General features: G+C 71.2%; 189 protein-coding genes, 3 tRNA genes, 3 rRNA genes and 1 riboswitch. Of the genes, 77 read left to right on the forward strand and 118 right to left on the reverse strand.

Translation table 11 applies throughout. The features are described from left to right. Positions 1-147 precede the first annotated feature (147 nt). Both ACTWJ8_RS16925 and ACTWJ8_RS16930 read left to right on the forward strand, forming a co-directional pair. The gene (locus ACTWJ8_RS16925) at positions 148-720 is read left to right on the forward strand and encodes a GNAT family N-acetyltransferase (RefSeq protein ID WP_443264330.1); all 573 of its coding nucleotides are present in this window, start codon (positions 148-150) and stop codon (positions 718-720) included. 157 nt (positions 721-877) lie between these two features. Then, the gene (locus ACTWJ8_RS16930) at positions 878-2,053 is read left to right on the forward strand and encodes a winged helix-turn-helix domain-containing protein (RefSeq protein WP_443264331.1); all 1,176 of its coding nucleotides are present in this window, start codon (positions 878-880) and stop codon (positions 2,051-2,053) included. A 7-nt stretch (positions 2,054-2,060) separates the two neighbouring features. Here ACTWJ8_RS16930 and ACTWJ8_RS16935 read toward each other — a convergent pair whose 3' ends face one another. The 7 genes from ACTWJ8_RS16935 to mtnA form a co-directional block, all read right to left on the reverse strand. Then, the gene (locus ACTWJ8_RS16935; RefSeq protein ID WP_356376066.1) at positions 2,061-2,813 is read right to left on the reverse strand and encodes a response regulator transcription factor; all 753 of its coding nucleotides are present in this window, start codon (positions 2,811-2,813) and stop codon (positions 2,061-2,063) included. A gap of 205 nt (positions 2,814-3,018) precedes the next feature. Beyond that, positions 3,019-3,714 carry a ribosome hibernation-promoting factor, HPF/YfiA family gene (hpf, locus tag ACTWJ8_RS16940; RefSeq protein ID WP_443264333.1) on the reverse strand — a complete coding sequence of 232 codons (696 nt, stop codon included), beginning with the start codon at positions 3,712-3,714 and terminating at the stop codon, positions 3,019-3,021. A gap of 336 nt (positions 3,715-4,050) precedes the next feature. Continuing rightward, positions 4,051-4,878 carry a ComF family protein gene (locus ACTWJ8_RS16945; protein WP_443264334.1) on the reverse strand — a complete coding sequence of 276 codons (828 nt, stop codon included), beginning with the start codon at positions 4,876-4,878 and terminating at the stop codon, positions 4,051-4,053. Between the two features lie 131 nt (positions 4,879-5,009). Then, positions 5,010-6,827 carry an LpqB family beta-propeller domain-containing protein gene (locus ACTWJ8_RS16950; protein WP_356377881.1) on the reverse strand — a complete coding sequence of 606 codons (1,818 nt, stop codon included), beginning with the start codon at positions 6,825-6,827 and terminating at the stop codon, positions 5,010-5,012. A gap of 28 nt (positions 6,828-6,855) precedes the next feature. Beyond that, entirely contained in the window at positions 6,856-8,970 is a 2,115-nt protein-coding gene (gene mtrB, locus ACTWJ8_RS16955; protein ID WP_443264336.1) for an MtrAB system histidine kinase MtrB, read from the reverse strand. 1 nt (position 8,971) lies between these two features. After that, a complete protein-coding gene (gene mtrA, locus ACTWJ8_RS16960) occupies positions 8,972-9,661 on the reverse strand; it encodes a two-component system response regulator MtrA (RefSeq protein ID WP_306324333.1) in 690 nt (229 codons plus the stop codon). A 4-nt stretch (positions 9,662-9,665) separates the two neighbouring features. After that, positions 9,666-10,853, reverse strand: a complete 1,188-nt coding sequence (gene mtnA / locus ACTWJ8_RS16965; protein WP_443264338.1) for an S-methyl-5-thioribose-1-phosphate isomerase — start codon at positions 10,851-10,853, stop codon at positions 9,666-9,668. Between the two features lie 140 nt (positions 10,854-10,993). Between mtnA and ACTWJ8_RS16970 the strand changes: the two genes are divergently transcribed. The 5 genes from ACTWJ8_RS16970 to ACTWJ8_RS16990 all read left to right on the forward strand — a co-directional run bounded on the left by ACTWJ8_RS16970 (position 10,994) and on the right by ACTWJ8_RS16990 (position 16,777). Continuing rightward, positions 10,994-12,367 (forward strand): glycerophosphoryl diester phosphodiesterase membrane domain-containing protein, encoded by a 1,374-nt coding sequence (locus tag ACTWJ8_RS16970; RefSeq protein WP_443264340.1) that lies wholly within the window; start codon positions 10,994-10,996, stop codon positions 12,365-12,367. Positions 12,368-12,371: 4 nt separating this feature from the next. Further along, positions 12,372-13,055 carry a DUF4129 domain-containing protein gene (locus tag ACTWJ8_RS16975; RefSeq protein WP_356376048.1) on the forward strand — a complete coding sequence of 228 codons (684 nt, stop codon included), beginning with the start codon at positions 12,372-12,374 and terminating at the stop codon, positions 13,053-13,055. A 158-nt stretch (positions 13,056-13,213) separates the two neighbouring features. Further along, positions 13,214-14,449: a DUF4350 domain-containing protein gene (locus tag ACTWJ8_RS16980; RefSeq protein WP_443264911.1), complete on the forward strand. Its 1,236-nt coding sequence runs from the start codon at positions 13,214-13,216 to the stop codon at positions 14,447-14,449. Beyond that, complete coding sequence (locus ACTWJ8_RS16985) at positions 14,449-15,438, forward strand: AAA family ATPase (RefSeq protein ID WP_356376045.1); 990 nt, start codon at positions 14,449-14,451, stop codon at positions 15,436-15,438. The genes ACTWJ8_RS16980 and ACTWJ8_RS16985 overlap by 1 nt, the downstream gene beginning before the upstream one ends. Positions 15,439-15,466: 28 nt before the next feature. Next, positions 15,467-16,777 carry a DUF58 domain-containing protein gene (locus tag ACTWJ8_RS16990; protein ID WP_443264342.1) on the forward strand — a complete coding sequence of 437 codons (1,311 nt, stop codon included), beginning with the start codon at positions 15,467-15,469 and terminating at the stop codon, positions 16,775-16,777. Positions 16,778-16,867: 90 nt separating this feature from the next. Here ACTWJ8_RS16990 and rrf read toward each other — a convergent pair. From rrf to ACTWJ8_RS17010, 4 genes are all read right to left on the reverse strand, one after another. Then, positions 16,868-16,984, reverse strand: a 5S ribosomal RNA gene (gene rrf, locus ACTWJ8_RS16995). 90 nt (positions 16,985-17,074) lie between these two features. Beyond that, a 23S ribosomal RNA gene (locus ACTWJ8_RS17000) occupies positions 17,075-20,197 on the reverse strand. 303 nt (positions 20,198-20,500) lie between these two features. After that, positions 20,501-22,026 (reverse strand): 16S ribosomal RNA (locus ACTWJ8_RS17005). Together the 16S, 23S and 5S rRNA genes form the textbook arrangement of a ribosomal RNA operon. A 556-nt stretch (positions 22,027-22,582) precedes the next feature. After that, positions 22,583-23,590: a stage II sporulation protein M gene (locus tag ACTWJ8_RS17010; RefSeq protein ID WP_443264343.1), complete on the reverse strand. Its 1,008-nt coding sequence runs from the start codon at positions 23,588-23,590 to the stop codon at positions 22,583-22,585. Positions 23,591-23,695: 105 nt separating this feature from the next. On the opposite strand from ACTWJ8_RS17010, the gene ACTWJ8_RS17015 reads away from it, so the two are divergent. Continuing rightward, a complete protein-coding gene (locus tag ACTWJ8_RS17015; protein WP_443264345.1) occupies positions 23,696-24,640 on the forward strand; it encodes an RDD family protein in 945 nt (314 codons plus the stop codon). Between the two features lie 11 nt (positions 24,641-24,651). On the opposite strand, the gene ACTWJ8_RS17020 is transcribed toward ACTWJ8_RS17015, so the two are convergent. Continuing rightward, positions 24,652-25,266: a hypothetical protein gene (locus ACTWJ8_RS17020; protein WP_443264347.1), complete on the reverse strand. Its 615-nt coding sequence runs from the start codon at positions 25,264-25,266 to the stop codon at positions 24,652-24,654. 162 nt (positions 25,267-25,428) lie between these two features. After that, positions 25,429-26,892 (reverse strand): adenosylhomocysteinase, encoded by a 1,464-nt coding sequence (ahcY, locus tag ACTWJ8_RS17025; RefSeq protein WP_356384588.1) that lies wholly within the window; start codon positions 26,890-26,892, stop codon positions 25,429-25,431. Between the two features lie 443 nt (positions 26,893-27,335). On the opposite strand from ahcY, the gene ACTWJ8_RS17030 reads away from it, so the two are divergent. Next, entirely contained in the window at positions 27,336-29,477 is a 2,142-nt protein-coding gene (locus ACTWJ8_RS17030; RefSeq protein WP_443264349.1) for a fructose-specific PTS transporter subunit EIIC, read from the forward strand. A gap of 77 nt (positions 29,478-29,554) precedes the next feature. Here ACTWJ8_RS17030 and ACTWJ8_RS17035 read toward each other — a convergent pair whose 3' ends face one another. The 7 genes from ACTWJ8_RS17035 to ACTWJ8_RS17065 form a co-directional block, all read right to left on the reverse strand. Next, positions 29,555-30,532 carry a cation diffusion facilitator family transporter gene (locus tag ACTWJ8_RS17035; RefSeq protein WP_443264351.1) on the reverse strand — a complete coding sequence of 326 codons (978 nt, stop codon included), beginning with the start codon at positions 30,530-30,532 and terminating at the stop codon, positions 29,555-29,557. Positions 30,533-30,617: 85 nt separating this feature from the next. Then, positions 30,618-31,769 carry a mannose-6-phosphate isomerase, class I gene (manA, locus tag ACTWJ8_RS17040; protein WP_443264352.1) on the reverse strand — a complete coding sequence of 384 codons (1,152 nt, stop codon included), beginning with the start codon at positions 31,767-31,769 and terminating at the stop codon, positions 30,618-30,620. Positions 31,770-31,852: 83 nt separating this feature from the next. Then, positions 31,853-32,980 carry an SIS domain-containing protein gene (locus tag ACTWJ8_RS17045; protein ID WP_443264354.1) on the reverse strand — a complete coding sequence of 376 codons (1,128 nt, stop codon included), beginning with the start codon at positions 32,978-32,980 and terminating at the stop codon, positions 31,853-31,855. A 26-nt stretch (positions 32,981-33,006) separates the two neighbouring features. Next, positions 33,007-33,177: a Trm112 family protein gene (locus tag ACTWJ8_RS17050; protein ID WP_266710935.1), complete on the reverse strand. Its 171-nt coding sequence runs from the start codon at positions 33,175-33,177 to the stop codon at positions 33,007-33,009. Positions 33,178-33,685: 508 nt separating this feature from the next. Further along, positions 33,686-35,053, reverse strand: a complete 1,368-nt coding sequence (locus tag ACTWJ8_RS17055) for a phosphomannomutase/phosphoglucomutase (RefSeq protein ID WP_443264356.1) — start codon at positions 35,051-35,053, stop codon at positions 33,686-33,688. A gap of 149 nt (positions 35,054-35,202) precedes the next feature. After that, positions 35,203-36,819, reverse strand: coding sequence for an L-lactate permease (locus ACTWJ8_RS17060; protein ID WP_356384572.1), 1,617 nt, complete (start codon positions 36,817-36,819; stop codon positions 35,203-35,205). A gap of 135 nt (positions 36,820-36,954) precedes the next feature. Beyond that, positions 36,955-37,332 carry a DUF3499 domain-containing protein gene (locus tag ACTWJ8_RS17065; protein WP_356384569.1) on the reverse strand — a complete coding sequence of 126 codons (378 nt, stop codon included), beginning with the start codon at positions 37,330-37,332 and terminating at the stop codon, positions 36,955-36,957. A gap of 321 nt (positions 37,333-37,653) precedes the next feature. Between ACTWJ8_RS17065 and ACTWJ8_RS17070 the strand changes: the two genes are divergently transcribed. After that, positions 37,654-38,139 carry a metallopeptidase family protein gene (locus ACTWJ8_RS17070; protein WP_356384566.1) on the forward strand — a complete coding sequence of 162 codons (486 nt, stop codon included), beginning with the start codon at positions 37,654-37,656 and terminating at the stop codon, positions 38,137-38,139. A 31-nt stretch (positions 38,140-38,170) separates the two neighbouring features. On the opposite strand, the gene ACTWJ8_RS17075 is transcribed toward ACTWJ8_RS17070, so the two are convergent. The 3 genes from ACTWJ8_RS17075 to ACTWJ8_RS17085 form a co-directional block, all read right to left on the reverse strand. Further along, a complete protein-coding gene (locus tag ACTWJ8_RS17075) occupies positions 38,171-39,625 on the reverse strand; it encodes a DUF5719 family protein (protein ID WP_356384563.1) in 1,455 nt (484 codons plus the stop codon). Beyond that, complete coding sequence (locus ACTWJ8_RS17080) at positions 39,622-43,302, reverse strand: glycosyltransferase (protein ID WP_443264358.1); 3,681 nt, start codon at positions 43,300-43,302, stop codon at positions 39,622-39,624. The genes ACTWJ8_RS17075 and ACTWJ8_RS17080 overlap by 4 nt, the downstream gene beginning before the upstream one ends. A 163-nt stretch (positions 43,303-43,465) precedes the next feature. Next, positions 43,466-43,729, reverse strand: a complete 264-nt coding sequence (locus ACTWJ8_RS17085) for a WhiB family transcriptional regulator (RefSeq protein ID WP_127831770.1) — start codon at positions 43,727-43,729, stop codon at positions 43,466-43,468. 639 nt (positions 43,730-44,368) lie between these two features. Between ACTWJ8_RS17085 and ACTWJ8_RS17090 the strand changes: the two genes are divergently transcribed. Genes ACTWJ8_RS17090 through ACTWJ8_RS17100 form a run of 3 tightly spaced genes read left to right on the forward strand, consistent with a single transcriptional unit; the run spans position 44,369 to position 47,184 of the window. Beyond that, entirely contained in the window at positions 44,369-44,863 is a 495-nt protein-coding gene (locus tag ACTWJ8_RS17090; RefSeq protein ID WP_443264359.1) for a cysteine dioxygenase, read from the forward strand. 51 nt (positions 44,864-44,914) lie between these two features. Beyond that, positions 44,915-45,883, forward strand: a complete 969-nt coding sequence (gene cofD / locus ACTWJ8_RS17095; protein WP_443264361.1) for a 2-phospho-L-lactate transferase — start codon at positions 44,915-44,917, stop codon at positions 45,881-45,883. Then, positions 45,880-47,184: a coenzyme F420-0:L-glutamate ligase gene (locus ACTWJ8_RS17100; protein WP_443264363.1), complete on the forward strand. Its 1,305-nt coding sequence runs from the start codon at positions 45,880-45,882 to the stop codon at positions 47,182-47,184. Before cofD ends, ACTWJ8_RS17100 begins: the two co-directional genes overlap by 4 nt. Before the next feature lie 14 nt (positions 47,185-47,198). On the opposite strand, the gene ACTWJ8_RS17105 is transcribed toward ACTWJ8_RS17100, so the two are convergent. The 3 genes from ACTWJ8_RS17105 to ACTWJ8_RS17115 all read right to left on the reverse strand — a co-directional run bounded on the left by ACTWJ8_RS17105 (position 47,199) and on the right by ACTWJ8_RS17115 (position 50,909). Further along, positions 47,199-48,197, reverse strand: coding sequence for a DNA-3-methyladenine glycosylase family protein (locus tag ACTWJ8_RS17105; RefSeq protein WP_443264364.1), 999 nt, complete (start codon positions 48,195-48,197; stop codon positions 47,199-47,201). A gap of 215 nt (positions 48,198-48,412) precedes the next feature. Next, positions 48,413-49,495, reverse strand: a complete 1,083-nt coding sequence (locus tag ACTWJ8_RS17110; protein WP_443264366.1) for a sugar phosphate nucleotidyltransferase — start codon at positions 49,493-49,495, stop codon at positions 48,413-48,415. A gap of 91 nt (positions 49,496-49,586) precedes the next feature. Beyond that, positions 49,587-50,909 (reverse strand): peptidoglycan recognition protein family protein, encoded by a 1,323-nt coding sequence (locus tag ACTWJ8_RS17115; protein ID WP_356384542.1) that lies wholly within the window; start codon positions 50,907-50,909, stop codon positions 49,587-49,589. A 73-nt stretch (positions 50,910-50,982) separates the two neighbouring features. On the opposite strand from ACTWJ8_RS17115, the gene ACTWJ8_RS17120 reads away from it, so the two are divergent. The 4 genes from ACTWJ8_RS17120 to ACTWJ8_RS17135 all read left to right on the forward strand — a co-directional run bounded on the left by ACTWJ8_RS17120 (position 50,983) and on the right by ACTWJ8_RS17135 (position 56,814). Beyond that, complete coding sequence (locus tag ACTWJ8_RS17120; protein ID WP_356384539.1) at positions 50,983-51,738, forward strand: TIGR03089 family protein; 756 nt, start codon at positions 50,983-50,985, stop codon at positions 51,736-51,738. Between the two features lie 87 nt (positions 51,739-51,825). Then, entirely contained in the window at positions 51,826-53,037 is a 1,212-nt protein-coding gene (locus ACTWJ8_RS17125) for an LCP family protein (protein ID WP_356384536.1), read from the forward strand. 289 nt (positions 53,038-53,326) lie between these two features. After that, positions 53,327-55,042, forward strand: coding sequence for an LCP family protein (locus ACTWJ8_RS17130; protein WP_443264368.1), 1,716 nt, complete (start codon positions 53,327-53,329; stop codon positions 55,040-55,042). 83 nt (positions 55,043-55,125) lie between these two features. Then, on the forward strand, positions 55,126-56,814 hold the full coding sequence (locus tag ACTWJ8_RS17135; protein WP_356384530.1) for an LCP family protein: 1,689 nt from the start codon (positions 55,126-55,128) through the stop codon (positions 56,812-56,814). Between the two features lie 56 nt (positions 56,815-56,870). On the opposite strand, the gene ACTWJ8_RS17140 is transcribed toward ACTWJ8_RS17135, so the two are convergent. Further along, complete coding sequence (locus tag ACTWJ8_RS17140) at positions 56,871-57,914, reverse strand: glycosyltransferase family 2 protein (RefSeq protein WP_443264370.1); 1,044 nt, start codon at positions 57,912-57,914, stop codon at positions 56,871-56,873. Between the two features lie 123 nt (positions 57,915-58,037). Between ACTWJ8_RS17140 and ACTWJ8_RS17145 the strand changes: the two genes are divergently transcribed. Next, positions 58,038-59,507: an LCP family protein gene (locus ACTWJ8_RS17145; RefSeq protein ID WP_356384524.1), complete on the forward strand. Its 1,470-nt coding sequence runs from the start codon at positions 58,038-58,040 to the stop codon at positions 59,505-59,507. Between the two features lie 12 nt (positions 59,508-59,519). On the opposite strand, the gene ACTWJ8_RS17150 is transcribed toward ACTWJ8_RS17145, so the two are convergent. Then, the gene (locus ACTWJ8_RS17150; protein ID WP_356384521.1) at positions 59,520-60,053 is read right to left on the reverse strand and encodes an acyl-CoA thioesterase; all 534 of its coding nucleotides are present in this window, start codon (positions 60,051-60,053) and stop codon (positions 59,520-59,522) included. A gap of 108 nt (positions 60,054-60,161) precedes the next feature. On the opposite strand from ACTWJ8_RS17150, the gene ACTWJ8_RS17155 reads away from it, so the two are divergent. From ACTWJ8_RS17155 to ACTWJ8_RS17165, 3 genes are read left to right on the forward strand one after another with little or no spacing between them, the layout of a single operon-like run. Further along, positions 60,162-61,427 (forward strand): LCP family protein, encoded by a 1,266-nt coding sequence (locus ACTWJ8_RS17155; RefSeq protein WP_356384518.1) that lies wholly within the window; start codon positions 60,162-60,164, stop codon positions 61,425-61,427. Positions 61,428-61,442: 15 nt separating this feature from the next. Beyond that, a complete protein-coding gene (locus ACTWJ8_RS17160) occupies positions 61,443-62,186 on the forward strand; it encodes an SDR family NAD(P)-dependent oxidoreductase (RefSeq protein WP_443264371.1) in 744 nt (247 codons plus the stop codon). 12 nt (positions 62,187-62,198) lie between these two features. After that, positions 62,199-62,930 carry an SAM-dependent methyltransferase gene (locus tag ACTWJ8_RS17165; protein WP_443264373.1) on the forward strand — a complete coding sequence of 244 codons (732 nt, stop codon included), beginning with the start codon at positions 62,199-62,201 and terminating at the stop codon, positions 62,928-62,930. A 37-nt stretch (positions 62,931-62,967) separates the two neighbouring features. Here the strand turns inward: ACTWJ8_RS17165 and ACTWJ8_RS17170 are convergent, their stop codons facing one another. After that, positions 62,968-64,125 (reverse strand): acyl-CoA dehydrogenase, encoded by a 1,158-nt coding sequence (locus tag ACTWJ8_RS17170; RefSeq protein ID WP_356384509.1) that lies wholly within the window; start codon positions 64,123-64,125, stop codon positions 62,968-62,970. Between the two features lie 192 nt (positions 64,126-64,317). Between ACTWJ8_RS17170 and ACTWJ8_RS17175 the strand changes: the two genes are divergently transcribed. Further along, positions 64,318-65,643: a UDP-glucose dehydrogenase family protein gene (locus ACTWJ8_RS17175; protein ID WP_443264375.1), complete on the forward strand. Its 1,326-nt coding sequence runs from the start codon at positions 64,318-64,320 to the stop codon at positions 65,641-65,643. Between the two features lie 12 nt (positions 65,644-65,655). Here the strand turns inward: ACTWJ8_RS17175 and ACTWJ8_RS17180 are convergent, their stop codons facing one another. Continuing rightward, positions 65,656-66,159, reverse strand: coding sequence for a CGNR zinc finger domain-containing protein (locus tag ACTWJ8_RS17180; RefSeq protein WP_356384503.1), 504 nt, complete (start codon positions 66,157-66,159; stop codon positions 65,656-65,658). An 87-nt stretch (positions 66,160-66,246) separates the two neighbouring features. On the opposite strand from ACTWJ8_RS17180, the gene ACTWJ8_RS17185 reads away from it, so the two are divergent. After that, a complete protein-coding gene (locus tag ACTWJ8_RS17185) occupies positions 66,247-66,609 on the forward strand; it encodes a VOC family protein (protein ID WP_356384500.1) in 363 nt (120 codons plus the stop codon). A 29-nt stretch (positions 66,610-66,638) separates the two neighbouring features. Beyond that, complete coding sequence (locus ACTWJ8_RS17190) at positions 66,639-67,025, forward strand: VOC family protein (protein WP_356384497.1); 387 nt, start codon at positions 66,639-66,641, stop codon at positions 67,023-67,025. Here ACTWJ8_RS17190 and ACTWJ8_RS17195 read toward each other — a convergent pair. The 4 genes from ACTWJ8_RS17195 to ACTWJ8_RS17210 form a co-directional block, all read right to left on the reverse strand. After that, positions 67,022-68,140: a dipeptidase gene (locus tag ACTWJ8_RS17195; RefSeq protein WP_443264376.1), complete on the reverse strand. Its 1,119-nt coding sequence runs from the start codon at positions 68,138-68,140 to the stop codon at positions 67,022-67,024. The two genes, ACTWJ8_RS17190 and ACTWJ8_RS17195, sit on opposite strands and share 4 nt — an antisense overlap. A gap of 134 nt (positions 68,141-68,274) precedes the next feature. Then, positions 68,275-69,462, reverse strand: coding sequence for a dipeptidase (locus tag ACTWJ8_RS17200; RefSeq protein ID WP_443264378.1), 1,188 nt, complete (start codon positions 69,460-69,462; stop codon positions 68,275-68,277). 5 nt (positions 69,463-69,467) lie between these two features. After that, entirely contained in the window at positions 69,468-70,004 is a 537-nt protein-coding gene (purE, locus tag ACTWJ8_RS17205) for a 5-(carboxyamino)imidazole ribonucleotide mutase (protein ID WP_443264379.1), read from the reverse strand. After that, positions 70,001-71,203, reverse strand: coding sequence for a 5-(carboxyamino)imidazole ribonucleotide synthase (locus tag ACTWJ8_RS17210; protein WP_443264381.1), 1,203 nt, complete (start codon positions 71,201-71,203; stop codon positions 70,001-70,003). Before ACTWJ8_RS17210 ends, purE begins: the two co-directional genes overlap by 4 nt. A gap of 127 nt (positions 71,204-71,330) precedes the next feature. Here ACTWJ8_RS17210 and ACTWJ8_RS17215 point away from each other — a divergent pair, with 127 nt between their 5' ends. Beyond that, on the forward strand, positions 71,331-71,849 hold the full coding sequence (locus ACTWJ8_RS17215; protein ID WP_356384486.1) for a GtrA family protein: 519 nt from the start codon (positions 71,331-71,333) through the stop codon (positions 71,847-71,849). A 27-nt stretch (positions 71,850-71,876) separates the two neighbouring features. On the opposite strand, the gene ACTWJ8_RS17220 is transcribed toward ACTWJ8_RS17215, so the two are convergent. Further along, complete coding sequence (locus ACTWJ8_RS17220; protein WP_443264383.1) at positions 71,877-73,151, reverse strand: ATP-binding protein; 1,275 nt, start codon at positions 73,149-73,151, stop codon at positions 71,877-71,879. Positions 73,152-73,249: 98 nt separating this feature from the next. Continuing rightward, complete coding sequence (locus ACTWJ8_RS17225; RefSeq protein ID WP_356384481.1) at positions 73,250-73,927, reverse strand: response regulator transcription factor; 678 nt, start codon at positions 73,925-73,927, stop codon at positions 73,250-73,252. Between the two features lie 508 nt (positions 73,928-74,435). Between ACTWJ8_RS17225 and ACTWJ8_RS17230 the strand changes: the two genes are divergently transcribed. Next, a complete protein-coding gene (locus ACTWJ8_RS17230; protein WP_356384478.1) occupies positions 74,436-75,929 on the forward strand; it encodes a peptide MFS transporter in 1,494 nt (497 codons plus the stop codon). Positions 75,930-75,997: 68 nt separating this feature from the next. Here ACTWJ8_RS17230 and ACTWJ8_RS17235 read toward each other — a convergent pair whose 3' ends face one another. From ACTWJ8_RS17235 to ACTWJ8_RS17265, 7 genes are all read right to left on the reverse strand, one after another. Then, on the reverse strand, positions 75,998-76,354 hold the full coding sequence (locus ACTWJ8_RS17235) for a hypothetical protein (RefSeq protein ID WP_356384475.1): 357 nt from the start codon (positions 76,352-76,354) through the stop codon (positions 75,998-76,000). A gap of 72 nt (positions 76,355-76,426) precedes the next feature. Continuing rightward, positions 76,427-77,737, reverse strand: coding sequence for a hypothetical protein (locus ACTWJ8_RS17240; RefSeq protein ID WP_443264913.1), 1,311 nt, complete (start codon positions 77,735-77,737; stop codon positions 76,427-76,429). Positions 77,738-77,775: 38 nt separating this feature from the next. Then, positions 77,776-78,909, reverse strand: coding sequence for a hypothetical protein (locus ACTWJ8_RS17245; protein ID WP_443264384.1), 1,134 nt, complete (start codon positions 78,907-78,909; stop codon positions 77,776-77,778). Further along, on the reverse strand, positions 78,906-79,805 hold the full coding sequence (locus tag ACTWJ8_RS17250) for a COG1470 family protein (RefSeq protein ID WP_356384469.1): 900 nt from the start codon (positions 79,803-79,805) through the stop codon (positions 78,906-78,908). Before ACTWJ8_RS17250 ends, ACTWJ8_RS17245 begins: the two co-directional genes overlap by 4 nt. 12 nt (positions 79,806-79,817) lie before the next feature. Further along, positions 79,818-80,519, reverse strand: a complete 702-nt coding sequence (locus tag ACTWJ8_RS17255) for an LPXTG cell wall anchor domain-containing protein (protein WP_356384466.1) — start codon at positions 80,517-80,519, stop codon at positions 79,818-79,820. 153 nt (positions 80,520-80,672) lie between these two features. Next, a complete protein-coding gene (locus ACTWJ8_RS17260) occupies positions 80,673-81,164 on the reverse strand; it encodes an ATP-binding protein (RefSeq protein WP_356384463.1) in 492 nt (163 codons plus the stop codon). Between the two features lie 276 nt (positions 81,165-81,440). Continuing rightward, complete coding sequence (locus ACTWJ8_RS17265; RefSeq protein WP_356384460.1) at positions 81,441-81,824, reverse strand: STAS domain-containing protein; 384 nt, start codon at positions 81,822-81,824, stop codon at positions 81,441-81,443. Between the two features lie 255 nt (positions 81,825-82,079). On the opposite strand from ACTWJ8_RS17265, the gene ACTWJ8_RS17270 reads away from it, so the two are divergent. Beyond that, complete coding sequence (locus ACTWJ8_RS17270; RefSeq protein ID WP_356384457.1) at positions 82,080-82,979, forward strand: RNA polymerase sigma factor SigF; 900 nt, start codon at positions 82,080-82,082, stop codon at positions 82,977-82,979. A 191-nt stretch (positions 82,980-83,170) separates the two neighbouring features. After that, positions 83,171-84,490, forward strand: a complete 1,320-nt coding sequence (locus ACTWJ8_RS17275; protein ID WP_443264386.1) for a ricin-type beta-trefoil lectin domain protein — start codon at positions 83,171-83,173, stop codon at positions 84,488-84,490. On the opposite strand, the gene hutI is transcribed toward ACTWJ8_RS17275, so the two are convergent. The 4 genes from hutI to hutU form a co-directional block, all read right to left on the reverse strand. Further along, a complete protein-coding gene (hutI, locus tag ACTWJ8_RS17280) occupies positions 84,430-85,605 on the reverse strand; it encodes an imidazolonepropionase (protein WP_443264387.1) in 1,176 nt (391 codons plus the stop codon). The genes ACTWJ8_RS17275 and hutI overlap by 61 nt on opposite strands. Before the next feature lie 136 nt (positions 85,606-85,741). Next, positions 85,742-87,082, reverse strand: a complete 1,341-nt coding sequence (locus ACTWJ8_RS17285; RefSeq protein ID WP_443264915.1) for a formimidoylglutamate deiminase — start codon at positions 87,080-87,082, stop codon at positions 85,742-85,744. After that, positions 87,073-88,275, reverse strand: coding sequence for an allantoate amidohydrolase (locus ACTWJ8_RS17290; protein ID WP_356384445.1), 1,203 nt, complete (start codon positions 88,273-88,275; stop codon positions 87,073-87,075). Before ACTWJ8_RS17290 ends, ACTWJ8_RS17285 begins: the two co-directional genes overlap by 10 nt. 146 nt (positions 88,276-88,421) lie before the next feature. Beyond that, positions 88,422-90,080 carry a urocanate hydratase gene (gene hutU, locus ACTWJ8_RS17295; RefSeq protein WP_443264389.1) on the reverse strand — a complete coding sequence of 553 codons (1,659 nt, stop codon included), beginning with the start codon at positions 90,078-90,080 and terminating at the stop codon, positions 88,422-88,424. A gap of 144 nt (positions 90,081-90,224) precedes the next feature. Between hutU and ACTWJ8_RS17300 the strand changes: the two genes are divergently transcribed. From ACTWJ8_RS17300 to ACTWJ8_RS17320, 5 genes are all read left to right on the forward strand, one after another. Then, the gene (locus tag ACTWJ8_RS17300; RefSeq protein ID WP_356384439.1) at positions 90,225-91,592 is read left to right on the forward strand and encodes an APC family permease; all 1,368 of its coding nucleotides are present in this window, start codon (positions 90,225-90,227) and stop codon (positions 91,590-91,592) included. A gap of 207 nt (positions 91,593-91,799) precedes the next feature. Beyond that, on the forward strand, positions 91,800-92,198 hold the full coding sequence (locus tag ACTWJ8_RS17305; RefSeq protein WP_356384436.1) for a hypothetical protein: 399 nt from the start codon (positions 91,800-91,802) through the stop codon (positions 92,196-92,198). Then, the gene (locus ACTWJ8_RS17310) at positions 92,195-92,950 is read left to right on the forward strand and encodes a transcriptional regulator (RefSeq protein WP_356384433.1); all 756 of its coding nucleotides are present in this window, start codon (positions 92,195-92,197) and stop codon (positions 92,948-92,950) included. Before ACTWJ8_RS17305 ends, ACTWJ8_RS17310 begins: the two co-directional genes overlap by 4 nt. 56 nt (positions 92,951-93,006) lie before the next feature. Further along, positions 93,007-93,504 (forward strand): roadblock/LC7 domain-containing protein, encoded by a 498-nt coding sequence (locus ACTWJ8_RS17315; RefSeq protein ID WP_443264391.1) that lies wholly within the window; start codon positions 93,007-93,009, stop codon positions 93,502-93,504. Between the two features lie 50 nt (positions 93,505-93,554). Next, positions 93,555-93,929, forward strand: coding sequence for a hypothetical protein (locus ACTWJ8_RS17320; protein ID WP_443264392.1), 375 nt, complete (start codon positions 93,555-93,557; stop codon positions 93,927-93,929). 57 nt (positions 93,930-93,986) lie between these two features. Here the strand turns inward: ACTWJ8_RS17320 and ACTWJ8_RS17325 are convergent, their stop codons facing one another. Genes ACTWJ8_RS17325 through ACTWJ8_RS17350 form a run of 6 tightly spaced genes read right to left on the reverse strand, consistent with a single transcriptional unit; the run spans position 93,987 to position 99,236 of the window. Continuing rightward, the gene (locus ACTWJ8_RS17325) at positions 93,987-94,418 is read right to left on the reverse strand and encodes a hypothetical protein (RefSeq protein ID WP_356384426.1); all 432 of its coding nucleotides are present in this window, start codon (positions 94,416-94,418) and stop codon (positions 93,987-93,989) included. Positions 94,419-94,429: 11 nt separating this feature from the next. Continuing rightward, entirely contained in the window at positions 94,430-95,845 is a 1,416-nt protein-coding gene (locus ACTWJ8_RS17330; RefSeq protein WP_356384423.1) for a purine-cytosine permease family protein, read from the reverse strand. A gap of 12 nt (positions 95,846-95,857) precedes the next feature. Next, positions 95,858-96,793 carry an ABC transporter substrate-binding protein gene (locus ACTWJ8_RS17335; protein WP_443264917.1) on the reverse strand — a complete coding sequence of 312 codons (936 nt, stop codon included), beginning with the start codon at positions 96,791-96,793 and terminating at the stop codon, positions 95,858-95,860. Between the two features lie 20 nt (positions 96,794-96,813). After that, a complete protein-coding gene (locus ACTWJ8_RS17340) occupies positions 96,814-97,491 on the reverse strand; it encodes an ABC transporter permease (RefSeq protein WP_356384420.1) in 678 nt (225 codons plus the stop codon). A 3-nt stretch (positions 97,492-97,494) separates the two neighbouring features. After that, positions 97,495-98,145 carry an ABC transporter permease gene (locus tag ACTWJ8_RS17345; protein ID WP_356384417.1) on the reverse strand — a complete coding sequence of 217 codons (651 nt, stop codon included), beginning with the start codon at positions 98,143-98,145 and terminating at the stop codon, positions 97,495-97,497. Beyond that, the gene (locus ACTWJ8_RS17350; RefSeq protein ID WP_443264394.1) at positions 98,142-99,236 is read right to left on the reverse strand and encodes an ABC transporter ATP-binding protein; all 1,095 of its coding nucleotides are present in this window, start codon (positions 99,234-99,236) and stop codon (positions 98,142-98,144) included. The genes ACTWJ8_RS17345 and ACTWJ8_RS17350 overlap by 4 nt, the downstream gene beginning before the upstream one ends. Positions 99,237-99,428: 192 nt before the next feature. Here ACTWJ8_RS17350 and ACTWJ8_RS17355 point away from each other — a divergent pair, with 192 nt between their 5' ends. After that, entirely contained in the window at positions 99,429-100,934 is a 1,506-nt protein-coding gene (locus ACTWJ8_RS17355) for an aromatic amino acid ammonia-lyase (RefSeq protein WP_356384411.1), read from the forward strand. Positions 100,935-100,981: 47 nt separating this feature from the next. Then, positions 100,982-101,851, forward strand: a complete 870-nt coding sequence (locus tag ACTWJ8_RS17360; protein WP_443264395.1) for a MurR/RpiR family transcriptional regulator — start codon at positions 100,982-100,984, stop codon at positions 101,849-101,851. Between the two features lie 290 nt (positions 101,852-102,141). Here ACTWJ8_RS17360 and ACTWJ8_RS17365 read toward each other — a convergent pair whose 3' ends face one another. Then, positions 102,142-103,533 carry a cystathionine beta-synthase gene (locus ACTWJ8_RS17365; protein WP_356384406.1) on the reverse strand — a complete coding sequence of 464 codons (1,392 nt, stop codon included), beginning with the start codon at positions 103,531-103,533 and terminating at the stop codon, positions 102,142-102,144. A 158-nt stretch (positions 103,534-103,691) separates the two neighbouring features. Here ACTWJ8_RS17365 and ACTWJ8_RS17370 point away from each other — a divergent pair, with 158 nt between their 5' ends. The 3 genes from ACTWJ8_RS17370 (at position 103,692) to ACTWJ8_RS17380 (ending at position 107,276) form a co-directional block, all read left to right on the forward strand. After that, positions 103,692-104,714, forward strand: coding sequence for an SGNH/GDSL hydrolase family protein (locus ACTWJ8_RS17370; RefSeq protein WP_356384403.1), 1,023 nt, complete (start codon positions 103,692-103,694; stop codon positions 104,712-104,714). A 286-nt stretch (positions 104,715-105,000) separates the two neighbouring features. Next, positions 105,001-106,221 carry an acetyl-CoA C-acetyltransferase gene (locus ACTWJ8_RS17375; RefSeq protein WP_356384400.1) on the forward strand — a complete coding sequence of 407 codons (1,221 nt, stop codon included), beginning with the start codon at positions 105,001-105,003 and terminating at the stop codon, positions 106,219-106,221. Between the two features lie 233 nt (positions 106,222-106,454). Next, positions 106,455-107,276 (forward strand): hypothetical protein, encoded by an 822-nt coding sequence (locus tag ACTWJ8_RS17380; RefSeq protein ID WP_443264397.1) that lies wholly within the window; start codon positions 106,455-106,457, stop codon positions 107,274-107,276. Between the two features lies 1 nt (position 107,277). Here ACTWJ8_RS17380 and ACTWJ8_RS17385 read toward each other — a convergent pair whose 3' ends face one another. Beyond that, positions 107,278-107,589 (reverse strand): hypothetical protein, encoded by a 312-nt coding sequence (locus ACTWJ8_RS17385; RefSeq protein WP_356384397.1) that lies wholly within the window; start codon positions 107,587-107,589, stop codon positions 107,278-107,280. 87 nt (positions 107,590-107,676) lie between these two features. Between ACTWJ8_RS17385 and ACTWJ8_RS17390 the strand changes: the two genes are divergently transcribed. Further along, a complete protein-coding gene (locus tag ACTWJ8_RS17390) occupies positions 107,677-107,907 on the forward strand; it encodes a DUF4287 domain-containing protein (RefSeq protein WP_356384395.1) in 231 nt (76 codons plus the stop codon). A 91-nt stretch (positions 107,908-107,998) separates the two neighbouring features. On the opposite strand, the gene ACTWJ8_RS17395 is transcribed toward ACTWJ8_RS17390, so the two are convergent. From ACTWJ8_RS17395 to ACTWJ8_RS17415, 5 genes are all read right to left on the reverse strand, one after another. Then, positions 107,999-108,895 (reverse strand): Bax inhibitor-1/YccA family protein, encoded by an 897-nt coding sequence (locus ACTWJ8_RS17395; protein ID WP_356384392.1) that lies wholly within the window; start codon positions 108,893-108,895, stop codon positions 107,999-108,001. Positions 108,896-109,029: 134 nt separating this feature from the next. After that, on the reverse strand, positions 109,030-110,205 hold the full coding sequence (locus tag ACTWJ8_RS17400; protein WP_443264399.1) for a 4-hydroxybenzoate 3-monooxygenase: 1,176 nt from the start codon (positions 110,203-110,205) through the stop codon (positions 109,030-109,032). Positions 110,206-110,319: 114 nt separating this feature from the next. Then, positions 110,320-111,159 (reverse strand): hypothetical protein, encoded by an 840-nt coding sequence (locus ACTWJ8_RS17405; protein WP_356384386.1) that lies wholly within the window; start codon positions 111,157-111,159, stop codon positions 110,320-110,322. Next, on the reverse strand, positions 111,149-111,613 hold the full coding sequence (locus tag ACTWJ8_RS17410) for a hypothetical protein (RefSeq protein WP_443264401.1): 465 nt from the start codon (positions 111,611-111,613) through the stop codon (positions 111,149-111,151). Before ACTWJ8_RS17410 ends, ACTWJ8_RS17405 begins: the two co-directional genes overlap by 11 nt. Positions 111,614-111,754: 141 nt before the next feature. Further along, positions 111,755-111,837: transfer RNA gene (locus ACTWJ8_RS17415), tRNA-Leu, on the reverse strand. Positions 111,838-112,207: 370 nt separating this feature from the next. Here ACTWJ8_RS17415 and ACTWJ8_RS17420 point away from each other — a divergent pair. Together ACTWJ8_RS17420 and ACTWJ8_RS17425 are read left to right on the forward strand one after the other, a co-directional pair. After that, on the forward strand, positions 112,208-112,981 hold the full coding sequence (locus tag ACTWJ8_RS17420) for an ABC transporter ATP-binding protein (protein WP_356384380.1): 774 nt from the start codon (positions 112,208-112,210) through the stop codon (positions 112,979-112,981). 61 nt (positions 112,982-113,042) lie between these two features. After that, positions 113,043-115,574 (forward strand): ABC transporter permease, encoded by a 2,532-nt coding sequence (locus ACTWJ8_RS17425; RefSeq protein WP_443264403.1) that lies wholly within the window; start codon positions 113,043-113,045, stop codon positions 115,572-115,574. Between the two features lie 72 nt (positions 115,575-115,646). Here ACTWJ8_RS17425 and ACTWJ8_RS17430 read toward each other — a convergent pair whose 3' ends face one another. From ACTWJ8_RS17430 to ACTWJ8_RS17505, 16 genes are all read right to left on the reverse strand, one after another. After that, entirely contained in the window at positions 115,647-116,951 is a 1,305-nt protein-coding gene (locus ACTWJ8_RS17430; protein ID WP_443264405.1) for a class I SAM-dependent methyltransferase, read from the reverse strand. A 211-nt stretch (positions 116,952-117,162) separates the two neighbouring features. Continuing rightward, positions 117,163-118,575: an NAD(P)/FAD-dependent oxidoreductase gene (locus ACTWJ8_RS17435; RefSeq protein WP_443264407.1), complete on the reverse strand. Its 1,413-nt coding sequence runs from the start codon at positions 118,573-118,575 to the stop codon at positions 117,163-117,165. Between the two features lie 449 nt (positions 118,576-119,024). Next, positions 119,025-119,969, reverse strand: coding sequence for a Ppx/GppA phosphatase family protein (locus ACTWJ8_RS17440; protein WP_356384369.1), 945 nt, complete (start codon positions 119,967-119,969; stop codon positions 119,025-119,027). A gap of 93 nt (positions 119,970-120,062) precedes the next feature. Beyond that, positions 120,063-120,581 (reverse strand): DUF501 domain-containing protein, encoded by a 519-nt coding sequence (locus ACTWJ8_RS17445; protein ID WP_356384366.1) that lies wholly within the window; start codon positions 120,579-120,581, stop codon positions 120,063-120,065. A gap of 26 nt (positions 120,582-120,607) precedes the next feature. Beyond that, complete coding sequence (locus ACTWJ8_RS17450; protein ID WP_356384363.1) at positions 120,608-121,099, reverse strand: FtsB family cell division protein; 492 nt, start codon at positions 121,097-121,099, stop codon at positions 120,608-120,610. 100 nt (positions 121,100-121,199) lie between these two features. After that, positions 121,200-122,480, reverse strand: a complete 1,281-nt coding sequence (gene eno / locus ACTWJ8_RS17455; RefSeq protein ID WP_356384360.1) for a phosphopyruvate hydratase — start codon at positions 122,478-122,480, stop codon at positions 121,200-121,202. A 285-nt stretch (positions 122,481-122,765) separates the two neighbouring features. After that, complete coding sequence (locus tag ACTWJ8_RS17460) at positions 122,766-123,488, reverse strand: transglycosylase family protein (RefSeq protein ID WP_356384357.1); 723 nt, start codon at positions 123,486-123,488, stop codon at positions 122,766-122,768. Positions 123,489-123,492: 4 nt separating this feature from the next. Next, positions 123,493-123,650: riboswitch (cyclic di-AMP (ydaO/yuaA leader) on the reverse strand. A 180-nt stretch (positions 123,651-123,830) separates the two neighbouring features. Further along, positions 123,831-124,802, reverse strand: coding sequence for a transglycosylase family protein (locus tag ACTWJ8_RS17465; RefSeq protein ID WP_443264408.1), 972 nt, complete (start codon positions 124,800-124,802; stop codon positions 123,831-123,833). Positions 124,803-124,964: 162 nt separating this feature from the next. After that, the gene (locus ACTWJ8_RS17470) at positions 124,965-126,941 is read right to left on the reverse strand and encodes a recombinase family protein (RefSeq protein WP_443264410.1); all 1,977 of its coding nucleotides are present in this window, start codon (positions 126,939-126,941) and stop codon (positions 124,965-124,967) included. 149 nt (positions 126,942-127,090) lie between these two features. After that, positions 127,091-128,341 carry a cytochrome P450 family protein gene (locus ACTWJ8_RS17475; RefSeq protein ID WP_443264412.1) on the reverse strand — a complete coding sequence of 417 codons (1,251 nt, stop codon included), beginning with the start codon at positions 128,339-128,341 and terminating at the stop codon, positions 127,091-127,093. 16 nt (positions 128,342-128,357) lie between these two features. Continuing rightward, positions 128,358-129,353, reverse strand: coding sequence for a nucleoside triphosphate pyrophosphohydrolase (locus ACTWJ8_RS17480; RefSeq protein WP_443264919.1), 996 nt, complete (start codon positions 129,351-129,353; stop codon positions 128,358-128,360). An 88-nt stretch (positions 129,354-129,441) separates the two neighbouring features. Continuing rightward, complete coding sequence (locus ACTWJ8_RS17485) at positions 129,442-130,113, reverse strand: SurA N-terminal domain-containing protein (RefSeq protein ID WP_356384346.1); 672 nt, start codon at positions 130,111-130,113, stop codon at positions 129,442-129,444. Between the two features lie 270 nt (positions 130,114-130,383). After that, positions 130,384-131,109, reverse strand: coding sequence for a hypothetical protein (locus ACTWJ8_RS17490; RefSeq protein WP_443264414.1), 726 nt, complete (start codon positions 131,107-131,109; stop codon positions 130,384-130,386). Positions 131,110-131,353: 244 nt separating this feature from the next. Next, positions 131,354-132,889 carry a protein kinase domain-containing protein gene (locus ACTWJ8_RS17495; protein WP_443264415.1) on the reverse strand — a complete coding sequence of 512 codons (1,536 nt, stop codon included), beginning with the start codon at positions 132,887-132,889 and terminating at the stop codon, positions 131,354-131,356. After that, positions 132,886-133,470, reverse strand: coding sequence for a hypothetical protein (locus ACTWJ8_RS17500; RefSeq protein WP_443264417.1), 585 nt, complete (start codon positions 133,468-133,470; stop codon positions 132,886-132,888). The genes ACTWJ8_RS17495 and ACTWJ8_RS17500 overlap by 4 nt, the downstream gene beginning before the upstream one ends. Positions 133,471-134,323: 853 nt before the next feature. Next, complete coding sequence (locus tag ACTWJ8_RS17505; protein WP_443264419.1) at positions 134,324-136,405, reverse strand: N-6 DNA methylase; 2,082 nt, start codon at positions 136,403-136,405, stop codon at positions 134,324-134,326. A 231-nt stretch (positions 136,406-136,636) separates the two neighbouring features. Here ACTWJ8_RS17505 and ACTWJ8_RS17510 point away from each other — a divergent pair, with 231 nt between their 5' ends. Then, positions 136,637-137,482, forward strand: a complete 846-nt coding sequence (locus ACTWJ8_RS17510; RefSeq protein WP_443264421.1) for a DUF4190 domain-containing protein — start codon at positions 136,637-136,639, stop codon at positions 137,480-137,482. An 88-nt stretch (positions 137,483-137,570) separates the two neighbouring features. On the opposite strand, the gene ACTWJ8_RS17515 is transcribed toward ACTWJ8_RS17510, so the two are convergent. The 4 genes from ACTWJ8_RS17515 to ACTWJ8_RS17530 form a co-directional block, all read right to left on the reverse strand. Further along, positions 137,571-138,317, reverse strand: coding sequence for a GNAT family N-acetyltransferase (locus tag ACTWJ8_RS17515; RefSeq protein ID WP_443264921.1), 747 nt, complete (start codon positions 138,315-138,317; stop codon positions 137,571-137,573). Positions 138,318-138,389: 72 nt separating this feature from the next. Continuing rightward, on the reverse strand, positions 138,390-141,923 hold the full coding sequence (mfd, locus tag ACTWJ8_RS17520) for a transcription-repair coupling factor (protein WP_443264423.1): 3,534 nt from the start codon (positions 141,921-141,923) through the stop codon (positions 138,390-138,392). Positions 141,924-142,126: 203 nt separating this feature from the next. Next, the gene (locus tag ACTWJ8_RS17525) at positions 142,127-144,703 is read right to left on the reverse strand and encodes an ABC transporter permease (RefSeq protein ID WP_443264424.1); all 2,577 of its coding nucleotides are present in this window, start codon (positions 144,701-144,703) and stop codon (positions 142,127-142,129) included. Beyond that, positions 144,700-145,488, reverse strand: coding sequence for an ABC transporter ATP-binding protein (locus ACTWJ8_RS17530; protein ID WP_443264426.1), 789 nt, complete (start codon positions 145,486-145,488; stop codon positions 144,700-144,702). Before ACTWJ8_RS17530 ends, ACTWJ8_RS17525 begins: the two co-directional genes overlap by 4 nt. 294 nt (positions 145,489-145,782) lie before the next feature. Between ACTWJ8_RS17530 and ACTWJ8_RS17535 the strand changes: the two genes are divergently transcribed. From ACTWJ8_RS17535 to ACTWJ8_RS17545, 3 genes are all read left to right on the forward strand, one after another. After that, positions 145,783-147,345, forward strand: coding sequence for an MDR family MFS transporter (locus ACTWJ8_RS17535; protein ID WP_356384322.1), 1,563 nt, complete (start codon positions 145,783-145,785; stop codon positions 147,343-147,345). Positions 147,346-147,461: 116 nt separating this feature from the next. Beyond that, on the forward strand, positions 147,462-147,854 hold the full coding sequence (locus ACTWJ8_RS17540; RefSeq protein WP_356384319.1) for a DUF485 domain-containing protein: 393 nt from the start codon (positions 147,462-147,464) through the stop codon (positions 147,852-147,854). Beyond that, positions 147,851-149,491 (forward strand): sodium/solute symporter, encoded by a 1,641-nt coding sequence (locus ACTWJ8_RS17545; protein WP_356384316.1) that lies wholly within the window; start codon positions 147,851-147,853, stop codon positions 149,489-149,491. Before ACTWJ8_RS17540 ends, ACTWJ8_RS17545 begins: the two co-directional genes overlap by 4 nt. Positions 149,492-149,507: 16 nt before the next feature. Here the strand turns inward: ACTWJ8_RS17545 and def are convergent, their stop codons facing one another. From def to ACTWJ8_RS17570, 5 genes are all read right to left on the reverse strand, one after another. Further along, positions 149,508-150,110 (reverse strand): peptide deformylase, encoded by a 603-nt coding sequence (gene def / locus ACTWJ8_RS17550; protein ID WP_356384313.1) that lies wholly within the window; start codon positions 150,108-150,110, stop codon positions 149,508-149,510. Positions 150,111-150,218: 108 nt separating this feature from the next. Continuing rightward, a complete protein-coding gene (locus tag ACTWJ8_RS17555) occupies positions 150,219-151,118 on the reverse strand; it encodes a cellulose-binding protein (RefSeq protein WP_443264428.1) in 900 nt (299 codons plus the stop codon). Between the two features lie 155 nt (positions 151,119-151,273). Then, complete coding sequence (locus tag ACTWJ8_RS17560; protein WP_356384307.1) at positions 151,274-152,272, reverse strand: LCP family protein; 999 nt, start codon at positions 152,270-152,272, stop codon at positions 151,274-151,276. A gap of 57 nt (positions 152,273-152,329) precedes the next feature. Beyond that, positions 152,330-155,296 (reverse strand): SUKH-4 family immunity protein, encoded by a 2,967-nt coding sequence (locus tag ACTWJ8_RS17565; RefSeq protein ID WP_443264429.1) that lies wholly within the window; start codon positions 155,294-155,296, stop codon positions 152,330-152,332. Between the two features lie 7 nt (positions 155,297-155,303). Next, on the reverse strand, positions 155,304-156,296 hold the full coding sequence (locus ACTWJ8_RS17570) for an SMI1/KNR4 family protein (RefSeq protein WP_443264431.1): 993 nt from the start codon (positions 156,294-156,296) through the stop codon (positions 155,304-155,306). A 290-nt stretch (positions 156,297-156,586) separates the two neighbouring features. Between ACTWJ8_RS17570 and ACTWJ8_RS17575 the strand changes: the two genes are divergently transcribed. Then, positions 156,587-157,150 (forward strand): YwqJ-related putative deaminase, encoded by a 564-nt coding sequence (locus tag ACTWJ8_RS17575; RefSeq protein ID WP_443264433.1) that lies wholly within the window; start codon positions 156,587-156,589, stop codon positions 157,148-157,150. Next, complete coding sequence (locus tag ACTWJ8_RS17580) at positions 157,150-157,659, forward strand: SUKH-3 domain-containing protein (protein ID WP_356384298.1); 510 nt, start codon at positions 157,150-157,152, stop codon at positions 157,657-157,659. The genes ACTWJ8_RS17575 and ACTWJ8_RS17580 overlap by 1 nt, the downstream gene beginning before the upstream one ends. Before the next feature lie 6 nt (positions 157,660-157,665). Here the strand turns inward: ACTWJ8_RS17580 and ACTWJ8_RS17585 are convergent, their stop codons facing one another. After that, positions 157,666-158,982, reverse strand: a complete 1,317-nt coding sequence (locus ACTWJ8_RS17585; protein WP_443264435.1) for a sensor histidine kinase — start codon at positions 158,980-158,982, stop codon at positions 157,666-157,668. A gap of 158 nt (positions 158,983-159,140) precedes the next feature. Here ACTWJ8_RS17585 and ACTWJ8_RS17590 point away from each other — a divergent pair, with 158 nt between their 5' ends. From ACTWJ8_RS17590 to ACTWJ8_RS17620, 7 genes are all read left to right on the forward strand, one after another. Next, positions 159,141-160,007 carry a hypothetical protein gene (locus tag ACTWJ8_RS17590; protein ID WP_356384292.1) on the forward strand — a complete coding sequence of 289 codons (867 nt, stop codon included), beginning with the start codon at positions 159,141-159,143 and terminating at the stop codon, positions 160,005-160,007. 11 nt (positions 160,008-160,018) lie between these two features. Further along, positions 160,019-160,089, forward strand: a tRNA-Gln gene (locus tag ACTWJ8_RS17595). A 115-nt stretch (positions 160,090-160,204) separates the two neighbouring features. Next, positions 160,205-161,656 carry a bifunctional UDP-N-acetylglucosamine diphosphorylase/glucosamine-1-phosphate N-acetyltransferase GlmU gene (gene glmU / locus ACTWJ8_RS17600; protein ID WP_356384289.1) on the forward strand — a complete coding sequence of 484 codons (1,452 nt, stop codon included), beginning with the start codon at positions 160,205-160,207 and terminating at the stop codon, positions 161,654-161,656. A gap of 120 nt (positions 161,657-161,776) precedes the next feature. Further along, a complete protein-coding gene (locus tag ACTWJ8_RS17605) occupies positions 161,777-162,754 on the forward strand; it encodes a ribose-phosphate diphosphokinase (RefSeq protein WP_356384286.1) in 978 nt (325 codons plus the stop codon). Between the two features lie 185 nt (positions 162,755-162,939). Then, the gene (locus ACTWJ8_RS17610; protein WP_356384283.1) at positions 162,940-163,536 is read left to right on the forward strand and encodes a 50S ribosomal protein L25/general stress protein Ctc; all 597 of its coding nucleotides are present in this window, start codon (positions 162,940-162,942) and stop codon (positions 163,534-163,536) included. A 101-nt stretch (positions 163,537-163,637) separates the two neighbouring features. Then, the gene (gene pth, locus ACTWJ8_RS17615; protein WP_443264437.1) at positions 163,638-164,231 is read left to right on the forward strand and encodes an aminoacyl-tRNA hydrolase; all 594 of its coding nucleotides are present in this window, start codon (positions 163,638-163,640) and stop codon (positions 164,229-164,231) included. Positions 164,232-164,295: 64 nt separating this feature from the next. Then, positions 164,296-164,751, forward strand: a complete 456-nt coding sequence (locus tag ACTWJ8_RS17620; RefSeq protein ID WP_443264439.1) for a hypothetical protein — start codon at positions 164,296-164,298, stop codon at positions 164,749-164,751. 13 nt (positions 164,752-164,764) lie between these two features. Here the strand turns inward: ACTWJ8_RS17620 and ppc are convergent, their stop codons facing one another. After that, positions 164,765-167,503 carry a phosphoenolpyruvate carboxylase gene (ppc, locus tag ACTWJ8_RS17625; protein ID WP_356384274.1) on the reverse strand — a complete coding sequence of 913 codons (2,739 nt, stop codon included), beginning with the start codon at positions 167,501-167,503 and terminating at the stop codon, positions 164,765-164,767. A 293-nt stretch (positions 167,504-167,796) separates the two neighbouring features. On the opposite strand from ppc, the gene ACTWJ8_RS17630 reads away from it, so the two are divergent. Next, on the forward strand, positions 167,797-168,780 hold the full coding sequence (locus ACTWJ8_RS17630; protein ID WP_356384271.1) for an acyl-CoA desaturase: 984 nt from the start codon (positions 167,797-167,799) through the stop codon (positions 168,778-168,780). Positions 168,781-168,792: 12 nt separating this feature from the next. Then, entirely contained in the window at positions 168,793-169,494 is a 702-nt protein-coding gene (locus ACTWJ8_RS17635; protein WP_356384268.1) for a TetR/AcrR family transcriptional regulator, read from the forward strand. 230 nt (positions 169,495-169,724) lie between these two features. On the opposite strand, the gene ACTWJ8_RS17640 is transcribed toward ACTWJ8_RS17635, so the two are convergent. Further along, entirely contained in the window at positions 169,725-170,519 is a 795-nt protein-coding gene (locus ACTWJ8_RS17640) for a trans-aconitate 2-methyltransferase (protein WP_356384265.1), read from the reverse strand. 87 nt (positions 170,520-170,606) lie between these two features. Here ACTWJ8_RS17640 and tamR point away from each other — a divergent pair, with 87 nt between their 5' ends. Continuing rightward, on the forward strand, positions 170,607-171,104 hold the full coding sequence (tamR, locus tag ACTWJ8_RS17645; protein WP_356384262.1) for a MarR family transcriptional regulator TamR: 498 nt from the start codon (positions 170,607-170,609) through the stop codon (positions 171,102-171,104). Positions 171,105-171,126: 22 nt separating this feature from the next. Here the strand turns inward: tamR and ACTWJ8_RS17650 are convergent, their stop codons facing one another. Then, positions 171,127-171,876, reverse strand: coding sequence for a LuxR C-terminal-related transcriptional regulator (locus tag ACTWJ8_RS17650; RefSeq protein ID WP_385760490.1), 750 nt, complete (start codon positions 171,874-171,876; stop codon positions 171,127-171,129). Between the two features lie 284 nt (positions 171,877-172,160). On the opposite strand from ACTWJ8_RS17650, the gene ACTWJ8_RS17655 reads away from it, so the two are divergent. Continuing rightward, the gene (locus ACTWJ8_RS17655; RefSeq protein WP_443264441.1) at positions 172,161-172,616 is read left to right on the forward strand and encodes a GNAT family N-acetyltransferase; all 456 of its coding nucleotides are present in this window, start codon (positions 172,161-172,163) and stop codon (positions 172,614-172,616) included. 147 nt (positions 172,617-172,763) lie between these two features. On the opposite strand, the gene galK is transcribed toward ACTWJ8_RS17655, so the two are convergent. The 3 genes from galK to galT are packed head-to-tail and all read right to left on the reverse strand — an operon-like array spanning position 172,764 to position 175,990. Continuing rightward, positions 172,764-173,939, reverse strand: coding sequence for a galactokinase (galK, locus tag ACTWJ8_RS17660; protein ID WP_356384253.1), 1,176 nt, complete (start codon positions 173,937-173,939; stop codon positions 172,764-172,766). 27 nt (positions 173,940-173,966) lie between these two features. Continuing rightward, a complete protein-coding gene (galE, locus tag ACTWJ8_RS17665; RefSeq protein ID WP_356384250.1) occupies positions 173,967-174,926 on the reverse strand; it encodes a UDP-glucose 4-epimerase GalE in 960 nt (319 codons plus the stop codon). Beyond that, complete coding sequence (gene galT / locus ACTWJ8_RS17670) at positions 174,926-175,990, reverse strand: galactose-1-phosphate uridylyltransferase (protein ID WP_443264443.1); 1,065 nt, start codon at positions 175,988-175,990, stop codon at positions 174,926-174,928. The genes galE and galT overlap by 1 nt, the downstream gene beginning before the upstream one ends. Before the next feature lie 200 nt (positions 175,991-176,190). On the opposite strand from galT, the gene ACTWJ8_RS17675 reads away from it, so the two are divergent. Beyond that, complete coding sequence (locus ACTWJ8_RS17675; RefSeq protein ID WP_443264445.1) at positions 176,191-177,873, forward strand: sodium:solute symporter family protein; 1,683 nt, start codon at positions 176,191-176,193, stop codon at positions 177,871-177,873. 17 nt (positions 177,874-177,890) lie between these two features. Next, positions 177,891-178,202 carry a hypothetical protein gene (locus ACTWJ8_RS17680; RefSeq protein ID WP_443264446.1) on the forward strand — a complete coding sequence of 104 codons (312 nt, stop codon included), beginning with the start codon at positions 177,891-177,893 and terminating at the stop codon, positions 178,200-178,202. Between the two features lie 230 nt (positions 178,203-178,432). Here the strand turns inward: ACTWJ8_RS17680 and ACTWJ8_RS17685 are convergent, their stop codons facing one another. The 9 genes from ACTWJ8_RS17685 to rsmI all read right to left on the reverse strand — a co-directional run bounded on the left by ACTWJ8_RS17685 (position 178,433) and on the right by rsmI (position 190,129). Beyond that, positions 178,433-179,140 (reverse strand): helix-turn-helix transcriptional regulator, encoded by a 708-nt coding sequence (locus ACTWJ8_RS17685; RefSeq protein ID WP_443264447.1) that lies wholly within the window; start codon positions 179,138-179,140, stop codon positions 178,433-178,435. A 252-nt stretch (positions 179,141-179,392) separates the two neighbouring features. After that, positions 179,393-180,970: an outer membrane protein assembly factor BamB family protein gene (locus ACTWJ8_RS17690; RefSeq protein WP_443264448.1), complete on the reverse strand. Its 1,578-nt coding sequence runs from the start codon at positions 180,968-180,970 to the stop codon at positions 179,393-179,395. A gap of 60 nt (positions 180,971-181,030) precedes the next feature. After that, positions 181,031-182,836 (reverse strand): ABC-F family ATP-binding cassette domain-containing protein, encoded by a 1,806-nt coding sequence (locus ACTWJ8_RS17695; RefSeq protein ID WP_356384235.1) that lies wholly within the window; start codon positions 182,834-182,836, stop codon positions 181,031-181,033. A gap of 1,664 nt (positions 182,837-184,500) precedes the next feature. Continuing rightward, on the reverse strand, positions 184,501-185,403 hold the full coding sequence (locus tag ACTWJ8_RS17700) for a 4-(cytidine 5'-diphospho)-2-C-methyl-D-erythritol kinase (RefSeq protein ID WP_443264449.1): 903 nt from the start codon (positions 185,401-185,403) through the stop codon (positions 184,501-184,503). Next, on the reverse strand, positions 185,400-186,266 hold the full coding sequence (gene rsmA / locus ACTWJ8_RS17705; protein WP_443264451.1) for a 16S rRNA (adenine(1518)-N(6)/adenine(1519)-N(6))-dimethyltransferase RsmA: 867 nt from the start codon (positions 186,264-186,266) through the stop codon (positions 185,400-185,402). The genes ACTWJ8_RS17700 and rsmA overlap by 4 nt, the downstream gene beginning before the upstream one ends. Positions 186,267-186,319: 53 nt before the next feature. After that, positions 186,320-187,552 (reverse strand): ubiquitin-like domain-containing protein, encoded by a 1,233-nt coding sequence (locus tag ACTWJ8_RS17710; protein ID WP_443264453.1) that lies wholly within the window; start codon positions 187,550-187,552, stop codon positions 186,320-186,322. 162 nt (positions 187,553-187,714) lie between these two features. Then, positions 187,715-188,593: a TatD family hydrolase gene (locus ACTWJ8_RS17715; protein WP_356384224.1), complete on the reverse strand. Its 879-nt coding sequence runs from the start codon at positions 188,591-188,593 to the stop codon at positions 187,715-187,717. 24 nt (positions 188,594-188,617) lie between these two features. Further along, the gene (locus ACTWJ8_RS17720; RefSeq protein ID WP_443264454.1) at positions 188,618-189,055 is read right to left on the reverse strand and encodes a hypothetical protein; all 438 of its coding nucleotides are present in this window, start codon (positions 189,053-189,055) and stop codon (positions 188,618-188,620) included. Between the two features lie 198 nt (positions 189,056-189,253). After that, entirely contained in the window at positions 189,254-190,129 is an 876-nt protein-coding gene (rsmI, locus tag ACTWJ8_RS17725; RefSeq protein ID WP_443264456.1) for a 16S rRNA (cytidine(1402)-2'-O)-methyltransferase, read from the reverse strand. 63 nt (positions 190,130-190,192) lie between these two features. Between rsmI and ACTWJ8_RS17730 the strand changes: the two genes are divergently transcribed. From ACTWJ8_RS17730 to ACTWJ8_RS17750, 5 genes are all read left to right on the forward strand, one after another. After that, positions 190,193-191,956, forward strand: coding sequence for a dolichyl-phosphate-mannose--protein mannosyltransferase (locus ACTWJ8_RS17730; RefSeq protein ID WP_356384215.1), 1,764 nt, complete (start codon positions 190,193-190,195; stop codon positions 191,954-191,956). Positions 191,957-192,082: 126 nt separating this feature from the next. After that, positions 192,083-193,714 (forward strand): penicillin-binding transpeptidase domain-containing protein, encoded by a 1,632-nt coding sequence (locus ACTWJ8_RS17735; protein WP_443264458.1) that lies wholly within the window; start codon positions 192,083-192,085, stop codon positions 193,712-193,714. 134 nt (positions 193,715-193,848) lie between these two features. Further along, entirely contained in the window at positions 193,849-195,546 is a 1,698-nt protein-coding gene (locus ACTWJ8_RS17740) for a penicillin-binding transpeptidase domain-containing protein (RefSeq protein WP_443264460.1), read from the forward strand. A 67-nt stretch (positions 195,547-195,613) separates the two neighbouring features. Then, complete coding sequence (locus ACTWJ8_RS17745) at positions 195,614-196,093, forward strand: YbaK/EbsC family protein (RefSeq protein ID WP_356384207.1); 480 nt, start codon at positions 195,614-195,616, stop codon at positions 196,091-196,093. Further along, positions 196,090-196,938 carry an EamA family transporter gene (locus ACTWJ8_RS17750; protein ID WP_443264462.1) on the forward strand — a complete coding sequence of 283 codons (849 nt, stop codon included), beginning with the start codon at positions 196,090-196,092 and terminating at the stop codon, positions 196,936-196,938. Before ACTWJ8_RS17745 ends, ACTWJ8_RS17750 begins: the two co-directional genes overlap by 4 nt. A 22-nt stretch (positions 196,939-196,960) precedes the next feature. Here the strand turns inward: ACTWJ8_RS17750 and ACTWJ8_RS17755 are convergent, their stop codons facing one another. From ACTWJ8_RS17755 to ACTWJ8_RS17775, 5 genes are read right to left on the reverse strand one after another with little or no spacing between them, the layout of a single operon-like run. Next, the gene (locus ACTWJ8_RS17755; protein WP_356384201.1) at positions 196,961-197,734 is read right to left on the reverse strand and encodes an SDR family NAD(P)-dependent oxidoreductase; all 774 of its coding nucleotides are present in this window, start codon (positions 197,732-197,734) and stop codon (positions 196,961-196,963) included. Positions 197,735-197,743: 9 nt separating this feature from the next. Next, a complete protein-coding gene (locus tag ACTWJ8_RS17760; protein WP_443264923.1) occupies positions 197,744-198,907 on the reverse strand; it encodes a serine hydrolase domain-containing protein in 1,164 nt (387 codons plus the stop codon). A 52-nt stretch (positions 198,908-198,959) separates the two neighbouring features. Further along, positions 198,960-199,736 (reverse strand): energy-coupling factor ABC transporter ATP-binding protein, encoded by a 777-nt coding sequence (locus ACTWJ8_RS17765; RefSeq protein ID WP_356384198.1) that lies wholly within the window; start codon positions 199,734-199,736, stop codon positions 198,960-198,962. After that, positions 199,724-200,485: a cobalt ECF transporter T component CbiQ gene (gene cbiQ, locus ACTWJ8_RS17770; RefSeq protein WP_443264463.1), complete on the reverse strand. Its 762-nt coding sequence runs from the start codon at positions 200,483-200,485 to the stop codon at positions 199,724-199,726. Before cbiQ ends, ACTWJ8_RS17765 begins: the two co-directional genes overlap by 13 nt. A 1-nt stretch (position 200,486) precedes the next feature. Continuing rightward, positions 200,487-201,551, reverse strand: coding sequence for an energy-coupling factor ABC transporter permease (locus ACTWJ8_RS17775; RefSeq protein WP_443264465.1), 1,065 nt, complete (start codon positions 201,549-201,551; stop codon positions 200,487-200,489). Between the two features lie 118 nt (positions 201,552-201,669). Between ACTWJ8_RS17775 and ACTWJ8_RS17780 the strand changes: the two genes are divergently transcribed. Continuing rightward, positions 201,670-202,044 (forward strand): SsgA family sporulation/cell division regulator, encoded by a 375-nt coding sequence (locus ACTWJ8_RS17780; protein WP_356384189.1) that lies wholly within the window; start codon positions 201,670-201,672, stop codon positions 202,042-202,044. Here the strand turns inward: ACTWJ8_RS17780 and ACTWJ8_RS17785 are convergent. Beyond that, positions 202,034-204,235, reverse strand: a complete 2,202-nt coding sequence (locus tag ACTWJ8_RS17785; protein ID WP_443264467.1) for an MMPL family transporter — start codon at positions 204,233-204,235, stop codon at positions 202,034-202,036. The genes ACTWJ8_RS17780 and ACTWJ8_RS17785 overlap by 11 nt on opposite strands. Before the next feature lie 106 nt (positions 204,236-204,341). Then, positions 204,342-204,929, reverse strand: coding sequence for a TetR/AcrR family transcriptional regulator (locus ACTWJ8_RS17790; RefSeq protein WP_356384184.1), 588 nt, complete (start codon positions 204,927-204,929; stop codon positions 204,342-204,344). A gap of 154 nt (positions 204,930-205,083) precedes the next feature. Here ACTWJ8_RS17790 and ACTWJ8_RS17795 point away from each other — a divergent pair, with 154 nt between their 5' ends. Both ACTWJ8_RS17795 and ACTWJ8_RS17800 read left to right on the forward strand, forming a co-directional pair. Then, positions 205,084-208,401: a S41 family peptidase gene (locus ACTWJ8_RS17795; RefSeq protein ID WP_443264469.1), complete on the forward strand. Its 3,318-nt coding sequence runs from the start codon at positions 205,084-205,086 to the stop codon at positions 208,399-208,401. Positions 208,402-208,506: 105 nt separating this feature from the next. Next, complete coding sequence (locus ACTWJ8_RS17800) at positions 208,507-209,493, forward strand: DUF6528 family protein (protein ID WP_443264471.1); 987 nt, start codon at positions 208,507-208,509, stop codon at positions 209,491-209,493. On the opposite strand, the gene ACTWJ8_RS17805 is transcribed toward ACTWJ8_RS17800, so the two are convergent. Continuing rightward, positions 209,482-210,111, reverse strand: coding sequence for a MerR family transcriptional regulator (locus tag ACTWJ8_RS17805; RefSeq protein ID WP_443264925.1), 630 nt, complete (start codon positions 210,109-210,111; stop codon positions 209,482-209,484). The two genes, ACTWJ8_RS17800 and ACTWJ8_RS17805, sit on opposite strands and share 12 nt — an antisense overlap. Positions 210,112-210,290: 179 nt before the next feature. Between ACTWJ8_RS17805 and ACTWJ8_RS17810 the strand changes: the two genes are divergently transcribed. From ACTWJ8_RS17810 to ACTWJ8_RS17825, 4 genes are all read left to right on the forward strand, one after another. Further along, positions 210,291-211,826, forward strand: a complete 1,536-nt coding sequence (locus tag ACTWJ8_RS17810; RefSeq protein WP_356384175.1) for a flavin-containing monooxygenase — start codon at positions 210,291-210,293, stop codon at positions 211,824-211,826. After that, positions 211,823-212,767 carry an alpha/beta fold hydrolase gene (locus tag ACTWJ8_RS17815; RefSeq protein ID WP_443264473.1) on the forward strand — a complete coding sequence of 315 codons (945 nt, stop codon included), beginning with the start codon at positions 211,823-211,825 and terminating at the stop codon, positions 212,765-212,767. Before ACTWJ8_RS17810 ends, ACTWJ8_RS17815 begins: the two co-directional genes overlap by 4 nt. After that, positions 212,764-213,639 (forward strand): SDR family oxidoreductase, encoded by an 876-nt coding sequence (locus ACTWJ8_RS17820; protein WP_443264474.1) that lies wholly within the window; start codon positions 212,764-212,766, stop codon positions 213,637-213,639. The genes ACTWJ8_RS17815 and ACTWJ8_RS17820 overlap by 4 nt, the downstream gene beginning before the upstream one ends. Before the next feature lie 91 nt (positions 213,640-213,730). Next, entirely contained in the window at positions 213,731-213,913 is a 183-nt protein-coding gene (locus ACTWJ8_RS17825) for a hypothetical protein (protein WP_356384166.1), read from the forward strand. An 81-nt stretch (positions 213,914-213,994) separates the two neighbouring features. Here the strand turns inward: ACTWJ8_RS17825 and ACTWJ8_RS17830 are convergent, their stop codons facing one another. Next, the gene (locus ACTWJ8_RS17830; protein WP_356384164.1) at positions 213,995-214,795 is read right to left on the reverse strand and encodes an exodeoxyribonuclease III; all 801 of its coding nucleotides are present in this window, start codon (positions 214,793-214,795) and stop codon (positions 213,995-213,997) included. Positions 214,796-214,862: 67 nt separating this feature from the next. On the opposite strand from ACTWJ8_RS17830, the gene ACTWJ8_RS17835 reads away from it, so the two are divergent. Beyond that, the gene (locus ACTWJ8_RS17835; protein ID WP_356384161.1) at positions 214,863-215,369 is read left to right on the forward strand and encodes a GNAT family N-acetyltransferase; all 507 of its coding nucleotides are present in this window, start codon (positions 214,863-214,865) and stop codon (positions 215,367-215,369) included. A gap of 73 nt (positions 215,370-215,442) precedes the next feature. On the opposite strand, the gene ACTWJ8_RS17840 is transcribed toward ACTWJ8_RS17835, so the two are convergent. The 7 genes from ACTWJ8_RS17840 to galU form a co-directional block, all read right to left on the reverse strand. Then, positions 215,443-215,516: transfer RNA gene (locus ACTWJ8_RS17840), tRNA-Ala, on the reverse strand. A 91-nt stretch (positions 215,517-215,607) separates the two neighbouring features. Beyond that, complete coding sequence (sepX, locus tag ACTWJ8_RS17845) at positions 215,608-216,819, reverse strand: divisome protein SepX/GlpR (RefSeq protein ID WP_443264476.1); 1,212 nt, start codon at positions 216,817-216,819, stop codon at positions 215,608-215,610. A 171-nt stretch (positions 216,820-216,990) separates the two neighbouring features. Continuing rightward, entirely contained in the window at positions 216,991-217,635 is a 645-nt protein-coding gene (locus tag ACTWJ8_RS17850) for a GNAT family N-acetyltransferase (RefSeq protein WP_356384156.1), read from the reverse strand. A gap of 20 nt (positions 217,636-217,655) precedes the next feature. Then, positions 217,656-218,204 carry a MogA/MoaB family molybdenum cofactor biosynthesis protein gene (locus tag ACTWJ8_RS17855; RefSeq protein ID WP_356384154.1) on the reverse strand — a complete coding sequence of 183 codons (549 nt, stop codon included), beginning with the start codon at positions 218,202-218,204 and terminating at the stop codon, positions 217,656-217,658. Beyond that, positions 218,201-218,719 (reverse strand): cyclic pyranopterin monophosphate synthase MoaC, encoded by a 519-nt coding sequence (gene moaC / locus ACTWJ8_RS17860; RefSeq protein WP_356384151.1) that lies wholly within the window; start codon positions 218,717-218,719, stop codon positions 218,201-218,203. Before moaC ends, ACTWJ8_RS17855 begins: the two co-directional genes overlap by 4 nt. Before the next feature lie 96 nt (positions 218,720-218,815). After that, on the reverse strand, positions 218,816-220,162 hold the full coding sequence (glp, locus tag ACTWJ8_RS17865) for a molybdotransferase-like divisome protein Glp (protein ID WP_356384149.1): 1,347 nt from the start codon (positions 220,160-220,162) through the stop codon (positions 218,816-218,818). Between the two features lie 134 nt (positions 220,163-220,296). Further along, the gene (galU, locus tag ACTWJ8_RS17870) at positions 220,297-221,199 is read right to left on the reverse strand and encodes a UTP--glucose-1-phosphate uridylyltransferase GalU (RefSeq protein WP_356384146.1); all 903 of its coding nucleotides are present in this window, start codon (positions 221,197-221,199) and stop codon (positions 220,297-220,299) included. 94 nt (positions 221,200-221,293) lie between these two features. Here galU and ACTWJ8_RS17875 point away from each other — a divergent pair, with 94 nt between their 5' ends. Next, on the forward strand, positions 221,294-221,914 hold the full coding sequence (locus tag ACTWJ8_RS17875; protein ID WP_356384143.1) for a 5-formyltetrahydrofolate cyclo-ligase: 621 nt from the start codon (positions 221,294-221,296) through the stop codon (positions 221,912-221,914). Positions 221,915-221,988: 74 nt separating this feature from the next. Here ACTWJ8_RS17875 and ACTWJ8_RS17880 read toward each other — a convergent pair whose 3' ends face one another. Continuing rightward, positions 221,989-224,742, reverse strand: coding sequence for a penicillin acylase family protein (locus ACTWJ8_RS17880; RefSeq protein WP_443264477.1), 2,754 nt, complete (start codon positions 224,740-224,742; stop codon positions 221,989-221,991). Positions 224,743-224,991: 249 nt separating this feature from the next. Here ACTWJ8_RS17880 and ACTWJ8_RS17885 point away from each other — a divergent pair, with 249 nt between their 5' ends. The 3 genes from ACTWJ8_RS17885 to ACTWJ8_RS17895 all read left to right on the forward strand — a co-directional run bounded on the left by ACTWJ8_RS17885 (position 224,992) and on the right by ACTWJ8_RS17895 (position 228,370). After that, positions 224,992-226,449, forward strand: coding sequence for a potassium/proton antiporter (locus ACTWJ8_RS17885; RefSeq protein WP_356384137.1), 1,458 nt, complete (start codon positions 224,992-224,994; stop codon positions 226,447-226,449). 226 nt (positions 226,450-226,675) lie between these two features. Beyond that, entirely contained in the window at positions 226,676-227,965 is a 1,290-nt protein-coding gene (locus ACTWJ8_RS17890; RefSeq protein ID WP_356384134.1) for an MFS transporter, read from the forward strand. Positions 227,966-228,034: 69 nt separating this feature from the next. After that, the gene (locus tag ACTWJ8_RS17895) at positions 228,035-228,370 is read left to right on the forward strand and encodes an FmdB family zinc ribbon protein (RefSeq protein WP_356384131.1); all 336 of its coding nucleotides are present in this window, start codon (positions 228,035-228,037) and stop codon (positions 228,368-228,370) included. Positions 228,371-228,377: the final 7 nt, after the last annotated feature.

Raw genomic sequence — 228,377 nt, forward strand, 5'->3', positions numbered from 1 at the left:
ACTACTAGAGCAACGGCCATCGTATGCGAGGACCCCACCGTGCCGGGAGGTCTGCCATCAGGTCCAACGCACGGGCGGCCACGAAGGTGCCGGTACCGGCCACGAAAAGTCTTGGCGGCCCCGCCGCGCGCCGAGCAGAATCGGGCGATGGACCCCGTGACGCTGACCACCGACCGCCTGACGCTGCGCACGTTCGTGCCCGCCGACATCGACGAGGTGTGCGCGGCGGCCCAGGATCCCGACATCCAGCGCTGGACCACGATTCCCTCGCCGTACGCGCGCGTGGACGCGGAGTACTTCGTCACCCGCGTCGTCGCGGACGGCTGGCGCGGTGACACGGAGTACACGTTCGCGATCCGCACCGAGGAGCACGGTCCCGTGGTCGGCGCGATCTCGCTGCACCACCCGCGCGCGGGCAGCTGGGAGATCGGCTTCTGGACGGCCAAGCGGTTCCGCGGCCGGGGGTACATGACGGAGGCCGTCCTCGCCCTGGCCCGCTGGGCCTTCACCGACCTGGCCTGTACGCGCCTGGAGTGGCGCGCCGAGGTCGGCAACGTCGGGTCCCTCACGGTGGCCGAGCGCGCCGGCTTCACGCTGGAGGCCACCCTGCGCGCGGGCCTGCCGAACAAGGGGGTCCTCCGCGACTGCTGGCTCGGCTCCCTGCTGCCCACCGACCTGGGCCTCCCGACCCCTCTGCCGTACCTCCCGTCCCCACGCTGACGCCCGCCCCGCCTTGGGCAATCTGCCGCCTTGGGCGGCAGGGTGGGCAAGGCGGCCCCCGGTGCCGCGCATCCATCACTGCAGGCGCCGCCCCCGGCACAGCGAGTTCCGCGGCTCCCGTCCACCGTTGTCAGACCCGGCCTCTATCGTTCCGGCCATGACGACCTTGCCGCGTCCCGCCGCCACCTTGTCCGCCGACGAGGCCCGCCGCATCGCCCTCCGCGCCCAGGGCTTCCTCGGCGCGCCCGACCGCAAGGCCGGAGTGCGCGGCGTGCTGCGCCACCTCGGCGCGGTCCAGCTCGACACGATCTCCGTCCTCGCCCGCTCGCACGAGCTGATCCCGTACGCCCGCCTGGGCGCGGTCCCCCGCACCACGATCGAGTCGGCGTACTGGTCGGCGGCCGGCGCCCCGCACGCCTTCGAGTACTGGTCGCACGCCGCCTGCGTGCTGCCCATCGAGGAGTGGCCGCACTTCGCCTTCCGCCGCCGCGCCTACCGGTCCCGACCGCACTGGCACCACCACCTCCCCGACGGCGCCTACGAGCAGGTGATCAAGCAGCTCCGCGCGGAGGGCCCGCTGACCGCCACCGAACTCGGCGGCGCGAAGAACAAGGGCGAGTGGTGGGACTGGTCCGAGTCGAAGATCGCCGTCGAGCGCGCGCTGATGTACGGCGAGGTGGTGTGCGTGGAGCGCCGCGGCTGGAAGCGGATCTACGACCTGGCGGAGCGCGCCGTCCCGTCGGACCTGCTCCACGACGAGCTGGACGACAAGGAGTGCGTGCGCCGTCTGGTCCGGCAGGCGGGCGAGGCGCTCGGCGTCGGCACCCGCTCGGACATCGCGGACTACCACCGCCTGAAGAGCGAGCAGTTCGACTCGGTGATCGCGGACTCGGGCCTCGTACCGGTCACGGTGGAGGGCTGGGGCGGCAAGCCCGCCTGGGCCGATCCGGCGGCCCTCGCGTCGACGCCGCGCGGCCGACACCGCACCACGCTGCTCTCCCCGTTCGACTCCCTCATCTGGGAGCGGGCGCGCACGGAGCGGATCTTCGGCTTCACGCACCGCCTGGAGGCCTACGTCCCGAAGCCGAAGCGGATCCACGGCTACTTCGCGATGCCGGTGCTCTCCGGGGGCCGCCTGGTGGGCCGCGTCGACCCGGCGCGCTCGGGCGGCACGCTGGTCGCCAAGCAGGTCTCCCTTGACGGCCCGAAGGCCGTCCCGGCGGTGGCGGCAGCCCTCCTGGAGGCCGCGAGCTGGGTCGGCTGCGACAGCGTCCGGGTGGAGCACATGGAGTCGGCGCCCCTGAAGCGCGACCTCGTCGCAGCCCTCCTCTGAACAGCGCCTACCGGATCTCGAGGATCTTCTCCCGCATCGCGTACACCACGGCCTCCATCCTGGAGTGCAGCTGAAGCTTCTCCAGGATGTTCCGCACGTGGTTCTTCACCGTGTTCTCGGAGATGAAGAGCTCCTTGGCGATGTCGCGGTTGTTCATGCCCGTCGCCACCAGCTTCAGCACCTCGAGCTCCCGGTCGGTCAGCCGGGGCGCGGGCACGAGCCGGCGCTCGTCCGTGCGCTGGATCATCGACTTGAACTCGGTGAGCAGCTTCGACGCCATGGACGGGCTGATCTGCGACTGGCCGTCGGCCACCGCGCGGATCGCCGTGGCCACCTCGTCGGTCGAGATCTCCTTGAGCAGGTATCCCGTCGCGCCCGCCTTGATCGCGTCGTAGAGGTCGGCCTCCTCGTCGCTGATCGTCAGCATGATGATCTTCGCGCTCGGCGCCACCTCCTTGATGGAGGTGCAGGCCTCGATGCCGCCTCTCTTGGGCATCCGCACGTCCATGAGGACGATGTCGGGGAGCAGGTCGGCCGCCTTGTCCACGGCCTCCGCCCCGTCGCCCGCCTCGCCGACGACCTGGATGTCCTCCTCCGCCTTGAGGACGATCTCCAGGCCACGCCGGAAGAGGGCATGGTCGTCCACCACGAGCACCCTGATGGGCTCGTCCCGCGAGGACCCGGCATCCGGCCCCATGTCGGCGCCGTCCTCACCGGCGCCGGCGTCCTCGCCCCGCATCAGTCCGAAGCTGTCCGCCATCGTTCCTCCCCCTGAAGGCCGCGGCCCGTCTTTCCTGTGCCGCGCCAACCCGAGGCACCAGCACGCCGGTTGACCCGGCACGGCCATGATTTCATGCCCCGCCCCCGACGCGACGGCCGTGCGGTGCACAAGGGGGTCGCACAAGGGTGCCCCTGGGGGCGCACACGCGCCTCAGGGGCACCCGATGAGTGGGTGTCAGTTGTGGTCAGCCGCCGATGGCGTCGCCCGCGTCGGCTCCCCTGGCCTGGGAGACCATGGGGTCGGTGCTGAGGTGGATGACGCCGTAGTCGTAGGCGTGCCGCCGGTAGACGACGCTGGGTTCCTTGGTCTCGGAGTCGACGAACAGATAGAAGTCGTGCCCGACCAGCTCCATCTCGTAGAGCGCCTGATCGAGCGTCATGGGTGCCGCCACGTGAGTCTTCTCACGGACGACGAGCGGGCCCTCGCCCTTGACCTCGAGCGAGCCCATCCTGGTGGTCGGTACGCCGTCGGTCTCGGCCTCGTCGGCCTTGGCGATCGTGCCGTCCCCGTTGAGCCGGGCGGCGTCCGGGACGTGCTCGGCGACCTCCGCGGCGGAGATCCGCTTGCCGCGCCTGGACGACCGCTTGTCGTGCTGCTTGCGCAGGCGCGCGTCGAGCTTGTCCGTGGCCAGGTCGAGCGCCGCGTACGGGTCGCTCGCGGCGGCTTCCGCCCTGATCACCGGGCCACGCGTGCGCAGCGTGATCTCCACGCGGTCGCACCGGTCCGCCTGCCGGGGGTTGGGCTCCTTGGACACCTCGACGTCGAGGCTGATCACCTTGCCGTCGAGCTTCTGGATCTTGTCCAGCTTCAGCTTCTCGGCCACGTGCTTACGGAACCGCTCAGGTACCTCGGTCTTGCGGCCCTTGACGACGATGTCCACGCAGAACTCCGTTCCCGGATAGCTCCGCTCCTTGGGCGGAGCATCTCCCTCTTGCACCAGACTCCGGCCACTTCCGGAGCCTCGGACTCGGTGACTTCCACCTCCTCCTCCCCCGTGGACAAGATCTACACCCCACCAAGCCGGGTGATTGCGAAAAACACCTGGGCAATGTCCCGGCACGGCAATCCAATGGTGAGGAGCGGCGTCCGCCTTTCCTGCCGAGTTCCTCACAACCGAACATATCTCGCCCGGACGGATGTCGGCACCCTCTACTGACACGTACCTCCAAGCGAGCGAATGAACCCTGTCTCTACCTGCAACGATGCAGATTCCCCGCTAGTTCCGGTTTATTTCGAAGGAATCCGGAGACGCGGCCACGACGGCCGCCCGGAACGTGATCTCGTGGATCTCGTCCGCCATTCCCGGATCCGCCACGAAGCGGGTCCGGCCGGACGTGTGTTCGCCCCCGCTCTTCCCCGAACCGACCGCGGCCGCTATTGCGCGCGCCGCCTCGGCCAAAGAAGCGCCGGTCGTCATCAGGTCGTCGACCAGCACGATCCGGCCACTTCCGGCGAGCAGCCCACGCCCACCGCCCACCACCTCCAGCGCACCCGTCACGTTGACCAGCCGCTCCCGGGCGTCGAGCCCCGACTGGTCGGCCACCTCCCGGCGCTGCCGCAGCACCGCGAGCACCCGCGCCGGAACACCCGCCCGGCGCAGCTCGGCCGCCGCCGCGTACGCGATCCGCCGCGTCGGATCGTGCCCGCGCGCCCGCACGGCCCGCGGCGCGGACGGCACAGGGACCAGCGTCACGGGCCCCGGCGGCCCGTCAGGGGCCCGATCGCCCCCGCCGTCCTGCCCGCCCCCACCGCTCCCGATTCCGGCCCGTACGGCCCGCGCGAGGGCCTCGCCGAGCGGCCGGGCGAGGCCGAGGGCGCCCCGCTCCTTGTGCGCGAGCAGCACGGCCCGCACCGCGTTCCGGTACGGCGCCGCCCCGTGCACGACCGGCAGCCCCGGCGGCTCGGGCCGCGGCCGCACCCGGCTCGGCTCGGCACCGCGCAACGCCGCCGAGCACCGCGCGCACAGCGCCGTACGAGACCTGCCGCAGCCGGCACATTCGGCCGGCAGCACCAGGTCGGAGAGGTCCTGCCACCACCCCCGCATACCCACCACTGTGCCGACCCGCGCCCCGGCCGACCAGCCCTGTGGACAACGCCCTGTGGACAACTCGCCCGTTGTGAACAGGGGTTGAGCTCGTCCGGGTGAGTTCGCGCCCTGACGTGCGGGTGGGCCGCCTATCCGGGGTAGACCGGAGCCGTGCCGTCCTTCAGCACCGACTGCCACGCCGCCCCGGAGGGCAGCCGGACGATGCCGTCGTCGGAGTGCGCGAGCAGCGGCAGCTCGTCGTTGTCCGACGCCGCGATCTCGCTGACCCGGGTCAGGCCGGGCAGTGCCTGCCCGGTCGGCGTCGAGCCGTCGCTCAGCACGTACTGCATCTGCTGAAGCCCGCCGGGCTCCCTGCCGACCACGACGAGCCGGGCGTCGCCCGCCCACGACACTGCCGTGACCTCCTCCATCTGCGGCGCGGCGCGGCGCAGTTCGGTCACCGACACCTCGGTGTCGCCGTGCGCGTCGGGCTGCCGCTCGACGCGGCCGATCCACAGCGACGTCGTGTCCTTCTCCGCCACGAGCAGCCCGATGCGCGCGCCGTCGGCGGACATCTTCACCGTCTCGATCGTGGCGTCCTCGCCGAGCCCCTCGACGCGGACCTGCTGCGCCTTCTCGGCCCGGCCCGCCTCGAACATCAGCAGCCGCCGGTGCTTCGGATCGCGGTCGGCCACCCACAGGTCGCCGTCCCCGTCCCAACTGGGCGTCGTGAAGCCGTCCTTCTCCGCCTTCGCGTGGCTGCGCGCGACCGGGTCGCCCAGCGAGGCACCGGAGATCATCGACGCCACGTACAGCGAACGCCCGTCGTTCGAGACCCCCGCCGCGCGCTCCTGATCACGCGAGACGGCCACCGAACGCAGCACCTGCTCACCCTCACCGAGCGGCCCCGGCACCTGCTTGGGCTTCGTGTCGGGCTTGCTCTTGCCCGCCATCCGCACCAGACGGCCCTTGGCGTCGAGGAAGTACTGGTCGGGAACGCGCCCGGTGGAGCGCGGCGCCGCGAGGGCGTCCGCCCCGTTCTCGTTCATCGCGCACATGAACCGGCCGTCGGAACGCTTCAGTTCGACCTCGTTCACGCTCGACGACGACAGGTCGCGCAGCGAGAACAGCAGTTGGGCCGCCATCTCCTTGCACTTGGCCTGCCCGGCCCTGCTGCCCGCCTCGTTCAGCGGCACCGTCAGCTTGTTCGCGTCGTCGGGCGCCAGCGAGCCGACGCCCTTCTTCAACGCCGCATGGGTCGGGAACGCCGTCCGCACCACCGGATTCAGCCAGCGCGTCGGCCCCTGAAGCAGCTCCTTGACGGTCTCCGTCAGCGGATCGGTCCACTGCCGGATGAACACGGGGTCAGCGACCAACCGCCGCTTCCCCGTCTCGCCTCCGGAGCTCGAATCCACCCCGTAGTAGTACTTGTTGACGGACTGGTAGACGCGCTGGAAGTCGGACTCACCGATCACGATCCCCGCGGGCAGCGAGTCGATCCGCCACTGCTTGCCCTTCGACGTGTTCACCTGCGTCAGATGCAGATCGCCCTGGTACGCGCCGCCCCCGGGCTGGTACGCCTGCTGCTGGTCGACCGTCGCGACCTGATGCCCGGTCAGCTCGTAGGAGCGCCCGTCGTTCCCCGAGTTCGGCCGGCTCGTCGGGCGCTTGCTCGGCCCCTCGTCGAGCACGACCGTCTGCTCCCCGGGCTCCCAGCTCTTCGCGGCCTTCGGCGTCAGATACTTGCGCGCCATCGTGTACGAGGGGTCGTCACTGGTCAGCGCCTCGAGGAAGCCCTCGACGATGGCGGAGGGCCCCACGTCGTCCTTCGGCGGCAGCGCGAAGACCCGCACCTGCGAGTCCGGGCGCTGCGAGGCCTCGACCGATTCGAGGCCTCCCTTGTCCGGCATCGAGGCGCAGCCCGCGAGCACGAGCGCCCCGCACCCGGCCAGCATCCCGACCCGCATTCCGCGCCGCTGCCGCGGCACCCGCTGCTCATCCACGACCGTCGTCGCTCCCCTCACCGCGCGATGTCGCGGCCGTCCGCTCCGCACGCGGCCGCGCGGACACCTCGTCCGCCGCGTCGCGCTCCTCCGGGGCGGCCTGCTCCGCGCGGTCATCGTCCGGGGCCCCGGCCCGCTCGTCGTCGCTCTGGCGCGGCACTCCGGACGCCTCGCCGCGCGCCACCACGCGCGCGCCGTTGCCCGGCAGCGCCGTCGGGTCGGCCGACACGGCCGACTGCGCGGAGCGCGGCGCGATCGGCGCCTGGGCCGGCACCGTGGCGAGCGCCTTGCCCGTGCCCTGCGCGAGCCCGGCATCGCCGAGCCCACGGTTGCGCCGCGAGTCCTCCGGCTCCAGCGGTATCGGCGAACCGCGCAGCGCCTCGTCCACCGTCCTCGGCAGCGTCAGCCGGAACTGCGAACCGCCGCCCGGCTCACCCCACGCCTGAAGCCAGCCGCCGTGCAGCCGCGCGTCCTCCAGGGCGATCGACAGGCCGAGGCCCGTACCGCCCGTGGTACGCGCGCGTGCCGGGTCGGCCCGCCAGAATCTGCTGAACACGCGGGTCGCCTCGCCCGGCTTCAGCCCCACCCCGTAGTCGCGCACGGCCACGGCGACGGCGCCGCCCGCGGCCGCGAGCCGCACCACGACGTCCCGGCCCTCGCCGTGCTCCACGGCGTTCACCACGAGGTTGCGAAGCACGCGCTCCACCCGCCGCGCGTCGGCCTCCGCCACCACCGGCTGCTCGTCGCCGACGACCCGGATCCGCGTGCCCTTGCGCTCCGCGAGCGGCTCGGCGCCGCCCACCACACGTCGTACGACCTCCCGCAGGTCTATCGGCTCGGCCTCCAGGGCCGCCGCGCCCGCGTCGAACCGGCTGATCTCCAGCAGATCCGCCAGCAGCGACTCGAACCGGTCCAGCTGGTCGGCCAGCAGCTCGGCGGAGCGCGCCGTCACCGGATCGAAGTCGACCCGCGCCTCATGGATGACATCGGCGGCCATCCGTACCGTCGTCAGCGGCGTACGCAGCTCATGGCTCACGTCGGAGACGAACCGCCGCTGCATCCGCGACAGGTCCTCCAGCTGCTGGATCTTGAGATAGAGGTTCTGCGCCATCTTGTTGAAGGCCTCGCCCAGGCGCGCGATGTCGTCCTCGCCGGTGACCTTCATACGTTCCTGGAGGCGGCCCGCCGAGAGCCGCTCTGCGACCCCGGCCGCCATCCGCACCGGCGTGACGACCTGGCGCACGACGAGCCAGGCGATCGCCCCGAGCAGCACCACGACGAACAGCCCCGCCGTCGCGAGCGTCCCCTTGACCAGGCCGAGGGATTTCTCCTCCTGCGTCAGCGGGAAGAGGTAGTACAGCTGGTACGCGTTGCCCTGCGGATCGTTCAGCCGCTTGCCGATCACCAGACCCGGCTGGGCGTCCTTGCCCCGGTTGTAGACGATCCTCGTGTACTCCTGGGATGCGCCGGCGGTCCGGTCGACCTGCGCCCGCAGATCGTCGGGCACGCTGCGGTCGGGGTCCACGAGACCCGAACCGCGCGGCGCCCGCCCGTTCCCGCTGTCCGCGTCGCTCGCGCTGAGCGTCACCACGTCGAACGCGCCGGTGCCGCCACTGGCGAGCTGCGTGACGAGCTCGCTCATCCAGTTGTTCGGGTTCAGCGTGACGCGGCTGTCGCCGGTGGCGCCGTCCCGAGCTCCGGCCGCCGTGGAGTCCGCCTTGTCCTTGGCCGCGCGGAAACCGCCCTCGGCCTGGCTCTGCGACGCCTTCACCTTGGCGTCGAGCAGCCCGTTGCGCACCGAGCCGATGACGACGATCCCGAGCAGCAGCACGACACCCAGCGACATCAGCAGCGTCGTGACGACGACCTTCAGCTGGATGTTCCGCCGCCACAGCCGCATCGCGGGCAGCAGCGGACGCCGCACCCAGCGCGCGAAGAGGCGCAGCACGGGGCTGCCCTTCATCCCGCCCTGGAGCAGCAGACCGCCGTCGATGGCCCGGCGCAGCCGGGAACCCCGGGCGGCGGACCTCCCCGCCGCGGGTCCCACAGGCCGCTCCGTGCGGGGCCCCTGGGCCCCGGGCGCCGAAGCGGCACTGTTCCGGGACACGTCAGCTCGGTCCTGCCTTGTAACCGACGCCTCGGACGGTCACCACGATCTCCGGCCGCTCCGGGTCCTTCTCGACCTTGGAGCGCAGCCGCTGCACATGCACATTGACCAGGCGCGTGTCCGCCGCGTGCCGGTAGCCCCACACCTGCTCGAGGAGCACCTCACGCGTGAACACCTGCCACGGCTTGCGCGCCAGCGCGACCAGCAGATCGAACTCGAGCGGCGTCAGCGCGATCGGCTGACCGTCCCGCTTCACCGAGTGCCCGGCCACGTCGATGACCAGGTCACCGATGGCGAGCTGCTCCGGCGCAGGCTCCTCCGACCTCCGCAGCCGCGCCCGGATCCGGGCGACCAGCTCCTTCGGCTTGAACGGCTTCACGATGTAGTCGTCGGCCCCCGACTCGAGGCCCACCACCACATCGACGGTGTCGCTCTTCGCCGTGAGCATCACGATCGGCACCCCGGACTCCGCCCTGATCAGGCGGCACACCTCGATACCGTCCCGGCCCGGCAGCATCAGATCGAGCAGCACCAGATCGGGCTTGGTCTCACGGAAAGCGGCCAGCGCCTTGTCGCCGTCGGCCACGAACGACGGCTCAAAACCTTCACCACGCAGCACAATGCCGAGCATCTCGGCCAGTGCGGTGTCGTCGTCGACGACAAGGACTCGTCCCTTCATGGACCACATCATCCCATTAGCTCATCGTTGCCTGGAGTGAACTGGCACACAGTTCACCCAGGCCATCCTGTGTCACAGGCGACACAACGCCCCTCTCCGTGACGATCGCCGTCACCAGCTCCGGGGGCGTCACGTCGAACGCGGGGTTGTACGCCTGCGTCCCCAGCGGTGCCACCGGAATCCCGCCACCTGCCTCCACTCCCGCCACCGACGCCCGCGGCGCCGTGACCTCCGTCACCTCGTGTCCTGCCCGCTGCTCCACCTCGATGGAAGCCCCGTCCGCGGTCTCCAGGTCGATCGTCGTCACCGGCGCGACCACGATGAACGGCACGTGGTGATATTTCGCCAGCACCGCGAGCGGATAGCTCCCCACCTTGTTCGCCACCGAACCGTCGGCCGCGATCCGGTCCGCCCCGATGAGCACGGCGTCCACCTCACCCGCGGCGAACAGCGACCCCGCCGCGTTGTCCGTGAGCAGCGTGTACGCCATCCCGGCGCGCGCCGCCTCGTACGCGGTCAGCCGGGCGCCCTGGAGCAGCGGACGCGTCTCGTCCACCCACAGCCGCCGCAGCCGCCCCGCCCGGTGCGAGGCGAGCGCGACCGCGAAGGCCGTGCCCTCACCGCCGGAGACCAGCGCCCCGGTGTTGCAGTGCGTCAGGACGCGGTGGTTGCCACCGGGCAGCAGCTCGTCCAGGAGCCGCAACCCGTGCCCGGCCATGGCGGTACTGGCCGCCGCGTCCTCCGCGTGCAGCGCCCGCGCCGAGGCGAGCGCCGCGGCGGCGGCCCGCTCCCGCGCCCGCTCCTCGTCACCCGCCCCGCTCCCGAACGCGGACCGGTACGCCTCCTGCGCCCTGCGCACCCCGTACGCCAGGTTGACCGCGGTGGGCCGCGCGTCGGCCAGCGCCCCCGCCGCCTCCTCGACGTCGAAGCCGCGGGCGGCCGCGAGCGCCACCCCGTACGCGCCCGCGATCCCGAGCAGCGGAGCACCCCGCACGGCCAGCGACCGGATCGCCTGCACCAGGGCCTGCGGATCCGTGCACACCAGCTCGACCTCTTCCGCGGGCAGCCGCGTCTGGTCGAGCAGGACCACGACGGGCCCCTCCGCCGGCTCCTCCCACCGGATCGCCGGAATGTCGACGACCTCGGCGCGAGCAACGCCGTCGGGCCGTATGTCCTCGCCGGATTGCGCGTACTGATCAGCCATCCGCCCAGTCTGCCCCGGACCCACCCGACAATTGAAGGCGTGCAGCCCCTACGGGGCCCGGTCATCAGGCGCCCACCCCATGGCACGATGGCAGCCAACCTGCTGCCGCGACCGCGGACGGGCACTTTGAAGGAGCGACGATGAACGACACTCCGGGCTGGGCATCGCCCGGATCTGCCCCCTCCGACGGCCCGGACGGCGACCGCGAGGCCGGCCCCGACCAGACCGGCGACGCGCAGGGCAGCGGTCCGCAGGACGCGCCCCCGCAGAGCGACGGCGGCCAGGGCCCGAAGTGGTCCAAGGAACAGCCGCCCCCCGCCCAGTGGTCCGCCCCCTCCGGCTCCGCCCAGACCCCACCCCCACCCCCGCCGGCTCCCGGCCAAGGCCAGGGCCAGGGCTGGGGCGGCGGCCAGGGCTGGGGCGGTGGCGGCGGTCAAGGTTGGGGAGGCGGCCAGGGCGGCTACGGCGCCCCCGGAGGCGGCAGCGGCTACCCCGGCTGGGGCGGCGGCTGGCAGGCCAAGCCCGCGGCCGCGAAGCCCGGCGTCATCCCGCTGCGCCCGCTCGGCGTCGGCGAGATCCTCGACGGCGCCGTGTCCACGATGCGCACCTACTGGCGCACGGTCCTCGGCATCTCGCTGACCGTCGCCGTGGTCACCCAGCTCCTGGCGGTCCTCCTCCAGGGCTTCGTCCTCAACGACGTGGCGAGCAGCTCGGCCCTCGACGACCCGAACGCCACCCCGCGCGAACTCTTCAGCGCCCTGGGCGAGCTCCTGATCGGCTCCGCCGTCGTCGCGATCGTCACGCTGCTCGGCACGATCGTCGCGACGGCCCTGCTGACCACGGTCACCAGCCGCGCCGTCCTCGGGCAGCCCGTCACCATAGGGGAGGCCTGGCGCGACGCCCGGCCCCAGCTCCTGCGGCTGCTCGGTCTGACCCTGCTGCTCCCGCTGATCGCCGCCGCGGTCATGCTCGTGTCGGTCCTGCCCGGCATCCTCGTCGGCGCGCTCGGCTCGTCCGACGGCGGCCTCACGCTCGGCATCGTCGGCGGCCTCGCCGGCTTCGTCGTGACGATCTGGCTGATGATCCGTCTGTCGCTCGCCTCGCCTGCGCTGATGCTGGAGAAGCAGACCATCCGCAAGGCCATGGGCCGCTCCACCAAGCTCGTCCGCGGCTCCTGGTGGCGGGTCTTCGGCATCACGATCCTCGCGTCCCTGATCGCCGCGATCGTCTCGGAGATCATCCTCTTCCCGTTCACCGCCATCGGCGGCGCGGTCAGCGGAGACGGCTTCAGCGGACTCGTCGAAGGCGGCGGAAGCTTCGGCTGGGCGTTCCTGATCATCACCGGCATCGGCTCGGTGATCGGCTCCACGATCACCTTCCCGATCACGGCGGGCGTCACGGTGCTCCTCTACATCGACCAGCGCATCCGCCGCGAGGCTCTCGACCTCGAGCTCGCCCGCGCCGCCGGCCTGAACGGCTACGGCTCCGGCACCGGCCCCACCCCGGGGAGCTGATGGGGTGAGCGCACTTGGGGGAGTGCTCCACACGACGATCTCGTCGGTCGTCACCGGCGGCGACGAGCCGCCGGTGACGACTCCACGCGTCCCCGCGCGGGAGGCGGCCGAGCGCGAGCTGTCCAAGCCCGCGTACCACCAGGACGACCCGAACTGGTTCATGCGCGCCCTGAACAAGTTCTGGGACTGGATCGGCGAACTCTTCTCCGCCGCTTCCGACGCCACCCCGGGCGGCACCGTCGGCCTGCTCGTCATCCTGCTGGCCGTCGTCGCCGTGGCCGCCGCCCTGTGGTGGCGCCTCGGCACACCGCGCCGCTCCCCCACCTCCGCGGCACCGCTCTTCGACGACCGCCCACGCAGCGCCGCCGAACACCGCGCGGCCGCCGACGCACACGCCGCCCAGGGCCACTGGAACCAGGCCGTCCAGGAACGGATGCGCGCCCTGGTCCGCTCCCTCGAGGAACGCGCCCTCCTCGACCCGCGCCCCGGCCGCACCGCCGACGAGGCCGCCACCGAGGCCGCCCGCCCGCTGCCCGCACTCGCGGACCGCCTGCGTGCGGCCGCCCGCGACTTCGACGACGTCGCATACGGCGGCCGTACCGCGACCCAGGAGACGTACGAACGCCTGTCGGCCCTGGACGCCGAAGCGGAACGCACCACGCCGTCCCTCGCGGGAGCGCCCCGGTGACCGACCCGACCACCCCCGACACGCCGCACTCCGGCCACGACCAGGACGACCCCACGCGCGACCACCCGCGGCACCCCAAGTCCGTCACGGCGACGGCCACACTCAACGCGCCACCACCGCCTTCGGACGGCACCGACGCGCCCGCCGGCGCCACCTCCATCACGCCTACCGCTCGCCAGATCTGGACCCGCAGCCGTGGCATCGCCCTGGCCCTGGTCCTCCTCCTGGTCGCGGCCGTGCTCATCGCGCTGGTCCGCTCCGGCGAACAGCACGGCGCCCTCGACCCGCGCTCCGCCGACGAACGAGGCAGCCGCGCCGTCGCCCAACTCCTCGCCGACCGTGGCGTCGACACCCGCGTGGTCACCACCACCGCCGAGGCCCGTGCGGCGGCAGGGCCCGACACGACGCTGCTGGTCGCCTCCCCCGATCGCCTCACGGCCCGCCAGCAGTCCCGGCTCCGGGCCGCGACCGCCGACTCCGGAGGCCGCACGGTCCTCGTCGCCCCCGGCGCCGCCTCCGTCGACACGCTCGCCCCCGGGGTCACCGCCGACCCCGAGCCCGCCGCCGACGGGCCCCTCGCGCCCGACTGCGCCCTGCCCGCGGCCCGCCGCGCCGGCCCCGCCGCCACCGGCGGCCACCGCTACAGCACCGTCCTGACCGACGCCGACTCCTGCTACCCGAGCGCCGGCTCCCCCACGCTCCTTCGCCTGCCGTCCTCTGCCGACGATGGCGGCGACGGCGGCAACAACACCAGCGATGGCGGCGGCAACGAAGGCGACGACAGCGGCAAGACCCCAGGCGACACGATCGTCATCGGCTCCCCCGACATCCTGGTCAACAACACCCTCGACGAGCAGGGCAACGCCTCGCTCGCCCTCCAACTCCTCGGTTCGCGCCCTCATCTCGTCTGGTACCTCCCCTCCCCCTCCGACGCGTCGGCAGCCGACGACGCACAGAACGACCGCAGCTTCGTGGACCTGATCCCCAAGGGCTGGCTCTGGGGCACACTTCAGCTCTTCATCGCGGCGGCACTGGCCGCCCTGTGGCGCGCACGCCGACTCGGCCCCCTGGTCCAGGAGCGCCTGCCCGTCGCGATCCGCGCCTCCGAAACCGTCGAAGGCCGCGCCCGCCTCTACCGCAAGGCGAACGCCCGCGACCGCGCCGCCACGGCCCTGCGTATCTCCACCCGCACCCGACTCGCCCCCCTCATCGGCATCCCCGTGTCCCAGGCGCACTCGCCCGAGGACTTCCTGCCGGCCCTGGCCCGCCAACTCCCCACGCCCGACCGGGACCCGCGCACCCTCCTCTTCGGCCCGCCACCCGCGACCGACGCAGCACTCATCGCACTCGCCGACCACCTCGACGCCCTCGAAAGTGAGGTACGGAACCCATGATGGACCCGACCACTGACAACGCCGGGCCCACGACGGATCCCCGCAGCTCACGGGCGTCCTTGGAGGCCCTGCGCACGGAGATCGCCAAGGCCGTGGTCGGCCAGGACCCCACCGTCACGGGCCTGGTCGTGGCCCTGCTCTGCCGCGGCCACGTCCTCCTCGAAGGCGTCCCCGGCGTCGCCAAGACCCTCCTCGTACGCGCCCTCGCGTCGTCCCTCGAACTCGACACCAAGCGCGTCCAGTTCACCCCGGACCTGATGCCAAGCGACGTAACGGGCTCCCTGGTCTACGACACGAACACCGCCCGCTTCTCCTTCCAGCCGGGCCCGGTCTTCACCAACCTCGTCCTCGCCGACGAGATCAACCGCACCCCGCCGAAGACCCAGTCCTCCCTGCTCGAAGCGATGGAGGAACGCCAGGTCACGGTGGACGGCACGGCCCGCCAACTCCCCGACCCCTTCATGGTGATCGCGACCCAGAACCCGGTCGAGTACGAGGGCACCTACCCCCTCCCCGAGGCCCAACTGGACCGTTTTCTCCTCAAGTTGAACGTCCCACTGCCCTCCCGCCAGGACGAGATCGACGTCCTGACCCGCCACGCCTCCGGCTTCAACCCCCGCGACCTGCAGGCGGCCGGCATCCGTCCGGTCGCCACGGCAGCCGACCTCGAAACGGCCCGCGCGGCCGTCGCCAAGACGACGGTCTCCCCCGAGATCACCGCGTACGTCGTCGACATCTGCCGCGCCACCCGGGAGTCCCCGTCCCTCACCCTCGGCGTCTCCCCGCGCGGCGCCACGGCCCTCCTCGCCACGTCCCGCGCCTGGGCCTGGCTGACCGGCCGCGACTACGTCACCCCCGACGACGTCAAGGCCCTCGCCCTGCCCACCCTCCGCCACCGCGTCCAACTGCGCCCGGAGGCCGAGATGGAGGGCGTGACCGCGGACTCGGTCATCAACGCGATCCTCACCCACGTCCCCGTCCCCCGCTGACCTGCGACGCAACGGAGGACGACACCACATGGCTCTGACCGGACGCACGGCGCTCCTCGCCGCCCTGGGCTCCCTCCCCGTCGGCATCTGGGACCCCAGCTGGACCGGCATCCTGGCCGTCAACACCCCCCTGGCCCTGGCCTGCGCCTGCGACTTCGCCCTGGCCGCCCCCGTACGCCGCCTGCGCCTCACTCGCTCCGGCGACACCTCCGTACGCCTCGGAGACCCGGCCGACGTCACCCTCACGATCACCAACCCCTCACGCCGCCCTCTGCGCGCGCAGGTCCGCGACGCCTGGCCCCCGAGCAGCTGGCGCTCCGGAAGCGAGTACGAGGCGTCCCGCCACCGCCTCCGAATCCCCGCAGGCGAACGCCGCCGGGTCACGACCCGCCTGCTGCCCACCCGTCGCGGCGACCGCACGGCCGACCGCGTCACGGTCCGCTCCTACGGCCCCCTGGGCCTCTTCACCCGCCAGGGCACGCACCGAGTCCCCTGGACGGTCCGCGTTCTGCCGCCCTTCCACAGCCGCAAGCACCTCCCGGCCAAGCTGGCCCGCCTCCGCGAACTCGACGGCCGCACCAGCGTGTTGACCAGGGGCGAGGGCACCGAGTTCGACAGCCTCCGCGAGTACGTCCCCGGTGACGACACCCGCTCCATCGACTGGCGCGCGACGGCCCGCCACTCAGCGGTGGCCGTCCGCACCTGGCGCCCAGAACGCGACCGGCACATCCTTCTGGTCCTCGACACCGGCCGTACGTCCGCCGGCCGCGTCGGCGACGCCCCGCGCCTCGACGCCTCCATGGACGCCGCCCTACTTCTCGGAGCCCTCGCCTCCCGAGCCGGCGACCGCGTCGACCTCCTGGCCTACGACCGCCGCACCCGCGCCCTCGTCCAGGGCCGCACAGCGGGCGACGTCCTCCCGGCCCTGGTCAACGCGATGGCCCCACTGGAACCCGAACTGATCGAAACGGACGCCCGCGGCCTCACAGCAACGGCGCTCCACACCGCACACCGCCGCTCCCTCATCGTCCTTCTTACGTCTCTGGACGCGGCACCCGTCGAGGAGGGCCTGCTCCCTCTCCTCCCACGCCTCACGAAGCGCCACACGGTGATCGTGGCCTCGGTGGCCGACCCGCAAATCGAGTCGATGGCATCGGCACGGGGCTCCACGGACGCCATTTACGAAGCCGCGTCAGCGGAACAGGCCAAGGCTGAACGCCGCCGCACGGCGGAACAACTCACCCGCCACGGAGTCACAGTCGTCGACGCGACCCCGTCCGCACTTCCCCCGGCCCTCGCGGATGCCTATCTGGCCCTGAAATCCGCCGGCCGCTTGTGACGAAAAACGAAAGGAGGGGGCGCTCGTCGCCCCCTCCTTAAACGCAGAAAACCCCCGTGCCGAATGGCACGGGGGTTTTCTTCAATATGAGTTCGGCGGCGTCCTACTCTCCCACAGGGTCCCCCCTGCAGTACCATCGGCGCTGTGAGGCTTAGCTTCCGGGTTCGGAATGTAACCGGGCGTTTCCCTCACGCTATGACCACCGAAACACTATGAAACACACAACCGGAGCCGCAGCCTTGACGGCTTCGACGGTTGTTCGTGGTTTCAGAACCAACACAGTGGACGCGAGCAACTGAGGACAAGCCCTCGGCCTATTAGTACCGGTCACCTCCACACCTCACGGTGCTTCCAGATCCGGCCTATCAACCCAGTCGTCTACTGGGAGCCTTAACCCCTCAAAGGGGGTGGGAATACTCATCTCGAAGCAGGCTTCCCGCTTAGATGCTTTCAGCGGTTATCCCTCCCGAACGTAGCCAACCAGCCATGCCCTTGGCAGAACAACTGGCACACCAGAGGTTCGTCCGTCCCGGTCCTCTCGTACTAGGGACAGCCCTTCTCAATATTCCTACGCGCACAGAGGATAGGGACCGAACTGTCTCACGACGTTCTAAACCCAGCTCGCGTACCGCTTTAATGGGCGAACAGCCCAACCCTTGGGACCGACTCCAGCCCCAGGATGCGACGAGCCGACATCGAGGTGCCAAACCATCCCGTCGATATGGACTCTTGGGGAAGATCAGCCTGTTATCCCCGGGGTACCTTTTATCCGTTGAGCGACGGCGCTTCCACAAGCCACCGCCGGATCACTAGTCCCGACTTTCGTCCCTGCTCGACCCGTCGGTCTCACAGTCAAGCTCCCTTGTGCACTTACACTCAACACCTGATTACCAACCAGGCTGAGGGAACCTTTGGGCGCCTCCGTTACCCTTTGGGAGGCAACCGCCCCAGTTAAACTACCCATCAGACACTGTCCCTGATCCGGATCACGGACCCAGGTTAGACATCCAGCACGACCAGAGTGGTATTTCAACGACGACTCCCCCGATACTGGCGTACCGGGTTCAAAGTCTCCCACCTATCCTACACAAGCCGAACCGAACACCAATATCAAACTGTAGTAAAGGTCCCGGGGTCTTTCCGTCCTTCTGCGCGAAACGAGCATCTTTACTCGTAGTGCAATTTCACCGGGCCTATGGTTGAGACAGTCGAGAAGTCGTTACGCCATTCGTGCAGGTCGGAACTTACCCGACAAGGAATTTCGCTACCTTAGGATGGTTATAGTTACCACCGCCGTTTACTGGCGCTTAAGTTCTCAGCTTCGCCACACCGAAATGTGACTAACCGGTCCCCTTAACGTTCCAGCACCGGGCAGGCGTCAGTCCGTATACATCGCCTTACGGCTTCGCACGGACCTGTGTTTTTAGTAAACAGTCGCTTCTCGCTGGTCTCTGCGGCCACCCCCAGCTCACACTGCAAGAGTGATCACCAGAAGTGGCCCCCCTTCTCCCGAAGTTACGGGGGCATTTTGCCGAGTTCCTTAACCATAGTTCACCCGAACGCCTCGGTATTCTCTACCTGACCACCTGAGTCGGTTTAGGGTACGGGCCGCCATGAAACTCGCTAGAGGCTTTTCTCGACAGCATAGGATCATCCACTTCACCACAATCGGCTCGGCATCAGGTCTCAGACTCATGTGAACCGGATTTACCTGGATCACGTCCTACACCCTTACCCCGGGACAACCACCGCCCGGGCTGGACTACCTTCCTGCGTCACCCCATCACTCACCTACTACCAACTTGGGTCAGCGGCTCCACCACTCCCACCACCGGCAAAGCCGGCGCGGGCGGTTTCACGGCCTTAGCATCACTGGATTCGATGTCTTTCGCGTCACAGCGGGTACCGGAATATCAACCGGTTATCCATCGACTACGCCTGTCGGCCTCGCCTTAGGTCCCGACTTACCCTGGGCAGATCAGCTTGACCCAGGAACCCTTAGTCAATCGGCGCACACGTTTCTCACGTGTGAATCGCTACTCATGCCTGCATTCTCACTCGTGAACCGTCCACAACTACCTTCCGGCGCTGCTTCACCCGGCACACGACGCTCCCCTACCCATCACAGCCGCCGTTGGGCGTATAGCTGCAATGACACGACTTCGGCGGTACGCTTGAGCCCCGCTACATTGTCGGCGCGGAATCACTTGACCAGTGAGCTATTACGCACTCTTTCAAGGGTGGCTGCTTCTAAGCCAACCTCCTGGTTGTCTCTGCGACTCCACATCCTTTCCCACTTAGCGTACGCTTAGGGGCCTTAGTCGATGCTCTGGGCTGTTTCCCTCTCGACCATGGAGCTTATCCCCCACAGTCTCACTGCCGCGCTCTCACTTACCGGCATTCGGAGTTTGGCTAAGGTCAGTAACCCGGTAGGGCCCATCGCCTATCCAGTGCTCTACCTCCGGCAAGAAACACACGACGCTGCACCTAAATGCATTTCGGGGAGAACCAGCTATCACGGAGTTTGATTGGCCTTTCACCCCTAACCACAGGTCATCCCCCAGGTTTTCAACCCTGGTGGGTTCGGTCCTCCACGAAGTCTTACCTCCGCTTCAACCTGCCCATGGCTAGATCACTCCGCTTCGGGTCTTGAGCGCGCTACTGAATCGCCCTATTCGGACTCGCTTTCGCTACGGCTTCCCCACACGGGTTAACCTCGCAACACACCGCAAACTCGCAGGCTCATTCTTCAAAAGGCACGCAGTCACGAGATATGTGCAAGCACATATCCGACGCTCCCACGGCTTGTAGGCACACGGTTTCAGGTACTATTTCACTCCGCTCCCGCGGTACTTTTCACCATTCCCTCACGGTACTATCCGCTATCGGTCACCAGGGAATATTTAGGCTTAACGGGTGGTCCCGCCAGATTCACACAGGATTTCTCGGGCCCCGTGCTACTTGGGTGTCTCTCAAACGAGCCGCTAACGTTTCAGCTACGGGGGTCTTACCCTCTACGCCGGACCTTTCGCATGTCCTTCGCCTACATCAACGGTTTCTCACTCGTCCCATCGCCGGCAGACGATGGAAGAGAGATCCCACAACCCCGCACACGCAACCCCTGCCGGGTCTCACACGTATACGGTTTGGCCTCATCCAGTTTCGCTCGCCACTACTCCCGGAATCACGGTTGTTTTCTCTTCCTGCGGGTACTGAGATGTTTCACTTCCCCGCGTTCCCTCCACACTGCCTATATATTCAGCAGCGGGTGACAGCCCATGACGACTGCCGGGTTTCCCCATTCGGAAACCCCCGGATCAAAGCCTGGTTGACGACTCCCCGGGGACTATCGTGGCCTCCCACGTCCTTCATCGGTTCCTGGTGCCAAGGCATCCACCGTGCGCCCTTAAAAACTTGGCCACAGATGCTCGCGTCCACTGTGCAGTTCTCAAACAACGACCAACCACCCGTCACACACCAAGAACCTTGGCGCTTCACCGGGGCCGGCACTGAAGGCGACCTCGCGGCCGTACCTTCAGACACCCAACAGCGTGCCCGACACCCTCGCCCCTCCATCTCGCTTTCCACGCCGAAGCAGTACTCGCGACCAGAGCAGGTCAAGTGTGCCGAATAATCAACGTTCCACCCATGAGCTATCCACCGTCGAACGTTTGCCGACGTAGTGGCTCTGGCATCCCTTGCGGGACGCTAGATGCTCCTTAGAAAGGAGGTGATCCAGCCGCACCTTCCGGTACGGCTACCTTGTTACGACTTCGTCCCAATCGCCAGTCCCACCTTCGACAGCTCCCTCCCACAAGGGGTTGGGCCACCGGCTTCGGGTGTTACCGACTTTCGTGACGTGACGGGCGGTGTGTACAAGGCCCGGGAACGTATTCACCGCAGCAATGCTGATCTGCGATTACTAGCAACTCCAACTTCATGGGGTCGAGTTGCAGACCCCAATCCGAACTGAGACCGACTTTTTGAGATTCGCTCCACCTTGCGGTATCGCAGCTCATTGTATCGGCCATTGTAGCACGTGTGCAGCCCAAGACATAAGGGGCATGATGACTTGACGTCGTCCCCACCTTCCTCCGAGTTGACCCCGGCGGTCTCCTGTGAGTCCCCATCACCCCGAAGGGCATGCTGGCAACACAGAACAAGGGTTGCGCTCGTTGCGGGACTTAACCCAACATCTCACGACACGAGCTGACGACAGCCATGCACCACCTGTACACCGACCACAAGGGGGACCCTGTCTCCAGGGTTTTCCGGTGTATGTCAAGCCTTGGTAAGGTTCTTCGCGTTGCGTCGAATTAAGCCACATGCTCCGCTGCTTGTGCGGGCCCCCGTCAATTCCTTTGAGTTTTAGCCTTGCGGCCGTACTCCCCAGGCGGGGCACTTAATGCGTTAGCTGCGGCACGGACAACGTGGAATGTTGCCCACACCTAGTGCCCACCGTTTACGGCGTGGACTACCAGGGTATCTAATCCTGTTCGCTCCCCACGCTTTCGCTCCTCAGCGTCAGTATCGGCCCAGAGATCCGCCTTCGCCACCGGTGTTCCTCCTGATATCTGCGCATTTCACCGCTACACCAGGAATTCCGATCTCCCCTACCGAACTCTAGCCTGCCCGTATCGACTGCAGACCCGGGGTTAAGCCCCGGGCTTTCACAACCGACGCGACAAGCCGCCTACGAGCTCTTTACGCCCAATAATTCCGGACAACGCTTGCGCCCTACGTATTACCGCGGCTGCTGGCACGTAGTTAGCCGGCGCTTCTTCTGCAGGTACCGTCACTTTCGCTTCTTCCCTGCTGAAAGAGGTTTACAACCCGAAGGCCGTCATCCCTCACGCGGCGTCGCTGCATCAGGCTTGCGCCCATTGTGCAATATTCCCCACTGCTGCCTCCCGTAGGAGTCTGGGCCGTGTCTCAGTCCCAGTGTGGCCGGTCGCCCTCTCAGGCCGGCTACCCGTCGTCGCCTTGGTGAGCCACTACCTCACCAACAAGCTGATAGGCCGCGGGCTCATCCTGCACCGCCGGAGCTTTCAACCCCTCCAGATGCCTGAAGGAGTGTCATCCGGTATTAGACCCCGTTTCCAGGGCTTGTCCCAGAGTGCAGGGCAGATTGCCCACGTGTTACTCACCCGTTCGCCACTAATCCACCCCGAAGGGCTTCATCGTTCGACTTGCATGTGTTAAGCACGCCGCCAGCGTTCGTCCTGAGCCAGGATCAAACTCTCCGTGAATGTTTCCCCGTAATCGGGGTGACACCACGAGAGCGGAACAGTCGGAGGAATAATCCGACCGTTCACAGCGTCCTCGCTGTGTTTTACAAAGGAACCTCGTCCCAGCAGACGCTGGAGACGGGGTATCAACATATCTGGCGTTGATTTTTGGCACGCTGTTGAGTTCTCAAGGAACGGACGCTTCCTTCGTACTCACCCTCTCGGGCTTTCCTCCGGGCGCTTCCCTTCGGTATTTCGTGTTTCCAATCTTACCAGATCCGTTTTCCGTTCCGTTTCCGGTTCGGAGTTCATTTCCGGTGGCCGCTGGAGGGCCTTTGCCTTTCGGCGGTTCCGACTTTATCAGAAGTTTTGGGCCGGTCGAACCGACTCAGGATTTCCGATTAATCGGGAGGGGGCTTCTCGAATTGAATTTCGTGAAGCGCGCTAGATGCTAACCGTTGCGGTCGAACCTGTCTAGTTCGGGGCAACTGTTCGAATCTACCTCCCCGTTCGGGCCGTGTCAACGGCCTTTCCGGGGCGAAGAGGAGACTAGCAGGTCAGCAGGGGCGCTCGCACCTCAGGCGGCGGTCGGCAGCAGGGCGCTGCGCTCGTCCGCGTCCACGTCGCCCGTTTCTCCCTCGCGGGCCGCTCGACCGCCGAGGACATAGACGTAGGCCAGGAAAGCGAGCTCGGCGGCGATGCCGATGGCGATGCGGGCCCAGGTCGGGAGGCCGGAGGGGGTGACGAAGCCTTCGATGGCGCCGGAGACGAAGAGGACCAGGGCCAGGCCGATCGCCATGCCGAGGGCGGCGCGGGCCTCTTCGGCGAGGGCCGTTCTGCGGGTGCGGGGGCCCGGGTCGATCACGGTCCACCCGAGGCGGAGACCCGTCCCTGCCGCTACGAAGACCGCGGTCAGTTCGAGCAGGCCGTGCGGGAGGATCAGGCCGAGGAAGGTGTCGAGGCGGCCGACCGAGGCCATCAGGCCGATCCCCACCCCTACGTTGAGCATGTTCTGGAAGAGGATCCACAGGACCGGCAGGCCGAGGAAGACGCCCAGGACGAGGCACATGGCGGCGGCCTGAGCGTTGTTCGTCCACACCTGTGCGGCGAAGGACGCGGCCGGGTGGCTCGAGTAGTACGTCTCGTACTGGCCACCGGGGCGCGTCATCTCGCGGAGCTGGGAAGGGGCCGCGATGGAGGCCTGGACTTCGGGGTGCGTGGCTATCCACCAGCCGATCAGGGCGGCTATCGCCGTCGAGAGCAGTGCGGTGGGCACCCACCAATGGCGCGCCCTGTAGACCGCTGCCGGGAAACCGTGGGTGAGGAAGCGCGTCACGTCGCGCCATGAGGCACGGCGGGTGCCGGTCACGGCACTACGCGCGCGTGCCACGAGTTGCGTGAGGCGGCCGATGACCCGCGGGTCCGGTGCGCTCGACTGGATGAGCGAGAGGTGGGTGGCGGTGCGCTGGTACAGGCTCACCAGTTCGTCGGCCTCCGCGCCGGTGAGCCGGCGTCGGCGGCGCAGCAGGGTGTCCAGGCGGTCCCACTCGGCGCGGTGTGCCGACACGAAGACGTCGAGGTCCATCCGGTCTGCTGCTCCTCGCTTTCCGGCACCTGTACGGCGCGATCGGTCTTCAGCTTGGCAGACTGGCGGTCAATGGGGCAGCTCGTTGAAGGGTGGGTGGCCGGCGTGAGTGAGCTGGTGACGGGTGAGGCGGTGGCGCTGGAGCTGCGGCCCGCGAAGTTGCCGAGTCGGGCGCTCGCCGTGCTCATCGACCTGGCGGTGGCGTTCGCCGTCTACATCGCGGTGACCATGGGGTTCGCGGCCGCCACCGCCTCGCTCGACGATGCCGCGGTGGCGGCTGTCGCGGTGGCGACGTTTCTGCTGGTCCTGGTCGGGATTCCGATCGCCGTGGAGACGTTGAGCCACGGGCGGTCGCTGGGGAAGCTCGCGTGCGGGCTGCGGGTCGTACGGGACGACGGCGGGCCGATCCGGTTCCGGCACGCGCTGGTGCGAGGGGCGGTCGGGGTCGTGGAGATCCTGATGACCTTCGGCGTCGTGGCGTGCATCGCGTCGCTGGTGTCCGCGCGCGGTCGGCGGGTCGGGGACGTGTTCGCCGGGACCCTTGTCGTACGGGAGAGGGTGCCGACAGGGCAGATGGCGGCCGTGCCGCCTCCGCCGCCGTGGCTGGTGGGGCGGTTCGCCGAGCTGGATCTGTCGGCGGTGCCGGAAGGGCTGTGGCTGGCGGTGCGGCAGTACCTGACGCGGATGAGCCAGCTGGATCCGCAGATCGGGTGGGGCATGGCCGAGCGGCTTGCGGGTGAGCTCGCCGCGCACACCGGGGCGCCGGTGCCGAGTGACATGCCGCCTGCGGCGTATCTGGCGGCCGTGACGCATGAGCGGCAGTCGCGGGAGGCCCGGCGGGCGCTCGGGGCGAGTGCCGGGGGCGCCGGCGGAGCTCAGGTGGCCCCGGCGGGGCCCGTGCCGCCTGCCGCTCCCCCTCTTTCCCCTCCTCTTTCTCCTCCTACTCCTCCCGCGCATGCACCCGCGCCCGACGCCGCCCCCGTCGACGCCGCCCCCACCCGGCCCGAGAAGTCGGACGGGCCCGCCACCGGCTTCGTCCCGCCCGCCTGAGCGCGGCGGCGTCAGCGAAAGGTTGACGGCGGGGTCTCGAGGTCCTCCAGCTCGATGCCGGGGGCCGCGAGGACCACGTCGCCGGCGATGTGGACGGCCTGCTGCTCCCCCGTGTCCAGGGCTGTGACCTGGTACGCGTCCACGATCAGGGGTCCGTTGTCAGTGGCGTGTGCTTCGCTGTTCAGCAAGGTCCAGGACTGGTCCACGGTGCGCGGGGCGAGGACGGGATCCGTCAGGGCGACGAGGCGGACGCGGGTCGAGGGGGAATCGGGGGTGAGACCGAGCAGACGTGCGGTGGCGATGAGGAACGCGGGGGACATTCCCGTGAACGCGTGCGCGGGGGCGTTTCCTTCGGTCGCGTGAGTGCCGGTGGGGTCGGTGCGGACCCAGGTGACGCCGTCCAGGGCGGCGCCTCTCACCTGCCAGCTCGCGGCGTTCAGTTCGAGGCGGATGGGACGGCCGAGCTCGTCGAGGGCGAGGTCGATCGAGCCGGCGTGGTCGCCGGAGGGGGTGGTCCGTTGCGCTACGTAGCGCCAGCCGGAGGGGCCGGGCGCGCACTGGAAGTGCTCTTCACCGAGAGGGGTGTGATCGTGCGGATCGTGGAGCGAATAGCGGCCGCGGGGCATGGCGTTCGTGGGGTCCTCTGTCTGGCCTGGTGACGGCTGCCGTCGCGTACGAGGCGGGCGGGCGTCGAAGGGCGTGTCCACCGTAGCCAGCGGTGTGTGCGAACACGGGACAGGCCCCCGACACGGGGGTGCGGGGGCCTGTCCTGGACGTGCTCGGTGGGGTCAGTAGCGGTAGTGGTCCGGCTTGTACGGGCCCTCGACCTCGACGCCGATGTACGCGGCCTGCTCCGGGCGGAGCGTCGTCAGCTTCACGCCGAGCGAGTCCAGGTGGAGGCGGGCGACCTTCTCGTCGAGGTGCTTGGGCAGCACGTAGACGCCGGTCGGGTACTCGGACTGCTTGGTGAACAGCTCGATCTGGGCCAGGGTCTGGTCCGCGAACGAGTTGGACATCACGAAGGACGGGTGGCCCGTCGCGTTGCCCAGGTTCAGCAGGCGGCCCTCGGACAGCACGATGATGACCTTGCCGTCGGGGAACGTCCAGGTGTGGACCTGCGGCTTGACCTCGTCCTTGACGATGCCGTCGATCTTCGCGAGGCCGGCCATGTCGATCTCGTTGTCGAAGTGGCCGATGTTCCCGACGATGGCCTGGTGCTTCATCTTGGCCATGTCGGAGGCCATGATGATGTCCTTGTTGCCCGTCGTGGTGACGAAGATGTCGGCCTTGTCGACGACCTCGTCGAGCGTCGTGACCTGGTAGCCGTCCATGGCCGCCTGGAGGGCGCAGATCGGGTCGACCTCGGTGACGATGACGCGGGCGCCCTGGCCGCGGAGGGACTCGGCGCAGCCCTTGCCCACGTCGCCGTAGCCGCAGACGACCGCGGTCTTGCCGCCGATGAGGACGTCGGTGGCGCGGTTGATGCCGTCGACGAGCGAGTGGCGGCAGCCGTACTTGTTGTCGAACTTCGACTTGGTCACGGCGTCGTTCACGTTGATCGCCGGGAACAGGAGGGTGCCGTCGCGCTGCATCTCGTACAGGCGGTGGACGCCGGTCGTGGTCTCCTCCGTGACGCCGCGGATCTCGGAGGCGAGCTGGGTCCACTTCTGCGAACCGTTCGAGATCGTGCGGTTCAGGAGCTGGAGGATGACGCGGTGCTCGTCGGACTCGGCGGTGTCGGGCGAGGGGACCTTGCCGTCCTTCTCGTACTCGACGCCCTTGTGGACGAGGAGGGTGGCGTCACCGCCGTCGTCGAGGATCATGTTCGGGCCGCCAGTGGGCGTGTTCGGCCAGGTCAGGGCCTGCTCCGTGCACCACCAGTACTCCTCCAGGGTCTCGCCCTTCCAGGCGAAGACCGGGATGCCCTGGGGGTTGTCCGGCGTGCCGTTGGGGCCGACGGCGATGGCCGCGGCGGCGTGGTCCTGCGTGGAGAAGATGTTGCAGGAGGCCCAGCGGACCTCGGCGCCGAGCGCGACGAGGGTCTCGATGAGGACGGCCGTCTGGACCGTCATGTGGAGGGAGCCGGTGACGCGGGCGCCCGCGAGGGGCTGGGCGTCGGCGTACTCCTTGCGGATCGCCATGAGGCCGGGCATCTCGTGCTCGGCGAGGGTGATCTCCTTGCGGCCGAAGGCGGCGAGGGAGAGGTCGGCGACCTTGAAGTCCTGGTCCTGTCGGTTGGCGACAGAAGTCATAAGTGAGCTGCTCCTCGGGCTGTTGCAGTCGGTCGAGGTGGGCTGGCGCGCTGCCCGCGGTACGGGCGATGCGCATGGCTGACCTGCGGCGTCCTGGGACACACGGGTCCCCTGGTCGTTCGCAGCGCAGTCCGTCGGAGGCCCTCTCTCCCTCGGGTCGACCCGGCGTGCGGGCCGCCCGACCGCCATCAGCAGCGACGTCTGGCTCGTCACAAAGCTACACCGATCGGCCCAGTCGAACCCACCCCGCCTCACGATCCGGCCGTGTCGCCTCCGGTTCGGGGGCGGGTGCCGGAGTGACGTAAGCGGAATCGTGATGGATGACTACGGACCGGTCGATACGGGACCTTTGAACTGTCGATCCTGTCCGTATGTGTTGCACCATGCTTTGACAGCCGCAAAGATTTGCGCGCTCTTGCACGGAACGCTTGAAGGAGAGCCACGTGACCAGTCCGGCCGACCCCCACGCGGGCGGAGGGGCCGTCGAGCAGCAGCGGAAGCTGAAACTGCTCGCGGTGACCTCATGTCCGACCGGCATCGCGCACACCTACATGGCTGCGGAGAAGCTGCAACAGGCGGCGGATGCCGCGGGCATCGACATGAAGGTGGAGACGCAAGGGTCCATCGGGGCCGAGAACGTCCTCACCGACAACGATGTCAAAGACGCCGACGGCGTCATCATCGCCGCCGACACGGACGTCGACCGCAGCCGGTTCGCCGGCAAGCGGCTTCTGGCGGTCGGCGTGTCCGAGGGCATCAGCCACCCCGAGCAGCTGCTCGAGCGCGTGCGGACGGCGCCCGTGCACGGCGGTTCCGGTGGCGGCGCCGCGCAGGGGGCCGCGGTCTCCGGCGGCAAGGACCGCGGAGCGGCGTACAAGGCGCTGATGAACGGCGTCAGCTTCATGATCCCGTTCGTGGTGGTGGGCGGTCTGCTGATCGCCGTGTCGCTGGCGATCGGCGGTCACGCGACGCCGGACGGGATCCAGATCCCCAAGGACACGTTCTGGTTCAACGTCAACGCGCTCGGCACGCTCGGCTTCAAGCTGATGCTGCCGATCTTCTCCGGGTACATCGCCTACGCGCTCGGTGACCGGCCCGCGCTGGTGCCCGGCATGATCGGCGGTTTCCTCGCGGCGGACGCGAGCATCTACGGCTCCGACGCCAACGCCGGTTTCCTCGGCGCGATCGTGACCGGTTTCCTCGCGGGCTATCTCGTGATCGCGATCCGGAAGGTCAAGGTCCCGAAGGCCGTCCAGCCGATCATGCCGATCATCGTGGTGCCGATCGTGTCCACGCTGGCCGTGGGCCTTGCCTTCATCTACATCCTCGGCGGGCCGATCTCCTGGGTGTTCACGCACCTCACCGACTTCCTCGGCGGGATGACCGGGTCGAGCGCGGTGCTGCTGGGCGCGCTCATCGGTCTGATGATCGCGTTCGACATGGGCGGTCCGGTCAACAAGACGGCGTTCCTGTTCGCCGTCGGCCTGATCGGGACGAACAACGCCGTCATGGGCATGGCCGCCGCGGCCATCCCGGTGATGCCGCTGGGCCAGGGTCTGGCCACGCTGATCCGCCGCAAGCTGTACTCCGACGCGGAGCGCGAGGCCGGTATCGCGGCTCTGTTCATGGGCTGCTTCGGCATCTCCGAGGGCGCGATCCCGTTCGCGGCGGCGCGGCCCGCGCAGGTCATTCCGGCGAACATGCTGGGCGGCGCGGTGGCCGGTGCGATCGCCGGGCTCGCGGGGGTCGAGGACTCCGTGCCGCACGGAGGTCCGATCGTCGCGGTGTTCGGTGCGATCAGCGGCCTCGCCATGTTCGTCGTCGCGATGGCCGCGGGCACGGTGGTCACCGCCCTGACGACGAACGCGCTCATCGGGGTGAGCAACCGGCGCGCCGCCGCCAAGCAGGCCGCCACGGAGTCGGGCAAGGGCGCCGGTGCTCCCGAGCCCGCCCTGGTCGGCGCGGCTCCGGCCGTCTCCGCAGAGAGCGCGCCCGAGGCCCACGCGACGGCGACCGTGGCCTCGGCGTCCGCGTCCGCGTCGCTGCAGGCGGCCGCTGCGGGCTCCACGGCTGCCGGTGCGGCCGAAGCCGAAGCCGAGGCGGGAGCCGAGAGCGACGGCGGGGCGCCCGAGGTGCTCTCCGGCTATCTGACCGCTCGTACGGTCAAGGTCCGGCTCGACGCGCAGGACAAGGAAGCCGCCATCCGTGAGCTGGCGGGCCTCGCCGCCGGCACCGGAAAGGTGGCCGATGCCGAGGAGCTCGTACAGACCGCGCTGCGCCGCGAGGAGCAGGGCACGACCGGGCTCGGCGAGGAGATCGCCATCCCGCACGCCAAGACGGACGCGGTGACCGCCCCGGTCGTCGCCTTCGCGCGGTCCTCCGAGGGCATCGAGTGGGGTTCGCTCGACGGCACGAAGGCCAAGCTGGTCTTCATGATCGCGGTGCCGGAGGCGGCCGCGGGCGACGAGCACCTGCGGATCCTGGCGCTGCTCTCGCGCAAGCTCATGGACACCGACTTCCGGGCGCGGCTCCAGGCGGCCCCTGACGAGGCGGCGATCCTCGAGGTGCTGGCCGAGGTCCAGTAGCCGAACGGCTCTCTACGTAGAGGGGCCCTACCGAGAATTCTCGGTAGGGCCCCTCTACGTAGACGTGAAAAACGCGCTCAGTGCTCCGCGGTCGGCGTCGGGCCGCCGGGGCGGGCCTCCGGGTCGGAGCCCTTCGCGGCCTCGGACTCGCTGTAGATGTCGGGCTCGAGGTAGATCACGCGGGCGATCGGGACGGCCGCGCGGATGCGGGCCTCCGCCTCGTCTATGGCGCGGGCGACCTCGGCGGCGGTGTCGTCGTGCCGCACGGCGATCTTCGCGGCGACGAGCAGCTCCTCGGGGCCGAGGTGGAGGGTGCGCATGTGGATCAGGCCGGTGACGGTGTCGCCGTCGACGAGGGCCTTCTCGATCTTCGCGACCTCGTCGGCGCCGGCGGCCTCGCCGAGCAGCAGCGACTTGGTCTCCAGGGCGAGCACGATCGCGATGGCGATCAGCAGGATGCCGATGCAGAGGGTGCCGATGCCGTCCCAGACGGCGTCACCGGTGGCGAGGGTCAGGCCGACGCCGAACAGCGCGAGGACCAGACCGATGAGCGCGCCGAAGTCCTCCAGGAGGACGACGGGCAGCTCGGGCGCCTTGGCGCGCTTGATGAACTGGCCCCAGGAGAGCTTCCCGCGCAGCTCGTTGGACTCCTTGATGGCCGTGCGGAACGAGAAGCCCTCGGCGATGATCGCGAAGACCAGGACGCCGACCGGCCAGTACCAGTGCTCCAGGTCGTGCGGGTGGGCGATCTTCTCGTAGCCCTCGTAGACGGCGAACATGCCGCCGACCGAGAAGAGCACGATCGAGACCAGGAAGGCGTAGATGTAGCGCTCGCGGCCGTACCCGAAGGGGTGCTGCGGGGTCGCCTCCCGCTGGGCCTTCTTGCCGCCGATCAGCAGCAGGAACTGATTGCCCGAGTCGGCGAGGGAGTGGACCGACTCGGCGAGCATCGACGAGGAGCCACTGAAGAGGAACGCCACGAATTTCGCTACCGCGATCGCTAGGTTGGCGGCCAGTGCCGCCACGATCGCCTTGGCTCCGCCTGAAGCACTCATGTCGTTCCGGGTGTCCTTTCGAGGTTCTGCGTTCGTCCCGTGCGCGGTGGGTCATTGTTGCAGCACGGGACGCCGCAGATGTCTCTCAGGCCACCACCGTCGCACGGAAAACCGTGCCGGTTCCGGACACACGGACCATTTCGCCCGCCGGGACGAACGCCGACTCGCCGGGCTCGAGCGTCAGTTCGCCGGCCCGGACGGTGCCCGCCGTGCAGAGCAGGATCTGCGGAGTCGGGACCGTCAGCTCATGGTCCGCGCCGCCCTCGGGCAGCACGAAGCGCGAGAGGCGGAACTCGTCGATGGGCGTGTCGTAGACCTCTTCGCCGTCCGGGGAGGCCTCGGGGCGCAGCACGCCGGGGTCGGTGGCCTCGAAGCGGACGATGCGGAGCAGCTCGGGGACGTCGACGTGCTTGGGGGTGAGTCCGCAGCGCAGCACGTTGTCGGAGTTGGCCATGATCTCGACGCCGAGGCCGTTCAGGTAGGCGTGCGGGACGCCGGCGCCGAGGAACAGGGCCTCGCCGGGCTGCAGTTGGACGTAGTTGAGCAGCATCGCCGCGATGACACCGGGGTCGCCCGGGTAGTGGTGGGCGATGCCCGCGTACGGCTCGTAGGCGCCGCCGATGCGCTGGGCGGCGGCCGTGGCCTCGGTGACCGTGCGCTCCATCTCGGCCGGGTCCGCGCTCAGTACGGCGGTGAGGACCTCGCGCAGCGCCGCCTCTTCGGGGTGGGCGCGCAGCAGGTCGACGTACGGTTCGAGGCTGTCGACGCCGAGTCCCTCGAGGAGCTTCGCGGCCTCCTCGGGCGCGCGGAATCCGCACAGGCCGTCGAACGGCGTGAGGGCGCAGATCAGTTCGGGCTTGTGGTTGGCGTCCTTGTAGTTGCGGTGCGGGGCGTCGATCGGGACGCCGCGCTTCTCCTCGTCCTCGTACCCCTCCTTCGCCTGCTGGAGGTCGGGGTGGACCTGGAGGGAGAGGGGGGCGCCCGCGGCGAGCAGCTTGAGGAGGAAGGGGAGGCGGGGGCCGAACTTCTCGACCGCACGCGAGCCGAGTTCCGTCTCCGGGTGCGCGTCGATGATCTCGTTCAGCGGGCCGCGCTCGGTGCGGGAGGGGGCGCCGGGGTGGGCGCCCATCCACATCTCCGCCTGCGGTTCGCCGGTCGGCTCCGCGCCGACGAGCTCCGGGATGGCGGTGGTGGAGCCCCAGGCGTAGGGGCGGATGGTGTTGGTGAGGCGGTCCATGGAGGTTTCTTTCGATACGCGGGCGATCGCTGCGGTACGCGGTTCAGGACGGGGTGGTCGGCTGGAGCAAGGGTCGGTCCGGGTCAGGCCCGGGAGGCGAGTCCCAGGTAAACGGCGGCGAAATCCGTGACGGCGATCAGCTCCGCGAGGGTCTCCAGATCGCTGCCCTCCTCCGGCTCCAGCTCGCTGATGGCGGTGTCGTGCGAGAGCGCGAGTTCGCGGGCGGCCGGGGCGGCGGTGAGGCCGCCAGTGGGGCGGTCGCGCAGCAGGACGACGCGGGCACGCAGGGCCTGGGCCTCCTCGACGCGGTCGCGGAAGAAGTCGTCGGGGTCGGCGCCGCCCGCCAGGTCGCCGGTGAGGAGCGCGCCGTGGGCGGGCATCGCCTCGGGCAGGTCCGCGGCGAGCGCGGGCCGCCCGGCGAGTTCGGCGAGGGCGGCGGCGAAGCGGCGGCCCGCCGGGCCCGCGGCGGCGCCCTCGGTCCAGATCAGCGGGAGCGCCTCGGCGAGTTCGGCGGCGAGCGTCTTCGCCGGGTTGCTGTACGTCGCGATGGCGGGGCCGCAGCGCTCGGCGACCTGGTCGAGGCGGTCGGCGATCTTGTCCAGGGTGTCGGGGGCGGCCGTCAGGAGGCCCGTACGGTCGAGGAGCGCGAGGAGGGGCGTGAGCAGCGCCCAGAGGGCGCCCGGCGAGGAGGCGGCCGCCGGTTCGTCCTGCTCGTACGGGGCGGTGGCCATCGGCACGGACAGGCCGTGGGCCCCGGCGACCGCCTCGGTCAGCGGGGCGTCGGAGGGGCAGACGGCGACGGCGGTGACGCCGCGCCGGTAGGCCTGTTCGACGAGGAGCGAGAGGCTCGGTTCGGTGCCGTCCGGGGTGGCGATCAGGAGCAGGTCGACCGAGCCCGCCCAGCCCGGGAGCTCCCAGCGGAGGGCGCCCGCGGCGGGGGCCACGCCGGTGGGGCGCAGGCGTACGACGGGGCAGGCCGCGCCCGCGAGGCGTCCGATGAAGTCGGCGACGCCGACGGCGGCGGTGCCGGGGCCCGCGATCAGGACGGCGCGGGGGCGGCCGTCCGGCTTCAGGTCGGCGATGCCGGCCTCGGCCGCGTGCCGGGCCGCCGTGCGGACGCGGGCGCCGGCCTCTGCGGCGCCGCGGAGCAGGCCGCGGCGGTCGGCCGTGGCCAGCGCGTCCGGGTCGTCCAGGAGCGTTTCGTCGAACATGGCGTCTCCTGCGGGCGTTGAGGGGGTTACGCGGGGCGGCGTGCCTCGTCGATCAGGAGGACGGGGATGCCGTCGCGGACCGGGTAGGCCAGGCCGCAGTCCTTGCCGGTGCAGATCAGCTCGGCGTCGGCCTCCTTGAGGGGGGCGTGGCAGGCCGGGCAGGCGAGGATCTCCAGGAGGCCGGCTTCGAGCGGCATGGTTCCCTCCGGGGGGGGTGGGTGGGTTCGGGGTGCGGGGTGCGCTGACGCTGATCACCAGCCTACCGGTGGGGGTCGGTCGGCTGCCCGGGGTCACCCGGGGTGACGTCACGGGGCGCCGTGCCGTGCCTCCGGCGGGGCGGTCGGGGTTGGCCGGTCGGGGTTGACGTCGCGGGGCGCTGCCCCGGCCCCCGCGCCTCAAGCGCCGACGGGGCTGAATTTTCCACCGGTGGACGGTCGGCCCAGCCCTGCCGGGGTTGACGTCGCGGGGCCCTGCCCCGGCCCCCGCGCCTCAAGGGCCGCAGGGGCTGGATTTTGCCGCCGCTCCGACCGCCAAGCATGCCCAACCGGGCTCAACGCCACGGAGCTCCGCCCCGAACCCCGCTGCTCAAGCGCCGCAGGGGCTGGAAATGCCTCGCCCGCCACTCAAGGCACCGCAAGAGCTGGACTCACCGCCGCTCCGACCGGCCGCCGCCCCCAGCCGGAGTTCACGCCGCGGGGCCCGGGGTCAGGCGCGGATGATGGCGAGTGCCTCGTCGCGGATTTTTTCCATCGTGGGGGTGTCGCGGGCCTCCGCGTTCAGGCGGAGGAGGGGTTCGGTGTTGGAGGGGCGGACGTTGAACCACCAGTCGGCGGAGGTGATCGTCAGGCCGTCGAGGTCGTCCGTGGTGACGCCCTCGCGGTGGGCGTAGGCCGCCTTGATCGCGGCGAGGCGGTCCTTCTGGTCGGCCACCGTGGAGTTGATCTCGCCGGAGGCCGCGTAGCGGTCGTAGGAGGAGACCAGGGCGGAGAGGGGGCCGGGCTGGCCGCCCAGGGCCGCGAGGACGTGGAGGGCGGCGAGCATGCCCGTGTCGGCGTTCCAGAAGTCGCGGAAGTAGTAGTGCGCGGAGTGCTCGCCGCCGAAGATCGCCCCGGTCGTGGCCATCTCCTGCTTGATGAAGGAGTGGCCCACGCGCGTGCGCACGGGCGTGCCGCCGTGCTCCTTGACGACCTCCGGCACGGACCACGACGTGATCAGGTTGTGGATGATCGTGCCGGAGCCTCCGTTGCGCGCCAGCTCGCGGGAGGCGACGAGCGCGGTGATCGCGGACGGGGACACCGGGTCGCCGTTCTCGTCGACGACGAAGCAGCGGTCCGCGTCGCCGTCGAAGGCGAGGCCGATGTCGGCGCCCTCGGCGCGGACGCGCGCCTGGAGGTCCACGATGTTCGCCGGGTCCAGCGGGTTCGCCTCGTGGTTCGGGAACGTGCCGTCCAGTTCGAAGTACATCGGGACGACGTCGAGGGGCAGGTCGGCGAGGACCGTGGGGACGGTGTGGCCGCCCATCCCGTTGCCCGCGTCCACGACGACCTTCAGCGGGCGGATCGCCGTCAGGTCGACGAGACCGCGCAGGTGCGCCGCGTAGTCGGCGAGGGTGTCGCGCCGGGTGATGCTGCCGGGCGTCGCCGCCGGTTCCGGGGCGCCCGACTCGCTCCACTCCTCCGCGAGGCGGCGGATCTCGGCGAGCCCCGTGTCCTGGCCGACGGGGGCCGCGCCCGCGCGGCACATCTTGATGCCGTTGTACTGCGCGGGGTTGTGCGAGGCCGTGAACATCGCGCCGGGCAGGTCGAGCGCCCCAGACGCGTAGTACAACTGGTCCGTGGAGCACAGGCCAATCTCGGTGACGTCCGCGCCGAGGGCGGCGGCCCCGCGCGCGAAGGCGCCGGACAGGGCGGGCGATGAGGGCCGCATGTCGTGCCCCGTCACGATCGCCCCCGCACCGGTGACACGGACGAACGCGGCACCGAGCAGTTCGGCCAGCCGCTCGTCCCACTGGTCCGGGACCACCCCGCGCACGTCGTACGCCTTCACGATCTGCGACAGATCAGCAGCAGCCACGGTCCGCCCAGCCCTCCTGGAATCCTTCACGGACCCACAAAGTACCTGGCCGCACTGACAGCGGACCGTGAACCCCTCATTCCTCCCGGGAAACCCGGCCGCCCGTATTCACACTGGTCACAGCAGCCCCGGGCGGATCCGGCCGACCCTCACGGCAGCATCCAGGAGAGCGCCGCCGTGCTCTGGCCCCACACGATCAGGCACATCACCAGGAGCAGGCCGAGGCTCCACGGCAGGACCTTGCGCAGCAGGTCGCCCTCCCGGCCCGCGAGGCCGACCGCCGCGCAGGCGATCGTCAGGTTCTGCGGCGAGATCATCTTGCCGAGGACGCCGCCGGAGCTGTTCGCCGCGGCGAGGAGTTCGGGCGAAAGGCCCGACTGCTGGGCGGCCGTCACCTGGAGGGCGCCGAAGAGGGCGTTGGCCGAGGTGTCGGACCCGGAGACGGCGACGCCGAACCAACCGAGGACCGGCGAGAGGAACGCAAGGCCCGCGCCCGCCGCGGCCACGAAGTGACCGATGGTGGCGGCCTGCCCGGAGAGGTTCATGACGTAGGCGAGGGCCAGCACGCTCGTCACCGTCAGGATCGCGAACCGCAGTTCGTGCACGGTGCCGAACCACTCGCGCACCGCATCGCGCGCGTGCACCCCGATGACGACCGCGGTGAGCACGCCCGCGATCAGCACGAGCGTGCCGCCGGTCGAGACGATCGGCAGGGTGAACATGTTGCCGCCGACGGGCTTGCCGCTCGGGTCCGCGACGTTCAGGAAGGGCCAGTCGAAGACCCAGTTGGCCTTGGCGAGCAGGTCCTTGAGGGCGGGGATCTGCGCCAGGGAGAAGATCACGACGATGAGCGCGTACGGGGCGTACGCCCGCAGCACCTCGGGCCTCGCGTCCTCCTGGTCGAGATCCTCGCTGCGTACGCCGGTCAGGACCGCGGCGCGTACGGGCTCGGCGGCCGGCCTGCGCGCGTGCGGCACCGCGACGAGGGCGCCCGCGCCCACCAGGGCCGCACCGATGTCGGCCAGTTGGGCGGAGACATAGTTGGAGGCGACGAACTGGGCGACGGCGAAGGCGACTCCGCACGCCAGGGCGGGCACCCAGGTCTCGCGCAGGCCCCGCTTGCCGTCCACCAGGCCGACGAGCACGAGCGGCACCACCAGGGCGAGCAGCGGCGTCTGACGGCCCACCACGGAGGCGACGGCGTCCAGCGGAAGGCCCGTCACCTGAGCCAGCGTCACGACCGGTGTGCCCATGGCCCCGAAGGCGACGGGCGCGGTGTTGGCGACGAGCGCGACGACGGCGGCCTTCACGGGGTCGAAACCGAGCGCGACGAGCATCACCGAGCAGATGGCGACCGGCGCGCCGAATCCGGCGAGCGCTTCGAGGAGCGCGCCGAAGCAGAACGCGACGACGAGCGCCTGGATGCGCGGGTCGTCGGAGAGCCGCCCGAAGGAGCGGCGCAGGATGTCGAAGTGCCGGGTGCGCACCGTCATCCGGTACACCCACAGGGCGTTGACGACGATCCACATGATGGGGAAGAGCCCGAAGACCGCGCCCTGTGCGGCGCTGGAGACGGTCTGCCCGAGGGGCATGTCGTACGCGAGCCAGCCGACGGCGGCCGCCACGGCGAGGCCGATCAGACCCGCGCGGTGCGCCTTCATGCGAACCGCGCCGAGCAGGACGAGGACGGTCACCAGCGGCAGGGCCGCGACGAGGGCCGACAGACCGAGCGAGCCGCCCACGGGCTCGAGTTGCTGTACGAACACGTTCGCCTCCCGGAATCCCGGTGTCGGGTGGCGAAATCGTCGTGTCCTCAACAATCCAGGGTCAACGCGTACGACTGTGAAGATCCCGTGGAGGCGACGGTCGTGACCGGACTTCGGCCGGTTGCCGGCCTTCGGTCAGTTGTCGGGCGAGCGCAGCACCCGGAGGTGGCCGCGGCGGGCGACCTCCATGGGGTCCGCGGTGCGCGCCCCCGAGCCGCCGGCCTCGGCCGCGCGCTCCTGCGGGCGCGCCGCCTCGCGCACGGCGTTGGCGAGGGCCTCCAGGTCGTCCCCGCTGGGGCGGCTCGGGCCGCCGGCGTCGGAGAGTCGGACGACCTCCCAGCCGCGCGGGGCGGTGAGGCGCTCGGAGTGCTCGGCGCACAGGTCGTAGCAGTGGGGTTCGGCGTAGGTGGCGAGCGGGCCGAGGACCGCGGTCGAGTCGGCGTAGACGTACGTCAGCGTCGCGACGGCGGGACGGCCGCAAGCGGTGCGCGAACAGCGACGTACAGGGCTCACAGCGTTGGACGGTACCGCACTCTTGAGCGGGCCGCGACGACTCTCCCCGAGGTCACCCCACCGTGTCGCGGCGTGATACGGCGCACACCACCGCGCGCGGGCGCCTGGATGACCTGCGACGACCCCGGGTTGTGCGCCCCGTCGGACAGTTGAAAGCGGTCACCACTCGGGACATATAGCGCCAATTGCGGCGAGATCATCGATCCGGGAGAGAAGTTGAATCAGCCCCAAGATTGGCTTGATCGGTCAGGAAGCGACATGGAGCGGGGTGCAGGAAGCCGTCCCGCTTCCGGCGTCGCGGAGGACTACGCTGCGTCAGTGATGGAAAGGCCAGTCAACACAGACGACGCGGTTTCGCCGCCCACCGGGGAGCCGCGCCCGCCCCGCCGCCGCGACCGGCACGGCCGGGGCATGCGAGGCCCCGTGGCGCCCCCTCAGGTGCCGCTGTCCGCGAGCCGCGCCGAGGCCTTCTCCGACCTCGTGCAGGACTCCGTGGAGCGCTTGGAGCGGCGCTGGCCGCAGCTCGCCGAGGTCGACTTCCTGATCCTGGACGTGCCGCGCCTGACGGCCGAGGACGAGGCGTGGGGCGGCGACACGGTGCCGCTCGGCGGGATGATCCCCGCGCGGGACGGCACTCCCGCGCGCGTGGTCGTCTACCGGCGCCCCGTGGAGATCCGCACCAAGGGCCGCGACGAGCAGGCGGCGCTCGTGCACGAGGTCGTCGTCGAGCAGGTCGCGGAGGTCCTCGGGCTCACTCCGGAGACCGTGGACCCCCGCTACGGGGACTTCGGGGACGGCGAGGACTGACCCCGCCGCGCGCCCGCTTCCCTGAGGCGCCCTACTTCTGGACCACCGAGAGGTCCTCGTCGGCCTGCGGCACGGACACCATGCCCCGGTCGTCCGGCAGCGTCTGCACCGTGAACGCGGGCACGGAGCCCTGCTTCTTCTCCAGCATCCGGGAGCCGTGCACCGGGCCGCCGGAGACCGGCTCCACCGTCAGCGCGTAGCTGCCCTTCAGGCCGGACGGCACGGGCGGGGTGACCGAGAGGGTCGTACCGCCCTTGACCGTGTACTCCTTGGTGACCGGGGTGCCGCCCTCGGTGCCGGGGGACGCCGTGACCTTGACCTTGCCGGTCGCCCCGGGGGCGGTCAGGGCGAGCGTGGAGCCCTTGGAGCGGTTGTCGGCGACCGTGGCGCGGGCGCCGATGCTCTTCGTGGCGGGGATGAACGCGGTCTCCTGGTCGGCCCCCTTGCCGCGGGTGACGCGCAGGGCGGCCACGACGGGCACCGAGCCCTCCGTGGGCGTCAGGAACAGCGATCCCGCGTCGCCGCGCGTCACGGCGCCGAGGTCGGCGGCCGTCGTCATGCCCGACTTCAGGTGCAGCGTGTCGTGCCCGGCGGGCGCGATCTTGCCGCTGGAGGTGGCGAGCTGGACCTTGAGGTCGGCGTCGTCCTGGCCGGGCGCGAAGGCGATCAGGCGGACGTTCGTGGCGTCCTTGGGGATGCCGGGCAGCACGAGCGAGCCGGCGGGGTCGGCGGCGGCCTGGAGCCAGTCGCCGCCTTCCTTGTCGTCCACGTCGGAGAGCGCCGCCCCGACGCGGCCGCTGCGCGCGGTCACGTGCAGCGTCAGGTTCGGGTACGCCTTGTCGGTCAGCGTCGACAGCAGCACCGGGACGCTGGAGTGCGGGCCCACGGTGATGCCCTCGCCCACGTCGGACTTCACCGGTCCGTCGGGGCCGTACATCTGCACGTCCACGACCGCGGCCTCGTCGTCCGGGTTGGTGAGATGCACATAGTCGCTGCGGCCCTTGGCGGTGCTCGCCCCGGGGAAGTAGAAGTCCGTGTCGGGCTCCGAGCAGTTCACGCCGAGCAGGCCGCGGCCCGCGCCCGCGGTGACGCTGGTGGTCTGCTGCACGGTCCAGCCGGGCGCGAGGGCGCCGTCGGCGGTGCCGGCCAGCGCGGGGGCGTCCGCGCCCGTGGCGTCGCCCGCGGCGGGCGTGCCGGGCTTCTTCGGGGTGACGACCGCCTTGCCCTCCTTGCCGCCCTTGGCGGGCGACAGCTGCGCCGTGCCCGCCCCCTCGGTGCCCTTCGTCTCGGGCGTGAACGAGGTGTACGCGGTCTCGGCGAGGTCGGACTGGCTGGGCTCGGGGCACAGCAGGCTGGAGCGCTCGACCGGGAGGCGCGCCGCGGCCTTGGCGGGGGCCTCCTCGCCGGGCGTCGTGGCGGCGGCGAACCCGGTGACGGCGGCCAGGGCCGTCACCGCGGCGATCAGGGACAGGGTCGTGCGGTTCACTGCTGGCTCCCGTCGGGGCGCTCACTGTCGGCGCCGTTGCCGTGGCCGTGCTGCTGCTCGTACGCCGGGTCGTACTGCGGGGGCTGCCCGTAGCCGCCGTACGCGTACGGGTCGTACTGGCCCGCCTGGTAGGGGTCGGCCTGCTGGTCGTAGCCGTAGCCGCCCTGGTACTGCTGCTCCCCCGCCGCGTAGGTGCCGTACTCGGCGCCCGCGTAGCTGGGCTGCTCCCACTCGCCGTACGGCTGCTGGTGCGGGATGTCGGCGACCGGGGCCTCCTCCGGAGGAGGAGGCACGGGGGTTCCGGGCTCGCCGGGGGCCTGCTGGGGCACCTGCAGCGCCTGGGCGGCCTGCTCGGCCTCGGCCTGGGCGCGCAGGCGGCGGGCCCTGCGGCCGTCGCCCGCGAGGTCCTCGGCGGTCACCACGGGCTCGTCCGGCAGGTCGTCGTCGACGTTCTCGCGCCGCCCCGGCAGGGCGAGCACCACGAGGACGACGGCGAGCGCGCCCTGCGCCCACAGCCAGAGGGTGTGCGTGATCGGCGCGTCGTACGTGACGTTCAGCGTGCCGCCCGAGGCGGGCAGCACGAAGCCCTGCGCCCAGCCGTCGACGGTGGTCTTCGGCAGCTCCTCGCCGTCGAGCGTGGCGGTCCAGCCCTCGGCGGCCTGGTCCGCGAGGCGCAGAACGCGGCCGTTGCTGCCCTGCGGCACCTTCGTGTGCAGTTCCACGGGGCCCGCCGCGACGGGCACGACGCCCTCCGATGTGGACCCCACGCCGGCCTTCGGCAGGACGACGGCGCGCGCCACCTGCCGGTCGACGCGCCACAGCGCCGTGCCGTCCTGCTGGCTGAGCCGGGTCAGGCCGGGCGTCGCGTCGAGGACCCGGCTCATCTCGCGCGGCGCGCCGTCCCGTACGAGGACGTAGCGCACGGCGAAGCCGCCGAGCTGGTCGGCCTGGTCGGCGCCGGAGCCCGCGACCAGGTTGGCGACGACCTTGTCGAGCTTGGCGTTCTCGCCCGCCGCGCGGGTCAGCTCGCCGTCGCCGAGGCGCGCGCCTGCGCCGCGGACGAGCGAGTACGCGACGTCGCCCGTGGAGCCGTCCATGACGAGCGTGCGGGCCTGGTCGCGGGTGCCGGCCTCCTCGGCGACGAACGCGGGCACCTGCACCGGGTCGCGGCGCTCCACCGGCCCGTCGGCGCCGCCGATCATCCAGCCGGCGGCGAGCAGCACGGGTCCGGCCGCGGCGGCGAACGCGATGAGCGCGGCCACCGGCTGGCGCCAGCCGAAGCTCTGCTCGGCCACGCGCGAGCGCGCGCCGTCGGCGCCGAGCGCGGCGGCGGCCAGCAGCGCGATGCCGTAGACGAGGGTGGCGGGGCCTGCCCACGCCGACCCGTTCGACAGGGCCGCGAAGACGAGGGCCACGAAGGCGACGGCCCAGGCCGTGAGGATCGCGAGGCGCCGCTCGTGGCGGAGCAGCGCGGCGAGCGCGGCGAGGACGATGCCGATGAGCAGCAGGCTGCCCGTGGTGCCCGCGCCGCCCGGCGACGCGCCGAGCAGTCCGAGTCCGGACGCGGCCCCCTCGCCGTACGGGAGCCCGGCCTCGGTGAAGAAGCCGAACGGGAGCAGCGAGAGCGACCACGGGGCGAGCATCAGCAGCGGCGTGCCGAGCGCGGCCAGGAAACGCAGCCCGTAGGCGGTGATGTCGGTGCGCCGCACCACGAGGAGGGCGATGCCGAGGACGAGCGCGATGGGCCACACGATCGGCGTGAAGGCCGTCGTGATCGTGAGCAGCAGCGCGTACGCCCAGGTGGCCCGCCAGCTGCCGCGGGTGCCCTGAGGGTGCGTCAGGCCGGAGGCGGCGAGACCCGCGCGCGCGATGAGCGGCAGCAGGATCGCGAGGACGGCGGTGCCGATGCGGCCGCCCGCGAGCGCGCCGGTGACGGCGGGCAGGAAGGCGTACGCGACGGCCGCCCACGCGCGCAGGAGGCGCGAGGTGACGAGCGGCCTGGAGGCGAAGTAGGCGGTGAGTCCGGCGAGCGGCACCGAGCCGACGAGCAGCACGGTGACGGCGAGCCCGGTGGAGCCGAACAGCACGGAGGCGAGGGTCGCGAGCAGCGCCAGGTACGGGGGCGCCGCCTGGGTGCCGCCGGTGCTGGTGGCGTGCCAGGCGTCGATGTACCGGGACCACAGCTCGGAGGCGTCGGCGGGGGCGGGCAGCAGCGCGCCGCCCGCGAGCGCCCCGCCGCCGAGCAGCCCTCGGCAGGCGATGAGGGAGACGAGCAGCAGCACCACGAGGAGCACGGGTCCCGGGTTGCGGGCGATGCGCTTGAGGCGCGCGAACCGCTCGACCCTCAGGTACTCGGGGTCGTCGGGCGACACGAGGCCACCGCCGCCGTGCCGGCCCGCCCTTGCGGTCTCCGGGTCGGAGGCGCCGAAGAGGTTCCCCGCCACCTGCTCGACGGTGAGCCGCACCGTCGCTCCCGGCGGCGGGAACAGCGGGCGCAGCTCCTTGGAGTCGACGACGCCCTTGCCGCGCCGTCTGCGGGCGGCGAGGATCCGGCCGGGCCGCAGCAGCGTCGCGAGGAGGCCGGTGATCTCGTCGAAGGCCTGTCCCGGCACCTTGCCGACGAGGTACGCGAGCGTGCGCAGCAGCGTGCCGAACACGAGGCGGACCAGGGCCCAGGGAAGCGTCGCCCCGCGCGCGTTGGCGAGCAGGGTGTAGACGGCGCCCGCCTTGTCCACCTTGTGCGGGGACGTGGCGGTGCGGCCGACGCAGTCGACGGTGCGGCGCTCGCGGGACGCGGCCTCGGCGTGCCGCACGACGGCCTCGGGAGCGACGAGCACGCGGTGTCCCGCGGCCTGGGCGCGCCAGCACAGGTCGACGTCGTCACGCATCAGCGGCAGCCTGCGGTCGAACCCGCCGAGCTGCTCGAAGACATCACGCCGGATCAGCATTCCGGCGGTGGAAACGGAGAGCACGGGGCGCACGTGGTCGTGCTGTCCCTGATCCTGCTCGCGGCGGTCGAGACCGGTCCAGCGGCGGCCGGAGTTGGCGATGGAGACGCCGACCTCGAGCAGCTGCCTGCGGTCGTACCAGCCGCGCAGCTTGGGGCCGACGATCGCGACGTCGGCGCCCGCCTCGCGCTCCATCTCGACGACGCGCAGCATCTGGGCGAGCGCGTCGGGCTCGGGCGCGCAGTCGTCGTGCAGCAGCCACAGCCACTGCTCGGGCTCGCCGTGCGGCAGGTCCGGGAGGTCGTACGCCTCGTCGCGCCAGGAGCGGCTGACGGGGTCCCAGCCGCTCGGCCGCTTCAGGTACGGAAGTTCTTCGGGGGTGAGGACGCCCGCGCTGCGCACGGCCTCCTCGACCGCCTGGCCGAAGCCGGTGCGGCGCGCGAGGTGCAGCACGCGGTCGTCACCGATGGCGCGCGCGAGGAGCGCGGCGGAGTCGTCGGCGCTGCCGGTGTCGGCCGCCATCGCGTTCTGTACGGGGCGCTCCTGGGAGAGCAGACCTGACAGGACGTCGGGCAGCCAGCGCGCCCCGTCGTGCGAGACGACGACCGCGGTGACGACATGCCTGGGGAACTCGGGGGCGCTGCTCGGGTCGACCCCTGTGGCGGGCCCCGGGTTGAACGCGGCGGCGGCAGCGCCGAATTGGCCTGCCGAGTGGCTGTGCACGGACATCGAGGTACGGGCCCCGGTTCGTTGGACTGCGGTGGACGCCCGCGCCCACTGGGGACACGGTGGCGTCCGGGACGGGGCCCCACACTAACGGCTGCCAACAAAAGCGACCCGCCGCCTGTGGACAACCACCGGCAGCGGGCCGAAGCGCCGCACGTCTCGGGGACTAGACGGCGGCCTTCTTCAGCCGGCGTCGCTCGCGCTCGGAGAGGCCTCCCCAGATTCCGAAGCGCTCGTCATTGGCGAGCGCGTATTCGAGGCACTCGGAGCGGACCTCGCACGCGAGGCAGACCTTCTTGGCCTCTCTCGTGGAGCCGCCCTTCTCGGGGAAGAAGGATTCGGGGTCGGTCTGGGCGCACAGCGCGCGCTCCTGCCAGCCGAGTTCTTCTTCCGCGTCCTCGACCAGCAGATCCTGAAACGACTCGGTCATAGTGCGCCCCTCGTCTGTCCGTGCGTCCCCGTGATGTTGCCGTTACCGATTTCGGCTGAACGACACGAGTGAAATTACAAGTGTGCCGATCCGGGGCAGTCAAGCCGAGATCTGCTATTGGGCCCCTTATTCACTCTGCGGAACCAAGGCTATGCGGAAAGTGTTCAAATCGCCAAAAACCATGACACTTGCCCGCGGCTCATGTGGAGCCGGCGACCTCATAAAGAAGGACGCCCCGAAGATTCGCGCCGTTCCGGTGGCACCCGCGAAGCGAACCGGATCACATTCGGATCACGGGATCGCAACGGCGTTTGCGCGCCGGGTTGCTGCGCCACATGTCCCGTGGCCCGACTGCACAAACCTTTCGCCTGCCAAGGGCACCGGATGAGGTGAACCATATTCCACAATCCGGACATTGGGTTGACAACGAGGGCATGACCCGGTGTCCTGATGGGCATGCTCGCGACTTCGGCACCCTCGACGACCCGCACCGCCGGGTCCGTCCGCGCTGCCCTCGCGTGCTGTTGCTGTTGCTGTTCCAGCTGTTGAGTCGTTGAGCCCGTCGGCTCCGACCTCGCTGCATTCTCATCCCCAGTACGGCCCTGCGCACCGCACTTCCTCGAGGAACACCACCACCCCATGAACAGCGACAGCGACCTCCAGATCGCCGGCGACCTGCTCGAAGTCCAGCACCTGCTCCAGCCCGCCCGGGAACACCCCGAGACGGTGGCCGAATTCGTCGGCCTGGCGCGCTCCCTCGCCGCCGACCGCTCCCAGTGGGAGCACCTGGTCGAGTACGACGCCACGACCCGCTGGTACCACCGCCTGCGCACCGGCCCCGGCTACGAGGTGTGGCTCCTGTCCTGGCTGCCCGGACAGGGCAGCGGCCGCCACGACCACGGGCCCTCGTCCGCCGTACTGACCCTGCTCCAGGGCGAACTGACGGAGCGTACGGAAGGGGGCGTGCGCGCTCTCTCCGCGGGCGCGCAGCGCGTCTTCGCGCCGGGCTACGTCCACGAGGTCGTCAACGACTCGCTGGAGCCCGCGGTCAGCCTGCACGTCTACTTCCCCGGACTGACCGAGATGCCGATGCACTCCCCGTCCTGCTCGGTCGCCGAGGGCGTCACCGCCTGAGACCCGGCAGCCAGTCGACGCGCTGTCAGACCTGCCTGCGATGCTGGGCACATGCGCATTGTGGTTCTGGCAGGCGGCATCGGTGGTGCCCGGTTCCTTCGCGGTCTCAAGCGGGCCGCCCCGGACGCGGACATCACGGTCATCGGCAACACCGGGGACGACATCCACCTCTTCGGTCTGAAGGTCTGTCCGGACCTCGACACGGTGATGTACACGCTCGGCGGCGGCATCAACGAGGAGCAGGGCTGGGGGCGCACGGACGAGGCGTTCACGGTCAAGGAGGAGCTCGCGGCGTACGGGGTGGGGCCTTCGTGGTTCGGCCTCGGCGACCGGGACTTCGCGACCCACATCGTCCGTACGCAGATGCTGAGCGCGGGCTACCCGCTCAGCGCGGTCACCGAGGCGCTCTGCGAGCGGTGGAAGCCGGGCGTGCGGCTGCTCCCCATGTCGGACGACCGCGTGGAGACGCACGTCGCGGTGGACGTCGACGGCGAGCGCAAGGCCGTGCACTTCCAGGAGTACTGGGTGAAGCTGCGCGCCTCCGTGGACGCGCAGGCCGTCGTGCCGGTCGGCGCCGAGCAGGCGAAGCCCGCGCCGGGCGTCCTGGAGGCCATCGCCGAGGCCGACGTGATCCTCTTCCCGCCGTCGAACCCCGTGGTGAGCGTCGGCACGATCCTGGCGGTGCCGGGCATCCGCGAGGCCATCGCCGAGTCGGCCGCCCCCGTCGTCGGCCTCTCGCCGATCGTCGGCGACGCGCCGGTGCGCGGCATGGCGGACAAGGTGCTCGCGGCCGTCGGCGTGGAGTCCAGCGCGGCGGCCGTCGCCGAGCACTACGGGACGGGCCTGCTCGACGGCTGGCTGGTCGACACGGTCGACGAGAAGGCCGTGCCCCGCGTCGAGGCGGCCGGGATCCCGTGCCGGGCCGTGCCGCTGATGATGACCGACCCCGAGGAGGGCACCGCCGCCGCCGAGATGGCGCGCGAGGCGCTCAGGCTCGCGGAGGAGGTGCGGGGCGCGTGACGCAGGTCCCTTCGTTCCGGGCGTGGGCCGTCCCCGGGATCCCCGAGGTGCGGGAGGGCGACGACCTCGCGAAGCTGATCGCCGCCGCAGAGCCGGGTCTCGTCGACGGTGACGTGCTGCTGGTCACCTCGAAGATCGTCAGCAAGGCGGAGGGGCGGGTGCTCGCGGCCGACGACCGGGAGGCCGCGATCGACGCCGAGACCGTACGGGTCGTGGCGCGCCGCGGGGCGCTGCGGATCGTCGAGAACAAGCTGGGGCTCGTGATGGCCGCGGCCGGCGTCGACGCCTCCAACACGCCCGCGGGGACGGTGCTGCTGCTCCCCGAGGACCCGGACGCCTCCGCCGCCGCGATCCGGGACGGGCTGCGGGACGCGCTGGGCGTGGACGTCGGCGTCGTCGTCACCGACACCTTCGGCAGACCGTGGCGGAACGGGCTGACCGACGTCGCCATCGGGGCGGCCGGTGTGCGCGTGCTCGACGACCTGCGGGGCGGCACGGACGCGTACGGGAATCAGCTCGGCGCCACCGTCGTCGCCACCGCCGACGAGCTGGCGGGCGCCGGCGACCTCGTGAAGGGCAAGGCCGGCGGACTGCCGGTCGCCGTGGTGCGCGGGCTCGGCGCGGCCGTCGTCCAGGACGAGGGCGGCTCCGCGCGGGAGCTGGTGCGGGTCGCGCGCGACGACATGTTCCGGCTCGGCACGTCGGAGGCGGTACGGGAGGCGGTGACGCAGCGTCGGACCGTACGGGCGTTCACCGACGAGCCGGTGGATCCGGGGGCCGTGCGGCGGGCCGTCGCCGCGGCCGTCACGGCGCCCGCGCCGCATCACACGACGCCGTGGCGGTTCGTGCTCCTGGAGTCGGCGGAGTCGCGGACGCGGTTGCTCGACGCGATGCGTGACCAGTGGATCGCGGATCTGCGGCGGGACGGCAAGAGCGAGGAGTCCATCGCGAAGCGGGTGCGGCGCGGGGACGTGCTGCGCAACGCGCCGTACCTGGTGGTGCCCTGCCTCGTGATGGACGGGTCGCACACCTACGGGGACGAGCGGAGGGACGCCGCCGAGCGGGAGATGTTCGTGGTGGCGACCGGCGCCGGGGTGCAGAACTTCCTGGTCGCGCTCGCCGGGGAGCGGCTGGGCTCGGCGTGGGTGTCGTCGACGATGTTCTGCCGGGACGTGGTGCGCCGCGTGCTCGATCTGCCGGAGACGTGGGACCCGATGGGGGCCGTCGCGGTGGGGCATGCAGCGGGGGCGCCCGGGGAGCGGCCCGAGCGGGTCGTGGAGGACTTCGTGGAGGTGCGGTAGGGCTGCCGGGCCCCTCACCACTCCGCGATGTTCACCTTGCGCATCTTGGGCTGCCTGCGGGGCGGCGATACGCCGCTGAGCATGATCAGGCGGGCCGCGCGGTGGCGCTGGCCCGCGTACGGGGCCAGGAGCTCCAGCATGTCCTCGTCCGTGGCGTCCCGGTTCGCCGCGAGGGCGTAGCCGACGATGCCGGGCAGGTGCAGATCGCCCGTCGTCACCTCGTCCGGGGCGCCGTGCGTGCGCTGGACCGTCTCCGCGGAGGTCCAGGGGCCGATGCCGGGGACGAGTTCGAGGCGGGTGCGGGCCGCCGACGGGTCCATGTCCGCCGCTTCCTCCAGGCGGCGGGCGACCTTGACCGCGCGGAGGATCGTCGAGGCGCGCTTGTTGTCGACGCCCGCCTTGTGCCACTCCCAGGACGGGATCAGCGCCCAGGTGCGCGGGTCCGGCATCACGCGCATCCGCAGGTCCGGTCCTGCCGGGCCCGGGGCCGGTTCGCCGTACTTCGTCAGGAGCAGGCGCCAGGCGCGGTACGCCTCGTCCGTCGTGACCTTCTGTTCCAGGATCGACGGGATCAGGGACTCGAGGATCAGGCCGGTCCGGGTGAGGCGGAGGCCGGGGCGGCGGTGGGTCGTCCGGGCGAGCAGGCGGTGGCGGGGTTCGAAGGCCGTGGGGTCGTCGGACTCGCCGAGGAGGTCGGGGAGGCGGCGCAGGAACCATGCCGCGCCCGGGCCCCAGGCTTCCGTGTGGACCGGGCCGTCGGGGTGGGGCTGGGTGATGCGGAGGGTGGCGGGGCCGTCGGGGGTGCGGCTGGTGCGCCACACGGTGCCGTCGGGGGTGGTGCGGAAGGTGGGGTCGGCGGGGCCGCGGCGGAGGGGGCCGAGGGTGAGGCCGGTGTGGAGGGGGGTGGTCGGGGTGTGGGTGTGGGCGGTCGCGGACTGGTGGGGGACGCGGGGCGTCGGGGTGGCGCGGGTGGGCGCGTTCGGGGTGTGCGGGGGGTATCGGCGGCCGGCCACGGGGTCCTTCTTGTGGGGCGGGTGGGTTCGTTCGAGGGTAGAGGTTCTTCTCCCCCAACCCGCCCCTTCCCGAAAGTGCCCCTCCGGGGCGGGGTGGTCGACGCCACGGGGCTCCGCCCCGGACCCCGCTCCTCAAACGCCGGAGGGGCTGGATTCACCGGAGCCGCGCTGCCCCGCACCCCGCTGCTCAAGCGCCGCGAGGGGCTGGATTGGGCTTACTGGTCCGACGAGAAGCGGATGGAGGACGGGGGGAGGGTGGTGTCGCACCAGATGCGGATGCCGGACCGGAGTTCGTTGTCGGCGCCGACGTGGGCGCCGTCACCGATGACCGCGTCCTTGAGGATCGTGCGGGCGCCCACGCGGGCCCCCGTGCCGACCAGGGAGTCCGTGACCACCGCGCCCGGTTCGATCACGGCGTCCGCGAGGATCGTGGAGCCGGAGACGCGGGCGCCCTCGCCGATGCGCGCGCCCTCGCAGACGACCGTGCCCTCGGTGAGCTTCGCGTCGGGGGCCACCTCGGCCGTCGGCAGGACGAGCCGGTCGCCGCGGCGGCCGGGGACGGCGGGCGACGGGGCGCGGCCCATGACCAGGTCGGCGGAGCCGCGGACGAAGGCCTGGGGCGTGCCGAGGTCGAGCCAGTAGGTGGAGTCGACCATGCCCTGGAGGTGGGCGCCGGAGGACAGCAGGTCGGGGAACGTCTCGCGCTCCACCGAGACCGGGCGGCCCGTCGGGATCGTGTCGATGACCGAGCGGCGGAAGACGTACGCACCCGCGTTGATCTGGTCCGTGACGATCTCTTCGGGGGTCTGGGGCTTCTCCAGGAAGGCCGTCACGCGGCCCGTGGCGTCGGTGGGCACCAGTCCGTACGCGCGGGGGTCCTCGACGCGGGACAGGTGGAGGGAGACGTCCGCTCCCGACGTGTCGTGCTCGTCGACCAGGGCCCGGATGTCGAGGCCGGTCAGGATGTCGCCGTTGAAGATCAGGACCGGTTCTTCGGGTCCCGAGTGCAGGCGGGAGGCGACGTTGCGGATGGCGCCGCCGGTGCCGAGGGGCTCGACCTCGGTGACGTACTCCAGGTGCAGACCGAGGCGGGAGCCGTCGCCGAAGTACGGCTCGAAGACCTCCGCCAGGTACGAGGTGGCCAGGACGATGTGGTCGACGCCCGCGGCCTTGGCGCGCGCGAGCTGGTGCGTCAGGAACGGCACACCGGCCGCCGGGACCATCGGTTTCGGCGTGTTCACCGTGAGTGGCCGGAGTCTGGTGCCCTTGCCGCCGACCAGGAGGATCGCTTCTGTCACCTGTCGTCTCTGCTTCCTGCTGGGGCCGGCCGAATTTTCTTTCGGCCGGCCAGTGTATGCAGACCGTGCGAGGCGCCCAGGCCGGCCGGCGTCAGCGACCCTGGAGGCGGGCTGAGCTGCTGCGAGCGCTGCCGAGCTTGTTGTAGAGCTGGCGTCCGGGACATTCGGTCGCGAAACCGTCCCTGTGACCGGAGATCACCTTGAGTCGTACATTCTTTCCCTTGCGGTAGAGATTGCCACCGCCCGACTTCAGATATGTCGTCCCGCGCGGATTCGCGCCGTGCAGTCCGAGCTTCCAGGCGGTGAGCCGGGCGATCGCCCTGACGGCCGCGGCGGGCGGCTTCGTGCTGCTGAACGAGCCCAGGACCGCGATGCCCGTGCTGTTGGTGTTGAAGCCGAGGGTGTGTGCGCCCATGACGGGCTTGGTGACACCACCGGCGCGGCCTTCGTAGATGTTTCCGCACTTGTCGACGAGGAAGTTGTAGCCGATGTCGCGCCAGCCGCTGCTCTTGACGTGGTAGCGGTAGATACTGCGGATGACGGAAGGGGCTTGCGAGCAGCGGTAGTTGTTGCCGGAGGCGCTGTGGTGGACGAAGGCGGCCTTCACCGTCTTCGTGTAGCCGAACTTGCGCTCGCGGAGCTTCTCGTCGGCGCCCCAGCCCTTGCGCGTGATGATGCGCGGGCGCGGGCCGATGAACGGGCGGGAGCCCGCGGCGGCGGCCGGGTCCGCGCCGCGGGCCGCGATCAGTTCGTCCTCCGTCTGCTTCTTGTCGAGCGCGGGCAGGACGCCGGGGTCGGCCCCCTCGGCGCGGGCGCTCTGCGCGGGTTCGTCGCCGGGGTCGACGAGTTCGAGGCGCAGGCCCTTCGGGAGGGTGGCCGGGGACTCGGCGCGGTCGGCGCCGGAGTGGACGTCGTCGGGGTGGGCCTCGTCGGGGTGCGCGGGGGCGCCCGGGGCCTCCGGCTTCACGCGCACCTCCACGCCGTCGCTGTCGCCGACCCAGAGGGGTGCGGTCGCGCCGTGCAGCCGGCCGGTGGTGCGCTCGGGGGTGTCGGGGTCGGGGGCGTCGTCGTTGTGGGTCTCCAGGTTCTGCCAGGAGGACCAGCGGGTGGTGTCCGTGGTGCGCGTGCGCACCTGGACGTCGCCGTGGAGGACGGCGTCCGGGTCGTCCCAGACGACGCCGACGAGGGAGAACGGGCGTACGTCCCGGCGGGTCAGGCCCTGTTCCGCGGGGACGCCGGCGGCGCGGGTCGCCGTGCTCGACGCCAGCGGGGCGAGGGGCAGGGACTGGGTGCTGCCGGGGACCGCTTCGCGCGCGGGGGGCGCTGCGGCGTTCGAGGTGGCCGGGAGGGTGAGGGGCAGGGAGAGGGCGGCGGCGCAGGTGACACCGATCGAGGAAGCAAGGAATCCACGCATGCGCACGATCGTGTGCGGATCCGGGGACCTCGGCCATCGGGGTGGGTCATACGGGTGTGCGTAGGGTGGGGGTGTGAATGGTGTGTCGCGTACTCCCGCCGAACTTCTGCAGGCCGCGCTCCGGGACGATCCGGGGCGACCGCTCGTCACGTTCTACGACGACGCGACCGGGGAGCGCGTGGAGCTGTCCGTCGCCACGCTCGCGAACTGGGTGGCCAAGACCGGCAATCTGCTCCAGGGCGAGCTGAGCGCCGAACCGGGCGACCGGGTGGCCCTGTTGCTGCCCGCGCACTGGCAGACCGCCGTGTGGCTGCTGGCCTGCTCGTCCGTGGGGGTCGTCGCAGACGTGGGCGGGGACCCGGCCGCCGCCGATCTCGTCGTCAGCGGGCCGGACACGCTGGACGCCGCCCGCGCCTGCTCCGGGGAGCGGATCGCGCTCGCGCTGCGCCCGCTCGGCGGCCGGTTCCCGCAGCCGCCCGAGGGTTTCCACGACTACGCGGTGGAAGTGCCGGGGCAGGGCGACCAGTTCGCCCCCTTCTCCCCGGTCGACCCGGACGAGCCCGCGCTCGTCGTCGCGGGCGCGGAGTGGACGGGCGCGGAGGTCGTGGCGAAGGCCGCCGCCGACGCACCGGACCTCGGCCTCACGGGCCCCGGCTCGCGCCTGCTGTCCGGGCTCCCGTACGACACCTGGCAGGGCCTCGCCGCGGGCCTGTACGCCCCCCTGGCCACCGGCGGCTCCGTCGTCCTCTGCCGCAACCTGGACCGCCTCGACGAGGACGCCCTGGCCAAGCGCGTGGAGAGCGAACGCGTCACGACGACGGCGCGCTAGCCCGTTCGGCTCAGCTCCCCCAGCCCCTTCGCGCGACCGGGTCCATGGTCGTAGGGACGCCTACGTTTCCGCGAGGGGGACCTGTACGTGACCGAATCCGCTGCCACGCCCCCGGAACCCGGGCCGGCCCACGGATCCACGCCCACCGGGGCGGGGCGGGTGCGGCGGCGCCGGAGATGGCTGCGGTACGCGGCGATCTGCGCGGCGTTCCTCGTGCTCGTGGCGGGCGGCGTCGGCTGGGTGGCGTACGACCGGCTCAACGGGAACATCACCAAGGACACGGACACCGCCGCCGAGCTGGCCCGCTACGAGAAGGAACGCCCCACCGTGCTGGCCGAGGGCGCGCAGAACCTGCTGCTCATCGGCTCCGACTCGCGCGCGGGCAAGAACGGGAAGTACGGCCGCAACGACGGCACGCAGCGCTCCGACACCACGATCCTGCTGCACGTCGCGGCGGACCGGAAGAGCGCGACCGCCGTGTCGTTCCCGCGCGACCTGATGACCGACGTGCCGGCCTGCCGGCAGCCGGACGGCACCCGGCACGACGCCATGTTCGCGATGTTCAACTACGCCTTCGAGGTGGGCGGTTCGGCCTGCACGATCCGTACGGTCGAGAAGATGACGGGCGTCCGGATCGACCACCACATGGTCGTCGACTTCGAGGGGTTCAAGGACATGGTGAACGCAGTCGGCGGCGTCACGGTCTGCCTCGACCGGCCCATCGACGACCAGGACGCCCACGTCCGGCTGGCCGCGGGCACCCACCACCTGAACGGCGAGCAGGCCCTGGGCTACGTACGCGCCCGCAAGACCCTCGGCAACGGCAGCGACACCGACCGGATGGACCGTCAGCAGCGGTTCCTCGGCGCGCTCGTCCAGAAGGTGCAGAGCAACGGCGTGCTGCTCAACCCGACGCGCCTCTACCCGGTGCTCGACGCCGCCACGTCCTCGCTCACCACCGACCCGGGCCTCGCCAGCCTGCGCGGCCTGTACGACCTGGTGCGCGGCATGCGCGGCATCCCGGCCGAGCGCGTGCGCTTCCTGACCGTGCCCCGCGAGTCGTACGCCTACAACGCCAACCGCGACCAGCTCGTGCAGCCGGCGGCCGGGCGTCTCTTCAAGCAGCTGCGCGAGGACACGCCCGTGAAGGTGTCCGAACAGCCCTCCCCGCAGGAGGAATACGGCGCACGGGACGAATACGGCACCGACGGCGAATACGGTCCTTCCGCCCACGGACCCGGCGCCTCCCCCGCCCCCACGTTCCGCGGCAACACGGCAGGACCGGCCTCCTGCGGCTGATCCCGACGGCTGAGAACACTCGTCCGAAGGACGCCTCAACGACCCCTGGGTAAAGCCGAAGTCATCTTGTGGCTCACAGGTTCAAAGAAATGGTCCGGATTGCCCAGTTGTAGGGGAGTGGAATTTGTCACCGTTCTCGCTTGACGCTGAACTGGGCGGATAGTGTGAGCGATCCGGTGCACCCGGCCATGCTTGCGAGCCCGGTCGCGCACTACTGACCGACTTGACCGGGCGCCCGCTTTAAGGGGGGTGGGGCGCCGCGTGGCCCCGACGGAGGACACAGACAACCGTGGACGCGCAAGGCCGTGGGCGGGCTGAGAACATCGACCCCGCAGACCAGTGGGTGCTCAACCCCCACACCGGTGACTACGAACTGCGACTGACCCCCTCCGCAGGGCAGTCGGGAGTGCCGACCCCCCGCCGCGCCGCACCGCGCGGCAACGGCCCGCGCACCGGGGGCCAGCGCGGCGGCGGCCAGCGCGGTGGTGGCGGCAGGCGCGAGGTCCCCTCGCAGCGCAGAAGGCGCGAGCCGGTGCCCGAGGCGGGCAGGCGGCGTTCGCGGCCGAAGAAGAAGTCGAAGGCCAAGAAGATCCTGCTGTGGACGGCGGGCGGCATGGCCATGGTGGTCGTGGTGGGCGCCGGAGCCGCCTACTGGTACTGGGAGCACCTCAACGGCAACATCACCTCGCAGGACGTCGTCGGCGCCAAGAACGGCTTCGCGAAGGACGAGGCGATCAACATCCTCGTCATCGGTACCGACAAGCGCACCGGCAAGGGCAACGAGGGCTACGGCGACAAGGGCAGCGTCGGCCACGCCGACACGAACGTGCTGCTGCACGTCTCCAAGGACCGTACGAACGCGACGGCGCTGAGCATCCCGCGCGACCTCATCGTCGACGTGCCGGACTGCGAGGTGCGGCAGAAGGACGGCACGACCAGGACCATCAAGGGCACGCCGAACGTCCGCTTCAACACCAGCCTCGGCCAGGACGAGCGGGACGCGGGCTGCGCCATGAAGACCGTCAAGTCGGTGACGGGCGTGCAGCCCGACCACTTCATGATGGCGGACTTCAACGCGGTGAAGACGCTGTCCACGGCCGTCGGCGGCGTCAACGTCTGTGTCGCCAAGGACGTCAACGACCCGGACTCGCACCTCAAGTTGAAGGCCGGCTCGCACAACCTCCAGGGCGAGCAGGCGCTGGCCTTCCTGCGCACCCGGCACAGCTTCGGCAACCAGGGCGACCTGGACCGCATCAAGGTGCAGCAGCAGTTCCTGGGCTCGCTGGCCCGCAAGATGAGCTCCAGCGACACGCTCACGAACCCGCGCAAGCTGACCAACCTCGCCGAGGCGGCCACCAAGGCGCTCACCGTCGACAAGGGCATCGGTAGCCTGAACAAGCTCAAGGACCTGGCCCTCGAGATGAAGAAGGTGCCGCCGAAGAACCTGTCGTTCACGACGGTGCCCGTGGTCGACAACCCGGCGGAGAAGGGCTACCACGCGACGGTCGTCGTCAACGAGGCCGCCGCGAACCCGGTGTTCAACGCCATCAAGAGCGACGTCTCCCTCACGGAGACCAAGAAGAAGCAGAAGGAGAAGCAGGCGGCGAAGCTCAAGGGCCCCAAGTCCGCCGCCTCCGAGGTCCGCGTCAACATCTACAACGGCAGTGGCAGGACCGGCGCCGCTCAGGAAACTCTCACGGAACTGCAGAACAATGAGGGCGTGCTGAAGTCGAGCCAGATGGGCAACAAGCCGCATCAGGGGAAGACGAGCCTGGAGTACGCGCCGGATCAGGCGGACCAGGCCCGTCGGCTCGCCGACATCATGGGCCTTCCGGCGTCCGCGCTGAAGGAAGGCAAGAGCGAGACCAACGATCAGGGGCTGCCGGCGATGACCCTCATCCTCGGCGCCGACTTCAAGGGTGCGGGGACACCCATCGACGGCGCGTCGGCGAAGGCGCCGGACGTCGACAAGACAACGGCGGACAAGGCTGTGTGCGCCAAGTGACCAACCTCGGCCGCCCGTTGACTGTCTAAGCAAGTGACAGAGGGCGGCCGAGCGCTGTCACAGGGCGGGGAGGGCGGGGAGACATGGGGCGAGGCACCGTGCGTGGGGAGCGCACAAGGCCCGCGGGGCGGAGCGCGCCACCGGGCAGGTCGGCAGCCGACCTGGGGTGGGACGACGGCCTCTACGAGGACGACGGGGACGCCGCGGAGAGCGAGGCGGACAGCCGGGGCCGTGCCGCCCGCGGCAAGCAGCGCGCGGGCGTCAGGCCGCGCCGCCGCAGACGACGAATACTGCGCTGGGCCGTGGGCGTCCTCGCCTTCCTGGTCCTCGGCACGGCTGGCGCCGGATACCTCTACTACCGGCACCTGAACGCCAACCTCGAGACCGGCAAGCTCAATCTCGGCGAGCACCACGTGCCCGCGCCGACGCCGAACGCGGCGGGCCAGAGCCCCCTGAACATCCTCCTGATCGGCTCCGACAGCCGGAACACCAAGGAGAACCTGAAGCTCGGCGGGCACAAGCAGAGCGTGGGCGCCGCCCCGCTCGCCGACGTGCAGATGCTGCTCCACCTGTCGGCCGACCGCAGCAACATGTCCGTGGTGAGCGTGCCGCGCGACACCCTGACGCGGCTGCCCAAGTGCACCGACCCGGAGAACGGCAAGGTGTACGAGGCCACCGTCTCCCGGCAGATGATCAATTCCTCGCTGTCCCGCGGCGGCCCCGGCTGCACCGTCGCCACGTGGGAGCAGCTGACCGGCATCCACATCGACCACTACATGATGGTCGACTTCTCCGGCGTGGTGTCGATGGCGGACGCGGTCGGCGGCGTACCGGTCTGCGTCGACGCCAACGTGTACTCGCGCAACAGCTCGGGCGAGGGCTCGGGCCTGAAGCTCAGGAAGGGCACGACCTACGTCAAGGGCGAGCAGGCCCTGCAGTGGCTGCGGACCCGGCACGGCTTCGAGGACGGCAGCGACATCGCGCGCGCCAAGGCGCAGCACATGTACATGAGCGCGATGGTGCGCGAGCTGCGCAAGAACGCGACGTTCAGCCACCCCGGCAAGCTGCGCACGCTCGCCGAGAAGGCGACGGACGCGCTGAGCGTCGACGACGGCCTCGACACGGTCAAGAAGCTGTACGACCTGAGCAACGAACTGAAGCGCCCCGCGCCCGGCCGGATCACGATGACGACGATGCCGTTCGTGTACGAGGGTGCGCGCGTGGTGCCGAAGGAGAAGGAGGCCGACACGCTGTGGCGGCTGCTCCGGGACGACATCGCGCTCGACGGCAAGGACAAGGACGCCGCGAAGAAGAAGCCGAAGGACGAGACGTCCGACGACCCGGCGGCGGCCGACGACCGGATCGCGGTCCAGGTCCGCAACGGCACGCGGACGGCGACGACGCCCGCGGCGCCCGGCCGCGCCTCCCAGGTGGCGCAGGTCCTCACCGCGAAGGGCTTCACGCAGGCCGTCCCCGACCAGTCGCGGTCGCTGGTGGAGGACGAGACGGTGATCCGCTATCCGTCGGCCGACCTGGAGGGTGACGCGCAGGCGGTCGCCAAGTCCCTGGGGATTCCGCTGAGTTCGGTCGAGGAGTCGACGGACGTGTCCGGGGTGACGCTGATCGTGGGCGCCGACTGGCGGACGGGCACCGCCTATCCGAAGGAGTCGCCGGACGACGAGGACGCGGGCAAGGCGCTGGACAAGGAGCAGACGCAGAACGGCGCCGACGACTCGACGTGCATGAAGGTGGAGCAGGGCTACACCTGGTAGCGCGCGCACGAAGGGCGCGGGATGCCAATTCCCGCGCCCTCACGTGACGTTGACGGTCAGCCGACCGCGGTCTCCTGCCGCACGGCGGGCCTGCGCGACGCGATGACCTTCCTGGCCAGCGACTTCGGGCTGGTCAGGAAGCCCCAGCCCCACGTCATGTGCATCGTGGCGAGCGCGACGGGGATCTGGGCGCGCGCCTTCAGGGGCAGCCCCTTGCCCGCCGGGACCGAGCCCGCGACGATCGCCGCGAGGTACCCGCCGGGGATCACGAAGCCCCAGGGGGTGAGGGCGACGCCGACCACCACGCCGACGGCGATGGCGCAGACGGCGGTCGGCGGGGCGAGGTAGCGCAGGTTGATCGAGCCGGAGTGGAAGCGGGCGACGACGTGCCGCCAGCGGCCGTAGTTCCGGTACTGCTTCGCGAGCTCCTTCACGCTGGGCCGGGGCCGGTAGGCGACCTTCAGGTCGGGCGAGAACCAGATCAGGCCGCCCGACTCGCGGATGCGGAAGTTCAGCTCCCAGTCCTGGGCGCGGATGAACTCCTCGTTGTAGCCGCCGAGCTTCTCCAGCACCTCGCGACGGAAGACGCCCAGATAGACCGTCTCGGCCTGCTGCGCATCGCCGCCGGTGTGGAACGCCGCGTTGCCGACGCCGATCTTCGAGGTCATCGCGGCGGCGACGGCCTGCTCCCAGGCGTTGGTGCCCTGGGCGTTCATGATGCCGCCCACGTTCATCGCGCCGGTCTCCTCCATGAGGCGGACCGCGGTGGCGATGTACCCGGGCGAGAGCGCGGCGTGGCCGTCGACGCGGACGACGATCGGGTGGCGGGACGCCTTGATCGCGGCGTTCAGGGCGGCGGGCGTGCGGCCCGTCGGGTTCGGCACCGTGGACACCTTGGGGTGCTCGGCGACGAGCCGCGCCGCGACCTCGTCCGTACGGTCGGTCGAGGGGCCGAGCGCGAGCACGACCTCCATCTCGCCGTCGTACTCCTGCGCCAGGATCGCCTCGACGGCCTCCTTCAGGTGCCGCTCCTCGTTGAGGATGGGCATGATCACGGAGACGGCCGGGGGCTGCGTGACAGGGTTGGCGGTTGCGTTCATCGCCGGTCACGTTACCGCTAATGGGGGACACCGACGCGCGCCCCTGAGTCGCTCCCCGGGCCGCAGATCGTATGGGCCTACTGTGCTGGCGTCCCATGCCCACTGTCGCGGAGGTGTCCCCAGGTGCCCACGCCGCCCCGCTCCCCCGGTCCGCAGCGGCCGCCCCGCCCACAGGGGCAGACCCGCAGGCCGGGCAGGCCACCGGCCAGGCGAAGGTCACGGTGGGCCATGCGGGTGGCGACGGCGCTGTCGGTGACGGTGCTCGCCGCGGCCGGTGTCGGGCACGCGCTCGTCTCCGGCATCGGCTCCGGCATCCACCGGATCGACCCCTTCAAGGACATGAAGAACCGTCCCGCCGCGGGCGACGGCATGAACGTGCTGCTGGTCGGCACCGACGGCCGCGACAAGATCAGTGACGAGGAGCGCAGGAAGTACAAGCTCGGCGGCGCGCCCTGCCACTGCACGGACACCGTGATGATCGTGCACATCTCGGCGGACCACGAGCGCGCCTCCGTCGTCTCCCTGCCCCGGGACTCGTACGCGGAGATCCCCGCGCACACCGACCAGAACAGCGGCGAGAAGCACCACCAGCACCCGGTGAAGCTGAACGCGGCGTACGCGGAGGGCGGGCCGCAGCTGACGCTGCGCACGGTCGAGCACATGACGAAGGTGAAGCTCGACCACTACCTGGAGGTCGACTTCACCAGCTTCATGAAGACGGTCGACGAGCTGGGCGGCGTCGACATCTGCACGGCCACTCCGCTCAAGGACTCCTACAGCGGCCTCGACATGGCGGCGGGCACCCACCGGCTCAACGGCGGTGAGGCCCTCCAGTACGTGCGGGCCCGGCACCTTGACGGGGGCGGCGACCTGGGCCGGATGCAGCGCCAGCAGCGGTTCATGGCGGCGCTGATCTCGAAGGCGACGTCGTCGGGCGTACTGCTCAACCCGGTCAGGTTCCGTGACGTCGCCGGTACGGCGCTCGGCTCGGTCCGCGCCGACAAGGGGTTCGGGACGGACGAGATGGTGAACCTGGCGCGGGCGATGCGGAACTTCTCGCCGTCGTCGTCGGAGTTCACGACCGTGCCGATCGGGAACATGAGCTACCCGGTGCCGAACATCGGCTCCACCGTGAAGTGGGACGACAAGAAGTCCGCGGCGCTGTTCAAGGCGCTGCGCGAGGACAAGCCGCTCGCCGCGCACCGGCCGAAGGCGAAGAAGGCGGCCGTGGTCGACATCTCGCCGCGTGACATTCGCGTGCAGGTGGAGAACGGGACGAAGTCCGCGGGGCTCGGCAAGAAGGTCGACTCGGCGCTGAAGGGCACCGGGTTCCGGACGACCGGGGCGCCCGTCAACGCGGACGACCGCACCGCCGAGCGGACGGTCGTGCAGTACGACCCGGGCTGGGACCGGTCCGCGAAGTCCCTGGCTGCGGCGCTGCCGGGGGCGGAGATGCAGGCGGTGGACGGCCTCGGGCCGCTCCTGAAGGTCGTCGCGGGGACGGACTACAAGGGGATCAGGCCGGTGCGGGCGCAGGACGCGGACCCGGGCTCGTACGGGGCCGTCACCGGGGACCAGGTCGTCTGCAAGTGACGGGCGGCGGGCTCAGTCGGTGGACCGGTCCCGCAGTTCCTTGATGGCGCGGCGGCGGGCCAGGCGGTGCTGGCGGCGGATCTGGGCCTCCTGGTAGCGGCGGCGGTCGCGGTCGGTCTCCGGGAGGACCGGGGGCACCGTGCGGGGCTTGCCGTCGGAGTCCACGGCGGCGAAGACCAGGTACGCCGAGCCGACCTGCTGGGCGGGCGTCGACTCGTTCCAGCGCTCGGCCAGGACCCGCACGCCCACCTCCATCGACGTGCGCCCCGTCCAGTTCACCTGCGCCTTCACGTGCACCAGGTCGCCCACGCGCACCGGCTCGAGGAACGCCATCTCGTCCATGGAGGCCGTCACCGCGGGCCCGCCCGAGTGCCGACCGGCCACGGCGCCCGCCGCGTCGTCCACCAATTTCATGATCACGCCGCCGTGCACCGTGCCGAGGAGATTGGTGTCGTTGTGCGTCATGATGTGCGACAACGTCGTGCGGGAAGCGGAAGTCGGCTTGCCCGGAATATCCGATTCCGCGCCGTGGGCCTGGTCTGTCATGCCACCAACCTTATGCGCGCGCCGATTGTGTTAGCTCTGCAACAGCCATGGTGCGATTTCACCTCAGGGCTTGTAAGGCACGCATTCGGGCACGGCACACTGACGCCTATGAATGATTGGCCCGACGGGTGGAGCGACAGGCAGGGCGGCACCGCCGGCGGCGGTTACGGCCGTGGCAGCGGCAGCGCGCGGCCGGAAGGCGCCCGTGTCATGCGGCACGTGCAGCGCCCCGTCCCGCAGCAGCCCCCGCCCTCGTACGACGGCGGACACGACGCGTCGTACGACGACGGCTACAACACGGGCCAGGTCTACGGCCAGCCGAGCCGCAGGGGCCGCGGCCCCGGGTTCGAGGACGGCGGCGACTACGGGCCGCCGACCGGCCGCCCGGTGCGCCCCCGCAACTGGGGCAGGCGCATCAAGTGGACCGTCCTGACCGTGATCTTCGTGGTCGTCGTGGCGAGCATCGGCACGTACTTCTGGGCCGACAGCAAGCTGAACCGCGCGGTCGACCTGTCGAAGGTCATCGAGCGGCCCGAGGCGGGCGACGGCACGAACTACCTGATCGTCGGCACCGACAGCCGCGAGGGCATGTCGGCCGAGGACAAGAAGAAGCTGCACACCGGCTCCGCCGAGGGCAAGCGCACGGACACGATGATGATCCTGCACGTCGGCTCCAGCGGGGACACCCTCGTCTCGCTGCCGCGTGACTCGAACGTCACGATCCCCTCGTACAAGGGCGCCGAGTCCGGCAAGACGTACCCGGGCACCGGGCGGCAGACGAAGCTGAACGCGGCGTACTCCGAGGACGGCCCCACGCTGCTCGTGCGCACCGTCGAGGCCAACACCGGGCTGCACATCGACCACTACGCGGAGATCGGCTTCGGCGGCTTCGCGAACATCGTGGACGCGGTCGGCGGCGTCGAGATGAACCTGAAGGAGGGCTTCAAGGACAAGTGGTCCGGGGCCGACTTCAAGGCGGGCAAGCAGACGCTCGACGGCCAGCAGGCCCTCGCCTTCGTCCGTACGCGGCACGCCTTCGCCCAGTCCGACCTCCAGCGCACCAAGAACCAGCAGCAGTTCCTCGGGGCGCTCGCGCACAAGGTGTCCTCGCCGGGGACGGTCCTCAACCCGTTCTCGCTGTACCCGACGATGGGCGCGGGCCTCGACTCGCTGACCGTCGACAAGGACATGAGCCTGTGGTCGCTCGGCAAGATGTTCCTGGCGATGAAGTCCGTGAACGGCGGTGACGGCAAGTCCATGAACATGCCGACGAGCGGTTCGGTGGGCGGCAATCTGCTGTGGGACAAGGCCAAGGTCAAGCAGCTCGTCGACCAGTTCAACAACGGCGAGAAGGTCACCGTCAGCAGCGACTGACGCCAGGATGTCGTCATGGCATCCGCTCTCGTACTCGGAGCCGCCGGTGGAGTGGGCCGGGCCGTCGTGGCCCGGCTCGCCGCCGGCGGTTCGCATGTGGTCGCGGTCGACCTGGACCCGACGGTCCGTCACCTCCCGGGCGTGCACGCCGCGTTGGAGGCCGACGCCACCGAACCGGCCACCCTCGCGCGGGCCTTCGACGCCGCTCCCGAGCCGCCCTCCGTGCTCGTGCACGCGCTGCTGCACGAACTACGGGTGCCTCTCGGTGAGTTGACTCCGGGGCAGTGGCACACGGTGTTCGACGTCGGGCTCGTCTCGGCCTGGCAGGCCGCGGCCGAGCTGGTGCGGCGCAAGGGCGAGGGGCCCGCGTCCGTGGTCCTCGTCGGCTCCGTGCACGCGCACGGGGCGGCGCCCGGCTGCGCGCCGTACGCCGTCGCCAAGGCGGGCCTCGGCGCCCTCGCCCGCGCTGCGGCGACCGAGTGGGGGCCGCTGGGCGTGCGCACGAACGTCGTCGAGCCCGGCTTCGTGCCCGTCGAGCGCAACGCCCACCGCTGGCGCGACCCCGCCGAGCGGGCCCGGATCGAGGCCGACTACCCGCTCGGCCGCCTCTGCTCCCCCGCCGAGATCGCCGAAGCCGTCGCCTTCCTGGCCGGGCCCGCCTCCTCGTACGTCAACGGGGTCTGCCTGCCCGTGGACGGCGGATACCTCGCGGCGCTGCCCGAAGTCACAAAAGGTGATGCGGCGGGCCCCCGGCCCTGACACGCTGCGCCGATGGACCGCGAAGAGCTCTCCCGCATCGCTCATGCCGACCACCCGATCAAGGCCCCGCTCGGCGACGACTCGGTGCGCGCACTGCTGCGCCACACCCTGCCGCGCGGCGACGAACGCGTGCTCGACCTCGGCTGCGGCCCCGCGGAGTGGCTGCTGCGGGCCCTCGCGGCCCACCCGGGCGTCCGGGCCGACGGCGTCGACCTCGACGAGGGCTCCCTCGCCGAGGCACGCGAGCGCGCCGAGGCGGCCGGAGTCGCCGACCGGCTCACCCTCCACCACACGTCGGCGGAGGACTTCGCCCCGCCGCAGCCGTACGACGCCGTGCTCAGCGTCGGCGCCGCACACGTCTTCGGCGGCCTCCTGCCCACCCTGGAGGCGACCCGCGCGCACCTGGCGCCCGGCGGCCGGGTCCTGATCGGCGACGGCTACTGGGCGTCCGAGCCCACCCCCGATGCGGTGGAGGTGCTCGGCGACTTCTCCGACCTGCCCACCACCCTCGACAAGGTCGCCTCGGCCGGCTGGACCCCGGTCCAGGCCCACCTCAGCACCCGCCACGAACTGGACGCCTACGAATGGTCCTGGCTCGGCTCGGCGGCGAACTGGGCCCTGGACCACGACAACCCCGAGGTCCTGAAGCTGGTCGACGAACGCCGCGCCGAATGGCTCCACACCTACCGCCCCTCCTTCGGCTTCGCGTGCCTGGTGCTGCGCAGGACGCACGAAGGCCCCTGAACCGCGGACGGGTCAGGGGCCTCGGTGTGCGGGAGCCCTACGGCAGGTTGCGCGCCATGACGATGCGCTGGACCTGGTTCGTGCCCTCGTAGATCTGGGTGATCTTGGCGTCGCGCATCATGCGCTCGACCGGGTAGTCGCGGGTGTAGCCGTAGCCGCCGAGGAGCTGGACGGCGTCCGTGGTGACCTCCATCGCGACGTCCGAGGCGAAGCACTTGGCTGCGGCGCCCTGGAAGGTGAGGTCCTTGTCGCCGCGCTCGGACTTGGCGGCGGCCGCGTAGGTCAGCTGGCGGGCGGCCTCGATCTTCATGGCCATGTCCGCGAGCATGAACTGGATGCCCTGGAAGTCGCCGATCGGCTTGCCGAACTGCTTGCGCTCCTGGACGTAGCCCTTGGCGTAGTCGAGGGCGCCCTGGGCGCAGCCGAGCGCCTGGGCGGCGATCGTGATGCGGGTGTGGTCCAGGGTCTTCATCGCGGTCGCGAAGCCGGTGCCCTCCTCGCCGATCATGCGGTCGGCAGGGATGCGGACGTTGTCGAAGTAGACCTCGCGGGTCGGCGAGCCCTTGATGCCGAGCTTCTTCTCCGGGGCGCCGAAGGAGACGCCCTCGTCGGACTTCTCGACCACGAACGCGGAGATGCCCTTCGAGCGCTTCTCCGGGTCGGTGACCGCCATGACCGTGTAGTACTCGGACTCACCGGCGTTCGTGATCCAGCGCTTCACGCCGTTCAGGACCCAGGAGTCGCCGTCGCGCACCGCGCGGGTCTTCATGCCCGCCGCGTCCGAACCGGCGTCCGGCTCGCTGAGGCAGTACGAGAACATCGCGTCGCCCTTGGCGAGCGGGCCCAGGTACTTCTTCTTCAGCTCCTCGGAGCCGGACAGGATCACCGGGAGCGAGCCCAGCTTGTTCACCGCGGGGATCAGCGAGGAGGAGACGCAGGCGCGGGCGACCTCCTCGATGACGATGACCGTGGCGAGCGCGTCGGCGCCCGCGCCGCCGTACTCCTCGGGAACGTGCACGGCGTGCAGGTCGGACGCGACCAGCGCGTCCAGGGCCTCACGCGGGAAGCGCGCCTCCTCGTCCACCGCTGCGGCGTGCGGGGCGATCTTCGCCTCGGCCAGCGCGCGGATCGTGTCGCGGAGCATGTCGTGCTCCTCGGACGGGCGGTACAGGTCGAAGTCAGCCGATCCGGCCAAGGTCTCTCACGCTCCAAGCCACGCTTCTACTGGTGCTAACTACCGTTAAGTAACCAGAATTTTAGTTCTCGGCCCACACCACGGATACGTGAGCTACGCGACAAAGGGAAAGTTGCCCGGTGAGGAGCCTTCACAACCCACGGCTATGCTCGGCAGCGCCCTGAAGCACCCACACCTCTGGAGCCCCGCGATATGGCCCTCAAGATCACCGTGATCGGCACCGGCTACCTCGGCGCGACGCACGCCGCGGCCATGGCCGAGCTCGGCTTCGAGGTGCTCGGCCTGGACGTCGTGCCCGAGAAGATCGACATGCTCACGCGGGGCGAGGTCCCGATGTACGAGCCGGGCCTGGAGGAGCTGCTCCGCAAGCACGTCGCGGGCTTCGAGGGCTCCAGCGGCCGACTGCGCTTCACGATGGACTGGGCCGAGGCGGGCGACTTCGGCGACGTGCACTTCGTGTGCGTGAACACGCCGCAGAAGCACGGCGAGTACGGCTGCGACATGTCGTACGTCGACTCCGCCTTCGCGTCGCTCGCGCCGCACCTCAAGGAGGGCGCGCTCGTCGTCGGCAAGTCGACGGTGCCGGTGGGCTCGGCGGAACGCCTCGCCGAGATCCTGCCCGAGGGCGCGGAGCTGGCGTGGAACCCCGAGTTCCTGCGCGAGGGCTTCGCCGTCAAGGACACGCTGCACCCGGACCGCATCGTGGTCGGCGTGACCAGCGAGCGCGCCGAGAAGCTGCTGCGCGAGGTGTACGCCACGCCGGTCGGCGAGGGCACGCCGTTCATCGTGACGGACTACCCGACGGCCGAGCTGGTGAAGACGTCGGCGAACTCCTTCCTCGCCACGAAGATCTCCTTCATCAACGCAATGGCCGAGGTCTGCGAGGCCGCGGGCGGCGACGTCGCGAAGCTCGCCGAGGCGATCGGCTACGACGAGCGGATCGGCCACAAGTTCCTGCGCGCCGGGATCGGCTTCGGCGGCGGCTGCCTGCCGAAGGACATCCGGGCGTTCATGGCCCGCGCGGGCGAGCTGGGCGCCGACCAGGCCCTGACGTTCCTGCGCGAGATCGACTCGATCAACATGCGGCGCCGCGGCGCGATGGTCGAGATGACCCGCGAGGCCCTCGGCGGCGGCCCGTTCCTGGGCAAGCGCGTCGCGGTCCTCGGCGCCACGTTCAAGCCGGACTCCGACGACGTACGGGACTCCCCCGCGCTGAACGTCGCCGGTCAGATCCACCTCCAGGGCGGCCAGGTCACCGTCTACGACCCGAAGGGCATGGACAACGCGCGGCGCGTGTTCCCGACGCTCGGCTACGCGGACTCGGCGCTGGAAGCCGTGCGCGGCGCGGACATCGTGCTGCACCTCACCGAGTGGCGCGAGTTCCGCGAGCTCGACCCGGCGGAGCTGGCCAAGGCCGCCGCGAACCCGGTGATCCTGGACGGCCGCAACGCACTGGACGCCACGCTGTGGCGGGCCGCCGGCTGGACGTACCGGGCGATGGGCCGCCCGTCCGCCTGACCGCATGGTCGACTACTTGGCGCGGTAGCGCCGCATCTTCGCCCGAGCCCCGCAGACCGCCATGTCGCACCAGCGACCGCGGCCCGCGGGGCTCCGGTCGTAGTACGCCCAGTGGCAGTCGGCCGCCTCGCACGCCTTGAGCCGCGCCCAGGTGCCGTCCCCGCGCGCCTCGGCGATCGCCGCCGCCACCCGGCCCGCGAGGGACCCTCCGTCGACCGGGACGAGGCTCGCCGCGCCGTCCGCCGCGTCGACCGCGACCCGCAGCGGCGCCCGCGCGAGCAGCTCGCCCAGCGGGGTCACGGGCCGGTGCGGCGGATGGCCCGCGTGGGCGAGGCAGGCGGCGCGCAGCGACTCGCGCAGCTCGCGCGCCGCGTCGACCTCGCCCGCCGCGATGCCGAACCGCTCGCGCGTCTCCGCCCGGTCCAGCGCGTCCTCGCCCGTCGTGATGTCGAGCAGCGTGTTGACCAGGGCCTCGATCAGCGCGAGGCCGCCGGGCGCGGTCTGGCGGGCATTCATGCTTGCGACGTTACCCCCAATGCGGGAGTATCCAGTAACGCCGAAGTTACCGGTTGACCCCGCCTAGGGGTAACACGAGGAGGCATCATGCCCATCGCACAACTCGGAGTCGTCGTCCTGGACTGTCCGCGCCCGCGCGAGCTGGCGGACTTCTACGCGGCCGTGCTCGGCGGCAGCGTCACCGGCGACGAGGGTGACTGGGTCGACGTGACGGCGCCCGGTGGCCACCGCCTCGCCTTCCAGCGCGCGGAGGGGTACGTGGCGCCTGCCTGGCCCGCGCCCGACGCCTCGCAGCAGTTCCACCTCGACCTGACGGCGGAGGACCTGGACCGGGCCGAGAAGGAGGTGCTCGCGCTGGGCGCCACCGTGCTCGACGCGGCGGACCGCTCTCGCAGCTGGCGGGTTTACGCGGACCCGGCGGGGCACCCGTTCTGCCTCTGCGCCTGCTGATCAGGGCCGCCGACGAAGGGATCCCCGCCATGGCTTTCGCCAAGATCGGCACCGTCGCCTACGACTGCCCCGACCCCGTCGCGCTCGCCGAGTTCTACGCGGCCGTGCTCGGCGGCGAGATCGAGAACTACGAGGGCAGGGGGAACTGGTACAACCTGAACCTGCCGGACGGGCAGCGCCTGTCCTTCCAGCGGGTCCCCGACCACAGGCCACCGCAGTGGCCCGCGGCCGACCACGACTCGCAGCAGCTCCACCTCGACCTCGACGTCGAGGACATCGAGGCCGCGCAGGAGAAGATCCTCGCGCTCGGGGCGGAGCCGCTCGATCTGGACGACCGGGGCGGCGAGCGGGACTTCCGGGTCTACGCGGACCCGGCGGGCCACCCGTTCTGCCTGATCAGGCCGGACGCCGGCTAACGGCCTTCGGGGGTCGCGGTCGACGGGCCGCGGCGGTGCCGCGTGGCGCGGGCGACGAACTCCGTGCTGCGCAGCACCCGCTGGACGTTGCCCCAGGTGAGCAGGGCGAGGTCGGCGTCCGTCCAGCCGCGGCGCTGGAGCTCCGCGATCAGGGCCGGGTAGTCGGCGACGTCGGCGAGGCCCTCCGGGTGCGCGTCCCCGGTGTCGTACGTGCCGGACAGGCCGACCGCCTCGGGGCCCGCGAGGGCGCGCACGTGGTCGATGTGGTCGGCGACGTCGCGCAGGTGGGGTCCGGTGCGGGCCGCTGAGCAGGGCACGAGGCACAGGCCGCCGTTCTCGCCGAGCGCGGCGATGAGTCCGTCGGGGGCGTTGTCCGGGTGCCCGTTCAGGGCGCGGGCGGCCGAGCGGGTCAGGACGGCCGGGGCCTTGGAGACCGCGAGGACCCGCTCTGCGGTCGCGGCCGAGGCGCCGGTCAGGTCGATGAGCATGCCGATCCGGTTCATCTCCCGCACGACCTCCTCGCCGAACCGCGTCAGACCGGCGTCGGAGGCCCAGAACGTGCCGCTCAGGGTGAGGACGCGCAGCCCGAGGGCGTGCAGGGAGCGCAGCGTGCCGAGGGAGTCCGCGGCGGCGGTCGCGGGGGCGGGACCGATCAGGACGGCGATACGGCCGTGGGCGCGGGCGTCGGCCGTGTCGGAGGCGGAGCGGGCGAGGCGCAGGTCCTCGGGGTGCTGGGCCACGACGTTGGTGATCAGGTCGATCTGTTCCAGGGTCGTGGTGACCGGGGCGTCGGGGTCCACGTGGGGCGCCCACAGCTGGGCGCCGGTGCCGCCCGCGCGCAGCCGCGGCAGGTCGGCCTCGACGGAGCTGTCGCCGAGTTCGAGGTCGTACCAGGGAAGGGTGCGCAGCACCTGCGGGAGCCCGCAGTAGCCGTCGGCGACGGGGTGCCGGGCGAGGAGGTCGAGGGGCGCGGGCTCGGGGACGGCGTGGAGTTCGGGCGCTTCGCCTTCGTCGGCCGGGACGGGGCCGGTGGAGGCGGGGGTGTCCGGGCTGGCGACAGCTTCCAGGTCACCCGCTTCGGCGGGAGCGTCGAGTTCGTCCTGTAGGTCTGCCATGGCAGGGCTCCGGACTTGATGGGACAGTCGTTCGCCCCACGGTGGCACGGCGTGGCGCCGGTGACACGGTGAGCAGTGCCGTTCGGGTGGGCGGGGGCGGATCGGGCCCCGGGAGGCCCCCGCCCACCCGCGGCCTACGCGTCCAGCTGCTCCAGCGTCGCGTTCGACGGGCCCCGGCGCGCGCGCAGGTCGGCCGCGACGGACTCCGCGTCGCCGAGGACCCGTACCGCGTTGCGCCACGTCAGCTTCGACAGGTCGTCGCGCGACCAGCCGCGGTCCACCAGCTCGGCGATCAGGTTCGGGTAGCCGGAGACGTCGTTCAGGCCCTCCGGCAGGAACGCCGTGCCGTCGTAGTCGCCGCCGACGCCGATGTGGTCGATGCCCGCGACCTCGCGCATGTGGTCCAGGTGGTCCGCGACCGTGGCCACCGTCGCGATCGGTCGCGGTCGCGCCTCCTCGAAGGCGCGGTGCAGCTTCATCGCCTCCGGGGACGTGTCCAGGTGGTGGAAGCCGTGCGAGCGGAGGTTATCGTCCGCCGCCGCCGTCCAGTCGACCGCCGCCTGGAGGACGAACTTCGGGACGAAGGTGGCCATGGCCACTCCCCCGTTCCCGGAAAGCCGTTCCAGCACGTCGTCCGGGATGTTGCGCGGGTGGTCGCAGACCGCGCGGGCGGAGGAGTGCGAGAAGATCACCGGCGCCTCGGTGGTGTCGAGCGCCGCCCGCATCGTCGTCGCCGCCACGTGCGAGAGGTCGACCAGCATGCCCTCACGGTTCATCTCGCGGACGACCTCGCGGCCGAAGGCGGACAGGCCGCCGACGCCGGGATCGTCCGTCGCCGAGTCCGCCCACGCGATGTTGTCGTTGTGCGTGAGCGTCATGTAGCGGACGCCCAGCGCGTACAGGGCGCGGAGCGTGGCCAGCGAGTTGTTGATGGAGTGGCCGCCCTCGGCGCCCTTGAGCGAGGCGATGCGGCCCTCCTTGCGGGCCGCCTCCATGTCGGCCGCCGTCCGCGCCTCCCGCAGCTCGCCCGCGTACCGGGCGATCAGCTGGTCGACGCAGTCGATCTGTTCGAGGGTGGCGCTGACCGCCGCGTCGCCGCTGAGGTCCGTGCGGACGTAGACCGACCAGAACTGCGCGCCGACGCCGCCGGCCCGCAGCCGCGCCAGGTCCGTGTGCAGATGGGCGCTCTGGTCGGTGGCGATGTCGCGGGCGTCGATGTCGTACGTGACCTGCTCGCGCAGCGCCCACGGCAGGTCGTTGTGCCCGTCGACGACGGGGAACTCGGCGAGGACCGCGCGGGCTTCCTCCAGGGAGGCGGACACGCGCGTCACTTCCCGAAGCCGAAGCCGGATCCGGCGCCCTCGACCTTGGAGCGCAGCCGCTTGCCCTTCTCGGTGGCCTGGTCGTTCAGCTCCTGCTGGAAGTCCCGCATGCGGCCGAGCAGCTCCTCGTCGTGCGCGGCCAGGATGCGCGCCGCGAGCAGGCCGGCGTTGCGCGCGCCGCCGACGGACACCGTCGCGACCGGCACGCCCGCCGGCATCTGCACGATGGAGAGCAGCGAGTCCATGCCGTCGAGGTACTTCAGCGGGACCGGCACGCCGATCACCGGCAGCGGCGTCACCGACGCCAGCATGCCGGGCAGGTGGGCGGCGCCGCCCGCGCCCGCGATGATCGCCTTGAGGCCGCGCTCGGCGGCCTGCTCCCCGTAGGCGACCATCTCGCGCGGCATCCGGTGCGCGGAGACGACGTCGACCTCGTAGGGGATCTCGAACTCGTCGAGGGCCTTCGCCGCGGCCTCCATGACGGGCCAGTCGGAGTCGGAGCCCATGACGATGCCGACGACGGGAGCGGTGGAAGAACTCATTCGGTGATCGTGCCCCTCAGATAGCCGGCTGCGTGACGGGCGCGCTCCAGCACGTCGTCCAGGTCGTCGCCGTAGGTGTTCACGTGACCGACCTTGCGGCCGGGCTTCACGTCCTTGCCGTACATGTGGATCTTGAGCTGCGGGTCGCGGGCCATGCAGTGCAGGTACGCGCTGTACATGTCCGGGTAGTCGCCGCCGAGGACGTTCACCATGACCGTCCACTCGGCGCGCGGGCGCGGGTCGCCCAGCGGCAGGTCGAGCACGGCGCGCACGTGGTTCGCGAACTGGGACGTGATCGCCCCGTCCATCGACCAGTGCCCCGAGTTGTGCGGGCGCATCGCCAGCTCGTTCACGAGGATCCGGCCGTCGCGGGTCTCGAAGAGCTCGACCGCGAGGTGGCCGACCACGCCGAGCTCCTGCGCGACGCGCAGCGCCAGCTCCTGGGCCTCGCCCGCCAGGTCCTCGTCCAGCTCGGGGGCAGGGGCGATCACCGTGTCGCACACGCCGTCGACCTGCTGGGACTCGACGACGGGGTAGGCGACGGCCTGGCCGTGCGGGGAGCGCACGACGTTGGCCGCCAGCTCCCGCACGAAGTCGACCTTCTCCTCGGCGAGGACCGGCACGCCCGCCTTGAACGGGTCGGCGGCGTCCGCCTCGGAGCGCACGACCCACACGCCCTTGCCGTCGTAGCCGCCGCGCACGGTCTTGAGGATGACGGGGAAGCCGTCGCCCTCCTCCGCGAACGCGACCACGTCCGCCGGATCCGTCACGATCCGGTGGCGCGGGCACGGCACGCCGAGCGACGTGAGCTTCGCGCGCATCTCGCCCTTGTCCTGGGCGTACAGCAGCGCGTCGGGCCCCGGCCGGACGGGGATGCCGTCCGCCTCCAGGGCACGGAGGTGCTCTGTCGGTACGTGCTCGTGATCGAAGGTGATCACGTCGCAGCCGCGCGCGAACTCGCGCAGCGTGTCCAGGTCGCGATAGTCGCCGACCACGACATCGCCGACGACCTGCGCCGCGGAGTCCTGCGGGGTGTCACTGAGGAGCTTGAACCTGATGCCGAGCGGGATGCCTGCCTCGTGTGTCATACGAGCGAGCTGTCCACCGCCGACCATGCCGACTACGGGGAACGTCACCGGTCCAGGGTATCGGCCATTTGACCGGATCCCGTACGCACCTCGTCCTGTAGGAAAAGACAAGGGGCGGACGGCCGGAAGCGGTACTCGTCGTCCCCGGACGCCGGGCACGGCCCCCGGTTAGCATGGCTGGGTCGGTCATGACCGGACCGGCCCTGACCACGAGGCACACGGGGGCTGAGGCGACCATATGAGCGGTACCGGACGTACCGGCGCGCTGCGCCAGCGGCTCGCGGGCCTGGCCCGTGAGGTCGCGAAGTTCGGTGTCGTGGGGGCCCTCGGCGTCTTCGTGAACTTCGCCGTCTTCAACCTCATGCGGCACAGCACCGACCTCCAGGTGGTGCGGGCCAGCGTCATCGCGACGGTCGTCGCCATCGCCTTCAACTACGTGGGGTTCCGCTACTTCACGTACCGCGACCGCGACAAGAGCGGCCGCACCAAGGAACTCACGCTGTTCCTGCTGTTCAGCGTGGTGGGCCTGGTGATCGAGAACGGCGTCCTGTACGCGGCGACGTACGGCTTCGGGTGGAACACGCCGCTCCAGAGCAACGTCTTCAAGTTCCTCGGCATGGGCCTCGCGACCCTCTTCCGGTTCTGGTCGTACCGCACGTGGGTGTTCAGGGCGCTGCCGGCGCGGGAGGCCGTGGCCAGCGCGGAATCGTTCCTCGGCGAGTCCCGGCCCACGCCTCCGGTGCGCAGCGGCCGCTAGCACTTCTCCGTTTTCCGGGCGCGCGGCTCAGCGGATCGTCTGTTCCGCGCCGCCCTCCGCCGTCTTCTTCAGCGGCGTACGGGACAGGAACAGGCCGAAGACCGGCGGGCTGCCCTGGAGCATCTCGAGGCGGCCGCCGTCGGCCTCCGCCAGGTCGCGGGCGACTGCGAGGCCGATGCCCGTCGAATTGCGGCCGCTGATGGTCCGCTCGAAGATCCGCGAGCCCAGCTCGGGCGGCACGCCCGGCCCCTCGTCGGTGACCTCGACGATGGCCTGGCTGCCGGTGACGCGGGTGCGCAGGGCGACCGTGCCGCCGCCGTGCATCAGCGAGTTCTCGATCAGCGCCGCGAGGACCTGCGCGACGGCTCCCGGGGTGCCGACCGCCGTGAGGTGGCGCTTGCCGGAGGAGACGATGGCGCGGCCCGCGCTGCGGTAGGCGGGCCGCCACTCCTCCAGCTGCTGCTTGATCACCTCGTCCAGGTCGAACGGGACGGCGGAGCCCGTGCGCGGATCGCGGGAGTTCGTGAGCAGCCGCTCGACGACGTCGGTGAGCCGCTCGACCTGCGCGAGCGCGATCGTCGCCTCCTCCTTCACCTCGTCGAGGTCCTCGGTCATCGTGATCTCCTCCAGGCGCATGGAGAGCGCCGTGAGGGGCGTACGGAGCTGGTGCGAGGCATCGGCCGCGAGCCGCCGCTCGGCCGTCAGCATGCGGGCGATCCGCTCCGCCGAACCATCGAGGACGTCGGCGACACGGTCCAGCTCGGGGACGCCGTAGCGCTTGTGCCGGGGGCGCGGATCGCCGGACCCGAGGCGCTCGGCCGTGGACGCGAGGTCCGTGAGCGGCGACGCGAGGCGGTTGGCCTGGCGTACGGCGAGCAGGACGGCGGCGACGATGGCGAGCAGGGCCACGCCCGCGATGATCAGGAGCGTGCGGCCGACCTCCGTGGTGACGGCCGACCGCGCCTCCTCGACGGTCACCTTCTCGCCCTGCTCACCGGTGGCGGTGTACGAGATGACGTCGCCGACGGGTTCCTTGCCGATGGTGAGCGGGGCGCGGCCGGGCATGTCGATCTCGGCGTAGCGCTCCCCCGCGACCTGGTCCTGGAGGATGCGGACGGTGATCTGCTCCTCGCCGAGGATTCTGCTGTCCACGATGGAGGCGAGACGGACGGCCTCGGACTCCACGCGTTCCTGGGCGCTGTTGGTGATCGTCCGGGTCTCCACGATGACGAGGGAGACGCCGAAGACGGCGATCACCACCAGGACCACGGCGAGGGTGGAGTTGATCAGTCGGCGACGCATGTTCTTCAGTGTCCCGGATGCGCGGCCCGGGCCGGCGTTGCGGACACGGGGCTCCGCCCCGGACCCCGCTGCTCAATCGCCGCAGGGGCTGATTCGGCTCAGCTCTTCTCGAATCTGAAGCCGACGCCGCGCACGGTCGCGATGTAGCGGGGATTCGCCGCATCGTCGCCCAGCTTCTTGCGGAGCCACGAGATGTGCATGTCGAGGGTCTTCGTCGACGACCACCACGTGGTGTCCCAGACCTCGCGCATCAGCTGGTCGCGGGTGACCACGCGGCCCGCGTCCCGGACCAGGACCCGGAGGAGGTCGAACTCCTTGGCCGTGAGCTGGAGTTCCTCGTCGCCCATCCACGCGCGGTGCGACTCGACGTCGATGCGGACACCGTGGGTGGCCGGGGCCTGGACGGGTTCGGTGGCGCCGCGCCGGAGCAGGGCCCGGACCCGGGCGAGGAGTTCGGCGAGGCGGAAGGGCTTCGTCACGTAGTCGTCGGCGCCCGCGTCGAGGCCGACGACCGTGTCCACCTCGTCCGCGCGCGCGGTGAGGATGAGGATCGGCACCGTGTGCCCCTCGGCGCGCATGCGGCGGGCCACCTCGAGGCCGTCCATCCCCGGCAGTCCGAGGTCGAGCACGACGAGGTCGATGCTTCCCTGCAGTCCGGCGTCGAGAGCGGTGGGGCCGTCCTCGCGCACTTCCACCTCGTAACCCTCCCGGCGCAGGGCGCGGGCCAGCGGCTCCGAGATGGACGCGTCGTCCTCGGCGAGCAGTACACGGGTCATGAGGTGATGGTAGTCCGCGGCGGACGACGCCCGCGGGGTGATCGACGACTGCGCCGCCCGGGGCCGAACGGAATTTTTGCCTCCGGGTTGGCGCCCTGCGGTCCCCGGGTGTCATCGTGGGGAACACCTTTGAAACAGTGCTGGTGGTTCCGTGAAGGCCTGTGATCCATCTCTCAAGTCCTTCCATATGCCACTGAGTCGTTCGTAAGGTGATTCAACGCCTGATGCACTACTGGGGGACCTTTGGAGCGCACTGCGCACCCAAGGTCCCTTTCTTGTGTGAGCTGACGTCCGTCAGCCTTTGAGGAATGACCTGTGGCCGGGCCCCGCGCGTGAGGAAGCGTGCCGGGTGTGGATCTCGGGTCCGCCGTACCTCGTCCCGTACGACAATCTCGTGCGGGCGCATCCCCTGGGCGTGGGGAGGACGGTAGGACCCGGTGCCGGCCGCCCCCACCGGGCGCGTTCGCGTATCTGCGCGGCGCGTCCCGACACCCCACGAGGATCGACCATGGCGTCCAGCCTGACGAAGGACTCGACCGGCACCCCCGGTTCGCAGAAGACCTTCTTCGGCCACCCCCGCGGACTGGCCACTCTCTTCATGACCGAGATGTGGGAGCGTTTCAGCTTCTACGGCATGAAGGCCCTGCTCCCGCTGTATCTGATCGCTCCCAGCGGGCTCCACATGAACCCCGCCACGGCCACAGCGATCTACTCGGTCTACATGTCCATGGTCTACCTGCTCGCCCAACCGGGCGGCTGGTTCGCCGACCGCTTCTGGGGTCCCCGCAAGACGGTGGCCTACGGTGCGGGCATCGTGATCCTCGGCCACATCACGCTGGCCCTGCCGGGTTCGGGCACGTTCTTCGCGGGCCTCGCGCTCGTCGCCCTCGGCTCCGGCCTCCTCAAGGCCAACATCTCCACGATGGTCGGCCACCTCTACGACGGCCCCGAGGACCCGCGCCGCGACAGTGGCTTCACCGTCTTCTACATCGGCATCAACCTGGGTGCCTTCCTCGCGCCGCTGACCATCGGCACCGTCGGTGAGAGCGTCAGCTGGCACTTCGGCTTCGCGCTCGCCGCGGTCGGCATGGCCCTGGGTCTGGCCCAGTTCCTGCTCGGCACGCGCCACCTCAGCAGCGAGAGCGACGTCGTGGTGAAGCCCGCCACGGCCCAGGAGAAGGCCAAGTCGCTGCGCACGTCGCTCATCTGGGCCGCCGTCGCCGCCGTCTTCTACGTGATCGTCGTCGCCACCGGCACCTACACCCTCAACTGGGTCCTCGTGCCGCTGACTCTGATCGGCCTGATCATCCCGATCGCCGTCCTGGTCCGCATGAAGCGCGACAAGGAGCTGTCGAACGACGAGCAGTCCAAGCTCTCCGGCTACATCTGGTTCTTCGTCGTCGCCGCCATCTTCTGGATGATCTACGACCAGAACGGCTCGACGCTGTCGATCTTCGGTGAGAACTCGACGACGAACCACCTGCTGGGCTTCGACTTCCCGACGTCCTGGTACCAGTCGCTGAACCCGATCTTCATCATGGCGATCGCCCCCGTGGTGGCCTCCGCCTGGCTGTGGCTGAACAAGCGCGGCAAGGAGCCGAGCACCGCGGTGAAGTTCGGCTCGGGCCTCGTCCTGATCGGCATCTCCTTCGTCGTCTTCCTCATCCCGCTGATCGACACCGCCAACAACGGTGGCCGCGTCTCCCCGATGTGGCTGGTCGCCATCTACTTCATCCAGACCGTCGGCGAGCTCTGCCTCTCCCCGGTCGGCCTCTCGGTCACGACGAAGATGGCCCCGGCCAAGTACGGCTCGCAGATGATGGGTGTCTGGTTCCTCGCGGTCACCGCGGGCGACTCCGTCACCGGTCTGCTCTCGACCGCCGGTGTCAACCTGAACACCACCGGCGCGGTCACCGGCGAGGCCGCCCTCGCGATCATCGCGGGCTTCGCCTTCTGGATGTACCGCAAGAAGGTCAAGCAGCTCATGGGCAGCGTCAACTAGCCCACACCCCGCAACAGCGAAGCGCCGCCGCACCCCTTCGGGCACGGCGGCGCTTCGCTGTGTGCCGCCTACTTGACCTGCTGACCGTAACCGGCGAGCGACGAGCGGATCGGGCACTTCACGGTGGACTTGGTGCCCGCCTTCTTCCACGGGCCGTAACCGGTCCAGTAGATGTCGTGCTGATTGCCCTGACCCCGCATCTCCGCGCACTTGATCATGGCGCGGTGCTTGGTGACCTTCTTGCCGCTCTTGGACTTCTTGCAGCTCGAGGTGGACTGGGCGGTCCCCCACACCAGCTTCGCCGACGCCTTGCACTTGTACTTGGCGCCTGCGGCCTCGGCCGTGCCGGCCGACACAAGGCCCGCTCCGGAGGCGAGCAGAACCGCCGCCAGAGCCCCCGTCACGGACTTCTTCAACTTCCCCATGTGTTTCAAGGGAAGGCCGGAGGCCGCCGGTCGTTCGTGGTGGCGGCCTCCGGGTGTCGTGGGTGACCTCTGCTAGCGGCGGGACACCGCCCTGCGGGCCTTCGGCAGGAAGGTGAAGACCGCGCCGCCCAGGAGGATGACCGTGCCGGCGGCCAGGCCGAGGGCGCGGAGGGCTGCGTCGTTGGAGGCGCCGGTTTCGGCGAGGCCGCCGCCGGCGCCGCCCGTGGCCGTCGAGCCGCCGCCGCCCGCCGAACCCGTGCCGCCGCCGCCCGACGCGCCGCCCTCCTGCTTGGACGTGTCGAGCTCCAGGGAGACCGGTGCCTTGTTCGGGGTGCAGGTGGTGGTCGTGCCGAGGGCCTTCACCGTGAGGACGCCCGGCGACAGCGTGGACTTGCCGTCGGCGCCCGGCTTGTACGTACCGGTGAGGTCCGGGATCTCGATCGGGTCGCCGGACTTGATGGCTTCCTTGTTGGTCGGGCCCTCGACGTGCACCGTGCCCTTGTCGGAGCCGCCCAGCTTCACCTCCATCGACGGTTTCACCGAGTCCTTCGGGATGTCGGCCGGGCTGTCCATCACGGACTTCTTGAACTTCACGGTGAGCCCGAAGTTCCCGCCGTCCTTCTTGGCGTTGATCTGCACGGGCGACGTGGCGCTCTTGTCGCCGATGGGTGTCTTGCAGGAGTAGGGGACCTCGACCTCCTTGCCCGTGAAGTCGCTCTGGCCGCTGTCACCGCCGGACGAGCCACCGGAGGACGAGGAACCGGAGGAGGACGAGCCGGAGGAGCCGGTCGAGCTGCCGCCCGAGCTCGACGAGCCGCCCGTCGACGTGCCCGGGATGCCACCGATGGCTCCGCCCGAGCCGCCCGTGCCGCCCGCCGACTCCAGGACCTTGATGACCGTTCCGGGGTTCACGGCCTCCGTCGGCGAGCACTTGGTGTCCGTCGACATCGGCTTGCTGACGTTGATGTTGTACTTGTCCGGCGTCAGCTTCACCTCACCCGGCTTCGTGAGCTTCAGCTTGCCCGTCATCGTGGACAGCTTCATGGGGCTGTTCTTGGGGATCGCCGGGTTCTCGCGCGGCCCCGACATGGCGAGCTCACCGGTCTGCGCGCCCGCGGTCTTGAGCGTGCCCGTCGGCTGGACGGTGTTCTCGCCGAGGTCGAGGACGTCCGGGTTCTTCGAGGCGCCCTGGATGAACTTCCAGGTCACGTTCACCGTGTCGCCGACCTTCGCCGTGGCGGGCGCCGTGATGGCCGCGATCGTCGTGCCCTGCACCGGATCGAGGCCGGAGATCGACGGCGGGATGCACTCCGTCTTGTACGAGGTCTCGGCGGCCTGCGCCGGAGCCGCGGCCCCGAACACCAGGCCCGCCCCGCCGAGCATCAGGGCGACTCCGGCCGCGCTCACTCTCCGTTGGGTGCTCACGTGTTTCCTTTCGTCGTCGGGCTGTTCTCGGGCGGTGCGGAGAGTCGTCCGGCCACGGGCCGCTCAGGGCCGGTGTCCGGGGTGAACCAGGGCAGGGTCGTGGTCGCCGCGGCGCCATCGGGTCGCTCGGCGGCGTGCGCGGGCGCGGGCGCGGATCGTTTCGGCTTCTGCTGCGGGAGCCGCACCTTCGGCAGCCGTACGGTGCGACCACCCGCCGACCGGGAGCCCCGGCGGTCCCGCGGCCGTACGCGGTCCACGATCGCCATGCCGATCCGGAAGACGGCGGCGGGCACGACGACGCAGAGCAGGATCCAGAAGAGCGTGACGCCCCAGGGGCGGCCGACGCCCCACGGCTGTTCGGCCAGCACCTTCCCGCCGTACTTGAGCGAGACGAGATAGTCGCCGTGCGCGCCCGCCGTCAGCTCGACCGGCAGCTCGATCTGCGCCTTGCGGCCGGGCTGTACGGTGCCGCGCCACTGCTGGTCCTCCCATTGCGGCGCGAACACGCCGTGGGAGGTGCCGACTTGGAAGACGGGGTTCTTGACAGGCGTCGAACCGACGTTGCCGACGGTGAACGTGAAGGTGCGCGAGGGCGGGGCGCCGAACCAGGTCAGCAGCCCGCTCGAACCCTCGAGCCGGGTGTCGGCGACCATGGACAGCTGCCCGGTGCCGGACGTCTTCGGCAGCGCCTTCACCGGGTGCCCCGCCACCTGGAACACGGCGTCGGACTGGGCCTTCTGCCCGGTCACGGTGGCGACGTGGACGACGCACGGGCACGGCTTCGGCGGCTCGGCCACCGGCATCGCCTTGCTGAACGCGCCCTTGCCGTCGGTGGTGACCGCGCGGCCCTCGGAGTTGGCGCAGGAGTTGGTGCCGCCGATGACGCCGCGCGAGGGGCTCGACTGCCCGCAGATCAGCATCATCAGGAGCGTGTCGGGCCGCCAGCCCGCGCCCTTCACGGTGATCGACCCGCCGGTCCCCGCCTGGGACTTGGAGAGCGTCACGGACGGCTTGTCGGCGGCGGAGGAGGAAGCGGCGGCGGAGGTCGCCCAGGGCGCGCTGCCCGCGAGCAGCGCCGCCACGAGGGCGAGGACGGTCAGCGGCCGCGAGAGGCGGGCGCGGCGGTTCATGGCGCACTCCTTACGTTCCCTTGTCGGCGCGGCATCCGGAGCGGGCGGGGCACCGGCCGACGGCGCAGATACCAGTACGCGGCGCAGGCCGCGCCCGCGAGCACGGCGAGCCCTCCGCCGACCGCGCCCCACGGCACGAACCGGGCGCTCGCCGTGGCCGTGTCCGCCGCGCCGCCGCCCGCGGTGACCGTCACCTTCACGTCGACCTCGTCGAGCGCGGGGGCGTCCCGCCACGGCTCCTTCAGCGCGACCTTGCGCCCGGGCGCGATGCGCACCGGCAGCTCGCGCCGCCGGTCGAGGGAGGCGCCCAGCACGCCGTCGGCCGTGAGCGCCAGGCGCGGCGAGAGGGTCGTGTTGCCGCGGTTCACCACGTCGTACGCGATGGTGTCCTCGGCCACCCGGACGTTCTCGACGGTGAGGGCGGACAGGGTGGGGCCGCTGACCCGCAGGTGCACGCTGACGCCCGCGTCCCTGCCGCCCGAGCGCGCGACGATCGCGCCTGGGTGGTCGCCGGGGGTGGCGCTCGCGGGCACGGTGACGGTGAACGGGACCTCGGCGCGGGTGCGCGCGGGCACCTTCACGGACGCCTCGGCGAACCGGATCCAGGCCCCGGTGTCCTTGCTCTCCTTCCGTTCACCGTCGCCGTCGGCGCCGCGCAGCGAGACGGTGATCGCCTTGCCGCCCGGGTTGCTGACGGCCACCTTGTCCTCCAGTACGTCGCCGGGCGCCCCTTCCGCGTAGACGTAGGGGCGCCCGTCGTCGCCCGCGGGCCGGGTGCCGCCCGCGGATGAGGGGGCGACGGTCCAGCCGGGGGCGGCGGAGGACGCCGGTGCGCAGAGGCCGCTCAGGACGAGCGCCACCGCGGCGGCGAGCAGTCCGCCCATCGACGCGCGCAAACCCCTACCTCCTCAGCGGGACGCCGCCTGGCCGCGCCGGGTCAGCCACAGCACGCCCGCCGCTCCGGCCAGGAGCACCGTTCCGCCCAGCGTGCCGAGCGCGATCGCCGAGTCCTCGGGACCCGTCTGCGGCAGTTCCTGTCCGCCGGAGGGCGCCGAGGAGCCGGTGTCGCCCGCACCGCCGCCGCCTCCTGCCGCCGCCTTCACGTCCAGTTCGAGGGACGGCTTGGGGCTGTTGGAGGGCGTGCAGGTGGTCGTCGTACCGAGCGCCTTGATGGTGAGGACGCCGGCCGTGAAGTTCACCTTGCCGCTCTTCTTCGGCGTGTACGTGCCGGTCAGATCGCTGATCTTGATCGGGGTGTTCGCGGGGATCGCCTTGTCGTTGGGCGGGCCCGTGGCCGTGAACTGGCCGCTGTCCGCTCCGCCCACCTTGATGACCGCGCTCGGGTGCATGGCGCCCTTGCCGAGCTCGACGGGGCTGGAGGAGACGCCCTTCTGGAAGGACATCGTGATCTTGTAGCCGCTGCCGCTCTTGGCGCTCTTCATGTCGATCGGGGAGACGGCTCCCTTGTTCCCGATCGGCGTCTTGCACTGGTAGTTGACGTTCTGCACGGTGGCGGAGGCGGTGGGGGCGGCCATCAGCACCGCCGAGCCCGCCAGGGCCGCGCTGAGCGCGAACGCGGCGGTTCGTTTCTGGTACGTCCGGTACGACACCTCGAAGTCCCTTCAACCCGAAGGTTACTGACGGTTCATCAGATGCGGGTGGCTCAAGGTACGCCGGGGACCTTGCCGAGGGAAGACAAAGAGCACGCCGGATCGAGTTCGATCCGACGTGCTCCCAAAGGCGCGTACGAGGCGGCCTGAGGCCTAGGCGGGGGCGCCGACCTCCGCCCAGACGACCTTGCCCGTGACTCCGGGGGTGCGGACAACTCCCCAGTCGAGGCAGAGGCGTTGGACGATGAACATGCCGTGCCCGCCGGGCCTGCCGACCCGGTGCGGGGTGCGCGGCGCGGGCTGGCCCGCCCCGCGGTCGGCGACCTCGATGCGCAGCACCTTGTTGGCCGGGGCGTCGCCGAAGTACAGGATGATCTCGTCGGGACCCTCGGCGTGCAGGCACGCGTTCGTGACGAGTTCGGAGACGACGAGCAGCACGTCCTCCGCCGCGGCCCGGCGGTCCGCGGTCGCCGCCGGCAGCCAGCCCCAGGCATGCAGCGCCTCGCGGGTGAAGTCGCGGGCGAGCGGCACGATTCCGCTGGCCCCGCTGAGGCTCAGCCTGCGGACCTGCGCACCCGCGACGACCGGCACTTCACCGGACTCGGGGCCGTGGTCGCCCGGCGAGTAAGGCCGGGTGGTGCTCATCAGCACTTCACCTCACCGATTCACCAATTCAGCTTCTGGATTCAGGGTCCGAGTGCCCACGGTCCGGTCATGAAGTCCGGGTCGAGGATCGGGGTCGCAGGGTCGTCGAGGTCGCAGGGTCTTGGTCGTCTTCGGGGGGTCTCCTGCCCGAGGGAACGACGGAAACACCCACTTGTTCAGAACGGCTCCTGTGACGCTGGTAACGCCTCGATCACGCAGTGACAACTGGAGCGTAACTTCTGCGGTTCGCCACCGCACGCAGCCGTCCGGTTCCGCTCAGTCGCCGGAGGGGTCCGGGGCGAGGGCGTCGTCGAGGGACGCGTGGACCGTGAAGACGGCCTCCGCACCCGTGATCTCGAACACCCGCGCAACCACCGGGAGCATGCCCGCGAGGTGCACTCCACCCCCGGCCGCCTCGGCCTTGAGTCGGGCCCCGAGCAGCACGTTCAACCCCGTCGAATCGCAGAATTCGAGGCGAGAACAGTCGATCACCAGACGGGAATGTCCGTTGTTGAGGCATTCGTCCAGGGGTTCGCGCAACAGATCGGCCGTATGGTGATCCAACTCACCGGCCGGAGTCACGACGGCACTGGAGCCCTCTTGTCGCACCTCGACCAGAAGCCGGCCCCGATGCGCACTGCCGACTGTCCCGCGGTCCATGACGTCTCTCTCTCGCTGCCTACGACGTGCCGATTGACGCCCTCGAACACTACGCCCTCAGACCGTGTGCCGACACCCGAACAACCTCTAGAATTCGGACATTTCGCCACAGAACGCACTTGCGGCTCGGTGCAGAAAGCGGGTAGGCCTAGTAAGGACAGCAATCGACCACGGCCGGCTTTGGAGGCGCCGCACTTAGAAGCAGTGCACGCATTGGCATCGGCAGCCATATGCCGAGAACGCATGGAGGACATCATGTCAGCCCGGCTCGACGAATCGCGTACTGACCAGGCGACGTCGACTCTCCCCCCGGAAACGCACCTCGACGTCGAGACCGACGGCCTCGAAGGCCTCGAAGGTCTCCCGGAGATCCCCCCGTACGACGAGGTGGGGCCGCTCGACGCACGAGCCCTCTCCAAGACCCTCTTCGAACGACTCGAGTCCCTCGAAGAAGGCACCCACGAATTCTCTTACGTCCGCAACACACTGGTCGAGCTGAACCTGGCTCTGGTCAAGTTCGCGGCCTCCCGGTTCCGCTCCCGCAGCGAGCCGATGGAGGACATCATCCAGGTCGGCACCATCGGCCTGATCAAGGCGATCGACCGGTTCGAGCTGAGCCGCGGCGTCGAGTTCCCCACCTTCGCGATGCCGACCATCGTCGGCGAGATCAAGCGCTTCTTCCGCGACACCTCCTGGTCCGTGCGCGTACCGCGCCGTCTCCAGGAACTCCGTCTCGACCTTGCCAAGGCGGGCGACGAACTCGCCCAGCAGCTCGATCGCGCCCCCACGGTGGGCGAGCTCGCCGAACGCCTGGGCCTGTCGAAGGACGAGGTCGTGGAGGGCATGGCGGCGTCGAACGCCTACACCGCCAGTTCGCTCGACGCCCAGCCCGAGGAGGACGACTCCGAGGGCGCGCTCGCGGACCGGATCGGCTACGAGGACCACGGGCTCGAGGGCATCGAGTACGTCGAGTCGCTGAAGCCGCTGATCGCCGATCTGCCGCCCCGCGACCGCAAGATCCTCTCGCTGCGCTTCGTCGCCAACATGACCCAGTCGGAGATCGGCGAGGAACTGGGCATCTCGCAGATGCACGTGTCGCGGCTGCTGTCGCGGACGCTGGTGCGCCTGCGCAAGGGTCTGACGCTCGAGGAGTAGTCCGCGCCGACCCGCATCACCCTGTCACGTCGAGGGGGCCGACCCGCCGGTCGGCCCCCTCGGTGTATCTCGGCGCATTCGCGCCAACTCCCGCGCGACCGTGGCCGGTTACCACGGGGAACACCTTCCCCCGCCACCGCTCCTGCACCACTATGAGCACCCATCGGGGGCCCCGGTGACAGGAGGACACGGTGTCTGCGAACGGCGGCGCCCGCACCAGCGCGCCCGACCATCGGCTCGTCGCCCTGCTGCGGGCCGACACCTCGACCGCGTACGGGGCGCTCGGCGAACTGCGCCGCAGGCACCGGCACGCGCTGTTCGGCTACGCGCGGCTGTGCACGGCCGACCCGGACGCCGGGCGGCAACTCGGCGCGCAGGCGTTCGCGCGCGCCGCGCGGGAGGTCGCGCGCGGCCTCGAACCGGGCTCCTGGCGCCACCACACGTTGCTGCACGCGCACCGGCTCGCGGCCGAGTGGGCCGCCGACGAACGCCGCACGCGCCTCGCTCCCGGCCTCCTGGCCGCCCTGTACGCGCCGGACGCGGGACGGCCGCCCGCGCTGCTCGATGCCTTCCACCTGCTGTCGCCGCGCGCCCAGACCCTGCTGTGGCACTCGGTCGTCGACGAGGAGCCCGACGCGGCCACCGGGCTCGTCGTCGGCGCCCCGGCGCGCGAGGTGGCGCAGGCGCGCGGGGAGGCGCTCGAAGCGCTGCGGGGCACCGTGCTCGCGGCACGGGAGGCCCGCGCGCAGGGCGCGCCGTGCCTGGGCCTGCGGCGGCTCGTCGAGCCCGCGACCCGTCCTGCCAGGCCGCGCCGCACCGCCGACCTGGACGCGCACCTCGCCCGCTGCCCGAGCTGCACCGCCGCCTACCTGGAACTGACGGCCCTGCGCGACACCCCGCGCAGCGCGCTGGCGGAGGGACTGCTGCCGTGGGGCGCGGCGGACCACCTGACGGCCGAACCGGCGCCCACGCCCCCGCCTCCGCCCGCGCCCAGGAGACGCCCGCGCAACACGGTCCCGCCCCGGCACCGCGCGGCCCCCGGGGCCCGGCCGAGACGCCGCAGGGCCGCGCCCATGCGCCTGGCCCTGGCCTCGACGGCGGCCGGTGTGGCGCTGGTGCCGCTGCTGATCCTGACCCTGACGGAGGGCCGCCCCGACCTGTCGGCGGTCGTCCAGGGCACGGCGACGACCCCCGAGCCCTCGCCTCCGGCCACGGTCACGGCGACCACCACCACGACGGCCACGGCGACCGCGACGGCCACCGCCACGGAGACGGTCACGGTGTCCCCGTCTCCGCCCGCGCCGTCGACGTCGGCGGGGAAGCCGACGTACGAGCCGTCACCGACCGCCCCGCACCGGCCCGGCGACGACCGCACGACCGCACCGCCGAGCCCGTCCGTGCCCCTGCCGTCCCTGTCGGCGGGCCCGGACCAGGGGAAGGAGACCGGCCCTCAGGCGACCCGCTCGCCGCGCCGCCACACCTCCGCGACCAGCGGGACGCCCGGGCGGTAGGCGAAGTGGACGTGGCTCGGGGCGTCGAGGAACGTGAGGTCGGCGCGGGCGCCGGGGGCCAGGTGGCCGACGTCCGTGCGGCGGAGGGCCTTGGCGCCGCCCGCCGTGGCCGACCAGAGGGCCTCGTCGGGGGTCATGCCCATGTCCCGTACGGCGAGGGCGATGCAGAACGGGACCGAGGACGTGAACGACGAGCCCGGGTTGCAGTCCGTGGAGAGGGCGACCGTCGCGCCCGCGTCCAGGAGGCGGCGGGCGTCCGGCCACTCGGCGCGGGTGGAGAACTCGGCGCCCGGGAGCAGCGTCGCCACCGTTTCGCCGTTCGCGAGGGCGTCGACGTCCGCGTCCGTGAGGTGCGTGCAGTGGTCGGCCGATGCCGCGTCCAGCTCCACGGCGAGCTGCACCCCGGGGCCGTACGACAGCTGGTTGGCGTGGACGCGGGGCAGCAGGCCCTTCGCCCTGCCCGCCGTGAGGATCGCGCGCGCCTGGTCGCCGTCGAAGGCGCCCTTCTCGCAGAACACGTCGACCCAGCGGGCGTGCGGCGCGCAGGCGTCCAGCATCTCGCCGGTGACGAGCTCGACGTACGCCGCCGGGTCCTCCGCGTAGTCCGGGGACACGATGTGGGCGCCGAGGTAGGTGACCTCGTCGGTGTGCGCCGATGCGATGCGCAGGGCGCGCTCCTCGTCCTGGACGGTGAGGCCGTAGCCGGACTTCGTCTCGAACGTGGTCGTGCCCTGGCGGAGGGCCTCGGCGAGGTGGTGCTTCAGGTTCGCTTCGAGGGCCTCGTCGGTGGCCGCGCGGGTCGCGGCGACCGTGGTGCGGATGCCGCCGGCCTGGTAGCTCTGGCCCGACATGCGGGCGTTGAACTCGGCGGTGCGGTCGCCCGCGAAGACGAGGTGGGAGTGGGAGTCGACGAAGCCGGGGATCACCGCGCGGCCGGCCGCGTCGTGGGTGGTGTCGGCGGCGGGGGCCTTGGCGGTCGGGCCCGCCCAGGCGATCTTGTCGTTCTCGATGACCAGGGCGGCGTCGTGGATCTGGCCGAGGGGGCCCTCGCCCAGTTCCGGGTTGTTCGTGACCAGGGTGCCGATGTTGGTGATGGCCGTCGTGCGGTTCGTCATGGGTCCTCTCCGTGGGCGGGTGGGGGTTTCCTTCTCCCCCAGCCCGCCCCTTCCCGAAAGTTGGCGCTTCGCGCCGGTGGTCGAGGTCGCGGGGCTCTGCCCCGGGCCCCGCGCCTCAATCGCCGGCGGGGCTTGATCAGTGCAGTGCCGCGATCGCCTCCGTCAAGGCGCCCGCCACGTCGCCCACCCGGACGTGTTCGCCGTCGCGGACCACCACCCGGCCGCCCGTCACCACGTCCGTGACGTCCGCCGCCGTGGCCGCGAAGACGGCCGTCTCCGCGCCGAAGCGTGGGGCGGGGCCCGCCGTGCGGACCGAGTCGAGGCGGATCGTGACCAGGTCGGCCACCGCGCCGGTCTCGATGACGCCCGCGTCGTCCCAGCCCAGGGAGGCGTGACCGTCGGCGGAGGCCGCGCGCAGCAGCGCCGCCGCCGTCCAGTGGCCGCGCGTGCGGGAGCGCAGCCGTTCGTTGAGCTCCATCGCGCGCGCCTCCTCGAACAGGTCGATGACGGCGTGGCTGTCGGAGCCCAGGGAGAGCGGCGAACCCGCCGACTGGAGGGCGGGCGCGGGGCCGATGCCGTCGGCCAGGTCGCGCTCCGTGGTGGGGCACATGCAGGTGCCGGTGCCCGAGCCGCCGATGAGCGCGATGTCCCGGTCCGTGAGGTGGGTGTTGTGCACGCCCGTCGTACGCGCGCTCAACACGCCGTTGTCGGCGAGCAGTTGGGTCGGCGTACAACCGTGCGCGGCCTGGCACGCGTCGTTCTCCGCCGTCTGCTCGGAGAGGTGTACGTGGAGGGGCGCGCGGCGGGCCGACGCCCATTCGGCGACCGTCGACAACTGCGCCGCCGGGACCGCGCGCACGGAGTGCACCGCCGCGCCGATCCGCACGCCCGGACGCTCCTTGAGCAGCGAGGCCCGCTCGGCCCAGGCCTCGGCCGTGCCGTCGCTGAACCGCTGCTGGTGGTGGTCGGGCGCCTTGCCGAAGCCGGACGACAGGTACGCCGTGTCGAGCAGCGTGATCCGGATCCCGGCCTCGTCCGCCGCGGCGATCAGCGCCTCGCCCATCGCGTTCGGGTCGGCGTACGGGGTGCCGCCGGGCGCGTGGTGGAGGTAGTGGAACTCGCCGACGGCGGTGATGCCCGCGAGCGCCATCTCCGCGTACACGGCCCGCGCGAGCCGGTGGTACGAGTCCGGGGTGAGGCGGTCCGCCACCGAGTACATGACCTCGCGCCACGTCCAGAACGTCCCCGAGCCGACCTGCACCGTCGAGCGCAGCGCCCGGTGGAAGGCGTGGCTGTGGGCGTTGGCGAGGCCGGGCACGGTCAGTCCGCGCAGCGCGGTCGCGCCGGGCGGGGGCGCGGCGACGCCCGTGCGGACCGCGGTGAAGCGGCCCTCGTCCGACACGTCGACCGCCACGCCGGGCTCGACGTGCGTGCCGAGCCAGGCGTGTTCCAACCAGTAGGTCGTCGTCACTTGCAGGCCAGCCCTTCCAGTACGTCGGCCAGTGCGCGCACACCCTCCAGGCAGTCGTCCTCGGCCGCGGACTCGGCCGGGGAGTGCGAGACGCCCGTCGGGTTGCGTACGAACAGCATGGCGGTGGGGATCGACTGGGCGAGGATTCCCGCGTCGTGTCCCGCGCCCGTGCCGAGGACGGGGACCTTCAGGTCGGTGTCCTTGCCGAGGATGCGGCCGAGCTCGTCGCGCAGGGCGTCGTCGAACTCGACGATCGGCGTGAACGACTCGCGGGTCAGCGACACGTCGATGCCGTGCGCCTCCGCGTACTCGCGGGCCGCCTTCTCGACGCCGTCGACCGTGGCGTCCAGGGACTCCTGGTCGGCGGCGCGGGAGTCGAGCCAGCCCCGTACGAGCGAGGGGATCGCGTTGACGCCGTTCGGCTCGACCGAGATCTTGCCGAACGTCGCGACCGCGCCCGCCAGTCGGGCCTCGCGGCGGGCCGCCAGGACCGTCTCCGCGTAGGACAGCATCGGGTCGCGGCGGTCGACCAGGCGGGTCGTGCCCGCGTGGTTGGCCTCGCCGCGGAAGTCGAAGCGCCAGCGGCCGTGCGGCCAGATGGAGCTGGCGATGCCGACGGCGTCGCCGGACAGGTCGAGTGCCCTGCCCTGCTCCACGTGCAGCTCGATGAACGCGCCGATGCGGTCGAGGCGTTCGCGGTCGGCGCCGATCGCGTCCGGGTCGTAGCCGGCCCGCTCCATCGCCTGCGGGAGGGTGATCCCGTCGGCGTCCGTGAGCCTGTGGGCCGCCTCGGGGGTGAGGACGCCCGCGGTGAGGCGGGAGCCGACGCAGGCGAGGCCGAAGCGGGCGCCCTCCTCGTCGCCGAAGTTGGTGATCGCGAGCGGCTTGGTGAACTCCGCTCCCCTGCGGCGGAGTTCGTCGAGGGCCGCGAAGGAGGAGACCACGCCGAGGGGGCCGTCGAAGGCGCCGCCGTCGGGGACGGAGTCCAGGTGGGAGCCGGTGACGACGGCGTCGCCTGCCTCCGGGTCGCCGAGCCAGGCCCACTGGTTGCCGTTGCGGTCGACTTCGTAGGTCAGGCCGCGGGATTCGGCCTGTGCCTTGAACCAGGCGCGGCAGTCGGCGTCCGCGGCGGTCCAGGCGTGGCGCCTGTAGCCGCCGGAGTCGGCGTTGCGGCCGATGGGACGGAGGTCCCGCCACATCTCCAAAAAGCTCGAAGGCTCCCCCAACCCGCCCCTTCCCGAAAGGGTGCGCTCCGCGCCAGGAGTTGCGGACTCGGGGCTCTGCCCCGGACCCCGCTGCTCAATCGCCGCAGGGGCTTGATCGAGCGACTCCCCTTGATTGGTACTCACTCGCCCTCCGTCATCGGCACCCGCACCCCGCGCTCACGCGCGACGTCCGCCGCGTGCTCGTAGCCCGCGTCCACGTGGCGGATGACGCCCATCGCCGGGTCGTTCGTCAGGACCCGCTCGATCTTCGCGGCGGCGAGCTCCGTGCCGTCGGCGACGCAGACCTGGCCCGCGTGGATGGAGCGGCCCATGCCGACGCCGCCGCCGTGGTGGAGGGAGACCCAGGACGCGCCGGAGGCCGTGTTGACCAGGGCGTTCAGGAGCGGCCAGTCGGCGATCGCGTCGGAGCCGTCCTTCATGGCCTCCGTCTCGCGGTACGGGGAGGCGACGGAGCCGGAGTCGAGGTGGTCGCGGCCGATGGCGACGGGGGCGGAGAGCTCGCCGCTGGCGACCATCTCGTTGAACTTGAGGCCCGCGCGGTGGCGCTCGCCGTAGCCGAGCCAGCAGATGCGCGCGGGCAGGCCCTCGAAGGAGATGCGCTCAGCCGCCATGTCGAGCCAGCGGTGCAGGTGCTTGTTGTCCGGGAAGAGTTCCTTGATCGCGGCGTCCGTCTTGCGGATGTCCTCCGGGTCGCCGGAGAGGGCGGCCCAGCGGAACGGGCCGAGGCCCTCCTCGAAGAGGGGCCGGATGTGCGCGGGCACGAAGCCGGGGAAGTCGAAGGCGCGGTCGTAGCCGGCCTTGCGGGCCTCGTCGCGGATCGAGTTGCCGTAGTCGAAGACCTCGGCGCCCTTGTCGAGGAAGCCCACCATCGCCTCGACGTGCAGACGCATCGACTGCCGCGACCGCTCGGTGAAGCCGGCCGGGTCCGCCTCGCGCTCCTTGTCCCAGTCCTCGACGGAGATGCCGACGGGGAGGTACGCGAGCGGGTCGTGGGCGGAGGTCTGGTCCGTGACGATGTCGATGGGGGCGTCGCGGCGCAGCAGCTCGGGGAAGATCTCCGCGGCGTTGCCGACGACGCCGATGGACAGGCCGCGGCGCTCGTCGCGGGCCTGGACCGCCAGCTCCAGGGCGTGGTCGAGGTTGTCGGCCTTGACGTCGAGGTAGCGGGTGCCGATGCGGCGGTCGATGCGGGTCTCGTCTACGTCGACGCAGATCGCGACGCCCTCGTTCATGGTGACGGCGAGCGGCTGCGCGCCACCCATGCCGCCGACGCCGGCGGTGAGGGTGATGGTGCCGGCCAGCGAGCCGCCGAACTTCTTGCGGGCGACCGCGCCGAAGGTCTCGTACGTGCCCTGGACGATGCCCTGCGAGCCGATGTAGATCCACGAGCCGGCCGTCATCTGGCCGTACATCATGAGGCCCTCGGCCTCCAGCTTGCGGAACTCCTCCCAGTTGGCCCAGTCGCCGACCAGGTTGGAGTTGGCGAGCAGCACGCGCGGCGCCCACTCGCTGGTGCGCAGCACGCCGACCGGCTTGCCGGACTGGACGAGGAGGGTCTCGTCCGCCTTCAGCGTCTTCAGCGTGCGCACGATCGCGTCGTACGCCTCCCAGGACCGGGCCGCCTTGCCGGTGCCGCCGTACACGACGAGCTTGTCGGGGTGCTCGGCGACCTCCCCGTCGAGGTTGTTCATGAGCATCCGCAGGGCGCCCTCCTGCTGCCACCCGAGGGTGTTCAGCTCGGTGCCGCGCGGGGCTCGTACGGGGCGGGGTCCTGACATCTGCGGCCTCCTGAGGTGCGTAGCCAACGACTGTTCAGTCTTCTATTCACATCCTGGCGACATGAATAGGTCTAGTCAAGAGCCGTCCCGGGGAATCCCTACCTCCTACGCGGAACACCACCTACGCACCTCGCGGGAGCACCAGTGACGACTGCGACGACCGACACCCCGCTGCACCGGGCCATCGGCCCGAAACTCCTGATCCTGTTCGTGGTCGGCGACATCCTGGGCACCGGCATCTACGCCACCACCGGAAAGGTCGCCGGAAAGGTCGGCGGCGCGCTGTGGCTGCCGTTCGCGATCGGGTTCGTCGTGGCGCTGCTGACCGCCGCCTCGTACGTGGAGCTCGTCGGCAAGTACCCGAAGGCGGCCGGCGCGGCGCTGTACGCGCAGAAGGCGTTCAAGGTGCCGTTCCTGACCTTCATCGTCGCCTTCATGGTGATGTGCTCGGGGCTCTCGTCCGCGAGCGCCGCCGCCCGCGCGTTCAGCGGCGACTACCTGGGCGAACTGACGAACGGCGCGCTGCCGCCCACCCTGATCGCCATCCTCTTCGTGCTCGCGCTCGCCGCGCTGAACCTGCGGGGCGTGAGCGAGTCGGTGAAGGCGAACGTGGTGCTGACCCTCGTCGAGCTGACGGGCCTGGTCGTCATCCTCGCCATCGGCGCGTACGCCGTCCTGACCGGCGGCGGGGAGCCCTCGCGGCTGACCGACGTCGAGACGGGCGGCACCGGGTTCGCCCTGATGACCGGGGTACTGGGGGCGACGGCGCTGGGCTTCTTCGCGTTCGTCGGCTTCGAGGACTCGGTGAACATGGCCGAGGAGACCAAGGACCCGACCCGCACCTTCCCGCGCGCGATCTTCCTCGGCGTCACCATCACCGGCACCATCTACGTGCTCGTCGCGCTGGTGTCCTCACTGCTCGTGGACTACAAGGTGCTCGAGTCGTCGAGCGGTCCGCTGCTCGAGGTGGTGAAGGCCGGCGGCGTCGACTTCCCGCACAAGCTGTTCGCGCTGATCGCGCTGTTCGCCGTCACGAACTCGGCGCTCATCAACATCATGATGGCCTCGCGGCTCTGCTACGGGATGGCCAACGAGCGGATCCTGCCGCGCGCGATGGGCCGCGTGCTGCCCGGCCGGCGCACGCCCGTCGTGGGCATCGTCTTCGTGTCACTGCTCGCCGTGGGGCTCGTGTCGACCGGGGAGATCGAGGGGCTCGGCGACACCACCTCGTTCCTGCTGCTGTGCGTGTTCGCGGTGGTCAACGTCGCCGTGCTCGTGCTGCGCAGGGACCGGGTCGACCACCGGCACTTCCGCGCGCCGACGATCGTGCCGGTGCTCGGCGCGATCACCGCGCTGATCCTCGCGAGCCCGCTCGCCGACCGGCCGGCCGAGGTCTACATCCGGGCGGGCGTGCTCATCGCCATCGGGATCGCGCTGTGGGCCGTGAACAAGGTGGTGATGAAGGCCCACGGCGAGAGCACCGGGAGCCGGTCCGCCGATCTTCACAAGTGAGGGCGGGCGGTCTTCACACGGACCGTTGGTCACCACGATGGCCTGAATGCGCCTTTTTTCGAGGTCAGTTGGCGAATTGTAGCCACCCACCGAATGTTCCACCGGAAAATGCCAGAAGCCTCACCTGGCCCTCGTACGTTGCGTAGCGTCGCCGTCACATGTGCACCAGTGGCACACAAAGTGGCGATCGGGTGGGGAGGTTCAGGGGTGCCCGGTATCGACGAGTGCCTCCTGGAGGCCATGCGGCTTCCGGGGGCTCGCGGCGCCTCCGTCGTCGACTGGACCAGCGGGCTCGCCCTGGGCGCGGTCGGCGACTCGCGCAACGGGGACCACGAGGAGGGCGCGGCCGAGACCGCCGAGCTGGCCAGGCTCGCCGCCGAGCACCTCGCCTTCGCGCCCGTCGACGGCAGTCCTGCCGCCGACAAGGCGCCGCCCGTCGAGGACGTCATCGTCACCAACCGCGACGGCTACCACCTGCTGCGCTTCGTGCGGACCACCTTCGACAGCAGCGTCTTCGTGCACCTGTGGCTGGACCGCGCCGAGGGCAATCTGGCGCTCGCCCGGATCAGGCTCGCGGACATCGCCGACCGGATGGTGCTCGGATGACCGCCGACACCGCGGGCGTCTCCCCGATGCTGACCCGGCTCGCCGACGAGCAGGCGACCGGGGCCCTGATCCGGGAGCACGGCACCCTCTATCTGGCGGACGGCCGGGTCGTGCACGCCGAGTCGCCCGCGACGCCGGGCATGGACGTGCTGCTCACGGCGGGCGGCGCGGTGCGGGCCGACGGCTGGTCGGAGGCCGTGGACCGGGCGGGCGCGCGGCAGCGCGTGGGGCGCTACCTCGTCGAACAGGGCAGGCTCACCGCCGGCGCGCTCGAACTGTGCCATCTGGGCGCCCTGTTCGACGCCGCGTACTTCACGCTCGCGCCGAGCAGCGGGCCGAGCCGGTTCCGGTACGGCGTCTCGCACTGGTTCGGGGCGGTGCGGCCCGTGCCGGTCGCGGCCGTCGAGCGGGAGACGCTGCGCCGCCGCGAGCTGCTGCGCCGGATATGGCCCGAGCCCGACACCGACACGGCGCCGCTGCGTCGCACGCCGGGCGGCGGCCCCACGGTGCCGCCCCGCAGGCGCCGCGTCCTCGACCTCGTCGACGGGACCCGCACCGCTTCGCAGATCGCCCTCGCCCTGGGCAGGCCCGCCTTCCACACCCTCGTCGACCTGCGGCGGCTCGCCGCGGGCGGGCTCGTGGCCGCGGTCCCCGAACCGCCCCCGCGGCCCGTGCCGCCTCCGGAGCTCGCCGTGGACAGCCCCGACGTGGCCCTGCTGCACCGGCTGCGGGCCGGCCTGGAGGCCCTGTGAGACGACTGCTGCGCTCCTCGCGCTCCCCCGATCCGCGCACCGAAAGGAGACCTCCGATGGCCGACGAGGTCGAACTCCTCGCCGAACTCCAGCGGTTGAGAGTCCGCGTCCCCCAGCTCACGGGCGCGCTCGTCGCCAGCGTCGACGGCCTGGTGCTCGCCGGGGACACCCCGGGCGTCGAGCCGGAGAGCGTCGCCGCGCTGACCGCGTCCGCGCTCGGCGTCGCCCAGCGCCTCGCCGACGCCACCGGTCAGGGCGCCTTCCGCGAGCTCCTGGTGCGCGGCGCCGAGGGCTACATCGCGACGTACGCGGCCGGGGAAGCGGCCGTCCTCACCGTGCTCGCCGAGGACCGTGCCAACGTCGGGCGGCTGCACCTCGAAGGCCGCCGCGCGGGCGCCCGGATCGGCGAACTCGTCGGCGCCGTCGAGGAGTCGGCGCCCCGCACCCGCGGCCGGGCCCGCGCCCGCAAGCCGCCCGCCACCACGACCACCACCACGGAGACCGGCCTCCCGGTCCGCCGGCCCACCAGTCCGCCGCCGCAGCCGACGCCTTGAGCGGCCGCGCGAAGCACCGGAAACCACATACCAAGAAGGGAACCACCACCATGGCCAACACCGACGCCGCACTCAAGGACGCCCTCGCGTCCATCGAGGGAGCCACCGCCGCGGCCCTCGTCGACTACACCAGCGGCATGGCCCTCGGCACCATCGGCGGCTCCAAGAGCTTCGACCTGGAGGTCGCCGCGGCAGGCAACACCGACGTCGTCCGCGCCAAGCTGCGCACGATGGAGCACCTGGGCATCCAGGACGAGATCGAGGACATCCTCATCACGCTCGGCGGCCAGTACCACCTGATCCGCCTGCTCAAGGGGCGCGGCGGGAACGGGCTCTTCCTGTACCTGGTGCTCGACAAGGCCCGCGCCAACCTGGCGATGGCCCGCCACCAGCTGAAGAAGATCGAGAACGAGCTGGAGGTCTGAGAGCGCACGAGGGGGCGCCGCGCCGGTGCGATCCCGGCGCGGCGCCCCCTCGTGCCGCTACCCCTCCCAGTCCGACTCCTCGCGCTCCCTGCGCTCCCGCCGTCGTACGGGACTCCACCGCACGGCGTGCAGTCCGTTCACGCCGACGATCCCGGCCCAGGCCACGAAGAGCCCGGCGAGACCCGCGTTGACGACCGCGATCGCGGACAGCGGGATGGCGAGGACGAGCGAGACCACGGCGAAGCCGAAGCGCTCGCCCCAGTTCTCCGCGCCGGAGTCGCGGGCGCCACGGGCCACGGTGATCCGGTGCTCGGCCAGTTGTCGCCGCACCCTGCGGTCGACGACGGTGTCGAGCCGCTGCTCGACCTTGTCGAGGAACGATTCGACGAGCGCCGGCTCGTACTCCTCACCGAGATCCCTGCGCGCGTGCAGGGTGGCGTCGAGTTCCTTCTTGAGTTCGGCGTCGCGTGTGCGCTCGCGGGCTTCCATGCTCCTCGACGTTACGGAGCCGTGGCCCCCACCGCAGTAGGGCTATCCCCCGTCTTCTCACTGGGCCACGCCCCCGCACCCCGCCGGGCCAGCAGCCAGTACAGGGCGGCCGGGACGACGAGCCCCACGATCCACGAGATGTCGGCGCCGCCGAGCGGCCCGACGAGCGGCCCGGTGTAGAAGGCGGTGGCGAGGAACGGCAGCTGGGCGAGGAGCCCGATGCCGTAGACGACGAGCGCGTCCCAGCGCCAGGCGCCGTAGCGGCCGTTCGGGTCGGAGAGCGCCGGCAGGTCGTAGCGCTCCCGGGAGATCAGGTAGTAGTCGACCAGGTTGATCGCCGACCAGGGCGTGAAGAACGTCAGCAGGAACAGCAGGAAGTCCTTGAACGAGGTCAGGAAGCTGTCCTTGCCGGCGAGGGCCACCACGGTGCCCGCGACCATGATGATCCCGATGTAGACCGCGCGCCCACGCTGCGAGAGCACCCGCTGCCCGCGGAAGCCGCTGATGCCGGTGACCATCGACATGAAGCCGCCGTACGTGTTGAGGACGTTGACGGTGAGCTTGCCGAGCGCGATCACGAAGTAGAAGAACGAGGCCGCGAGGCCCGCGCCGCCGAGCGAGACGACGTAGCCGACCTGGTTGTCGATGAACTTCTCGCCCGCGCTCGCCGCGACGAGCACGCCGAACGCCATGGACCACTGCGAGCCGAGCGCGGACCCGGCGAGCGTCCACCAGAAGGTGGCCTTGCCGCTCGTCGTACGCGGCAGATAGCGCGAGTAGTCGGCGACGTACGGGCCGAAGGCGAGCTGCCAGGAGGCCGAGAGGGAGACGGCGAGCAGGAACATCGGCAGCGAGAAGTGCGCGTCGGAGAGCAGCGACCCGACGTCGACACGGTCGAAGAGCCGCACGCCGAGGTAGACGAAGGCGAGCGCGCAGACGACGCTCGCGACCCGCCCGAGGACGTGGATGACGCGGTAGCCGACCGTCGCCACGACCCCCGTGACCAGCGCGAACACGATGATGCCGGTCGTGTCGTTCGTGTGCGTCAGCTGCGCCGTGGCCTGCCCGGCGAGCACGGTGCCGCTGGCGAAGAAGCCGACGTACATCAGGATCACGAGGAGCAGCGGGACGACCGCGCCCTTCACACCGAACTGCGCCCGGGACTGGATCATCTGCGGCAGCCCGAGCTTCGGCCCCTGCGCCGAGTGCAGCGCCATGACGGCGCCGCCGAGCAGGTTGCCGAGGACGAGCCCGATCAGCGACCAGACCACGTCGCCGCCGAAGACGACGGCGAGCGCGCCGGTGACGACGGCCGTGATGTGGAGATTCGCGCCGAGCCAGAGCGTGAACTGGTTGAACGCGCTGCCGTGCCGTTCGCTGTCCGGCACGACGTCGATGGAGTGCTTCTCCACTACCGCTGCGGCCATGCGATGGCCTCCTTACTTCTTGCCGAGCCCGTGGCGGCGCGCGTAGTCGTTCGCGACGTCCTCGGGGTCCTTCTTGTCCTTGTCCACGAGCCGGTTCAGCTCGGTGAGGTCCTCGGTCGTCAGCACGTTGCCGAGGCGGGCCAGTGCCTTGCGGACGGTCGAGTCGGCCTTGCGGTCGGCGATCAGCGGGACGACGTGCTGACCGGGGACCAGGTTCTTGGGGTCGGTGAGGACGACCCAGTGGTTGGCGGCGATGTCGGTGTCGGTGGTGAACAGGTTCGCCACGTCGACATCGCCCTTCTTCAGGGCGCCCTTCACCAACGGGCCCGAGGAGTCGAGGGACTTGAACTCCTTGAACTCGACGCCGTACACGTCCTTGAGACCGACGGCGCCGACCTGCCGCTTCTTCACCTCGGGCGCGGCGCCTATGACGAGCTTCCCGTTGTGCTGCGCGAGATCGGCGAGCGACTTCAGCTTGTACTTCTCCGCGGTCTCGCGGGTCACCACGAACGCGTCGGAGTCCTCGGCCATCCCGTACGGGAGGATCTGGAGTCCCGCCGGGAGCACCATGGCGAGCGCGTTCTGCATCTCGCCCTCCTCGGTCGCCTTCGACGTGGTGTCGAGGTAGTGCAGGAGGGCGCCCTGGTACTCGGGCAGCAGGTCGATGTCGCCGCCCTTGAGGGCGGGGATGAGGATCTCGCGGGTGCCGAGGTTCGGCCGCACGCTCGTCTTCACTCCGGCGGCCTCCAGCACGGCCGCGTACAGATACCCGAGGACCTGGTTCTCGGTGAAGTTGGCGGTGCCGATGGTGACGCCCTTCTTGCTGGAGCCACCGCCCGCGAGCGAACCGCCCTGCTGGTCGAGCGAGGTGATGCCGCTGGAGCAGGCGGCGAGCGCGGGGACGGAGGCCGCGGCGGCGAGCCCGCCGAGGAGGGTGCGTCGGTTCATGGTGCTCATCTGGCCTGCTCCTAGGCGGACTTGAGGGTGGAGGGACGGTGACGGAAGAGGAGCCGCTGGAGCCCGGACAGCGCGAGGTCGAGCACGACGGCGACGACCGCAACGAGCACGGCCCCGCCGAGCACCTGCACGAGATCCCGCTGGGCGAGCCCGTCGAAGACGTAGCGGCCGAGCCCGCCGAAGGAGACGTACGCGGCGATGGTGGCGGTCGCGACGACCTGGATCAGCGCGAGCCGGAGCCCGGTCATGATCAGCGGCAGCGCCAGCGGCAGCTCGACCTGGAACAGCACCTGATGGGCCTTCATCCCCTGCCCGCGCGCGGCGTCCCGCACCTCGGGGTCGACGGCGGTCATCCCCGCGTACGTGTTGGTGACGATGGACGGCACGGCGAGGGCGACGAGCGCGATGTAGACGGGCCACATCGAAAGCCCGCTCGCCAGGAACACCAGCACGACGAGCCCGACCGTGGGCAGCGCCCGCCCGAACGACGACAGATTGATGGCGATGAAGGCGCCGCGCCCGGTGTGCCCGATCAGCAGCCCCACCGGCAGGGCGATGGCGGCGGCGACGAGCGTGGCGAGCAGCGAGTACTGGAGGTGCTCGGCGATCCGCGTCGCGATGCCGTCGCTGCCGGACCACTGCTCCCCGCTGACGAGCCAGGACCCGAGATTCTTGAACAGTTCGTACATGCCTCAGGCCCTCCGGGTCCGATTGCGGGTCCACGGGGTGAGCAGCCGCTGCACGCCGACGAGCAGCGCGTCCGCGACGAGCGCGAGCAGCAGGGTCAGCACGACGCCGACGATCACCGGGGTCGGGAAGTTCCGCTGGAACCCGTCCGTGAACAGCTGGCCGAGCCCGCCGTCGCCGATGTACGTCGCCACGGACACGAGCGAGATGGCCATCACGGTGGCGATCCGCACGCCCGCCATGATCACGGGCAGCGCGAGCGGCAGCTCCACGGTGAGCAGCGTCCGCATCGGCCGCGTCCCCATCGCCTTCGCGGCCTCCTTCGTCTTCGCGGGCACGGAGTCGAGCCCCTCGACGGTGTTCCGCAGCAGGACGACGAGCGTGTAGATCGTCAGGCCGATGACGGTGGTGGTGCGGGTGAGCCCGGAGACGGGCAGCAGCAGCACGAACACGGCGATGGACGGAATGGTGAACAGCACGTTCGACATCCCGAGCAGAAACCCGCGCAGCGCCCGCACCCGATGTGCGACGACGGCGAGCGGCAGGGATATCAGCAACCCGAACAGCACGGCGCTGAGGGCGGCTTGGAGGTGGGAGAGGGTGAGGGTGACGAGATCGGATTGATGTTCCCCGATCCAATTCCAGTCGACGTTCATGCGGTGCCGCCCACTTCAAGCCCGGCGGGGGTCGGGCCGGAGCCCCGGGACGTCACGCCCGACTGGGCGGAAAGGTGCGCCTGGCCCGACCGCGCGTGGACGTCGTCCCGCGACGACACCCCCGTGAACACCCCGTCCGCGTCCACCCGGACGACCAGACCCACGGGCGACGCCACGGACTCGTTCAGCGCCGACAACAGCGAGTCCCCGTCGCGGAGCGCCCGCACGGGGGACTCCGCCGAACCGTCCCGCTCGCGCCACGCCACCGGCCGCCGCGCCCCGTCGAGGACCAGCTCCCAGGGGCCGCCGTCCGGCGCGGAGCCCTGCGGCACATCGGCCAACGTTGTCAGCGACAACAGCTTCAGCCCCCGCTCGGCCCCCAGGAAGTCCGCCACGAACTCGTCGGCCGGCCGCGCCAGCAGCTCCTCCGGCGGAGCGCACTGCACGAGGTGCCCGCCCTCCCGGAACACCGCGATCCGGTCCCCGAGCCGCACCGCCTCGTCGATGTCGTGCGTGACGAACACGATGGTCTTGCTCAACTCGGTCTGGAGCCGCAGCAGTTCGTCCTGGAGCTGCGTCCGCACGACGGGGTCGACCGCCCCGAACGGCTCGTCCATCAGCAGCACCGGCGGATCCGCCGCGAGCGCCCGCGCGACGCCCACCCGCTGCTGCTGCCCGCCGGACAGCTGGTGCGGGTACCGCTTGCCCATCTCGGCCGAGAGCCCGACCCGTTCGAGCAGTTCACCGGCCGCGGCCCGCGCCTTCTTGCGCCCCCAGCCCAGCAGCAGCGGCACCGTGGCGACGTTGTCGAGGACCGTGCGGTGCGGGAAGAGCCCCGCCTGCTGGATCACGTAGCCGATGGAGCGCCGCAGCTCGGCGGCGTCCTGCGCGAGGACGTCGCGCCCGCCGACCCGGATCGTGCCGGAGGTGGGCTCGACCATACGATTGATCATCCGGAGGCTGGTCGTCTTGCCGCAGCCCGACGACCCGACGAAGACGGTCACGCCCCCTTCCGGCATGTCGAGCGAGAGATCGTGCACCGCCGTCGTGCCGTTCGGGAACCGCTTGTGGACCGCTTCGAACTGGATCATGGAGCGCCTCTGGAGTCCTCTTGCCCGGCCTGCATACCGTCATGCAGAGTTCTCGGTACGTGAATAACTTGTCAATGCCTCCGCGTGAATCCTCGGTAAATCCCCTTGTCGGGACCGCACTGTGAGACACGGGGAGCCCCTTTTGGGGGCGTCGGCGACCGTTGATCACCCTTCGAGGAGGAACAGTCCGTGATGTCCCAGCAGGACCCGTCGGTCCCCCCGGTCGTCGTGCTCGACGGTCACGGCCTCCCCGTGGCCGACGTCGTCCGCCTCGCCCACGGAACCGCCCGCCCGGTCGCCGGCACCGACGCCATGCGGCGCGTGGAGGACTCCTGGAACGCGGCGCGGGAGATCGCCGCGTGGGGCAGGGTCTACGGCCGCTCCACCGGCGTCGGCGCCAACCGCAGCGAGGACGTCCCCACGGACGCCGCAGCCGACCACGGCCTGCGCCTGCTGCGCAGCCACGCGGGCGCGATCGGCGACGAACTGCCGGAGCGCGAGGTGCGCGCGATGCTCGCGGTCCGGGCGAACCAGCTGCTGGCCGGCGGCGCGGGCCTGCGCCCCACGGTCGTCACGGCCCTGTGCGAGGCCCTGGAGGCGGGCGCGTACCCGGCGGTCAACGAGCACGGCTCGGTCGGCACCGGAGACATCGCCCCGCTGTCCCAGATGGGCCTCGCCCTGGCCGGCGAGCACCCGTGGCGCGGCACGGGCACCCCGCCCAAGCCGCAGCCGCTGGACAACAACGACGCCCTCGCCCTGATCTCCTCCAACGCCCTCACCCTCGGCCAGGCCGCCCTCGCCCTGCACGAGCTGCGCGATCTGCTCGCGGCGACGCACCTCGTGGCCGCCCTGAGCCTGCTCGCCGTCGACGGCTCCTACGAGGCGTACGCGCTGCCGGTGCACGAGTCGCGGCGCCACAAGGGCAGCTTCGACGTGGCGGCCCGGATGCGGGAGATCCTCGGCGCCGACGACCGCCCGACGCCCCCGCTCGGCCGGATCCAGGACCCGTACGGCTTCCGCTGCGTGCCGCAGATCCACGGGCCCGCGCAGGACGCGGCGGACGCCCTGGAGGACGTCCTCACGGTGGAGATCAACGCGGCGGCGGAGAACCCGCTGATCTCGTACACGGACATGGCGGCCTACCACCACGGCGGCTTCTACCTGGCCCAGCTCGCCCTCGCGCTCGACCACTTCCGGCTCGCGATCAGCCAGGTCGCCCGCCTCTCGACGTCCCGGCTCTCCACCCTCAACGAGCCGGCGTTCACCCGCCTGCGCCCGTTCCTCGCGGACGGCGAACCGGCCTCGTCCGGCGTGATGATCCTGGAGTACGCCGCCGGCGGCGCCCTCGCCGACCTGCGCGCCTTCTCGGCGCCCGCCTCGCTCGGCCACGCGGTGCTCTCGCGCGGCGTCGAGGAGCAGGCCAGCTTCGCTTCCCTGGCGGCCCGTCAGACCCTGCGGGTGTGCGCGGCGTTCCGCCAGGTGGTGGGCTGCGAACTGGTCGCGGCGGTGCGGGCGCTGCGGCTGCGCGACCTGCGCCCCGACGCGGATCTTCCGGTGGGCCGGGCCTTCGAGCTGGCGTCGGAGGAGCTGTCGGCGGAGATCGCGGACCGGCCGCTGACGGAGGACGTGGAGCGGGCGGCCCGACTGCTGACACGATTCGTCGGGCCGCAGGGCCCTGGCTCCACCGGGCCGCACTGAATAGAATCATGCACGATTCTGGACCGCTGAATGGACCGGCAGGAGACATGAGCGAGCGCACGGACAGCACATCGGGCGGCACGGCGACGCACAGCCCCGCCGCCCGCCTCCAGACTCTCTTCGAGGGGCACCGCCTCACCCCGACCCAGCGGCGCATCGCGCACTGCATGGTGCGGCGCGCGGGCGACGTGCCGTTCCTGTCGTCCGTGGAGCTGGCCGAGCTCGCCGGGGTGAGCCAGCCGTCCGTGACCCGGTTCGCCGTCGCGCTCGGCTTCGACGGCTACCCGGCGCTGCGCAAGCACCTGCGCGAGACGGCCCCCGCCGAACCGGCGGGCTCGTCGAAGGCGAACGAGTACCAGCAGGCCGTGCAGGCCGAGATCGCCAATCTGCGGCACCTCGCCGAGCTGCTGGCCGACCCGGAGCCGGTCGAGCGGGCGGGCCGGCTACTCGCCGCGTCCCCGACGCTGCCCGTGCTCGGGCTGCGCGCCGCCGCCTCCCAGGCGTTCGGCTTCGCGTACTTCGCGGCGAAGGTCCACCCCGACATGCGCCTGCTCGACGAGGGCGGCAGCATGCTCGCCGACCGCATCGACGCGGCCGTCCGCGCGGGCGCCACGACCCTGCTGTGCTTCGCGCTCCCCCGCCACCCGCGCGAGGTCGTCGACACCCTCGCGTACGCGAAGGAGGCGGGCCTGACGGTCGTCACGGTCGCCGACTCCGCGTTCGCGCCGGTCGCCCGCCACTCCGATCTGCTGCTGCCCGCCGCGGTCGGCACGGGCCTCGCCTTCGACACGGCGTGCGCGCCGATGCTGCTCGGGCGGGTGCTGCTCGAGGCGATGTGCGACGGGCTGCCGCAGGCGCAGGCGCGCCTCGAGGAGTTCGACGTACGGGCCGCGGAGCGCGGCCTCTTCGTGGAGTAACCCTCGTACGGGAGAGGCGAGTTGCGCGGGGACCGCCGCACCCCCGTGAACGGGGGGCGGGACGACGGCGGTCCCCGCGAGGGGCGTGCTCCGGGTCAGGCCGGTGGCGCGCCCTGGGCGTCCTTGGAGGTCCGGGAGCCGCTCCGGAGTTCCTGACGCCGCTCGCTGCCGGGTGAGGCGGGGAGCCGCTCCCGCCCCCTTCCGACATCCACCAATGTGCCGGACCCGTGTTAAGCCGGTGCTGCGCGCACGTGTCGCGCTCGTACCGTTTTCGCGAACCGGCGGATCCGCTACTTCGTGCCGGTCCTCGCGAGGAACGACAGCAGGTCCTGACGGCTCACCACACCCGTCGGCCGCCCGTCGACCAGCACGATCGCCGCGTCGGCCGCACCCAGCACGTTCATCAGGTCCGCGACCGGCTCGCCGGAGCCGACCTGCGGCAGCGGCGCCGACATGTGCTTCTCCAACGGGTCGTTCAGGGAAGCCCGTTGGGTGAACAGCGCGTCGAGCAGCTCACGCTCCACCACCGACCCGATGACCTCGGCGGCCATCACGTCCGGGTGCCCCGCACCCGGCTTCACGATCGGCATCTGCGACACCCCGTACTCGCGCAGTACGTCGATGGCCTCGCCGACCGTCTCCTCCGGGTGCATGTGGACCAGCGAGGGCAGCGCGCCGCCCTCCTTGTCCTTGAGCACGTCGCCGACGCGCGCGCTCGGACCGGCGTCCTCCAGGAAGCCGTAGTCCGCCATCCAGTCGTCGTTGAAGATCTTCGACAGGTAGCCGCGGCCGCTGTCCGGCAGCAGCACGACCACGATGTCGTCGGGGCCGAGCCGCTCCGCGACGCGCAGCGCCGCCATCACCGCCATGCCGCAGGAGCCGCCGACGAGCAGCCCCTCCTCCTTGGCGAGACGCCGCGTCATCTGGAACGAGTCCTTGTCGGAGACCGCGACGATCTCGTCCGCGATCTCCCGGTCGTAGGCGCTCGGCCAGAAGTCCTCGCCGACACCCTCGACGAGATACGGCCGCCCCGAGCCGCCCGAGTACACCGAGCCCTCCGGGTCGGCGCCGATGACCTTGACCCGCCCGTCGCTCGCGTCCTTCAGATAGCGCCCTGTGCCCGAGATGGTGCCGCCGGTGCCGACGCCCGCGACGAAGTGGGTGATCCGCCCGTCGGTCTGCTCCCACAGCTCGGGGCCGGTCGAGTGGTAGTGCGACTCGGGGTTGTGCGGGTTGCTGTACTGGTCCGGCTTCCAGGCGCCGGGCGTCTCACGGACGAGGCGGTCCGAGACGTTGTAGTACGAGTCCGGGTGCTCGGGATCCACCGCCGTCGGGCAGACCACCACCTCGGCGCCGTACGCCCGCAGCACATTGATCTTGTCCGTGGAGACCTTGTCCGGGCAGACGAAGATGCACTTGTAGCCCTTCTGCTGGGCCACCATGGCGAGGCCGACGCCGGTGTTGCCGCTGGTGGGCTCGACGATGGTGCCGCCGGGCTTCAGCTCACCGCTCTTCTCGGCCGCCTCGATCATGCGCAGCGCGATGCGGTCCTTCACGCTGCCGCCGGGGTTGAAGTACTCGACCTTGGCCAGGACGGTCGCCCGCAGCCCCTTGGTCACTTGGTTGAGCCTCACCAGCGGGGTGTTGCCGACGAGGTCGATCATCGAATCGTGGATGCGCACCGTGGTCTCCGGGTTCTCCTCCGTAATGGTGTCGCCAGGGTAAGGCGCACACCGCCGACCTTGTCCCTTCATCCGGCGTTGCGATTGGCCGACAGGGATAACGGGGCAAGGAGTTCATGTAGCCGTAAATGAGTCGCAGAGGCAGGTGGCCGCGGAACATGTCGAGCAGGGCGAGGGTGGCACGGCGGATCGCAGCGGGCGCGGCGTACGGCGGCGGCGGGATCGGGCTGCTCGGCGCGGCGACCGTGGGCGTGCTGCTCGCGGAGGTGCAGATGGCCCGCCGTCAGGTCGGCAACCACGGGCCCGACCCGGTGCGGGTGCCGACGGCGGACGGTGTGTACGGGCGCCGGATGTACGGGCCGCGGGACGGGGAACCGCTGCGCTTCCTGATGCTCGGCGACTCGACGGCCGCCGGGCAGGGCGTGCACCGGGCGGGACAGACGCCGGGCGCGCTGCTGGCGTCCGGGCTCGCGGCGGTGGCGGAGCGGACGGTGGAGCTGCGCAATGTGGCGCTGCCGGGGGCACGCTCGGACGACCTGGACCGGCAGGTGCCGCTGGGGCTCGCCGATCCCCAGTGGCAGCCCGACGTCTGCGTGATCATGATCGGCGCGAACGACGTCACGCACCGGATGCCGGCCACGAAGTCCGTACGTCACCTGTCCGCGGCCGTCCGCCGACTGCGCACGGCGGGCGCGGAGGTGGTGGTCGGCACGTGCCCCGATCTGGGCTCGGTCGAGCCGGTGCAGCAGCCGCTGCGCTGGCTGGCCCGGCGTGCGTCGCGGCAGCTCGCGGCGGCACAGACCATCGGGACGGTCGAGCAGGGCGGGCGGACGGTGTCGCTGGGCGACCTCCTCGGCCCCGAGTTCGCGGCGAACCCCCGCGAACTCTTCGGCCCCGACAACTACCACCCCTCGGTGGAGGGCTACGCCACGGCGGCCATGGCGGTGCTCCCCACGCTGTGCGCCGCGCTCGGCCTCTGGCCGGAGGAGGAGCGCCCCGACGTCTCCCGTGCGGAGGGCTTCCTGCCGGTGGCCCACGCGGCGGCGAAGGCCGCGCAGGAGGGCGGCACGGAGGTCGCCGCCGCGATGCCGACCGGTCCCCGGGGACCGTGGGCCCTCCTCAAGCGGCGCCGCCGCCGCCGGGTCACGACGGAGGAACCGGTCTCCCCCTCCACCGCCTGACCGTCCCTACGCCACGGGGCTCCGCCCCGGACCCCGCGCCTCAATCGCCGGCGGGGCTTGAATGCGCCAATTCGAGCCCCTGCGGCGATTGAGCAGCGGGGTCCGGGGCAGAGCCCCGCGACGTGAGGGCGGGTGGGCGCGTCAACAAAAACCGGTCAACCCCGTGGAACGCTGAGCAAGCGCTTAGTAAAGTGCGGTGGGGGTCACACCCCTGGACCGGTGACCCGGGCTGTACGTGCGGGTAACTTCCCTCACGGTCAGCCGTAACGAAACCCTTGGAGCCGTGATGCCCGAAGCAGTGATCGTCTCAGCCGCCCGCTCCCCCATCGGCCGCGCCTTCAAGGGCTCGCTGAAGGACCTGCGCCCCGACGACCTGACCGCAACGATCATCCAGGCCGCCCTCGCCAAGGTCCCCGAGCTCGACCCGCGCGACATCGACGACCTGATGCTCGGCTGCGGCCTCCCCGGCGGCGAGCAGGGCAACAACCTCGGCCGCATCGTCGCGGTGCAGATGGGCATGGACCACCTCCCGGGCTGCACCATCACCCGGTACTGCTCCAGCTCGCTCCAGACGACCCGCATGGCGCTGCACGCCATCAAGGCCGGCGAGGGCGACGTCTTCATCTCGGCCGGCGTCGAGATGGTGTCCCGCTTCGCGAAGGGCAACTCCGACTCGCTGCCCGACACCCACAACCCGTTCTTCGCCGAGGCCGAGGCCCGCACCGCCGAGGTCGCGACCCAGGAGAACACCACCTGGCACGACCCCCGCGAGGACGGCCTGGTCCCGGACGCGTACATCGCGATGGGCCAGACCGCCGAGAACCTGGCCCGCCTGAAGGGCATCACCCGCGAGGACATGGACGCCTTCGGCGTGCGCTCGCAGAACCGCGCCGAGGAAGCCATCAAGAACGGCTTCTGGGAGCGCGAGATCACCCCGGTGACGACCCCCGACGGCACCGTCGTGTCGAAGGACGACGGCCCCCGCGCCGGCGTCACCCTCGAGGGCGTCTCGGGCCTCAAGCCCGTCTTCCGCCCCGACGGCCTGGTCACGGCCGGCAACTGCTGCCCGCTGAACGACGGCGCCGCCGCCCTCGTGATCATGTCGGACACCAAGGCCCGCGAGCTCGGCCTGACCCCGCTCGCCCGCGTCGTCTCCACCGGCGTCTCCGGCCTGTCCCCCGAGATCATGGGCCTCGGCCCGGTCGAGGCCAGCAAGCAGGCGCTGAAGCGCGCCGGTCTCGGCGTGAACGACATCGACCTGGTCGAGATCAACGAGGCGTTCGCCGCGCAGGTCATCCCCTCGTACCGCGACCTGGGCATCGACGAGGACCGGCTGAACGTGAACGGTGGCGCCATCGCCGTCGGCCACCCCTTCGGCATGACCGGCGCCCGGATCACCGGCACGCTGATCAACTCGCTCCAGTTCCACGACAAGCAGTTCGGTCTGGAGACGATGTGTGTGGGCGGTGGACAGGGCATGGCGATGGTCATCGAGCGCCTGAGCTGACCCTCCCGGACCCCGGCGGTCTATCCGTTCGTGATCCAATCTCCCCCAGGATGTGACGTGCATCTCGGGGGAGATTCGTTTTCGCAGGTCAACCCCGTTCCCACCCCATATCGGGGCTAAACACCCGCCAAAAGACCTGTCCGTTTCGTGACGTAATGCACTGACAGCTGGTTCGTCCAGGCTTCAAGCTGATGTAGGAAGTCGGGGGTCGACTTGAAACCGGGAGTACGTCAGTGAGCGCCATGCCCGCCACCATCAGTGTCCTTGTGCTCGCTACGGCCGCTGCCACGGCCGTCGGCGCCGTCACCCTGCATCACGTCAGGGGACTGCGCCGACAGGTGTCGGAGCTGCGGGACGAGCTGAGCAGGGGCCGCGCCGATCAGGCGCTTCCCGCCGTTCCCGCCGCCCGCACCACGCCGGACGCGGAGGCGATACGCAATGCCGTCGCCGACGCCCTCGCCGAGGAGCGGGAGCGCGAGCTGGCGGAGGCCCGCGCGTTCTGGGCCGCCCAGGAGGCACGCGACAGCTCGGAGCTGCCGCCGTTCCTGGCCGGCGGAGCGCTGGGCGACGACATGTTCCTGCCGCGGCAGGCGGACCTCGTCGGACTCGAGCCGTTCGCCGATCCGGCGCTCGAGCCGGAGGACGAGCTCGCCGGCACCGCCGTCGACGAGGTCGAGGAGTCGCCCGAGCTGGCGGCGGCCCGCCGTCGGCACCCCTCGCACCCGGACTTCGTGCCGGTGCAGTCGCCCGTCGTGGGCGACCACGAGCGCACGGTGCAGTGCCTTGAGGAGCTGGCGCAGACCCGGACCGCCCTCGCGGACGTCCGGCCAGGACCGCTCGGCACGCTCGACGTGTACGTGTTCGCCGACGGCACGACGCTCTGCATGACCCCGGGCCACCGGGAGACGGCGGAGCAGCTGGCCTCCGCGCTGCGGGACGGCGAGACCCCGGTGCTGCTGGGCGGCTCGGGCGTCTCCGGCGCGTACGCCCTGACGTTCGAGTGCGCGAAGGACAACGTCTACATACTGGCCGACCGCGTCATAGCCTCGGCCTGAGCTAGACCCCGGCCTGCTTCATGGCCGCCTCCACCAGATCCACCGCCGCCGCGAGATCCTCCTCGTCCCTCAGCGACACCGAGAGGTCGCGGCCGGCCACCGTCACCTGATCCGCCGCCGCGAACATCCCGGCGTCGGGCATCTCCCGGACGGCCCCGTCGGGGTCGTCCAGCTTCTGGGCCCGAGCCGAGAGCTCCCTGGCCAGCGCCAGCGCCTCCGCTGCGGCCCCCCGCTGCAATCTGCTCTGCGGCGCGGCCCTGAGCCGGTCGGCGAACTGATCCACTGCGGCGGTCAACGGCGTCGTATCAAGCACGCGCCGACTGTAGCTGTTTACAAGGCCCCGGCGCTCAGGCACGGTGAGGTGAAGACCCGGCCACATCGAAGCGTTCCGGAGGCGCCGATGTCCCAAGTCTTCTCCGAGGAGACCCACCGCAATCTGCTGGCTCGAATCCCCCACTGCACCGGTCGTGAGCTCTCCGACTGGATGCGCACCGTCGAAGAAGGCCCCTGCTTCCTTCGCTTCGAAGAGAAGGTCAGTTGGCTGCGTGGCGAGCACGACCTCGCGTACGGCCACGCGAAGGCGATCATCCACGAGTACGACCTGAGGCGCGCCGCACGGCGTTTCGGTTAGCGCCCCGCTCCCCTTCACCCCCTCACCTCACGGCAAAGGGCCCGCACACCTTCCGGTGCGCGGGCCCTTGACGTCGTCGGCGTCGCTACGCCTAGTCGTTGCCCTGAAGGATCGCGATGAGCCGCAGGAACTCCATGTAGATCCAGACGAGCGTCATGGTCAGGCCGAACGCGGCCAGCCACGCCTCTTCCTTCGGCGCGCCGTAGGCGATGCCGTCCTCGACCTGCTTGAAGTCGAGGGCCAGGAAGCAGGCACCGAGCAGGATGCCGATGATGCCGAACAGGATGCCGAGGCCACCGCTACGGAAGCCCAGGCCGTCGCCGCCGCCGAAGACGGCGAACAGCAGGTTGACGCCCATCAGCAGCACGAAGCCCATCGCCGCGGCCATCACGAAGCCGTAGAAGCGACGGTTGACGCGGATCCAGCCCGCCTTGTACGCGACGAGGACCGCCGTGAAGACGGCCATCGTGCCGAGCACGGCCTGCATGGCCGCACCGCTGGCGATGTAGTTGTCGACGATGCTGGAGAGCACGCCGAGGAAGACGCCTTCCAGGGCGGCGTACGCCAGGATGATCGCCGGGGAGGCCTTGCGCTTGAAGGCCTGGACGAAGCCCAGGATCATCGCGACGAGGCCGGCGCCGATGGCGATGCCGTACGACTTGCCGAGGTTCGCCTCGTCGATCGGCAGCAGCGCCCAGGAGAGCGCCGCCGTGACGATCAGCAGACCGAGCGTCGTGGCGGTCCGCATGATGACGTCGTCCATCGTCATGCGGCCGGTCGTGGCGGGCGCCTGCGGAGCCCCGTACTGGACGTCCTGCTGTGCGTAGGGATTCTGCGCGTACGGGTTGCCGGCGGGGGCCTGGGCGTACGGATTGCCTTGCGCCGTGCCGACAGCGGGGCCCCCGGCCTGCGGCTGCGCGTTGAACTGCGCGTAGCCGTTGTCGCGGCTGAACCCCCGTCGCGAGAAGACCGGGTTGCTGCTCCTCATTTCACTCCTCCATGGCCACCGTGTATGGCCTTGCCATCAAGAGTAATGGCTTGGCAAAGATCCGACCCTAGTGCTCAAGGAGGATCTTTCCCATCCTGTTACGAGGAACGGGCCGGGGAGCCGCGTTGTTCCGCTCACAGAGCGAAACCGGTGTACGCCTCCGCCAGATCGGTCTCGGCCGCCTTCGACGTGGTCACGCGGTCCAGCTGGGCCAGCTGGATCTTGTCGTCGAAGGCCGTGGCCTCGGGTGCGCGGTGCAGCATGGTCGTCATCGCGTACGAGAACCGCTCGGCCTGCCAGACGCGCCGCAGGCAGTCCCGGGAGTAGCTGTCGAGCAGCGCCGCGTCGCCCTTCTCCGTGTACGTGACGAGGGCGCGGGCGAAGGTGACGACGTCGCCGACGGCGAGGTTGAGGCCCTTGGCGCCGGTCGGCGGGACGATGTGCGCCGCGTCCCCCGCGAGGAAGAGGCGGCCGTGCCGCATGGGCTCGTGGACGTAGGACCGCATGGGGGTGACGGACTTCGACGTGATGGGGCCGCGCTCCAGGCGCCAGGTGGGGTCGTCGACCTCCAGGCGGCGGTCCAGCTCGGCCCAGATCTCCTCGTCGGACCAGCTGTCGGCGTCGGTGCCGGCCGGGACCTGGAGGTAGGCGCGGGTGACGTGCGGGGAGCGCATCGACATGAGGGCGAAGCCGCGGTCGGAGCGGTTGTAGATCAGCTCGTCGTGGGAGGGCGCCACGTCGGCGAGGATGCCGAGCCACGCGTACGGGTAGGTGCGCTCGTACGTCCGCGTCAGCTCCTCGGGGACGGCCTTGCGGGCGACGCCCCAGAATCCGTCGCAGCCGACGACGTAGTCGCAGTCGAGGGTCTGCTCGCGGCCCTCGTGCCGGAACCGGATGCTCGGGCTTTCGCTGTCGGCGCCGTCCACCGCCAGCGCCTCCGCCTCGAACAACAGCGGCCCGCCGTCGGCCAGTTGCGCCGCGATGAGGTCCTTGCAGACCTCGGTCTGCGCGTACACCATGACCTGCTTCCCGCCGGTCAGGGCCGGGAAGTCGACGCGGTGGCGGCGGCGGTCGAAGCGCAGCTCGATGCCGTCGTGCGGGAGGCCCTCGCGGTCCATGCGATCACCGACGCCGGAAGCGCGCAGCACGTCCACGGTGCCCTGCTCCAGGATTCCGGCGCGCTGGCGCTGCTCCACGTAGGCGCGGTCGCGGCTCTCCAGGACGACGGACTCGATGCCGGCGTTGTGCAGAAGCCTTGCCAGGAGGAGTCCGGCAGGGCCCGCTCCGATGATGCCGACGGTGGTGCGCATACGGGATCCCTCTCGCGTCTTTGCGTTGGTTCGCCTGTGGTGCCACTCTGTTCGCCTGGCGAACTTTCGTTCACCAAGCTCTGCCCCGGATCCTCGCCCCCTCGAACCCCCCTGTCAATGGCTCCGCACCCCCGGCCTCAACTCCACCCGCACACTCGCGTCGTCCTGAACCACGTAGACGGGGTCCCGGTCGCGGTCCCAGTCCAGGGGGAGCAGGTAGTAGTACTGGTCCCGCTCGACCAGGAGGCGCAGGCCCTCGTAGCGGTACCGGTAGTAGGCACCCGCGCCCAGGTCCCGGGCGCCGGGACCCGGTGGCGCGATCGACAGGCGATGGACGCTGAGCACCACCACGGAGGGGCGCCGCACGACCGTCGCCGCCGCCTCCTCGGCGTCCCGGTGCCCCATCTGCCCCGCGACCAGGGCGACGACCCAGACCAGGAAGAGCCCCGCCGCCAGCAGCGACACCGCCCGCTCCCGCCCGGAACGCCGCGGCGCAGCGGGCGCCTGCCCGAGCAGCAGGCCCGCCGCGATCAGCAGCGGCGCCAGCCACCCGTACGGCTGGATCCACCGCCACAGCAGCAGGAGCAGCGCGCCCACGGCGACCGGCACCAGATGCGCGCGGGCCGTGGCGGCGGCCGCGTCGCGCACCCGCTCGACGTGCCGGTCCGGCAGCCGGAGGGCGGCCAGCAGCCCCGGCAGGGCGGGGGCGAGCAGGACGAAGGTGAGCACTTCGAGGACCGGGAGGGTGGCCAGTCGCAGGCTGCGCAGCACCAACTCGAAGGTGGTGAAGCCGAGGGCGAAGGGGCTGAGCCGGAAGTAGCCGTAGTACGCGCTGGTGTAGATGTAGCCCGCGTAGAGCATGAGCCCGGCCGCGAACGACCCCGCTCCGACGATCGAGTTGACGAGGTCGAGACGGATGCCTCGGGGCGGCGGCCGCCCGTCGTCAGTTGTCACTGGTCTCGGGGGACGGCTCCGGCGGGGTGGTGGTCGGGCCCGGAGGGTCCGGCTCGGGGTCGGGGCCGCCGGACGGCACGCAGTACGGGCCGTCGGAGTACGAGTCCGGGGTGTCAGAACAGGGGGTGGGTGCCACCGTCGCGCCGTCGCTCGGTGTGACGCCGTTGCCGGGACCACCGTGCGGCCCCGTGTCCTTGGGCGGCGCCTGCACCGAGGGAACGCCCGGATCACCGCCCCCCGCACCGTCGTCGCCCGGCCCCGCCACCTCGTCGCTCGGCACCGCGCCGCTCACCGAGGCGCCCGTCGCGACGCCTCCCGTGTCCCCCACCTCGCCGCCGGTCGGCGCCTCCGGGCCGCCACCGCCGCCCGCACACCCCGCGAGGCCGATGACCGCGCAGGCGACCGCGCCCACCACGCCGTACCGGATCGAAGCCCGCTTCTTCATGACGCGCATGACGCACTCCCCCGTGCCCCCGTGGACCCTCGTCAGCAGGGTCCCACCGGGCGTGGGAGAGGGAGCCGCGACGGCGCCAACACCCTCAAAAATGAGGGGCGTTGGAGGCGCGCGGCACAGAGCGGAGAGGAAGTTCGAAGGTGCCCGGAACCGGACTTGAACCGGTACGCCCGCTAGGGGCAGCGAGGTTTAAGCTCGCCGTGTCTGCATTCCACCATCCGGGCAGGTTGTGGGGCTCCGAGCCTATCCGCCGGCGTCCCCCGATCAGCGGAGGTCCGTCCCCACGTTGTCTTATTTTATTGACGTCTGAGGGTGCATCAGCACACGGACGACCCCATCAGCACCTGCCGGGAGCCCTGCCACCCACGGGGACGGGTTCCCGGGGAATGACGGAATTTCACCTCCCCGGACGACCCCGCGCCGGACCAGCGCTTCTCAGGGGTCCGGGTCATCCCCAGGTATGACTCGCCCTCCCCCGGTCCCTCCGAAGTCGCCCCTCGGAACGAGAGCTGCGGCTGACGGCCCGCGCCCGATCCGCCCCGACGATGGAAGGGTCCCCGAAAGCAGCACCTCAGACCGACAGGAGCACCTCCCGTGACCACCACCCCGCTCGCGGGCCGCGCCACCACGACGGCCGCCGCCCGCGCCACGGATCTGTCCAAGATCTACGGACAGGGCGAGACCCGGGTGGTCGCGCTCGACCAGGTCTCCGTCGACTTCCGGCAGGCCGAGTTCACCGCGATCATGGGCCCTTCGGGCTCCGGCAAGTCGACGCTGATGCACTGCGTCGCGGGCCTCGACACGTTCTCCTCCGGCTCCGTGCGGATCGGCGACACCGAGCTGGGCTCCCTCAAGGACAAGCAGCTCACGAAGCTCCGCCGCGACAAGATCGGCTTCATCTTCCAGGCGTTCAACCTGCTGCCGACGCTGACCGCCCTGGAGAACATCACGCTCCCCATGGACATCGCGGGCCGCAAGGCCGACAAGCAGTGGCTGGAGAACGTGATCCAGATGGTGGGCCTCTCCGGGCGGCTCGGGCACCGGCCCGCGCAGCTCTCCGGCGGCCAGCAGCAGCGCGTCGCCGTGGCCCGCGCCCTCGCCTCCAAGCCCGAGATCATCTTCGGTGACGAGCCGACCGGAAACCTGGACTCGCGGTCCGGCGCCGAGGTCCTGGGCTTCCTGCGCAACTCCGTGCGCGAGCTGGGCCAGACCGTCGTCATGGTCACGCACGACCCCGTCGCCGCCGCGTACGCGGACCGCGTGGTGTTCCTGGCGGACGGCCGGATCGTGGACGACATGGCCGATCCGACGTCGGAGTCGGTCCTGGACCGGATGAAGCGGTTCGACGCCAAGGGACGGACCAGCTGAGCGTCCGCCCCGCCCACGCATCGGCCCGCATCGGCCCCACCCACCAGGACTGAGTAGACCCATGTTCCGAACCGCCCTGCGCAACGTGCTCGCGCACAAGGCACGTCTGCTGATGACCGTGCTCGCCGTCATGCTCGGCGTCGCCTTCGTCACCGGCACCCTCGTCTTCACCAACACCATCTCCGGCGCCATGGAGAAGTCCTCCGCGAAGGGCTTCAGCCATGTCGACGTCGCCGTCACCGCGCAGCGCGCGGAGGACAAGGGCAACACCGTCGGCAAGGAGGCCAGGCTCACCGACGCCACCCTGAAGGCCGCCCGTGACACCCAGGGCGCGGGCTCCGCGTACGGCGTGGTCAGCGGGTACGCCGCGGTCGCCGACCAGAAGGGCAAGCTCGTCGGCGACGGCTTCTCCACCAAGGGCGGCAACTACTGGGGCACGGACGACGCCCGGTACCCGCTGAAGCAGGGCAAGGCCCCGCACGGCAAGGACCAGGTCGCGCTCGACGCGAAGACCGCAGAGCGCGCCGGCTACAAGGTCGGCGACCAGGTGCGGATGTCCGTCGACGGGCCCGTGCTCACCCCGACCCTGACCGGCATCTTCACCACCGACGACGGGAACGTCTCGGCGGGCGGCTCGCTCGCCCTGTTCGACACCCCGACCGCGCAAGCGCTCTTCCACAAGCCGGGCGCGTACGACGAGATCGACGTGACGGCCGCGGCCGGGACGAGCCAGGAGCAGCTGAAGTCCGCGCTCGACAAGACGCTCCCGTCCGGGCAGACCGAGACCACGACCGCGCAGCAGCTCGCCGACGACCAGGCCGAGCAGATCTCGTCGTCGATGAGCTCCATGAAGACGATGCTGCTGGTCTTCGCGGGGATCGCGCTGTTCGTCGGCATCTTCATCATCGCGAACACCTTCACCATGCTCGTCGCCCAGCGCACCAAGGAGCTGGCGCTGATGCGGGCCGTCGGCGCCTCCCGCAGGCAGGTCACGCGGTCCGTGCTCCTCGAGGCGTTCGTCGTGGGCGCGGTCGCCGCGGTGGCAGGGCTCGCCGTCGGCATCGGCATCGGCGCGGGCATGCGGGCGCTCATGGGCACGACGGGCGCGATCATCCCGGACGGGCCGCTGGTCGTCTCCCCCGGCACGGTCGTCGCCGCGCTGGTCGTCGGCATCCTGATCACGATGCTGGCCGCCTGGCTGCCGGGCCGCCGCGCCGCGAAGATCCCGCCGGTCGCCGCGATGAACGCGGTGCACGCCGCGCCCACCGCCAAGTCCCTGGTGCTCCGCAACACGCTGGGCGCCCTGGTCTCCGCCGCCGGTGTCGCGGCCGTGCTCTACGCCACCACCATGAGCGGCGACAGCGGCCAGGCCCCGATGGGCGCGGGCGCCGCGCTCCTCGTCATCGGCGTCTTCATCCTCACGCCGCTGCTGTCCCGGCCGCTGATCGCGCTCGCCGCGCCGGTCCTGCGCGCCTTCGGCATCTCCGGCAAGCTGGCCCGCCTGAACTCGGTGCGCAACCCGCGCCGCACCGCCGCCACCGCGTCGGCGCTGATGATCGGCCTGACGCTGATCACCGGCCTCACCGTGATCGCGGGCAGCGTGCAGTCGGCGATCAACAAGATGGCGGCCGACTCCGTGAAGGCGGACTACGTCGTCGCCATGGCGAACGGCAACCAGCTCTCCCCCGACGTCGTGAAGACCCTCGAGAAGGCGCCCGGCGTCACGGCCGTCAGCGGTCTGACCAACTCGCCGGCCCGCGTCGACGGCGGCACCGAGTTCCTCACCGGCGTCAACGGGAAGACGATCAACCAGCTCGCCGAGCTGCCCCTGGACAGCGGGAAGTTCGACGTCGGCGGCGACCGCGTCGTGGTCGACGACAAGACCGCGAAGGACCACGGCTGGTCCACCGGCTCGACCTTCACCACGCACTACGAGGACGACAGGCCGCAGAAGCTGACCGTCGCGGGCGTCTACGAGGCCAACGAGATGATGCGCGGCATCATGATCGACACCCCGACGCTCGCCCCTCACCTCAGCGCGGACTCCGGCGACATGCAGGTCATGGTGAAGACGTCCGGCGGCGCGTCCGACGCCACGAAGGACAAGCTCACCAAGGCGCTCGGCGAGAACCCGGCGATCCAGGTCCAGGACAAGCAGGACATCACCAACCAGGTCGCGCAGATCTTCACGCTGATGCTGAACATGCTCTACGGCCTGCTCGCCATGGCGGTGATCGTCGCCGTGCTCGGTGTCATCAACACCCTGGCCATGTCGGTCTTCGAGCGTCAGCAGGAGATCGGGATGCTCCGCGCGATCGGCATCGACCGCAAGGGCATCAAGCGGATGGTCCGCCTGGAGTCCCTGGTGATCTCGCTGTTCGGCGGCGTGCTCGGCATCGGCCTCGGCGTGTTCTTCGGCTGGGCGGCAGGGCAGCTGATCGGCAACTCGATGTCGACGTACGAGCTGATCCTGCCGTGGGGCCGGATGGGGATCTTCCTGGCGCTCGCCGCGGTCGTCGGCATCCTCGCGGCGCTGTGGCCGGCCCGCAGGGCGGCCCGCCTGAACATGCTGGACTCGATCAAGGCCGAGTAGCTCCTGGCCGTACGACATCGGGGCGCACCCGCCATCGCGGGTGCGCCCCGACGCGCGTACGGGACGAGCGCGCTAGTCGTTCCAGGTGCGGGCCCGCAGCGGCATGGCCGACACCCCGCTCTCCGGCGTCTTCACCGCGAGGACCTGGTTGACCCCGATGCGGTTGCGCTCGAAGCTCAGCGCGGACGCCGCCATGTAGAGCCGCCACACGCGGGCCCGGCCGGGGCTGACCAGCTTGAGGGCCTGCGGCCAGGCCGCCTCCAGGTTCCGCACCCATTGGCGCAGGGTGAGCGCGTAGTGCTCGCGGATCGCCTCGACGTCCCGCACCTCGAACCCGGCGCGCTCCAGGAGGCCGACGGTGGTGCCGACGGGCGCCAGCTCCCCGTCGGGGAAGACGTAGGCATCGATGAACTCGTCGACCTCGTACGCCGCCTCGTCCCGCTGCGGCCGCCGCGCGATCTGGTGGTTCAGGAGCCGCGCGCCGGGCTTGAGGAGGGCGTACAGATCGGCGGCGTACTCCAGGTACCGCTCGGCGCCGACGTGCTCGGCCATGCCGATGGACGAGATCGCGTCGTACGGGCCGTCGCGCACGTCGCGGTAGTCCTGCACGCGGATCTCGACGCGGTCCGTGAGGCCCTCGTCGGCGACCCGCTTCCTGGCGTACGCGGCCTGCTCCTGGGAGAGCGTGACGCCGACGACGCTCACGCCGTGCTCACGGGCCGCGTGGATGGCCATGGAGCCCCAGCCGCAGCCCACGTCGAGCAGCCGCATCCCGGGCTTGAGGTCCAGCTTGCGGGAGATCAACTCCAGCTTGTCCCGCTGGGCCGATTCGAGGCCGGCCTCGGGCGACTCCCAGTAGGCGCACGAGTAGACCATCGAGGGGCCGAGGACCAGCTCGTAGAAGTCGTTGCCGACGTCGTAGTGGTGGCTGATGGCCTGCTTGTCGCTGCCCTTGGTGTGCAGGTGGAGACGGCCACCCCTGCGCATCTCCTCGGGCGGCGGGGCGGGCGGCAGGGCGGGTCCCGCGAGCTTCACCAGCTCCTTGGCCGCCGAGCGCACCTTCGGGTCCTTGAGGGCCTGCCGCAGGCTCCGCGGCTCCTCGTCGGGGTCCCGCTCCCAGATGAGCCCGGCCATCCGGTCGAGCGCCTCGTACAGGTCGCCTTCGACGTCCAGGTCCCCGGCGACCCAGGCGCGGGCGAGTCCCAACTCTCCGGGCTTCCAGAGCAGTCGGCGCAGCGCCCGGCGGTGCCGCACGACGAGTACCGGGGCGTCCGGGGGGCCGGCCTCCGAGCCGTCCCAGGCGCGCAGGCGCACGGGGAGTTCGACGCCGAACAACTGCTCGGCGAGATTCTTCAGCCGCTGTGCGGCGTTCTGCATGGCGCACACCTCCGTGACGAGACGAATTCTCGGAAATCCCGGAACGGTCCAACAGCAGGTAAACACCGACAGGCCGCCTGCGCAGTCCCGTTACCGAGTCACGGAACGGCAAAATACCTGTAGATGCCATCTACATCGGGGTGCGAACGCCGAAGGGGCCGCCCGCACCACGGATGGCGAGCGGCCCCTTCGGGGTGGAACTATGCGCAGGTCAGGAGGCCTTGGCCTTCTCCTCGACCTTCTCGTCCTTCTTCTCCTCCGCCTTCGGCGCCTCGGCCGCGGGCTTCGGAGCCGGCTTGGCGGCCTCGTAGAACTCCTCGCGCGGAGTCTCCAGGGCGCCGAGCGCGGTGATGTCGCGCTTCTGGAACATGTTGATCGTCCACTCGGCGATCACACGGACCTTGCGGTTCCAGGTCGGCATGGCCAGACCGTGGTAGCCGCGGTGCATGTACCAGGCGAGACGGCCCTTGAGCTTGATCTTCATCTTGCCCATGACGATCATCGCGACGCCCTTGTGCAGGCCGAGACCGGCCACCGCACCCTTGTTGGCGTGCTTGTAGTCCGCCTGCGGGAAGCCCCGCATGCCGGACACCACGTTGTCGCCGAGGACCTTGGCCTGGCGCATGGCGTGCTGGGCGTTCGGCGGGCACCAGGCGTTCGGGTTGCCGTTCGCGCGGCCGACGAGGTCCGGGACCTGGGCGTTGTCGCCCGCGGCCCAGATGTAGTCCGTTCCGGCGACCTGGAGGTCGGCGCCGACGTCGACGTGACCACGCGGGCCGAGCGGCAGACCGAAGCGGGACAGGGCCGGGTTCGGCTTGACGCCCGCGGTCCACACGATGGTGTTGGAGTCGACCTCGAGGCCGTTGCTGAGGACGACGTGGCCGTCGACGCAGGACGGCATCGTGGTGCCGAGGTAGACCTCGATACCGCGGGACTCCAGGTGCTTCTTGCCGTACAGACCCAGGTCGGGACCGACCTCGGGCAGCACCTTGTCGGCGGCGTCGACGAGCACGAAGCGCATGTCCTCGCGCTTCACGTTCTTGTAGAACTTGGCCGCGTCGCGCGCCAGGTCCTCGACCTCACCGATGGTCTCGGCACCCGCGAAGCCACCGCCGACGAAGACGAAGGTGAGCGCCTTGCGGCGGATCTCCTCGTCCGTGGTCGACTCGGCCTTGTCGAGCTGCTCGAGGACGTGGTTGCGCAGACCGACGGCCTCCTCGACACCCTTCATACCGATACCGGCCTCGGCGAGGCCCGGCGTCGGGAAGGTGCGGGAGACCGCGCCGAGCGCGATCACCAGGTAGTCGAAGGGAACCTCGTACGCCTCGCCGACGATCGGCGCGACGGAGGCGACCTTGCGGTCCTGGTCGATGGAGGTGACGCGGCCGGTGAGGATCTCGGCGCCCGGCACAGCGCGTCGCATGGGGACGACGACGTTGCGCGGCGAGATGCTGCCGGCGGCGGTCTCGGGGAGGAAGGGCTGGTACGTCATGTACGAGCGCGGGTCGACGACCGTGACGGTCGCTTCGCCGTAGCGCATCTTCTTGAGGATGCGCCGCGCCGCGTACAGGCCTACGTACCCACCCCCGACAATGAGGATCCTGGGACGCTCCGTGGTGCTCATGCCATCGAGTATCCACCCGACTGGCGGGGGGTGCTCGTGCGCCCCTTCACAAGCTTGTGGGGGGCCTCTGCTACACTGCGCCGCCCACGTGACCCATGTCATGGCGCCGCAGGGGAACCACCGCCCCGCCCCAGACGTTGCACACCCCTCTTGAGCAGCCACAGTGGGCATTCGGCCGCACTGGACCACTCCCGTCCGCAACCGGCCCGCAACACTGCGGAAACCTCCCCAGCACCGCGTTGCGGGACCCTCACACCCCCTCGAACGGACTCGAGAGCGCGTAACAGCCTCCAAGTGGGCCGATTTCCTTGTGAAGAAGTTCACGAACTTTCCCGACAGCGTGTCGTGGCGGGGTGTCGAGAGCGCTCAGAAGAGCGCTCAGACGCCGTGCGGGACGCTCAGGAGAGACGGTCCAGGGGGTGGTTCACGGGGCGGTTCAGGGGGACGGTTCAGGCGAGGGACCAGGCGATGCCGTCGAGGATGTCGTGCTCGCTCACGACCACCTCACCGGCACCGATCCGCTCCATGATCAGACGCAGCACGAGCGCGCCGGAGGCGATCACATCCACCCGGCCCGGGTGGATGACCGACTTCAGCGCGCGCTGGTCGTGCGTGGACGCCAGCAGCCAGTCGGTCAGCTCCGCGACCTTCTCGTACGGGATCCGGGAGTGGTGGATCGCCGCCGAGTCGTACTCGCTCAGGCCCAGCGCGAGCGCGGACACCGTGGTGACCGAACCGGCCAGGCCCACCAGGGTGCGGGCCTCGGCCAGCGGCACGGTCTCTTCGACCAGGTCGAGGGCCGCGCCGACGTCCTCGCGGATCGCCTCGATCTGCGCCGGGGACGGCGGGTCGGCCACCGTGCCGTCCTCCGCGACGAGGTGACGCTCCGTCATCCGTACGCAGCCGATGTCCACGGAGCGGGCCCCGCGCACGGTGTCGTCGCCGACGACGAACTCCGTGGAGCCGCCGCCGATGTCGACGACCAGGTACGGCTTGTCGAGGTCGGCGCGGCCGGTCAGTTCCTTCGTCGCACCCGTGAAGGAGAACGTGGCCTCCTGGTCGCCCGTGATGACCTCCGGCTCGACGCCCAGGATGTCCAGGACGCCGCGCACGAAGTCGTCGCGGTTCTCGGCGTCGCGGGAGGCGGACGTCGCCACGAAACGGAGCTTCTCGGCGCCGTGCTTCTTGATGATCTCGGCGTACTCGCGGCAGGCCGCGAACGTCCGGTCCAGCGCCTCAGGGGCGAGGCGCCCCGTCTTGTCGACGCCCTGCCCGAGCCGGACGATCGTCATCCGCCGATCCAGATCGACGAGCTCACCGGTGTCCGGATCCGCGTCCGCGACAAGAAGGCGAATGCTGTTGGTACCGCAATCGATGGCGGCTACCCGCGTCATGACGGTGATCTCCTGCTGGTCGTCGTGGTGGTACTACGGGAAGTCGCCCCCGCCCCGCCGGCGATCGAGGCGGGCCGTCTGGCATGGGAAAGGTCAGTCGGTCGGTGTGACGCAGGCGCCCTTGCGCCACCACTCCGGGAGCATCGCGATCGCCTCGTCGCCGAGAGGGTTCACACCGGGGCCCGCGGCCAGGGAGTGGGCCACGAGGACGTGCAGGCACTTCACACGGTCGGGCATGCCACCGGCGCTCGGAAAGCCCTCCAGGACCTCGATGGCGTCGCGGCGCGCGATGTAGTCCTCGTGCGCGGCACGGTACTGACGAGCCAGCTCCGGGTCCTCCTTGAGCCGCTCCGTCATCTCCTTCATCACGCCGTTCGCCTCGAGCGTGCCGATCGCCGACGCCGCCCGCGGACACGTCAGGTAGTACGTCGTCGGGAAGGGCGTGCCGTCCTCCAGACGCGGCGCCGTCTCGACCACGTCCGGGTTGCCGCAGGGGCAGCGGTGCGCGATGGCGCGCAGGCCGCGCGGCGGGCGGCCCAGCTGCTCCTTGAACGCGTGGATGTCGGCGTCCGTGGGCGCGGTGGGCTCGGTCTGCGGCGGGGGGGTTTCCATCGCTCGGGTGTTTCCTTCGGTCTTCGTCAGTTGTCCGCCTGGTCGGCCTTGTCGACGCCGTCCCAGACGTTGGAGTACCAGGGGCGGTCCTCGGTCTCCTGCTGCGCGCGGTCGCGCTCGACGGTCCGCGCGTCGGGCACCACGTACCCGGTCTCGCCCGGCATCACCATGTGCAGGCGCTCGCGGATGCGCTGCTCGGCGTACGCGTCGTCCTGCCAGCGCGCCTTCTCGTCGCGCAGCCGGTCGACGCGCTGCTTGGCCTCCTGCTGCTGGCGCTGGAGGTCCTCGATCTCGCCGCGCTGGGAGACGTACTGCCTTATGGGGTAGGCCAGGGCGACCACCAGCGTGCACAGGACGAGGGCGAGGAGCGCCGCGCGTCCCGTGAGGCGGGAGCGGCGGGCCTGCCGCTTGTTCTGCGAGCGGTAGACGCGCTCCGCGGTCTGTTCGCCCAGGATCCGCAGGCGGGTGGCCGTGGAGAAGCGATCTCTGGAGTCCCTGTCTCGGACCTTTCCGGGCATCGCCTGCTCCCGCCTCCCCGTCGCCGCTCACGTACGTACGTCCCCGCACACGGTACGGGACCGAGTGCGGGGACGTACGGAACTACAGCCTCAGTGAGGCTCAGCCCTTGAAGCGGGGGAACGCCGAGCGACCGGCGTAGACCGCCGCGTCGTCGAGGATCTCCTCGATGCGCAGGAGCTGGTTGTACTTGGCGACGCGCTCGGAGCGGGCCGGGGCGCCGGTCTTGATCTGGCCGCAGTTCGTGGCGACGGCCAGGTCGGCGATGGTGACGTCCTCGGTCTCGCCGGAGCGGTGGGACATCATGCACTTGAAGCCGTTGCGCTGGGCCAGCTCCACGGCGTCCAGGGTCTCGGTCAGCGAACCGATCTGGTTCACCTTCACGAGCAGGGCGTTCGCCGAGTTCTCCTCGATGCCGCGGGCCAGGCGCTCAGGGTTGGTGACGAACAGGTCGTCGCCGACGAGCTGCACCTTGTCGCCGAGCTTCTCGGTGATGACGTTCCAGCCGGCCCAGTCGTCCTCGAACAGCGGGTCCTCGATGGAGACGAGCGGGTAGGCCGCCACGAGCTCCTCGTAGTACTCCGTCATCTCGGCGGCGGAGCGCTCCTTGCCCTCGAACTGGTACTTGCCGTCCTTGTAGAACTCGGAGGCGGCGACGTCGAGGGCGAGGGCGATCTGCTGGCCGGGAACGTAGCCGGCCTCCTTGATGGCCTCGAGGATCAGGTCGAGGGCCTCACGGTTCGAGCCGAGGTTCGGGGCGAAGCCGCCCTCGTCGCCGAGGCCGGTGGCCAGGCCCTTGCTCTTCAGGACCTTCTTCAGCGTGTGGTAGACCTCGGCGCCCCAGCGCAGGGCCTCGGAGAAGGACTCCGCGCCGATCGGGGCGATCATGAACTCCTGGATGTCGACGTTGGAGTCCGCGTGGGATCCGCCGTTCAGGATGTTCATCATCGGGACCGGCAGCAGGTGCGCGTTCGGACCGCCGAGGTAGCGGAAGAGCGGCAGGTCGCTGGCCTCGGAGGCGGCGTGGGCGACGGCGAGCGAGACACCGAGGATGGCGTTGGCGCCGAGCGAGCCCTTGTTGTCGGTCGCGTCCAGGTCGAACATGGCCTGGTCGATCAGGCGCTGCTCGGTGGCGTCGTAGCCGACGAGCTCCGGGCCGATCTGCTCGATGACGGCGAGGACGGCCTTCTCGACGCCCTTGCCCTGGTAACGGTTCGGGTCACCGTCGCGGAGTTCGATGGCCTCGAAGGCGCCGGTGGAGGCGCCGGACGGAACGGCAGCACGGCCGGTGCTGCCGTCGTCGAGGCCGACCTCGACCTCGACCGTGGGATTGCCTCGGGAGTCCAGGATTTCCCGGGCTACGACGACGTCGATGGACGGCACGAGCATCTCCTTCTGGGATGTGACGGGCGGTGCGGGCGGCTGCATGGATCCGTGGTCCCGCACCCCTGAGCGTAACCGGCTCGCGGGCATCGGCCATCCGAACGCCCGTCTCGTGGACAACGCCGATAGCGAAATGTTTCTTAACGGAACAAAAACAGCGACCTCCGGCCCGGCTGAGCGGGACGGAGGTCGCCGGAGTGAGCGGCCCGTGGGGACGGGGAGGGCGGCCGGGCTCGGCGTCCGCCGATGCCGAGTCCGTGCCTGCGGTCCTTCCGGACCTGACGCTTAGCTGAGGTGCAGCTGCTGACCCGGGTAGATCAGGTTGGCGTCCTTGACGATGTCGTTGTTCTTCTCGAACAGCTTCTGCCAGGTCGTGCCGTGCGCCTCGGCGATCTTGCTGAGGGTGTCGCCGGACTTGACCTTGTACTCGCCGTCGCCCTTCTCGACCTTGTTGCCGGTCGGGGTGGTGACGGTGTCCTGCTTCGGAGCGGCCTGCTGCTTGGGGGCCTCCTGCTTCGGGGCCTGCTGCTGCGGCTGCTGACGCTGCTCGGAGCGGTCCGCGCGCTGCTGGGTCTCCTGCTTCGGGGCCTCCTGCTGCTGCGAGGAGGACGAGTCGGCGGAGGCGCCGTCGTACGAGGCGGAGGACAGGCCGGTGCCGCAGTTCGGCCAGGCGCCCTTGCCCTGGGAGGCGAGAACCTTCTCGCCGATGGCTATCTGCTGCGCCTTGGAGGCCTTGTCGGCGGTGGACGCGTACTGGTCGCCGCCGTAGGCGGACCAGGTGGAGGCGGAGAACTGCAGGCCGCCGTAGAAACCGTTGCCGGTGTTGATCGACCAGTTGCCACCGGACTCGCACTGCGCGACCTGGTCCCACTCGGACGAGGTGGCGGCGGAGGCGGACGTGGCGCCCATCAGCGGCACGGCGACCGCGGCGGCGGCGACACCGCCGAGCGTGGCGACGCGGACGGCCTTGGACGGGCGGCGGTGCTTGTTCTTGCCGGAAAACAGCATGGAGGTATCCCCTCACCGACGCCTGCGAGGTGAGCTGTCGGGTTCGGGCCAGTGAGTGCCCGGCAGCGGCATCCTTGTGCGCTGCTTCACCCCAAGCCCGTCCGGTCTCCCGGAAGGGCGCTTACCTGGGTCCCCCGCTCCTGCCTACGGCGCTGACGCGTCGACTGTTCCCGTACGGACGCTGGCAGGATTCGGCGTGACATCCGTCGGGGCCCGCTGAAGCGAGCGGTCACGACCGTAAGCAGTCGATCCGTCCGATTTCAAAGTTGATCAGGGGCTTTGAGACCCATGTCTCACTCGACCAACATCGGACAAAGCCCCCTCAACTACCCCCGAAAACCTTCACTGTTTGTCCGAACCGTCTCCAAGATCCAGGCTCTGACCAGGAAGGATGAGATCGGGGTCGGAGCCCACCGTCTCCTTGTTCCGCTCGTAGAGCGCGTCCCAGCCGCCGTGCACGTCCTCGGCCTTCGCGATGTCCCAGAGGTTGTCGCCGGCGCGGACCGTGTACGCGTCGCCGTCGCGCTTGCTCTCGCGCGAGGCGTGACGACCCTCACTCGCGCGGGAGTCCGCCTCGTCGTCGGACGCGCGGTCGCCGCGGTGCCGACCGGAGGAGGCGTCGGGGCTCTCCGTGGCAGAAGGCGCGTGGGACTTGTCACTTGAGGAGGCGGCGGACTCCGTCGGCTCCGGCGACTCCGGCTCCGACGACTCCGGCGAGGCGCTCTCCTTCTCCTTGTTACCGGAGGTATCGCCCGAGTCGTCGCTCGCGGTCTCGTCCGCGCTGTCACTGGGCGAAGGACTGGCCGACGCACCCTTGCCGGCATCCGCCTCGTCGCCGGCGCCGCTGTCGCCCTCGCTCCCCTCGTCGTCCCCGCTGTCGGCCGACTGCGAGGGAGACGGGGACGCGGTGACACCCGGATCGATGTCCGCCGAGTCGTCGTCCTTGGTGAGGTCCGCGGTGAGCGAGCACATCGGCCAGGCGCTCGGACCCTTGTCCTCGAGGACCTTCTCGGCCACGGCTATCTGCTGCGAACGGCTGGCCTGGTCGGCACGCGGGGCGTAGGCGAGCCCCCCGTACTCCTCCCATCTCTCCTGCGTGAACTGGAGACCGCCGTAGTAGCCGTTCCCGGCGTCCAGGCTCCACTGGCCGCCGCTCTCGCACTCCGCGAGCTTGTCCCACGCCTGCGTGGTCGCGGCGCTCGCGCCACTGGCGGCGAACAGCGGGATCGCGATGGCGCTGCCGGTGACTCCGGCGGCGACGACGAGAGCAGGGGCCTGACGGGGGCGACGGTGTCGACCGTTCCCGGAGAGCATGCGTTTGCCTTTCGCGAGACTGATGCTGCTACGCGCGACGGGTGGTGCAAGTGGTGCGGGTTGTGCATGTGTCGCGATGATCCGTGAACGTAGCGGCACTCGAACACCTGTCACAAGTCGATGCAGCGTAGATCACGTGAAAGTCACAGTCTTGACGGGGCGTCAGTTCGCGACCTTTCCGAAGTCCGCGAACTGCCCGACGAATCCGTACAGTTCGCTGCAATCCAGACGCACGCCGGTGACAACGCGAAGGGGAGGCGGAACGGGAGGCCTGTAGACCGGTTCGCCTCGCACGTCCGCGTGGAGCACCGCCATGACCGCAGGCCATGCGCCCTTCTTCCACCAGGACAGCTGGCGCTCCCTGATCGCGTTCGCCGGGCCCCAAGCGGCCGGGAGATCCTTCCAGCTCAGCCCGTGCCGCAGCCGGTGCAGCATTCCGTTGAACTGCCCGCGGATGTCGTACTTGCTGGTGAAGTGCCGCTTGGTGAAAAAGGGGCCGAGCGCCGCGAGCACGCTCCCCCATTCCTCGTCCGTGGGGTCGGGCGGCACCAACATGCCGGTCTCCTCGTGCCACTCGGTGACCGGGCACCTGACCCCCGCCTTGTAGAGAACTTCACGCGTCCCGCAGTGAACTTGGACGTCGAACGCCTCGAACAATGCACGCACCTGTTCAGGACTCAGGCCAGGCACGCAGGCCGCACCGGACCGGATGGCGTCGAGCAGGTCGTCACGCCGCGCGTCATCGGCCTCCCGGCCGGCGAGCCACTCCGCCGCCACCGCCCGTTGGCGACGCAGATCTTCGGCTTCCTCGCGCATGCGCTCGGCAGCGGCGTGCAGTACGGCCGGAGCGATCCCGGCCGCGACGTACGCCGGCGCCCCGCGCAGAAGCTCCTCGTGGCGCGCGACCGCCCGGTCGATCTCCCGCACCCGCCGTTCGTACCGCGAGGGGTCGCCGGGCGCCGCCGCGTGCCGCTGCCGAACCACGTCGGCCGCCAGGAGTTCGTGGCCGTCGAGCAGCCCGAACAACTCGCGCAGGGCCGCCGCTTCGATGGCGTCGGCCCGCAGATTGGGTTCGCGGCACAGCCCCGCCACGCGCCCTCGGCACCGGTACACACGGCGCTCCCCTTCGGTGGCTCCGACATACGTCTCACCGCAGTCCCCGTGGAGCCGGCCGGTGAGGGGGTAGGAGCGATTGCTGCGGCGGCCGTTCTGGAATCCCGTCCGGCGGAGCGCCTCCATCAATTGACGAGCCCGTTCCTGCGTCAGGATGGGCGGCACCCCGATCCTCACCGGGGCGCCGTGGAGCGGGTCTCCGTTCTCCCCGCGGCGCGTGACGTTTGCCACGCCCCCGCGGCTGGTCTTCCGGTACACCACGTATCCCTGATGGATGGTCTCTCCGCTCAGGCGGGAACGTAGGTTGGCCGCCTCCCAGGGCTTGCCGCTCCGGGTGACCATCCCTCTGGCGTTGAGCTCGACCGCGGCCTGGGCGCAGTTCATGCCCTGGTCGATCAACAGCCCGGCCGCGACGCCGATGACCGCCGACTCCCGTTCGTCCGTGACGAGTACGGACAGAGCCCTGCGTCCGTCGTCGGTGTCCACCGTGTCGGAGACGATCCGGTACCCGTAGGGCGCAGGCCCGCCGGGCCACCCTCCGTAGGAGATCGCCGACTCGCGGCCCGCGACGGTGCGTTGCCGGATTCGGCGCCACTCCATGTCCGAGTAGGCGACGTGGCGGCGGAACTCGGCCCACCCCACCTCGGTGCTCGTGTCGATCCCCTCGAGAACCGAGACGATGTGCACGCCCAGGTCCTCCATGGCCCAGGCCCACTGGTAGGCGGCCCGGGCCGTCCTGCCCACCCGGTCCACACTCGGGACGAGGACCCGGTCGATGCCGCCGGAGCGGGCAGCGCGCACCAACTGTTCGAGACCCGGCCGGATTTCCCCTGTCCCCGACGCGGCCTCGTCCACGTACTCACCGACGACTTCGGCGCCCGGCCGGCCCGCGAGCCAGCGCCCGCAGAGTGCACGCTGCTCCTCCAGCCCGGATCCTTCCAGCTGTCCCGGGGTGGAGACCCGGCAGTACGTGACCACCCTCAGTCGTCCCGGATCCGCCGACATCGGCAATGCCAGAATGGCCATGTTCAGTCCTCTCGCGACTGTTCCGAACCCGGGGTGGTAGGACACCGCCGGGATCCGACCGGCCCCGGAGTGCTCGCTCCGGGGCCGGTTCTCGCGATCACGCTACGTGACTGCCTCCGTACGTGTGGCGAGAACGAGAACTGTGGTTGTCACTGTGGGGTGAACGACACCGGCAGGCTTCTCAGTCCGCGCATGATCAGGCCCCCGCGCCAGCGCAACTCCGCGGGGTCCGCCGCGAGTTCCAGGCCGGGGAACCTGCTCAGGAGGGAGCCCAGAGCCACTCGGGCTTCCAGGCGTGCGAGCGGGGCTCCGAGGCAGTAGTGGATGCCGTGGCCATAGCCGAGGTGAGGGTTGGTGCGACGGCCCAGATCCAGCACGTCGGGGTGGTCGAAGCGGGCCGGGTCGCGGTTGGCCGCCGCCAGCACCACCAGCACGGGCTCCCCCTTCCCGATGGGCTGCCCGGCGATCTCCAGGGGCTGCGTCGCGAAGCGCCAGGTGGCGACCTCGACCGGCCCGTCGTAGCGCAGAAGTTCTTCAACGGCCGCGTCCAGGTACGACGTGTCCCCTTCGGCCGCCGCCCGCCGGAAGCTCGTCATCTGCTCCTGGTCCCTCAGCAGGGCGTACGTTCCGTTGCCGATGAGGTTGACCGTCGTTTCGAAGCCGGCCAGCAGCAGCACGAAGCACATCGCCGCCGCCTCGTTCTCCGTGAGGTGTTCGCCGTGGTCGGAGGCGCGGATGAGGCCGGAGATGAGGTCGTCGCCGGGGGATTCGCGTTTGCGGTGGATCAGGTCGGCCAGGTAGGCGCGGATGCGCTTCACCGCGCGGCCGACGCCGCCGCGGGGGCCGCCGCCGTGGCGGATCATCATGCCCGCCCAGTCGCGGAAGTCGTCCTGGTCCTCGCGGGGGACGCCGAGGAGGTCGCAGATGGCGTAGATGGGGAGCGGGAAGGCGAAGTCGTGGATGAGGTCGGCCTCGCCCTTCGCCGCGAACGCGTCGATGAGGTCGTCCGTCAACTGCTGGACCCGGGGTGCGAATTCGGCGACGCGGCGCGGGGTGAACGCCTTGGAGACCAGGCGGCGCAGGCGGGTGTGGTCCGGCGGGTCGATGTTGAGGAGGTGGGTCGTCAGCTCGGCCTTGCGTTCGCCCGGGATGCCCGTCTTGCCCTTGGCGTGGGAGGGCTCGTCGTGGTGCGCCGCGTTCTTGCTGAGGCGCTGGTCGGCGAGGGCCTGGCGGGCGTCCGCGTAGCGGGTGACCAGCCAGGCGTCGATGCCGCTCGGCAGCGTGGTGCGGTGCACGGGGGCGTGCTCGCGCAGCCAGGCGTAGGCGGGGTACGGGTCGCCGGCGAACTCCCACGAGAAGAGTTCGGGTGCGTCGGTGGGGGTGGGGCTCTCGGTCACCATCCGACGGTATCGGGGGTTACTCGGTGAGCCCCTCGGTGGTGCGCACCGCGTCCCGGTAGGCGCGGGCCGCGGCCCGCAGCGCGGCCTCGGGGTCGACGCCCTCGGCCTCGGCGCGCAGGGCGAGGGCGAGGAGCTCGTAGCCGATGCCCTCCCCGGTGGGGACCGGGACGTCGAGGCCCGCCGTGCGGACGCGGGAGCCGAGCTTGGCGGCGAGGGCGAGTCCCGGCTGGCCGACCGGGACGCCGTCCGTGACGGAGTCGCGGCGCTTGGACTCGCCCTTCTTGCGGAGCCAGATCTCGCGGACCTCTTCCGGGGTGGTGGCGCTCTCGTCCCCGAAGACGTGCGGGTGGCGGTGGATGAGCTTGTCGACGATGCCGCCCGCGACGTCGTCGACGGAGAACGGCTCGTCGGCGTCCTCCTCCGCGATGCGGGCGTGGAAGACGACCTGGAGGAGTACGTCGCCGAGCTCTTCGCGCAGCTCGTCCCTGTCGTCCGTCTCGATGGCCTCGACCAGCTCGTACGCCTCCTCGATGGCGTACTTGGCGAGGTCCTCGTGGGTGCGCAGCCTCGACCAGGGGCAGGCGCGGCGGATCCGGTCCATGACCTGGACGAGGTCGAGGAGGCGGGCGCCGGGCAGGTCGTACGAGCCGGGGAGCAGTTCGAGGTCGGGCATCCGCTCGCGGCCGGATCCGGCGAGCCGGGCGAGGCCGTCGGTGAGCCGCTGGTCGCCCTCGGCGGAGGCGAGGACGACGAGGGTGCGCCCGCCGTCGGCGCAGCGGTCGACGAGCTCGCGGGCGGTGGGTTCGGCGACGGTGACCTGGACGCCCGCTTCCTTCAGGTACGGCAGCTGGGGGTGTGCGGCGTCGGCACACAGCACCTCGTCGGCTCCGCGGAGCACCTGCCAGGCCTGCCACGACAGGAGGCCGGGGGCGACCCGGTGGCTGGTGGTGAGCAGGACGACGCGGCCGGCGGCTTCGCCCGCGGCGGCGGTGGCGGCGGTGTCGGCGGGGATGTGCTGGTCGTGCGCCTGGGGTTCGTTCACCCCTCGAACGTAACGCAGCCCACTGACATCCCGGCCGCCACGGGTCGTCCTGCCGGTCCTACGCGGTCTGCTGCTCGGCCGCGGGCTCCTTGGTGATCTGGCGCAGCCAGGGGGTCTTCGCGTCGACGCGGCTGTTCTTGGTGACGTCCCACGTGCCGTAGCGGGGGTTGAGGTCGACGTTCAGTTCCTTGGAGGCGCTGGAGAGCGCCTTCCAGAAGGCGGCCTTGCCCTGGGGTGTCTGCATGTCGGCGCCGAGCGCGGTGGCCAGCTTCTGGGCCTCGATCTCGGTGCGCAGGCTCTCGGTGAGCCGCTTCGGCGGGACGTTGTACTGCTGGAGCCAGGCGATCTCCAACGCCTTGGAGCCGCCCGCCTGTTGTTCGAGGCCGGACCGCATGCTCTGCATTTCCTTGCGGGTGACGGTGATGCCGGCGTCGGTGGCTGCGCGGTGCAGGACGCGGTCGAGGACCATCGTGTGCAGTGTGTTGCGGGTGAGGCCGCCGGTCTTGGCGATGGCCTGTTCGTACCGCGCGGTGTTCTTGGTGGCGGTCTGCTGGGCGTCCCGTACCTCGTTCACGCGGCTCTCCAGCTGGGAGACGGTGATGCGTTGGCCGCCGACGACGGCCGCGGCGCCGGGGTGCGCTTCGCTGCCGCAGGCGGTCAGGACGGGGACCGCGGCGATGGCGGCGGCGGACAGGACGAGCGCGGTGCGGCGGCTGTTGCGGCGGTGCAAGGTGGCCTCCCTGCGAAGAGTTTGTGCGTCGGTGCACAAAGTCCGGCGGTGATCGATGTTAGGCAGTGACCGCTTGCCCGGCCACCTTTTCGACAACGATTCGCCGGGACGTGAGGTAACCCGGGCCGTCCGGCCGCGGCCGCCGACGCGTCCCACGGGGCGCGGTCCATGGTGATCACGCAACCGTCGCGGGGTTGCCCCCGCCCGCGAGGGCGGCCGCGACGGCGGTGCCGGTGGCGGGTGGCCTTCGGGGCGGGGGCGGGGCGGGTGTCAGTTGCCGGCGGGCAGGGCGGCGGTGAGCTTCGCCGCGAGCTTCTTGGCGGTGGCGGCGCCGTTGTCGTGGCCATCGGTCGACATGACGGTGACGAGGGCGGTGCCCTTGCGGGCGGCGATGAGGGTGGTGCCGTTCTCCCACACCGGGTCGGTGAGGGTGATCGTGTACGCCTCGTCGCCGAGCCCGGCGGTGTCGGTGCCGGCCACCTTCACCTCGCTCTTGGTGTCGGTGTCCTTGTAGGTGGAGCACGCGGCGATCGTCTTCTTGAGGTGCTTCAGGGTGGTGGCCGCCGTGTCGCCGCGGAAGACGTCGATCTCCTGGGCGATGTCGGCGGTGGTCTTCGCGTTCACGTAGTCGTTCTGCGCGAAGGAGACGCCCTCGTCGCCGGTGATGGCGATCCAGCTGGTGCCGCCGAGCTTGGTGCAGTCGGGCTTGCTCAGGGCGGCCGGGTCGCTGCTCGGCTCCTGGTACGTGGTGCCGGTGTCGCGGGCGCCGCTCGCGTCGACCTTGTAGCCGGCGCCGAAGAAGGAGGCGGGGGCGAGGGCCTTCTTCAGGTCGGCGCCCTTGGCGAGGCCGGAGTCGGGGGCCTTGCCGCTCGTGGCCGCGGGCTTCGCGGCGCCCTTGTCACCGCCTCCGTCGCCGTCGGAGCCGGAGCAGGCGGTCAGGGTGAAGGGCAGGGTGGCCACGGCGAGCACGGCGGCGGCGCGGACAGCGGTACGCATCGAAATGTTCCTAGGGGACTGCAGGAATGGGACGTGCGTGGGGGGTGCCCCGTGTTCGCTGCCGGGCGGAGGGGGGTGCGTGGTCCCGGTGGGGCGGGAGACAGGCGCGCCGTGGGAAGCACACAGAAAGCGGATTGATTGTGCACGACCGATTCGGCGAAATCCCTGCTGAGCGGCCGTCTTGGCCAGACCTTGGCCATGGCTTGACCTGCGGGGGCGGCCGAGCGGGTCGCGGGCGGGGACGTCAGCCGTGCATCTGGCCCAGCCACTGCAATGTGCGCCGCACCTCCGCCGGGAACGGGTGGCCGGGTCCGTGCAGGCGTTCGGAGTCGTGCAGGAGCCGGTTGAGGGTGGCGTGGGCCGCTCCCCTGTCGCCGACGGCGAGCAGCAACTGGCCGATGCGGCGTCGCACTTCGAGGGCGAGCCGCTGGTCCGTCGTCGCGTACTGGTTCTCGTAGTACGGGAGGAGGGAGCGGTACTCGGCGAGTGCGGCGGCGGGTTCGCCGAGGGCTTCGAGGCACTGGGCGGCCTCGTAGCGGAACTGGAGGGACTGCGGGTCGGCGTGCCCGGCCTCGGCGGCGCGTTCGTCGGCGAGGCGGCGCAGTTCGGGCAGCGCGCGCCGGTACTGGCCGTCGTCCATGAGGGTGGCGGCGTACTGCTTGCGCAGGGTGCGGACGACGGGTGAGTGCTCGCCGTGCTGGGCGGCCGCGGCGGGCAGGATCGCGCCGAGGATGTCGACGGCCTGGGTGATGCGGCCCTGGCCGAGCAGCACCTTCACCTCGTCGACGGCGCGTGCCACGTCGGGGCGGTCGCCCTGGATGTCGGTGCCCGCAGGGTGCGGGGCGGGGGTGACGGCGCGGTCGGGCCAGGGGGCGTGCGGGCGCAGGAAGGGGCGGGTGGGGTCGAGCGGGCGTCCGGTGGGGATGCCGCGCGCGGGGAGCAGCGGGAGCAGTTCCTCGTACGTCTGCTGGGCGGAGGCCGGGCGGTCCTGCGGGTCCTTGGCGAGGAGGCGCAGCACGAGGTGTTCGAGGGACTGCGGGACCTCGGGGCGCAGTTGGCGTACGGGGACGGGGGCCTCGTAGAGGTGGCGGTGCAGGATGCCGAGGGCGGTGGTGCCGGCGAACGGCACGTCGCCGCTGAGCAGTTCGTGCAGGAGCACGCCGAGGGCGTACAGGTCGGTGTACGGGCCGACGGCGCCGCCCATCGCCTGCTCGGGTGCCATGTACGCGGGCGTGCCGATGGGTGAGCCGGTGTGGGTGAGGCGGGTGGTGTCGGTGTCCAGGACGGAGGCGACGCCGAGGTCGAGGACGGTGAGCGTGCCGTCCTTCTTGACCATGACGTTCCGCGGCTTGAGGTCGCGGTGCACGATCGGGACGGCGTGCACGGCGGAGAGCACGGCGCACAGTTGCGCGGCGATGGCGACGGCCCACTGCCACGGGAAGGGGGTGTGCTCGGCGAGGTGGTCGGCGAGGTCGGCGCCGTCGATGTACTGCATGACGAGGTAGAGCTCGTCGTGCTCCGCGCCCGCGTCGTGCACGGTGACCAGGCCGGGGTGGTCGACCTGGGCGGTGACCCGGCACTCGCGCAGGAAGCGGTGGCGCAGCTCGTCGGCCTCGGCGCCCGCGACGCGGTCGGGGCGGACGAGTTTCACGGCGACGCGGCGGTCGAGGCGCTGGTCGTACGCCGTCCAGACCTGGCCCATGCCGCCCTGGCCGATGAGCGTGGACAGTTCGTAGCGGCCGGCGACGACGCGGCCGCCGGCCTGGGGCTGCGTGATCACTGGCCGCCGTCCTGCTTGCGCAGATAGTCGCTCAACTCGTCGAGTTCGGCGCGGACCTGGTCGATGCGGTGCGGGGGCGCGGGCGGGGTCGGGTTCTGCTGCGGCGGCGTCGGCGCGGGTACGGGGTTCGTGCCCATCGTCTGGGCGGGCATGGTGTGGGGCTGCGGCGGCGGGACCTGCCAGGTCTGCTGGGGCTGGGGCTGCGGGTGGCCGTAGCCGGACGGCGGGGTGGGCCGCGCGTACGGGGGCGCGGGCGGGGTCGGGCGGCGGCGGATGTCGTAGATCAGGAAGTAGACCGCGCTGCCGATCGCGAGGAGGAGCAGCAGGGCGAGGGCGACGTCCGTGCGCGTGTCCTCCTCGGGGAGCGAGCCGATGATGCCGAAGAGGGTGACGCTGACCGGCAGCGAGACGATGGCCAGGATCCAGTCGAGCGGCTTCGAGCGCAGGACGGCGATACGGAACAGGGGCGCGCAGGAGAGCAGGCCGCACGTCAGTACGGACAGCGCAGGGAACAGCACCCGCAGGGTGATGGCCGCGCCGTCGCTCTCGCGTCGGGGCGGCGCCGCGCCGGGCCCGTACATGGCAGCTCCTGGTCACTCGTCCGGGTTGGGACACCGGCGAGGGGTTGCCGGTTCCTTCGAGCGTATAGGCGGACTACGGGGTGGGGGTCGGGGTTGTACGGAACGAATGTCGCTCCGCTCACACCGCGTCCAACCGGAACCTACCCGTCCGCCCTGGCTCCATCGGTCCTACGTCTCCGGCCTCCGCCCGTCCGCCGGCACCACCCACCGTTCCCTACGCCACGGGGCTCCGCCCCGGCCCCCGCGCCTCAATCGCCGGCGGGGCTCAATTCGCCCACCCGTCCGACCAGGCCCGTGCGCCGCAGGGCCCGTTGTCCCAGGGGCGTAGGCCCCACGGGGTTCCACAAACCGACCGTTGCGGCCGACCACACACGCCTCGGCAATCGGCAGCCGCCGCGGGCTCCGCGGGAAGGACTGCCCACCCGTCGCGGACGACCGCACCCCGCCTCCGGCAAGCGGCCGCCGGAACGACCTACCCGCCCGGCCGACGGTCGCCTCCTTGGGCACCATGCCGCGAGAACGGCTTCCCGCCCACCTGCGGGCGTCCGCGCCCGACTTGGGCGGTCTGCCTCCCCGGACTCCGTCCGAGGGACGCCCGGGGCGGCAAGGTGGGCAAGGCGGCCCCCGGTACGGGCCAGACCCCCACGCCCACGGGGGCCAAGCCCCCGGAGGGGGCGGTGGGTGGGAGATGAGCGGGCAACAGGGTCAGCCACAACACGGCGCCGCACACGCCGCACGGCGGGCAGCCGCACCGGGGCAGCCGGGAAGCACGGTGCCGCGTAACCGAGTTCAGCGGACGGGCGTGGTCCGTTCTGCGGGGCAGGCCGCACCGCGCCGCGGGAGGACGACCGGATCACGCCGGAGGCAGGGTTCCCGCGGACAACGCGTCGTGGAGGGACTGGATGAGGTGGTCGGAGAGGCGGGAGGCGTGGCGGAGGGTGGATTCGAAGGTGGCGAGGGATTTGAAGCGGGCGCCGTAGTCGGCCTGTTCGGCCAGCGGGAGGCGGGGCAGTTGGAGGCGGCGGACGTCGAGGCGCGTCGCGGTGGAGGCGTGGCTCGACGCCTGCCGGTTGTTCGCGGTCGACCGGAGGAACCCCGCGAGGAACCACGGATCGAGCGCCCCCGGTTCGGGCCGCAGCAGCGCGAGTCCACGCCCGAGCGCCGCCCCCGCGTCCGACTCGTCGACGACCCGGACCGCCGCCGCCCCGCCGACGACCGGCACGACCACGTCCCCGACCTCGAGGATCACCGGATCGTCGTCCACGGCGTGCGCCCCGGACGGCCCGGTGCCCTCCAGTACGTCGTGATCGGTGAGCACGGGTACGCGCGCGTGCCCACCCGCGGGCCCCCCGTGGACCGCCGACGTACGCAACGTCAGCGCCCCGGCCCGCGCGAGTTCACCGACGGTGGTCAGCGGCCAGCGCGCCGGTTCGGTGGCGGCGGGCACGGCACGCGGCACGAGCTTGACGGTGTGCCGCAACGTGTCGGCCAGTTCCTCGCGCACGGCCGCGAGTTCGACGACGTCACCCGCCGCGACGGGCGGCGGAAGGCGCCGCGCGGGCGCGAGGTCGACCTCGTCGTCGAGCAGTTCGATGACGGGCACGGACCGGGCGAGCCCCGGCTGTTCCGCCAGTGACCCGTCCCGGTCGAAGGCGCGCCAGGCGTCGAGCACGGCACGCCGTACGTCGTCCCACACCTGCTGCTCGCGTACGTCGCCGGGCTCGGCGAGCGCGGTGGTGTCGACGAGCAGCAGCTCAGGAGCGGCGGGCGCGCCCGCGCCGGGGCGGCGCAGCACCCACAGGTGCAGCGGGACGTTGTTGGGCGGTACGGCACCGGCGGGCAGCGCGACGACGGCGCGCAGGGCGCCGCGGCGCAGCAGGTCGGCGCGGATCCGCCGCCCTGAGCGGCGTGAGGCGACGGTGGGCGGCATCAGGAGCACGGCGCTGCCGCCGTCCTTGAGGCGGGCCAACGCGTGCTGCACCCAGGCGAGTTCGGACTCGGTACGGGCGGGCAGTCCGTACTCCCAGCGCGGGTCGTAGGCGAGTTCGTCGTGGCCCCAGCCGCGCTCGTTGAACGGCGGGTGGGCGAGCACGACGTCGGCCCGTACGTCGCCGAGCGCGTCGGCGCGCAGGGTGTCGGCGGCGGCGGTGCGCACGGCGGGGGCGTCCGCGCCGCCGTTGCCGTCGAGGGCGAGGCGGAGCGCGGTGAGCGCGGCGAGTTCGGCGGCGGAGTCCTGGCCGTAGAGGGTGCGTCCCGGCCGCGGGTCGTGGGCGCGTACGGCGTCGAGGAGGGCGCCGGTGCCGCAGGCCGGGTCGAGGGCGGTGGCGGCGGGTCCGGCGAGCGCGGCCATGAGTTCGGCGGGGCCCTGCGGGGTGAGCGTGTACTGGCGGGGGTTGGCGTCGAGGTGCCGGCCGAGGAGGAAGGCGAAGGTGCCGCGGGCGCCGAGTTCGGCGGCCAGTTCGGCGGCGCCGCGCAGCAGCGGCACGGACGGCAGCAGGTCGGCGGGGGAAGGGCGCTCGACGGCCCGTTCGGTGGCGTGGCCGAAGCGCGGGGTGAGGATGCCTTCGAGGGCGGCGGACAGCCGGTGGGCCAGGTCCTGGTCGTCGTCGGTGACGGCGAGGGCGAGCCATTCCGGGGGCCTGTCGTGCACGAGGAGCAGGGCGCAGCCGGTGTGCAGCAGGGCGGTGACCGGTCCCGCGGGGTGGCCCGCGAGCTGCTGCCACACGCGTTCGCGCAGCGGGACCTCGGCGAGCTTGCCCTGGTCGCGCAGCCACGCCTCGATCTCGGCGAGGGCGAAGGAGGGGCTGGTCTCGGTGCCGCCGACGGGCTTGGGGAAGTCCGGGTGTCTGCGGCGCCAGTTGCTGACGGCGGCGCGGCCCACCCCGGCGAGCCGCGCGATTCCGGCGGCGGTCACCTCTGTCGCGTTGTCCTGCACCGAGCCGACTCCTCCCCGGACGCCGGCCCCTTCCGCCGGGTCGTCCTGACGTGCCTGTGCGGCCGACCCTACCGACTCCGGCGTAAGAACCCCATTCACAGGCGTGAGCACATTCTGTTCTGTGAACGAGGTTGACTCGGTTCACAAGCAGTGCTGTTATTGCCTCAGCCAACCGCCGGATACACGGAAAGCCGGGGGGAGGTTGGCTTCTCTCATCTCGGAGGAACAGTCATGTCCCAGACCCAGCCGCCTCAGCAGTACCCCCAGTACCCGCCGTTCCAGCAGCAGCCGCCGCAGCAGGTCGTGCGGAACGGGCTGGGGACGGCCGCGCTGATCCTCGGCGTCATCGGCGCCGTCTCGGGTCTGATCCCGCTGCTGTTCTGGCTGGCCGGGATCCTCGGTGTGATCGCCCTGATCCTGGGTCTGACGGGGCGGGGCAGGGCGAAGCGCGGCGAGGCCACGAACAAGGGCGTGGCCCTGGCCGGCACGATCCTCGGGCTCGCGGCGATGGGCCTCGCGGTCTTCGGCGCGTACACGACGTTCAAGGCGGTGGACGACGCGGTCGACGAGATCAACAAGTCGGTGTCGGACACGAAGGCCAAGGACACGACGCCGTCCGGCGACGCCAAGGACAAGGACGGCAAGGGTGACAAGGCCGACAAGGGTGGGGACGAGCCGGCCTCCGGCGAGACGCTCGCCGCGGGCGACTCCGTGGTCTACGACGACGACCTGACGGTTTCCGTGTCCAACGCGGTGGCGTTCAGCCCGAGCGAGTTCGCTGCGGGCCACAAGAAGGGCAACCACGCGTACAAGGTGACGGTCACCGTCACGAACGACTCGAAGGAGAAGTTCGACGCGAGCCTGCTGACGGCCGACGCCCGCTCGGGCAAGGACGGCGTGAAGTCGGAGCAGATCTTCGACGAGCACGTCGGTGACGGCTTCAGCGGAACCGTCCTCCCGGGCAAGAAGGCCACGGTCGTCTACGGCTTCGACGCCCCTGCGGACGCGAAGAACCTGACGGTCGAGGTCACGCCGAGCTTCGACTACGACGGCTCGCAATGGGACCTGAAGCTGTAACCGGCTTCAGTAATGGGGGGAAACAAGGGGGCGGACGCGGCACGCGCACAACGCGCGTGCCGCGTCCGCGTGTTCACATACGGCGCCCTCACAGGGCGTGCCGCACCCACACATTCGGCTCGACGTACACGGCGTAGTCGTGCTCGGGCTCGCAGCGGACCGGCACCAGGGCGGCGGGCACGGTGACCGGGCCTTCCTTGTCGAACGGCAGCCCGGTCCACTCCCGCCACTGGTCCAGCGAACCCGCGACGACCATGGAGGCCGGGGCGACCCGCTCGACGACACCGCCGGCCCGCACGTGCACCCGCAGCCACGGATCGTGCGGCAGCCCGTCCGACTCCCGCGTCCGGAACGCGTACTCGCTCATCGGCGTCCCGGGTTCGAGGTGCTTGGCGCTCGGCCGCACCGGCGCGACGACCTCGCCGAAGCCGCGGGCCCGCGCGTTCTCCCGCATCGCCGCGAGCATCCGACCGGAGAGCCCGCGCCCCTGGCACGCGGGCGCGACGGCGATCTCGATGGCGCTCACGGTGTCGGGCTCGACCCCCGCGGCCCGGTCGGCGAACGCCCACTGGAGCACCTGGTCCCAGCCCCCGTCCGGCAGCGCACCGCGCCCCTCCCGGTGCAGCGCGAACGGCACGCTGTACGCCTTGGCGACCACGGCCCCCTCACGATCGGTCGCCACGAACGCGTACTCGGGCAACTCCTCCCAGATACGCCGCAGATACGTCGCGGCACACTGATCGTGCCCGATGAACGCGGGCCAGGTGTCCTCCATGCCCCACATGTCCACCGCGAGCTCGGGCCGCTCCGCCAACGTCCCGACCGTCAACTCCACACCACTCTCGGGCTCCATGCGCACATGGTGCAGCGCCCCGAAGCCCTCCGCAGCCGGTTTTTCCTCCGCCGCCTACGCCCCCAGGATCGACGTCAGGAACTCTCCGACCCAGGACAGCAGTTCGCGGCCGACCACCGGCTTGCCGCCCATTTTCTTCGGCTTGGGGCGAGGGACGAGGAGTTGGTTGGTGGCGGACTTGATGACCGTGCCGGGGTAGAGGCGCTTGAGGCGGAGTTCCTGGGACTCGCGGAGTTCCACCGGGGCGAAGCGGATGTTGTTGCCCTGGAGGACGATCTCGCCGACGCCGCAGGCGCGGGCCAGCATGCGGAGGCCGGCGACCAGGAGGAGGTTCTCCACCGGTTCCGGCAACTTGCCGTAGCGGTCGACGAGTTCCTCGCGGACCTGCTTGATGTCCTCCTCCGTGTTCGCGGAGGCGATGGCGCGGTAGGCCTGGAGGCGGAGGCGCTCGCCGGGGGCGTAGTCGTGCGGGACGTGGGCGTCGACCGGCAGCTCGATCTTGACCTCGAGCGGCGGCTCCTCCTCGACGCCGCCTTCGAGGGAGGCCCGGTAGTCGGCGACGGCCTCGCCCACCATCCGTACGTACAGGTCGAAGCCGACGCCCGCGATGTGTCCCGACTGTTCGCCGCCGAGGAGGTTGCCCGCGCCGCGGATCTCCAGGTCCTTCATCGCGACGTACATGCCCGCGCCCATCTCCGTGTGCTGGGCGATCGTCGCGAGCCGCTCGTGGGCGGTCTCCGTCAGGGGCTTCTCCGGCGGGTACAGGAAGTAGGCGTAACCGCGCTCGCGGCCACGGCCGACGCGGCCGCGCAGCTGGTGGAGCTGGGAGAGGCCGAAGTTGTCGCCGCGCTCGACGATCAGCGTGTTGGCGTTCGAGATGTCGATGCCGGACTCGACGATCGTCGTCGAGACGAGGACGTCGAACTTCTTCTCCCAGAAGTCCACGACGACCTGTTCCAGGGCCTGTTCGGACATCTGGCCGTGCGCCGTCGCGATCCGCGCCTCCGGCACGATCGCCCGCAGTCGCGCCGCCGCCTTGTCGATCGACTCGACCCGGTTGTGGATGTAGAAGACCTGGCCCTCGCGCAGGAGTTCGCGGCGGATGGCCGCGCCGATCTGCTTCTCCTCGTACGGGCCGACGAAGGTCAGGACCGGGTGGCGCTCCTCGGGCGGCGTCGTGATCGTCGACATCTCGCGGATGCCGGTGACCGCCATTTCGAGCGTACGGGGGATGGGGGTCGCGGACATGGTGAGGACGTCGACGTTCGCGCGGAGCTTCTTCAGCTGCTCCTTGTGCTCGACGCCGAACCGTTGCTCCTCGTCGACGATGACCAGGCCCAGGTCCTTGAACTTGGTCTCGGAGGAGAACAGGCGGTGCGTGCCGATGACGATGTCGACCGAACCGTCCCGCAGGCCTTCGAGCGTCGCCTTCGACTCCGTCTCCGTCTGGAAGCGCGACAGTGCCTTGACGCTGACCGGGAACTGCCCGTACCGCTCCGTGAACGTGCCGAAGTGCTGCTGGACGAGGAGCGTGGTGGGGACCAGTACCGCGACCTGCTTGCCGTCCTGGACCGCCTTGAACGCGGCGCGGACCGCGATCTCCGTCTTGCCGTAGCCGACGTCGCCGCAGATCAGCCGGTCCATCGGGACCGTCTTCTCCATGTCCTCCTTGACCTCGGCGATCGTCGTCAGCTGGTCGGGCGTCTCCGCGTACGGGAACGCGTCCTCCAGCTCCCGCTGCCACGGCGTGTCCGCGCCGAAGGCGTGCCCCGGGGCCGCCATGCGGGCCGAGTACAGCTTGATGAGGTCGGCCGCGATCTCCTTGACGGCCTTCTTGGCGCGCGCCTTCGTCTTCGTCCAGTCGGCGCCGCCGAGCCGGTGCAGGGTGGGCGCCTCGCCACCGACGTACTTGGTGATCTGCTCCAGCTGGTCGGTGGGGATGTAGAGGCGGTCGCCGGGCTGGCCGCGCTTGGCGGGCGCGTACTCGACGACGAGGTACTCGCGGGTCGCGCCCTGCACGGTGCGCTGCACCATCTCGATGTACCGGCCGACGCCGTGCTGCTCGTGCACGATGTAGTCGCCGGACTCGAGGGTGAGCGGGTCGATCGTCTTGCGGCGGCGCGCCGGCATCCGGGCGCCTTCCTTGCCCGCGGCCCGCTGACCGGTGAGGTCGGTCTCGGTGAGCACCGCGAGCTTCAGAACGGGGTCGACGAAGCCGTGTTCGAGGCTGCCGCAGGACACCTGGACGACGGAGGGCGCGAGCTCGGCGAGGTCCTTGTCGAGGCGGGCCGCGATGCCCTCGCCGCCGAGCACCTCGACCGTACGGGTCGCGGGTCCGTGGCCCTCGGTGACGTAGACCGCGCGCCAGCCGTCGGCGAGCCAGCCCTTGGTGTCGGCGAGGGCGCGGGCGGTGTCGCCGCGATACGTCTCCGGGGCGTGCATGCCGAGCTGCAGCGTGTCCGCGTCGGCGTCGGCCTCGTCCGCCGCGAACGGGGACACCGACCACCACATCATGCCCAGCTCACGGGCCCGGTCGCGGACGTCCGCGATCGACCACAGCGAGGCCGCGCCGACGTCGATGGGCGCCTTGCCGCCGGTCGCGGACGCCGCCCAGGACGCCTGGAGGAACTCCTGCGACGTCGCCACCAGGTCGGCGGCGCGGGTGCGCACCCGCTCGGGGTCGCAGACCATCGTCATGGCGCCGGCCGGCAGCACGTCGAGCAGCAGTTCCATGTCGTCGACGAGGACGGGCGCGAGGGACTCCATGCCCTCGACGGCGATGCCCTCGGCGATCTTGCCGAGCAGTTCGCCCAGCTCGGGGTGTTCCTCGGCGAGCTCGGCCGCCTTCGCCCGCACGTCGTCCGTGAGCAGCAGCTCGCGGCAGGGCGGCGCCCACAGGCCGTGCTCGGCGATCTCCAGGGAGCGCTGGTCGGCGACCTTGAAGTAGCGGATCTCCTCGATGTCGTCGCCCCAGAACTCGACGCGGAGCGGGTGCTCCTCCGTCGGCGGGAAGACGTCGAGGATGCCGCCGCGCACGGCGAACTCGCCGCGCTTCTCGACCAGCTCCACGCGCGCGTACGCCGCCGCGGCCAGCGCCTGGACCGTCTCCTCCAGGTCGGCGCTCTGCCCGGTGCGCAGCGCCACGGGCTCCAGGTCGCCGAGCCCCTTGACCTGCGGCTGGAGCACGGAACGCACGGGCGCGACGACGACGGACACCGGGCCCGTCTCCGGATCGTCCGTGGTGGGGTGCGCGAGCCGGCGCAGCACCGCGAGGCGGCGGCCGACCGTGTCCGAGCGGGGGCTGAGCCGCTCGTGCGGGAGCGTCTCCCACGACGGGTACTCGACGACGCCGTCCTCCGGCAGCAGCGAGCGCAGCGCCGCCGCCAGGTCCTCGGCCTCGCGCCCGGTCGCGGTCACGGCGAGCACGGGGCGCTTCGCCTCGCGGGCGAGCGCGGCGATGGCGAAGGGGCGGGACGCGGGCGGGCCCACCAGGTCGACGTGCATCCGGTTGCCGTCACCGGCGGCCTTCACCGCTTCTACGAGGGCCGTGTCCTTGACGACGGCGTCGAGCAGTCCGTGCAGGCTCATGGAGAAGTTCCGTCCCGGGTGAGTGGGCAACGCGAAGGGCCCGACACGTGGTACGGGCCGGGGGTTCCAGGTTACGTCTTCCTCCGGGGGCTCACCCGTTTGATCTGTTTCGCCCCGCCCGGGTGTGGCAGCCCCTGCGGCGTTGCGGTCGCGGGGCTCTGCCCCGGACCCCGCTGCTCAATCGCCGCAGGGGCTTGAATGGGCTACTCGGTGGCAATGGCGCCCAGGACGTTCATCCGGCCCGCCCGGAACGCGGGGATCAGCGCCGCGAAGAGGCCCACGAAGGCGGAGGCGACGAAGACCGCGGTGATCGTCGGCCAGGGGATGTCGAGGACGCCGAGGCCCTCCAGGGCCAGAAGCTTCTGGGCCGTCGCACCCCAGCCCATGCCGAGGCCGAGGCCCAGGAGGGCGCCGAAGACGGCGATGACCACGGACTCCAGGCGGATCATGCGGCGCAGCTGGCGGCGGGAGAGGCCGATGGCGCGCATCAGGCCGATCTCGCGGGTCCGCTCGACCACGGAGAGGGCCAGCGTGTTCACGACGCCGAGCACCGCCACGATGATCGCGAGCGCGAGGAGGCCGTAGATCATGTTGAGGAGCTGGCCGATCTGGTCCTTCAGCGTCTCCTTGTAGTCGGTCTGGTCCTTGACGTGGACCGTCGGGTCGGCGGCGACGGACTTCTTGAGCGCCTTGTACGCGGCGTCGGCCTTTCCTTCGGCCGCCTTGGCGAACATCATGCCGTTCAGCGGCATCCGGTCCTTCGGGACGTACTGGGCGGCCGTCGTCAGGTTCGTGTACATGGCGCCCTTGTCGAACGTCGTGTCGTCCGACGTGATCGCCGCGACCTTCAGCCGCGCGGTGCGTCCGTGGTCGAAGGCGACGGTCATGGTGTCGCCGACCTTCACACCGTGCTTGTCGGCGAAGCCGGAGCCGACCGACATCGCGTTCCTCCCGTACGCCGCCGACAGCTCGCCGGAGGTCGTCTCGCGGCGCAGGTCCTGGGCGTAGGTGGGGGTGGCGGCGACGAGTTCCTCGGACTTCTTCGCACCGTCGGGCGTCGTCAGGTCGGCCTTGACGTACTTGACCTCCGTGACGTGGGAGACGTACGGCGTCCGCTTGAGGTCCTTGGCGGCCTGCGGCTTGATGCCGCCCTGGCCCTCGACGATGAAGTCGGCGCCGACGGACTTGTCGAGTTCGCTGGTCGCCGAGGCCACCATCGAGGAGCCTACGACGGAGAGGCAGGCGACGAGCGCGAGGCCGATCATGAGAGCCGCGCCCGTGGCGCCGGTGCGGCGCGGGTTGCGCAGCGCGTTGCGCTCGGCCATGCGTCCCACCGGACCGAAGATCCGCAGCAGGACCGCGCTGATCACGCGGACCACGATCCCCGCGAGCAGCGGGCCGACGACCACGAAGCCGATGAGCGAGGCGACGATGCCGACGCCGAGCCACAGGGCGCCCTGGCTCGCCTTGTCGGCCTGCGCGGCCAGGTAGAGCGCGGCTCCGCCGCCGCCCGTGAGGAGGACGCCGATGACGCCGCGTACGAAACCGGCCTTGACGTCGGCGGGGGTGCCGGCGTCGCGCAGCGCGGCCATCGGTGAGACCTTGCCCGCGCGCCGGGCCGGCAGGTAGGCGGCGAGGACGGTGACGACGATGCCGAGGAGCAGGCCGATGGCCGGGGTCGTCCACTTGACGGTCAGGTCGTCCGTGGACAGCTCCATGCCCATGGACGACATGAGGTTCATGAGGCCGACGGCGAGGCCCATGCCCGCGCCGACGCCGAGCACGGAGCCGACGACGCCGAGCAGCAGCGCCTCGACGAGCACGGACCGGTTGACCTGCTTGCGGGAGGAGCCGATGGCGCGCATCAGGCCGATCTCGCGGGTGCGCTGGGCGACCAGCATCGAGAACGTGTTGATGATCAGGAAGATGCCGACGAGGAAGGCGATGCCGGCGAAGCCGAGGAGGGCGTACTTGATGACGTCCATGAAGGAGCCGACGTCGGCGGAGTTGGCGTCCGCGGCCTCCTTCTGGGTCTGGATCTTGTACGTGCCGTCGGTGCCGAGGGCGGCGGCGACGTCCTGCTTGAGCCGGGCGTCGCTGACGCCGCTGTCGGCGACGACGTTGAGCTGCGTGAACTGCCCGGGCTTGCCGACGAGTTCGCGCTGCGCGGTCGCGGTGTCGAACCAGACGACGGCCGCGCCGGGGTTGGTCACCTTGAAGGAGGCGATACCGGCGATCCGCGCTTTGATGTCGCCGGTGGCGGTGATGGTGCGCAGCTCGTCGCCCATCTCGAGGTGGTGCTTCTTCGCGGTGTCGGCGTCGACCATGATCTCGGTCGGGGCGCGCGGCGCGTGCCCGGAGGTGATCTCCATGGAACGCAGGTCGTTGTGCGTCCAGTTGCCCGCGAGGGAGGGGCCGCCGGTGGTGGGGCCCATGTTCTTGTTGTCGGCGTTCACCAGGGTCACGTTCGCCGAACTGACCGCGCCCTCGGCCGACTTGACGCCCTCGGCCTTCTTCACGGTGGCGAGCGCGGACGCGGGCAGCGCCTCGGGGAGGCCGGTGGCGCTGCCCTCGACCTCGGCGTCCTTCGGGCTGACGGTGACGTCGGCCGCGGTGGCGGTGAAGAGCTTGTCGAAGGTCTTGTCCATCGTGTCGGTGAACACGAGGGTGCCGCAGACGAAGGCGACGGACAGCAGCACGGCGACCGCGGAGAGCGCCATCCGGCCCTTGTGCGCGAAGAAGTTCCGCAGCGAGGTCTTCATGACCGTGTTGGCGCTCATGACGTGCGACCCCGGGCGTCGAAGTCCTTCATGCGGTCGAGGACGGCCTCGGCGGTCGGGCGGGTCATCTCGTCGACGATGCGGCCGTCCGCGAGGTACAGGACGCGGTCCGCGTACGACGCGGCGACCGGGTCGTGGGTGACCATCACGATGGTCTGGCCGAGCTCGTCGACGGAGCGGCGCAGGAAGCCGAGGACCTCGGCGCCGGCGCGCGAGTCGAGGTTTCCGGTGGGCTCGTCGCCGAAGATGATCGACGGCCGGGAGGCCAGCGCGCGGGCCACGGCGACGCGCTGCTGCTGGCCGCCGGAGAGCTGGGTGGGCCGGTGCTTGAGCCGTCCGGCGAGGCCGACGGTCTCGACGACCTGGTCGAGCCAGCCGCGGTCGGGCTTGCGGCCCGCTATGTCCATCGGGAGCGTGATGTTCTCCAGGGCGTTGAGCGTGGGCAGCAGGTTGAACGCCTGGAAGATGAAGCCGATCCGGTCCCTGCGCAGCTTCGTGAGCTTCTTGTCCTTGAGGCCGGTGATCTCGGTCTCGTCGAGGAAGATCTGCCCGGACGTGACCGTGTCGAGGCCGGCGAGGCAGTGCATCAGCGTCGACTTGCCCGAGCCCGAAGGGCCCATGATCGCCGTGAACTGTCCGCGGGCGATGTCCACGTCGACGTGGTCGAGCGCGACGACCCGGGTCTCCCCCGACCCGTACGCCTTCACCAGCTGCCGCGCGCGAGCGGCGACGGCCGAACTCTGTCCAGTGCCCCCGTGCCTGGGAATGGTTGCAGCCGTAGTCACGGTAAGTCTCCTAAGTCGGTCACGCGTGGGATGCGTGAATCAGCGCCTGTGCGGCTCAGTCTGGTGGAGCGGGGGGTCCCGGCGCGGTCCGGCAGGGCCCCGTCTTTTCCGGGGGAAAACCCCACCCCGAACGCTACGAACATCCCCGCGCCCCCTCGTCCTCCAGCGGGACGAACGGACCCTGCCCCCTTCTACGGAGGCCCCCTTAGGGGAGGTCCACCCCTCGGTGGACCTCTACTCAGGGTCGCCTCCACCTGTCTAAGCTCCTGACGTAGATACGTGCAGGGGGAACACATGCAGGGGACCACCGACCGCCGCCGCGGGGCGGTCGTCGCGGCGCTGATGCTGAGCATGGCGCTCGCCGCGCTCGACTCGACCATCGTCTCGACGGCGGTGCCGCAGATCGTCGGCGACCTCGGCGGCTTCTCCGTCTTCTCCTGGCTGTTCTCCGGCTATCTGCTCGCGGTCACCGTCACGCTGCCCGTGTACGGGAAGCTGTCGGACACGCTGGGCCGCAAGCCGGTGCTCATCGCGGGCAGCGTGCTGTTCCTGGTCGGCTCGCTGCTGTGCGCGTCCGCGTGGAACATGGCGGCCCTGATCGCCTTCCGGGTCGTCCAGGGTCTCGGCGGCGGCGCCATCCAGGGCACGGTGCAGACGCTGGCAGCGGACCTCTACCCGCTGAACGAACGCCCCAGGATCCAGGCGAAGTTGTCGACCGTGTGGGCCACCTCTTCGGTCCTCGGCCCCGCGCTCGGCGGGGTGCTCGCCTCGTACGCGGGCTGGCGCTGGATCTTCCTCATCAACCTGCCGATCGGCGCCGTCGCGCTGTTCCTCGTCGTACGTCATCTGCACGAGCCGCGCCGGGAGCGGGCCGCGCGGCCGCGGATCGACTGGGCGGGCGCGCTCGCGGTGTTCGCGGCGGGCGGTGTGCTGCTGACGTGGCTGGTGCAGGGCGGCGTCGCGTGGGCGTGGGACGCGACGCCCTCGATCGCCCTGCTGTGCGCGGGAGTCGCGCTCATCGGCGCCGTGTTCGTCATCGAGCGGCGGGCGGCCGAGCCGATCCTGCCGGGCTGGGTGTGGCGGCGGCGCACCATCGCGGCCGTCAATCTGGCGCTCGGGGCGATGGGCCTGCTGATGGTGGCGCCGACGACGTTCCTGCCGACGTACGCGCAGTCCGTCCTCGGCCTGTCCCCCACGGCCGCCGGGTTCGTGCTCTCCGTGATGACGCTGAGCTGGCCGGTGTCGGCGGCCCTGAGCCAGCACGTGTACCGCAGGATCGGCTTCCGTGACACGGCCGCGCTCGGCATGACGGGGGCGCTGCTCGTGCTCGCCGCGTTCCCGCTGCTGCTGCCGTACCCGGGCGCGGTGTGGCAGCCGACGCTGCTCAGCCTGCTGCTCGGCGCCTCCCTCGGCCTCTTCCAACTGCCGCTCATCGTCGGCGTGCAGTCGACGGTCGGCTGGGCGGAGCGCGGCACCGCCACCGCGTCCGTCCTCTTCTACCGGCAGATCGGGCAGACGGTCGGCGCCGCCGTCTTCGGCGCGGTCGCCAACGGCGTGATCTCTGCCCGCCTCGGCTCCGGCGCCGACCTCGACTCGGTGACCCGGGACACCGCGGCCGACGGGGTGCGGCGCGCGATCGACGCGGCCGTCGACTCGGTGTACGTCGGCGCGGCCTGCGCCGCCGCGGTCGCGCTGGCCGTCCTCCTGACGCTGGCCCCGCGCCGCTTCCCCGTCCTGGATGCGGAGCCGCCCGATCCCATAGCGGACACGGACGGGCAGGAGAAGTCATCCGCCGTACAAGTCCCCCACCAGCAACACTCACCCCACGTACAAGAAAAGTCGCCCGGCACGGACTGATCGTTCGCGCAAACGCTCCCCAACTCCTCTACCTACGAGTAACGTTCCGGCTCCCCACGCACTCCCTGCGGTCCGCCCAGTCCCCGGCGGACCCGAGCCGCGCAAGGAGAACAGGGATGTCGTATCCGTCGCAGCCGTACCCGTTCCACGCCTCCGGGCAGCCGTACCCGCACCCCCATCCCCGCTCGCACCGCCTGCCGCGCCACCCCGATGCGCCCAGCGGCGAACTCCGCCTGCTGCGGACCGCGTACCGCTGGCAGCGCCGCGTCGCCACCCTCACCGCACTCGGTTACTTCACGCTGTTCCTGCTGCTGTCCGCGTTCGCGCCAGGACTGATGAACCGCTCCGCCACCGGCGGACTGTCCACCGGACTCCTCATCGGCCTGTGCCAACTCCCCGTCACCTGCCTGGCGCTGCTGCTCTACGAGGTCACGGCGCGGCGCCGCGTCGATCCCCTCGTGCACCGCATCCGCAGGCAGCGCCGCGGGGACGGGGGCTACGCGCGATGACCCCGGGTCAGGACGTCCTCGCCGCCGCGTCCACCGACGCCATGTCCCTGGTCGCGTTCACCGCCGTCGCCACGATCACGCTGCTGCTGTGCATCATGACCGGGCCCGACCGCGACGGACTCGAGGAGTTCTACACAGGCTTCGGCCGCCTCGGCCCCGTCCGCAACGGCCTGGCCATCGCGGGCGACTACATCTCCGCGGCCACCGTCCTCGGCACCGGCGGCATCATCGCGCTGCTCGGCTACGACGGCGTGGTCCTCGCCCTGAGCACGGCGCTCTCCCTGATGCTGCTGATGTTCCTGCTGGCCGAACCGCTGCGCAACGCGGGCCGGTTCACCATGGGCGACACGCTCGCCCGCCGGATGCCGGGGCGCTCCGTGCGGATGGCGGCGTGCGCCGCGACCATCGCCGCGCTGATGCCCATCATGCTGGTCCAGCTCGCGGGCGCCGGCGATCTGCTGGCGTTCCTGCTCGGCTTCACCAGCGAGGGCTTCAAGACGGCCTGCGTGATCGCGCTCGGCGCGCTGATGATCAGCTACGCGGCGATCGGCGGCATGAAGGGCACTGCCGTCATCCAGATCTTCAAGATCGTGATGCTGCTCGGTTCGGGCGCGGTGATCGCCCTGCTCGTCCTGCACCGCTTCGGCTGGGACCCCGGCGCCCTGCTCACGACCGCCGCGCAGAAGAGCGGCGCGGGCAACGCCTATCTGACCTCGGGTCTCCAGTTCGCCCACAGCCCCACCCCACGCCTCGACATGATCACGTCGGAGCTGACGGTGGTCGTCGGCGGCGCCGCGCTGCCGCACGTCACGATGCGCATGTACACGGCCCGGCACGCGCGCGAGGTGCGCCGCTCGATGACCTGGGCGGTGTCCGCGGTCGGCCTCTTCGTGCTGATCATCTCCGTGGTCGCCATCGGAGCGACGGCGATGCTGGGCGCCGACACCATCGCGGCGGCGGACCGGCAGGGCAACACGGCGTATCTGCTCGGGGCGCGGGCGGTGTTCGGCGCGACGACGACCACGGGTGAGTCGCTGCTGTTCACGAGCGTCACCACGGCGCTGTTCCTGACGCTCCTCGCCTCCGTCGCCGGCATGATCCTGGCCTGCGCCAACTCGCTCGCGCACGACGTGCTCGCGTACTCCAGGCGGGAGTTGACGGACCGCAAGGAGCTGTCGATCGCCCGCTGGTCCGCGCTCGGCGTCGGCGCCTTCGCGATCGCCCTGGCCTGCGTCTTCCAGCACCGCAATCTGCAACCGCTGGTCACGCTCTCGTTCTGCCTCGGCGCGTCCGCCATCGCGCCCGCGCTCGTCTACAGCCTCTTCTGGCGCCGCTACACGCGTGCGGGCCTGCTGTGGACGCTGCTCGGCGGCACGGCGGCCTGCGTCGTCCTGATGACCGGCACCAACCTGGTGTCGGGGTCGCCCACCTCGGCGTTCCCCGGCATGGACTTCAACTGGTTCCCGTTCACGACGACGGGCGTCGCGTCCATCCCGCTGGGCTTCCTGTTCGGCTGGCTCGGCACGGTCCTCACCGACCGCCGCAGGGCCGCGGCGCAGCGACAGCAGTACGAGGCGGTGGAGGCGTGGATCCTCGCGGGCGCGCCCGCGGCGCCGGGCGGGGAGCCGCGGCGCTGAGCCCTTCCCCGTACGGCTACTTGCCGAGCCGCTCCGCCAGTTCGGCACGGCGCGCCAGCACGCCGTCCTTCAGCTCCTCCATCTCGCGCAGCGCGTCCTTGCGGTCGCGCTTGCCGAGGCGGTCGATGTAGAGCCTGCCGTACAGGTGGTCCGTCTCGTGCTGGAGGCAGCGGGCGAAGTAGCCGCGGCCCTCGACGGAGATCGGGTTGCCGTCCTTGTCCTGGCCGCGTACGACGGCGTGGTCGGCGCGTGCCACGGACTTGTACGGTCCCGGCACGGAGAGGCAGCCCTCCATGTCCTCGACCAGCCTGCGCTCCTCCGGGGGCAGCTCGTCCAGGACGGGGTTGCAGATGTGGCCGGTGTGGCGCACGCCCCAGTCGTCCTCCATGTCGTAGACGAACAGCTGGAGGTCGACGTCGACCTGGTTGGCGGCGATGGCCGCGCCGTGCGCCACGTGGTTCGTCGCGAACATGTCGTCGATCAGCCGGTCGAGCTCGGCGGTCCCGAAGAGCGCGTCGGTGACCGGCGCGCACCGCCGCCGCAGCACGTCCTCCCCGACGACGGTGATACGCCGCACGCTCCCCCGCGTCACTTCCGGCAGCAACCGCGCGTCGCTCATGCCCACCCCTCGTTTCCGCTCAGCCGTTACGACCGGCCCACTTTAACGTCGCGCCGCCGGTACCCCCCGCGGCCCCGGACCCCGCGGCGTCGGATCGGGCGACCGGAATCACTCGGCGTCGGCCGGCTTTCCGGTGAGCGCGGAGAGCGACGCGCGGACGTGTTCCATGTGCGCCCGCATCTCCTCCCGCTCCTCCTCGTGGCCCTCGAGGATCGACTCCGTCTCCCGCTCGATCCGCTCCGCCCGCGCCCGCGCCTGCGCGATCAGCTCCGCCGCCGCGGCCTCCGCGTCCTCCTGGCCGTGCCGCGCCTCCTCCTCGGTCTCGGCGAGCGCCCGCTTCGCCTCCGAGAGGCGCTCCTCCGCCTCGGCGACCGCCGCGGCCTCCCACGCCTCGGACGCGGCGACCTGGTCGGCCGCCTCCCGGTCCGCGGCCTCGATCCGCTCGGCGTGCTCCTTTGCCTGCGCCGCGAGATCGGCGTCGGTGCGCTCGCGCATCTCGCGCAGCGCCTCCTGGGCGGCGTCCCGGGTCTGCTTCGCGTCGTCCCTGGCGGCGGCCCGCAGCTCGTCGGCCTCGGCCTGACCGGCCGCGATCCGCCGCTCCGCGTACTCGTCGGCCTTGCCGCGCACCTCCTCGGAGTGCGCCTGCGCGTCGGCGTACGCCTCGTCGGCGGCCCTGCGCGCCGACTCGGCCTCGGCGTCGGCGTCGGCCCGCGCGGCGCCGCGCACGGCCGCGGCCTCCTCCTCGGCGAGTTCGAGCAGGTACTGGGCGCGCTTGCCGAGCGATTCGTACGTCTGCGGGGCGAGGTTCGCGACGACCTCGCGCAGCCGCTCGGCCTCGTCCTCCATCTCCTTGGCGAGGACGGTCAGGCGCGCGGCGCGCTCCCAGGCCTCGTCCCGCTCCCCCGAGAGCGCGTCGGCGGCGGCCTCCACCTGCTCGGGCCGGTAGCCCCGTCCTCGTACGACGACGAAGCCGTACTGGGACGCCTCCGGTCCACCCGCACCGCTCATCTGGATTCCCCTTTTCCGCAGGGCTCCGGCAAGCCCGATCTACGACATTCTGCGCGATTGGCGCACATCCTGGCGGAACAACCAGAAGCGCCCCACATTCCGACACACGTGGTGTTCACATGGCGCTCAGGTCGACCCACACGGTCCAGGATGCGTCAATTGCCGTCGAAAGTCGGAATCGCCTTGTCCTCGCGCAGGGCCGAGAAGAGCTGATCGGCCTCGCCCTGGTTCCACATCACCACGTCGCCGACCCCCGAAACATTGGGCTCGCTGCCCACGGGAACGGTGGTCGTCGACGCCGGGTCCGACATCTTGACACCCATGGTGGCCAGCGCCGCGACCCCGGTGTCCGGGTCGACGGTCAGCGCGTCCAGCGAGGCGCTCAGGAAAGGGATCAGCTTCCACGGCGGGATCAGCACCCCGGCGCTCAGCGCCTTGTTCGCGATGGCGTCCACGAGCTGCTGCTGCCGCTTGACCCGGCCCAGGTCCCCGGTCGGATCGGAGTAGCGGGCCCGCGCGTACTGCAGGGCCTGCGTGCCGTTCATCGTCTGGCAGCCCGCGTCGAAGTCGGCGCCGGACTTCTCGTCGTGCAGCCCGCCGTCGGCGACGCAGATCTCCACCCCACCGAGCGAATCCACGACGTCGACGAGCCCCAGGAAGCTGACCTCCGCGTAGTGGTCGACGCGCAGGCCCGTCGCCTCCTCCACGGTCCGCGTGAGCAGCTTCGCGCCGCCCGCCGAGTACGCGTAATTGATCTTGTTCTGGCCGTGCCCGGGGATGGACACGTAGGAGTCGCGCGGGATCGAGACGAGATACGGGCCGCTGTCCCCGTAGTGCAGCAGCATGATCGTGTCGGTGCGGTCGCCCCCGTCGTTGCCGACGTGCAGCTCCTTGCGCTGTTCGGGCGTCAGGTTCGCCCGCGAGTCCGAGCCGACCAGCAGCCAGTTCGTGCCCGCGCCGGCCGCCGGACGCCCGCTGTAGTCGCTGAACGCGTCCGTCGACTGAAGCCGCGAACCGGCCCAGAAATACAGGCCCGCGACGTACGCGACGAGCACCACGAGGACGACCAGCAGGGCCAGCGCGATCCGCTTCGGCCGGAAGCGTCGCTTCCGCGTCGCGCGCACCGTCGTCGGCCGACTCCACTCACCTGCCATGTGCGCATGATCGGGGCGCCCGACCGATCCCGCAGGTCGAGCGCCCTCGGGTCCGCCCTACAGCAGGCCGTCCCACATCTGCTCGAGCAGCACCGACCACCACGTCTCCGGCGAGCCGAGCGCCGCCGAGTCGATCGCGCTGAGCTGCGCCTGGAAGTCGACGGTCCAGCGGCCCGCCTGCTCCTGGTTGAGCCCGTAGCGCAGCCGCCACATCCGGCCGAGCAGCGCGAGCGAGCGGGCGAACTCCGGCAGCCCGCTGTTCACGAACTGCGGCGGCACCGGAGCCCCCTCGGGGCCCGACTCCACCGGCACGGCCACGATGTTCGCCGACCCGTACTGCACGCACAGCGCCTTGCCGAAGTCGCTGCCCATCACCAGGTACGAGCCCGCGTCCGACGCGGGGCGCACGCCGCGCTCCTGCGCCAGCTCGGCCAGCGTCGGGACCGGGCGGCCCGGCTGGGCCTGCGCCCAGAAGAACGGCCCGAAGTCCGTCGGCAGGCCCGCCACCACGAGCGTGTGCGCCACGACGTCCGGGACGCCCTGCCGGGACACGGCCCGCTGGTCGAAGCGGAACACGCCGGGGCCGAACGCCGCGGCCAGCTCCTGCGCGATCGCCTCCGGCGCGGCCGGGGGCGCGGGCTGCGCCGGCTGCAACGGGGCGCGCACCGGCGCCGGACGCGCCGGGCCGTCCGCGACCTGGTGCAGCTCGCCCTGGTGCGCGAGGAGCTGCTGCATGCCCTGCTGGCGGCTCGCGTGATCCGTGCCGTACGGGGCGATCGACGTGATCCGTGCCTGCGGCCACTGCTCCTGGATCATCCGCGAGCAGTAGGCGCCGGGCAGCGAGCAGGACTCCAGCTCCGTGTGGAGCTCGAGGACCTGGTCCGGCGGCACGTTCATGCCGCGCAGCTCGTGGAAGATCTGCCACTCCGGGTGCGGCGTGCCCGGCGCGGACCGCCGGATGAGCTGCTGCTCGGACCCGTCGGGCGCGCGGTACCGCAGCACGGCCTGGTACCCGGGCCCCACGGTCGGCTGCCCCGAGGGCCCCGGCTGCGGAGGCTGCGGGTACCCGTACGCGGGCGGGGCCTGCTGCCCCGGCCCTGGCGGCGGGGGCGGCATACCGGGGCCCTGCGGGGCGGGACCGGACAGCACGGTCGCGGCGTGGTGCACACCGTCACCCGGAGCACCGGGAACACCCGGCGGCGGAGGCGGCGAAGGCCGCTCGGGACCCTGCGGCCCCGGGCCCGACAGCACCGTCGAGGCATGGTGCACACCGTCACCCGGACCACCGGGAACACCCGGCGGCGGAGGCGGCGAAGGCCGCTGCGCGCCCTCGCCGGGCGTGCCGGGAGGCGGGGGCGGCGGCGGAGCCTGACCACCCGGACCACCGGGCGGCGGACCGGACAACATCGTCGCCGCGTGATGCACACCGTCGCCCGGAGCGCCGGGAGGCGGCGGAGGCGGGGGCACCATCTGCGTAGGAACGTAACCGCCCGCGGGCGCGCCGGGCGGCCCCGGCGGCGGCGGGGTCTGCGGTCCGCCGCGCGGGGGCTCGGCCTTGCTGGTCACGGCGCCCGCGATGTCGGCGGCGCCCTGCGGGTAGCCGTACGAGGCGTTGGGGGGCGGCGGCCCGGGGACCGCGGTGCCCGGAGTGGGCGGCGGGAACGACTGCGGGGTGCTGTACGAGACCGGGGGGCCGTCCGCCGGCGGCGGCGGAGGCGGCGGGATCGGGGCGGCGGGGTCCTGCGGGTAGCCGTACGCGGCCGGGGGCGGCGGCGCGTCCTCCGCGAGCGGCGGCGAGAACACCGTCTCCGGCAACGGCACCGACCGATCCTCCTCGTCCCCCACCCCATTCGTATCCGTCCCGGCCCACGGCGTCGCATCCACGGACATGGGCCGCACGGCGTCGGCGGGGGGAGGGAAGGCAGGGGCGGCCGGGGGCGGCGTGGGTGCGGCGGGGGCGGGGGGCCGCGCATCGGCGGGCGCAGGGGCTGCGGGCCTGACGTCGGCAGGCGCGGAATCCCCCGGCCGCGCGTCAGCGGGCGCCGCAGCAGCGGGCGTCCCACCCGTGGCCGCCGAACCAGCGGCCCCGGCATCAGCAGGCCGCGCGTCAACAGGCGCGGCAGCCGCGGACCGCGCGTCACCGGGCACCCCGCCCGTAGACACCGCACCAGCGGACCCCGCACCGGCAGGCGCAGAACTCGCGGGCCGCGCATCGGCAGGCGCCGCAGCAGCAGGCACCCCACCCGTGGGCGCCGAACCAGCAGACCCCGCACCGGCAGGCGCAGAACTCGCGGGCCGCGCATCGGCAGGCACCGCAGCAGCAGGCACCCCACCCGTGGGTGCCACACCGGCGGACCCGGCATCGGTCCGACCCGCCTCGGCGGGCAAAGGACTCGCGGGCCGCGCGTCAGCGGGCCCGGTGGCCGCGGGCCGGCCGTCAGCGGGCGCCGCCCCGGCGGACCCGGCGCCGGTCGGTGCGCCCGTGCTCGCGCGCGCCGAAGGCTTCACCAGCTTCGCCGTCGCCGGCGACTCGATGGAGTCCGCCGAGTCCGTGCCGTCGGGCGCGGGCACGGCGTGCTCGCCCGACCCGCCCGGCGCCGCCACGGCATACTCGCCCGAAGCGGCAGCCGCAGGCGCCGACGGGACCTCGGCCGGAGGCCCCTGCCTGTCCGCCTCCTCCTGCAACCACTCAGGCGGCGTCAGGAGGAAGGACGTCTGGTTGAGGTCGACCCGCTCCGGGGGACGGGGAGCCGCGGGGGCGTCGGGGAGGCCGTACTCCTCCTCGTAGCGGCGGATCACCTCGCCCACCGGCAGCGCCGGCCACAGCGACGCGTCCCCGCTGTCCCGCGCGATCACGAGCCGCTGCCGCCCACCGTCCGACACGGGACCGCCCTCGCGGTCCTCCGCCCACACGACGAACCCCAGCTCGAACTCCCGCACCCGCACCTCACGGTGCTGATACGCGGGCACGTCCCCGTTGATCCATTCCTCGGCGCGCTCCTGCGCCTGCGCGAACGTCACCATCGCAAGCTCACTCCCCACCGGCGACCGGAACGGCCCGCGCGAAGCCGCCGTCCACCATCAGATTCGCCACCGTCTCCAACTCCGGCGGACTGCCCGCGAGTCGGGACAGGAAACCGTCGAAGTCCTCGCCGCAGGGCAGCAGCAGCCGCTCCACCCGCTCGGCCACCGGCAGCGCCGCCGTCTCCCCGCTGTCCCGCGCGTCGTCGTACGCGCAGAACCACACGGAACCGACCGCGTCACCCCGCACCTTCACCGCGAGCAACCCACCCTGCACGAACGCCACACCCAGAAAATCCTTCGTGAGGTGATCGCGCAGACACTTGTTGACGTACACCAGATCGTTCACGGCCGCCTCGTCGCGCACCGTGAAGAACGGCTGGTCGACCAGAAGCCCCAACTCCGCGTCCAGACCCGTCCCCACGGGCGCGCACCCGCCACCCGCCTTCAGGAACGAGCGGTACGCCCCCGGCAGCCGGAACCCCAAGTCCTCCTCGGCCGACAGCACTTGGCTCTCCGACACCGCGACCCCGGACTTCGGCAGCCCGAAGTGCACCGGCCGCGTGTCCTGCAACGCCCGCGTGCCCCGCTTGCGCTGGTCCACCGCCGCCGTCGCCAACCCGCCGTGATGCCGCAGCAGCGCCTTCACCTCGACCGGGATCAGCTCGAGGCGCCGCGACCCGCGCGCGTGGTGCCACGTCCAGCCGTGCGGCGTCGCCACCCGCGGGATCATGTCCCACAGTTCGTGCCCGGACGCGGCCAGCGCCGCGTTCGCCGACACGTAGTCCGTCAGCCGCAGCTCGTCCACGCCGAAGCCCTGCGGCGGATCCGCGATCTCCGCCGCGGCCCTGGCATACGGGGAGAAATCCGGAAAACCGTCACCGTCCACCCGCACACCACGCGGATGCCGCGCCGCACGGACCGGATCCGGGAAGTGCACGACCTGCCCGGCATACGCCGCGTTCGGCGGCGCGGCCTGCTGCCCGAGCCGACCTGTCGTCATGTCGGTTGCCCCCTGCGGCGCTGTTGACGATTGTGGATCTGTTCCGGTCCCGTACCGGACCTGTTCCGGATCCGCTGCTGACCCGTACGAATCCAACGACAGCCTATGCGGTTGCGCGACACCGGTCACCGGCCCTCCGGTTCCATGACCAGCAGTCACCCGAGCATCACCACGACGTGACGATCGGGCGTGTCGACGGGGACCGGCTTCCGCACTCGCGACCCCGTTTGGCAGTCTGTGCAGGCAACCAGGGGGATTGCAGTGGGGAACTGCAGGAGGGGAAACAACAGATGCGCAGCGGTACCGCAGAGGAAACGGCACCCGCGGACGAGCAGCACGGAGACGATCCGCGCGTCGGGTGGAGCGCCACCGACGACGCCGCCGTCCCCACCCTTCGCGTGCGCCGCGACGGCATACTCCCCACCGTCGCCGCCGCCCTCTCCGTCCGCGGCACCACCCTCACCGCCACCGCGGCCCGCGGCGAAAAGGCCCCCACCCTGCACCCGTTGGTCCAGGACTTCCTCGACACCCTCACCAGCGCCCAGCGCGACCGCTTCACCGGACGCTGCGCCGAGGTCATCCTCGTCTCCCGGCACCTCACCGCCAGCGACGCCGAACGCACCGAGAAGTCGAAGCGCGCCCGCCGCAGGCCCATGACGATCGGCGAGGCCCGCAAAGCGCTCAAACAGTCCAAACTCACCACCCGACGCATCCGCGAGGACGGCGACCCGCTGCACGGCGGCTTCGCCCGCCCCTGCCGCGCCTGCACCGCGCTCGCCGCCCACTTCGGCGTCCACGTCGTGGCCCCCGAGACCGACACCACCCCGCACGACAACGACGAGGCCGCCCACTGATGCCCCACCCCACCCCTCAGGAAGCCCGCTTCTCCGACCTGGTCGACGCCACCCTGCGCGTCGCCGGCTGGCAGCCGGGCCGCTGGGACATCAAGCAGGCCGAGTTCTGGGCCGACGCCCTGCGCACCCACGTCTCCCCCGCCGGACACCGCCACTCCGTGTTCCCCGCCGCCGTCGAGGCCTGGGCCGAATTCGGCGGCCTCCACCTCACCCCCACCGGGCCGGGCCGCCACATCGCCCCCGCCCAGCCGCACCTCGACCCGCTGCACGGACTGCACGCCGCCCGCACCCTCGGCGACCTCGGCCGCGCCCTCGACACCGAACTCGCCCCGCTCGGCGCCGAATCCGGCACCGAGGCCCTCCTCGCGATCGACACCGAAGGCCGCATCTACGCCCTCGACCACAGCGGCGACTGGTACCTCGGGCCCGACATAGACGAGGCGCTCACCACCCTCATCACCGGCGTCCAGCCGCCCCGCCTCGCCCCACCGGCGGGCACCGGCACGTAGCCCCTTTTACGAAGCGGCCGGCAGCACCGCCGACACCCGGAAACCACCCGCGTCCGTCGGCCCCGACACGAACACGCCGCCCAGCCCGGCCACACGCTCCTTCATGCCCACCAGACCGTTCCCCCCGGACGGCAGCCCCGCCGACGACGCCTCGGCGGGGACCGGCGGCGGATCGTTCTCCACCTGCATCGCCACCTCCGCGCCCCGATGCGCAAGCCGCACATACGTCTTCGCGCCCGCCGCGTGCTTGTGCACGTTCGTCAACGCCTCCTGCACCACCCGGTACGCCGTCTGCTCCACCACCGCCGCATACGCCCGCACCTCCCCCTCCACCGACATCTCCACGACCATCCCGGCCGCCCGCGACTGCCCCACCAGCTCCTCCAGCTCCGCAAGCCAGGGCCCGGCCTCCGCCTCCGCCTCGGCCCGCGACGCCGCCGCGGCGGCCGCCACCCCCACCGCCTCCAGCGGCACCCGCTCCGCACGCTCCGGCACCGGATCCCCGGCCCGCAGCACCCCCAACATCTCCCGCAGCTCCGTGAGCGCCTGCCGGCCCATGTCCCCCACCAGCGCCGCGTTCTTCACCGCCTTCTCCGGATCCTTCCGCGCCACCGCCTGCAACGCCGCCGCGTGCACCACCATCAACGACACCCGGTGCGCCACCACGTCGTGCATCTCCCGCGCGATCCGCGTCCGCTCCTCACCCCGAGCCCACTCGGCCCGCTCCTCCGCCCGCTCCGCGAGCAGCCCCAGCTCCCGCTCCAACGACTCGTTCCGCTCCTGCAACGAATCCATGAGCCGCCGCCGCGCACCCACGTACAGACCCAGCAGCAACGGCGGAGCCGTCACCCCCAGCGCCGTCGTGATCGCCAGGAACGGCACCACCCAGTTCGCCACCTGGAACGTGTCCGCGTGCGCCGCCGAATCCTGCTGCACCCGCACCACCGACACGATCAACGTGCCCAGGAACGACATCCCCGCCAGCGCCCCGATGATCCGCCGCGGCACCTCCGACGCCGCCAGCGAATACAGCCCGACCACCGTCAGCAGCACACCCATCTGCGCCGGCGTCACCGCCACCGAGATCAGCACCACCGCGATCGGCCACTGCCGCCGCAGCACGAGCGTCGCCCCGGTCAGCGCACCGAAGACCACCCCCACCCACACCGGCAACCCGGCCTTGTGCGCGAACGGCACACCCTCCACCGCGCACTCCACGGCCGAGGCCACCGCGAGCACCACATCCAGCACGGCGGCCCTGCGCCGCGCCCACCACCACGGCCCCCCGGCCGCGCCTCGGTGAACTTCCCCCGCTGTGGTCATGCCCTCCACCCTACGGTCGCCCCCTGCCCCTTTTCCGGCGAGTTTCACCACCCCGAGCCTGTGGACAACCCCCGCGTTGTGGATAACTCCCCCACACTTCCCAACGAACCCCCACCGACCACCCCCTCCCATCCCCGCTCGCATCCGACGCTGAGCCCATGCCACCCACCAAGTACACAGACTTCGAGTCCCTCCGAGAGCAAGCCATCACCCTGCGCCGTCAGGGCCTCAGCCGCCGCCAGATCCGCGACACGATCCACGTCGACAACAACGACCTCCTCAACCGCCTCCTCGACGGCGAACCCGCCCCGGAGTGGACGCACCGCCCCAACGCCAAGGACGCCCTGCGCGACCGCGCCCGCGAGCTGCGCCTCCAGGGCTGGACCTACGACCGGATCCAGGCCGAACTCGGCTGCTCGAAGAGCTCGGTCTCCCTGTGGGTGCGCGACCTGCCGAAGCCGGAGCGGCGCGCCCCTTCGGAACAGGCGAAGCTGGCGGCAACCAAGCGCTGGGAGCACGAACTCGCGGTGCGCGACGCGGAGCGGTCCCGCACGAAGCTGGCCGCAGCCGCCGACGTGGGCACCCTGACCGACCGGGAGATCCTGTGGACCGGCGTCGCCCTGTACTGGGCGGAAGGCGGCAAGGACAAGGCCCATCAGCGCCGCGAGCGACTCACCTTCATCAACAGCGACCCGAACGTCATCGCGTTCTACCTGCGCTGGCTCGACCTCCTGGGCGTCGAGCGCGAACGCCTGCGCTTTCGCGTGAGCATCCACGAGTCGGCGGACATCGCCGGAGCCGAGCGATTCTGGGCGGGAGTCGTCGGCGCCGACGTCTCCGTACTGCAAAGGACGACTCTCAAGAGACACAACCCGTCGACCGTCCGCAAGAACACATCGGAGACGTACCGAGGCTGCTTCAGCGTCTACGTAATCAAGAGCGCTGAGCTGTACCGTCGCATCGAGGGCTGGTGGTACGGCATAGTAGGGGCTGCCACCGCGCATGATCCAGGAAATTGGACATAGCGCGCGAACCATCCCGGGTCGTCTAATGGCAGGACAAATGGTTTTGGTCCATTGAATGAGGGTTCGATTCCTTCCCCGGGAGCACAACGCGGGGCCCCACCGAATCGGTCGGGCCCCGCCCCCATGCTCGGCCCAAAACGCCCCGGTATCCTGCGGATGTCCACCCCACAACGCATCCGACGCCGAAGGGCCCACCCGTGAGCAGCGCCAACACCCCGGCAGCCGTCGTCGTACTCGCAGCGGGTGAGGGCACCCGTATGAAGTCGGCGACGCCGAAAGTCCTGCACGAACTCTGTGGCCGTTCGCTCGTCGGTCATGTGCTCGCCGCCTCCCGCGAGTTGAATCCGCGGCAGCTCGTCGTGGTCGTGGGACACGAGCGCGAGAAGGTCGCCGCGCACGTGAACGAGATCGACGCCGGGGCCCGCACCGCCGTCCAGGCCGAGCAGAACGGCACGGGTCACGCCGTCCGGATGGGCCTCGAGGGGCTCGACGGCGCGGTGGAGGGCACCGTCGTCGTGGTCTGCGGCGACACCCCGCTGCTCACCGGCGAGACCCTGACCGCCCTGTCCGCCACGCACGCCGCCGACGGCAACGCCGTGACGGTGCTGACCGCCGAGGTCCCGGACGCGACGGGCTACGGCCGGATCGTCCGCGACAACGTCTCGGGCGCGGTCACCGCGATCGTCGAGCACAAGGACGCGACCGAGGCGCAGCGCGCGATCAATGAGATCAATTCGGGTGTGTTCGCGTTCGACGGGCGGCTGCTGGTCGAGGCGTTGAAGCAGGTGCGGACGGACAATTCGCAGGGTGAGGAGTACCTGACGGACGTGCTCGGGATCCTGCGGGAGGCGGGGCACCGGGTCGGGGCTTCGGTGGCGCGGGATCACCGTGAGATCGCGGGGATCAACAACCGGGTGCAGTTGGCCGAGGCCCGTCGGACGTTGAACGATCGGCTGCTGGAGCGGGCGATGCTGGCGGGTGTGACGGTCGTGGATCCGGCGACGACGTTCATCGACGCGTCGGTGACGTTCGAGCGGGACGCGACGGTGCTGCCGGGTACGCAGCTGCATGGTGCGACGCATCTCGGCGAGGGCTGTGTGGTGGGTCCGAACTCGCGGCTTACGGACACCCGGGTGGGTGCGGGCGCGCATGTGGACAACACGGTGGCGTACGGCTCGGAGGTGGGTCCTGAGGCGTCGGTGGGTCCGTTCGCGTATCTGCGGCCCGGGACGCGGCTCGGTCTGAAGTCGAAGATCGGGACGTTCGTGGAGACGAAGAATTCGTCGATCGGTGAGGGTACGAAGGTGCCGCATCTGTCGTACGTGGGTGACGCGACGATCGGTGATTTCACGAACATCGGTGCCGCGAGCGTGTTCGTGAACTACGACGGTGAGGCGAAGCACCACTCGGTGGTGGGGTCTCACTGCAAGACGGGTTCGGACAACATGTTTGTGGCTCCTGTCACCATCGGGGACGGCGCGTACACCGCCGCGGGGTCCGTGATCACGAAGGATGTACCGGCCGGTTCATTGGCCGTGGCCCGGGGCCAGCAAAGGAATATCGCGGGTTGGGTGGCTCGAAAGCGTCCGGGGAGCGCGGCCGCGAAGGCGGCCGAGGCGGCTTCCCGGGATCCGGAAAGCGAGAGCTGACCGGAAACAGGTGCGCCCGACACGGCGTACCGTGATAGGTGCACACGATTCGCCTGGCTCGCTGCTATAGGGACGCGCGGGCAGCTGCGGCGGACGAACTCGTCTGAGGAGACTAGTGCTGTGACCGGGATCAAGACGACCGGCGAGAAGAAGCTGATGCTCTTCTCCGGCCGCGCCCACCCCGAGCTTGCCGAGGAGGTCGCGCACCAGCTCGGTGTCGGGATCGTCCCGACCAAGGCGTTCGACTTCGCCAATGGCGAGATCTACGTCCGTTACCAGGAGTCCGCTCGCGGCGCCGACTGCTTTCTGATCCAGAGCCACACGGCTCCGATCAACAAGTGGATCATGGAGCAGTTGATCATGATCGACGCGCTGAAGCGCGCGTCGGCCCGCTCCATCACCGTCATCGTGCCGTTCTACGGTTACGCGCGGCAGGACAAGAAGCACCGTGGACGTGAACCGATCTCGGCGCGTCTGGTCGCCGACCTGATGAAGACGGCCGGTGCGGACCGCATTCTGACGGTGGACCTGCACACGGACCAGATCCAGGGCTTCTTCGACGGCCCGGTGGACCACCTGTTCGCGCTGCCGATCCTGGCGGACTACGTGGGCGCGAAGGTGGACCGCGAGAAGCTGACCGTGGTCTCCCCCGACGCCGGCCGCGTGCGTGTGGCCGACCGCTGGTGCGACCGGCTCGGTGCTCCGCTGGCGATCGTCCACAAGCGCCGTGACAAGGACGTCGCGAACCAGGTGACCGTGCACGAGGTCGTCGGCGACGTGAAGGGCCGGGTCTGTGTCCTGGTCGACGACATGATCGACACGGGTGGCACGATCTGCGCCGCCGCCGACGCCCTGTTCGCGCACGGCGCGGAGGACGTCATCGTGACGGCGACGCACGGTGTGCTCTCCGGTCCCGCGGCGGACCGTCTGAAGAACTCGAAGGTGAGCGAGTTCGTGTTCACGAACACGCTGCCGACGCCGAACGAGCTGGAGCTCGACAAGATCACGGTCCTGTCGATCGCCCCGACGATCGCCTCCGCCGTGCGCGAGGTCTTCGAGGACGGCTCCGTGACCAGCCTGTTCGAGGGCGAAGCCTGATCGGCTGACTGAAGATCCATTTGGGTGCGGCCTTCCGCGCCGGGTAAACTGCTCGAGTTGCTCGGCGAGGGAGGCCGTACTTCTGTTCTCGGAAGTGTCGGCTGTCCGTTATCGACGCGCTCTTCGTAGCAGGCCGTTCGTGGCCGGGTGACCCTTTTCCCCAGACCTACGAGGAGTTGAGAGCAATGGCAGAGATCAAGCTCGCCGCCGAGAGCCGCACCGAGTTCGGCAAGGGTGCCGCCCGCCGTCTGCGTCGTGTCGAGAAGGTGCCGGGTGTCGTCTACGGCCACGGCAACGACCCGGTGCACATCACCCTTGACGCCCACGCCCTGATGCTGGCGCTGCGTACGCCGAACGCCCTGCTCCGTCTGGACATCGACGGTGGCAAGTCCTCCGAGCTGGTCATCCCGAAGGCCGTCCAGCGCGGCGCGCTGCTCGGCTTCCTGGAGCACGTCGACTTCCTTCAGGTCAAGAAGGGCGAGAAGGTCACCGTCGAGCTCCCGATCCACACCGAGGGCGAGCTGGCCCCGGGTGGCAACCTGCTCGAGCACGTCCTGAACACCCTCACGGTCGAGTGCGAGGCCACGCACATCCCCGAGTCGGTCACCGTCTCGGTCGAGGGCCTGGACGCCGGTGACTCGGTCCACGCCAAGGACATCAAGCTGCCCGCGGGCTCCACGCTCGCCGTGGACGAGGACGCCACCGTCCTCCAGGTCCTGGCCGCGCAGGCCGAGGAGGCCCCGGCCGAGGCCGAGGCCGAGGAGGAGGCCGCGGAGGCCTGAGCCTTCGAGGTCTGACCCGCTGTACGGGGTGGTGGGCGTGGCCCGCCACCCCGTTCCGCTGTATCGATGCCCCCGTTTCGACGCACACATGAGGAATGCGCATGTCCGACGAGAACGCTCCCTGGTTGATCGCCGGGCTCGGCAACCCCGGTCCCGAGTACGCGATGAACCGGCACAACGTCGGTTTCATGGTGGCCGATCTGCTGGCGCAGCGGATGGGTGCCAAGTTCAAGCGGGCGACGAAGGGGCAGGCGCAGGTCGTCGAGGGGCGGATCGGTCCGCCGGGTCCGCTGAACCGTCGGGTGATCCTGGCGAAGCCGATGTCGTACATGAATGTCTCGGGTGGTCCGGTGACGGCGCTGCGGGACTTCTACAAGGTGCCGACGGCGCAGATCGTGGCGGTGCACGACGAGTTGGACATCGACTACGGGGTGCTGCGGCTGAAGCTGGGCGGTGGTGACAACGGGCACAACGGTCTGAAGTCGATCACCAAGGCGCTGGGCAGCGACTACCACCGGGTGCGGTTCGGGATCGGTCGTCCGCCGGGCCGGATGCAGGTGGCGGACTTCGTCCTGAAGGATTTCTCTTCGGCGGAGCGCAAGGAGCTGGACTATTTCGTGGACCGGGCCGCGGACGCCGTGGAGGCGTTGGTGATCGAGGGTCTCGAGCGGGCGCAGTCGACGTACAACTCCTGACGTGTACGGATGTGTCCCCCGCGGGAGTTGACCGTGCGCGGGGTCATGGCCAAGGATCCCGGCCATGTTGCCTGTTGCCCGTCAAGTCGCGGCGGCCACGGTCGCCGCGTTGTTGCTGATCGCCGGTGTCTGGGCGTCGTGGGGCGCGGCGCAGCACGTGATGTTCCCGACCGGCCGTGAGCGCGGCACGATGACGGTGACGCGGTGTGCGGGCGGTACGTGTGCCGGTCCGTTCTCGCCGGCGTCCCCCACCGCCGTACGGCATGCGAGCGTGACGATCGACCGCTCGGTGGGGGAGAAGAAGGGTGTCCGGCTTCCCGTGGTGCTGAAGCCGAGTTCGACGTCGGCGGTGCGCGCGGGTACGGCCGGTTTTCTGCATGCGTGGGTGCCGCTGGGCGGTGCGCTGCTGCTCGCTGCGGTGGTGCTCGCGGGCGGGATACGGAACCGGCGCCTCACGTGGGTCACGGGAGGCGCCGGTTTCGCGGTGCTGACGGCGGCGTTCGTCGCCGTCGGGTTCTAGGGCAGGCCCTGGGTCAGCCGGTGTTGCGCAGGCCGGCGGCCACGCCGTTGACGGTGAGCAGCAGGGCGCGGGCCAGGGTCGGGTCGGGGTCCTCGCCTGCGGCCGCGGCGTCGCGCTGCCGCTTGAGCAGGGCGACCTGGAGGTAGGAGATCGGGTCGAGGTAGGCGTCGCGGATCTCGAACGTCTGCTTCAACACGGGCTGGTTGCCGAGGAGTTCGGGTGCGCCGGTGATGCGGAGCACCTCGTTCACGGTCAGCTCGTGCTCGGTGACGATCTCGTCGAAGATGTGCTTGAGGTTGTCGGGCACGAGGGTGTCGACGTAGTGCTTGGCGATCCGCAGGTCGGTCTTGGCGAGCGTCATCTCGACGTTGGAGATGAAGTTGCGGAAGAAGTGCCAGTGCTCGTGCATCTCGTCGAGGACGGTGTCGAGGCCGGCCTCGCGCAGTGCCTTGAGTCCTGAGCCGACGCCGTACCAGCCGGGGACGATCTGCCGGGACTGGGTCCAGCCGAACACCCACGGGATGGCGCGCAGTCCGTCGAGGGAGACGCCGGAGCCGGGGCGGCGCGAGGGCCGGGAGCCGAGGTGCAGGTCGGCGAGCTGGTCGACGGGCGTCGAGGCGAGGAAGTAGTTGGGCAGGTCCGGGTCCTCGACGAGCTTGCGGTACGCCGTGTGGGCGGCGTCGGAGACGACGTCCATGGCGGCGTCCCAGCGGGCGAGGGCCTCGTCGGACTGGCGCGGCGCGGTGTGCAGGGCGGAGGCCTGCAGCGTCGCCGCGACGGTCAGTTCCAGGTTCTCGCGGGCCAGGGACGGCACGAGGTACTTGTCGGAGATGACCTCGCCCTGCTCGGTCACCTTGATCTCGCCCTCCAGGGTGCCCCAGGGCTGGGCGAGGATCGCGTCGTGCGAGGGGCCGCCGCCGCGGCCGACGGTGCCGCCGCGGCCGTGGAAGAGGCGCAGTCGGACGCCGTAGCGGTGGGCGACGTCGCGCAGGCGCCGCTGGGCGCGGTGGATCTCCCACTGGGAGGTGGTGATGCCGCCGAACTTGGAGGAGTCGGAGTAGCCGAGCATGACCTCCTGGACGTCCCCGTTGAGCGCGACGAGGCGCCGGTACGAGGGGTCGGAGAGCATGTCCTCGAGGATCGTGTCGGCGGCCTTGAGCTCGTCGGTGGTCTCCAGGAGCGGCACGATGCCGATCTTGGCCCAGCCGGCGTGCAGGTCGATGAGGCCCGCCTCGCGGGCGAGGACGGCGGCGGCGAACACGTCGTCGGCGCCCTGGCACATCGAGATGATGTACGACTCGATGACCTCGGGGCCGAACACGTCGAGGGCGCGCTTGATGGTGTGGAAGACGCCGAGGGTCTTCTCGCCTTCGGCGTCCAGCGGGGCCGGGGTGGGCGCGAGCGGGCGGCGGGAGCGGAGTTCCTTGGCGAGCAGCTTGCCGCGGTAGTCGCGGGGCATGTCGGCGTAGCGCCAGGACTCCTCGCCGAGCCGGTCGAAGAGCTGGCCGAGCGTGTGGTGGTGCGCGTCGGCGTGCTCGCGGACGTCCATCGTGGCGAGCTGAAGACCGAAGGCGGAGAGCGTACGGATCGTACGGTTCATGCGGCCTTCGGCGAACAGTCCGCCGCGGTGCTCGCGCAGCGAGGTCTGGATGAGCGTCAGGTCGTGGAGCAGCTCGGAGGTGCCGAGGTAGTCGCGGCCCTCCTCGTGCGGGGTGTTCTTGGCGAGGCGCGTCTTGGTGTTCTCGAGCTTCTGCCGGATCGCGGTGGCCTTGAGCCGGTAGGGCTCCTCGGCGTTGAGCCGCTTGTAGCGGGGGCTGATCTCGGGGAGGCGCTCCAGGTCGCACTGGAGGGAGGTGAGGAGCTCCTCGGTGGCGCCCGTGTAGCGGATCGAGTTCGACAGGAAGCCGCGCAGCTCGTCGATCATGTCGAGCGCGTCGTTGATGCCGTGCTCGTGCTGGAGGATCAGGACGTCCCAGGTGACGGCGGGCGTCACGTTCGGGTTGCCGTCGCGGTCGCCGCCGATCCAGGTGCCGAAGGTGAGGGGGCGGCTGTCCTCGGGGAGGCTGAAGCCGACGCGCTCCAGCTCGGCGGTGAGGTCCTCCAGGACGTCGCCGACGGCTCCGGCGTGCAGCTCGTCGAGGTAGTAGATCGCGTTGCGGGACTCGTCGGTGACCTCGGGGCGCACGACACGCAGCTCGTCCGTCTGCCACACGAGGTCGATGTTCTCGGCCAGGCGGGTGTCGTAGCGGCGCCTGTCGGTCTCCAGGACCGGGGTCTCCAGGAGCTCGGCGACGCGGCGCAGCTTGTTCAGGACGGAGCGGCGGGCCGCCTCCGTGGGGTGCGCCGTGAAGACGGGTCGTACGTTCAGGTTCTTGACCGTGTCGCGCAGGTGGTCGGGGTCGGCGTCCTTGAGGCGGTCCGCCGTCCGGGCGAGAAGTCCGCCCTCCGCGGCCCGCATGGCGCGCAGCTCACGGCCACGGTGCACCTGCTCGGTCACATTGGCCAGGTGGAAGTACGTGGAGAAGGCACGGACCAGCTTGGCCGCGGTGTCCAGCTCGGTGCCGCGCAACAGCTCGGCGGCGGCCTCGCCGTCCTCGCGGGTCAGGCGGCGGACCCTTTCGACCAGCTCGAGGAGCTCCGGGCCCTCCTGGCGGACCAGGGTCTCGCCCAGCAGGTCACCGAGCCGACGGATGTCGGCGCGCAGCTCGGCGCTGGTGCTCGTCGCAGCGGTCTGTTCGTCGGCACTGCTCACAGGTGCGGCTCCTTGCAATGGTGAAGCACGGGGTGAAGCACGTCGGGAGGGAGGATCCCCGGATCCGGGTACGTAACCCAGGGTGGAGATTCAGAGCGGACCGCGCTGTCCGACCGATTCCAAGGATATGTGCCACCTCCGGCGGCGAGGTCGGGGCCTCTTGCCGCCGGGCTGCACGCTGACATACTTACGGTGCCGTAGGTTACGGAACCGTAGGCAAGCTGTCCGCGGATCCCCGTGGATCTCCTGACCCGTCTCAGCCCGTCTCAACCCTCGACTTACAGGGGACTCCCATGGCCACCAGTTCCGATGTGATCGAAGAAGCCCCCCGACAGGCCTCGTCACCGCCCGGCGGCTCGGCGACGCTCGGCGGGGAGCAGAAGCGCTCCGTGGAGCAGATCACACTGCTCCTGTTCATCACCGTCCCGTTCCTCGCCCTGGTCGCGGCGGTGCCGTTGGCCTGGGGCTGGGGGGTGAGCTGGCTCGATCTCGGGCTGCTCGTCGCGTTCTACTTCATCGGCTGCCACGGCATCACGATCGGCTTCCACCGGTACTTCACGCACGGCTCCTTCAAGGCGAAGCGGCCGCTGCGGATCGCGCTGGCGATCATGGGGTCGCTGGCCGTGGAGGGCCCGATCGTGCGCTGGGTGGCGGACCACCGCAAGCACCACAAGTTCTCCGACGCCGACGGCGACCCGCATTCGCCGTGGCGGTACGGGGAGACCGTGCCGGCCCTGCTGAAGGGGCTGTGGTGGGCGCACATGGCGTGGATGTTCGACGAGGAGCAGACCTCGCAGGAGAAGTACGCCCCGGATCTGATCAAGGACCCGGCGATCCGCGCGATCTCCCGCCAGTTCGTCCTGTGGACGACGGTGTCGCTGCTGCTGCCCGCCCTGATCGGCGGTCTGGTCACGATGTCGTGGTGGGGCGCGTTCACGGCGTTCTTCTGGGGCTCGCTCGTCCGGGTGGCGCTGCTGCACCACGTGACGTGGTCGATCAACTCGATCTGTCACGCCGTCGGCAAGCGGCCCTTCAAGTCCCGGGACCGCTCGGGCAACGTGTGGTGGCTTGCGGTCCTCTCCTGCGGCGAGTCCTGGCACAACCTGCACCACGCGGACCCGACGTCGGCGCGGCACGGTGTGGAGCGCGGCCAGATCGACTCCTCGGCCCGTCTCATCCGCTGGTTCGAACAGCTCGGGTGGGCGCACGACGTCCGCTGGCCGTCGAAGGACCGCATCGCCTCGCGCCGCAAGGAGCAGGTCGCCGACGCGGCCTGACCTCGGCACGGCATGATGGGAGGCGTGGCGACCGACTCAAGCACCCCGAGCAATCCGAGCAGTGACAGGCCGGACCGGCCCGAGAAGACTCGGCGCGCGCGCAGAACGCGGATGACGGGGGCGGAGCGGCGGCAGCAGCTCCTGGAGATCGGTCGTGTCCTCTTCGCCGCGAAGGGCTTCGAGGGCACCTCGGTGGAGGAGATCGCGGCGAAGGCCGGGGTCTCCAAGCCGGTGGTGTACGAGCACTTCGGCGGCAAGGAGGGGCTGTACGCGGTGGTCGTGGACCGCGAGATGCGGCAGCTCCTCGACATGGTGACCAGCTCGCTCACGGCGGGGCACCCGCGCGAACTGTGCGAGCAGGCGGCGTTCGCGCTCCTCGACTACATCGAGGAGTACACGGACGGCTTCCGCATCCTGGTCCGCGACTCCCCCATCCCCCAGTCCACCGGTTCCTTCGCGTCGTTGATCTCCGACATCGCGACGCAGGTGGAGGACATCCTCGGCCGCGAGTTCAAGAACCGGGGCTTCGACGCGAAGCTGGCGCCGCTGTACGCGCAGGCGCTGGTCGGCATGGTCGCCCTGACGGGCCAGTGGTGGCTGGACGCCCGCAAACCGAAGAAGGCGGAGGTCGCGGCCCACCTGGTCAACCTGGCCTGGCACGGCCTGGACGGCCTCGAACCGAAGCCACGCCTGATAGGCCACCGCAAGAACTGACGCGCGGCACCGACGTCGCGGCCTTGGGCCTCCGCCCCGGACCCCGCGCCTCAATCTCCCCCCTGAAACCTCGGCGGGGCTGGTCCCGCCGAGCCCGCCCGCTGACGGGCGGGCTCCGCCGCCTTGGGCAATCTGCCGCCAAGGGCGGCAGGGTGGGCAAGGCGGCGCCCCGGTGCGGGGTGAGCGTCGAGGTGGAGCTCAGCCACGGCGCAGGCCGGCGCCCCGCGGCGTCACGGGCGGACCGCCACCGTGAAGATGCGGCGGAACGGGAGGACCGTGCCGTGGGGGGTCGGGGGGTAGGCCTCGCGGAGCAGGGTGCGGTAGTCGGTGAGGAAGGCGTCGCGGGACTCCGGGTCGTCCGACAGGGCCGTCAGGATCGGGCGCAGGCCGGTGCCCTTGAGCCAGTCGAGGACCGGGTCGGGGCCCTGGAGGAGGTGGAGGTAGGTCGTCTCCCAGGTGTCGACCTCGCAGCCGAGGTCGGCGAGGCGGGCCAGGTACGCGGCGGGTTCCAGGACCGCGTCGGCGTGCCGCAGGACGCCGGAGAGGCGGGCCTTCCAGCGGGCCGATTCGGCCAGTTCCCGCATCAGCGCATGGCTGGGCGCGCCGAAGTTGCCCGGCACCTGGAAGGCGAACGTGCCGCCCGGCGCCAGCGCGTCGACCCAGCGCGCAAACGCGTCGACGTGGCCCGGCACCCACTGCAGTGTCGCGTTCGACACGATCAGGTCGTACGTCTCCGTGGGCGCCCACTCCGCCGCGTCCGCGTACGCGAAGTCGAGCCGGTCGGTGGCGTGGGCGGCGGCCCTGGCCAGCATCTCCCGCGAGTTGTCGTACCCGGTGACACGGGCCGTGGGCCAGCGCTCGGTGAGCAGCGTCGTGACGTTCCCCGGTCCGCACCCGAGGTCGGCGATGCGGGCCGGCTCTCTGGGAAGATCGGGGACGCGGGCCAGCAGGTCCACGAAGGGGCGGCCGCGATGATCCGCGTGCCGGAGGTACTGCTGCGGGTCCCAGGTGGGTGTGCGTGTCATGGAATCAGCCTCCGCCCGACATATCTCGATGTCAAGATAGTCGACCTCAAGAGACTTCACGTCGACACACCCCCTACACTGATCGTCATGGAGGACGAGGTCGACCGTCTGGTCTCAGCGTGGCGCCGAGAGCGCCCCGACCTCGACGTGGAGCCCCTCGAGGTGCTCAGTCGGGTCAGCAGGCTCGCGCGCCATCTCGACAGGGCCCGCCGCCTGGCCTTCTCCGAGCACAACCTGGAGCCCTGGGAGTTCGACGTGCTGACGGCGCTGCGCCGCGCGGGCACGCCGTACCAGCTCTCCCCCGGCCAGCTGCTCACCCAGACCCTGGTGACGTCAGGCACGATGACGAACCGCATCGACCGGCTCGCCAAGAAGGGGCTCGTCGAGCGGCTGCCCGATCCCAGCGACCGGCGCGGTGTCCTCGTCCGGCTCACGGACGAGGGGCGCGACCGGGCCGACCAGGCCCTGGCCGGGCTGCTCGAACAGGAGCGGGCGATCCTCGCGGAGCTCTCGCGCGCTCAGCGTGCGGAACTGGCGGGGTTGCTCCGCCAGTTGACCGCGCCGTTCGACAACATTCCCGGCTGAGCCCCCGCAGGCCCGAACCGGCTCAGCTGGCCGCTTCCAGGTCGACCGGGCCGACCCCCGCCCTGCGCGCGAGCGCGACCGCCGCGAGCGTCGAGTGCACTCCGAGCTTGCCCAGCACGTTCTGCATGTGCGTCCGCACCGTGTGCGGCGACAGGAAGAGCCGTTCGGCCACCGCCTTGCGGCCGAGCCCCGCCACCATGCAGCGCAGCACCTCGCGCTCGCGCGGCGTCAGGGACTCCACGAGCCGCTCGGACTCGGTGCGGTGCTTGCGCGCCGCCGTCAGCTCCCGCAGGACGCCCGTGAGCAGCGCGGGCGGCAGATGCGTCTCCTCGCGCAGCACGCCCCGTATGACGGTCAGCAGCCGGGACAGCGAGCAGTCCTTGGCGACCCAGCCGGATGCCCCGGCCTGGAGGGCGAGCGCCGCCCTGCGCGGGTCGTCCCGCTCGGCGAGCACCACCGTGCGCACGGCGGGCTGCGCCGAACGCACGCCTGCCACCAGCGAGATGCCGTCGACGAGGCCGTCCTGGGCGGCGCTGTCCGGCACCGGTGTCGGCGCGCGCATGCCCTGGAGTGAGGCCGCGCCGAGGTCCGCGTCGATCAGCAGGACGTCGAACCGGCGCCCCTCGGCGACCGCCCGGTCGAGGCAGCGCAGCGCCGCGGGGCCGCTGCCCGCGGCCGACACGTCGACATCGGGCTCCGCGGCGAGTGCCGCCGCGAGCGATTCGGCGAAGATGCGGTGGTCGTCGACGACCAGGACCCGGATGCGTACCACGTGATTACCCCCTTCCCCGAGCTCCGTGCGGAGCAGGGGATACCCCAACGTCGGGGGGCGTTCAACGCGGGTACGGCGCCCGGAGTGCGGGTCGCCGAGGCCACGGCCGCCGCCGTGCTCCTCACCGCTTCCCCCGCTCCGGGCGTCGTACCCGGCTGTCTCGCCCCCTGATCGGCACCGGCCCCCACCGGTGCTGTCCTCAGACTAGAGGTGAAGGACCAGAGGGGAAGTCAATTCGCAGAACTGGTTCTCGGTTGGCGGAGCAGCGACTGTCCTGCGCGTTTATGGTGATGCGCATGTTTCGCATCGAGACAGAAGTCGACAAGGAGCGCGCTCTTCTGCTCCGGTCGCTGCTGCGGGAGACCAACACGGCGGCGTCACCGGTCCTGCGGGAGCTGCGCGGCACCGCCGCCGACCAGCATCTCCCGTTGCAGGTCTGGCTGGTGGACGAGGACGGCTCCCTGGCGGCGGGGCTCGACGGGTACACGTGGGCGCACTGGCTGCACGTGGATCTGCTGTGGGTCGCCGAGCAGCACCGCGGCGCGGGCCTCGGCTCCCGCCTCCTCGCGGAGGCGGAGCGCATCGCGTACGAGGACCGCGGCTGCGCCGGCTCCCGCCTGGAGACCTGGGACTTCCAGGCGCCGGGCTTCTATCGGCTGCACGGCTACGAGGTCGTGTCCGTGATCCCCGACTACCCACCGGGCCTCAAGGAGTTCACACTCACCAAGCGGCTCGGCTGAAACGGCGAGCGCACACCCACGGAGACCTGGGCCCGTGCGCGGAGCGCACTGTGAGACACAGTCAGGCGCCTGGCTTCTACCGGCTGCACGGCTACGAGGTCATGTCCGTGATCCCCGACTACCCACCGGGCCTCAAGGAATTCACACTCACCAAGCGGCTCGGCTGAGACGGCGGGCGCCGGGGGACGGGACCGCCGGGAAGACGCGGGGGGCCGTGAAGCCGGCCTCCTCGAAGGCGCCGGTGATCGACTTCGTGACGGTGTCGGCGTCGGCCGACTCCACGAGGACGACCGCGGAGCCGCCGAATCCGCCGCCGGTCATGCGCGCGCCGAGCGCGCCCGACGCCATCGCGGTCGCGACGACCAGGTCGAGTTCAGGACAGGAGATGCGCAGGTCGTCGCGGAGCGAGACATGGCCCTGGACGAGGATCGGGCCGATGGCGCGGACGTCGCCGGCGTCGAGGAGTTCGATGACGCGCTCGACGCGGTGGTCGTCGGTGACGACGTGGCGGACGTAGCGGACGACCTTCTCGTCGACGCCCGCCAGCTCCAACTCGGCGACGGACCTGCCCAGTTCGGCGTACGACACGTCGCGCAGGTGCGAGACGCCGAGGACGCGGGCGCCCTCCTCGCAGCCCGCGCGCCGCTCCGCGTACGCGCCGTCGCCCAGCTCGTGCTTGACGCGGGTGTCGACGACGAGGAGCTGGAGGCCGTGCGCCTCCAGGTCGAAGGGCACCTGCCGGACCGACAGGTCGCGGCAGTCGAGGTGCAGGGCGTGGCCCTCGGTGGCGCACGACGACGCCATCTGGTCCATGACGCCGCAGGGCACGCCGACGAACGCGTTCTCGGCGCGCTGCGAGAGGACCGCCAACTCGGGGCCGCCGAGCCCGAGTTCGTACAGGTCGTTCATCGCGTACGCCGTGACGACCTCCAGGGCCGCGGACGAGGACAGGCCCGCTCCGGTCGGCACCGTGGACGCGAGGTGGATGTCCGCGCCGCCCACCGTGTGGCCCGCGTCGCGCAGCGCCCAGACGACGCCCGCCGGGTACGCGGCCCAGCCACCCTGCCCGTACTTCGACAGCGGGGCCAGATCGTCGACACGCAGTTCCACGACGGGCGCGTCGATGTCGGCGGAGTGCAGGCGGAGCACGCCGTCCTCGCGCCGGGCCGCCGCGGCGACCGCGGTGTGCGGCAGCGCGAGCGGCATGACGAAGCCCTCGTTGAAGTCGGTGTACTCGCCGATGAGGTTGACGCGGCCGGGGGCCGCCCAGACTCCGGTGGGCTCGTACCCGTACAGATCCTTGAACTGCGTGGCGACGGACATCAGTTGGCTACCTGACCCTCGTAGTGACTACTGCTCACGGGCCTGGGCGAACGCCCAGGCGTCGGCGACGATGCCCGCGAGGTCCGCGCGGGACGGGTTCCAGCCGAGGCGCTCGCGCGCGGTCGCGGCGGAGGCGACGAGGACGGCCGGGTCGCCGCCGCGGCGCGGGGCGACGACCTCGGGGATCGGGTGTCCGGTGACCTGGCGGACGGTCTCGATGACCTCACGGACGGAGAAACCGTTGCCGTTGCCGAGGTTGCAGATGAGGTGCTCGCCGGGCCGCGCGGCGTCGACGGCGAGCAGATGCGCCTCGGCGAGGTCCGCGACGTGGATGTAGTCACGGACGCAGGTGCCGTCGGGCGTCGGGTAGTCGTCGCCGAAGACGCTGATCGCCTCGCGCCTGCCCTGGGCGACCTGGAGGACGAGCGGGATCAGGTGCGACTCGGGGTCGTGCCGCTCGCCGCAGTCGCCGTACGCTCCGGCGACGTTGAAGTACCGCAGGGACACGGCGGCGAGCCCGTGCGCGTTCGCCTCACCCGTGATCATGTGGTCGACGGCGAGCTTCGACGCGCCGTACGGGGAGGTGGGCGCGGTCGGGTCGGACTCCTGGATCGGCGTGTTCACCGGCTCGCCGTACGTGGCGGCGGTCGAGGAGAAGACCAGCGTGCGGACGTCGGCCGCGCGCATCGCGGCGAGCAGCTCCATGGTGCCGCCGACGTTGTTCGCCCAGTACTTCTCGGGCTTCACGACGGACTCGCCGACCTGCGAGAACGCGGCGAAGTGCAGCACGGCGTCGTACGAGGAGTCGAGCCACTTGCCCGCGTCGCGGATGTCGCCCTCGACGAAGGTCGCGCCCGCGGGCACGCCCTCGCGGAAGCCGGTGGAGAGGTTGTCGAGGACGACGACCTCGTGGCCGGCCTCGATCAGGTGCTGCGCGACGACGGAACCGACATAGCCGGCCCCGCCCGTGACCAGGTACTTACCCATTACTTGCTCGCTACCTCTCGCAGTCGCTCGGCCGCGGCCTCCGGCGGCACGTCGTTGATGAACACGCTCATGCCGGACTCGGAACCCGCGAGAAACTTCAGCTTGCCGGAAGTGCGGCGGATGGTGAAAAGCTCGAGGTGCAGCGCGAAGTCGTCACGGCCCACACCCTCGAACTCGTCCAGCGGGCCGAACGGGGCCTGGTGCCAGGCCGCGATGTACGGCGTCGCCGGCTGGTCCTCACCGAAGATCCGGTCGAAGCGCCTCAAGAGTTCCAGATAAATCTTGGGGAACTCTGTGCGCGCGGCGTCGTCGAGCGCGAGCAGGTCGGGGACCTGGCGCTTGGGGTAGAGGTGCACCTCGTACGGCCAGTGCGCGGCGTAGGGCACGAAGGCCACCCAGTGCTCGCCGTCGACGACGATCCGGGAGCCGTCCTCGATTTCCTTCGCCACGACGTCGGCGAAGAGGTTGCGGCCGCCGGTCTGCTCCTTGTGCTCGGCGGCGTTGCGCAGCATGAGGGCCGTGCGGGGCGTCGTGAAGGGGTAGGCGTAGATCTGGCCGTGCGGGTGGCCGAGGGTGACGCCGATCTCGGCGCCGCGGTTCTCGAAGCAGAAGACCTGCTCGACGGAGTCGAGGTGGGACAGCTCGGCCGTCCGGTCGGTCCACGCGTCGAGGACGAGGCCCGCCTGCTCCTCGGTGAGGTCCGCGAAGGACTTGTCGTGGTCGGACGTGAAGCACACGACCTCGCAGCGGCCCGAGTCCCCGGCGAGCGAGGGGAAGCGGTTCTCGAAGACCACCACGTCGTACGAGGAGTCGGGGATCTCGCTCAGCCGCTCGCCCGCGGAGGGGCACAGCGGGCACTCGTCGGCCGGCGGGTGGTAGGTGCGGCCCTGGCGGTGCGAGGCGATGGCGACGGAGTCGCCGAGCAGCGGGTCGCGGCGCACCTCGGAGGTGGTGACGGTGGGGTCGAGGGGGCGCCGGTCGACCGCATCGCGCACGACGTCGTCCCGCGAGTCGTAGTAGATCAGCTCACGACCGTCGGCGAGCCGGGTCGACGTCTTCTTCACGTCCGATGCTCCTCATCACACCAACCAAACAGAACCAAACACAACACAACAAAGCATACGACACCAGTGACGTCAAGGGAGCGCCAGAAGAGGGCTCAATCACAATCCAACAAAGAACATCATGCGAACTGTTCACTTATTGAACTCGGAGGCGTAGGTTCCGGACTGTTTCAGTTCGCGCAACGAAGCGAGATCACTCCATGCTGTCCCCCACAACAACCCTGGCCGAGGGGCTCCGGCTGCCCACCAACGGCCTCGACTACGCGATCATGGCGATCTACTTCGTCGTGGTCCTGGGCATCGGCTTCGCCGCACGCCGATCCGTGAAGACCAGCCTCGACTTCTTCCTGTCCGGGCGATCACTGCCCGCATGGGTCACCGGTCTCGCGTTCGTCGCCGCGAACCTGGGTGCCACGGAGATCCTCGGCATGGCGGCCAACGGGGCGCAGTACGGCCTCTACACCGTGCACTGGTACTGGATCGGCGCCATCCCGGCCATGGTCTTCCTCGGCCTCGTGATGATGCCCTTCTACTACTCGTCGAAGGTGCGCTCGGTCCCCGAGTTCCTGCTGCACCGCTTCGGGCCCTCGTCCCACCTGCTCTCCTCGATCATCTTCGCCGTCTCCTCGGTGCTGATCGCGGGCGTCAACCTGTACGCCATGGCCCTGGTCCTCCAGGCGCTGCTCGGCTGGCCGCAGTGGGTGGCGATCGTCATCGCCGGCCTGTTCGTGCTCGCGTACATCACCATCGGCGGACTCTCCTCGGCGATCTACAACGAGGTCCTGCAGTTCTTCGTCATCCTCGCCGCGCTGATCCCGCTGACGATCGTCGGCCTCAAGCGCGTCGGCGGCTGGGACGGCATCACGGACTCGCTGTCCAGCTCGCACGGCGACTCGTTCATGACGGCCTGGCAGGGCACCGGCATCGGCGAGTCCAACCCGCTCGGCGCCAACTGGCTGACCATCGTGCTCGGCCTCGGCTTCGTGATGTCCTTCGGCTACTGGACGACGAACTTCGCCGAGGTGCAGCGCGCGCTCTCCGCGAAGAACCTCTCCGCCGCCAAGCGCACCCCGCTGATCGCCGCGTTCCCGAAGATCCTCATCCCGATGGTCGTCGTGGTTCCCGGACTGATCGCGCTCGTCATGGAGCCCTCGCTCGGCAAGTCCGCCGACGGCCTCCAGTACAACGACGCCATCCCGGTCCTCATGCGCGACCTGCTCCCGAACGGTGTCCTCGGCATCGCCGTGACCGGTCTGCTGGCGGCGTTCATGGCCGGTATGGCCGCCAACGTCTCCTCGTTCAACACGGTGTTCACCAACGACATCTGGGCCGCGTACATCAAGAAGGGCCAGAGCGACCGGCACTACCTGCTGACCGGACGCGTCGTCACCGCCGTGGGTGTGCTGATCGGCATGGGCACCGCGTTCATCGCGGGCAGCTTCAGCAACATCATGAACTACCTGCAGACGCTGTTCTCGTTCTTCAACGTCCCGCTGTTCGTGGTCTTCATCATCGGCATGTTCTGGAAGCGCACCACGCCCGCCGCCGGATTCTGGGGCCTCCTGTCCGGCACGGTGGCCGCGATGGTGAACTACTTCTGGTTCTACAAGCAGGGCGTCATCGAGATCCCGTCCGACCAGGGCGCCAACTTCGTCTCCTCGATCGTCGCCTTCGTGGTCGGCGCCGTGGTGATGTTCGTGGTCACGCTCTGCACGAAGTCCAAGCCCGCCGAGGAGCTGGCCGGTCTCGTCTACGGCACGAAGTCGCCGGGCATGGAGGAGCCGCCGGCCGAGGGCGACGACGCCTGGTACCGCAGGCCCGCCCTGCTGGGCTGGGGCGCCATCGTCCTCGCCGCCATCTGCTACATCCCGTTCTCCTTCTGAGGTCCGAGGTACCCGACATGAGCGACGACATGAACCAGCACGTCGAGGAAGTGAAGGAGCTGGAGGCCAAGTCGGCCACGGCGGCCCGGCTCTTCGACGTACGACGCATCATCGGCGGCCTTTTCGTGGTGTACGGCGTCATCGTCACCATCGCCGGCTTCACGGCCTCGGACGCCGACATGAAGAAGGCCCAGGACATCAACATCAACCTGTGGACCGGCATCGGCATGCTGCTCCTCGGCCTCTTCTTCCTGGTGTGGCTGAAGCTGCGCCCCACGGTCCCGCCGACGGCCGAGGAGCTGGCCGAGGCGAGCGAGAAGACCGAGTAGTCGAGGTCGGGCCCGCAGCTCGCAGGAGCGGCGGGCCCGATCTTTCCCCCGTACCTCCGGGAAACGCACAAGGCCCGATCCGCCGAAGCGGATCGGGCCTTGTGCCTTCGGAGCGCCGGGCAGGCCTTGCACCTGCATCTCCCCGCAGGAAGCGGGACGTCTTTCCTTGGACCACCAACGCACGGTCGCTCACCGCTTGTTGCGGCGACCAACGCAAGATCAACTGTAGCTCAGGACTCGGATTCTGGCGAGCCCGCGGGACCCGAGGAGCCCACGGGCCCCGCCCGGTCCAGTAACCCGGTGCGCGCGGCCAGCGCCGCCGCCTCCAGGCGCGAGCCGACGCCGAGCTTCATCAGGACGCGCTGCACATGCGTACGCGCCGTGGACGGGGCGATGCCCATGCCCGCCGCGATCAGCCGGGTGTCCTCGCCGTCCGCGACCCGGACGAGCACCTCGACCTCACGGGGCGTCAGCATCTGCAGCAGCCGCTGCCCCTCGTCGTCCGGCTGCGCCACCGGATTGAGCAGCTCGCCGAAGGCGCCCTGGAGCAGCGCGGGGGCGACCGCCGCCTCCCCCGCCCGCGCCTTCATCAGCGCCCGCTCGACGCCCTCTATGCGCTCGTCGTGCCGTACGTAGCCGGACGCGCCGGCCGCGAAGGCCGACGCGATGCCTCTGGGCGACGGGACGGGGCCCAGGACCACCACCGCCACCTGCGGGCGCTCCCGCTTGATGCGGACCACCGGGTCGAAGGTGCCCGGCTCCGCCGGGGTCGCCGTGCCCAGGAGGCAGACCTCGGGCGCCCGCGAGATGACCAGTTCGGCCGCTCCGGCCGCCGGTGCGGCCGCCGCGAGCACCCGGTGCCCGCGCAGCTTCAGGGCCGAGGCCAACGCCTCGGCCAGCAGTCGGTGGTCGTCGACCACCATCAGCCGCACACCCATCGGGCCAACCCCCCAATCGACCCCGGAAGTCTCCTCCAACCCCCGGGCCCCCCAAGGACAGGCGAGCCCCCCGACTCCCCGTCCTCCTTCATCCCCCGGAAGCTACACGCTTGTTCGAGGTTGCGCGCCCCCTACCGTCCAGAAGCGGCCCTGAATGCTGAAATCCTGTGCATTGAGGGATCTTTGGGGGTACGGGAGAGCAAAATCCGACTCGGCGGGCGTCGGCGGGCGCGGGGCCGGCGGATTCCGGCCTCAGCCCGCGGTGAAGCCGATCGCCGTGTACCGCTTGCCGCCGTCCGTGGCGGGCTCCCCGATCAGCGGCTGACCGAAGAACAACTTGCCGTGGGAGTACCGGAGTTCGGAGTTGGAGCGGCCCGGAGCCATGCCGTTGATCAGGTCCCTGGCCTCCGGCGTCGCCGGGGTCTCCACGAGCGTCGACCGCTTCATCGTCCTGGGGTCGATCGACAGGATCCGGCTGCCCTCGTCGTAGCCGCCCGACGTGAACGCCAGGAGCTTGTCGCCGTCCATCCGCACCGGGAAGATGTCGTGCCCGCCGCCCGGCACCCGGTCCCTGGTGCGCTTCCCGGTGTCGAGGGAGTACGCCACGATCTCGTTGCCCGCCCGGGTGCCGTCCTGCGGCCGCGTGGCCAGGTAGACCCGCCCGCCGCCGACGGTGATCTTCGCGCAGCCCTCGGTCCTGCCGACCTCGCACGCGAAGTCGTACTTCCGCGGGTCGATGGCGATCCTGCTCGCGACCTTCCCCCCGCCGTCCAGGGCGAAGATCTCGTTGATGGTGCCCGCCGCGTTCTTCCCCTTGCCGACGCCGAACACGACCGGCTTGGTCGACAGCACCTTCACGTCGGAGTACCCCGACGGCAGCCTGTACGACCACTTGGGCTGGCCCGTGACGGGGTCGAGGAGCTGGACGTCGTACGTCGCGTGGCCGTACTTGCCGCACTTGCGGACCGTCACGAGGCCCGCGCCGCCGTGGTAGCCGACGTCCTGGCACTCGCCCGTGTCGGGCTGCCACAGGATGCTGCCCGTCTTCACGTCGACGGCGGCGCCGCCGTCGAGGCCGCCGCCCGCCGCGAGCGTATTGCCCGACAGCGACAGCTCCTCGAAGATCCGCCGGTTCGTGCCCTGGCCCAGGCTCTGCGTCCAGACCTTGTCGCCCGTGTCGACGTCGAAGACGGTGATCTGGCTGCACGGCTTGTGGTCGCCGTTCGCCGGACGCTTTCCCGCCTCGCTCACCACGGCCGCGAGCCCGTCGTCCGTGACGGTGTCGGTGCCCGCGCAGGTCTGCCCCGACAGCGGCAGCGTCCACGTCTTCCGGCCGGTCCCGGCGTCGTACCCGGAGATGCTGCCCACGCCCGCCTTCGCGTACGTGCCGTCGGCCAGCCAGGACCCCTGCACGCTGTCCACCTGCCGCCTCGGCACCTTCGGCGCGGGCAGCCGCAGCGCGAGGCCCGCGGACGGGTCGGCGGGCGCCTTCTCCCCGCCGTAACCGCCGGCTCCCGCGCCGCCCTTGCCGCCGGGGTCCGCGGCGCCGGAGCCCGAACCGCCGCCGGACCGCGTGGCGTACAGGACGCCGCCGCCCACGACGAGCGCGAGGGCCACGACGGCCGCGCCGATGACGAGCGCGACGGGCGGCAGCTTGCCGCCCCGCGACTCCTGCGGCTGTGTCCGCAGCGGGTAGGGGCGGGCCTCGGGCGGGAGCGGGGTGCGCAGCGTGCCGTACCCGGGCGTCGGGAACGGCGGCGGGGCGGAGCCGAACTCACCGCGTGGGGAAGGCGGTTCGTTGGGCGGCGGTGGCGGGGGTGGCTGGGTCATGACCTGGATACCTCGGGGACGTGGTGGTTCGGCAAGGCCAGTCGCCGTGGGCCGGACGGGTCAGGCGTCCTCGGCGAGCTCCAGCCAGCGCATCTCCAACTCCTCGCGCTCCGCGACCAGTTCCCGCAGCTCCGCGTCCAGCTTCGCGACCTTCTCGAAGTCCGTGGCATTGTCGGCGATCTGCGTGTGCAGCTTCTTCTCCTTGTCGGAGATCTTGTCCATCTGCCGCTCGATCTTCTGGAGTTCCTTCTTCGCGGCGCGGGTGTCGGCGGCCGAAGGACCCGACTTCGCGGCCGCGGGAGCCGCCGCCGGGGCGGGCGCGGCGGCCTCGATCATCCGCTGCCTGCGCTCCAGGTACTCGTCGATGCCGCGCGGCAGCATCCGCAGCGTCGCGTCGCCGAGCAGCGCGTACGTCGAGTCGGTGGTGCGCTCCAGGAAGAACCGGTCGTGGGAGATCACGACCATGGACCCCGGCCACCCGTCGAGCAGGTCCTCGAGCTGGGTGAGGGTCTCGATGTCGAGGTCGTTCGTCGGCTCGTCGAGGAACAGCACGTTCGGCTCGTCCATGAGCAGGCGCAGCAGTTGGAGGCGGCGCCGCTCGCCACCCGACAGGTCACCGACGGGCGTCCACTGCTTGTCCTTGGCGAAGCCGAACTGCTCGCACAGCTGACCCGCGGTCATCTCGCGGCCCTTGCCGAGGTCGACGCGGTCGCGGACCTGCTGGACGGCTTCCAGTACGCGCAGGGAGGCGGGGAGTTCGGTCACGTCCTGCGAGAGGTACGCGAGTCGGACGGTCTTGCCGACGACGATCTTCCCGGCCTCGGGCTGTACGTCGCCCTCGCTGCGGGCGGCGTCGGCGAGGGCGCGCAACAGGGACGTCTTGCCCGCGCCGTTCACCCCGACCAGGCCGACGCGGTCGCCGGGGCCGAGCTGCCAGGTCAGGTGCTTGAGCAGCACCTTGGGACCCGCGGTGACCGTCACGTCCTCCAGGTCGAAGACGGTCTTGCCGAGCCGGGCGTTCGCGAACTTCATCAGCTCGCTCTTGTCGCGGGGCTCCGGCACGTCGGCGATCAGCTCGTTGGCCGCCTCCACGCGGAAACGCGGCTTGGACGTGCGGGCCGGGGCGCCGCGCCGCAGCCACGCCAGCTCCTTGCGCACGAGGTTCTGCCGCTTGGCCTCCTCCGTCGCGGCGATCCGCTCACGCTCGGCGCGCGCGAACACGTAGTCGGAGTAACCGCCCTCGTACTCGTACACGTCGCCGCGCTGCACGTCCCACATGCGGGTGCAGACCTGGTCCAGGAACCAGCGGTCGTGGGTGACGCAGACGAGCGCGGAGCGGCGGCTCTGCAGATGCCGGGCCAGCCAGGAGATCCCCTCGACGTCCAGGTGGTTCGTCGGCTCGTCGAGGACGATCAGGTCCTGCTCGGCGATCAGCAGCTTGGCGAGGGCGATACGGCGCCGCTCGCCGCCGGACAGCGGGCCGATCACGGTGTCCAGGCCCTGCGGGAAACCGGGCAGGTCGAGCCCGCCGAACAGTCCCGTCAGTACGTCGCGGATCTTGGCGCTGCCGGCCCACTCGTGGTCGGCCATGTCACCGATGACCTCGTGCCGGATCGTGGCCTTCGGGTCGAGCGAGTCGTGCTGGGTGAGCACGCCGAGGTGCAGGCCGCCGCTGTGCGTGACGCGGCCGGTGTCGGCCTCCTCCAGCTTGGCGAGCATGCGGATGAGGGTGGTCTTGCCGTCGCCGTTGCGCCCCACGACGCCGATCCGGTCGCCTTCCTGCACGCCGAGGGAGACGCCGTCGAGGAGGGCACGGGTGCCGTAGACCTTCGAGACGTTCTCGACGTTGACCAGATTGACTGCCATTGCGCTCCGCTCCGGGTGGGTGGGCCAGTCTTCCAGCGTAGTCGGGGTGTCGGTGTGCCTTTTCCCTGCGGGGCCCTGCGGGGCGCTTCGGCGGGGGTGGGGGGGCGCCCCTGCGGCTTTGCGGCTCTGCGGCTCTGCGGCTTTGCGGCTCTGCGGCGGCTGTATGCGTCTGTCCCGCCCATCTCCCACCCACCCGCCCCCTCCGGGGGCTCGGCCCCACGGGGTGCGGTGTTGCCATGCGGGGGACCACCCCGAGGGGCCGGAATTCCCCTGGGCGGACGCCGCACCGATCCGTTCCGTCGGCGGAGGACGCTCACCTGCACCGGCGCCCGGCCGCGCCTGGGCACCACGGGCATGTGCTGGTTGTCCAACGCGGCTCCCGCCGACTCGCCGCACCGTGAACGCACCCGCTCACTACCGGCAGACACCTCCCACCTTCCGCCTCTCTCCCACCCACCCGCCCCGCCCCCTCCGGGGGCTCGGGTCCCACGGGGTGCGGCCCTGCTCGGCCGCATCGGCACGGCTCCGTATTCATCGGCTCGACGCCGCGCCTCGGACGTTCGACCGCGCCCCGTGCCCGTCACCGCCCCCGGGGCCGCCAGAGGCCCACCGCTCGGGCCTGGCACCCGGGTTGTGGAAGTCCTCGGTGCGGCGCGGCCGGAGGCGCCTGCACGACGGGTCCGGGCCCGGATGGGCTGCGGGGCGGCCCTGCCTCTGGATCCGCGCAGCGAACGCAGTCCGGACCTGAACATCACGCACGCCACAGCCAATCCCTGGTGCCGCGTGGCAGGGACGACCGGCTCGGGCTGACGGACGAGCGGGCAACGAGCCCAGGGCGTGGAACCGCGCGGGGGCGTGGAGGGCGGTGACGGGGCGGGAGCGTGGGGGCTCGGCCCGATCCGCAGGGGCCGGAGGCCGGTGGCGTGGGCCTGTACGTGGGGCTCGGGCGCGTGTCCCGGGGGCTGCGTAACAGGGCACCGGGCTCAAGGCGGTTCAGGTGCCGCCCACGGGGCCCAGCCCCCGGAGGGGCGGGCGGGCGGGAGATGGGCGGGCCACGGTCCCAGGGGCGGGGAACCGCGAGGGCGGGAGGGCCGGTGGCATGGGGCGAAGGCGCGCGGCCTCGGTCCGGGGCCCGGCGCTGCGGGGACCGGAGGATGTGGCGCGGGCCGGCGAGGCGAGGGCTCGGGCCGGGGGGGCCGCAGGTCAGGGCCGGGGGCGGGGCCCTGGGCCGGGGACGGTGTGTGCGGCTCGGGTGTGTGCCCCGGTGCCACGTTTTCGGGTAGCGGGCTCGGCGGGTCGAGCGACGCCCACGGGGGCCGAGCCCCCGGAGGGGGCGGGCAGGTGGGGGATAGGCGGGCCACGGGCCCAGGGCCCAGGGACGGGGGCCCTGCGGGCGCAAGGACCGGGCCAACGCCGGCGCACCGAGGTCCCGGGCGACGAAGCGCAGCCCCAGGCCCGTGCCCGCAGGGGCCCGGAGGGGCCCGGAGGGCGATGGCGTGGCCGGTGTGCGGGGCGCACACCCCCGGGGGCGCGTAACAGGGGCGCCGGGCTCAAGGCGGGTTCAGGTGCCGCCCACGGGGCCCACCCCCCGGAGGGGCCGGTGGGTGGGAGATGGGCGGGCAACGGGCCGGAGGCCCCGGTGCCGCGGGGCCCCGGTCCGCGGGTCAGAGGATCGTCGCGCCCGGGGACGGGGAAGGGGCCACGCGGGCCGTGTGGCAGACGGACGCCTCGGAGAGGGCCGTCGCCACCGCGCGCGCCGAGGGCTCGTCCGCGCAGAGGAACGCCGTCGTCGGGCCCGAGCCGGAGACGATCGCCGCGAGCGCCCCCGCCGACGTGCCCGCCGCGAGCGTGTCCTTCAGGGACGGGAAGAGGGAGAGGGCCGCGGGCTGGAGGTCGTTGGTGACCGTGGCCGCGAGGCCGGCGACGTCGCCGGTGCGCAGCGCCTCCAGGAGGGCCGGCGACGCGACGGGCTCGGCGGGCGCGTCGGGGCTGAGCCGGTCGAACTCGCCGTAGACCGCCGGGGTGGAGAGACCGCCGTCCGCCACGGCGAACACCCACCAGAACTCGCCACCCACGGCGAGGGGTTCGAGCTTCTCGCCGCGCCCGGTGCCGAGCGCGGCCCCGCCGACGAGGCTGAAGGGCACGTCGCTGCCCAACTCGGCGCAGATGTCGAGGAGTTCCACGCGGGACGCGTTCGTGCCCCAGAGCGCGTCACAGGCGACCAGCGCCCCCGCCGCGTCCGCGGAACCGCCCGCCATGCCGCCCGCGACGGGGATGTCCTTGGCGATGTGGATGTGGACGGTGGGCTCGGGCAGGCCGTGGCGTTCCGCGAGGGCGTACGCCGCGCGCGCCGCCAGGTTCGTACGGTCCAGGGGCACCTGGTCGGAGCCGGGGCCCGCGCACGTGAGGGCGAAGGAGTCGGCCTCCGTCACCGTCACCTCGTCGTGGAGGCCGACGGCGAGGAAGACGTTCGCCAGGTCGTGGAAGCCGTCGGGGCGGGCGCCGCCGACGGCGAGCTGGACGTTGACCTTGGCGGGCACCCGTACGGTCACCGATGACGCTGTCACTGCTGCTTGGCCTCCGCGATGCGGGCGAACTCGTGGACGGTGAGGGATTCGCCGCGCGCCTGCGGGGAGACGCCGGCCGCGACGAGGGCGTCCTCGGCGGCCTGCGCGGAACCCGCCCACCCGGCGAGCGCGGCGCGCAGCGTCTTGCGGCGCTGGGCGAAGGCGGCGTCGACGACGGCGAAGACCTCGGCCTTGGACGCGGTCGTGGCGATGGGTTCGGTGCGGCGGACCAGGGAGACGAGGCCGGAGTCGACGTTCGGGGCGGGCCAGAACACGTTGCGGCCGATCCGGCCGGCGAGCTTGACCTCCGCGTACCAGTTGGCCTTCACGGACGGGACGCCGTACACGCGGGAGCCGGGGCCCGCGGCGAGCCGGTCGGCGACCTCGGCCTGCACCATCACCAGCGTCCGCTCGATGCTGGGGAACGTGTCGAGCATGTGGAGCAGGACGGGGACCGCGACGTTGTACGGGAGGTTCGCGACGAGGGCCGTGGGGGCGGGGCCGGGGAGCTCGGTGACCTGCATCGCGTCGATGTTGACGAGGTCGAAGGAGTCCTTCTTGGCCGGGATGCGGGCCGCGACGGTGGCGGGCAGGGCCGCGGCCAGCACGTCGTCGATCTCGACGGCCGTGACGTGGCGGGCCGCCTCGAGGAGGGCGAGGGTGAGCGAGCCGAGGCCGGGTCCGACCTCCACGACGGCGTCGTCCTCGGTCACTTCCGCGGTGCGGACGATGCGGCGGACGGTGTTGGCGTCGATGACGAAGTTCTGGCCGCGCTGTTTGGTCGGCCGGACGTTCAGCGCCGCGGCGAGTTCGCGGATGTCCGCGGCGCCGAGAAGGGGACCCTGAGGTTCTGTGCTGCTCACCGTTCAAGGGTAGCCGCGCCCTGCCGGGCCGGATTTCGCTCACCCGCCCAGGCTCACCCGCCCAAGCGGCTCCCGCAGTGGGGCCACGGCGTCGCGCCGCGCGTGATGTAGAGCTTCTTCGCCCGGTAGGTCTGTTCCGATGCGGGGGCGTCCTGGGGGCGGCCCGTGCCGCCGAGGCTGTGCCAGGTTTGGGTGTCGAACTGGTAGAGGCCCCCGTAGGTGCCGGTGGCGTCCGTGGCGTTCGGGCGGCCGCCCGATTCGCAGGCGGCGAGGCCCGACCAGTTGAGGGAGTCCGCGCCGGCGACCGACGTCGGCATCGGCTTCGTACCGACCCTGACCCGTTGCGTGCGCGGCTCCCGCACGATCTCCTGCCGCTCGCGGCGCGGCTTCCCGCGGACCCCGTTGACGGTGCGGACCGTGTACGTCACCCGTCTCATGCCCGGCTCCCCGGCCCGTGTGACGACCTCCGTGCCCTGGAACAGCGACGGGTCGTCCGTGCGCTCGGTCGCGTACGGGATCGCCTCCTCGCGGACCTCCCGCTCCCCCGTCACCCGCAGCACCGTGATCACCTGCCCGTCGCGCGGAAAGCTGCCCTGCGGCACCGATGTGGTGTCCTGTCCGCGCAGCGTGACACCCGCGTCCTCGACGGCCTCGCGCACGGTCGCCGCGTTGGTGCGGATGGTGCGCCGGTTGCCGTCGGCCATGATCGTGACGCTGCGTTCGGTGCGGACGTCGAGCGCGAGCCCGTGCCGCGCGATCCGCTGGGAGCGCGAGGCGGAGACGTACGCGCCCTCGGCCCGCACCCCGAGCTGTTCGAGCGCCCCGTGCACGGTCCGCGCCGTCGTCCACACCTCGCGCCGCTGTCCATCGAGGGTGAGCCGGACGGGCCGCCCGTAACGGACGGCGACCTCGTCGCCGTTGGCGAGGGCGACGTCCCCGCCGGGTGCCACGACGTCGTGGTCGCCGACGTCGACGCCCTCGTCGGCGAGGAGTTCGGAGACGTCGTCGGCGAAGGTGTGCAGGGTACGTTCCTTGCCGTCGACGCTGAGCTTGATCGCCTTGTCGTCGGCGACGAACGCGGTGGTGCCGCCCGCGAGGAACGCGACGACGAGGGCCTGCGGCAGCAGCCTGCGCAGCGTCTCGGGGCGCTGTGCCGCCTTCCTGCGCCGGGCCGCCCGCCGCGCCGCGGCCCGCCCGCCGCCGGGCTCCGCGGGCACGGCCTCGTACGGCCCCGGCCGCGCGTACCGCTCATACCGCTCGTACGTCTCCTGCGGCGTATTGCTCACGACGACGCTCCAGGCACTCACTGGCGTCCGGCCCCGGGCAGGGGGCGGATCGGGCCAGCAGAACCTAGCGGAGCGTTCGTCACTCTCCAAAGCTCTACGACTACTCTGCGTGGCGACTCTGCCCGAAGGTGACCGCCCTCGAGCGGCCGCGGGCGTTATCGCTCAGTAATCGAAGGCACGCGCGGTGTTGGCGGAGACCGACGTCGCGAGGGCTTCCTCGGTGACGCCCTTGACCTCGGCCATGGCCCGCAGCGTGACCGGAATGAGATACGGCGCGTTAGGCCGACCGCGGTACGGGGCCGGTGTGAGGAAGGGCGCGTCGGTCTCGACGAGGACCAGTTCGCGGGGCGCGACCGCCAGCGCGTCGCGCAGCTGCTGCGCGTTCTTGAACGTGACGTTGCCCGCGAACGACATGAAGTAGCCGTTCTCCGCGCAGATTTGGGCCATGTCGGCGTCGCCGGAGTAGCAGTGGAAGACGGTGCGCTCGGGGGCGCCCTCCTCCTTCAGGACGCGTAGCACATCGGCGTGCGCCTCGCGGTCGTGGATGACGAGCGCCTTGCCGTGCCGCTTGGCGATCTCGATGTGCGCGCGGAACGACTTCTCCTGTGCTTCCTTGCCCTCGGGCCCGGTGCGGAAGTAGTCGAGGCCGGTCTCGCCGACGCCCTTCACGTGCGGGAGCGCGGCGAGCCGGTCGATCTCGGCGAGCGCCTCGTCGAGCCCGGCGTCGCCAAGGGGTTCCCGGGCGCCCTGCCGGGACCAGCCGTCGGGGTCGCCGTGCACGATGCGCGGCGCCTCGTTGGGGTGCAGGGCGACGGTCGCGTGCACGCGCGCGTGCTCCTGCGCGACGGAGGCCGCCCAGCGGGATCCCGCGAGGTCGCAGCCCACCTGGACGACCGTGGTGACGCCCACCGACGCCGCTTTGGCGAGCGCCTCCTCCACGCTGCCCTCCTGCATGTCCAGGTGGGTGTGGGAGTCGGCGACCTCGACCTCGAGGGGCGCCGGCAGCGGCGGCGGTGTGACGTCCTTGGTGCTGGGGCTCATGCCTCCGATCCTACGAAGCCGGTGTCACTCTTCCCGCTTGTGGTGGTGGCTGAAGGGGTGCAGCAGGTCCGACAGGTGCCAGTGGTGCCCCTCGCGCTCCGCCGCCTCCGGCTCCGGGACCTCCACGGGCCCGGACTGCGGCGTGCGGTGCTGCTGCAGCGCGTCGCGGGCCGAGGAGACCCGTCCCGCCCGCATGATGCGTACGACGTGGCCCCCGCAGTTCACGCAGGTGGGCCGGGTCAGCGGCGACGGCACGCGCTCGCCCTCGACCACGTACATCACGAACTCCGCACCCTCCCCGTCGACGTGGTGCTCGATCTCGTAGGACTGCTCCCAGCCGTGCCCGCACCGCATGCAGGCGAAGGAATACGACTCGTGGGCGATCGACGTCGCCGCGCTGCGGTTCGGGACCGGGGGCGCCTGTGCACCAATGGCTGTCTTGGAGACTGCGAACTCGCTCATGCCAGCTCCTCTTGCCCGCTGGACAAACGCTGCTCTTCAGCAGCGTGGGGACGGGTGCGTCCCCATCAACCAGTGGACGCCTCCGCTGGGCCGAGCGCAAAAGCCCTGTCGACTATTGGATCCGATTTGGTCTTTCCCTGCCGAAAGGGGCCGGGCGCGCGGTCTTCGCTTTGCTTTTCAGGTTAGTCCTTTACGCCCTTATGGGGTGGTCCGAGCGGCATTCTTTGCCGCGACGACGGCATCGAAGACCTCCCGCTTGGGCAACCCGGCGTCGGCGGCCACGGCGGCGATGGCCTCCTTGCGCCGCTCCCCCGCCTCCTCCCGCACCCGCACCCTGCGCACCAGCTCATCGGGGGTGAGGTCGTCGGCGGGCTTCTCCGGCGCGCCCTCGACGACGACGGTGATCTCGCCGCGCACCCCGTCGGCGGCCCATTCGGCGAGCGCCTTCAGGGGGCCGCGCTTCACCTCCTCGTACGTCTTGGTGAGCTCGCGGCAGACGGCGGCGCGGCGGTCCTCCCCGAAGGCATCGACCATCGCGGCGAGGGTGTCGTCGAGGCGGTGCGGTGCCTCGAAGTAGACGAGGGTGCGGCGCTCCTCCGCGGCCTCCTTGAGCCGGGAGAGCCGCTCGCCCGCCTTGCGGGGCAGGAAGCCCTCGAAGCAGAACCGGTCGACCGGAAGGCCGGACAGGGCGAGAGCCGTGAGCACCGCGGACGGGCCCGGCACGGCCGTGACGCGGATGTCACGCTCCACGGCCGCCGCGACGAGCCGGTAGCCGGGGTCGGACACGGACGGCATCCCCGCGTCCGTCACGAGCAGCACCCGCGCCCCGCCGGCCAGCGCCTCCACCAGCTCCGGCGTGCGGGCGCTCTCGTTGCCCTCGAAGTACGACACGACACGCCCGCCGACCTGCACCCCGAGCGACTGCGCGAGCCGCTTCATGCGCCGGGTGTCCTCGGCGGCGACGACATCGGCGCCGGCCAGCTCCTGGGCGAGCCGCGGCGGCGCGTCCGCCACATCCCCGATCGGGGTGCCGGCGAGTACAAGGGTTCCGGGGGATTCTGCGGTTCCTGTCACGTTTCCAGTCTCGCAGGAGCGGGCGACACCACTCGCACAGTCGCGTTCCCTACGATGGCGCGCGTGACCAGTACCGCGTCGTCGTCCGGGGCGACTCCGACCAGCGCACCGACCGAGCAGGCCGCGACCGGGGAGCCGCAGCAGTCGTCGTGGCTGCGCGGGCTGCGCCGGTTCGGCTACCGGGCGCAGGGCAGAAGCGGTGCCGTGGGCGACCGTCTGGTGCCGCCGTTCCCGCCGCTGAGCGGGCGCCTGTGGGCGTCGTTCGGGCTCGGCCGGTTCTCCGCCGGGCAGGCGGAGCGGATCGTCGGCTGGGTCGGCCCGCTGCTCGTCACGCTCGTCGCGGGCCTCGCCAGGTTCTGGAACCTGGGCAGCCCGAAGGCCGTGATATTCGACGAGACGTACTACGCGAAGGACGCGTGGGCCCTCATCCACCGCGGCTTCGAGGTGAACTGGCCCAAGGACGCGAACGACAAGATCCTGGCCACGGGAGGAGACGTACCGATCCCGCACGACGCCTCGTACGTCGTGCATCCGCCGGTCGGCAAGTACGTCATCGGCATCGGCGAGTGGATGTTCGGGTTCGACCCGTTCGGCTGGCGGTTCATGACGGCGGTCCTCGGCACGCTGTGCGTGCTGATGGTCTGCCGGATCGGGCGGCGTATCTTCCGCTCGACGTTCCTCGGCTGCCTCGCGGGCGCGCTGCTCGCCGTCGACGGCCTGGCGTTCGTGATGAGCCGCACCGCGCTGCTCGACTCGGTGCTCGTGTTCTTCGTGGTGGCCGCGTTCGGCTGCCTGATCCTCGACCGGGAGCACAGCCGCGGACGGCTCGCCGCCGCGCTGCCGGTCGACGAGCACGGGGTGCCGCGCCCGGACGCGGAGACCGCGGAGACGCTGCGCCTGGGGTGGCGGCCGTGGCGGCTGCTCGCCGGACTCTGCCTGGGGCTCGGCGCCGCGACGAAGTGGAACGGCTTCATCTACCTGGCGGCCTTCGCCCTAATGTCGGTCCTGTGGGACGTGGGATCGCGGCGGGTGGCGGGCGCCGAACGCCCGTACCTGGCGGTCCTGAAGCGGGACGTCGTCCCGGCGTTCGTGTCGACGGTCCCGGTCGCGATCGCCACGTACGTGCTGTCGTGGCTCGGCTGGATCCTCTCCCCGTCCGACGGCTCCGGCGGCTACTTCCGCGACTGGGCGGCGACCGACGGCAAGGGCGGCGGTTTCACGTGGCTGCCGGACTGGGTGCGCTCCCTGTGGCACTACGAGCACGAGGTGTGGAACTTCAACACCACGCTCAGCTCGCCGCACACCTACCAGTCCAACCCGTGGAGCTGGATGGTCGACGGCCGGCCCGTCTCGTACTTCTACGAGTCGCCGAAGCCCGGCGTGCAGGGCTGCCCCGCCGACGCCACCGAGAAGTGCGCCCGTGAGGTCCTTGCGCTCGGCACGCCGCTGCTGTGGTGGGTGGCCTGCTTCGCCCTGCTGTTCGTGCTGTGGCGCTGGTTCTTCCGCCGCGACTGGCGGGCGGGCGCGATCCTGTGCGGCATCGCGGCCGGCTACCTCCCCTGGTTCAACTACCAGGAGCGCACGATCTTCTACTTCTACGCGGTCGTCTTCGCCCCGTTCCTCTGCCTGGCCCTGGCGATGATGCTCGGCGCGATCATCGGCAAACCGGGCTCGTCGGAACGCCGCCGCGTGGTCGGCGCGGCGGGCGCGGGCGCCGTGGTCCTCCTGATCGCGTGGAACTTCATCTATTTCTGGCCGATCTACACGGGCGACGCGATCCCGATCGACTCCTGGCGTTCACGGATGTGGCTGGACACCTGGGTCTGAGTCGGTTTCGGTCGCCTTTGTGATCTCAATCCGGACACCTTCGGACATCATCTGCGGAACTCACGGCACTCGGGGCACCGCTCGTGCTTACAGTCCCTCCCGTAAACCTGGGGAGGGGAGCGCGTCATGCGCAAGGGGGTCAAGGTCGCCGTGGTCGGTGGGGTGTTCACCGTCATGTTGGGGGGAGCCGCGTACGGGGGATACAACCTCGTCACGGCGGTCACCGGCGGGAACACCGTGTCGTCGCAGGGCTCGGAGTACAAGTCGGGGCCGCCGTCCGGCGACGAGATCAAGGAGACGTCGGAGCAGTTCCTCGCCGCGTGGGCGAAGAACGACCCGGCCGCCGCGGCGCGGCTCACGGACTACGCCGACAACGCGATGCGGGTCCTGGAGGACTGGCACGACCGGGCGCGGATCACGCACACCGAACTGACGCCGACGAAGGCGACGGGCCCGAAGGTCGCCTTCCACGTCGAGGCCACCGTCGCGTACGGCAAGAAGAAGCGGACGCTGTCGTACGACTCCTCGCTGAAGGTCGTGCGCGGCAGGACCACCGGGCGGGCGCTCGTCGACTGGTCGCCCGCCGTCGTGCACCCGGCGATGGGCCAGGGCGACACCCTCGTCACCGGGGAGGCCGCCGCGCCGCCCATCGAGGCCGTGGGCCGCGACGGCACCGTGCTGACGAAGGCCACGTACCCCTCGCTCGGCCCGGTCCTGGACCAGCTGCGCGCCAAGTACGGGGACTCCGCAGGGGGTTCGCCCGGCATCGAGACGTACGTCGAGCACACCGACGCGAACGGGGAGCAGACCGTCAAGAAGACGCTGCTCACTCTCGCCAAGGGCACCCCTGGCCGGCTGCCCACGACGATCAGCGCGACCGCGCAGGCCGCCGCCGAGCGGGCCGTGAAGAAGTACCCGGACTCGTCGGTGGTGGCGGTCGAGGCGTCCACCGGCGAGGTGCTCGCGGTCGCCAACCAGGCGAAGGGCGAGTTCAACGCGGCGTTCCAGGGCGGCACCGCGCCCGGCTCCGTGATGAAGATCCTCACCGCGGCGGCGCTCATCGACAACGGCGTCACGTCGGCGAACGGCCCGGCGCCCTGCCCCGATTCGGCGGTCGCCCTGAGCCAGACCTTCCACAACCTCAAGGGCATGCGGCCCGACGGGGACGCGACGCTCGCCGACAGCTTCGCCCGCTCCTGCAACACCGCCTTCATCAAGCTCTCCGACGACCTGGGCGCCGCGAAGTTCGCCGCGGAGGCCGAGGACCGCTTCGGCCTCGGCAAGGACTGGAAGACGGGGATCGTCTCGCGTGACGGCTCCGTGGAGATGCCGGGCGACTCCGACGACGCCGCGGCGATGATCGGGCAGGGGAAGGTCCAGGTGAACGCGTTGAACATGGCGTCCGTCACCGCGACCGCCATCACCGGCGCCTTCCACCAACCGGTCCTCGTCTCCCGGAAGATCGACGACCATCCGCTCGCCGAGGCGAAGGGACTCGAGCCGGGCACATCAGCCCAACTCCGGCAGATGATGCGGCTGACCGCGACCAGCGGCACCGCCGCCACGGCCATGGCGGGCGTCCCCGGCGACAAGGGCGCGAAGACCGGTTCCGCCGAACTGGACGGCCAGGGTGACGCCGACTCCTGGTTCGCGGGCTACCGGGACGACGTCACGGCCGCCGCCACGGTGCCGCGCGGTGGGCACGGCGGGGACGCGGCGGGTCCCATCGTCGCGGCGGTCCTACGCGCCGGAGCGTAGATCCGCCTACGACTCGTCGCGCCTGGCGGTGAACCCACGCATCGCCGGGCGCCACCACGTCGTTCAGTCCTCTGGAAAGTGCGTTCACGGCGACCCCGTACCCTGGGCCGACCGTAGATCTCCGGAGGACTCAGGTGGGCAGCAGAGGCAGGCGTCGAGGCGAGACGCGGCGCAACACGAACGCCCTGGTGATCGGCGGCGTCGCCGCCGTCGCCGTCATCGGGGCAGGCGTCGGCGCGTACGCGCTGATCGGGAGCGACGGCTCGGCCGGCAGCACCTCGGCCGCGGCCGACGACAAGCCCGAGATCCCCAAGGGGCCGCCGACCGCCAAGGAGGTGCGGGCCGCCGCCGACGGCTTCCTCACCGCCTGGCAGCAGGGCGAGACCGCGAAGGCCGCCGCGTACACGAACGACGCGGCCGCCGCGAAGAAGGCGCTCGCCGAGGTCACCAAGGACGCCCACCTCACCGACCTGAAGATCGCGCCCGCCGCCCGCAAGGGCGCCGACGTCCCCTTCCACGTCACGTCCACGGTCGCGTACAAGGAGGGCGGCTCGGCGCTGAGCAAGCCGTTCGCGTACGACTCCTCGCTCACCGCCGAGCGCCGCAAGAGCGACGGCAAGGTCCTCGTCGACTGGAAGCCCTCCGTCGTGCACCCCGACCTCAAGGAGGGCGACCGGCTGGAGACCGGCGAGGCGGGCGACCCGCCCGTCAAGGCCGTGGACCGGGACGGGAACGAGCTGGACGCGAAGAAGTACCCGTCGATCGGCACCATCGTCGACGGGCTGCGCGAGAAGTACGGGAAGAAGGCCGGCGGCACCGCGGGCGTCGAGCTGCGCGTCGTGCGGGCGAAGCCCGAGAAGAAGTCCGAGGACAAGAACGCGCTGCCCGACAAGACGCTCCTCACCCTCTCCAAGGGCACGCCGGGCACCGTGAAGACGACGCTCGACCCGGCGCTCCAGGCGACCGCCGAGGACCAGGTGAAGTCCCGCAAGAAGGCCTCGGTCGTCGTGGTGAAGCCGTCGACCGGCGAGATCCTGGCCGTGGCGAACTCCAGCACCGGGTTCAACACCGCGTTCCAGGGCTCGCTCGCGCCCGGCTCCACGATGAAGGTCATCACGGCGTCGATGCTGCTCGACAAGAACCTCACGGACGTCGACAAGAAGCACCCGTGCCCGAAGTACTTCACGTACGGGCACTGGAAGTTCCAGAACGACGACAAGTTCCAGATCAAGGACGGCACGTTCAAGGCGAGCTTCGCCGCGTCCTGCAACACCGCCTTCATCAGCCAGGCCCCGAAGCTCGACAACGACTCGCTGACCAAGCAGGCGCAGCAGGTCTTCGGCCTCGGCATGAACAACTGGTCGATCGGCGTGCCGAGCTTCGACGGCGCGGTGCCGGTGATGTCGCAGGCGCAGATGGCGGCCTCGCTGATCGGGCAGGGCGGCGTCCGCATGAACCCGCTGAACATGGCGTCGGTCGCGGCGACCGTGAAGGCCGGCGCCTTCCACCAGCCGTACCTGGTGTCGCCCGACTTCGACCACCGGACGCTGGCGAAGGCCTCGAAGCCGATCTCCGCGTCGACGGCGTCGAAGCTGCGGGAGCTGATGCACTACACGGCGATCGCGGGAACCGCCGTGAAGCCGATGTCCGGGCTCGGCTCCGACATGGGCGCCAAGACCGGCTCGGCGGAGGTCGACGGGCAGAAGGACCCCAACGGCTGGTTCACGGCCTGGCGCGGGGACCTCGCGGCGGCGGCCGTGGTGCAGCAGGGCGGGCACGGCGGCGACTCGGCGGGCCCGGTCGTCCGCAAGATGCTGCTCGCGGGCGGCTGACCGGCCGGACCGGCAGAGCGCGAAACGGGGTCGCGTGGCCCGTACACGGAGGGCTAGCGTGCGGGTCATGACGACAGCAGCGCACCCCCGTTTCGCCGAAGCAGCCGACACCATGGGCCTCGCCGACCTCCTTCCGCGGGTGCGGCGCTTCCCCGAGGCGACCCGCACCGCGCAGGAGGCGGCCGACGCGATCGGCTGCGAACTGAGCCAGATCTGCAAGTCGTTGATCTTCGCTGCGGACGGGGTGCCGGTGCTGGTCCTCATGGACGGCGCTTCGCGCGTCGACCTCGATCTCGTACGGGACGAGCTGGGCGCGCAGAAGGTGACGCGCGCGAAGGCGGACGTGGTGCGGGAGTTCACCGGTTACGCGATCGGCGGCGTGCCGCCCTTCGGCCACGCCAACAAGACCCGGGTCCTCGCCGACCGTTCGCTGCTCGCGCACGACACGGTGTGGGCGGCGGCCGGCAACCCGTACGCCGTCTTCCCCATGGAGCCCAAGGAGTTGATCACGCACGCGGGAGCCACGCTCGTGGACGTGCGCGCATGACTCCGGTCGTCGCCGCGGCGGTGCTGCTCGCCGCGGTGACGCACGCCTCGTGGAACGCCCTGGCCCACCACATCACGGACAAACTGGTCGGCTTCACGCTCATCTCGGGCGGCGGGACACTGATCGGCCTCGCGCTCGCGATCTTCGCCCCGCTCCCGGCGGCGGGCGCCTGGCCGTACCTGATCGCCTCGGCGCTCCTCCACGTCGCCTACTACGCGCTGCTCATGACCTCGTTCAGGCTGGGGGACTTCGGGCAGGCCTACCCGATCGCGCGCGGCACGGCGCCGCTCGTGGTGACGGTGCTCGCGGCGGTCTTCGCGGGCGAGGTGCCGGGCGGCTGGCAGGCGGCGGGCGTCGCGGTGTCCAGCGCGGGCCTGACGGGGCTCGCGCTGTGGGGTCTGCGGGGTTCGGGGCGCAGGCCGGACTTGCGGGCGCTCGGCGCGGCGCTGGCGACGGGCGTCTCGATCGCGGCGTACACGGTGGTGGACGGCCTGGGCGTACGGGCCTCCGGCTCCTCCCTCGGCTACATCGCGTGGCTGATGGTGCTCGAAGGCCTCGCGGTCCCGGCGTACGCGGCGTACCGCTGGCGGGGCGAACTGGTCGGGCGGCTGCGCCCGTTCGCGTGGCGCGGACTGCTGGGCGCGGCGCTCTCGGTCCTGGCGTACGGCCTTGTGCTGTGGGCCCAGACGCGCGCCGACCTGGCCCCCATCTCGGCCCTGCGGGAGTCGTCGATCATCGTCGGGGCGGCGATCGGCACGGTGTTCTTCAAGGAGCGGTTCGGCGCGCCGAGGGTGGTGGCGGCCGGTGTGGTGGTCACGGGAATCGGCCTGATGCTGGCCCACTGAAGGCCGTCACCACGTCAGCGCGTCACCCGCGCACGGCCATGAATCCGCTGCTGACCGCGGTCGTCCCGCCGTCGACCGGCAACGTCACCCCGGTCACCCACGCCGCGTCCGGCGACGCGAGGAACGCCACCGCCGCGGCGATGTCCTCCGGCTCCCCCACCCGCCCCAGCGGGTACAACCTCCGCATCGCGTCGAGCTGTTCGTCCCGCCCCTCCCACGCCGTGGTGCGGACCGTGCCGGGGGCCACGAGATTGACGCGGACGCCGCGCGGCCCGGCGTGCCCCGCCAGCGTGCGGGTCAGCGACCCGAGCCCCGCCTTCGCGGCGCTGTACGCGTGGTTGCCGAAGTCCTGGATCCCGTTGACGGAGCCGATGTTGACGATGGCGCCGCGCCCGGAGTCGACGAGGTGCGGCAGCGCGGCGCGGGCGCACCGGTAGGCGCCGGTGAGCGTGAGGTCGAGGTCGCGCGCCCACGCCTCGTCGTCCTCGTCCTCGAAGAGCGGGGTGTCGGGGTGGCAGGCGTAGGCGTTGTTGACGAGCACGTCGAGCCGGCCGAAGACCTCGACGGCGTACGCGACCGCCGCCTCGACCGACGTCCGGTCCCCGACGTCGCAGCCGAACTCCCGTGCCGTACCGCCCTGTTCCCGGATCCCGGCGGCGACCTTTCCCGCCGCCGCCTCGTCGATGTCGGTGACGAGCACACTCGCCCCCTCGCCGGCGAGCCGCCGCGCGGTGGCGGCACCGATGCCGCGGCCCGCGGCGGTGATCAGAACCCCGTACCCCTCGAATCGCTTCATGCGCGGACGCTAACCCGCGTTCAGTGCCTCCCGCAGGGACTTCACGAGGGCCTGTGCGCGCGGGTCGGCCGTGACGCCCTTCTGCATGCCGTTCGTGACGTAGCCGAAGGCGATGCCGGTGTCAGGGTCGGCGAAGCCGAGGGCGCCGCCGCGGCCGGGGTGGCCGAAGGAGGCGGGGGTGAGGAGCGGGGAGGCCACGCCGTGGAGCATGTAGCCGAGGCCGAAGCGGGAGGGGGCGATCAGGGTGCGGTCGGGGCCCGCGGAGGCCTCCGTGCGGGCCAGTTCGAGCGTGGCCGGGTCCCACAGACGCGTGCCGCCGTCCACGTCGCCGATGAGGGACGCGTAGAAGCGGGCCAGGCCGTCGGCCGTACCGAAGCCGTTCGAGCCGGGGAGCTGGGCGGCGCGGTAGGCGGGGTCGTTCTCGTCCGGGGGCGGGGTGATCGCGGCGAAGGCGCGGCTGGTGAGCGACGCGGGGTTCCCGTACGCCTCGGCGATGGCGCGCTTGGGGCGGGAGCGCGGGCCCGCGGTGGCCGGGGGTGCGACGGGACCGACGCGGCCCGCGCGGTGGGCCTGGGCGGCGGGGAGGCCTATCCACAGGTCGGCGTCTGCCGGTGCGGCGATGTGCTCGGCGACGTACTCGCCGATGGTGCGGCCCGTGACGCGGCGCACCAGCTCGGCCGTGAGCCAGCTGTACGTCTGCGCGTGGTAGCCGTGGTCGGTGCCGGGCTCCCAGAAGGGTTCCTGCGCGGCGACGGCCGCCGCCGCGATGTCCAGGTCCGCCGCCTGCGCGGGCGTGAGGGGTCGGTCGAGGGCCGGGACTCCGGCGCGGTGGGCGAGGACGTGGCGGACCAGCGCGTCCTCCTTGCCGTGCGCCTTGAACTCGGGCCAGTACGCGCCGACGGGCGCGTCGAGGTCGAGCTCGCCGCGCTGGTGGAGCAGCAGCAGGGCTGCGGCGGCGATTCCCTTGGTGCCGGAGCGCAGCAGCTGGGCGGTGTCCGGCTGCCACGGCTCGTCCCCGTCGACGTCGCGCGTGCCCGCGTACAGGTCGATGATCCGGTGGCCGTCCCGGTACACGACGAGGGCGGCGCCGCGCTCGCCGCGGGCCGTGAAGTTCTCGCCGAATACCGTACGTACGCCGTCGAATCCGGGGGCCGTCGTGCCGTTCACCGCAATGTCCACGGAATGCTGCAACAGGCGGCGCCGCCCTCGCATTCCGGATGATCGATCACATCGCCTTGTCCGCCACCGAGCGCGGGTCGAAGCCGAACGGCAGCTCCAGGCGGTGCTCCGCCATCAGCTCCTCGTCGACGAGCAGCTCGCCGGTCCCGCCGTCCGCCACGATCGCGCCGCCGCTGAGGATCACCGAGCGGGGGCAGAGCTCCAGGGCGTACGGCAGGTCGTGCGTGACCATCAGGACGGTCACGTCCAACGAGCGCAGGATGTCGGCGAGTTCGCGCCGCGAGGCCGGGTCGAGGTTGGAGGACGGCTCGTCGAGGACGAGGATCTCCGGCTCCATCGCGAGGACGGTGGCGACGGCGACGCGGCGCCGCTGGCCGAAGGAGAGGTGGTGCGGCGGGCGGTCGGCGAAGTCCTCCATGCCGACCAGCGACAGGGCCTTGCGGACCCGCGCCTCCAGTTCGGCGCCCTTCATACCCGCCGCCGCGGGGCCGAACGCGACGTCCTCGCGGACCGTCGGCATGAACAGCTGGTCGTCCGGGTCCTGGAAGACGATGCCGACCTTGCGGCGGATCTCCGCCATGTTCTTCGCGGTGACCGGCAACCCGGCCACCTTCACCGATCCGGCGCCGCCGGTCAGGATGCCGTTGAGGTGCAGGACGAGCGTCGTCTTGCCCGCGCCGTTCGGGCCGAGCAGCGCGACCCGCTCGCCCTTGCCGATGGTGAGGTCCACGCCGAAGAGGGCCTGGTGTCCGTCGGGGTAGGCGAAGGCGAGTCCGGAGACCTCGAGCGAGGCCGGTTCGGAAGAAGCAGTCACAGCATCCATCCCATCAGACACACCACGAGCGCCGCACACGGCAGGGCCAGCGCGTACGACCACTGCGCGCGGCTGGCCGCCAGATCGTCGATCACCGGCATCGAGCCCGCGTAGCCGCGGCTGACCATGGCGAGGTGCACCCGTTCCCCGCGCTCGTAGGAGCGGATGAACAGGGCGCCCGCCGACTTGGCGAGCACGCCCCAGTGCCGTACGCCCTTGGCCTCGAAGCCGCGCGACTCGCGGGCGATCCGCATGCGGCGCATCTCGTCGGTGATCACGTCGCCGTAGCGGATCATGAACGAGGCGATCTGGACGAGCAGCGGGGGCAGCTTGAGGCGTTGCAGGCCGAGGATCAGTTCGCGCAGTTCGGTGGTCGAGGCCAGCAGGACGGCCGCGGCGACGCCGAGGGTGCCCTTGGCGAGCACGTTCCAGGCGCCCCACAGTCCGCTCTCGCTGAGCGACATCCCGAGCACCTGGACCCGCTCCCCCTCCGCCACGAACGGCATGAGGACGGCGAACGCCACGAACGGCACCTCGATGAGCAGCCGCTTCAGCACGAACCCGGCGGGGACCCGCGCGACGTACGCCACGGCCGCGAGCAGCACCGCGTAGAGCCCGAAGGCCCAGACCGCCTCGCGCGGCGTGGAGACGACGACGATCACGAAGCAGAAGACGGCGGCGAGCTTGGTGTGCGGCGGCAGCGCGTGCACGGGCGAGGTCCCGGCGCGGTAGAGGCGGTGGGCGTGGCCGGCGCCCATGTCAGGAGACCTTCTCCTGCGCCGCCTGCACCTCGGTGGACGCCGCGTCGCTCGTACGCCGCCTGCGCAGCGCCCAGAAGACGCCGGTCCCGGCGACGACGGTGACGCCGACGCCGATGATCCCGGCGAGGCCGCCGGAGAGCCGGGCGTCGGTGATGTCCTTCACGCCGTAGTCGGCGAGCGGCGAGTCGGAGGAGGCGTGTTCCTTCTCCGTGCGGTCGATGCCCTTGTCGTGGGCGACCTTCTCCAGGCCGTCGGGGTTGGCCGACGCGTAGAAGGAGACGAAGCCGGCGAGGACGAGGGAGGCGGCGAGGCCGATGATCCAGACCTTGCGGCTGGAGCGGGCGGCGGCCGGGGCGGGCGTCGCGGCGGGCGCGTCGACGAGTTCGCCGTTGACCTTGAGCTTGAGCGGTTGGTGCAGTCCGCGGGCCCCGTACACGAGGTCGGGCCGCACGGCGACGACGGCGCCGACGGTGAGCGCGGTGATCACGGCCTCGCCGATGCCGATGAGGACGTGCACACCGACCATGGCGGTGGCGACCTTGCCGATGGAGACGTCGGTCGTCCCCCCGATGGCGTAGATGAGGGTGAAGACGATCGCGGCGGCCGGGACGGAGAGCAGCGCGGCGACGAAGGACGCGACGGTGATGGAGCGGCGGGTGCGCGGCAGCAGCTTCACGAGGCCGCGGAAGACGAGGTAGGCGACGACGGTCGTGGTGATCGCCATGTCGGTGATGTTCACGCCGAGCGCGGTGAGGCCGCCGTCGGCGAAGAGCACGCCCTGCATGAGAAGGACCACGGACACACAGAGGACCCCTGTATACGGGCCCACGAGTATCGCGGCCAGCGCGCCGCCCAGCAGGTGTCCGCTGGTGCCCGCCGCGACGGGGAAGTTGAGCATCTGCACGGCGAAGATGAACGCCGCGACGAGGCCGGCGAGCGGCGCGGCCCGCTCGGAGCCCAGCTCACGGCGGGCGCCGCGCAGGCTGACGGCGACGGCGCCCGCGGCGACGACGCCGGTAGCGGCCGACACGGGTGCGTTGATGAATCCGTCAGGGACATGCATCGTTCGATGATAGAGGCTTGTTGCGAAAGCCTTGCAAGAGCCTCCCGGTACCAATTGGCCCCGGTCTCCCCCGGTCGTCCCTGGTCTGTACACCTCCACATATGCGACATTTAAGGACATGACGGTTGTCGAGCAGTACGTAGAGCAGTACGCGCGGGCCCGGGTCGTCACGGACTCCCCCGAGGCGCACCGGGCGGTCCCCGTGGTGCTGCGCCACGAAGGCGGCACCGTACATGTCGCGCTGCCCGGCTCCGGCGAGTGGGGCTCCTTCCCCCGCGAGCTGCTCGAACGCGGACTGCGCTCCCCCGCGGCCGGCGGCACCGTCCGGATCTGGCCGTGCGGGCGGGTGCAGACCGTCATCGAGTTCCACGCGCCCCACAAGCCGAGCGGGGTGACGGTCGTGCAGTTCGACACGAAGGCGCTGGTCCGCTTCCTGCGTCGTACCCACACGGCCGTCACCCCTGGCCGGGCCCCTCAGGGCGTCACGCGCTGACGAGCTCCCGGTCCTCGTCGGGCCGCTGGTCGTCGCCGGCGGTGCGCAGGCCCTCGCCCTCGACGTCCACGTTCGGCAGCGCCTTCGCCAGCCACTTCGGCAGCCACCAGGCCTTCTTGCCGAGCAGCGCGAGGACGGCGGGCACGAGCGTCATGCGGACGATGAACGCGTCGAAGAAGACGGCGATGGCGAGGCCGAAGCCGATCATCTTCACCATCTGCTCGGAGCTTCCGATGAAGCCCGCGAACACCGCGATCATGATGATCGCCGCGGCCGTGACGACCCGCGCCCCGTGCTTGAACCCGGTGACGACGGCCTGCGCGGGCCGCTCCCCGTGCACGTACGCCTCCCGCATCCGGGTCACGAGGAACACCTCGTAGTCCATCGCGAGGCCGAAGACCACGCCGACCATGAAGATCGGCATCATCGACATGACAGGGCCGGTCTGCTCGACGCCGAACAGCGAGCCGAGCCAGCCCCACTGGAAGACCGCGACGACGGCGCCGAGCGCGGCCAGCACGGAGAGCAGGAAGCCGAGCGCGGCCTTCAGCGGCACCAGGATCGAGCGGAAGACCACCATCAGGAGCAGGAACGCGAGGCCGACGACGAGCGCCAGGTACGGGATCAGCGCGTCGTTGAGCTTCTGCGAGACGTCGATGTTCATGGCGGTGGAGCCGGTGACGCTCAGCTCGGCGCCGGTGTCGGCCTTGATGTCCTTGCCGGCGTCGCGGATGTCGTGCACGACGTTCTCGGTGTCGACCGAGGACGGCTTGTACTTGGACACGACGCTGATGACGGCGGTGTCGCCCGCCTTGTTGAAGGTCGGCGGGGTGACGGCGGCGACGCCTTCGGTGCCCTTGATCTCGCGGACGACCTCGGAGACGGCGGCCTTCGGGTCGGCCGAGTCCTTGGCGTCGACGACCGTCATCAGCGGCCCGTTGAAGCCGGGGCCGAAGCCCTCGGAGAGCAGGTCGTACGCCTTGCGCTGGGTGGTGCTGGTCGGCTGCGAGCCGTCGTCGGGCAGGCCGAGTTCGAGCGAGGCGACCGGGACGGCCGCGGCGCCGAGGCCGAGGATGCCCACGATCAGGACGGCGACCGGGCGGCGCAGCACGAAGCGGGCCCAGCGGGTGCCCATGTTGGCCTTGGGCTCCTTCTCGCTCCCCAGGTCCTTGCGGGCCCTGCGGCCGTGCACCCGCTTGCCGACGTAGCCGAGCAGCGCCGGGATCAGGGTGAGCGCGATGAGCACCGCGATGGCGACGGTGCCGGCGGCGGCCACACCCATCTTGGTGAGCATCGGGATGTTGACGACGGCGAGGCCGACGAGGGCGATGACGACGGTCAGGCCCGCGAACACGACGGCCGATCCGGCGGTCCCGACGGCCCGCCCCGCGGCCTCCTCGCGCTCCCGGCCCTCGGCGAGTTCGGCCCGGTACCGGGACACGATGAACAGCGCGTAGTCGATGCCGACGGCGAGGCCGATCATCATCGCGAGGGTGGACGTGGTGCTGCCGAGGTCGAGCACGTTGGCGAGCGCCGTGATGGTGGAGACGCCGATGCCGACGCCGATCAGCGCGGTGAGCAGCGGCAGGCCCGCCGCGATCAGCGAGCCGAAGGTGATCACGAGGACGACGGCCGCGATGGCGATGCCGATGACCTCGGTGGCGCCGGTCTCCGGCATGGCCTGGAGCGCGTCACCGCCGACCTCGACGGTCAGACCGGTCTTCTTCGCCTCGTCGATGACGTCCTGGAGCGCGTCGCGGTCGGCGTCGGTCAGCTCCATCGAGGAGACCTTGTACGAGGCCGATGCGTAGGCGATCGTGCCGTCCTTGCTCAGTGTCTTGGCGACGAACGGGTCGGCCACGGAGGCGACCTGCTTCGAGCTGGACTTGAGGGAGGCGACGGTGTCCTGGATGTCGGCCTTGTTGGCCGGGTCCGTGAGCTTCTCGCCCTTCGGCGCCTCGAAGACGACGCGGGCGGTGGCGCCGTCGGCGGCGGAGCCGGGGAAGCGCTGGTCGAGCAGGTCGAAGGCCTTCTGCGCCTCGGTCCCCGGTATGGAGAAGGAGCTGGAGGCGGCGGTCGGGGCGGAGGCCGCGCCCACGCCCGCGAGCGTGAGCAGGGCCACCCAGATCAGGGCGACGAAGTGGCGTCGGCGGAACGCGAGTTTGCCGAGCTTGTAGAGGAATGTGGCCACGGAGGCGTACTCCCGGTCAGGTCGTGGGTCCAACGGGACGGCAGGGCAGGGGAGATCGGCCCGACGACATGAGCGGTTGTGCGTCAGGTGGAACCGAGGGGAAGGGTCAGGCGCTGAGGGCGGGGAGGACCACAGCGTCGATGTACGAGACGAGGTATTCCTGCGTCGGCGGCTGCTCGTCGATGAGCGTCCGGGTGGCGAACGCGCCGACCAGCATGTGGATCAGATAGCCGAGCGCCGGGTTGTCGGCCCGGACCTCGCCCCTGTCCACCGCTCTGCGCACCATCCGGTCGACACCCGTCATCTCGGGCTCGACGATCCATTCCTTGAAGGCGGCGAGCAGATCCGGGTTGTGGTGCACGGCCACCATCAGGCCGCGCATCAGCGCGCTGTTCTGCTCCATGTGGCAGTCGTCCTCGCGGTGCGCGATCGCGTGCAGATCGCCGCGCAGCGAGCCGGTGTCCACCTCGTCGAAGTGCGGCTTCTGGCTGCGCAGGGCCTTGACGACGAGCTCGGCCTTGCCGCCCCACTGGCGGTAGAGCGTGGCCTTGCTGGAGCGGGTGCGGGTGGCGACGGCGTCCATCGTCAGGGCGTCGTAGCCGACCTCGCGGAGAAGTTCGAGCACGGCGCCGTACAGCTCGGCCTCGCGCTCGGGCGTGAGCCGGCTGCGGCGCGTCGTTGCCTCCGCGACCATGTCACTCACCTGACCTCTCCGGTTTCGTACGCCTTCAAAGTACCCCGCCCGCTAGCGAAACGAAACCGTTTCGTACGTGCGCTGCGCCACACCGGTCCGGCGAGTCCCGGTTGCCGAGGCCCGCGGTGCGGAAAAGCATGAGGAGGTGACTGAGGTGACTGAGGAATCCGAAGCCGCCGACGGCCCGGCGTACCTGCGCTTCCCGCACATCAGCGGCGAGCGGCTGTGCTTCGCCGCCGAGGACGACCTGTGGGTGGCGCCGCTCGACGGCTCGACGCGGGCCTGGCGGGTCACCGTCGACCGCACCAGGGTCGGCCACCCGCGCTTCTCCCCCGACGGCCGGCACATCGCGTACACGACATGGCGCAGCCTCGACCCGGAGATCCACCTGGCGCCCGTCGACGGCGGCTCCGCGCGCCGCCTCACGTACTGGGGAAGCCAGGACACCCAGGTGCGCGGCTGGTCCCCCGACGGGCACGTGCTCGCGGTCGCCTCGCACGGTGAGCCCTTCTCGTACTTCACCTTCGCCTACAGCGTGCCCACCGACGGCTCCCCCGGCGGCAAGCTGCCCTGGGGGCCCGTCTCCGACATCCAGGTCGCCGACATCGACGGCGAGCGGCGGACGCTGCTCCTGACCGGTACGCCGCCGCACGAGCCGGCCGCCTGGAAGCGCTACCGGGGCGGCGCGCAGGGCCGCCTCTGGGTGCACGGGCAGCGCATCCTCGCCGACGTCGACGGGCATCTGGACGACCCGATGTTCGTGGACGGACGCATCGCATTCCTCTCCGACCACGAGGGCATCGGGAACGTCTACTCGTGCCTGCCCGACGGCACCGACCTGCGCCGCCACACCGACCACGACGCGTTCTACGCCCGGCACGCCTCCACCGACGGCTCCCGCGTCGTCTACCAGTGCGCGGGCGATCTGTGGATCCTCGACGACCTGGCCCCCGACTCGAAGCCGCGCAAGCTGCGGGTCAGGCTCGGCGGTCCGCGCGCGGGGCGGCGCTGCTACCAGGTGCCCGCCGCCCAGCACCTCGACTCGCTCTCCGTCGACGAGACGGGCCGGGCCAGCGCCGTCGTCGTCCGCGGCAGCCTGTACTGGCTCACGCACCGCGACGGCCCCGCCCGCACCATCGCCGACACCCCGGGCGTCCGCGTCCGCCTCCCCGAGATGCTGGGCTCGGGCGGCCAGGTCGCCTACGTCACCGACGCCGACGGCGACGACGCCATCGAGATCGCCTACCTGCCGCGGGCCAGCGGCGACCGGCCGCCCCGCAGGTTCGCCTCCGGGCAACTCGGCCGCGTCCAGGAACTGGTCGCCGACCCCGCGGGCGAGCGGCTCGCGGTCGCGTCGAACGACGGCAGGTTGCTCCTGATCGACGTCGGCGAGGAGGAGGGCGGCGAGGCACCGCTGGAGGAGCCGACCGTCACCGAGCTGATCCGCTCCACGAACGGCCCGGTCCGCGATCTCTCGTTCTCCCCCGACGGCTCCTGGCTGACGTGGTCGCACCCGGGCATCGGCCGCTCGCTGCGCCAGATCAAGATGGCCCGGATCAACCGGGGCGGCGGCTCCACCGCGCTCGGCGCGCCGCCCCAGGCGGAGACCGCGACGATCGTCGACGTCACCAACGGCCGCTTCGAGGACGAGAACCCGGTGTTCACCCGCGACGGCCGCTATCTCGCCTTCCTGTCCTGGCGCGGCTTCGACCCGGTGTACGACGTGCACACCGGCGACCTGTCGTTCCCGCTCGGCTGCCGCCCCTACCTCGTACCGCTGTCGTCCGCGACGCCGTCCCCGTTCGCGCTCTCCCCTGAGGGGCGGACGGCGGCGGGCGGCCTCGACCCCGTCGAGGACGTGGGCGGCGACGGGACGCCGACGGTGGAGATCGAGGGGCTCGCCAACCGTGTCGTGCCGTTCCCCGTCTCCGCGTCGAAGTACTCGGCGCTGCACGCGGTCGCGGGCGGCGGCCTGGTGTGGCTGCGCTGGCCGATCTCGGGCGCGCTCGGCGAGACGTTCGCCAACCCGGCCGACCCGTCCGCCCAGCCGACCCTCGAACACTTCGACCTCGTGAAGGGCAAGCGGTCCCAACTGGTCGCCCACATGGACTGGTTCGCGGTCAGCGGCGACGGCTCCCGGCTCGTCGTCGTCGACGAGGGCGAGCTGGAGGCCGTGCCGTCCACGGAGGCCGGCGACAACGACACCACCGTCTGGATCGACCTGCGCCGCATCCTCCACGAGGTCGACCCGGCGGCCGAGTGGCGGCAGGCGTTCGACGAGGCGGGCCGGATCATCCGCGCGTACTTCTGGGAGCCGCACATGTGCGGCATCGACTGGGACGCGGTCCTCGACCAGTACCGCCCCCTGGTCGAACGAGTCGCGTCCCCCGACGAGTTCGCGGATCTCCTACGAGAAGTGCTCGGCGAACTCGGCACCTCCCACGCCTACGTCGCCGCCGCCCGCCGCAACGAGGGCCCGCCCCACTACCAGCGCGCCCAGGGCCTGCTCGGCGCCAACTTCGTGTGCCGCGAAGGACAGTGGACGCTCCAGCGGATCCTGCCCGGCGACTCGTCGGACTCCAAGGCCCGCTCCCCGCTCGCCGGCACCGGCATCCGCGACGGCGCCGTCCTCACCCACGTCGACGGCCGCCCCGTCGATCCCGTCAAGGGCCCCTACCCGCTGCTCGCGGGCGCCGCCGCCACGACGGTCGAGCTGACCTTCACCCCCGCGGAGGGCGGCGGCAGGCCGCGCCGCGTCGCCGTGGTCCCGCTCGTCGACGAACGGCCGCTGCGCTACCAGGACTGGGTCGCCAAGCGCCGGGCCGTGGTCCGCGAACTGAGCGGCGGCAAGTGCGGCTACCTGCACATCCCCGACATGGGCGGCTCCGGCTGGGCCCAGTTCAACCGGGACCTGCGCATGGAGGTGTCGCGGCCCGCGCTCATCGTCGACGTGCGCGGCAACGCGGGCGGGCACATCAGCGAACTCGTCGTCGAGAAACTCACCCGGAAGATCATCGGCTGGGACCTGACGCGCAACGCCCAGGCGGTGTCGTACGCCTCGAACGCGCCGCGCGGCCCCGTCGTCGCCCTCGCCGACGAGGCCACCTCGTCCGACGGCGACATGATCGCCGCCGCGTTCAAGCTGCTCGCGCTCGGGCCGGTCGTCGGGCAGCGCACCTGGGGCGGCGTGGTCGGCATGACGGGCCGGCACACCCTCGGCGACGGCACGGTGATCACGGTGCCGATGAACGCGGCCTGGTTCCCCCAGTACGGCTGGTCCATCGAGAACCGGGGCGTCGAACCGGACATCGAGGCGCTGCGCACCCCGCTCGACTGGGCCGAGGGACGGCACGCGCAGCTCGACGACGCGGTGGAGCTCGCGCTGAACCTCCTCGAGGAGCAGGGCGCGAAGACGCCGCCCGACTACTCGGACGTGCCGGACCGGCGCCGCCCGAAGCTGCCGCCGCGCTGACGCCGCCCCGCGCTTGGGGCGGCCCGGCCGTGGGCAGCCTGCGCCAGAAGGGTCCAACCACCTTTGGGCGAGGGGGAATTGATGTCTCTCCGGTCACGAAGAAGCGTGTTGCTCGGCGCCGCGGGTATCGGCGCCGGGCTCGCGCTCGGCGGTACGGGACGGGCGGCGGCCATGCCTTCGGGGCCGCCGCCCGTCCTCATCACCGAACAGGCGAGCAAGCGGCTGCTGGTGCTGGATCCGGCGAAGGACGTGTGGGACCCGGCCGTCGACCCGTCCGTGGTGCGGTGGGCGTTCTCGCCCGTGGGGGACGCCCGGTACCGGGACGTCGCGCCGGACATCAGCTGGGTGTACCCGAGCGAGGCGAAGGTGCGGCGGCACGGCAGGCACACGTTCGTGCTGACCACGGCCTCCTTCGGGTTCGCGGCCGTCGTGGAGTGGCCGACCGGGCGGCGGTACTGGGCCGGGGCGCTCGGCCCGGGCGACGACCTGATCAACCCGCACACCGCGGAGATCCTGCCGGACGGGAACGTCGCCGTCGCGTGCAGCACCGGCGCGCGCGTCCGCCTCTACGCCGCCGCCCTCGGCCCGCACGCCACGCGGTACGCGGAGGCCGAGCTGAAGGGCGCCCACGGCCTGCACTGGGACGCGGACCGCGAGGTGCTGTGGGCCATGGGCGACGACGAGCTGGTGGCGTACGGGGTGGAGGGGACGCGGGTGCGGCCCGCGCTGGTACGCCGGTTCGGCGTCCCACTGCCCGTCGCCACGCCCGGGAAGTCGGCGGGCGGGCACGACCTGTTCCCCGTGGCCGGGACGCCGGGGCGGATGTGGGTGACGACGTCGGCGTCCGTGTTCCAGTACGACATCGCGGGCGGCGGCTTCACGCAGGACTTCGCGGGCGCCGCGGAGATCGTCCGGAAGTCCGTGAAGTGCGTCGGCGACGATCCGCGCACCGGCCGGGTGACCACCACCGTGCCGGAGAAGGGCCTCGGCGAGACGTGGTGGACGACGACCGTGAGCCTGCACCGGCCGCCCGGCTCCCACACATACGTCGACGGCGGGATCTACAAGGCCCGCTGGTGGCTACCGAGGTGATCCGTCGGACGCGTCGAGGCGGCGGTCGATCGCGAGCGAAAGCTCCGCCTCGACGACCCCCTTCGCCAGCGGGCGCAGCCGGTCGATGTCCTTGTCGGAGGCATGGGTGGCGACGAGGTCGGTGAAGAGCCCGGCCAGCGCGTCGGCGTGCTCGCGGACGCGCCTGGCCGCGGCGAGCACGTCGGCCAGCGGGATGCCCTCGCGGACCAGGGCCGCCGAGATGTCGAGCAGCCTGCGGCTGATGTGCACGATCTCCTCGCCGTCGATGCCCAGATAGCCGAGGTCGAGGGCGGCCTGGAGATTCTCGGGCGTGACGTCGTCCGCGAAGTAGTCGGCGAGCTCGGCGGCGGAGAGCCGGACGGGCACCTCCTCCGTGGGCCGCACTCCGAGGAGTTCGCCGACGTCGCGGCCGCGGTCGAAGGCCTCCGACAGCTCGCTGATGCCGTTCAGGGTGTGGCCGCGCTCCAGGAGCGAGGCGATCGTGCGCAGCCGGTCCAGGTGCGAGTCGTCGTACCAGGCGATGCGGCCCTCGCGGCGGGGCGGCTTGATGAGCCCCCGCTCCCGGTAGAAGCGCACGGTGCGGACCGTGACGCCGGCGGCCTTCGCCAGCTCGTCCATGCGGTACTCGCGCCTGCCCACGGGGGCCGTGTCCTCGTCCTTCGCCACACCCGAAACCCTATGTCGTACTGCCGGTAACTTTCCTCGGCCCTACCCCTACCCATGAGTACGTGAAGCCTCTACTCTCCGAATTACGCCAGTGTTCACTGGCAGAGTCGCGCGGCAAGGGAGGCGCAGTGATGGCCGAGCAGAAGCACGAGCACGTACGAGTGGCGGTGATCGGATCCGGCTTCGGCGGGCTCGGCGCGGCGGTCAGGCTGCGGCGCGAGGGCATCACCGACTTCGTGGTCCTGGAACGGGCAAGCGCCGTCGGCGGCACCTGGCGCGACAACAGCTACCCCGGCTGCGCCTGCGACGTCCCCTCCCACCTGTACTCCTTCTCCTTCGCGCCCAACCCGGACTGGCCCCGCACGTTCTCCGGACAGGAGCACATCCGCGCCTACCTGGAGCACGTCGCCGACACCTTCCGGCTGCGACCCCACATCCGCCTCGACTCCGAGGTCACCCGGCTCCGCTGGGACGCCGAACAGCTCCACTGGGAGATCGACACCGCCAAGGGAACGCTCACCGCCGACGTCGTCGTCTCCGCCACAGGACCGCTCTCCGACCCCAAGACGCCCGACATCCCCGGCCTCGACACCTTCCCCGGCAAGGTGTTCCACTCCGCCCGCTGGGACCACGACCACGACCTCCGGGGCAAGCGCGTCGCCATGATCGGCACCGGCGCCTCCGCCATCCAGATCGTGCCCGCCATCCAGAAGGACGTCGGCCGGCTCACGCTCTTCCAGCGCACACCCCCCTGGGTCATGCCGCGCGCCGACCGGGCCGTCACCAGGGCCGAACGCTGGCTGCACCGGCAGCTCCCCTTCACCACCCAGGCCCGCCGCGGCCTCCTGTGGGGCATCCGCGAGCTCCAGGTCCAGGCGTTCACCAAGCACCCCGACGAACTCGGCCTCGTCGAACGGCTCGCCAAGCGCAACATGCACCGGGCCATCAAGGACCCCGCCCTGCGCGCCAAGCTCACCCCCGACTACCGCATCGGCTGCAAGCGGATCCTGCTCTCCAACACGTACTATCCGGCGCTCGCCCAGCCCAACGTCGACGTCGTCGCCTCCGGCCTCACCGAGATCCGCGGCAACACCCTCGTCGCCGCCGACGGCACCGAGGCCGAGGCCGACGCCATCGTCTTCGGCACCGGCTTCCACGTCACCGACATGCCGATCGCCGAACGCGTCGTCAACGGCGAGGGCGTCAGCCTCGCCGAGAGCTGGAAGGGCGGCATGGCCGCACTGCGCGGCGCCACCGCCGCCGGATTCCCCAACTTCATGACGATCATCGGCCCCAACACCGGGCTCGGTAACTCCTCGATGATCCTCATGATCGAGGCCCAGCTGAACTACCTCGCCGACTACCTCCGCCAACTGAACGTGCTCGGCGGACGCGTCGCCCTGACCCCGCGCGAGACCGCCGTCACCGGCTGGAACAACCGCGTGCAGGACCGCATGAAGCGCACCGTCTGGAACACCGGCGGCTGCAACAGCTGGTACCTCGACGAGAACGGCGTCAACACCACCGTGTGGCCGGGCACGACCAGCGAGTTCCGGCATGCCACCCGGCATGTCGACGTAGGCGAGTACGAGGTGCTGCGCCCGCCCGCGAAGGCGGCCGCCCCCACGCCCCGTACCAAGAAGAAGACCGAGGTGAGTGCCGCGTGAGCCGCCTGATGCGCCATGTGACGACTGGGCCGTACGCGCCGCCCGTCGCCACCCGAGAACTGACCGTCACCTCAGCCGACGGCGCCCGACTCCACGTCGAGGTGCACGGCGCGGACGACGCCCCCGCCGTCGTCCTCTCCCACGGCTGGACCTGCTCCACCGCGTTCTGGGCCGCCCAGACCCGCGCCCTCGCCACCGACCACCGCGTCATCGTCTACGACCAGCGGGGCCACGGCCGCAGCCCCGCCGCGGCCCGACTCCCGTACACCACCGACATGCTGGCCGACGACCTCGAGGCCGTCCTCGACGCCACCCTCGCCCCCGGAGAGAAAGCCGTCCTCGCCGGACACTCCATGGGCGGCATGACGATGATGGCCGCCGCCGACCGCCCGAAGTTCCGGGAGCACGCCGCCGCCGTCCTGCTGTGCAGCACCGGCAGCTCCCAGCTCGTCGCCGAGGCCACCGTCGTACCCGCGATGAAGGCCGGCGCCCTGCGCACCCGGATCACCCGCGCCATCCTCGGCTCCAAGGCCCCGCTCGGCCCGGTCACCCCCCTCGGCAAGCGCGTCCTCAAGTACGCCACCATGGGCCCCGGTTCCGCCGCCGACAAGGTCGAGGCCTGCGCCCGCATCGTGCACGCCTGCCCGCGCGGCGTCCGGTACGGCTGGTCCCACGTCCTCGAACAACTCCAACTCGACGCCGGGGTCGGCCGCCTGACGATGCCCGTCGCCGTCATCGCCGGCACCGCCGACCGGCTCACCCCGATCGTGCACGCCCAGCGGATCGCCGCCGCGCTGCCCGACTGCGTGGGCCTCACCGAACTGGCCGGACTCGGCCACATGACACCCGTCGAAGCACCCGAAGCCGTCACGGCGAAGATCCGTGAACTGTCGCAGGAATACGTGGATTCACAGTCGCCGAAGGGGGCGGATGCCGCATGAGCAGGGTCAGTCTTGAAGGACAGGTCGCGGTCGTCACGGGAGCCGCACGCGGCGTGGGCGAACTCCTCGCCCGCAAACTCTCCGCACGCGGCGCCAAGATCGCGCTGATCGGCCTCGAGCCGGACGAACTGAAGCAGGTCGCCGCGCGCCTGCACTCCGACGCCGACTGGTGGCACGCCGACGTCACCGACCACGAGGCGATGGCCCGGGTCGCCCAGGAGGTGAAGGAACGCTTCGGCAAGGTCGACATCGTCGTCGCCAACGCCGGAGTCGCCACCGGCGGACCCTTCGCCGACTCCGACCCCGTCTCCTGGCGCCGCGTCATCGAGGTCAACCTCATCGGCTCCGCCGTCACCGCCCGCGCCTTCCTCCCCGTCCTCACCGAGTCCCGCGGCTACCTCCTCCAGATCGCCTCCCTCGCCGCGATCACCCCCGCCCCGATGATGACCGCCTACTGCGCGTCGAAGTCCGGCGTCGAGGCGTACGCGCACAGCCTGCGCGCCGAGGTCGGCCACAAGGGCGTCCGCGTCGGCGTCGGCTACCTCTCCTGGACCGACACCGACATGGTCCGCGGCGCCGACCAGGACGACGTCATGCGCGAACTGCGCCAGCAGCTGCCCTGGCCGGCCAACAAGACGTACCCGCTCGGCCCCGCCGTCGACCGCCTCGTCGCCGGCATCGAACGCCGCGCCCCGCACGTCTACGGGCAGTGGTGGCTGCGCGGCATGCAGGGCATCCGCGGCTACCTGCCGTCCGCGATCGGCGTCGTCGGCCAGCAGCGCGTCAAGCGCTTCGAGGGCCGCATGGGCGGCATCTCCAAGGGCCTGGTGGGCGCGGGCGGCGCCGCCGACGAGGCCGCCCGCAACCGCTGACCACACCCCGTCACCGCCCGAAATGCGACATCCCGGGCGCCGTGCAAATCTGGTCGAGGCCCATCCCCCACCTCTTCATGGAGTGCATCACATGGGTATCTCAGACCAGTTCAAGGACAAGGCCGAGCAGCTGCAGGACAAGGCCAAGGAGGCCATGGGCGGCTCCGAGGGCAAGACCGACGAAGGCCAGGACCGCGCCAAGGAAGGCATGGACCAGGCCAAGGAAAAGGCCCAGGACACCGCCCAGGAGGCCAAGGACCGCTTCCAGCAGTGACGGCCGCCTGAACACGTGAAGGGGCCCCGCCAGGAACTCCGGACGGGGCCCTTTCGCACGTTCTCGGCCGCTGCGCGGGGCCTACTCGTAGACGACGGTGACGGGCGCGTGGTCCGACCAGCGCTCGGCGTGCGTCGCGGCCCGCTCGACGAAGCCCTTCACCGCGCGGCCCGCGAGCCCCGGCGTCGCCACGTGATAGTCGATGCGCCATCCCGTGTCGTTGTCGAAAGCGCGCCCCCGGTACGACCACCACGAGTACGGGCCCTCCACGTCCGGGTGGAGGGAGCGGACGACGTCGACGTAGCCGCCGTTCGTCGGGGAGAAGACGGAGGTGAGCCACTCGCGTTCTTCGGGGAGGAAGCCGGAGTTCTTCTTGTTGCCGCGCCAGTTCTTGAGGTCGGCCTCCTGGTGGGCGATGTTCCAGTCGCCGCAGACCACGACCTCGCGGCCGTCGGCGGCGGCCCGCTCGCGCAGTTCCTTCAGGTAGGGCAGGAACGCGTCCATGAAGCGGATCTTCTCGTCCTGGCGCTCGGTGCCGACCTCGCCGGACGGCAGGTAGAGGCTGGCGACCGTGACACCGGGCAGGTCCACCTCGACGTAGCGGCCGCTGTCCGCGAACTCGGTCGAGCCGAAGCCGATCTGTACGCGCTCCGGCTCGCGCCGCGAGTAGAGGGAGACGCCCGCCCGGCCCTTGGCGGCGGCGGGGGCGTGCACGACGTGCCAGCCCTCGGGCTCGCGCACGTTCTCGGGCAGCTGGTGGGGCTCGGCGCGCACTTCCTGGAGGCAGACGACGTCGGCGGAGGTCTCGGCGAGCCACTCCACGAAGCCCTTCTTGGCGGCGGCCCGGAGCCCGTTCACATTCACAGAGGTCACAGTCAGCACCCCGGCACGATACCGGCAGACTGGACGGGACCACCGCAAGCATCCGCATAGAGTTACGATGCATCGTATGACTATCCAGGTTCCCGGAGTCGCCGCCCCCGAGCTGCGCCCCACCTCCTTCGGCCACCCCGACGCCATCGCGCTGAACGACCGGGTGCAGCTCGAGTACGCGGAGCGGTACGGAGACGAGGGCGACGTCACGCCGCTCGACCCGACGATGTTCGAGCCGCCGCGCGGCCTGTACCTGATCGCGTACGACGCCGCGGGCACTCCGCTCGCGACGGGCGGCTGGCGCGGCCAGGAGGCGAACGAGGAGGGGTACGCGGACGGCGACGCCGAGCTGAAGCGGATGTATGTGACGCCGGAGGCGCGCGGGCTGGGTCTGGCCCGGCGGATTCTGGCGGCGCTCGAGGAGGACGCGCGGGCGGCGGGCCGGACGCGGATGGTTCTGGAGACGGGGACGAAGCAGCCGGAGGCGATAGCCCTGTACACGTCGAGCGGGTACGAGCCGTGCGCCAAGTTCGGGCACTACCGGTTCGACGAGTTGAGCCGGTGCTTCGCGAAGTCCCTCTAGGCGCAAGCTCTTCGCGGAGGCGGCGGAGATACGCGAAAGCCCCGACGGTTTCCCGTCGGGGCTTTCATTGCAGTGGACCTGAGGGGATTTGAACCCCTGGCCCCCTCGATGCGAACGAGGTGCGCTACCGGACTGCGCCACAGGCCCTTGCAACGAGTGAAACTCTAGCACCCCGATCCGGGTGCTTGGAAATCCGTTCCCTGGCTGGTCAGCCGGGAGGGCTCCGATGTGGCCCGGGTCACTCGTTGGCGGCGCGCGGCCTGCCGTCCGCGTCGTCGTCGAACTGGTCGAAGAGCGGGGTGCGTCCGCGCTCGCGGGAGCGGCGGGCGGAGGCGGCGCGGCGGGCGTCGCTGCGTCCGTCGTCGGCGACCGGTTCGGCGGTCTCGGCGGCGGGCTCCGGGGCGGTCTCCTCCTGTGCGGCCTGTTCGGCGGCGGAGGAGCGGGCGGAGCTCCACGTCTCGGGCGCGTTGTAGTCGATGCCTCCGGTGGCGCGCGGGGCGACGGGGGCGGTGACGTACGTGGGCAGCGGCACGGGGACCGGGTCCCAGCTGTCGCCGGGTCCCGGGTGCCGCTGGCGCTCGCGCTGCTGGTCGACCCATTCCTGGTGGTCGGTCTGTTCGACGAGGGCGCGGCGGTCGGCGGCGAGGGCCTCGAGGCCGGGGTCGGTGGCGGTCTCCTCGACCGCTGGTCCCTCCTCCTGATCCTCGGCGGCGGCGCGGGCCGCGGCCGGCTGCCGCCTGCGGGGCTGGCGTTCGCGCAGGTGCTGGGCGGCGACCTCGGCGCGGCGGCGGTCCATGACGTAGGCGAAGCGGCGTCGTTCCTGGGTGCGCAGGTAGACGATGTACGCGCTGAGGAGTACGGCGGGGACCGCGGGTGCCCACAGGAAGGCGATGCCTCCGACGCCTGCGACGACGGCGCCGAGGGTGAAGGCGATGAAGAGCAGCACGGTGGTGCGGCGGCGGCGCGCGAGCACCTTGGTGCGCCGGGCGCGCGCGGCCTGCGCCTCGGCGGAGGCGAAGCCGGCCCGGGAGGCGGTACCGGGCGCGCCGCGAGCGGCGCGGGGCTTGGGCGCCTGGGGTGCGGACGCCTGGGGCACGGGCGCCTTGGCGGCGGGCGCCTTGGCCGCGGCCGCCGGTTCGGGGCGTTCGCGGCCGGTAGTTCGTCGTTCTCCGGACGGGGACATGCCGAAGTCCCGGACGTCCACCGGTTCGGTGGTCTCGTCCGGGTCGACCGGGTCGCCCTGCTCGTCCGGCTCGGGCGAGCGTGCCTGGAGGTCCTTGGCGTACCGGCGCTCCATTCCCGCCCGGCCGGAGAGAAGCCGGATGGCGGTGCTGAAGCGTTCCGTCGGACGGGCTTCGTTCAACTCGTCCTGCCTACGGAGCCACATCGGCACCAAGTAGGCGGCCCAGGCCCCGACGATGACTGCGTAGATGAGGCCGCTGCTGCTCACGGACACACCGTAGAGGGGTTTACGCGGGGCCATCCGCCAATTGAGCCGGTGTGTCGCACGATCTGGCTGATAATCCGAGCTTTTTTGCGACGGATGTGATCACCGGACCGACCTTGGGGGGAATTCAATGACCCCGCTGGGTGCCCCATCGATCAATTTCGAACATTTATTTCATTTCGAGGCGGTGCCCGGATCGACCGTATTGGGGGCACTCGGACCTGCGCTCTTGCCCCTGCGCTCACGACGGCGGCGCTTGAGGAGACCTTCGGGGACCTCCTCGGCGGTGAGCGCGAAGACGAGATGGTCGCGCCAGGCCCCATCGATGTGAAGATATCGTGGACGCAGGCCTTCCTCGCGGAATCCGAGTTTCTCCACGACCCTGCGACTCGGCCCGTTCTCCGGCCGAATACAGACCTCGATGCGGTGCAGACCCACGGTCCTGAAGCAGTGGTCGACCGCGAGCGCGACGGCCGTCGGCATCACACCGCGGCCCGCCACCGACTGGTCCACCCAGTACCCGACGTGGCCCGAACACATCGATCCCCAGGTGATCCCCGCGACGGTCAACTGGCCCACGAGGCGGCCCTGGTACTCGACGACGAAGGGCAGCATCCGCCCCGCGTTCGCCTCCGAGCGCAGATGGCGGACCATTTGACGGTATGTCGGGCGGTGCGTGATCGGACCGCTCGGCGTGGGCGGCGGGATCGTCGCCTCCCAGGGGCGCAGCCAGTCGCGGTTGCGCCGGTTCACCTCACGCCAGGCGCGCTGGTCGCGCAGCCTTATGGGGCGGAGGACGACATCGCCATCCGCCAGCACGACGGGCCACGACGGGCTGTTCAGTGCGCACCCCCGGATGCCTGGGCGTCGGGTCTGGGCCCGCTCGGGTCGGGGCCTGGATCGCTTCGCGGGTGGTCGCCGCCGCGGATCTGGTCGACGGCGTGGGTCAGCAGCGGCTCGAGCACGGCGAGGCCGTCCTTCACGCCGCCGCTGGAACCCGGCAGGTTCACGATCAGTGTGCGCCCGGCGACCCCCGCGAGGCCACGCGAGAGCGCCGCTGTGGCCACTTTCTCCCTGCCGTACGCCCGGATCGCCTCGGGGATGCCGGGCACCTCGCGGTCGAGGACGCGGGCGGTCGCCTCGGGGGTGCGGTCGGTGGGCGAGATCCCGGTGCCGCCCGTGGTGATCACGACGTCGTACTCCGCCTCGACCGCGGCCTTCAGGGCGGCCTCGACGGGGTCGCCGTCCGGGACGACCTGGGGGCCCTCGACGGCGAAGCCCAGCTTGCGGAGTCCTGCGGCGATCAGGGGGCCGCCCTTGTCCTCGTAGACACCTGCGGCGGCCCGGTTGGAGGCCGTGACGACGAGGGCGCGGTAGGTGTCGGTCATGCCCGCTCCTCCCGGTTCCAGGTACCGGACTTGCCGCCCGTCTTCTCCTCGACGCGGACGTCGGAGATGACGGCGCCCTTGTCGACGGCCTTGACCATGTCGACGACGGTGAGCGCGGCGACCGAGACGGCGGTGAGCGCCTCCATCTCGACGCCCGTGCGGTCCGTGGTCTTCACGGTGGCGAGGATCTCCACGGCGTCGTCCGCCACGGAGAGGTCGAGCTTCACGCCCGACACGGCGAGCGGGTGGCAGAGCGGGATCAGGTCGGGTGTGCGCTTGGCGCCCATGATCCCGGCGATCCGCGCGGTGGCGAGCGCGTCGCCCTTGGGCACGCCCTCGCCGCGCAGCAGCTCGATCACGCGCGGCGAGACGAGGACGCGGCCGCTGGCGCGGGCGGTGCGGGCGGTCACGTCCTTCTGCGACACGTCGACCATGCGGGCGGCGCCCGCCTCGTCGATGTGCGTGAGCCGGTCGGCCTGGTCCTGCCGGTCCTGCTGGTTCTGCGAAGTGCTCATGGTGCTGTGGCGCTCCCGATCCGAGCCGTGCGCGGTGCGGCGCGCCGGACGATTTGTGCGCGACACGCTATCGCGAGCCTCCGACAGTCGGCCCGGTCAGCCCAGCAGGACCACGTCCACCTCGGTGCCCGGTTCCACCGATGTGGTGTCCTCGGGCACCACGATCAGCGAGTCGGCCTGGGCGAGCGCCGCGATGAGGTGCGATCCGGCGCCGCCGACGGGGGCGACCTCGCCGGCCTCGGCGTCGTACACGCCGCGCAGGAACTGGCGGCGGCCGGAGGGCGAGGTCAGCGCCTTGTCGGCGGTGAGGGTGGCGCGGGTCTTCGGCCGGTGCACGGAGTCGTCGGGCAGTCCCATCAGGGCGCGGATCGCGGGCCGTACGAAGAGTTCGAAGGAGACGTACGACGACACGGGGTTGCCGGGCAGCGCCAGCAGCGGGGTGTGGTCGGGGCCGATGGAGCCGAAGCCCTGCGGCTTGCCGGGCTGCATGGCGAGCTTGCGGAACTCGACGCCGCTGCCCGCGCCGATGCCCTCCTCGTCGTCGGGGTCGCCGATGCCGGTGAGGGCCTCCTTGACCACGTCGTACGCGCCGACGCTGACGCCGCCGGTGGTGACGACGAGGTCGGCGCGGATCAGCTGGTCCTCGATGGTGGAGCGGAGCGTCTCGGCGTCGTCGGAGACCGCGCCGACCCGGTAGGCGATGGCTCCGGCGTCGCGGGCGGCGGCGGTGAGGGCGAAGCTGTTGGAGTCGTAGATCTGGCCGGGCGCCAACTGCTCGCCCGGCTGGACGAGTTCGGTGCCGGTGGAGACGACGACCACGCGCGGGCGCGGGCGTACGCGTACGGTGCCGCGGCCGATGGCGGCGAGCAGCGCGATCTGCGGGGCACCGAGGACGGTGCCCGCGGTGAGCGCCCGGTCGCCGGCCTTCACGTCGCTGCCCTGCGCGCGTACGTGCGCGCGTGCTTCGGCGGGGCGGTGCACGCGGACCTCGCCGGACGCGCCCTCGGGGGCGGCGCTGTGGGCGGTCATCGAGGCGACGGGTCCCGCGCCGAGCCCGCCGTCGGTCCACTCGACGGGGACGACGGCCTCGGCGCCGGGCGGCAGCGGGGCGCCGGTCATGATGCGGGCGGCCTCGCCGGGGCCGACGGTGGGCTGCTCGGCCTGGCCCGCGGCGACGTCGCCGATCACGGTGAGCACGGCGGGGAACTCCTCGCTCGCGCCCGCGACGTCCGCGACGCGCACCGCGTAGCCGTCCATGGAGCTGTTGTCGAAGGGCGGCAGCGACAGCGGAACCGTGACGTCCTCGACGAGCACGCAGCCCTGCGCGTCGAGGAGTTGCAGCTCGATCGGGTCGAGCGCGTGGACGGTGCCGAGGATGTCCTCCAGGTGCTCGTCCACCGACCAGATCGGCGCCCGGTCCGTCGTGGCACTGAAACTGTTCAATGCTGCTCCCCTGCTCCTCGTGCCCTGTTGCTGGTACTCCGGTGTTATTACCACGGGCGTCGTGCGACACCCCGGACGTGGTGTGCCGCACGGGCCCGGGTGTGCCGGGGAGCGGGGTGCCGGTGCTTCTCGGTTCAGATCTCCTCGGCGACGTAGCCGCGCAGCCAGGCGCGGAACTCGGGGCCCAGGTCCTCACGTTCGCACGCGAGGCGGACGATCGCCTTGAGGTAGTCGCCGCGGTCGCCGGTGTCGTAGCGGCGGCCCTTGAAGACGACGCCGTGCACGGGGCCGCCGACCTTCTCGTCGTGGGCGAGCTGCTGGAGGGCGTCGGTGAGCTGGATCTCGCCGCCGCGGCCCGGCTCGGTCTTGCGCAGTATGTCGAAGACGGCGGGGTCGAGGACGTAGCGGCCGATGATCGCGTAGTTGGAGGGGGCGTCGGCCGGGTCGGGCTTCTCGACGAGGTCGGTGACCTTGACGACGGCGCCGTCGTCGGTGGCCTGGACGGCGGCGCATCCGTAGAGGTGGATCTGGGAGGGCTCGACCTCCATGAGGGCGATGACGCTGCCGCCGTGCTCCTCCTGGACCTCGACCATCTTCTGGAGGAGCGGGTCGCGGGGGTCGATGAGGTCGTCGCCGAGGAGCACGGCGAACGGCTCGTTCCCGACGTGCGGGGCCGCGCACAGGACGGCGTGGCCGAGGCCCTTGGGGTCGCCCTGGCGGACGTAGTGGATGGCGGCGAGGTCGCTGGACTCCTGGACCTTGGCGAGGCGGTTGGCGTCGCCCTTCTTCTGGAGTGCGGACTCCAGTTCGTAGTTGCGGTCGAAGTGGTCCTCGAGCGGACGCTTGTTGCGGCCCGTGATCATGAGTACGTCGCCGAGCCCCGCTGACACGGCCTCCTCGACCACGTACTGGATCGCCGGCTTGTCGACGACCGGGAGCATCTCCTTCGGCGTCGCCTTGGTGGCCGGCAGGAACCGGGTGCCGAGGCCCGCGGCGGGGATGACAGCCTTGGTGATCCTGGTGTGCGTGTCAGTCATGCGGGTCACCTTATCCGGCCGCTTTGGGCGGAATCTGTGGTTCCGCTTTGAAGGCACATATATGCGTCGAATAGGAGAGGTTTGTGAACCGGCTATGAGTTCGCACACGAGCGATCCCCGTGGCGCCCACCCTGACAAGCGTTCCTTGCGCAGGGAGTTCGTCCAGGTGAGGAACGCGTTGACGGCGGATGACCGGCGGGCGACGGAGCGGGCCGTGGCCCGCCGCGCCCTCGAACTGGACGAGCTGGCGCGGGCCCGCACCGTGGCCGCGTACGTCTCCGTGGGCGCCGAACCCGGCACGGGCGCGCTCCTCGAGGCGCTGCGCGCGCGGGGCACGCGTGTGCTGCTCCCGGTGCTGCTGCCCGACAACGACCTGGACTGGGGCGCGTACGAGGGGGTGGGCTCGCTCACCGGTGTGCGGCACCCCGGGAAGATCCCGCTCCTCGAGCCGGGCGGCGAGCGGCTCGGCCCCGACGCCGTCCTGGAGGCGGACGTCGTGCTGCTGCCCGGTCTCGCCGTGGACGCGCGCGGGATGCGGCTCGGGCGGGGCGGCGGCTCGTACGACCGGGTGCTCGCGCGCCTGGAGGCGGCCGGTGCGCGGCCCGCGCTGGTGGTGCTGCTGCACGACAGCGAGGTCGTGGGGCACCTCCCCCAGGAGGCGCACGACAAGGCCGTGGACGCGGTCGTGACGCCCTCCGGTGTGCGCCGCTTCTGACGACCGGTTCCTGACAGGCGAAAGGGGCCACCACGCGCGCGTGGTGGCCCCTTTCGGTGCGGTGCGGTGGCCCGCTACGGCTTGAGGACCAGTGCGTCCTCGGTGCTGTCGTCGACGGCCTTCTTGGTGAAGTGCCACGGCAGCAGGTCGCCGGCGACCCACTTCTCGGTCTGGTCCGTGTAGTGGTCGCTGAAGGTGTGCCCCGATGCGCCGGTGAGGTTGATCCACTTCGACTTGTCGAGGTCCGCCATGTTCACCACCATCCGCATGGACGGCACCCAGTCGACCCCGTAGCCGCCCGCGGCGTTCCAGCCGGTCGCGTTCACGGCCGCCTCGCCGCCGCCCAGCTTCCAGGGGCCGCGGTTGAGCACATACTGGAGCCAGCCCGGGCCCTCGGTGCCGAGGGTCTGGTTCTTCAGCTCCAGCTTGTGCAGCCGGCCCCAGCTCCAGGTGTCGATGTCCTTGCCGAGCTTGGCCGTGAGGTCCCAGCGGGCGTCCCGCATGGCGCGCGCGAACAGCTGGTCACGGGTCTCGGTGGGGTCGTCGGTGCGGCTGCCCGGCGTCTTCCACCAGTCGTTCTTCTGATCCTTGATGATCTTGCGGACGACCTCGAACCAGCGGTCGCCGCCGTCCGGCTGCGCCTGGTCGGCCGGGCGCTCGCCGCACTCGCGGACCTTGCGGTCGTCGTCGGCGGGGCCCGTCTTGTCGACCGGCTCGACGCTCAGGCACTGGCCCTCGACGCGCAGCTCCTTGGGCAGCTTGTTGCCGAAGGCGAGCTTCAGGATGTTGCGCCACACCGAGTTGAAGTAGGCGGCCGCCGCCGAGTCCGGGTTCTGGGTGTAGTCCCAGTTGTCCAGGAGCTGCTGCGCGTCACGGACGTTCTTGTCCTTGACGTCGATCTTCTGGAGGTAGGGCACGAGCAGCTTGGCGATCTCGCTGCTGTTGTCCATCTGCATGGTGCGCATGTCGTCCGTGGAGATCTTCCCGCCGTCCTTGATCTTCGACTCGATCAGGTCGGTGATGCGCTGGCTGCGGGTGCCGTAGCCCCAGTCCTTGGTCAGCGTGTACGGGTAGCTGTCGTCGACCACGGCCTGGTTGGCGGTCACGATGTAGCCGCGCTTCGGGTTGAACTCGTACGGCAGTTCGCTCTGCTTGATGTAGCCGGTCCAGCGGTACTTCGAGTCCCAGCCGGGCGAGGGCAGCGAGCCGTCGCCCTCGCCGCGGGTCGGGATCCGGCCCGGCAGCTGGTAGCCGATGTTGCCCTCGGTGTCGGCGTACGTCAGGTTCTGCGAGGGCACCTCGAAGTCGGCGGCGGCCTTGCGGAACTCGGTCCAGTTCGACGCCCGGTCGATCTTGAAGACGGCGTCCATGGTGTTGCCCGGCTGGAGCGCGGTCCAGCGCAGCGCGACGCCGTAGCCGTCGCCGCGGTCGGGGGCCGCCGCGTCGACGCCGGCCTTCTTGCCGACCTTGACGAGCTCCGAGTTGCGGTCGGACAGCAGCGGGCCGTTGTCCGTCTCGCGGATCGTGATCGTCTTGGACTCGCCGCCCGCGACCTTGATGGTCTCCTTGCGGGTCTTGAACGGGACGGTCCTGTCGTCGACGACGTAGCCGTCGCCGCTGAACTTCTCCAGGTAGAGGTCGGTGACGTCGACACCGGAGTTGGTCAGGCCCCAGGAGATGTTCTGGTTGTGGCCGATGACGACACCGGGCATGCCCGCGAAGGTGTAACCCGAGGTGTCGTACTGGCACTTGCTCGCCGGGCCCGTGCAGTGCAGGCCCATCTGGTACCAGACGGACGGCAGTTGCGGCGCCAGGTGCGGGTCGTTCGCGAGCAGCGGCTTTCCGGTGATGGTGTGGTCGCCCGAGACCACCCACGAGTTGGAGCCGATGCCGTTGCCGTTCGGGCCGAGGCCCGCCGACTCGGGGATGTTGTCCAGGACCTGCGTGAGGCCGCCCAGCTGGCTCTGGAGGGCGCTGGGGGCCTGCGTGCCGCCCGCGAGGCCGGTGCCCGCCGCCCCGGCCGTCTGCGTGCCCGTACCGCCGCCAGAGGACGCGTCGAAGGACTTCGTGGCGCTGTTGTAGCCGCCCTCCTGCACGATCGGCTTGTGCCGCGTGTACGGGTAGTCCGGGTACAGGTCGGCGATCTGCTTCGGGCCGAGCCGGCTCGTCATGAGCGAGCGGTCGATCTCCTCCTGCATGTTGCCGCGCAGGTCCCAGGCCATCGCCTTGAGCCAGGCCACCGAGTCGACCGGCGACCACTTCTGCGGCTTGTAGTCGTTCTCGAAGCCGAGCGCGACGTATTCGGCGGAGATGTCCTTGCCGCTCTTGCCCGACAGATATGAGTTGACTCCGCTGGAGTACGCCTGGAGGTACTTCTTGGTCTCGGGCGACAGCTTGGAGTCGTACTCCTTCTGCGCCACCCGGTGCCAGCCCATGGTGCGCAGAAACTCGTCCGTCTTGACCTGGCCCTTGCCGAACATCTCGGAGAGCCGACCGGAGGTCGTATGACGCCGCACGTCCATCTCGTAGAACCGGTCCTGCGCCTGCACATAGCCCTGCGCCATGAACAGGTCGTGGTCCGTGGACGCGTAGATCTGCGGGATCCCGTAGCCGTCCCGCTTGACCTGAACCGGCCCGTCGAGCCCGTCGAGTTGGATCGAGCCCGTCGTCTGCGGCATGGACGCCCTGACGCTGTCGACGCTCCAGTAGGCACCGAATCCGATGCCCGCGAGGACGGCCAACACGAGCACGATCACGATCAGTCGGGCTCGGCGCCCCTTCTTCTTGCCGGGCGGGCCACCGGCAGAGGCGTTCGTAGTGGAGGGCATCGCGGTCCTTGCTGTCCTTCGCTAACCGGGCGGGAGGGCGAGAGCAACCTTACGAGCAGTGCGATGCGCCCTCGGACGCGGAGTAGGGAAGCGGCCACCTACGAGGAGCGGCGTGACCGATCCGGCATCAAGAAAGCGTTAACGATTAGGTAAGGTAACGAAGTAACTTCCCTGTCGCAGTGTCCCTCGTGGAAGGAACGGCCCCTGACTGTCCACCAGCTCAACCAGCTCCTGCTCGTCGGCGCCCTCGTGCTGCTCGTCGCGGTCGTCGCCGTGCGCATCTCCTCGCGCAGCGGACTGCCGAGCCTCCTGCTCTACCTCGGCATCGGCGTCGTCATGGGCCAGGACGGGCTCGGCCACGTCGAGTTCAGCAGCGCCGAACTGACGCAGGTCATCGGCTACGCGGCGCTCGTCGTGATCCTCGCCGAAGGCGGTCTGGGCACGAAGTGGAAGCAGATCAAACCGGCGCTCCCCGCGGCGGCCGCCCTGTCCCTCGTGGGCGTCGCGGTCAGCGTGGGCGTGACGGCGGCCGGAGCGCACTACCTGGTGGACCTGCCGTGGAAGCAGGCGCTCATCATCGGCGCCGTCGTCTCCTCCACGGACGCCGCGGCCGTCTTCTCCGTCCTTCGTAGAGTGCCTCTTCCGTCCCGGGTGACCGGCGTCCTGGAAGCCGAGTCCGGCTTCAACGACGCCCCTGTCGTCATCCTGGTCGTCGCGTTCTCCGCCGCGGGACCCATGGAGCACTGGTACGTACTCGTCGGCGAGATCGCCCTGGAGCTGGCCATCGGCGCCGCCATCGGACTCGCGGTCGGCTGGCTCGGCTCCTTCGGCCTGCGGCACGTGGCCCTGCCCGCCTCCGGCCTCTACCCGATCGCGGTCCTCGCCATCGCCACCGCCGCGTACGCCGCCGGCGCCATGGCGCACGGCAGCGGCTTCCTCGCCGTGTATCTCGCCGCCATGGTGATGGGCAACGCGAAGCTGCCGCACTGGCCCGCCACCCGCGGCTTCGCCGAAGGGCTCGGCTGGATCGCCCAGATCGGCATGTTCGTGCTGCTCGGCCTGCTCGTCACCCCGCACGAGCTGGCCGACGACATCGTGCCCGCGCTCCTCATCGGCCTGGTCCTCACGATGGTCGCGCGCCCCCTGTCGGTCCTCGTCAGCCTGACGCCCTTCCGCATACCGTGGGCGGAGGAGGCCCTCATGTCGTGGGCCGGACTGCGCGGCGCCGTGCCCATCATCCTGGCGACGATCCCCATGGTCACCGGCGTCGCCGACAGCCAGCGGATCTTCAACATCGTCTTCGTCCTGGTCGTCGTCTACACCCTCGTCCAAGGACCCACGCTGCCGTGGCTCGCCAGGAAGCTGCGCCTGGACAGCTCGTCCGACGCCGCCGACCTCGGCATCGAATCGGCGCCCCTGGAGCGGCTGCGCGGACACCTGCTGTCCGTCTCCATCCCCGAGGGCTCCCGGATGCACGGCGTGGAGGTCGGCGAGCTGCGGCTGCCCAAGGGCTCCGCCGTCACCCTCGTCGTCCGCGACGGCACCTCGTCCGTGCCCGCGCCGACCACGGTGCTGCGCAAGGGCGACGAACTCCTGGTGGTCGCCACCGACCCGGTGCGCGACGCCGCGGAGGCACGGCTGCGGGCCGTCGCCGCGGGCGGCAAGCTGGCCGGCTGGCTGGGCACGGCGGGCCCACGGGCCCGTTAGCATGGAGGCACAGACCATGTACGACCGACTCTGCCTGACGTAGAGCCGGCGCGACCGCAAAGCGGCCGCGGTCCCCTTGCAGCACTTCGCTGATCTGCTTGGCCCAGGGCCTCTCCTGGCGCGGACCGTAGGTATCACTCGGTTCCCGGCGCATGAGGACGGCTCTCGGCGCGACTCCCTCTCGACCAGAGGGCGCGCGCTACCAGGCGGCAGAAAGGCAAGGGCCGTGCCACAGAAGGACACGGTCACCGCATCCGGCCGGCGGGCCGAGCGCCCGGGCTACGGGCAGCTCCTGCGCACCCGCGGGGCCTGGACGTTCCTGCTCCCCGGCTTCGCGGCGCGCCAGCCGTTCGCGATGCTGACGATCTCCATCGTGCTGCTCGTGCAGCACACCACCGGCTCCTACGGCACCGCGGGCGCGGTCTCCGCGACCACCGGTGTCTCCATGGCGCTCTTCGCGCCCTACAGCGGCAAGCTGGCCGACCGGTTCGGGCAGCGGGCCGTGCTGCTGCCCGGCGTCCTCGTGCACGCCGCGGCAGGGCTCACGCTCACCGCGCTCGCGCTCTCCGGGGCACCCACCTGGACGCTGTTCCTCGCCGCCGTGCCCACCGGCGCGTCGACTCCGCAGATCGGGCCCATGGTGCGGGCCCGCTGGGGCGTGAAGCTGAACGGCTCGCCCCTGATGCAGACCGCCGCCGCCTTCGAGTCCGTCACCGACGAGTTCACCTTCGTGCTCGGCCCGCTGTTCGCGACGGCCCTGTGCACCGGCATCGACCCGGCCGCGGGCCTCGTCACCGAGGCCGCGCTCACCCTCGTCGGCGGACTGCTGTTCGCCGCCCAGAAGGGCACCCAGCCGCCCGTGGCCGCCACGGCGGACCACGCGCGCGTGCAGCACACCTCGGCGCTGCGCGTCCCCGGTGTGCGCGTCCTGATCGTGACGTTTCTCGGCATCGGCTCCGTCTTCGGCGGCATGCAGGTCTCCCTCGCCGCGTACACCGAGGCGATCGGCGAGCCCGGACTCAACGGCGTCCTGTACGGGATCTTCGCCGCGGGCAACATGCTCTCCGGCCTGGTCTGCGGCGCCATCGCCTGGAAGATCGCCCCGCAGCGCCGCCTCCTCGTCGGGTACACCGCCCTCGCCGTGATGGCCTCGGGGCTGTGGGCCGCGCAGTCCGTGGTGCTGCTCGCCGGGCTCGGCCTGCTGGTCGGCGTGTGCATCGCGCCGTCCCTGATCACCGGCTACACGCTGGTCGAGAAGATCGTCCCCGCGGGCTCCCGCACGGAGGCCTTCACGTGGCTGACCGGGGCGGTCGCGCTCGGCCAGGCGGCCGCCGTGACGGTGTCGGGACAGCTGGAGGACCGCTTCTGGGACGGCGCCGGATTCCTCGTCCCGATGGGCGGCACCGTACTCGCCCTGGTGGTCATGTTCCTGCTGCGCTCGCGGCTCGCTCCGCCCTCCACGGGGCGGACCGTGGCACGTGGTGTCGGTCACCGCGAACCCGTGACAGTGGACTGATCCCGCGGAATACGTCACTATGGACCGTCGTTAGCACTCATCGAGTGAGAGTGCCAGGAGGAAGACACAGTGCCGACTTACCAGTACCAGTGCACCGAGTGCGGCGAGGGCCTCGAGGCGGTGCAGAAGTTCACCGATGACGCTCTGACCGTGTGCCCCAGCTGCGACGGCCGCCTCAAGAAGGTGTTCTCCGCCGTCGGCATCGTGTTCAAGGGCTCCGGCTTCTACCGCAATGACAGCCGCGGCTCCTCGTCGAGCAGCAGCCCGGCGTCCGCGTCGAAGTCGTCGTCCGGCTCGGACACGAAGTCCTCGGACTCGAAGTCGTCGTCCTCCTCGACGTCCTCCGACGCGAAGTCCTCGAGCTCCTCGTCGACCTCGTCCTCGTCGACGTCCTCCGCCGCGTAACGACGCC

The organism is Streptomyces sp. SDT5-1 (genome assembly GCF_052245995.1).
GTDB lineage: Bacteria > Actinomycetota > Actinomycetes > Streptomycetales > Streptomycetaceae > Streptomyces.

Coding starts and splice junctions, on each gene's coding strand:
- ACTWJ8_RS17390 (WP_356384395.1), top strand. CDS start 107,677: ATGTCCCAAGTCTTCTCCGAGGAGACCCACCGCAATCTGCTGGCTCGA.
- ACTWJ8_RS17555 (WP_443264428.1), bottom strand. CDS start 151,118: ATGAGCGGTGCGGGTGGACCGGAGGCGTCCCAGTACGGCTTCGTCGTC.
- ACTWJ8_RS17080 (WP_443264358.1), bottom strand. CDS start 43,302: ATGTCCGTGCACAGCCACTCGGCAGGCCAATTCGGCGCTGCCGCCGCC.
- ACTWJ8_RS17220 (WP_443264383.1), bottom strand. CDS start 73,151: ATGCGTCGCCGACTGATCAACTCCACCCTCGCCGTGGTCCTGGTGGTG.
- ACTWJ8_RS16950 (WP_356377881.1), bottom strand. CDS start 6,827: ATGCGGGTCGGGATGCTGGCCGGGTGCGGGGCGCTCGTGCTCGCGGGC.
- ahcY (WP_356384588.1), bottom strand. CDS start 26,892: ATGACTTCTGTCGCCAACCGACAGGACCAGGACTTCAAGGTCGCCGAC.
- ACTWJ8_RS17540 (WP_356384319.1), top strand. CDS start 147,462: ATGTCGTATCCGTCGCAGCCGTACCCGTTCCACGCCTCCGGGCAGCCG.
- ACTWJ8_RS17695 (WP_356384235.1), bottom strand. CDS start 182,836: ATGGCAGTCAATCTGGTCAACGTCGAGAACGTCTCGAAGGTCTACGGC.
- ACTWJ8_RS16945 (WP_443264334.1), bottom strand. CDS start 4,878: ATGCGGGGGTGGTGGCAGGACCTCTCCGACCTGGTGCTGCCGGCCGAA.
- ACTWJ8_RS17165 (WP_443264373.1), top strand. CDS start 62,199: ATGGACCGCGAAGAGCTCTCCCGCATCGCTCATGCCGACCACCCGATC.
- ACTWJ8_RS17525 (WP_443264424.1), bottom strand. CDS start 144,703: ATGAGCGCCAACACGGTCATGAAGACCTCGCTGCGGAACTTCTTCGCG.
- hutI (WP_443264387.1), bottom strand. CDS start 85,605: ATGACGAACCGCACGACGGCCATCACCAACATCGGCACCCTGGTCACG.
- ACTWJ8_RS17565 (WP_443264429.1), bottom strand. CDS start 155,296: ATGGTGACGTTCGCGCAGGCGCAGGAGCGCGCCGAGGAATGGATCAAC.
- ACTWJ8_RS17070 (WP_356384566.1), top strand. CDS start 37,654: ATGGAAAGGCCAGTCAACACAGACGACGCGGTTTCGCCGCCCACCGGG.
- ACTWJ8_RS17745 (WP_356384207.1), top strand. CDS start 195,614: ATGACGACAGCAGCGCACCCCCGTTTCGCCGAAGCAGCCGACACCATG.
- ACTWJ8_RS17690 (WP_443264448.1), bottom strand. CDS start 180,970: ATGACCCAGCCACCCCCGCCACCGCCGCCCAACGAACCGCCTTCCCCA.
- ACTWJ8_RS17470 (WP_443264410.1), bottom strand. CDS start 126,941: ATGGCCATTCTGGCATTGCCGATGTCGGCGGATCCGGGACGACTGAGG.
- ACTWJ8_RS17190 (WP_356384497.1), top strand. CDS start 66,639: ATGGCTTTCGCCAAGATCGGCACCGTCGCCTACGACTGCCCCGACCCC.
- ACTWJ8_RS17360 (WP_443264395.1), top strand. CDS start 100,982: ATGAGCGAGCGCACGGACAGCACATCGGGCGGCACGGCGACGCACAGC.
- ACTWJ8_RS17325 (WP_356384426.1), bottom strand. CDS start 94,418: ATGGAAGCCCGCGAGCGCACACGCGACGCCGAACTCAAGAAGGAACTC.
- ACTWJ8_RS16970 (WP_443264340.1), top strand. CDS start 10,994: ATGAACGACACTCCGGGCTGGGCATCGCCCGGATCTGCCCCCTCCGAC.
- cofD (WP_443264361.1), top strand. CDS start 44,915: ATGCGCATTGTGGTTCTGGCAGGCGGCATCGGTGGTGCCCGGTTCCTT.
- ACTWJ8_RS17085 (WP_127831770.1), bottom strand. CDS start 43,729: ATGACCGAGTCGTTTCAGGATCTGCTGGTCGAGGACGCGGAAGAAGAA.
- ACTWJ8_RS17235 (WP_356384475.1), bottom strand. CDS start 76,354: ATGGGGAAGTTGAAGAAGTCCGTGACGGGGGCTCTGGCGGCGGTTCTG.
- ACTWJ8_RS16935 (WP_356376066.1), bottom strand. CDS start 2,813: ATGGCGGACAGCTTCGGACTGATGCGGGGCGAGGACGCCGGCGCCGGT.
- purE (WP_443264379.1), bottom strand. CDS start 70,004: ATGAGTTCTTCCACCGCTCCCGTCGTCGGCATCGTCATGGGCTCCGAC.
- ACTWJ8_RS17370 (WP_356384403.1), top strand. CDS start 103,692: ATGTCGAGCAGGGCGAGGGTGGCACGGCGGATCGCAGCGGGCGCGGCG.
- ACTWJ8_RS17445 (WP_356384366.1), bottom strand. CDS start 120,581: ATGGAAACCCCCCCGCCGCAGACCGAGCCCACCGCGCCCACGGACGCC.
- ACTWJ8_RS17050 (WP_266710935.1), bottom strand. CDS start 33,177: ATGCCGCTCGAAGCCGGCCTCCTGGAGATCCTCGCCTGCCCGGCCTGC.
- ACTWJ8_RS17230 (WP_356384478.1), top strand. CDS start 74,436: ATGGCGTCCAGCCTGACGAAGGACTCGACCGGCACCCCCGGTTCGCAG.
- ACTWJ8_RS17655 (WP_443264441.1), top strand. CDS start 172,161: ATGGTGATGCGCATGTTTCGCATCGAGACAGAAGTCGACAAGGAGCGC.
- def (WP_356384313.1), bottom strand. CDS start 150,110: ATGAGCGACGCGCGGTTGCTGCCGGAAGTGACGCGGGGGAGCGTGCGG.
- pth (WP_443264437.1), top strand. CDS start 163,638: ATGTCCGACGAGAACGCTCCCTGGTTGATCGCCGGGCTCGGCAACCCC.
- galU (WP_356384146.1), bottom strand. CDS start 221,199: ATGACTGACACGCACACCAGGATCACCAAGGCTGTCATCCCCGCCGCG.
- ACTWJ8_RS17450 (WP_356384363.1), bottom strand. CDS start 121,099: ATGCCCGGAAAGGTCCGAGACAGGGACTCCAGAGATCGCTTCTCCACG.
- ACTWJ8_RS17510 (WP_443264421.1), top strand. CDS start 136,637: ATGTCCCAGACCCAGCCGCCTCAGCAGTACCCCCAGTACCCGCCGTTC.
- mfd (WP_443264423.1), bottom strand. CDS start 141,923: ATGAGCCTGCACGGACTGCTCGACGCCGTCGTCAAGGACACGGCCCTC.
- ACTWJ8_RS17715 (WP_356384224.1), bottom strand. CDS start 188,593: ATGAGCCCCAGCACCAAGGACGTCACACCGCCGCCGCTGCCGGCGCCC.
- ACTWJ8_RS17425 (WP_443264403.1), top strand. CDS start 113,043: ATGTTCCGAACCGCCCTGCGCAACGTGCTCGCGCACAAGGCACGTCTG.
- ACTWJ8_RS17620 (WP_443264439.1), top strand. CDS start 164,296: ATGTTGCCTGTTGCCCGTCAAGTCGCGGCGGCCACGGTCGCCGCGTTG.
- ACTWJ8_RS17580 (WP_356384298.1), top strand. CDS start 157,150: ATGCCCCACCCCACCCCTCAGGAAGCCCGCTTCTCCGACCTGGTCGAC.
- ACTWJ8_RS17195 (WP_443264376.1), bottom strand. CDS start 68,140: ATGGCAGACCTACAGGACGAACTCGACGCTCCCGCCGAAGCGGGTGAC.
- ACTWJ8_RS17465 (WP_443264408.1), bottom strand. CDS start 124,802: ATGCTCTCCGGGAACGGTCGACACCGTCGCCCCCGTCAGGCCCCTGCT.
- ACTWJ8_RS17330 (WP_356384423.1), bottom strand. CDS start 95,845: ATGGCCGCAGCGGTAGTGGAGAAGCACTCCATCGACGTCGTGCCGGAC.
- ACTWJ8_RS17090 (WP_443264359.1), top strand. CDS start 44,369: ATGAACAGCGACAGCGACCTCCAGATCGCCGGCGACCTGCTCGAAGTC.
- ACTWJ8_RS17150 (WP_356384521.1), bottom strand. CDS start 60,053: ATGACAGACCAGGCCCACGGCGCGGAATCGGATATTCCGGGCAAGCCG.
- ACTWJ8_RS17340 (WP_356384420.1), bottom strand. CDS start 97,491: ATGTACGAACTGTTCAAGAATCTCGGGTCCTGGCTCGTCAGCGGGGAG.
- ACTWJ8_RS17115 (WP_356384542.1), bottom strand. CDS start 50,909: ATGCGTGGATTCCTTGCTTCCTCGATCGGTGTCACCTGCGCCGCCGCC.
- ACTWJ8_RS17820 (WP_443264474.1), top strand. CDS start 212,764: ATGAGCAGGGTCAGTCTTGAAGGACAGGTCGCGGTCGTCACGGGAGCC.
- ACTWJ8_RS17490 (WP_443264414.1), bottom strand. CDS start 131,109: ATGCGTACCGCTGTCCGCGCCGCCGCCGTGCTCGCCGTGGCCACCCTG.
- ACTWJ8_RS16985 (WP_356376045.1), top strand. CDS start 14,449: ATGGACCCGACCACTGACAACGCCGGGCCCACGACGGATCCCCGCAGC.
- ACTWJ8_RS17640 (WP_356384265.1), bottom strand. CDS start 170,519: ATGACACGCACACCCACCTGGGACCCGCAGCAGTACCTCCGGCACGCG.
- ACTWJ8_RS17395 (WP_356384392.1), bottom strand. CDS start 108,895: ATGAGGAGCAGCAACCCGGTCTTCTCGCGACGGGGGTTCAGCCGCGAC.
- ACTWJ8_RS17500 (WP_443264417.1), bottom strand. CDS start 133,470: ATGTACGGGCCCGGCGCGGCGCCGCCCCGACGCGAGAGCGACGGCGCG.
- ACTWJ8_RS17375 (WP_356384400.1), top strand. CDS start 105,001: ATGCCCGAAGCAGTGATCGTCTCAGCCGCCCGCTCCCCCATCGGCCGC.
- ACTWJ8_RS17440 (WP_356384369.1), bottom strand. CDS start 119,969: ATGACGCGGGTAGCCGCCATCGATTGCGGTACCAACAGCATTCGCCTT.
- ACTWJ8_RS17805 (WP_443264925.1), bottom strand. CDS start 210,111: ATGGACGAGCTGGCGAAGGCCGCCGGCGTCACGGTCCGCACCGTGCGC.
- ACTWJ8_RS17610 (WP_356384283.1), top strand. CDS start 162,940: ATGGCAGAGATCAAGCTCGCCGCCGAGAGCCGCACCGAGTTCGGCAAG.
- ACTWJ8_RS17410 (WP_443264401.1), bottom strand. CDS start 111,613: ATGCGCGTCATGAAGAAGCGGGCTTCGATCCGGTACGGCGTGGTGGGC.
- ACTWJ8_RS17020 (WP_443264347.1), bottom strand. CDS start 25,266: ATGCCCCGCGGCCGCTATTCGCTCCACGATCCGCACGATCACACCCCT.
- tamR (WP_356384262.1), top strand. CDS start 170,607: ATGGAGGACGAGGTCGACCGTCTGGTCTCAGCGTGGCGCCGAGAGCGC.
- ACTWJ8_RS17545 (WP_356384316.1), top strand. CDS start 147,851: ATGACCCCGGGTCAGGACGTCCTCGCCGCCGCGTCCACCGACGCCATG.
- moaC (WP_356384151.1), bottom strand. CDS start 218,719: ATGAGCACTTCGCAGAACCAGCAGGACCGGCAGGACCAGGCCGACCGG.
- ACTWJ8_RS17810 (WP_356384175.1), top strand. CDS start 210,291: ATGGCCGAGCAGAAGCACGAGCACGTACGAGTGGCGGTGATCGGATCC.
- ACTWJ8_RS17635 (WP_356384268.1), top strand. CDS start 168,793: ATGATGGGAGGCGTGGCGACCGACTCAAGCACCCCGAGCAATCCGAGC.
- ACTWJ8_RS17475 (WP_443264412.1), bottom strand. CDS start 128,341: ATGGTGACCGAGAGCCCCACCCCCACCGACGCACCCGAACTCTTCTCG.
- ACTWJ8_RS17160 (WP_443264371.1), top strand. CDS start 61,443: ATGGCATCCGCTCTCGTACTCGGAGCCGCCGGTGGAGTGGGCCGGGCC.
- ACTWJ8_RS17290 (WP_356384445.1), bottom strand. CDS start 88,275: ATGTGGCGGGACCTCCGTCCCATCGGCCGCAACGCCGACTCCGGCGGC.
- ACTWJ8_RS17430 (WP_443264405.1), bottom strand. CDS start 116,951: ATGCAGAACGCCGCACAGCGGCTGAAGAATCTCGCCGAGCAGTTGTTC.
- galE (WP_356384250.1), bottom strand. CDS start 174,926: ATGGGTAAGTACCTGGTCACGGGCGGGGCCGGCTATGTCGGTTCCGTC.
- ACTWJ8_RS17790 (WP_356384184.1), bottom strand. CDS start 204,929: ATGGTCGCGGAGGCAACGACGCGCCGCAGCCGGCTCACGCCCGAGCGC.
- ACTWJ8_RS17590 (WP_356384292.1), top strand. CDS start 159,141: ATGCCACCCACCAAGTACACAGACTTCGAGTCCCTCCGAGAGCAAGCC.
- ACTWJ8_RS17185 (WP_356384500.1), top strand. CDS start 66,247: ATGCCCATCGCACAACTCGGAGTCGTCGTCCTGGACTGTCCGCGCCCG.
- ACTWJ8_RS17750 (WP_443264462.1), top strand. CDS start 196,090: ATGACTCCGGTCGTCGCCGCGGCGGTGCTGCTCGCCGCGGTGACGCAC.
- cbiQ (WP_443264463.1), bottom strand. CDS start 200,485: ATGGGCGCCGGCCACGCCCACCGCCTCTACCGCGCCGGGACCTCGCCC.
- mtnA (WP_443264338.1), bottom strand. CDS start 10,853: ATGGCTGATCAGTACGCGCAATCCGGCGAGGACATACGGCCCGACGGC.
- ACTWJ8_RS17155 (WP_356384518.1), top strand. CDS start 60,162: ATGAATGATTGGCCCGACGGGTGGAGCGACAGGCAGGGCGGCACCGCC.
- ACTWJ8_RS17855 (WP_356384154.1), bottom strand. CDS start 218,204: ATGACCGACACCTACCGCGCCCTCGTCGTCACGGCCTCCAACCGGGCC.
- ACTWJ8_RS17260 (WP_356384463.1), bottom strand. CDS start 81,164: ATGAGCACCACCCGGCCTTACTCGCCGGGCGACCACGGCCCCGAGTCC.
- ACTWJ8_RS17755 (WP_356384201.1), bottom strand. CDS start 197,734: ATGAAGCGATTCGAGGGGTACGGGGTTCTGATCACCGCCGCGGGCCGC.
- ACTWJ8_RS17240 (WP_443264913.1), bottom strand. CDS start 77,737: ATGCTCGGCGGGGCGGGCCTGGTGTTCGGGGCCGCGGCTCCGGCGCAG.
- ACTWJ8_RS17630 (WP_356384271.1), top strand. CDS start 167,797: ATGGCCACCAGTTCCGATGTGATCGAAGAAGCCCCCCGACAGGCCTCG.
- ACTWJ8_RS17270 (WP_356384457.1), top strand. CDS start 82,080: ATGTCAGCCCGGCTCGACGAATCGCGTACTGACCAGGCGACGTCGACT.
- ACTWJ8_RS17315 (WP_443264391.1), top strand. CDS start 93,007: ATGGCCGACGAGGTCGAACTCCTCGCCGAACTCCAGCGGTTGAGAGTC.
- ACTWJ8_RS17135 (WP_356384530.1), top strand. CDS start 55,126: ATGGGGCGAGGCACCGTGCGTGGGGAGCGCACAAGGCCCGCGGGGCGG.
- ACTWJ8_RS17310 (WP_356384433.1), top strand. CDS start 92,195: ATGACCGCCGACACCGCGGGCGTCTCCCCGATGCTGACCCGGCTCGCC.
- ACTWJ8_RS17140 (WP_443264370.1), bottom strand. CDS start 57,914: ATGAACGCAACCGCCAACCCTGTCACGCAGCCCCCGGCCGTCTCCGTG.
- manA (WP_443264352.1), bottom strand. CDS start 31,769: ATGGACCGCCTCACCAACACCATCCGCCCCTACGCCTGGGGCTCCACC.
- ACTWJ8_RS17570 (WP_443264431.1), bottom strand. CDS start 156,296: ATGACGACAGGTCGGCTCGGGCAGCAGGCCGCGCCGCCGAACGCGGCG.
- ACTWJ8_RS17460 (WP_356384357.1), bottom strand. CDS start 123,488: ATGCTGTTTTCCGGCAAGAACAAGCACCGCCGCCCGTCCAAGGCCGTC.
- ACTWJ8_RS17775 (WP_443264465.1), bottom strand. CDS start 201,551: ATGCATGTCCCTGACGGATTCATCAACGCACCCGTGTCGGCCGCTACC.
- ACTWJ8_RS17035 (WP_443264351.1), bottom strand. CDS start 30,532: ATGAGTGCTTCAGGCGGAGCCAAGGCGATCGTGGCGGCACTGGCCGCC.
- ACTWJ8_RS17245 (WP_443264384.1), bottom strand. CDS start 78,909: ATGAACCGCCGCGCCCGCCTCTCGCGGCCGCTGACCGTCCTCGCCCTC.
- ACTWJ8_RS17535 (WP_356384322.1), top strand. CDS start 145,783: ATGCAGGGGACCACCGACCGCCGCCGCGGGGCGGTCGTCGCGGCGCTG.
- ACTWJ8_RS17435 (WP_443264407.1), bottom strand. CDS start 118,575: ATGAGCACCACGGAGCGTCCCAGGATCCTCATTGTCGGGGGTGGGTAC.
- ACTWJ8_RS17720 (WP_443264454.1), bottom strand. CDS start 189,055: ATGAGCGAGTTCGCAGTCTCCAAGACAGCCATTGGTGCACAGGCGCCC.
- ACTWJ8_RS17335 (WP_443264917.1), bottom strand. CDS start 96,793: ATGAACCGACGCACCCTCCTCGGCGGGCTCGCCGCCGCGGCCTCCGTC.
- ACTWJ8_RS17875 (WP_356384143.1), top strand. CDS start 221,294: ATGAGTTCGCACACGAGCGATCCCCGTGGCGCCCACCCTGACAAGCGT.
- ACTWJ8_RS17675 (WP_443264445.1), top strand. CDS start 176,191: ATGCTGTCCCCCACAACAACCCTGGCCGAGGGGCTCCGGCTGCCCACC.
- ACTWJ8_RS17880 (WP_443264477.1), bottom strand. CDS start 224,742: ATGCCCTCCACTACGAACGCCTCTGCCGGTGGCCCGCCCGGCAAGAAG.
- ACTWJ8_RS17835 (WP_356384161.1), top strand. CDS start 214,863: ATGACTATCCAGGTTCCCGGAGTCGCCGCCCCCGAGCTGCGCCCCACC.
- ACTWJ8_RS17560 (WP_356384307.1), bottom strand. CDS start 152,272: ATGGCAGGTGAGTGGAGTCGGCCGACGACGGTGCGCGCGACGCGGAAG.
- ACTWJ8_RS17575 (WP_443264433.1), top strand. CDS start 156,587: ATGCGCAGCGGTACCGCAGAGGAAACGGCACCCGCGGACGAGCAGCAC.
- ACTWJ8_RS17685 (WP_443264447.1), bottom strand. CDS start 179,140: ATGGGTGTGCGGCTGATGGTGGTCGACGACCACCGACTGCTGGCCGAG.
- ACTWJ8_RS17045 (WP_443264354.1), bottom strand. CDS start 32,980: ATGTTCGACGAAACGCTCCTGGACGACCCGGACGCGCTGGCCACGGCC.
- ACTWJ8_RS17350 (WP_443264394.1), bottom strand. CDS start 99,236: ATGATCCAGTTCGAAGCGGTCCACAAGCGGTTCCCGAACGGCACGACG.
- ACTWJ8_RS17355 (WP_356384411.1), top strand. CDS start 99,429: ATGTCCCAGCAGGACCCGTCGGTCCCCCCGGTCGTCGTGCTCGACGGT.
- hutU (WP_443264389.1), bottom strand. CDS start 90,080: ATGTCAGGACCCCGCCCCGTACGAGCCCCGCGCGGCACCGAGCTGAAC.
- ACTWJ8_RS17825 (WP_356384166.1), top strand. CDS start 213,731: ATGGGTATCTCAGACCAGTTCAAGGACAAGGCCGAGCAGCTGCAGGAC.
- ACTWJ8_RS17735 (WP_443264458.1), top strand. CDS start 192,083: ATGCGCAAGGGGGTCAAGGTCGCCGTGGTCGGTGGGGTGTTCACCGTC.
- galK (WP_356384253.1), bottom strand. CDS start 173,939: ATGTCCGTCGCCACGCAGTTCAAGGATCTGTACGGGTACGAGCCCACC.
- ACTWJ8_RS17265 (WP_356384460.1), bottom strand. CDS start 81,824: ATGGACCGCGGGACAGTCGGCAGTGCGCATCGGGGCCGGCTTCTGGTC.
- ACTWJ8_RS17585 (WP_443264435.1), bottom strand. CDS start 158,982: ATGACCACAGCGGGGGAAGTTCACCGAGGCGCGGCCGGGGGGCCGTGG.
- ACTWJ8_RS16930 (WP_443264331.1), top strand. CDS start 878: ATGACGACCTTGCCGCGTCCCGCCGCCACCTTGTCCGCCGACGAGGCC.
- ACTWJ8_RS17180 (WP_356384503.1), bottom strand. CDS start 66,159: ATGAATGCCCGCCAGACCGCGCCCGGCGGCCTCGCGCTGATCGAGGCC.
- ACTWJ8_RS17780 (WP_356384189.1), top strand. CDS start 201,670: ATGACGGTTGTCGAGCAGTACGTAGAGCAGTACGCGCGGGCCCGGGTC.
- ACTWJ8_RS17215 (WP_356384486.1), top strand. CDS start 71,331: ATGAGCGGTACCGGACGTACCGGCGCGCTGCGCCAGCGGCTCGCGGGC.
- ACTWJ8_RS17225 (WP_356384481.1), bottom strand. CDS start 73,927: ATGACCCGTGTACTGCTCGCCGAGGACGACGCGTCCATCTCGGAGCCG.
- mtrA (WP_306324333.1), bottom strand. CDS start 9,661: ATGATGTGGTCCATGAAGGGACGAGTCCTTGTCGTCGACGACGACACC.
- ACTWJ8_RS17400 (WP_443264399.1), bottom strand. CDS start 110,205: ATGCGCACCACCGTCGGCATCATCGGAGCGGGCCCTGCCGGACTCCTC.
- ACTWJ8_RS17175 (WP_443264375.1), top strand. CDS start 64,318: ATGGCCCTCAAGATCACCGTGATCGGCACCGGCTACCTCGGCGCGACG.
- ACTWJ8_RS16990 (WP_443264342.1), top strand. CDS start 15,467: ATGGCTCTGACCGGACGCACGGCGCTCCTCGCCGCCCTGGGCTCCCTC.
- ACTWJ8_RS17345 (WP_356384417.1), bottom strand. CDS start 98,145: ATGAACGTCGACTGGAATTGGATCGGGGAACATCAATCCGATCTCGTC.
- ACTWJ8_RS17010 (WP_443264343.1), bottom strand. CDS start 23,590: ATGGACCTCGACGTCTTCGTGTCGGCACACCGCGCCGAGTGGGACCGC.
- ACTWJ8_RS16925 (WP_443264330.1), top strand. CDS start 148: ATGGACCCCGTGACGCTGACCACCGACCGCCTGACGCTGCGCACGTTC.
- ACTWJ8_RS17680 (WP_443264446.1), top strand. CDS start 177,891: ATGAGCGACGACATGAACCAGCACGTCGAGGAAGTGAAGGAGCTGGAG.
- ACTWJ8_RS17765 (WP_356384198.1), bottom strand. CDS start 199,736: ATGGATGCTGTGACTGCTTCTTCCGAACCGGCCTCGCTCGAGGTCTCC.
- ACTWJ8_RS17320 (WP_443264392.1), top strand. CDS start 93,555: ATGGCCAACACCGACGCCGCACTCAAGGACGCCCTCGCGTCCATCGAG.